General features: G+C 55.7%; 156 protein-coding genes, 6 tRNA genes and 1 pseudogene (1 of these 163 cut by a window edge). 82 read left to right on the top strand and 81 right to left on the bottom strand.

The features are described 5' to 3' along the window. From AB8818_RS16410 to AB8818_RS16390, 5 genes are all read right to left on the bottom strand, one after another. Positions 1-195, bottom strand: a 195-nt coding sequence (locus AB8818_RS16410; RefSeq protein WP_004929415.1) for a GTP-binding protein, incomplete at its 3' end; no start/stop codon positions are given. A 118-nt stretch (positions 196-313) separates the two neighbouring features. Further along, positions 314-389 (bottom strand) — tRNA-Thr (locus tag AB8818_RS16405). Positions 390-395: 6 nt separating this feature from the next. Continuing rightward, a tRNA-Gly gene (locus AB8818_RS16400) sits at positions 396-470 on the bottom strand. A gap of 117 nt (positions 471-587) precedes the next feature. Continuing rightward, a tRNA-Tyr gene (locus AB8818_RS16395) sits at positions 588-672 on the bottom strand. A gap of 8 nt (positions 673-680) precedes the next feature. Further along, a tRNA-Thr gene (locus tag AB8818_RS16390) sits at positions 681-756 on the bottom strand. 317 nt (positions 757-1073) lie between these two features. Between AB8818_RS16390 and coaA the strand changes: the two genes are divergently transcribed. After that, entirely contained in the window at positions 1074-2024 is a 951-nt protein-coding gene (coaA, locus tag AB8818_RS16385; protein ID WP_032654569.1) for a type I pantothenate kinase, read from the top strand. Between the two features lie 43 nt (positions 2025-2067). Here the strand turns inward: coaA and dppF are convergent, their stop codons facing one another. From dppF to AB8818_RS16315, 14 genes are all read right to left on the bottom strand, one after another. Continuing rightward, on the bottom strand, positions 2068-3081 hold the full coding sequence (gene dppF, locus AB8818_RS16380) for a dipeptide ABC transporter ATP-binding subunit DppF (RefSeq protein ID WP_192984063.1): 1014 nt from the start codon (positions 3079-3081) through the stop codon (positions 2068-2070). Next, a complete protein-coding gene (gene dppD, locus AB8818_RS16375; protein WP_008502772.1) occupies positions 3078-4061 on the bottom strand; it encodes a dipeptide ABC transporter ATP-binding protein in 984 nt (327 codons plus the stop codon). The genes dppF and dppD overlap by 4 nt, the downstream gene beginning before the upstream one ends. A 10-nt stretch (positions 4062-4071) precedes the next feature. Further along, positions 4072-4974, bottom strand: coding sequence for a dipeptide ABC transporter permease DppC (gene dppC, locus AB8818_RS16370; protein WP_192984066.1), 903 nt, complete (start codon positions 4972-4974; stop codon positions 4072-4074). A 9-nt stretch (positions 4975-4983) separates the two neighbouring features. Beyond that, the gene (gene dppB / locus AB8818_RS16365) at positions 4984-6003 is read right to left on the bottom strand and encodes a dipeptide ABC transporter permease DppB (RefSeq protein WP_028015092.1); all 1020 of its coding nucleotides are present in this window, start codon (positions 6001-6003) and stop codon (positions 4984-4986) included. A 161-nt stretch (positions 6004-6164) separates the two neighbouring features. Further along, entirely contained in the window at positions 6165-7772 is a 1608-nt protein-coding gene (dppA, locus tag AB8818_RS16360; RefSeq protein WP_080329898.1) for a dipeptide ABC transporter periplasmic-binding protein DppA, read from the bottom strand. A gap of 620 nt (positions 7773-8392) precedes the next feature. Then, positions 8393-8469, bottom strand: a tRNA-Pro gene (locus AB8818_RS16355). 91 nt (positions 8470-8560) lie between these two features. Continuing rightward, positions 8561-10255: a kdo(2)-lipid A phosphoethanolamine 7''-transferase gene (gene eptB / locus AB8818_RS16350; RefSeq protein ID WP_192984068.1), complete on the bottom strand. Its 1695-nt coding sequence runs from the start codon at positions 10253-10255 to the stop codon at positions 8561-8563. A gap of 220 nt (positions 10256-10475) precedes the next feature. Then, entirely contained in the window at positions 10476-11003 is a 528-nt protein-coding gene (lpfE, locus tag AB8818_RS16345; RefSeq protein WP_163330061.1) for a long polar fimbrial protein LpfE, read from the bottom strand. A gap of 5 nt (positions 11004-11008) precedes the next feature. Continuing rightward, entirely contained in the window at positions 11009-12085 is a 1077-nt protein-coding gene (lpfD, locus tag AB8818_RS16340) for a long polar fimbrial protein LpfD (protein ID WP_192984070.1), read from the bottom strand. A 17-nt stretch (positions 12086-12102) separates the two neighbouring features. Then, complete coding sequence (lpfC, locus tag AB8818_RS16335) at positions 12103-14631, bottom strand: outer membrane usher protein LpfC (protein WP_163330059.1); 2529 nt, start codon at positions 14629-14631, stop codon at positions 12103-12105. Positions 14632-14653: 22 nt separating this feature from the next. Continuing rightward, the gene (gene lpfB, locus AB8818_RS16330; protein WP_163330058.1) at positions 14654-15352 is read right to left on the bottom strand and encodes a long polar fimbrial biogenesis chaperone LpfB; all 699 of its coding nucleotides are present in this window, start codon (positions 15350-15352) and stop codon (positions 14654-14656) included. Positions 15353-15437: 85 nt separating this feature from the next. Beyond that, a complete protein-coding gene (gene lpfA, locus AB8818_RS16325; protein WP_204320729.1) occupies positions 15438-15962 on the bottom strand; it encodes a long polar fimbrial major subunit LpfA in 525 nt (174 codons plus the stop codon). 359 nt (positions 15963-16321) lie between these two features. Further along, the gene (locus tag AB8818_RS16320) at positions 16322-17524 is read right to left on the bottom strand and encodes an MFS transporter (RefSeq protein ID WP_163330056.1); all 1203 of its coding nucleotides are present in this window, start codon (positions 17522-17524) and stop codon (positions 16322-16324) included. A 238-nt stretch (positions 17525-17762) separates the two neighbouring features. Further along, positions 17763-18461, bottom strand: a complete 699-nt coding sequence (locus AB8818_RS16315; protein WP_166709736.1) for an autotransporter domain-containing protein — start codon at positions 18459-18461, stop codon at positions 17763-17765. Positions 18462-18623: 162 nt separating this feature from the next. Here AB8818_RS16315 and tag point away from each other — a divergent pair, with 162 nt between their 5' ends. Both tag and AB8818_RS16305 read left to right on the top strand, forming a co-directional pair. Then, positions 18624-19205 (top strand): DNA-3-methyladenine glycosylase I, encoded by a 582-nt coding sequence (gene tag, locus AB8818_RS16310; RefSeq protein WP_116343083.1) that lies wholly within the window; start codon positions 18624-18626, stop codon positions 19203-19205. Further along, positions 19183-19629: an N-acetyltransferase gene (locus tag AB8818_RS16305; protein ID WP_116343081.1), complete on the top strand. Its 447-nt coding sequence runs from the start codon at positions 19183-19185 to the stop codon at positions 19627-19629. The genes tag and AB8818_RS16305 overlap by 23 nt, the downstream gene beginning before the upstream one ends. Here the strand turns inward: AB8818_RS16305 and AB8818_RS16300 are convergent. After that, the gene (locus AB8818_RS16300; protein WP_255513068.1) at positions 19592-21871 is read right to left on the bottom strand and encodes a molybdopterin guanine dinucleotide-containing S/N-oxide reductase; all 2280 of its coding nucleotides are present in this window, start codon (positions 21869-21871) and stop codon (positions 19592-19594) included. The genes AB8818_RS16305 and AB8818_RS16300 overlap by 38 nt on opposite strands. 212 nt (positions 21872-22083) lie before the next feature. On the opposite strand from AB8818_RS16300, the gene AB8818_RS16295 reads away from it, so the two are divergent. The 6 genes from AB8818_RS16295 (at position 22084) to ghrB (ending at position 28138) form a co-directional block, all read left to right on the top strand. Beyond that, positions 22084-22746: an OmpA family lipoprotein gene (locus AB8818_RS16295; RefSeq protein ID WP_008502762.1), complete on the top strand. Its 663-nt coding sequence runs from the start codon at positions 22084-22086 to the stop codon at positions 22744-22746. A gap of 129 nt (positions 22747-22875) precedes the next feature. Then, positions 22876-23892 carry a LacI family DNA-binding transcriptional regulator gene (locus AB8818_RS16290; protein ID WP_116343076.1) on the top strand — a complete coding sequence of 339 codons (1017 nt, stop codon included), beginning with the start codon at positions 22876-22878 and terminating at the stop codon, positions 23890-23892. A 103-nt stretch (positions 23893-23995) separates the two neighbouring features. Next, complete coding sequence (locus AB8818_RS16285) at positions 23996-24745, top strand: sugar phosphate isomerase/epimerase (RefSeq protein ID WP_163330054.1); 750 nt, start codon at positions 23996-23998, stop codon at positions 24743-24745. 3 nt (positions 24746-24748) lie between these two features. Then, positions 24749-25687, top strand: a complete 939-nt coding sequence (locus tag AB8818_RS16280) for a sugar kinase (RefSeq protein ID WP_192984074.1) — start codon at positions 24749-24751, stop codon at positions 25685-25687. Positions 25688-25856: 169 nt separating this feature from the next. Continuing rightward, positions 25857-27137: an MFS transporter gene (locus tag AB8818_RS16275; RefSeq protein WP_116343070.1), complete on the top strand. Its 1281-nt coding sequence runs from the start codon at positions 25857-25859 to the stop codon at positions 27135-27137. 26 nt (positions 27138-27163) lie between these two features. Beyond that, complete coding sequence (gene ghrB / locus AB8818_RS16270; protein ID WP_116343068.1) at positions 27164-28138, top strand: glyoxylate/hydroxypyruvate reductase GhrB; 975 nt, start codon at positions 27164-27166, stop codon at positions 28136-28138. 58 nt (positions 28139-28196) lie between these two features. On the opposite strand, the gene cspA is transcribed toward ghrB, so the two are convergent. Together cspA and AB8818_RS16260 are read right to left on the bottom strand one after the other, a co-directional pair. After that, the gene (gene cspA, locus AB8818_RS16265; protein ID WP_003860775.1) at positions 28197-28409 is read right to left on the bottom strand and encodes an RNA chaperone/antiterminator CspA; all 213 of its coding nucleotides are present in this window, start codon (positions 28407-28409) and stop codon (positions 28197-28199) included. Between the two features lie 247 nt (positions 28410-28656). Further along, positions 28657-29367: a DUF3053 domain-containing protein gene (locus tag AB8818_RS16260; protein WP_045260020.1), complete on the bottom strand. Its 711-nt coding sequence runs from the start codon at positions 29365-29367 to the stop codon at positions 28657-28659. A gap of 331 nt (positions 29368-29698) precedes the next feature. Here AB8818_RS16260 and AB8818_RS16255 point away from each other — a divergent pair, with 331 nt between their 5' ends. Then, the gene (locus AB8818_RS16255; protein ID WP_116343066.1) at positions 29699-29986 is read left to right on the top strand and encodes an HTH-type transcriptional regulator; all 288 of its coding nucleotides are present in this window, start codon (positions 29699-29701) and stop codon (positions 29984-29986) included. A 38-nt stretch (positions 29987-30024) separates the two neighbouring features. Here the strand turns inward: AB8818_RS16255 and AB8818_RS16250 are convergent, their stop codons facing one another. The 4 genes from AB8818_RS16250 to AB8818_RS16235 all read right to left on the bottom strand — a co-directional run bounded on the left by AB8818_RS16250 (position 30025) and on the right by AB8818_RS16235 (position 35356). Continuing rightward, positions 30025-31644, bottom strand: a complete 1620-nt coding sequence (locus AB8818_RS16250) for an ABC-F family ATP-binding cassette domain-containing protein (RefSeq protein ID WP_192984076.1) — start codon at positions 31642-31644, stop codon at positions 30025-30027. Positions 31645-31899: 255 nt separating this feature from the next. Next, complete coding sequence (glyS, locus tag AB8818_RS16245) at positions 31900-33969, bottom strand: glycine--tRNA ligase subunit beta (protein ID WP_163330050.1); 2070 nt, start codon at positions 33967-33969, stop codon at positions 31900-31902. Between the two features lie 9 nt (positions 33970-33978). Beyond that, complete coding sequence (glyQ, locus tag AB8818_RS16240; protein ID WP_003860141.1) at positions 33979-34890, bottom strand: glycine--tRNA ligase subunit alpha; 912 nt, start codon at positions 34888-34890, stop codon at positions 33979-33981. A 160-nt stretch (positions 34891-35050) separates the two neighbouring features. Next, positions 35051-35356, bottom strand: a complete 306-nt coding sequence (locus tag AB8818_RS16235) for a YsaB family lipoprotein (RefSeq protein WP_192984078.1) — start codon at positions 35354-35356, stop codon at positions 35051-35053. A 182-nt stretch (positions 35357-35538) separates the two neighbouring features. Here AB8818_RS16235 and AB8818_RS16230 point away from each other — a divergent pair, with 182 nt between their 5' ends. Then, positions 35539-36534 carry an acyltransferase gene (locus AB8818_RS16230; RefSeq protein WP_192984080.1) on the top strand — a complete coding sequence of 332 codons (996 nt, stop codon included), beginning with the start codon at positions 35539-35541 and terminating at the stop codon, positions 36532-36534. Here the strand turns inward: AB8818_RS16230 and AB8818_RS16225 are convergent. From AB8818_RS16225 to xylA, 4 genes are all read right to left on the bottom strand, one after another. Further along, the gene (locus tag AB8818_RS16225) at positions 36527-37447 is read right to left on the bottom strand and encodes a GlxA family transcriptional regulator (protein WP_116343056.1); all 921 of its coding nucleotides are present in this window, start codon (positions 37445-37447) and stop codon (positions 36527-36529) included. The genes AB8818_RS16230 and AB8818_RS16225 overlap by 8 nt on opposite strands. Then, entirely contained in the window at positions 37447-37986 is a 540-nt protein-coding gene (locus AB8818_RS16220) for an isochorismatase family protein (RefSeq protein ID WP_192984083.1), read from the bottom strand. Before AB8818_RS16220 ends, AB8818_RS16225 begins: the two co-directional genes overlap by 1 nt. Positions 37987-38089: 103 nt before the next feature. Then, positions 38090-39544 (bottom strand): xylulokinase, encoded by a 1455-nt coding sequence (gene xylB, locus AB8818_RS16215; RefSeq protein ID WP_116343052.1) that lies wholly within the window; start codon positions 39542-39544, stop codon positions 38090-38092. A 61-nt stretch (positions 39545-39605) separates the two neighbouring features. Further along, positions 39606-40928 (bottom strand): xylose isomerase, encoded by a 1323-nt coding sequence (gene xylA, locus AB8818_RS16210; RefSeq protein ID WP_192984176.1) that lies wholly within the window; start codon positions 40926-40928, stop codon positions 39606-39608. Positions 40929-41299: 371 nt separating this feature from the next. On the opposite strand from xylA, the gene xylF reads away from it, so the two are divergent. The 4 genes from xylF (at position 41300) to xylR (ending at position 46277) form a co-directional block, all read left to right on the top strand. Continuing rightward, positions 41300-42292: a D-xylose ABC transporter substrate-binding protein gene (gene xylF / locus AB8818_RS16205; RefSeq protein ID WP_008502746.1), complete on the top strand. Its 993-nt coding sequence runs from the start codon at positions 41300-41302 to the stop codon at positions 42290-42292. A 72-nt stretch (positions 42293-42364) separates the two neighbouring features. Further along, complete coding sequence (locus AB8818_RS16200) at positions 42365-43906, top strand: xylose ABC transporter ATP-binding protein (protein WP_192984085.1); 1542 nt, start codon at positions 42365-42367, stop codon at positions 43904-43906. Beyond that, the gene (xylH, locus tag AB8818_RS16195; protein WP_041911621.1) at positions 43884-45065 is read left to right on the top strand and encodes a xylose ABC transporter permease XylH; all 1182 of its coding nucleotides are present in this window, start codon (positions 43884-43886) and stop codon (positions 45063-45065) included. Before AB8818_RS16200 ends, xylH begins: the two co-directional genes overlap by 23 nt. A gap of 33 nt (positions 45066-45098) precedes the next feature. Continuing rightward, positions 45099-46277, top strand: coding sequence for a D-xylose utilization transcriptional activator XylR (gene xylR, locus AB8818_RS16190; protein WP_021242460.1), 1179 nt, complete (start codon positions 45099-45101; stop codon positions 46275-46277). Positions 46278-46316: 39 nt separating this feature from the next. On the opposite strand, the gene AB8818_RS16185 is transcribed toward xylR, so the two are convergent. After that, complete coding sequence (locus AB8818_RS16185) at positions 46317-47141, bottom strand: protein bax (RefSeq protein ID WP_045630274.1); 825 nt, start codon at positions 47139-47141, stop codon at positions 46317-46319. Between the two features lie 314 nt (positions 47142-47455). Here AB8818_RS16185 and AB8818_RS16180 point away from each other — a divergent pair, with 314 nt between their 5' ends. Beyond that, on the top strand, positions 47456-49486 hold the full coding sequence (locus AB8818_RS16180) for an alpha-amylase (protein ID WP_192984088.1): 2031 nt from the start codon (positions 47456-47458) through the stop codon (positions 49484-49486). A 241-nt stretch (positions 49487-49727) separates the two neighbouring features. Further along, positions 49728-50984 carry a valine--pyruvate transaminase gene (gene avtA / locus AB8818_RS16175; protein ID WP_163330044.1) on the top strand — a complete coding sequence of 419 codons (1257 nt, stop codon included), beginning with the start codon at positions 49728-49730 and terminating at the stop codon, positions 50982-50984. A gap of 57 nt (positions 50985-51041) precedes the next feature. Here avtA and AB8818_RS16170 read toward each other — a convergent pair whose 3' ends face one another. Continuing rightward, complete coding sequence (locus AB8818_RS16170) at positions 51042-51860, bottom strand: AraC family transcriptional regulator (RefSeq protein ID WP_192984091.1); 819 nt, start codon at positions 51858-51860, stop codon at positions 51042-51044. Between the two features lie 221 nt (positions 51861-52081). On the opposite strand from AB8818_RS16170, the gene AB8818_RS16165 reads away from it, so the two are divergent. Further along, the gene (locus AB8818_RS16165) at positions 52082-53482 is read left to right on the top strand and encodes an MFS transporter (RefSeq protein ID WP_192984094.1); all 1401 of its coding nucleotides are present in this window, start codon (positions 52082-52084) and stop codon (positions 53480-53482) included. Positions 53483-53492: 10 nt separating this feature from the next. After that, on the top strand, positions 53493-55442 hold the full coding sequence (locus AB8818_RS16160) for a glycoside hydrolase family 127 protein (RefSeq protein ID WP_166709710.1): 1950 nt from the start codon (positions 53493-53495) through the stop codon (positions 55440-55442). Between the two features lie 29 nt (positions 55443-55471). Here the strand turns inward: AB8818_RS16160 and AB8818_RS16155 are convergent, their stop codons facing one another. The 3 genes from AB8818_RS16155 to AB8818_RS16145 form a co-directional block, all read right to left on the bottom strand. Then, positions 55472-55876 carry a type II toxin-antitoxin system HicB family antitoxin gene (locus tag AB8818_RS16155; protein ID WP_116343040.1) on the bottom strand — a complete coding sequence of 135 codons (405 nt, stop codon included), beginning with the start codon at positions 55874-55876 and terminating at the stop codon, positions 55472-55474. A 14-nt stretch (positions 55877-55890) separates the two neighbouring features. Continuing rightward, positions 55891-56076 (bottom strand): type II toxin-antitoxin system HicA family toxin, encoded by a 186-nt coding sequence (locus AB8818_RS16150; protein WP_041911637.1) that lies wholly within the window; start codon positions 56074-56076, stop codon positions 55891-55893. Between the two features lie 209 nt (positions 56077-56285). After that, a complete protein-coding gene (locus AB8818_RS16145; RefSeq protein ID WP_192984097.1) occupies positions 56286-57026 on the bottom strand; it encodes a MipA/OmpV family protein in 741 nt (246 codons plus the stop codon). A 117-nt stretch (positions 57027-57143) separates the two neighbouring features. Between AB8818_RS16145 and AB8818_RS16140 the strand changes: the two genes are divergently transcribed. After that, a complete protein-coding gene (locus tag AB8818_RS16140; protein WP_116343034.1) occupies positions 57144-58109 on the top strand; it encodes a LysR family transcriptional regulator in 966 nt (321 codons plus the stop codon). Here the strand turns inward: AB8818_RS16140 and aldB are convergent. Beyond that, positions 58106-59644, bottom strand: coding sequence for an aldehyde dehydrogenase AldB (gene aldB, locus AB8818_RS16135; RefSeq protein WP_166709708.1), 1539 nt, complete (start codon positions 59642-59644; stop codon positions 58106-58108). The two genes, AB8818_RS16140 and aldB, sit on opposite strands and share 4 nt — an antisense overlap. Before the next feature lie 165 nt (positions 59645-59809). Here aldB and AB8818_RS16130 point away from each other — a divergent pair, with 165 nt between their 5' ends. Beyond that, positions 59810-60694, top strand: a complete 885-nt coding sequence (locus tag AB8818_RS16130) for an ROK family protein (protein WP_163330040.1) — start codon at positions 59810-59812, stop codon at positions 60692-60694. Between the two features lie 3 nt (positions 60695-60697). Here the strand turns inward: AB8818_RS16130 and selB are convergent, their stop codons facing one another. From selB to AB8818_RS16105, 5 genes are all read right to left on the bottom strand, one after another. Further along, the gene (gene selB, locus AB8818_RS16125; RefSeq protein WP_192984100.1) at positions 60698-62536 is read right to left on the bottom strand and encodes a selenocysteine-specific translation elongation factor; all 1839 of its coding nucleotides are present in this window, start codon (positions 62534-62536) and stop codon (positions 60698-60700) included. Further along, positions 62533-63918, bottom strand: coding sequence for an L-seryl-tRNA(Sec) selenium transferase (gene selA / locus AB8818_RS16120; protein WP_192984103.1), 1386 nt, complete (start codon positions 63916-63918; stop codon positions 62533-62535). The genes selB and selA overlap by 4 nt, the downstream gene beginning before the upstream one ends. Before the next feature lie 217 nt (positions 63919-64135). Then, complete coding sequence (locus AB8818_RS16115; RefSeq protein WP_192984106.1) at positions 64136-64744, bottom strand: glutathione S-transferase; 609 nt, start codon at positions 64742-64744, stop codon at positions 64136-64138. Between the two features lie 90 nt (positions 64745-64834). Then, entirely contained in the window at positions 64835-65971 is a 1137-nt protein-coding gene (locus AB8818_RS16110; RefSeq protein WP_116343021.1) for an HlyD family secretion protein, read from the bottom strand. A gap of 2 nt (positions 65972-65973) precedes the next feature. Further along, positions 65974-66330 carry a DUF3302 domain-containing protein gene (locus AB8818_RS16105; protein ID WP_116343019.1) on the bottom strand — a complete coding sequence of 119 codons (357 nt, stop codon included), beginning with the start codon at positions 66328-66330 and terminating at the stop codon, positions 65974-65976. Positions 66331-66966: 636 nt separating this feature from the next. On the opposite strand from AB8818_RS16105, the gene AB8818_RS16100 reads away from it, so the two are divergent. The 9 genes from AB8818_RS16100 (at position 66967) to trmL (ending at position 77112) form a co-directional block, all read left to right on the top strand. Next, complete coding sequence (locus tag AB8818_RS16100; RefSeq protein ID WP_116343017.1) at positions 66967-68874, top strand: PTS mannitol transporter subunit IICBA; 1908 nt, start codon at positions 66967-66969, stop codon at positions 68872-68874. 103 nt (positions 68875-68977) lie between these two features. Further along, complete coding sequence (mtlD, locus tag AB8818_RS16095; protein WP_192984109.1) at positions 68978-70126, top strand: mannitol-1-phosphate 5-dehydrogenase; 1149 nt, start codon at positions 68978-68980, stop codon at positions 70124-70126. Continuing rightward, positions 70123-70713, top strand: coding sequence for a mannitol operon repressor MtlR (gene mtlR / locus AB8818_RS16090; RefSeq protein WP_047363332.1), 591 nt, complete (start codon positions 70123-70125; stop codon positions 70711-70713). The genes mtlD and mtlR overlap by 4 nt, the downstream gene beginning before the upstream one ends. A gap of 58 nt (positions 70714-70771) precedes the next feature. Then, the gene (locus AB8818_RS16085; RefSeq protein ID WP_008502724.1) at positions 70772-71134 is read left to right on the top strand and encodes a YibL family ribosome-associated protein; all 363 of its coding nucleotides are present in this window, start codon (positions 70772-70774) and stop codon (positions 71132-71134) included. Positions 71135-71465: 331 nt separating this feature from the next. Then, the gene (lldP, locus tag AB8818_RS16080; RefSeq protein ID WP_116343013.1) at positions 71466-73121 is read left to right on the top strand and encodes an L-lactate permease; all 1656 of its coding nucleotides are present in this window, start codon (positions 71466-71468) and stop codon (positions 73119-73121) included. After that, positions 73118-73891, top strand: coding sequence for a transcriptional regulator LldR (gene lldR / locus AB8818_RS16075; RefSeq protein WP_014882013.1), 774 nt, complete (start codon positions 73118-73120; stop codon positions 73889-73891). The genes lldP and lldR overlap by 4 nt, the downstream gene beginning before the upstream one ends. Then, a complete protein-coding gene (gene lldD / locus AB8818_RS16070) occupies positions 73888-75075 on the top strand; it encodes a quinone-dependent L-lactate dehydrogenase (RefSeq protein WP_006808631.1) in 1188 nt (395 codons plus the stop codon). Before lldR ends, lldD begins: the two co-directional genes overlap by 4 nt. Positions 75076-75252: 177 nt before the next feature. After that, positions 75253-76593 carry an aromatic acid/H+ symport family MFS transporter gene (locus tag AB8818_RS16065; RefSeq protein WP_116343011.1) on the top strand — a complete coding sequence of 447 codons (1341 nt, stop codon included), beginning with the start codon at positions 75253-75255 and terminating at the stop codon, positions 76591-76593. Between the two features lie 45 nt (positions 76594-76638). Beyond that, positions 76639-77112, top strand: a complete 474-nt coding sequence (gene trmL, locus AB8818_RS16060; protein ID WP_116343009.1) for a tRNA (uridine(34)/cytosine(34)/5-carboxymethylaminomethyluridine(34)-2'-O)-methyltransferase TrmL — start codon at positions 76639-76641, stop codon at positions 77110-77112. Here trmL and cysE read toward each other — a convergent pair. From cysE to AB8818_RS16035, 5 genes are all read right to left on the bottom strand, one after another. Beyond that, positions 77109-77930 carry a serine O-acetyltransferase gene (gene cysE, locus AB8818_RS16055; protein ID WP_008502718.1) on the bottom strand — a complete coding sequence of 274 codons (822 nt, stop codon included), beginning with the start codon at positions 77928-77930 and terminating at the stop codon, positions 77109-77111. The two genes, trmL and cysE, sit on opposite strands and share 4 nt — an antisense overlap. A 75-nt stretch (positions 77931-78005) precedes the next feature. Beyond that, a complete protein-coding gene (gene gpsA / locus AB8818_RS16050; protein ID WP_116343007.1) occupies positions 78006-79025 on the bottom strand; it encodes an NAD(P)H-dependent glycerol-3-phosphate dehydrogenase in 1020 nt (339 codons plus the stop codon). Further along, positions 79025-79492 (bottom strand): protein-export chaperone SecB, encoded by a 468-nt coding sequence (secB, locus tag AB8818_RS16045; protein ID WP_003860835.1) that lies wholly within the window; start codon positions 79490-79492, stop codon positions 79025-79027. Before secB ends, gpsA begins: the two co-directional genes overlap by 1 nt. Before the next feature lie 32 nt (positions 79493-79524). After that, the gene (gene grxC / locus AB8818_RS16040) at positions 79525-79776 is read right to left on the bottom strand and encodes a glutaredoxin 3 (protein WP_028015037.1); all 252 of its coding nucleotides are present in this window, start codon (positions 79774-79776) and stop codon (positions 79525-79527) included. An 11-nt stretch (positions 79777-79787) separates the two neighbouring features. Continuing rightward, the gene (locus AB8818_RS16035; protein ID WP_014882007.1) at positions 79788-80219 is read right to left on the bottom strand and encodes a rhodanese-like domain-containing protein; all 432 of its coding nucleotides are present in this window, start codon (positions 80217-80219) and stop codon (positions 79788-79790) included. A gap of 246 nt (positions 80220-80465) precedes the next feature. Here AB8818_RS16035 and gpmM point away from each other — a divergent pair, with 246 nt between their 5' ends. From gpmM to AB8818_RS16010, 5 genes are read left to right on the top strand one after another with little or no spacing between them, the layout of a single operon-like run. Further along, the gene (gene gpmM / locus AB8818_RS16030) at positions 80466-82010 is read left to right on the top strand and encodes a 2,3-bisphosphoglycerate-independent phosphoglycerate mutase (protein WP_192984111.1); all 1545 of its coding nucleotides are present in this window, start codon (positions 80466-80468) and stop codon (positions 82008-82010) included. A gap of 33 nt (positions 82011-82043) precedes the next feature. Beyond that, the gene (envC, locus tag AB8818_RS16025) at positions 82044-83303 is read left to right on the top strand and encodes a murein hydrolase activator EnvC (protein WP_316387806.1); all 1260 of its coding nucleotides are present in this window, start codon (positions 82044-82046) and stop codon (positions 83301-83303) included. 3 nt (positions 83304-83306) lie between these two features. Continuing rightward, a complete protein-coding gene (locus tag AB8818_RS16020; RefSeq protein ID WP_116343001.1) occupies positions 83307-84257 on the top strand; it encodes a divergent polysaccharide deacetylase family protein in 951 nt (316 codons plus the stop codon). 20 nt (positions 84258-84277) lie between these two features. After that, positions 84278-85483, top strand: coding sequence for a glycosyltransferase (locus AB8818_RS16015; RefSeq protein ID WP_192984116.1), 1206 nt, complete (start codon positions 84278-84280; stop codon positions 85481-85483). Between the two features lie 15 nt (positions 85484-85498). Then, positions 85499-86413: a hypothetical protein gene (locus AB8818_RS16010; protein WP_116342997.1), complete on the top strand. Its 915-nt coding sequence runs from the start codon at positions 85499-85501 to the stop codon at positions 86411-86413. Between the two features lie 26 nt (positions 86414-86439). Here AB8818_RS16010 and tdh read toward each other — a convergent pair whose 3' ends face one another. Next, on the bottom strand, positions 86440-87468 hold the full coding sequence (gene tdh, locus AB8818_RS16005; protein ID WP_042717745.1) for an L-threonine 3-dehydrogenase: 1029 nt from the start codon (positions 87466-87468) through the stop codon (positions 86440-86442). A 9-nt stretch (positions 87469-87477) separates the two neighbouring features. Beyond that, positions 87478-88674, bottom strand: a complete 1197-nt coding sequence (gene kbl / locus AB8818_RS16000; RefSeq protein WP_023309905.1) for a glycine C-acetyltransferase — start codon at positions 88672-88674, stop codon at positions 87478-87480. Positions 88675-88889: 215 nt separating this feature from the next. Between kbl and rfaD the strand changes: the two genes are divergently transcribed. The 6 genes from rfaD to AB8818_RS15970 are packed head-to-tail and all read left to right on the top strand — an operon-like array spanning position 88890 to position 95078. Beyond that, on the top strand, positions 88890-89822 hold the full coding sequence (gene rfaD / locus AB8818_RS15995; RefSeq protein ID WP_080329840.1) for an ADP-glyceromanno-heptose 6-epimerase: 933 nt from the start codon (positions 88890-88892) through the stop codon (positions 89820-89822). A gap of 2 nt (positions 89823-89824) precedes the next feature. Beyond that, a complete protein-coding gene (gene rfaF, locus AB8818_RS15990; protein ID WP_116342993.1) occupies positions 89825-90871 on the top strand; it encodes an ADP-heptose--LPS heptosyltransferase RfaF in 1047 nt (348 codons plus the stop codon). Positions 90872-90874: 3 nt separating this feature from the next. Then, complete coding sequence (rfaC, locus tag AB8818_RS15985) at positions 90875-91858, top strand: lipopolysaccharide heptosyltransferase RfaC (RefSeq protein ID WP_166709688.1); 984 nt, start codon at positions 90875-90877, stop codon at positions 91856-91858. 3 nt (positions 91859-91861) lie between these two features. Next, positions 91862-92962 (top strand): glycosyltransferase family 9 protein, encoded by a 1101-nt coding sequence (locus tag AB8818_RS15980; protein ID WP_116342989.1) that lies wholly within the window; start codon positions 91862-91864, stop codon positions 92960-92962. Positions 92963-92967: 5 nt separating this feature from the next. After that, a complete protein-coding gene (locus AB8818_RS15975; protein ID WP_116342987.1) occupies positions 92968-93876 on the top strand; it encodes a glycosyltransferase family 2 protein in 909 nt (302 codons plus the stop codon). Then, a complete protein-coding gene (locus AB8818_RS15970) occupies positions 93864-95078 on the top strand; it encodes an O-antigen ligase (protein ID WP_116342985.1) in 1215 nt (404 codons plus the stop codon). Before AB8818_RS15975 ends, AB8818_RS15970 begins: the two co-directional genes overlap by 13 nt. Before the next feature lie 24 nt (positions 95079-95102). On the opposite strand, the gene AB8818_RS15965 is transcribed toward AB8818_RS15970, so the two are convergent. Continuing rightward, a complete protein-coding gene (locus AB8818_RS15965) occupies positions 95103-96059 on the bottom strand; it encodes a polysaccharide deacetylase family protein (RefSeq protein ID WP_163330028.1) in 957 nt (318 codons plus the stop codon). A gap of 150 nt (positions 96060-96209) precedes the next feature. Between AB8818_RS15965 and rfaQ the strand changes: the two genes are divergently transcribed. The 7 genes from rfaQ (at position 96210) to coaD (ending at position 103102) form a co-directional block, all read left to right on the top strand. Further along, a complete protein-coding gene (gene rfaQ / locus AB8818_RS15960) occupies positions 96210-97280 on the top strand; it encodes a putative lipopolysaccharide heptosyltransferase III (protein WP_192984119.1) in 1071 nt (356 codons plus the stop codon). Beyond that, positions 97277-98404, top strand: coding sequence for a glycosyltransferase family 4 protein (locus AB8818_RS15955; RefSeq protein WP_116342979.1), 1128 nt, complete (start codon positions 97277-97279; stop codon positions 98402-98404). The genes rfaQ and AB8818_RS15955 overlap by 4 nt, the downstream gene beginning before the upstream one ends. Before the next feature lie 2 nt (positions 98405-98406). Then, complete coding sequence (locus AB8818_RS15950; protein ID WP_163330025.1) at positions 98407-99507, top strand: glycosyltransferase; 1101 nt, start codon at positions 98407-98409, stop codon at positions 99505-99507. Between the two features lie 11 nt (positions 99508-99518). Next, complete coding sequence (locus tag AB8818_RS15945) at positions 99519-100508, top strand: glycosyltransferase (RefSeq protein ID WP_116342975.1); 990 nt, start codon at positions 99519-99521, stop codon at positions 100506-100508. A gap of 66 nt (positions 100509-100574) precedes the next feature. Then, positions 100575-101849 carry a lipid IV(A) 3-deoxy-D-manno-octulosonic acid transferase gene (gene waaA, locus AB8818_RS15940; protein WP_116342973.1) on the top strand — a complete coding sequence of 425 codons (1275 nt, stop codon included), beginning with the start codon at positions 100575-100577 and terminating at the stop codon, positions 101847-101849. Beyond that, a complete protein-coding gene (locus AB8818_RS15935; protein WP_192984122.1) occupies positions 101849-102619 on the top strand; it encodes a glycosyltransferase family 2 protein in 771 nt (256 codons plus the stop codon). The genes waaA and AB8818_RS15935 overlap by 1 nt, the downstream gene beginning before the upstream one ends. Positions 102620-102622: 3 nt before the next feature. Beyond that, a complete protein-coding gene (gene coaD / locus AB8818_RS15930) occupies positions 102623-103102 on the top strand; it encodes a pantetheine-phosphate adenylyltransferase (protein ID WP_116342969.1) in 480 nt (159 codons plus the stop codon). A 2-nt stretch (positions 103103-103104) separates the two neighbouring features. On the opposite strand, the gene mutM is transcribed toward coaD, so the two are convergent. From mutM to radC, 4 genes are all read right to left on the bottom strand, one after another. Next, a complete protein-coding gene (gene mutM / locus AB8818_RS15925; RefSeq protein WP_116342967.1) occupies positions 103105-103914 on the bottom strand; it encodes a bifunctional DNA-formamidopyrimidine glycosylase/DNA-(apurinic or apyrimidinic site) lyase in 810 nt (269 codons plus the stop codon). 72 nt (positions 103915-103986) lie between these two features. Further along, positions 103987-104154, bottom strand: a complete 168-nt coding sequence (gene rpmG / locus AB8818_RS15920) for a 50S ribosomal protein L33 (protein WP_003024094.1) — start codon at positions 104152-104154, stop codon at positions 103987-103989. Positions 104155-104176: 22 nt separating this feature from the next. After that, positions 104177-104413 carry a 50S ribosomal protein L28 gene (rpmB, locus tag AB8818_RS15915; RefSeq protein ID WP_002436699.1) on the bottom strand — a complete coding sequence of 79 codons (237 nt, stop codon included), beginning with the start codon at positions 104411-104413 and terminating at the stop codon, positions 104177-104179. A gap of 218 nt (positions 104414-104631) precedes the next feature. Further along, positions 104632-105297, bottom strand: coding sequence for a DNA repair protein RadC (gene radC, locus AB8818_RS15910; RefSeq protein ID WP_116342965.1), 666 nt, complete (start codon positions 105295-105297; stop codon positions 104632-104634). Positions 105298-105470: 173 nt separating this feature from the next. Between radC and coaBC the strand changes: the two genes are divergently transcribed. The 3 genes from coaBC to slmA all read left to right on the top strand — a co-directional run bounded on the left by coaBC (position 105471) and on the right by slmA (position 107844). After that, complete coding sequence (gene coaBC / locus AB8818_RS15905) at positions 105471-106682, top strand: bifunctional phosphopantothenoylcysteine decarboxylase/phosphopantothenate--cysteine ligase CoaBC (RefSeq protein WP_116343108.1); 1212 nt, start codon at positions 105471-105473, stop codon at positions 106680-106682. Beyond that, positions 106660-107118, top strand: coding sequence for a dUTP diphosphatase (dut, locus tag AB8818_RS15900; RefSeq protein WP_015570042.1), 459 nt, complete (start codon positions 106660-106662; stop codon positions 107116-107118). Before coaBC ends, dut begins: the two co-directional genes overlap by 23 nt. A 129-nt stretch (positions 107119-107247) precedes the next feature. Continuing rightward, on the top strand, positions 107248-107844 hold the full coding sequence (slmA, locus tag AB8818_RS15895) for a nucleoid occlusion factor SlmA (protein ID WP_028015015.1): 597 nt from the start codon (positions 107248-107250) through the stop codon (positions 107842-107844). Between the two features lie 41 nt (positions 107845-107885). Here the strand turns inward: slmA and pyrE are convergent, their stop codons facing one another. Beyond that, positions 107886-108527 (bottom strand): orotate phosphoribosyltransferase, encoded by a 642-nt coding sequence (gene pyrE, locus AB8818_RS15890; protein WP_041911672.1) that lies wholly within the window; start codon positions 108525-108527, stop codon positions 107886-107888. A gap of 67 nt (positions 108528-108594) precedes the next feature. Continuing rightward, complete coding sequence (gene rph, locus AB8818_RS15885) at positions 108595-109311, bottom strand: ribonuclease PH (protein WP_006812424.1); 717 nt, start codon at positions 109309-109311, stop codon at positions 108595-108597. Positions 109312-109436: 125 nt separating this feature from the next. Between rph and AB8818_RS15880 the strand changes: the two genes are divergently transcribed. Both AB8818_RS15880 and AB8818_RS15875 read left to right on the top strand, forming a co-directional pair. Then, positions 109437-110300: a YicC/YloC family endoribonuclease gene (locus tag AB8818_RS15880; protein WP_116342963.1), complete on the top strand. Its 864-nt coding sequence runs from the start codon at positions 109437-109439 to the stop codon at positions 110298-110300. Between the two features lie 206 nt (positions 110301-110506). Continuing rightward, the gene (locus tag AB8818_RS15875; RefSeq protein WP_061096641.1) at positions 110507-111124 is read left to right on the top strand and encodes a trimeric intracellular cation channel family protein; all 618 of its coding nucleotides are present in this window, start codon (positions 110507-110509) and stop codon (positions 111122-111124) included. Positions 111125-111126: 2 nt separating this feature from the next. On the opposite strand, the gene ligB is transcribed toward AB8818_RS15875, so the two are convergent. Beyond that, positions 111127-112797 (bottom strand): NAD-dependent DNA ligase LigB, encoded by a 1671-nt coding sequence (gene ligB / locus AB8818_RS15870; RefSeq protein WP_192984125.1) that lies wholly within the window; start codon positions 112795-112797, stop codon positions 111127-111129. Between the two features lie 251 nt (positions 112798-113048). On the opposite strand from ligB, the gene gmk reads away from it, so the two are divergent. The 5 genes from gmk to recG are packed head-to-tail and all read left to right on the top strand — an operon-like array spanning position 113049 to position 118915. After that, positions 113049-113672 carry a guanylate kinase gene (gmk, locus tag AB8818_RS15865; RefSeq protein WP_010426438.1) on the top strand — a complete coding sequence of 208 codons (624 nt, stop codon included), beginning with the start codon at positions 113049-113051 and terminating at the stop codon, positions 113670-113672. Positions 113673-113726: 54 nt separating this feature from the next. Next, positions 113727-114002: a DNA-directed RNA polymerase subunit omega gene (rpoZ, locus tag AB8818_RS15860; protein WP_000135058.1), complete on the top strand. Its 276-nt coding sequence runs from the start codon at positions 113727-113729 to the stop codon at positions 114000-114002. 19 nt (positions 114003-114021) lie between these two features. After that, a complete protein-coding gene (gene spoT / locus AB8818_RS15855) occupies positions 114022-116136 on the top strand; it encodes a bifunctional GTP diphosphokinase/guanosine-3',5'-bis pyrophosphate 3'-pyrophosphohydrolase (RefSeq protein WP_028015011.1) in 2115 nt (704 codons plus the stop codon). 4 nt (positions 116137-116140) lie between these two features. Next, positions 116141-116830, top strand: a complete 690-nt coding sequence (gene trmH / locus AB8818_RS15850; RefSeq protein ID WP_116342959.1) for a tRNA (guanosine(18)-2'-O)-methyltransferase TrmH — start codon at positions 116141-116143, stop codon at positions 116828-116830. Between the two features lie 3 nt (positions 116831-116833). Then, positions 116834-118915 carry an ATP-dependent DNA helicase RecG gene (gene recG / locus AB8818_RS15845; protein ID WP_116342957.1) on the top strand — a complete coding sequence of 694 codons (2082 nt, stop codon included), beginning with the start codon at positions 116834-116836 and terminating at the stop codon, positions 118913-118915. A gap of 2 nt (positions 118916-118917) precedes the next feature. Here the strand turns inward: recG and gltS are convergent, their stop codons facing one another. Further along, complete coding sequence (gene gltS, locus AB8818_RS15840; protein ID WP_116342955.1) at positions 118918-120120, bottom strand: sodium/glutamate symporter; 1203 nt, start codon at positions 120118-120120, stop codon at positions 118918-118920. Between the two features lie 225 nt (positions 120121-120345). Here gltS and AB8818_RS15835 point away from each other — a divergent pair, with 225 nt between their 5' ends. Then, positions 120346-121737 (top strand): NCS2 family protein, encoded by a 1392-nt coding sequence (locus tag AB8818_RS15835; protein ID WP_163330019.1) that lies wholly within the window; start codon positions 120346-120348, stop codon positions 121735-121737. A 119-nt stretch (positions 121738-121856) separates the two neighbouring features. Continuing rightward, the gene (locus AB8818_RS15830) at positions 121857-123560 is read left to right on the top strand and encodes an AsmA family protein (protein ID WP_163330018.1); all 1704 of its coding nucleotides are present in this window, start codon (positions 121857-121859) and stop codon (positions 123558-123560) included. 60 nt (positions 123561-123620) lie between these two features. On the opposite strand, the gene yicI is transcribed toward AB8818_RS15830, so the two are convergent. Continuing rightward, positions 123621-125939, bottom strand: a complete 2319-nt coding sequence (gene yicI / locus AB8818_RS15825) for an alpha-xylosidase (protein WP_192984127.1) — start codon at positions 125937-125939, stop codon at positions 123621-123623. 12 nt (positions 125940-125951) lie between these two features. Further along, positions 125952-127343, bottom strand: coding sequence for a glycoside-pentoside-hexuronide family transporter (locus tag AB8818_RS15820; protein ID WP_006812442.1), 1392 nt, complete (start codon positions 127341-127343; stop codon positions 125952-125954). Positions 127344-127631: 288 nt separating this feature from the next. Here AB8818_RS15820 and AB8818_RS15815 point away from each other — a divergent pair. Together AB8818_RS15815 and AB8818_RS15810 are read left to right on the top strand one after the other, a co-directional pair. Further along, positions 127632-127726: transfer RNA gene (locus tag AB8818_RS15815), tRNA-Sec, on the top strand. Positions 127727-127838: 112 nt separating this feature from the next. Beyond that, the gene (locus AB8818_RS15810; RefSeq protein ID WP_243865722.1) at positions 127839-128600 is read left to right on the top strand and encodes a hypothetical protein; all 762 of its coding nucleotides are present in this window, start codon (positions 127839-127841) and stop codon (positions 128598-128600) included. A gap of 36 nt (positions 128601-128636) precedes the next feature. Here AB8818_RS15810 and AB8818_RS15805 read toward each other — a convergent pair whose 3' ends face one another. Then, complete coding sequence (locus AB8818_RS15805) at positions 128637-128840, bottom strand: toxin-antitoxin system HicB family antitoxin (RefSeq protein ID WP_163330015.1); 204 nt, start codon at positions 128838-128840, stop codon at positions 128637-128639. Between the two features lie 136 nt (positions 128841-128976). On the opposite strand from AB8818_RS15805, the gene AB8818_RS15800 reads away from it, so the two are divergent. The 4 genes from AB8818_RS15800 to AB8818_RS15785 all read left to right on the top strand — a co-directional run bounded on the left by AB8818_RS15800 (position 128977) and on the right by AB8818_RS15785 (position 131797). Further along, positions 128977-129318, top strand: coding sequence for a SymE family type I addiction module toxin (locus tag AB8818_RS15800; protein WP_192984130.1), 342 nt, complete (start codon positions 128977-128979; stop codon positions 129316-129318). Positions 129319-129816: 498 nt separating this feature from the next. Further along, entirely contained in the window at positions 129817-130512 is a 696-nt protein-coding gene (locus AB8818_RS15795) for a hypothetical protein (RefSeq protein ID WP_192984133.1), read from the top strand. A gap of 211 nt (positions 130513-130723) precedes the next feature. After that, on the top strand, positions 130724-131203 hold the full coding sequence (locus AB8818_RS15790) for a type VI secretion system tube protein Hcp (RefSeq protein ID WP_192984136.1): 480 nt from the start codon (positions 130724-130726) through the stop codon (positions 131201-131203). A 180-nt stretch (positions 131204-131383) separates the two neighbouring features. Next, entirely contained in the window at positions 131384-131797 is a 414-nt protein-coding gene (locus AB8818_RS15785; protein ID WP_226857647.1) for a hypothetical protein, read from the top strand. 32 nt (positions 131798-131829) lie between these two features. Here the strand turns inward: AB8818_RS15785 and AB8818_RS15780 are convergent, their stop codons facing one another. The 5 genes from AB8818_RS15780 to AB8818_RS15760 form a co-directional block, all read right to left on the bottom strand. Continuing rightward, entirely contained in the window at positions 131830-132273 is a 444-nt protein-coding gene (locus tag AB8818_RS15780; protein WP_166709639.1) for an acetyltransferase, read from the bottom strand. A 102-nt stretch (positions 132274-132375) separates the two neighbouring features. Beyond that, positions 132376-133374, bottom strand: coding sequence for a class I SAM-dependent methyltransferase (locus AB8818_RS15775; RefSeq protein ID WP_163330010.1), 999 nt, complete (start codon positions 133372-133374; stop codon positions 132376-132378). Positions 133375-133459: 85 nt separating this feature from the next. Next, positions 133460-134398, bottom strand: a complete 939-nt coding sequence (locus AB8818_RS15770; protein ID WP_192984139.1) for a GlxA family transcriptional regulator — start codon at positions 134396-134398, stop codon at positions 133460-133462. A 192-nt stretch (positions 134399-134590) separates the two neighbouring features. Continuing rightward, on the bottom strand, positions 134591-135070 hold the full coding sequence (locus tag AB8818_RS15765) for a hypothetical protein (RefSeq protein ID WP_163330008.1): 480 nt from the start codon (positions 135068-135070) through the stop codon (positions 134591-134593). Between the two features lies 1 nt (position 135071). Continuing rightward, on the bottom strand, positions 135072-135833 hold the full coding sequence (locus AB8818_RS15760; RefSeq protein ID WP_163330007.1) for a winged helix-turn-helix domain-containing protein: 762 nt from the start codon (positions 135831-135833) through the stop codon (positions 135072-135074). 706 nt (positions 135834-136539) lie between these two features. On the opposite strand from AB8818_RS15760, the gene AB8818_RS15755 reads away from it, so the two are divergent. From AB8818_RS15755 to AB8818_RS15730, 6 genes are read left to right on the top strand one after another with little or no spacing between them, the layout of a single operon-like run. Further along, positions 136540-137142, top strand: a complete 603-nt coding sequence (locus tag AB8818_RS15755; RefSeq protein WP_163330006.1) for a LuxR C-terminal-related transcriptional regulator — start codon at positions 136540-136542, stop codon at positions 137140-137142. A gap of 53 nt (positions 137143-137195) precedes the next feature. Continuing rightward, positions 137196-137780, top strand: a complete 585-nt coding sequence (locus tag AB8818_RS15750; RefSeq protein WP_192984142.1) for a fimbrial protein — start codon at positions 137196-137198, stop codon at positions 137778-137780. Between the two features lie 53 nt (positions 137781-137833). After that, positions 137834-138511, top strand: a complete 678-nt coding sequence (locus tag AB8818_RS15745; RefSeq protein WP_166709630.1) for a molecular chaperone — start codon at positions 137834-137836, stop codon at positions 138509-138511. A gap of 23 nt (positions 138512-138534) precedes the next feature. Then, positions 138535-141060 carry a fimbria/pilus outer membrane usher protein gene (locus AB8818_RS15740; RefSeq protein ID WP_163330003.1) on the top strand — a complete coding sequence of 842 codons (2526 nt, stop codon included), beginning with the start codon at positions 138535-138537 and terminating at the stop codon, positions 141058-141060. Continuing rightward, positions 141051-141566 (top strand): fimbrial protein, encoded by a 516-nt coding sequence (locus AB8818_RS15735; RefSeq protein WP_163330002.1) that lies wholly within the window; start codon positions 141051-141053, stop codon positions 141564-141566. The genes AB8818_RS15740 and AB8818_RS15735 overlap by 10 nt, the downstream gene beginning before the upstream one ends. Beyond that, positions 141566-142576: a fimbrial protein gene (locus AB8818_RS15730; protein WP_192984177.1), complete on the top strand. Its 1011-nt coding sequence runs from the start codon at positions 141566-141568 to the stop codon at positions 142574-142576. Before AB8818_RS15735 ends, AB8818_RS15730 begins: the two co-directional genes overlap by 1 nt. Positions 142577-142579: 3 nt before the next feature. Here AB8818_RS15730 and AB8818_RS15725 read toward each other — a convergent pair whose 3' ends face one another. Next, complete coding sequence (locus tag AB8818_RS15725) at positions 142580-143104, bottom strand: lipocalin family protein (protein WP_008500115.1); 525 nt, start codon at positions 143102-143104, stop codon at positions 142580-142582. 117 nt (positions 143105-143221) lie between these two features. On the opposite strand from AB8818_RS15725, the gene AB8818_RS15720 reads away from it, so the two are divergent. The 5 genes from AB8818_RS15720 (at position 143222) to AB8818_RS15700 (ending at position 147588) form a co-directional block, all read left to right on the top strand. Beyond that, complete coding sequence (locus AB8818_RS15720; protein ID WP_032661978.1) at positions 143222-143947, top strand: MerR family transcriptional regulator; 726 nt, start codon at positions 143222-143224, stop codon at positions 143945-143947. Between the two features lie 99 nt (positions 143948-144046). After that, a complete protein-coding gene (gene uraH / locus AB8818_RS15715) occupies positions 144047-144457 on the top strand; it encodes a hydroxyisourate hydrolase (RefSeq protein ID WP_069733374.1) in 411 nt (136 codons plus the stop codon). Between the two features lie 102 nt (positions 144458-144559). Next, positions 144560-145519 carry a DUF523 and DUF1722 domain-containing protein gene (locus AB8818_RS15710; RefSeq protein WP_163330001.1) on the top strand — a complete coding sequence of 320 codons (960 nt, stop codon included), beginning with the start codon at positions 144560-144562 and terminating at the stop codon, positions 145517-145519. A 146-nt stretch (positions 145520-145665) separates the two neighbouring features. Then, on the top strand, positions 145666-146754 hold the full coding sequence (locus AB8818_RS15705; protein WP_192984146.1) for an AAA family ATPase: 1089 nt from the start codon (positions 145666-145668) through the stop codon (positions 146752-146754). Between the two features lie 102 nt (positions 146755-146856). After that, a complete protein-coding gene (locus AB8818_RS15700; protein WP_163329999.1) occupies positions 146857-147588 on the top strand; it encodes a carbonic anhydrase in 732 nt (243 codons plus the stop codon). Positions 147589-147652: 64 nt separating this feature from the next. Here AB8818_RS15700 and AB8818_RS15695 read toward each other — a convergent pair whose 3' ends face one another. The 5 genes and pseudogenes from AB8818_RS15695 to AB8818_RS15675 all read right to left on the bottom strand — a co-directional run. Next, entirely contained in the window at positions 147653-148075 is a 423-nt protein-coding gene (locus tag AB8818_RS15695) for a nuclear transport factor 2 family protein (protein WP_192984148.1), read from the bottom strand. A 29-nt stretch (positions 148076-148104) separates the two neighbouring features. Next, positions 148105-149082 carry a YncE family protein gene (locus tag AB8818_RS15690; RefSeq protein ID WP_226857649.1) on the bottom strand — a complete coding sequence of 326 codons (978 nt, stop codon included), beginning with the start codon at positions 149080-149082 and terminating at the stop codon, positions 148105-148107. A gap of 157 nt (positions 149083-149239) precedes the next feature. After that, positions 149240-149992, bottom strand: a complete 753-nt coding sequence (locus AB8818_RS15685) for an anti-sigma factor (RefSeq protein WP_192984151.1) — start codon at positions 149990-149992, stop codon at positions 149240-149242. After that, positions 149989-150507, bottom strand: coding sequence for a sigma-70 family RNA polymerase sigma factor (locus tag AB8818_RS15680; protein ID WP_116342922.1), 519 nt, complete (start codon positions 150505-150507; stop codon positions 149989-149991). The genes AB8818_RS15685 and AB8818_RS15680 overlap by 4 nt, the downstream gene beginning before the upstream one ends. 285 nt (positions 150508-150792) lie before the next feature. After that, a pseudogene (locus AB8818_RS15675) lies at positions 150793-151082 on the bottom strand (transposase); the annotation flags it as partial. Positions 151083-151227: 145 nt separating this feature from the next. Between AB8818_RS15675 and AB8818_RS15670 the strand changes: the two are divergent. Next, positions 151228-151767: an RNA 2'-phosphotransferase gene (locus AB8818_RS15670; RefSeq protein WP_192984153.1), complete on the top strand. Its 540-nt coding sequence runs from the start codon at positions 151228-151230 to the stop codon at positions 151765-151767. A 3-nt stretch (positions 151768-151770) separates the two neighbouring features. Here the strand turns inward: AB8818_RS15670 and AB8818_RS15665 are convergent, their stop codons facing one another. The 9 genes from AB8818_RS15665 to AB8818_RS15625 form a co-directional block, all read right to left on the bottom strand. Further along, the gene (locus AB8818_RS15665) at positions 151771-152157 is read right to left on the bottom strand and encodes an SMI1/KNR4 family protein (RefSeq protein ID WP_163329996.1); all 387 of its coding nucleotides are present in this window, start codon (positions 152155-152157) and stop codon (positions 151771-151773) included. Between the two features lie 3 nt (positions 152158-152160). Continuing rightward, the gene (locus AB8818_RS15660; protein WP_371199925.1) at positions 152161-164247 is read right to left on the bottom strand and encodes a hemagglutinin repeat-containing protein; all 12087 of its coding nucleotides are present in this window, start codon (positions 164245-164247) and stop codon (positions 152161-152163) included. Between the two features lie 14 nt (positions 164248-164261). Next, on the bottom strand, positions 164262-165959 hold the full coding sequence (locus AB8818_RS15655) for a ShlB/FhaC/HecB family hemolysin secretion/activation protein (RefSeq protein ID WP_226857652.1): 1698 nt from the start codon (positions 165957-165959) through the stop codon (positions 164262-164264). A 182-nt stretch (positions 165960-166141) separates the two neighbouring features. Next, positions 166142-167095 carry a GlxA family transcriptional regulator gene (locus AB8818_RS15650; RefSeq protein ID WP_192984155.1) on the bottom strand — a complete coding sequence of 318 codons (954 nt, stop codon included), beginning with the start codon at positions 167093-167095 and terminating at the stop codon, positions 166142-166144. 26 nt (positions 167096-167121) lie between these two features. Next, positions 167122-167901 carry an MBL fold metallo-hydrolase gene (locus AB8818_RS15645; protein ID WP_192984158.1) on the bottom strand — a complete coding sequence of 260 codons (780 nt, stop codon included), beginning with the start codon at positions 167899-167901 and terminating at the stop codon, positions 167122-167124. Between the two features lie 122 nt (positions 167902-168023). After that, a complete protein-coding gene (nlpA, locus tag AB8818_RS15640; RefSeq protein ID WP_028014989.1) occupies positions 168024-168824 on the bottom strand; it encodes a lipoprotein NlpA in 801 nt (266 codons plus the stop codon). 140 nt (positions 168825-168964) lie between these two features. Then, on the bottom strand, positions 168965-169363 hold the full coding sequence (locus AB8818_RS15635) for a type II toxin-antitoxin system VapC family toxin (RefSeq protein ID WP_192984160.1): 399 nt from the start codon (positions 169361-169363) through the stop codon (positions 168965-168967). Then, entirely contained in the window at positions 169360-169626 is a 267-nt protein-coding gene (locus AB8818_RS15630; protein ID WP_163329993.1) for an antitoxin, read from the bottom strand. Before AB8818_RS15630 ends, AB8818_RS15635 begins: the two co-directional genes overlap by 4 nt. A 129-nt stretch (positions 169627-169755) precedes the next feature. Beyond that, positions 169756-170175, bottom strand: a complete 420-nt coding sequence (locus AB8818_RS15625) for a GNAT family N-acetyltransferase (protein WP_163329992.1) — start codon at positions 170173-170175, stop codon at positions 169756-169758. 138 nt (positions 170176-170313) lie between these two features. On the opposite strand from AB8818_RS15625, the gene AB8818_RS15620 reads away from it, so the two are divergent. Next, a complete protein-coding gene (locus AB8818_RS15620) occupies positions 170314-170610 on the top strand; it encodes a YicS family protein (RefSeq protein WP_166709606.1) in 297 nt (98 codons plus the stop codon). 45 nt (positions 170611-170655) lie between these two features. Here the strand turns inward: AB8818_RS15620 and AB8818_RS15615 are convergent, their stop codons facing one another. Then, complete coding sequence (locus tag AB8818_RS15615) at positions 170656-171606, bottom strand: LacI family DNA-binding transcriptional regulator (protein ID WP_061096675.1); 951 nt, start codon at positions 171604-171606, stop codon at positions 170656-170658. A 293-nt stretch (positions 171607-171899) separates the two neighbouring features. Between AB8818_RS15615 and AB8818_RS15610 the strand changes: the two genes are divergently transcribed. The 3 genes in view from AB8818_RS15610 to AB8818_RS15600 are tightly spaced (at most 17 nt apart) and all read left to right on the top strand, a layout consistent with a single transcriptional unit that may run on beyond the window. Next, positions 171900-172214, top strand: coding sequence for a PTS sugar transporter subunit IIB (locus tag AB8818_RS15610; RefSeq protein WP_116342898.1), 315 nt, complete (start codon positions 171900-171902; stop codon positions 172212-172214). An 11-nt stretch (positions 172215-172225) separates the two neighbouring features. Beyond that, positions 172226-173551, top strand: a complete 1326-nt coding sequence (locus AB8818_RS15605) for a PTS sugar transporter subunit IIC (protein ID WP_116342896.1) — start codon at positions 172226-172228, stop codon at positions 173549-173551. Positions 173552-173568: 17 nt separating this feature from the next. Further along, positions 173569-173571, top strand: partial view of a glycoside hydrolase family 1 protein gene (locus tag AB8818_RS15600; protein WP_192984162.1) — the 5' end (the start) only. Its footprint extends 1374 nt past the window's final position; only the first 3 of its 1377 coding nucleotides appear in the window; it begins with the start codon at positions 173569-173571; its stop codon lies off the right edge, out of view.

The following is a 173571-nucleotide window of genomic DNA, read 5'->3' as shown; positions in this document are numbered from 1 at the left end:
GGTGTTGATGGTGATACCACGAGCTTTTTCTTCTGGTGCGTTATCGATCTGGTCGAATGCACGAGCAGAACCACCGTAGGTTTTTGCCAGAACGGTAGTGATTGCAGCGGTCAGCGTTGTTTTACCATGGTCAACGTGGCCGATAGTACCGACGTTAACGTGCGGTTTTGTACGTTCAAACTTTTCTTTAGACATCGATTGTCCCTCTAAGACACGGATAAATCGGTGATATCACCACATCAACCAGGCGAAATGCCCGAATTGTTGAATACAGTAAAATTGAAACAGAGAGAAACGGGAAGGAGAAGTGAAGTGGTGCTGATACCCAGAGTCGAACTGGGGACCTCACCCTTACCAAGGGTGCGCTCTACCAACTGAGCCATATCAGCACGTATTGGAGCGGGCAGCGGGAATCGAACCCGCATCATCAGCTTGGAAGGCTGAGGTAATAGCCATTATACGATGCCCGCATCCTGAAACTCGGCTACCCAGTTCTTTCTGTAACAAAAAAAGAGATTTCTCTCTTTTTCAGTTTGAGCTGGCTAATTTTTCCAACCAGCTCCGGCGGCATTTACGCTGCCAGAAAGTGGTGGTGGGGGAAGGATTCGAACCTTCGAAGTCTGTGACGGCAGATTTACAGTCTGCTCCCTTTGGCCGCTCGGGAACCCCACCGGACTTGATGGTGCCGACTACCGGAATCGAACTGGTGACCTACTGATTACAAGTCAGTTGCTCTACCTACTGAGCTAAGTCGGCATCAAGTAGCGCGCATTCTATGGATACCTGCGCGGTCATGCAACTAAAAATTTGCATAAAACGTTCTTTCGCTCACATTTTATGCGAACAGCGCACTAAGCGCTGTAAAAGTAGTCATCCACGGTCAAATAATCAACATGAAAGGGTGTTTTGCACGGTATACACCGTAGCGTGACGGCTTCCGCGTAACGCAGCGCTTTCCATCTTTTTTCTTATTATTCCTGCCATCTGGTGTTAACCTCCTGCCCATTGTCCAAAATTAACTGTGTGATGAGCCACGTCCCGGCAGCATAGCGCTGGCTCACTGAAGCATGCTTATGAGCAAAAAAGAGCAAACGTTAATGACGCCTTATCTTCACTTTAACCGCAGCCAGTGGGCTGCCCTGCGTGATTCCGTCCCTATGACGCTGACGGAAGGTGAAATCGCACGGTTAAAAGGGATAAACGAAGATCTGTCCCTGGAAGAGGTGGCAGAAATTTATCTCCCCCTCTCTCGCTTGCTTAACTTCTATATCAGCTCCAACCTGCGCCGTCAGGCGGTGCTGGAGCAGTTCCTCGGCACGAACGGTCAGCGCATTCCTTATATCATTAGCATTGCAGGCAGCGTGGCCGTGGGTAAAAGCACCACCGCACGCGTACTGCAGGCGTTATTGAGCCGCTGGCCGGAACACCGCAGCGTTGAGTTGATCACGACCGACGGCTTCCTGCACCCGAACGAAGTATTAAAAGAACGCGGGCTGATGAAGAAGAAGGGCTTCCCGCTCTCTTATGATATGCACCGTCTGGTGAAATTTGTCTCTGACCTGAAATCTGGCGTGCCTCACGTCACGGCGCCGGTCTATTCACACCTGATCTACGACCGCATCCCGGATGGGGATAAAACGGTAGTCCAGCCGGACATCCTGATTCTTGAAGGTTTGAACGTGCTGCAAAGCGGAATGGATTATCCACATGACCCGCATCATGTGTTCGTTTCGGATTTCGTCGATTTCTCTATCTATGTTGATGCGCCGGAAGACCTGCTGCAGAACTGGTATATCAACCGCTTCCTGAAGTTCCGTGAAGGGGCATTCACCGACCCGGACTCCTATTTCCACCACTACGCCCAGCTTTCTGAAGAAGAAGCGATTAATGTGGCGACGGGGCTGTGGAATGAGATCAACTACGTGAACCTCAAAGAGAACATCCTGCCGACGCGCGAGCGTGCGAGCCTGATCCTCACCAAGAGCGAGAAGCACGCCGTCGACCAGATTCGCCTGCGGAAATAGCCAGGCAGACATAAAAAAACCGGCTTAACGCCGGTTTTTTACTTTATGCATGGGGCTTCTCGCCGTTTTCATCCTGATCGACCGCGAAGCAGGCAACCAGCTGCCCGCCATACTCCTTCAGCTGCGGCTGGAGCTGGGTGCACGGGCCAAAGCGACGGCTGCACCGGGCGTTGAATGCACATCCCGGAGGTGGATTCAGCGGACTAGGCAGTTCACCCGTCAGCTTAATGCGCTCACGACGATCGTCCGGGTTCAGACGCGGCGTGGCAGACAGCAGTGCCTGGGTGTACGGGTGACGAGGGTTATTAAAGATCTGATCTTTGGTCCCCTTCTCCACGCAGCGCCCCAGATACATCACCATCACTTCGTCAGCGATGTGCTCCACCACCGACAGGTCGTGGGAGATGAACACGTAAGAGAGCCCCAGCTCCTGCTGGAGATCCATCATCAGGTTCAGCACCTGCGCGCGTACGGAGACGTCGAGCGCCGAAACCGGCTCATCGGCAATCACCACGTCCGGGTCAAGCATCAGACCGCGGGCAATAGCGATACGCTGACGCTGACCGCCGGAGAACATATGCGGGTAGCGATCGTAATGCTCGGTTTTGAGGCCGACCTTCGCCATCATCGCCAGGGCTTTTTCACGGCGTTGCTCTTTACTCAGATTGCTGTTAATCAGCAGCGGCTCTTCCAGAATCTGTCCCACTTTTTTACGCGGGTTCAGAGAACCGTACGGGTTCTGGAACACAATCTGGATTTTCTGGCGACGCAGCTTCTGCGCCTGCGGATCGTGCTTGAGCAGATCCTGCCCCTGATAATAGAGCTCACCGCCGGTCGGCACTTCAATCATCGTCAGCAGACGACCGAGCGTGGACTTACCGCAGCCTGACTCCCCCACCACCGCCAGCGTTTTACCGCGTTCGAGGGTAAAGGAGACGCCGTCCAGCGCCTTCACCAGGCGTTCAGGGGCAAAAATCCCCTTTTTAACCGGATAGTGTTTTTTCAGGTCGATGGCCTGCAACAGCGGCTGTTGCGTGGTGGCCTGTTGCGTATTCATAGTGTTGGCCTCCCGGCATCATCGAGTGGGTAGTGACATTTCGACTGGCGGCCGTCAGCAAGCTGGTTTAGCTCTGGCTCTTCCGCCCGGCACTTATCCGTCGCGTACGGACAACGCGGATTGAGCAGACAGCCCTGCGGTCGGTCATATTTACCCGGTACCACACCAGGCAGCGACGCCAGCCGCGCTTTATCCTGGGCAAACTCCGGCAACGCACGCAGCAGCGCCTGCGTATACGGGTGACGCGGCGCGCGGAAGATATCGTGCGAATTACCGGTCTCGACCACCTGGCCGGCATACATCACGATGATTTTGTGCGCGGCTTCGGCCACCAGCGCCAGATCGTGCGTAATCAGCACCAGCGCCATGTTCTCTTTCTGCTGCAGCTCCAGCAGCAGCTCGATGATTTGCGCCTGAATGGTCACATCCAGCGCCGTTGTCGGTTCATCCGCAATCAGCAGCTTTGGCCGACAGGCAATCGCCATGGCGATCATCACGCGCTGGCTCATCCCTCCGGAGAGCTGGTGCGGGTAAACGTCCAGGCGCGATGCCGGATCAGGGATACCGACCTGATTCAGCAGGTCGATCGCGCGCTGGCGACGGGTTTTCTTGTTACCGCCCTGGTGCACCTTAATCGCTTCCATAATCTGGAAACCGACCGTGTAACACGGGTTCAGGCTGGTCATCGGGTCCTGGAAGATCATTGCTACTTCGGCGCCCACCAGCTGGCGGCGCTGTTTCTCAGAAATGCGCTTCAGGTCCTGACCGTTGAACTGCAGGTTTTCCGCCATCACGCGGCCCGGGTAATCAATCAGCCCCATGATCGCCAGTGAACTCACCGACTTACCGGAACCGGACTCCCCGACAATGCCAACCACTTCGCCCTGATTTACGCTGTAGCTGATGCGGTCCACGGCGCGAAACGGGGTGCCTTCGTCGCCGAAGTGCACCGATAATTTATCTACATTTAATAACGCCATCTCGTGCCTCTTACTGCTTCAGTTTGGGATCAAGCGCATCACGCAGACCATCACCCATCAGGTTAAATGCCAGCACCGTCAGCAGGATTGCCAGACCCGGGAAGGTGACAACCCACCAGGCGCTTTGTGCGAACTGCAACACGTCGGAGAGCATGGTGCCCCACTCCGGTGTTGGCGGCTGCGCACCCATGCCCAGGAAGCCAAGAGCGGCCATATCAAGAATGGCGTTAGAGAAACCGAGCGACGCCTGAACAATCAGCGGCGCAAGGCAGTTAGGGAAGATATTTACGAACATCTGGCGCATCGCACCCGCACCCGCCACGCGAGACGCGGTGACATAATCGCGGTTCACTTCCACCAGCACCGCCGCACGGGTTAAACGTACGTAGTGAGGGAGCGCCACGAAGGTCAGCGCAAGCGCGGCGTTACCGATCGACGGACCGAAGATCGCCACCAGCACCAGGGCCAGCAGCAGGCTTGGCAGCGCCAGCATGATGTCGACAACACGCATGATGATGTTATCAACGATGCCGCCGAAGTAACCGGCAACCAGACCGAGTACGATCCCCATAATCAGGGAGAGCACCACCACCAGGCAGCCAACCAGCAGCGACAGACGCGCGCCGTACATCAGACGCGACAGCACGTCGCGGCCCACATCATCGGTACCCAGCAGGTGCGCCAGGCTACCGCCGTCCTGCCAGGCAGGGGGAGCCAGCAGCGCATCGCGGAACTGATCCGCCGGGTTATACGGCGCAAGCACGTTTGCAAACACCGCAATCAGGATCATGATGGTGACATACACCAGCCCGACTACCGCGCCTTTATTGCGCTTGAAGTAGTGCCAGAACTCCTGCAGCGGCGTCATCGGAACCGGTGCAGCAACAGCTTTGTTTTCAGAAACCTGTGACATGATGGCCCCTTACTTCTTATGACGAATACGCGGGTTCACCACGCCGTACAGCAAATCGACCAGCAGGTTGACGAGGATAATCATCGTCGCGACCAGCAGCACCCCGCCCTGCACCACCGGATAGTCGCGGCGTTGCAGCGCATCAATCAGCCAGCGTCCGAGGCCCGGCCAGGAGAAGATGGTTTCGGTCAGGATCGCTCCCGCCAGCAGCGTACCCACCTGGAGGCCGATAACGGTCACCACCGGCAGCATGGCGTTACGCAGCGCGTGGACAATGATGACGCGCATCCGGGTTAACCCTTTAGCGCGTGCGGTACGAATGTAATCCTCGCCCAGCACTTCCAGCATGGAGGAACGGGTCATACGCACGATCACTGCCAGAGGAATGGTGCCCAGCACCATGGCAGGCAGGATCATGTGCGCGACGGCATCAATGAAGTTACCCTCCTCACCCCAGATGGCCGTGTCGATCAGCATAAAGCCGGTTAACGGGTTGGTATCATCAAGGAAGACCATATCGCTGACGCGCCCGGAGACCGGCGTCAGGTTCAATTGCACCGAGACCAGCATGATCAGCATCATGCCCCACCAGAAAATAGGCATGGAGTAACCGGTCAGCGCCAGGCCCACGGCGGTATGGTCGAAAATAGAGCCACGCTTAACGGCAGCCAGTACCCCAACAGGAATACCCACCGCAGTGGCAAAAATCATGGCGCAGATGCCAAGCTCCAGCGTCGCTTTAAAACGCGGCACGAACTCGTCCCACACCGGAAGACGGCTTTTTAACGAAATCCCCAAGTCACCGTGCATCACGCCCCAGATATAGTGGAGGTACTGCTGCCACATCGGCTTATCAAGGCCGAGTTCAGCCAGCAGCTGCGCATGACGTTCAGGGGAGATACCACGCTCGCCCGCCATAATCATTACCGGGTCGCCGGGGATCATATGAACGAAGGCAAAAGTGAGAAGGGTGATACCGATAAACGTCGGGATAACAAGTCCCAGACGTCGGAGGATGAACTGCAACATAACCCGGATTCTCTCTGATGACGCACGACCAGTGGCGTGACGTCTGTATTGCTCACAAATGTAAATTCCCTCTCCCTTCGGGAGAGGGTTAGGGTGAGGGGATGCATGCACGCCCCTCATCCCTGCCCTCTCCCACAGGGAGAGGGAGAACACCCTACTTATTATTCAACCGATACGTTTTCGAAGTGGTGTTTGCCCAGTGGATCAACCACGTAGCCCTTCACTTCTTTACGCACTGGCTCATACACGGTGGAGTGAGCAACAATCAGCGCCGGAGCCTGATCGTGCATAACAACCTGAGCCTGCTTGTAGAGTTCAATACGTTTGTTGTGATCGTCGGTGGCACGCGCCGGCTGGATCAGGTCTTCAAACGGCTTGTAGCACCAGCGAGAGTAGTTAGAACCGTCTTTCGCCGCCGCGCAGCTGAACAGGGTAGCGAAGAAGTTGTCCGGATCCCCGTTGTCACCGGTCCAGCCCATCATCACCGCCTGGTGCTCACCCGCTTTGGCGCGCTTCAGATACTCGCCCCACTCGTAGGTCACAATCTTGGCCTGAACGCCAATCTTCGCCCAGTCAGCCTGAACCATTTCCGCCATACGGCGGGCGTTCGGGTTGTACGGACGCTGAACAGGCATCGCCCACAGCTCAACGGTAAAGCCTTTATCCTGACCCGCTTCTTTCAGCAGCGCTTTCGCTTTTTCAGGATCGTAGCTGTAGTCTTTAACGTCGTCGTTATAGCCCCACATGGTTGGCGGGATCAGGTTTTTGGCCGCAACGCCCGCGCCCTGGTAAACGGCTTTGATGATCGCTTCTTTGTTCACCGCGTAGGTCAGCGCCTGACGCACTTTCACGTCATCAAACGGTTTCTTCTCGGTGTTGAAGGAGAGATAGCCCACGTTCAGGCCCGCCTGCTCCAGCAGGTTGATGTTTTTATCCTGCTTCATGCGCGCGATGTCAGCCGGGTTCGGGTACGGCATAACCTGGCATTCGTTTTTCTGCAGTTTTGCATAACGAACGGACGCATCAGGCGTAATGGAGAAGACCAGACGGTCGATCTGCGGCTTGGTGCCCCAGTAGCCCGGGAAGGCTTTATACAGAATACGGGAGTCTTTCTGGTACTGCAGCAGCTGGAACGGACCGGTACCGATTGGGTTCAGGTCCACTTTTTCCGGCGTGCCGGCTTTCAGCATGTTATCCGCATACTCTTTAGAGAGAATAGAGGCGAAGTCCATGGCCAGGTCAGCCAGGAATGGCGCTTCCGGGCGCGTCAGTACGAACTGAACGGTTTTATCGTCCACTTTTTTCACTTCGGCGATCAGGTCCGGCAGACCCATCCCTTCGAAGTATTCGTAGCTGCCGCCAGACACTTTATGGTACGGGTTCTGCGCGTTTTTCTGACGGTCGAAGGAGAACACAACGTCGTCGGCGTTAAAGTCGCGCGTTGGTTTGAATTCTTTGCTGTCCTGCCACTTCACGCCCTGGCGCAGGTGGAAGGTATAGGTTTTACCGTCTTCGCTGATGTCCCACTTCTCGGCCAGACCCGGAATCACTTCCGTGGTGCCGGTTTTGAATTCAACCAGACGGTTATAGATCGGTACAGAGCTTGCGTCGTAAGTCGTACCAGAGGTAAAGAGCTGTGGGTTAAAGCCTTCCGGCGAGCCTTCAGAACAGTAAACCAGGGTTTTTGCCTGTACGCTTGCTGCCACGGTCATAGCCACCAGGCTCAGACCAAGCTTCAGCATCCCTGACTTCTTCAAGGAAATACTCATTATTCTGCTCCAATGTGATGTTTTGCTTTGTTGTGTTACGCCGCCAGACCTTTATTTATTTTTTACCCGGTCCGGTCGGAGGTGCCCGAAGGCGTTAAAGGGATGGAGAATCCTTTCAGAAGAGCGTTTGAGTTGCAGCGCAGATCGTCCCTGAAATGCCCCTCATGCCCTACAATCTGTCAACAGAATGTGAAAACGTCAATACAGGTGACGGGGATTTGCGCTGAGTGTGAGAAACCGCAAACAAAGATTAAAAAAACCCTGAACGCCAGTTTTCAGCAGGGAAATTTATGCTACTCGCCAACTTGCAGCACAACTATCTTCATATTTCGCAACAATCAGTGATTAACTTTTATTCAGAATGGGTAAATTTTCTTGCAGAATGGTGATTATCTGAGCACTAAATACCGCGAACGTTAAAACGCACAGCGAAAAATGCTGAGGTTATCCATAAGCAACGCGAAAAAAGATCAATCTATATATAAAAAAATACAATGGATTATGTCACAAAATCGTTAACAGGCAGGAAGAAGCAGGTCTAAGGGGCGTTTTGGATACTCTGACAGGATAAGGTCATAATGCAAAAAGGGCTAACCTTGCGGTTAGCCCTTTTCAGAATGTGGTCGGCGAGAGAGGATTCGAACCTCCGACCCACTGGTCCCAAACCAGTTGCGCTACCAAGCTGCGCTACTCGCCGAATGCGGAGCGCATCTTACTGCTGAGGTACGCCCCCGTCAATCCCTTATTTTCAAAAAGCCATTCAACTGGCGATATTCTCGCCAGAGCTGCTACTGCGCGGCTTTTGCGGTGTTATCATGGAGTTTACACCAGTTGTTGTTTTCGTTAATCCCACCGTTTGGTGAGGTATAGCCGAGACACCCCATAATGGTGTCGTACAATTCAACGTGACGGCGAGGTACCTTGATTTCTGCCTGCTGTTTCAGATGGGCAAACATTTTCGCCTTATCAGGATTCTCCAGATACTTATCGGACATCCACATGATCATCGGCACGCGGAACTGCTCCGGCGGCGCCAGCTTACGCGGTGTACCGTGCAGATGCTCTTTCTCGTTGATGGACTCACCGTGGTCTGCGGCGTAGATAACAATCGCTTTTTTATCACGCAGCTGGTCGATTACGCGGCTCAGGAACGTATCCACATACAGAACGGAGTTATCGTAGGCGTTGATCAGCTCCTGCTTGCTGCAATCTTTATTAATGCCAACGCACTCCGGTTTCCACTTCGCGAAATCACGGGTATAGCGCTGGTAATAGCTGTAGTGCGACCCTTTGGTATGAAGAATGACAAGATGCTTACCTTTCGGATGGTTCTTCAGAGATTGCGACATCTCTTCCAGCAGTAGCATGTCATCAACGTTTTTGCCCCGGTTACGCGGCTCGGCGCCAATCTGCTCACGGTACGCGATGTTATCTGCCAGCGTGTTGGTGTAGAACCACATCTCACTCTGCATGGCGAACAGGTCAGCGCTAAATCCAAGCTGCTTCAGCACGGCAAAGACGTTTTGCTCTTTCAGCGTGCGCTGTGGGTTATCGCTTGCCCCGCCTTCACGCACAAACATACAGCGCAGCGAGAGCTTCGTTGCGGTATCGCAGGAGTAACCCCGATAGGCCACCAGGTTCTTTTCCTGCGCCAGTTTTGGCGTGGTATCACGGTCATAGCCGAGAATACCCATATGATCCCAGCGCGTCGTTTCACCGATGACAAAGACCACGTAAGTATCATCCAGCCCGTCAGCAGGCGCCTGATAGGTAAATTTTTTGGTCGGGTTCATCAAGGATTTCACATCACTGGATTCGTCCGCCTGTGCCCAGGCATACAGACCTAACGCTGACAGCCAGTTAGACGGCAAATAGGAGTTCGCCACTACGCCGCCATAGCTTGGCATATCCACACCCGTCGCTTTTTCGATACGTTTTTGCTGTTTTTCCATCAAACGAATCGGCGCCCACACCAGCAGACCCGCCAGCAGAACGACGACGACGTTGCGGATACGTTGCTCCCGCGTACGCAGCTGGCGTAACAGGGTATAGCGGCAGGTATTACTCCAGATAAAGAAGAGCGGTATCAGGCAGGTTAATACCGTCCAGACGATAAAGCCTTTTCCTACCACCTCTTTCGAGAGGTCGATATCCGTGGTCATCACCGAGGCAACGATGCCGTAGCCAATCACCACGTTCATGAATGTCATGTAATAGCTTGCAGCGGCGGAAATAATCACCACCAGCGAGGCCAGAATTTGCCAGGTACGTCGGCCAAAGAGCGAGAGCAGACGCAACAGGAAGAAGGTAGCGAGAACAGAGCCAAACACTTCAATCGCGGCAAAAATTCCATTTCTTACGGTGAGGTGTTCAAAATAGCCTTCCACTCTTCTGAACAGCACCGCGCCATTCAGAAACAAACCGATATAGACAGCCAGCATCAGACATAATCTTTGCTGGGTAAGAGACCTAATATATTTCATGCAAACAACCCTGGGGGAAGGGGTATAAAGACCCGCCGAATCTCATCGAGAAAGCAGACAGAGTAAGTAGATGCGAGAGAAACCGTTATCAGAAACGTCCACAAGCGCGATAAGTAGACCACAGCGGGGAAAAAAAGTGGCAGCAGAGAGTGTGATCGATGAAGATTTTTACAAAAAATCAGTAAAAATGGAAAAGGGCCAGCAAACTGGCCCTCTGTGATTACTCGTATGCGACGCTAAAATTCACCGTCGCATTCGCCGTGCCTACGGTGGCATCAGATTTAACAGGCACATAGCTGGCGATATAGTTCAGCTTGTTCGTCCCATCAAACCAGACGGTGTGCTCCACGGGCGTGCTGTCCGTACTGGAGGGATACTGCTGCACACCGCCAGAGCTCTGGATTTTCAACGCCACGCCGGTCGCGCCACCGCTATCCAGGGCAAAGAGCGATGGGTTGGTGGCGTCTGCCGTACCGTCCATCGTGACGTAGGCCTTCGTGGCGTAGGCACAATCTTTTAAGCCAATGCTGAAGCTTTTCTGGTTCAGCTCTTTACCCACTCTCACCGGCCGCTGGAGCACCACGGTATCCATATTGACATCAATATTGTCACTTTCCAGCTCACAGGTTGCCGCCTTAATGGTAATGGTGAAGTGGATATCGCCTGCTGAACCGATATTCGTCGGGGCTGCCATCGCTGAGGCCGTGAGCAGCAAACATGCTGGCATAAACGCATACATGGTTTTCATCCTGCTTACTCCACATCAATACGCATGGTGGCAATCCCTTCGAACTCCCCCGCGGCCGGCAATTTACCGGTGGTACTTATCGGGTAGGCCGAAATGGTCGTTGAGGCGGTACGGTGCGTATCATCGACCAGCGCGGATACGCTCATCTCCTGATTAACGCTGGTGTCATTAGGTACCAGAATTTTACCATTAGCCCCTTCAATCACCGCGCCGATATCCGGGTTGCCCATATCAATGGCGTTCGAATCATTCGCGTTTGGCATCCCCTCGATATGCAGGAAAATCTTTACGCCATCGGAAATATTGGTGCATTTAAACTGCAACTCTTTGGTAAATTTCGTGGCGTTCTTAGCAATTTGCCCTTTGCGATCTTTAAAATCGCTGGCCTTAAATTCACCAAATGGTATTTCCAGGGTACTGCCGCTGGAGAGTTCGCACCCCTGAGGGACGACAATGTTACCACTTAAATAAACAGACGATATCGGTATAGAGCCATACACACCTTTCTTCATCGTCGCATATATGTCAACGATTTTCGTCGAAGGGATTGTAAGCGATCCAACGAACGGATGTGTAATATACATAGACAGCTGCCCCATACTGCCTGAAGTCCAAGCAGTTTTAGGCCCAGAGCCATCATCACAATCATCATGTGAATAGACTTCATTCGATACATTTTCAAACGGAACCGTTCGGTACTCCCGTACACCACCAGATATATATACGGATGTCAAAATATCGATATTGGAATTTAGTGTGTAATATTCTAAAGACCCATTGTTATATCCAGCAGGTAGAGGAGAAACAGCTTTAAAGTAATTAAACTCTTTGTTGTCTACTCCAGGTGCACATTGGCAACTAGCCTGATAGCTAGTACCTAAATTCCAGGAATAAAAATCAGGAAGAGTTCCGCCAGCAACATTCATTGTTGTATCAGTAATCGTTTGATTGATTAATGCATTAAAGTTGTGCGTACCCCCATCCGGTGTGCATGGCCCCCAATCCGCCGCCGCCAGCACCTGGCCGGAAAACAGCGCTGACCCGCCCAGCAGGCCAGCAATCATCGTAAGCTTTTTAAACATAGTAAAATCCTTCCCTGTTACCGACAGACGGCATTCGCCATCACCACTCCGGCATTATCCTGTTGTTCCGGGAGCGTAAACGCCACGCGGCATTGCTGTGCCTGGCCTTTGCCCCAATTCACCTGCAGCGCGCCTTTCTCTGGCATTCCGCTGATATAGAGCTGTCCGTCTTCCCCGACGATGCTGCTGGACTCTTTTTTAGTGTCCAGAAGCGTGGCGGTTGCACCAAACGGTACCGCTTTGCCGTCAGGCTGAGTCAGATTCATCAGCACGCGGTAGCCCACGCGGGTATCGAAGCGAGCCCGGACAATCGCGCCGCGCGTTGGCACCACGTTGACGGAGGCCGTATCCAGATCAACCCGGTTGTTGAGACTGTCGCTTCGCAGTGAGACTTCCGTTTCACGGTACGGAGTGAGGTAAGGCACGACCGCGTTCCCCATCCAGTCCACTTCCACACCGCCGTTGTTGATGACGTGCGCACCGCGCGCGCCCGGCGCGGAGATAATGGCCATCGACTCGCCCAGCGGCTGAGAAAGCGTAATGCCTTCGCTGTGGGCAATCACGCCGCCGCGCAGACCGTAGTTCACCTGCTGGCCGTCGCGGTTGTAGTTGTAACCCAAGCTGGCACTCCCCACGCCGCCCTGATAATCCAGGTTCACGCTGCCGCTATTACCCACACCGTTACTACCGTACCCTTCCTGCACGCTATAGTTCAGGTTGCGGTCTTCCAAAGCACTACCGCTCACGCCCAGCTGCTGGGTGGTGCGGCCATGCTGATCTGTCGTGAGGTGGTAGTTACTCCACATGCGTCCCAGCGGAATCGACATGGAGAATGACAGCAGACGGTCGCTCTCATCCCACTCCGGGCTTTTCGTCCAGGTGTAGGCTACGCTGTAGTTCACGCGTCCAATACGCCCGTTATAACCGGCGTTCAGCGAGCGCTGTTTACCTTCATCGTTCCAGTAGTCCTGCTGCGTGACGTTAAAATAGACCGAACCCCAGGTGCCCAACTGCTGCGTCACGTTGCCCTGAATCTGGCTACGTTTGTGGTACTGGCTATACGAACTGTCCGCATCGCTGCGTACATCCGTCGCTTCCTGGAAGGTGTAGTAGCCGCTGGTCGAATACTTGTAACCCAGCAGACGGAAATCGGTACCGCTGTTAAAGCTCTTGGAGTAGAGGAAGCGGTAGGACTGACCTTCCGAACTTTCATCGTTAGCCAGGTTGCTTTTCGCCTGGGTCACGTCGATGGATACCGCACCGATGTAACCGAAGTTTTTACCTAAACCACCCGCCAGCGAGTAATAGTCGTCGGAGAAGATCGAACCACCGTAAACGGTAACGCCGTACGGCAGACCGTACATGGCATCCAGCTGCCAGAACTTCGGCTCGGCGCTGTCATAGTTACCGGCACGGTATTCCCCTGCAGAGAGGCTGTATTTCAGATGACCTTCACGCTGGAGGATCGCCACCGCGGAGAACGGCTGTACGAACTTCTGCTCGCTGCCATCCGCTTCTTTAATAGTGACCGTCAGGTCACCGCTGTTTGAGGTTGGGTACAGGTCATTAATTTCAAACGCACCCGGCTGAACAAACGTACGGTAGATAACGTAGTTATTCTGCTCAACGGTCACTTCGGCGTTACTTTTGGCAATACCGCGGATCACCGGCGCAAACCCACGCTGGCTGTCAGGCAGCATCTCTTCGTCGGAGGTTAGCTGTGCGCCGCGCATCTGAATGCTGTCAAAAATATCACCGGACGTTGAGGTATCCCCCAGCGTCAGCTGTGATTTCAGCGGCACAATGGCACGGCTTAACGAGGTGCCGATGTTATCCCATTTGTTGTTGCCATCGTTTCGTGTCCAGGTGCTGTAGTTACGTAAACGCCACGCGCCCAGGTTCATACCGCTGCGCAGGTTCAGATAGTAGCTGTCGCTGTTGTAACTGGTTTCACTGTCGTGCGCGTCATAGCTGGCGTTGCTACCGGAGAAGTTATAGTCCAGCAGCAGGGCATTCACCCCTTCGTCCCACTGGGATTCCGGTACCGTACCACGCGCCGTCTGCTTCATCGCGGCCTGCGGGAAGCTCATGATCAGCGTCTGGTCTGCAAAATTGAAATGGCTGGCGGCCTGAGGAATAATGTTTTCAAAGGCCACGCACGCTTCCGGCGGTGCCATTTTCAGCGCCGGGAAGCTGTCAATACGCACGCCCATGTCCTCAAGCTGCACGCGGCTTAAGCACGGCACCAGGCTTTCACCCATTTTTGCGCGCTGCGCTTCGGTCGCCGCCTTAAACTCCAGGGTGCGAGACTCCATTTTTTTATCGTTGACCACCACCGACACGCGGTATTTACCCGGCAGCTGTTCGGCTTTACTGGATTCATACATTGAAAGGTCAACGTGCTGGTCAATACCCGGCACATCTTCCAGAAAGCGCGGGTTAAATGTTCCCGCATACGCGGGGAGCGTGCCCGCAACCATCAGCGCAAGCGCGGACAGGGGGAAACGCGGGGTCTTATTGACCTGAGGAAGATGCGTCCATGGCATAGTAATAAACCTTCAAAACGTATTAATTAACGCGCTGAGTCAGCATGTCGCCAGCCGTACCGAAGTCATTAATAATGTTGTATTTGACTTCGTTTACCTTGCCGGTGCCGGCTGGCAGTTCAATATTCAACGAGCCTTTTGCCGGAACCATACCCGCTTTTTCAACAGCACGGCCATTGGCATAAAATTTATTAAAAGTGAGGTTAAAGGCAGATGGGTTTTCAACTTTGATCTGGTTAGCCCCTGCGCTGGTAAACTTCAGTTTGCTCCAGCCGTCCATGCTGTTGCCTTTCAGGCCAGCAGGGCGATAGAACAGTTTTAAGCGGGTACGCACGGCAATCTGCAGTACGTTTTTACCTTCCGCATTTTCACTTTTGGCTGGAATCGCTTTCACGTTAACCCAGTAAACGGACTCGCGATCCTGCGGTAACGTATTAGCGGTATTCACAATACGTAAGACGTTATTTTTCGTCGGGCTTAATTTAAATAAAGGTGGGGTGATGATAAACGGCGTCTTTTTATTACCGTTGGCATCATCAATCCATGACTGAATAAGGAATTCATCCGTGGTGCTTTTGTTATTGACCGTCAGAGAAGCTTCCTTTCTGCTGCCGTCATAAATAACGCGCGTGCTGCTTAATGCCACGCCGCCTGCAAAACTGTTTTGTGAAATCAGCGCCAGCGCCAGTGCTGCGCAAGATATCAAACGTAAGCGGTTCATGCTTCTCTCCCTGAGACTCCGCTGGAAAAAATGGCAACGGGGTTTCCGTTGCCATTGTGATTGTCTTCTACTAACGAAAAGTCGATTATTCGTAGGACAGGTTGAAGTCTACTTCTGCGTTACCGTAACCGGTGGTTACAGCGGCTTTGGTCGCAACGTAGTTAGCGGTGTAGTACAGCACGGTCTGACCAGCAGCCAGCGTGGTGGTGGATTTACCGGTGTTCATATCAACCGCTTTGTTAGCGTTGTCGTAGATACCGATGCCCACGCCAGTCGCAGAACCAGCTTCGGTGTTAACAGAAACCAGTTTCGCGTCGTCTGCATCTGCAACGCCGGTGAAGCTCACGTTAACTTTGGTTTTAGTGGTGATGTCGCAGTCTTCCAGTTTGATCTGGAAAGGAGTGGAAACAGATTTGTCGCCAACCGCTTTGAAGACAGATTTCTTAACCTGGCCCAGCACAACTTCCTGGTTCTGAGAGTCAGTAGAAATTACGCATGGCGCGTCAACGATTTCACCGCTGAATCGAACGGTGCCGTCACCGGATTCAGCAGCAAAAGCGGAAGTGGAAACTACAGCGAGAGCAGACAGTGCAAAAATAACCTTTTTCATTAAAAACTCCATTTATGACGGTAGATGACAGAACGCATCCTTAGGAATAACCTGCATTCTGTGAGGAAATGGAGTATATAGACGGGAATTTAGATTTTAAAATTAGAATAAATAAAGCTAATCTTTAGTCAAAATTAAAACTAAGTAAATTCATAAAGATATAAGACAGCCCGTACAAGCCGCTCTTTTATTAGGAATAAATCAATATAATTTATATATTGATTTTGACAATCTATAGATCAGTAAAATGGATGATCCTTCTTATTTAACGTTTCTCGGGTGAGAATTAATTATTCATTTGTGCTAAATCGAAAAAAGCGCCCGATGGGCGCTTTGTTGTCTGGCATGTCAAACGTTCGTTATGCATGCACTTCTTTAAATATTTCTCGCTGCGGCTGGCGAATCGTGGTTGACAGCGCCAGGGAAATAATCAGCAAGGCAAATATCACACAGAAGGTCACGTAGAACCCGCCGAACAGGGAAGCAATCAGCGAACCGCAAATACTGCCGATACCGAAGCCGAGATAAATGACACCGTAGTTTTTCGCCAGGTTGTTCAGGCCAAAGAACTCGCTCACCAGCGACGGGAAGACGGTAATGGTGCCGCCGAAATTAAAGGCCACGCAGGCAATCGCCGCAAAGAAGGTCGCTTCATTCAGTGGTGCAAACAGCAATGCCGCCATTCCTACCAGCGAAACCACCTGCCCAATCGTAATCACGCGGATGCGGGCAATTTTGTCAGACAGAATACCGAGCACCAGGCGACCCGAGAGGTTGGCAATGGAGATGACCGTCACCGCATTCGCCGCCGTCGCGGCATCCAGTTTTACCATCCCCTGAGCAATATCTTTCGCCACACCGATAACATACAGACCGCTCATGCAGGCCGTCAGGAACATCACCGCCAGCATCCAGTACTGCGGCTTACGCATGGACTGCGCGAGGGTGAAATCGTTCTCCACCACGCCGTTAACGGATTTCACTTCCTGCTGCGGGGCATCTTTCATCAGCGTAGCGCCAAACAGGATCATCACCAGGACGATTGCGCCCCAGATCATAAACGTTTTTTCGAGGCCAACGGATGCCAGCAGTTGGGAGTCGATAAATTTAAAGCCGAGGCTGCCCAGGCCATAGGAGCCGATGGCGAACGCGGAGATTAAGCCTTTACGCTCCGGGAACCACTTCACGCAGTTCGACAGCGTCAGCAGGTAACCTGCACCGTCGGCCAGCCCCACCAGCACGCCGGCGCTCAGCCACAGCATCATCAGGTTGCTGGAATGCGCCGTCAGGAAAAAGCCCAGCCCCAGCAGTATGCCGGACGCCATGGTCACACGCTTCACGCCAAAACGCTCCTGCAGCTTGCCCGCGACGGAAGACGAAATCGCCAGACCCAGGCTCAGCAGGCCGAAGGAGAACGCTACCTGGCTGACCGGGGCGTCGAGTTTGTCGGAAAGCGCGCTGTTAAACAGGCTCCAGGTATAGACCGATCCCAGCGCGAACTGGGTAACGATGGTGCCGAAGAGCGTGAGCCAGCGCGTACGGTTATAGGTTGATGTGTTCATGGCCGTTGTCCTGCAACAGAAATTAAGGGAATTCGCTGAGGACAACGATAAACAAAACCTTAATACCGATGGGGTAAAACGTCATGAAATGCAGGAAGAACGGAATGAAATGCCTGGAATCGGGAATGAATGACCTTGCCGGGGAAGAAAGCGATGGCAGGTTAGTACCTGCTATCGCTGCAAAGCCTGTGGTCATTGTTTTTAAGATGTTATCGTAACGTTTAAAAAAGTAACAATACTAAAAATTCGCGCTCACCCCCAGGGTATACAGAAACTCCTCACCAGTGGTGGTGCGTTCCCCCTGAGCCAGCGACGCATAGGCCGCCATGTGCGTATTAAACGGAATGTCTGTTCCCACGGTGACGTCCATCCAGTTACCGCTTTGAACAGGGGCTGGCGTTTGAGGCATGCCAAACTGCGATTTCCACTGGTTTTCACCAAACTGCTGGTTATAGCTAATCTGTGCCCAGGGACGAAGATCGCCGTACTGGGTATTCACGCGCCAGCCTAGCGTACTCACGCTGGCATGCCAGAGCGGATCGGCGAGCGTCTGCGTCGTCGCGCTATCACCAAACTCATTGATCATCATCGGCGTAGAGCCGTCATACCGCCAGGCCATCACCGGACCGGTGGTTACATGCGACGAAACCGGAAAATTCCAGCCTACACTCATCGCCGCTTCCGTTTTAGCACCAGATGGCAGAGCCAGGGCCAGCCCCGGCGAATTTTGGGAAGACTGAATTCGCTCAGCCAGAATATCCTCGTAACGCGGTTGGTGATCCGCGTCCCATGTATAGCGTTCAGCCGTATTATTTTGGGCGTCTGAAACGATATATTCCTGTTGCCAGGCAGATGCTGTATTACACAACAACAGGCAGGCTGAAATCCCCACCAGACCAGAAGCGGCATGGCGACCACTGATTTTTTTTATCATCATCAAAGCGACCCCAGAGAGAGCCGAATTCGGCGATATTTGTCGTTATTCAGGAAGACTTGAGAGAGCATATGGCCCTGTATTAACTATTGTCTTTATAGTAAACACGTCAAGCCAGTCAGAACGAAATTTTTGCGAAATCAGTATCAATAAGGGAGAGGACGAATGGAACGTTGCGGTTGGGTTAGCCAGGATCAGCTTTATATCGACTATCACGATCGGGAATGGGGCATACCGGAGACGGATGGCAAAAAACTCTTTGAGATGATCTGCCTGGAGGGCCAGCAGGCAGGATTATCATGGATTACGGTACTGAAGAAACGCGAAAACTACCGCAACGCCTTCCACCAGTTCGATCCCGTTGCCGTCGCCGCCATGACCGAAGATGACGTAGAACGGCTGGTGCAGGATGCCGGTATCATCCGCCATCGCGGTAAAATCCAGGCCATCATCGGCAACGCCCGCGCCTGGCTGGCGATGGAACAAAACGGCGAACCGTTCTCAGCGTTTGTCTGGTCGTTCGTGAATAACGATCCGCAAATCACGCAGGCCGCCACGCTGGCGGAGATCCCGGCGTCCACGCCTGCGTCGGACGCGCTCTCTAAAGCGCTGAAAAAACGCGGCTTTAAGTTTGTCGGCTCCACCATCTGCTACGCCTTTATGCAGGCCTGTGGACTGGTCAACGACCATGTCACCGGCTGCTTCTGTCATCCGGGGAGGCAACATGATCCGCAAATGGCAAAGTGAAAATGCCGATCCGCTCATGAGCCTGTGGCTTGAAAGCACCACCGAGGCGCACCCGTTTATTAGCGCGAGCTACTGGCAAGAGAATGAAGCCATGGTGCGGGAGGTCTACCTGCCCGCGGCAGAAACCTGGGTGTGGGAAGAAGAAGGCGCGCCGCGCGGGTTTATCAGCGTCATACAGTCGCAGTTTGTGGGGGCGCTGTTCGTTACGCCTGCGTATATCGGGCACGGTATTGGACGCGCGCTGCTGAACCATGTTCAACAGCGCTTCCCGCACTTAAGCCTGGAGGTGTATCAGAAAAACGTCCGGGCGGTGAATTTCTATCATGCTCAGGGCTTTCGCATCGAAGACAGCGCCTGGCAAGATGATACTCAGCATCCGACGTGGATCATGAGCTGGCAGGCGGATCAAACGCCGTTAAGGTAAGCTCGGGCCCCTCATATTTCTCGACCCAGGCCAGCGCCGTGTTCCCCGCGCAACCGTTCCCCAGCTTCGAGCTGGGGAGATCTTTGGTCAGCACGTTAACCGCCCCGTTTTTACAGATACCGCCTTCGGCGGGCTCAAGGTCGGGCCATGCCCCCTGGTGAATACAGATCACGCCCGGCTTAATCCCGTCGCTGACCACCGCTCCTGCCAGCACCTGTCCACGCGAGTTCCAGACGCGCACCACGTCGCCGTCTGCAATCCCGCGGGCTTTCGCGTCAAAAGTATTCAGCGTAATCGGCTCTCGCCCCGCAACCGCATACTGCTCGCGCAGTGAAGTGTAGTTAAGCTGGCTGTGGAGACGATGCGCGGGATGGGCAGACAATATCTGGAGCTGTTCAGGCAGCGCATTGCCGTGCCACTCGTCCGGCTCCAGCCACGAAGGGTGTGGCGGACAATCAGCATAACCAAAGCTGGCGATGCGCTCGCTGTAGATCACAATCTTGCCGCTCTCCGTTTTTAGCGGATGGTTTTCCGGGTCCCGGCGGAAATCGGCGAAACGGACAAACCGGGCGTTCTGTTCGCTTTCCGGCATTTCGAGAATCTGATTCGCCTCCCAGAACTCAGCAAATGGCGGAAGCGTCACGCCCTGCGCCGCACCGCGCTGCCCGGCGATCTGATAGAAACTCTCCAGCCACTGCAGGTCATTTTTCCCTTCGGTAAATCGCTCGCGACCGCCCGCTTCCCACAGCTCGCTCAGTTCGGCAAATACGTCAAAATCATCACGCGCTTCATCACGCGGGGCCACAACGCGCTTCATCGGTACCATATGCTGGTTGCTGTAATCGCCGGTCATGGTGAGATCGTTACGTTCAAACGACGTGGTCGCCGGCAGCACGATATCGGCGTGTTTGGCCGAGGCGGTCCAGAAGCACTCGGAAATCACCACCAGCTCAGGCTTTTGCCAGGCGCGGATCAGGCGATTGGTATCCTGGTGGTGCGTAAAGTTCGCCCCGCCCGCCCACCAGACAAACTTAATGTCCGGGAAGTGGCGGTCCAGACCGTTGTGCTGATAAAAACCGCCCGGCTTTTCCAGGGCTTCAACGATCCGCGCCACCGGAATTTTATCCACGGCATCCACGCCGCCCTGCACCGAGCCTTGCAGGGACGCCAGCACCGCCGCTTTACGCGTTGGGTTACCGCCGTTCGCAAAATGATAGGAAAGACCAAAACCGCCCCCCGGCGTACCAATCTGTCCAAGCATTGCGGCAAGCGTCACCAGCATCCAGTGTTTCTGCTCGCCGAACTGCTGGCGCTGCATCCCCCAGCCGGACATTAACATCGTGGTGTTTTTATGGAACAGCCCCGCCAGTTCGCGGATTTTAGCGGCAGGAATGCCACAAATTTCTGCGGCCCACTCTGCCGTTTTCACTACCCCATCGGACTGGCCCGTCAGGTAGTCGGCGAATTTGTCGAAGCCAGAGGTGCAGCGGGCGAGGAAATCGCGGTCGTGCCAGCCGTTCTCCAACAGCGTATGGGCGATGCCCAGCATCATCGCCACGTCGGTGCCCATATGCAGGGCAATCCACTCGGCGCTGTCGCCGAAGAAATCCATGGTTTCAGAGCGCATTGGGTCAATGCAGATGATGCGCTTGCCGCTTTTGCGCAGCGCGTCGAAATACCCAATGCCCTGCTCGTCGCTGGCATTCCAGGCAATTTTCAGCGTGTTGAGGGGGTTAGCGCTCCACAGCACCACCACGTCGGTATGCGCCAGCACCAGCGGCCAGCTGGTCTGCTGCTGGTACACTTCGTTCCCGCCCACGACGTACGGCATGATCGCCTGCGCCGCGCCGGTGGAGTAATCCCCCAGATGACCGGTATAGCCTCCCGCCAGGCTCATATAGCGCTGCAGCAACGTCGAGGCCTTATGCAGCACGCCGTTAGAACGCCAGCCGTAGGAGCCGGCGAAAATGGACGACGGCCCGTAGCTGTCGCGAATGCGCCTGTGCTGGGCGTGGATCAGCGCCAGCGCGTCATCCCAGCTCACGCGAACAAACTCATCCTGACCACGGATCCCCTGCGGCTTGTCCGGCGAGGCCAGAAAACCTTTACGCACCATCGGCCAGCGCACGCGCGTTTTGCTGTGCACCTGATCGCGAACGACGGTCTGTAACGAGTTGGGATGTTGTGTTGGCAGTGCCCCACGGGACGACAGAACATTTTCGCCATCGGTTTCGACCAGCATCGGCCCCCAGTGGGCGGCGGTCAGAATGGTTTTTGTTGAGGTGCTCAAGCGTGCGCTCCTGGTTGCGTGCAGGTTTTACGGCCTTCTCGGTGAGGCCGTTTATGGTTTGTCACAAATTTCAGAGTTATACCCGGAATTTTCTCCGTATCTGGACGTCATAATCAACTGCCACGCTCGCCGTGGCAAAGAATAAAAAGGATTAAGGAAAGAAGATGAAAAAACGCGTACTCGTTATTGCCGCTCTGGTGAGCGGTGCACTGGCTGTTTCTGGCTGCACAACCAACCCTTACACCGGTGAGCGCGAAGCGGGTAAATCCGGCATCGGCGCGGGCATCGGCTCGCTGGTAGGCGCAGGCGTTGGGGCGCTCTCCTCCTCCAAGAAAGACCGCGGTAAAGGTGCGCTGATTGGCGCAGCGGCGGGCGCGGCTCTGGGCGGCGGCGTTGGTTATTACATGGACGTACAGGAAGCAAAACTGCGCGACAAAATGAAGGGAACCGGGGTGAGCGTCACCCGCAGCGGCGATAACATCATCCTGAACATGCCGAACAACGTCACCTTTGACAGCAGCAGCGCAACGCTGAAACCCGCGGGTGCGAACACCCTCACCGGCGTGGCAATGGTGCTGAAAGAGTACAACAAGACAGCCGTGAACGTGATTGGCTACACCGACAGCACCGGCAGCCAGGATCTGAACATGCGCCTGTCCCAGCAACGCGCCGATTCCGTGGCCAGCTCGCTGATTACCCAGGGCGTTGAAGCGAACCGCATCCGCACCAGCGGCATGGGCCCTGCCAACCCTATCGCCAGCAACAGCACGGCGGAAGGCAAAGCGCAGAACCGTCGTGTAGAGATTACGTTGAGTCCAATTCAGTAATCGCATTTCCCCCTCTCCCCGTGGGAGAGGGTCGGGGTGAGGGCATCAGACCGCACACCCCGGCATGAACCACTTGCCATCGTTGATTTTCCCGCTAAGGTATTCTCACTAAATTCAGGGAAATCAGCGATGAGCAAACCAGCCCGGGCCACCATCAGCGACGTGGCGAAAGCCGCCAAAACCGGTAAAACCAGCATTTCGCGCTACCTTAACGGCGAGAAACACCTGCTGTCCGATGCGCTGCTGGCGCGTATTGAACAGGCCATTGCCGATCTCGACTACCGTCCCAGCCTTATGGCACGCGGGCTCAAACGCGGCCGCACCCGTCTGATTGGCCTTATCATCGCCGATATCACCAACCCCTACTCCGTCAACGTCCTCAGCGGTATCGAGGCCGCCTGTCGCGAGAAGGGTTTCACGCCGCTGGTCTGTAATACCAATAATGAAGTCGACCAGGAGCTGCACTATCTCGATCTGCTGCGCAGCTATCAGGTCGAAGGAATTGTGGTTAACGCGGTAGGCATGCGTGAAGAGGGCCTGAACCGCCTGCAGCAATCCTCCCTGCCCATGGTCCTTATCGATCGTAAAATCCCGGAATTCGCCTGCGATGTGGTTGGGCTGGATAACACCCAGGCAGCCACAACCGCTACCGAGCACCTGATCGAACAGGGCTTCGAGGCGATTCTGTTCCTGAGCGAACCGCTGGGCATGGTAAATACCCGACGCGATCGCCTAGCGGCATTTCGCGCCACGCTTGCACGTTATCCCGGCGTCATCGCCGAAAATGCCGAAACGCCGCTTCACGAAGCCGACCAGCTCGACAATACCCTGCGCCAGTTCCACACCCGACATCGCGGGATGCGCAAAGCCGTTATCTCCGCCAACGGGGCGCTGACGCTGCAGGTCGCCCGCTCCCTCAAGCGCATTGGCCTGCACTGGGGCAGCGACATCGGTCTGCTGGGCTTTGATGAGCTGGAGTGGGCGGAGCTGGCAGGCGTTGGTATCACGACCCTCAAACAGCCCACCTGGCAGATTGGCTATGCCGCTGTAGAACAAGTGGTTCGTCGTATTGAAGGCACCAGCGATGCCGTACGCGAACAGGTCTTCTCCGGCGAGCTGATCGTTCGCGGCTCCACCGCCCGTTAATTTCCCCTTGTGATAGCGATCATAAATTCGACATCCTGACCTTTTCTTTGGAACCGGTTCCATCTAGCGTAATAGTATTGATATGTTGCGATGGAGTCCGAAGATGGGCAGGAAAATTATGGTGGTCACCGCCGCGTACGGCGCGGAACAGGTGCGACAGGCTGGCGGTCAGCGGGCGATGCTTCCCGTTATTGCAGGCGCAGGGGCAGACGGCGTGGAGATCCGCCGGGAACTGTTCAGCAGCGAAGAGCTGCTGGCGCTGCCTGCGCTGGGCGAATCCATTGAGCTGCTCGGCCTGCTGGCGTGCTACTCCGCCCCCGCAGCCCTGTTTATGCCCGACGGCACCCTCAACCCGGACCTGACCCGCTACCTCTCTGAGGCCAGCACCCTTAACGCCCTGTGGCTGAAGGTTTCCCTGGGTCATTTCCGCGACGCGCAGCCTCTCGACGCCCTGCGCGCCCTGCTGAATGCCAGCGGTATGGCGCTGGTCGTGGAGAACGATCAGACCGACTGCGGTCAGCTCGCGCCGATGCAGCGCTTCCAGGCCGCCTGTCGGGAAATGGCGTTGCCCGTCACGCTGACCTTCGACATGGGCAACTGGCTGTGGGTGGGCGATTCGCCTGAGGAGGCCGCGCGTCGCCTGGCCCCTGCGGTGAGCTATATCCACGTTAAAGCCGCCGTGCCGCATAAAGATAACTTCCGCGCCGTGGCGCCTGACCACGCCGATGCGCGCTGGCTGGATCTGCTCGGCCAGCTGCCTGCCGATGCCCCGCGCGGTATCGAGTTCCCGCTGGAAGGGACGGATTTAACCGCCGTTACCCGCCATTACGTCAATCTGCTGCGCGAGGAGTAAACCATGCACAAGACGCTGGATGTCATCACGATCGGCGAAGCCATGGCGATGTTTGTCGCCACTGAAACGGGCGAACTGAGCGCGGTAGAGCACTTTATCAAGCGCGTGGCGGGCGCAGAGCTGAACGTCGCGACCGGACTGGCGCGTCTCGGCCTGAACGTCGGCTGGCTCAGCCGCGTGGGGGACGACAGCTTTGGCCATTTCGTCCTCGACTCACTGAAAAAAGAGGGTATTGATGCCGCAGGTGTCACCCTTGATGGACGCTTCCCTACCGGCTTTCAGCTTAAATCTAAGGTCGAAAATGGAACCGATCCCATTGTGGAGTATTTCCGTAAAGGATCGGCGGCAAGCCACCTCTCTGTGGCGGATTACCACGCCGACTATTTCGCCTCCGCACGCCACCTGCACCTGAGCGGTGTGGCGGCAGCGCTCTCTGCCAGCTCGTATGAACTGCTGGACCATGCGGCAACGACCATGAAGTCGCAGGGCAAAACGATCTCTTTCGATCCGAACCTGCGCCCGGTTCTGTGGAAAAGCGAAGCGGAAATGGTCGAGAAGCTCAACCGCCTGGCATTCCGGGCGGACTGGGTGCTGCCGGGCCTGAAAGAAGGGATGATCCTGACCGGCGAAAGCACGCCGGAAGGCATTGCCGATTTCTACCTGAATCAAGGGGTAAAAGCGGTGGTGCTGAAGACCGGTGCCGATGGCGCATGGTTTAAGACGGCCGATGGTGAACAGGGCGCGGTCGCCGCGGTGAAGGTTGAGAACGTGGTCGACACCGTCGGCGCGGGCGATGGCTTTGCCGTGGGCGTTATTAGCGCGCTGCTGGAAGGCAAATCACTGCAGCAGGCCGTCGCGCGGGGCAACAAGATTGGCTCGCTGGCCATTCAGGTGCAGGGCGACAGCGAAGGATTACCAACGCGAGCAGAGCTTAACGAATAAACATTCCCCTCACCCTAACCCTCTCCCCAGAGGGGCGAGGGAATGACTTGCTCCCTCTCCCCTCTGGGGAGAGGGCCGGGGTGAGGGGCATAAATCGCACTCAACAAAACAAGCCACCGTGTACCCTACAGACAACGGCGGTAACAACCTCAACAACAGAGGCAAGCCTATGAACAGTTCGACCAATGCAGTAAAACGCTGGTGGTACATCATGCCAATCGTGTTTATCACGTACAGCCTGGCGTATCTTGACCGTGCCAACTTCAGCTTCGCGTCCGCGGCGGGGATCACAGAGGACCTTGGCATCACCAAAGGTATCTCCTCCCTGCTGGGTGCCCTTTTCTTCCTGGGCTACTTCTTCTTCCAGATCCCCGGTGCGATTTATGCGGAACGCCGCAGCGTGCGCAAGCTGATCTTCGTCTGCCTGATCCTGTGGGGCGCCTGCGCGTCACTGACCGGCGTGGTGAACAATATTCCTGCCCTGGCCGCCATTCGCTTTATCCTCGGCGTCGTTGAGGCGGCGGTCATGCCGGCGATGCTGATCTACATCAGCAACTGGTTTACCAAATCCGAACGCTCGCGCGCGAATACCTTCCTGATCCTCGGTAACCCGGTCACGGTACTGTGGATGTCGGTGGTGTCTGGCTACCTGATCCAGTCCTTCGGCTGGCGCGAGATGTTTATCATCGAAGGGGTACCCGCGATTATCTGGGCATTCTGCTGGTGGGTGCTGGTAAAAGATAAGCCTGCACAGGCAAAGTGGCTTTCCGAAGATGAAAAAGCCGCACTGCAGGCGCAGCTGGATAAAGAACAGCAGGGGCTGAAGGCGGTACGTAACTACGGCGAAGCCTTCCGCTCCCGCAACGTTATCCTGCTCTGCGCGCAGTATTTTACCTGGAGTATCGGTGTATACGGCTTTGTGCTGTGGCTGCCGTCGATTATCCGCAGCGGCGGTGAAAACCTCGGCATGGTTGAGGTGGGCTGGCTCTCTTCCGTACCGTATCTCGCCGCGACCATCGCCATGATCGTCGCATCATGGGCATCGGACAAGCTGCAGAACCGTAAGCTGTTTGTCTGGCCGCTGCTGCTGATCGCTGCCTTTGCGTTCATTGGCTCATGGGCCGTCGGCGCGAATCACTTCTGGGCCTCTTACGCCCTGCTGGTTATTGCCGGTGCCGCCATGTACGCCCCGTACGGTCCGTTCTTTGCCATCATCCCGGAAATGCTGCCGCGTAACGTCGCGGGCGGTGCAATGGCATTGATTAACAGTATGGGTGCGCTGGGGTCGTTCTGCGGCTCCTGGTTTGTGGGCTACCTGAACGGTGCCACCGGCAGCCCGTCTGCATCGTACATCTTTATGGGGGTAGCGCTTTTCGCCTCCGTGTGGCTTACTCTGATTGTTAAGCCTGCTAATAATCAACAGCACCCCGTCGGTGCACGCCACGCCTGAATCCTTAAAAATCAACGGAGATTAGCATGAAGCCGTCCGTCATTTTGTATAAAGCACTGCCGGAAGATCTGCAGAAACGCCTGGAAGAACACTTCACCGTTACGCAGGTGAAAAACCTGAGCCCGGAGACCGTGGCGCAGCACGCCGACGCGTTCGCGAGCGCCGAAGGCATGCTGGGTTCAAGCGAAAAAGTGGATATCGCCCTGCTGGAGAAAATGCCGAAGCTTCGTGCTACCTCTACCGTTTCAGTAGGTTATGATAACTTCGACGTGGATGCCCTGAACACCCGTAAAATCCTGCTGATGCACACGCCGCATGCCCTGACGGAAACCGTGGCCGACACGCTGATGGCACTGGTACTCAGCACGGCCCGTCGCGTGGTGGAAGTGGCCGGGCGAGTGAAAGCTGGCGAATGGACAAAAAGCATTGGGCCGGACTGGTTCGGCGTGGATGTGCATGGCAAAACGCTGGGCATCGTGGGCATGGGGCGTATCGGGCTGGCGCTGGCTCAGCGCGCGCATTTCGGCTTCAACATGCCGATTCTGTATAACGCGCGTCGCCATCACAGCGAAGCTGAAGAACGCTTTAACGCGCGTTACTGTCAGCTGGATACGCTGCTGCAGGAAGCCGACTTTGTCTGCCTGATCCTGCCGCTGACGGATGAAACGCGCCATCTGATCGGCAAATCCGCGTTTGAAAAAATGAAGAAGTCCGCCATCTTCATCAACGCGGGTCGCGGCCCGGTGGTGGATGAGAAGGCGCTGATTGAGGCGCTGCAAAACGGCGAGATCCACGCCGCGGGTCTGGACGTGTTTGAGCAGGAGCCGCTTCCGGTGGATTCCCCGCTGCTGAGCATGCCAAACGTCGTTGCCCTGCCACACATCGGCTCAGCCACCCATGAGACGCGCTACAATATGGCGGCGACGGCAGTAGACAACCTGATTGCCGCGCTTGCTGGAAAAGTGGATAAGAACTGCGTTAACCCTCAGATCCAACAGTAGAAACGAAAAAACCCGCCAGAAGGCGGGTTTTTGAATTTTGTGCTACTGGGTTGGAAGCTTACAGGCTTACAACGTTACCAGCTGCTGGGCCTTTAGCGCCGCTTTCGATGGTGAAGGAAACTTTCTGACCTTCGTCCAGAGATTTGTAGCCATCGTTCTGGATAGCAGAGAAGTGTACGAACACGTCTTTAGAGCCATCGTCAGGAGTGATGAAGCCGAAACCTTTATCAGCGTTGAACCATTTAACCAGACCAGTCATTTTAGCAGACATAGAAATTACCTTATTAACAAATATATTGTGCCTTCCGGCTTGATGGATTGCGTTACAGATTTTTAAGCGATGAAGGAAGGGTCACTACGAAGGGTATCTATGGATAACAATCTGGACTGCTTTACTAAACTGCTTTAGGTCTGTGTAACAAACCGACGCAGACAGTTATACCGATGTGGTAGAGGAATGACAAGCGTTATTTTCTGAATGCCGAAAAAAAACCCCGCCTGAAGCGGGGTTTTTCAGTTTATTCTGTGGCAGCAACTGCTGCGCCCCACGCCTGGCTAAAGGCCTGGTGCTGGGCGGCCAGCGGCCCAATCAGCGTATTGTACTGACTTGCCTGCTGCGAGGTCGGGAACTGAATGCCGTTGGCAACAAAGCTCACCTGCGTACCCTGCTGGGAGATAAAATCTCCGACCTGAACCAGCTGCTGAGTGAAGACTTGCGCGGCCGGGATCAGCGGTTGTATCGCTTCAGACGGTTTCGTCACCACTTTCTCATACACTTTATCGAAGACCGGTTTGAGGTCCTCGCCCTGCTTCAGCGCAGAACGTGACGCGTCAGCCTGCATTTTCGCATTCTGCAGCTGCTGGCTCAGCACGCCGAGCGCGCCGTTGGACTGGCGCAGCGGCTCGCGCTGAGTCATATAATCCTGGGGAACACGGATGGCGTTCACGCTATCCACTACCGGGCGGATACCCGAGTCCATCGCCTGGCTCACCTGCTGTGAATACCCATAAAGAATGGCGTAATCGGACACAAAGGGGCCAAACTGTTTTTTCTGATCCGCAGTCAGCGTCGGCAACCGCTCGCCGCTGCGCATCACTGTATTCTGCAGAAAATCGATAAACGCTTTGCGCTGATCGCCTTCTTTATCAAAACACCCACTCAGGCTAACTACCATTAACAACGCCGCAATAGGCGCAAACCAGCGAGAGCAGGACTTTCCTGTCGCCATTTTATTACTCCTTTCACCCAAAAAAGCGCACACCGGCACACGCGTGCCCGACGCTGACAAGGATAGTCCAGGTCAGCCTTGCAAGATACTCTTTTCATGTAAAACGGCTATTGCCGATTTATTTCTTACTATTTACAAAAAAATACCTGGCGAAGCCGACATATGGTTAATCAGGTAATTAGCATAACTATCCATATAGCTGAATCGGATAAAGCGATCGTTACCGCACGATTAATCACAGCCGTGACGATCCTGGGTTTGTATTAGGGACTATTCTTAATTGGCTCTCTGATGTTCTTGATCACGATGTGAGATTTAAGAGGAGTTCTCAATGGAATATAAAGATCCTGAGTTTGAGCTGCTGAGCAGTCTGGAACAGATCGTTTTTAAAGATGTACCGCAGACCATTACCCTGCAACAAAAATCCAATCCCTTTACAGAATATGAGCAATTGCGCAAAGGGACAGGACTGAAAACGGAAGAATTCGCCAGAGCGATGGGTGTCAGCGTGGCTATGGTGCTGGAGTGGGAGTCAAAACGAGAGAAACCCACCCCAACCGAGTTAAGGCTGATGCGCCTGATTCAGGCCAACCCTGCACTCAGCAAACAGATAGCGTAGTGAAGATTGAATGCCCCCGCCTCTGCGGGGGCTTGTGTTTAAAGGCTCTCGAAACGCCAGCCCGTCTCCTCCCACACCATCTCATGCGTCAACGTTAACCCTTTTAAAAACGCATCATCGTGTGACACCACCAGCAGCGCGCCGGGGAAACACGCCAGTGCCGCTTCAATGGCCTGCACCGAGGCCAGATCCAGATGGTTGGTCGGTTCATCCAGCAGCAGGAGCTGCGTGGCCTCCGCGCGCCATAGCACGCAGGCCAGCGCAGCCTTCAGACGCTCGCCGCCGCTCAGTTCCGCCAGCGGAAGCGAAACTTTATCGGCCCCCAGCTGAAGCTGGGCTAAACGGGTTCGTAACATGCCCTCTTCCAGAGGCGTATTGCCCAGGTTGAGGTGCGTCATGACCGACTGCGAGAGATCGAGCCGGGAAAGATGCTGATCGAGATAAGCGCAGCTGACCGACACCTTACAGATTCCTGAACGCTGGCGAATGTCGCCGAGGATTGTTTTCAACAGCGTCGATTTCCCGCAGCCGTTCGGCCCTTTTAGCGCCACGCGCATCGGTCCATCCATCCGCCAGTTGAGTGGTGGTAAAGACACATGCGGCAGCACCAGATCCTCCAGCACCAGCACCTGTTTGCCTTCCGGGATCTGGCTCCCCGGCAGGGTGAACATCACCGGGCTATCTTCTTCAACCCGCTCACGCGCCTTGTTTACCGCGGCGTTCAGGGCTTCATTTTGCTCGCTATGCTGCTTTTTCCATGAGCCGATCCGCTCCTTCGCCGCGCCTTTGTATTTGACCCGTTCAAACGACGCGATATTCAGGGTATCGACGGTGCGCAATGTTTTTGCTGAACGCCGCTGGCTGTCGTCATGCTCTTTTTGCATGCGTGCGCGGGTGCGTTTGCGTTCCGTGGCAGCATGCTCCAGCGCCGCTCGGGCCGCCTGCTGTTCGGCATCGCGCTGGGTTTGATAATCCGCATAATTCCCGCCGTAGCTGCGCAGGCCGCCGCTGCTCAGCTCAAGGATACGCGGCACCTTCGCCAGCAGTTCGCGGTCATGGGAGGCCACCAGCACGCCGCCCTGATAACGGGCAAGCTGGTCGTAGAACCACGCCCTGCCTTGTCGATCGAGATGGTTTGTGGGTTCGTCCAGCAGCAGATAATCCGCTTCAGCAGTAAATGCACCGCACAGCAGCGCGCGAATGCGCTCGCCGCCGCTGAGCTCACCGGCTGGCTTATCAGGATCAAACGGCGGAAGTTTCGCCCGGGCAAACGCCTCGCCCAGACGTTCAGCTAAATCCCACAATCCATCAAGCGTTTCCAGATCGTCAGGCTGGTAATCACCGCTGTCGATGCGCGCTCGCGCCGCGAAGATGGCCTCAAACCCGAGCAGTTCAGCCAGCATCGTATGCGGCAAAATGTCCTGCTGCTGAGCCACATAAACATGTGTTCCGGTACGTTCGATATGCCCGCTTGCAGGCTCATCAAGCCCCGCCAGCAGACGCAGCAGACGCGTTTTCCCGCTGCCGTTGCGGCCCACCAGCGCGCACAGGGAGGATTCCAGAGAAAGATTCAGCGGACCAAAAAGGGTATCGCCCGTCGGAAACTGACAGGTGACCTGATGCAAAATAAAAGAAGGGGACTGCGCAAAATGAGCCATAAGCACTCCTGAATGAAATCAAAACATCCCCTGCCGACGCGGTGGCGTTTAGCAAGGATCGAAATTCATCAGTCGTGTTTGTTCATTTTTGGGGGGCGCTCCAGAGCGAGAAATTTAACGGAGATAAGGATAGCGGTAATGGGTTGACCATTTCAAGGTTAAATTTTGGGCGACACGGTATAAAAAAACCCGCCGAAGCGGGTTTTTCTCACCTGTAGGCCCGAGCAAGCGAAGCGCCGCCGGGCAGCGGGCACATTACTGCAGCAGCGAAATATCCGCTACGCGCAGGAACAGCTCGCGCAGTTTCTCGAGCATAGAGAGACGGTTAATACGCAGCTCTTTATCTTCTACGTTCACCATCACTTTCTCGAAGAAGGCGTCGATAACGTCACGCAGCTCGGCCAGCTCCACCAGCGCTTCCTGGTAGCGACCTTCCGCGAAGTACGGCTCGAGCTTGTCGCGCAGCACCACAACCTGCATCGCCAGAGCGATCTCTTCCGGCTCTTTCAGGGTCGCGGCGTTCACGCGCTCGTTCAGCGTCTCGTCGGATTTCGCCAGAATGTTGGATACACGCTTGTTGGCCGCGGCCAGGGCAGATGCCGCTTCCAGGGTACGGAAGTGGGAAACCGCCTTCATACGCGCATCGAAATCAGCCGGACGGGTCGGACGACGCGCCAGCACCGCCTGAATGGTGTCAACGGAGTAACCTTCGTCCTGATACCAGGCGCGGAAACGGCCGAGCATAAAGTCGATCACGTCATCCACAACGTTCGCGTTGGTCAACTTGTCGCCGTAAAGACGCACCGCTTCTTCGGTCAGGGTCTGCAGATCGAGGTTCAGGTTCTTCTCAACGATGATACGCAGCACGCCCAGCGCAGCACGACGCAGCGCAAACGGGTCTTTGTCGCCTTTCGGATGCTGACCGATACCAAAGATACCCGCCAGGGTGTCCATCTTATCGGCAATCGCTACGGCGCAGGCCACCGGGTTGGACGGCAGATCGTCACCCGCAAAGCGCGGCTGATACTGCTCGTTCAGGGCCACGGCCACGTCTTCCGCTTCGCCATCGTGACGCGCATAGTGCATGCCCATCACGCCCTGGGTGTCGGTAAATTCGAACACCATGTTGGTCATCAGGTCGCACTTGGAGAGCAGGCCCGCACGCGTCGCGTGGTTAACGTCGGCACCGATTTCACGGGCAATCCAGCCGGACAGCTCCGCGATACGGTCGGTCTTGTCGCGCAGCGTACCCAGCTGCTGCTGGAACAGCACGGTCTGCAGGCGCGGCAGGTTATCTTCCAGACGCTTTTTACGGTCGGTATTGAAGAAGAACTCGGCATCCGCCAGACGCGGGCGCACCACTTTTTCGTTACCGGAGATAATCTGGCTCGGATCTTTCGATTCGATGTTCGCCACGAAAATGAAGTTTGGCAGCAGCTTGCCGTCGTTGGCATAGACCGGGAAGTACTTCTGGTCACCCTTCATGGTGTACACCAGCGCTTCAGCCGGAACGGCGAGGAATTTCTCTTCGAACTTCGCGGTCAGCACAACCGGCCATTCAACCAGAGAGGTGACTTCTTCCAGCAGGCTGTCGCTCAGGTCGGCATTACCGCCAATCTTGCGCGCCGCTTCTTCCGCGTCCGCCTTAATTTTGGCTTTACGCTGTTCGTAGTCGGCAATGACCTTACCGCGCTCCAGCAGGATTTGCGGGTACTGGTCGGCATTGTCGATGGTGAACTCAGGCTCGCCCATAAAGCGGTGGCCGCGGATCACGCGATCGGACGCCACGCCCAGAATGGTGGCCGGAATAACGGTATCGCCCAGCAGCAGGGTCACGGTGTGAACCGGACGCACGAAGTGAACGTCAGACGCGCCCCAGCGCATCAGCTTAGGAATCGGCAGCTTAGCCAGAGAGGTTGCGATCATGTTCGGCAGTAGTGCTTCCGCGCTTTCACCTTTCACGTGCGCACGATACAGCAGCCACTCGCCTTTATCGGTGGTCAGACGCTCGGCCTGATCAACGGTGATGCCGCAGCCGCGCGCCCAGCCCTCAGCCGCTTTGCTCGGCTTGCCTTCCGCGTCGAACGCCTGGGCAATCGCCGGGCCACGTTTTTCGACTTCACGATCCGGCTGAGAGGCCGCCAGATTTGCCACTTTCAGCGCCAGACGGCGCGGTGCAGCAAACCACTCAATTTTACCGTGCGCCAGGCCAGCGTTATCCAGCTCGGCAGTCACGTTCGCAGCAAAAGATTCAGCCAGGCTGCGCAGGGCTTTTGGTGGCAGCTCTTCGGTGCCGATTTCCACCAGGAAAGTTTTCTCAGACATGGCCGCCTCTTATTTGTTTCGGTTGCACATCGGGAAGCCAAGGGCTTCACGGGACGCATAGTAAGCTTCTGCAACGGCTTTGGTCAGGGTACGAATACGCAGAATGTAGCGCTGACGTTCAGTCACGGAGATCGCTTTGCGGGCGTCCAGCAGGTTGAAGCTGTGGGCGGCCTTCAGAATACGCTCGTAGGCAGGCAGCGGCAGCGGAGTCTCCAGCGCCAGCAACTGCTGCGCTTCTTTCTCGTACTGCTCGAAGCAGGTGAACAGGAAATCTACGTCCGCGTATTCGAAGTTATAGGTGGATTGCTCCACTTCGTTCTGATGGAACACGTCGCCGTAGGTGGTTTTACCCAGCGGGCCGTCGCTCCAGACCAGGTCGTAAACGCTGTCTACGCCCTGAATGTACATGGCCAGACGTTCCAGACCGTAGGTGATTTCACCGGTGATTGGCTTACATTCCAGCCCGCCAACCTGCTGGAAATAAGTGAACTGGGTCACTTCCATGCCATTCAGCCACACTTCCCAACCGAGACCCCAGGCACCCAGCGTTGGGTTTTCCCAGTTGTCTTCCACGAAACGGATGTCGTGGATGGTTGGATCCATACCCAGCTCTTTCAGCGACCCGAGGTACAGTTCCTGAATGTTGTCGGGTGATGGCTTAATCACCACCTGGAACTGATAGTAATGCTGCAGACGGTTCGGGTTTTCACCGTAACGACCATCGGTCGGACGACGGGAAGGCTGCACATACGCGGTCGCCATTGGCTCTGGCCCCAATGCGCGCAGGCTGGTCATCGGGTGTGAAGTGCCGGCGCCGACTTCCATGTCCAAAGGTTGAACAATGGTACAGCCCTGACGAGCCCAGTAATCCTGTAAGGTCAGGATCAGGCCCTGGAAGGTCTTGGTATCAAACTTTTGCATAGTATTTCGTGCTGGATACGTGTGGTTTTAAATGGAAGGGACCAGTATACCCGCTGGCTGCAAGATATACAGTACGAAACGGGGTTGTTTAGGGAAAATTGGGAAATAAGCCTTCCGGCCAGAACGCTGGCGGCGTCTGGCTGTTGATTATGCGAGCAGGCTAGCGCATGGAGAGATGTAAAAACTGACCGTCCGCATCAAACGAGCAGACAAAGCCCTCTTTACGCGCAGTATACCCTCTAAGCTCATAGCTGCCCTGAAAGCGCTCGAATCCGATGACGTTAATTTTCTGAACGTCCGAGTTATAGCGCCGGGCGGCCTGGTCTTTACAGAGCGCTTCCATATTCAGTGAACGCTCCGGGCTTATTTTACCCTGCTGCGCTTTTTGCACGGGTACTTCCTGTGGCGCACTGCATCCTGCCAGCATAAATAGCAGAAAGAGTGATACCACACGCTTCATCATCATTTTTATTACCGTCCTGGTCAGCGGCTGTTATTTTTAGTATCAACACTTTTATAGATTAAGGTCTGCCATTCTGCGAATCTCGCGGTCTCCCGGCAAGCCTGCACATAAAACTCAGAATTTTCCAAACGAAGACTTTTGGACAATGGTAGTCACACTCAATTTACAGGGAATACGAGGAACTGATGCCGTCAAAAATTAACTGGATTGATAACCTGCGAGGAATAGCGTGTCTGATGGTGGTCATGATCCACACGACGACCTGGTACGTCACGAATGCCAACAGCATCAGCCCCGTTAACTGGGATATTGCCAATATCCTCAACTCCGCGTCGCGCGTCAGCGTGCCGCTGTTTTTTATGATTTCCGGCTTTCTCTTTTTTGGCGAACGCAGCGCGCAGCCGAGGCACTTCATCCGCATCGCGGCCTGCCTGGGGTTCTACAGCGCCGTTGCCCTGCTTTATATCACCCTGTTCACCTCTATTAACGCCGGGTTATCCCTCAAATATTTGCTGCAAAAACCGGTGTTCTACCACCTGTGGTTCTTCTTCGCCATCATCGTTATCTATCTGGTCTCTCCGCTCATTCAGGTGAAAAACGTCAGCGGGAAAATGCTTCTGGCCCTGATGGTGGTGATCGGCATCGTCGCCAACCCGAATACGGTCTCGCAGAAAATCGACGGTTTCGAATGGTTGCCGGTGAACCTTTATATCAACGGCGATACCTTCTACTACGTGCTTTACGGCATGCTGGGGCGCGCCATCGGGATGATGGACACGCAAAAACGCGGTCTGAACTGGCTATGCGGGGCGCTGTTTATCGCCGGCGTGGCGGTGATTTCACGCGGGACGCTGCATGAGCTTCAGTGGCGCGGCAATTTTGCCGATACCTGGTATCTCTATTGCGGGCCGATGGTCTTTATCTGTGCCGTATCGCTGCTTACGCTCGTCAAAAACACCCTGAACGCGCGTCCCCTGCCCGTGCTGAGTCTTATCTCTCGCCACTCTCTCGGGATTTACGGTTTTCACGCGCTGGTGATCCACGCGCTGCGCACGAGAGGCGTTGAGCTAAAAAGCTGGCCGGTGCTGGATATCGTCTGGATTTTTGCCGCCACGCTGGCGATCAGCCTGCTGCTGTCGATGCTGCTGCAAAAAATAGATGCTCGCCGCTTCGTCAGTTAATGCTCCGCTGCCGGGCGCGATGGTACTGGCGCGGGGAGGAAAATCCTGCCGCCAGTGAAGCCTGCTCCACGCCGCGTCCCTGCATCAGCCACTGCTCCGCCACCGCCAGACGCAGCTGCTCAAGATAATCGCGAACGCTAATCCCTAAATGTGACTGGAAAAGCCGGGTGAGATGGCGTGGGCTGACGTGCGCCAGTGCGGCGATATCAGGCAAGCTCCACGTTTTTTGCGGCTCGGCGGTGAGCGCATCCTGCGCCCGATGGATCGCCGGGTGAAGATGATTGCGGTAGCGTAGCCACGGAGATAGCTGAGGGTCGTCACCGGAACGGCGGAACCAGACCACCATCTCACGCGCCACGGCCAGCGCCTTTTCGGGGCCGCACAGGTGGTTGATCGTGTGCAGCGCCAGATCGATGCCCGAGGTGATCCCCGCGCTGGTCCAGATATTTTCATCCTGCACAAATATCCGGTTTTCTTTAATCGTCGCCGTAGGGGCCGCGGTGCGTAAACGGCTAATAACGTCATGGTGGGTTGTGCACTGCCGGTTATTCAGCAGGCCCGATTTCGCCGCCAGCAACGCTCCTGAACAGACGCACATCACGGTGATTTCCTGGCGCTGGATCTGCGGCTGCCGGCGCATCAGCCAGTGCTGAATCTGCTGCGCTTGCGGGGTTGAGAACTGAAAGCGGGAGTCGCTCACCCCCGGCAGGACCAGCAAGCTGCCCGGAGACAGGCTTTCCGGCAACGGCTGGATGCCGCTCATCGTCAGACCTATCGACGTCGGAACCTCCGGCTGCGGGCCAATGTAATGCAGACGAAACGCGTCGCCTGCCAGCACAAAGGTTTCTGCCGGGCCGGTCATGTCTAATGACAGCACCCCGGGCAACATCACGAACCAGACGTCGATGGGCATTACAGTGACTCCAGCGTCTCCGCTACCGTTTTAATTTCGGCAAAACGCCCGGACAGTACCGTTTCGGTACGGTGGCGAATTTCCGCTGCGCTAAGGGTAATGCCCCTGTAGGTCATGGGAAACGTCAGCGTTGCCTCGCTCACAAAGGTCACAGCATACCCCAGATCGGATGCCACCCGGGCGGTGGTTTCACAGCATTGTTCAGTGCGAATGCCGCAGATAATCACACTGTTGATATCACGCTCGCGCAGCCAGCGGTCAAGCCCGGTATCCGTGAAGGCATTATGGACGTGTTTCTGGAAAACCACATCCGGCTGATGACGCAAAAAGGCCATCGGTTTGACATAGCCGCTTTCCAGGGTAAAGGGACCGTCTTCATCAACGTGAAAAATATCAACGACCGGAATATTACGCGCCTGGCAGCCTTCAATCAGCCCCAGCATCGCCTGCTGAAAGGCAGGAATTTCGTCCTCCTGCCAGTAATTGCGCTGATGGAAGGACTGCTGAGTATCAATGTTGACTAATGCGATGCGTGACATGATAAATCTCCTTGCCAGTGGGTGTAACACCATACTGGCAAGGAATGGAAGGCTCGCACAGACCAAAAAAGGACATCCTCGTGCCTCTTCCGGACAAGCGTATTTAAGACATAAGCGGCAGCAGCTGCTGATAGATTTTGCGGAATACGTCGCGCCTTTCCGTGTACCGCGCATGGCGTACAGCGTCCGGGAAATGCGCCTGCTCAAGCGTAAGCTGCGGCAACAGCTGTGAAAGCGGTTTTTCCGGGTTCATGGCGATCTGCGCCAGTCGTGCAGCACCCAGCGCGGGGCCGACATCCCCTCCGGTGCGGAAATCCAGCTGCAACCCGCTGATATCCGCCAGCATCTGTCGCCAGTAAGGGCTTCGCGCTCCGCCGCCAATCAGGGTGACGCTCGTCGGCTTCAGGCCGCAGTCGTGCACCACGTCCATCCCGTCCGCCAGTGCATACCCCACACCTTCCAGAACCGCACGCGCCAGCTCTGCCGGGCCATGTTGATGGGTTAAGCCAAAGAACACCCCTTTCGCTTCCGGGTTGTTGTGCGGCGTACGCTCGCCGGAAAGATACGGTAAAAACCAGACCGTACCCGCCGCGTCATCCGCCTGCTGCGCCGCGGAGATGAGCGCCGGAACGTCGGCCATGCCGGTGATTTTTGCGGCCCAGTCCAGGCAAGACGCCGCACTGAGCATCACCGACATCAAATGCCATTTTCCAGGCAGGGCGTGGCAGAAGCTGTGTACGGCGCTTTCAGGGTTGCTGCGATACCCGTCGCTAACGGCAAAATAGACGCCGGAGGTTCCCAGCGAAAGCATCGCCTGCCCCGCCTCAACCATCCCGACACCGACAGCCCCCGCCGCGTTATCGCCGCCTCCGGCCACCACCGGTACAGCAGGCATGTTCCAGCGTTCGGCAACGTTCGGCAGCAGCGTGCCCGTCACCTCGCTACCTTCGAACAGCGCGGGCATGTGTTCGCGGGTCAGATTACAGGCATCCAGCATCGCCTCGCTCCAGTCGCGTTTCGCCACGTCGAGCCACATCGTGCCGGCGGCATCGGACATGTCGCTGGCGAAATCGCCCGTCATGCGAAAACGCAGATAGTCTTTTGGCAGCAGAACTTTCGCCACCTGACGGAAAATCTCCGGCTCGTGGCGCTGAACCCATAAGAGTTTTGGTGCGGTGAAGCCCGGCATCATCAGGTTGCCGGTAATTTCACGGGAGGCAGGTACGCGCTCCTCAAGAAGCGCACACTCTTCTGCGCAGCGGCCGTCGTTCCAGAGGATCGCAGGACGCAGCACGCGATGCTCGCTATCCAATAAGGTTGCACCGTGCATTTGCCCGGCCATTCCCATCGCTTTCACGTCACGCAGAGAATGTTGCTCGCCTAACGCGGTAATTGCGCGATCCGTCGCCTGCCACCACTGTTCCGGGTCCTGCTCCGACCACAGCGGATGCGGGCGTGAAACCTGCAGCTTTTCCGTCTGCGTTGCTAACACCTCGCCCTGCTCGCTTAACAGGATGGCTTTCACACCCGATGTGCCCAGATCGATCCCGATATACATTGCGGTGACTCCTTTGACAGAAATGCCCGGTGGAGCTTCCGCTTACCGGGCCTGGATGCTGTTATTTATCGAACAGGTAGTGATTAACCAGATTTTCCAGCAGCTCCTGGTGCCCGCTCTGGTGCTGCGGCGCCAGCTGATGTTGTTCAGCGTACTTCGAGATTTCCGCAAGCGATAACTGCCCCTTCAAAATTTGCTGGCCCAGCTCACTGTTCCAGCCGCTGTAGCGCTTCGCCACGCGTTTATCCAGCTCACCGTCTTCAATCATACGCGCCGCCACTTTCAGCGCCAGCGCCATGGTGTCCATCGCGCCAATGTGGCCGTAGAACAGATCGTATTTGTCGGTGCTCTGGCGACGCACCTTGGCATCAAAGTTCAGGCCGCCGGTGGTGAAGCCGCCCGCTTTGATGATTTCGTACATCACCAGCGCATTCTCTTCCACGCTGTTCGGGAACTGGTCGGTGTCCCAGCCCAGCTGTGGATCGCCACGGTTCGCATCGACAGAGCCGAAGATGCCCAGCGCAATCGCAGACGCGATTTCGTGATGGAAAGAGTGGCCCGCCAGCGTGGCGTGGTTGGCCTCAATGTTCACTTTAATCTCTTTTTCCAGACCGAACTGCTTCAGGAAGCCGTACACCGTCGCCACGTCGTAGTCATACTGGTGCTTCGTCGGTTCCTGCGGCTTCGGCTCGATCAGCAGCGTGCCGCGGAAGCCGATTTTGTGCTTATGGTCGACAACCATCTGCATAAAGCGGCCAATCTGCTCGCGCTCCTGGCGCAGGTCGGTGTTGAGCAGGGTTTCATAGCCTTCACGACCCCCCCACAGGACATAGTTTTCGCCGCCCAACTGATGCGTGGCGTTCATTGCCGTCACCACCTGCGTGGCCGCCCAGCTAAACACTTCCGGATCCGGGTTAGTTGCCGCACCCGCGCCGTAGCGTGGGTTAGTGAAGCAGTTTGCCGTGCCCCAGAGCAGCTTCACGCCGCTTTGCTGCTGTTTTGCCGCCAGCACATCCACCATCTGCGCAAAATTGTTCAGGTACTCTTTCAGCGACGCCCCTTCCGGCGACACGTCAACATCATGGAAGCAGTAGTACGGCACGTTCAGCTTGTGGAAGAACTCAAACGCCACATCGGCTTTGCGTTTCGCCAGCTCGATGGCCTCACCCGGCTGCTGCCACGGACGGTCAAAGGAACCGACGCCGAACATATCGGCGCCGTTCCAGCAGAAGGTATGCCAGTAACAGGCGGCAAAGCGCAGATGATCTTCCATGCGCTTACCCAGCACCAGCTCATCCGGGTTGTAGTGACGAAATGCTAAAGGATTGGTCGTTTTTGGGCCTTCGTAACGAACGCGATCGAGTTGGTCGAAATAAGCTTGCATATTGAGCTCCATAATCAGGGTATGCGGCGAGTCGTTGATACAGGAGTAATAGTGAATAGACATTTTGGGTTGCTCAATTACGTTATTTCACACTGCTATTGAGAGAATGCACAACTGTGCGCTGGCTCGCAAAATAATGCGCAGACAAACTATTTTTCGGCGCGCATTCCAGAATCAAATGTAATTAAGGCGTTACGAATTTTAAAATCCGATCGCGGTCATAAATTCAGAAATAAACCAAATATCGTAATGAGAAGATAAAAATCTGTAATTGCCAGCCCGCCTTTCCGCGTTAAAAATTTGCTGCGACCCAGCAGTGAATGTTTCTTTTATCTCAGCAACACATACCCCTACAAAAAGGCCTAATAATTATGAAGATAAAGAACCTGACCCTAACGCTCTGCACTACGCTCCTCCTTGCAAGCTTTGCAGGGCATGCCAAGGAGGTCAAAATTGGCATGGCGATTGACGACCTGCGTCTGGAGCGCTGGCAAAAAGATCGCGATATTTTTGTGAAAAAAGCGGAATCACTCGGTGCGAATGTGTTTGTTCAGTCAGCTAACGGCAATGAAGAAACGCAAATGTCGCAGATCGAGAATATGATCAACCGGGGAGTCGATGTTCTGGTCATTATCCCTTATAACGGCCAGGTATTAAGTAACGTGGTGAAAGAAGCGAAGCAGGAAGGGATAAAAGTTCTCGCTTATGACCGCATGATTAATAATGCGGATATTGATTATTATATTTCCTTCGACAATGAAAAAGTTGGCGAATTACAGGCGCAAAGCCTGATCGACAAAGTGCCTCAGGGCAATTATTTCCTGATGGGCGGTTCGCCGGTGGATAACAACGCCAAACTGTTCCGCGAAGGGCAAATGAAAGTCCTTAAGCCGTACATCGACAACGGCAAAATTAAGGTGGTTGGCGATCAGTGGGCCGACGGATGGTTGCCAGAAAATGCCCTGAAGATTATGGAAAACGCGCTGACGGCCAATAACAACAAAATTGACGCTGTTGTGGCCTCCAACGATGCCACTGCAGGTGGGGCTATTCAGGCCCTGAGCGCCCAGGGGCTGGCTGGTAAAGTTGCGATTTCTGGCCAGGATGCCGATCTGGCAGGCGTAAAACGCATTATCGCAGGTACCCAGACCATGACGGTCTACAAACCGATTACCGAGCTTGCCAATACGGCGGCAGAAATCGCCGTTGAGCTGGGCAACGGTAAGCAACCTAAAGCAGACGCGACGCTGAATAACGGTCTGAAAGACGTTCCGGCTCGCCTGCTCACGCCAATTGAAGTCAATAAAGAGAACATTGACGCCACCGTGATTAAAGACGGTTTCCACAAGAAGAGCGAACTGTAATCCGGCGCTGCCCCTGCCCTGCAGGGGCGCATCACGTTGTACTGTTCTTCCCTCGGGTTATGTGGAGCAGTTATGCCTTATTTACTTGAAATGAAAAGCATCACCAAGCGCTTCGGCGCGGTGAAAGCCGTCGACAACGTCAGTCTCCGGTTGAACCCCGGCGAAGTGGTTTCGCTGTGTGGCGAGAACGGTTCGGGCAAATCAACGTTGATGAAAGTGCTGTGCGGGATCTACCCGCACGGCAGTTACGAAGGCGAAATCGTCTTTGCCGGTGAAGTCATCCAGGCGACACACATTCGCGACACCGAACGTAAAGGCATCGCCATCATTCACCAGGAGCTGGCGCTGGTGAAGCATCTCACCGTGCTGGAGAACATCTTCCTCGGAGCCGAGATTTCCCGCCACGGCGTGCTGGATTACGACACCATGACGCTCCGCTGTGAAAAGCTGCTGGCGCAGGTGAGCCTCCACATTTCGCCGGATACCCGCGTGGGCGATCTGGGTCTGGGGCAACAGCAGCTGGTCGAAATTGCGAAGGCGCTGAATAAACAGGTCAGGCTGCTGATCCTCGATGAGCCAACGGCCTCGCTCACCGAGCAGGAAACCGCGGTTCTGCTCAATATCATCCGCGATCTGCAAAACCACGGCATCGCCTGTATCTACATTTCGCATAAGCTGAACGAGGTCAAAGCCATTTCGGACACCATCTGCGTGATCCGCGACGGGCAACACATCGGCACGTGTGAAGCCGCAGGCATGAGCGAAGATGACATCATCACCATGATGGTGGGCCGCGAGCTGACGGCACTCTACCCGAATGAACCCCACACAACGGGCGATGAAGTGCTGCGCGTGGAGAACCTCACCGCGTGGCACCCCGTCAACCGCCACATCAAGCGGGTAAATAATGTTTCGTTTTCCCTTCACAGCGGCGAAATTCTTGGGATTGCTGGCCTCGTCGGTGCCGGGCGCACCGAAGCCGTGCAGTGCCTGTTTGGCGTGTGGCCAGGACGCTGGGAGGGCACAATTTATATCGACGGCCAGCCGGTGAAAATCGACAGCTGCCAGCAGGCGATTGCCCGCGGCATTGCCATGGTGCCGGAAGACCGCAAAAAAGACGGCATAGTACCGGTCATGGCGGTGGGTAAAAACATTACGCTTGCGGCACTCGATCGGTTCTCCGGCGCGCTGAGCAGCCTGGATGATGCCGCCGAGCAGCAGTGCATCCTCCAGTCGCTTGCCCGGCTGAAGGTCAAAACCTCCTCGCCGGAACTGGCAATCGGCCGCCTGAGCGGGGGTAACCAGCAGAAGGCGATTCTGGCGCGCTGCCTGCTCCTCAATCCACGCATATTAATCCTTGATGAACCGACGCGCGGGATCGATATCGGTGCCAAATACGAAATCTACAAACTGATTAATCAGCTTGTACAGCAAGGGATTGCCGTCATCGTCATTTCGTCTGAGTTACCCGAAGTGCTCGGCCTGAGCGACCGCGTGCTGGTCATGCACGAGGGAAAACTGAAAGCCAACCTGATTAACCAGAACCTGACGCAGGAGCAGGTGATGGAAGCCGCTTTAAGGAGCGAACGTCATGTCGAAAAGCAATCCGTCTGATATCAAAGTCGCTGTTCCGACGCCCGGCGCGTTCGCTGGGCTAAAAGCGCTGAACCTGCAGGTTTTCGTGATGATCGCGGCGATTATCGTCATCATGCTGTTCTTTACCTGGATGACGGATGGCTCGTACTTGAGCGCGCGAAACGTCTCCAACCTGCTCCGCCAGACCGCTATCACAGGCATCCTGGCCGTGGGCATGGTGTTCGTGATCATCTCTGCGGAAATCGACCTGTCTGTCGGGTCAATGATGGGTCTTCTCGGCGGCGTGGCGGCGATTTTTGACGTCTGGCTTGGCTGGCCGCTGCCGCTGACAGTGGCGGTGACGCTGGTGCTGGGGCTGGTTTTAGGCGCCTGGAACGGCTGGTGGGTTGCTTACCGTAAGGTGCCATCGTTCATTGTCACCCTGGCGGGGATGCTGGCCTTTCGCGGGATCTTGATCGGTATTACCAACGGTACCACCGTCTCCCCGACCAGCGCAGCCATGTCGCAGATTGGTCAGAGTTACCTCTCCGATAGCATCGGCTTTACGATCGGCGTGGTGGGGCTGCTGGCGTTTGTCGCGTGGCAGTGGCGTGGACGCATGCGCCGTCAGGCGCTGGGGCTTGCATCGCCAGCGTCAACGTCGGTGGTGGGACGACAGGCGCTGACGGCGGTCATTGTGCTGGGTGCCATCTGGCTTCTTAACGACTATCGCGGCGTCCCGACGCCGGTGCTGCTACTGGCGCTTTTGCTGCTGGGCGGCATGTTTATGGCGACACGCACCGCATTTGGCCGCCGTATTTATGCCATCGGCGGCAACCTTGAAGCTGCCCGCCTCTCGGGTATTAACGTCGAACGAACCAAGCTGGCGGTTTTCGCCATTAACGGCCTCATGGTCGCTATCGCCGGGTTGATCCTCAGCTCGCGTCTGGGGGCCGGTTCTCCCTCCGCCGGCAACATCGCCGAGCTGGATGCTATCGCCGCCTGCGTCATCGGTGGCACCAGCCTCGCAGGCGGTATCGGGAGCGTGGCGGGCGCGGTCATGGGGGCATTTATCATGGCGTCGTTGGATAACGGGATGAGTATGATGGACGTCCCGACGTTTTGGCAGTATATCGTCAAGGGGGCCATTCTTTTACTGGCAGTCTGGATGGATTCTGCCACCAAGCGACGGGCCTGATAACCGTATAGTGACTTAATTGGGAAGTGAGCCATGTTTGAAAAGCGTCACCGCATTACGTTGTTATTCAATGCCAACAAAGCCTACGACCGTCAGGTGGTGGAAGGTGTCGGTGAATATTTGCAGGCGTCGCAATCCGAGTGGGATATCTTTATTGAGGAAGACTTCCGCACCCGTCTGGAGAACATTAAAGACTGGCTGGGGGACGGCGTCATCGCAGACTATGACGACCCCGTCATCGAGCAGCTGCTGACCGACGTCGACGTCCCGATAGTGGGCGTCGGCGGCTCCTACCATTCACCTGAACACTATCCCCCGGTCCACTATATCGCCACCGATAACCATGCCCTGGTCGAGGCGGCCTTTCTCCATTTAAAAGAGAAGGGCGTCCATCGCTTCGCGTTTTATGGTTTACCCGCCACCAGCGGCAAGCGCTGGGCCGTTGAGCGCGAACATGCGTTTTGCCAGCTGGTCGCGCAGGAGAAGTATCGCGGCGTGGTCTATCAGGGGCTGGAAACCGCACCAGAGAACTGGCAGCACGCGCAAAACCGCCTGGCGGACTGGCTGCAAACGCTGCCACCACAAACCGGTATCATAGCCGTGACGGACGCGCGTGCGCGCCACGTGCTGCAGGTCTGCGAGCATTTGCATATCCCGGTGCCCGAAAAACTGTGCGTGATTGGCATTGATAATGAAGAACTGACCCGCTATCTGTCCCGCGTGGCGCTCTCCTCCGTTGCGCAGGGCACGCGTCAGATGGGCTATCAGGCGGCGAAGCTGCTGCACCGCCTGCTTGATAAAGAGTCTCTGCCGCTTCAGCGCCTGCTGGTGCCGCCTGTCCGCGTTGTGGAACGTCGCTCAACCGATTATCGCTCCCTAAGCGACCCGGCCGTCATTCAGGCCATGCACTATATTCGCAACCACGCCTGCAAAGGGATTAAGGTCGATCAGGTGCTGGATTCGGTGGGCATTTCCCGCTCGAATCTGGAGAAGCGCTTCAAAGAAGAGGTGGGCGAGACTATTCATGCCGTCATCCATGCGGAGAAGCTGGAGAAGGCCCGCAGCCTGCTCATCTCCACGTCACTGTCGATCAACGAAATCTCGCAGATGTGCGGATACCCGTCGCTGCAGTATTTCTATTCGGTGTTTCGCAAAGAGTATGACACCACCCCAAAAGAGTATCGGGATCGCCACAGCGAGGTGCTGATATAGAAAAGAAAACGCCTTCCAGGTGGAAGGCGTTTTTTGACATTACATATGAGCGGCGATTAAGCGCTGGTTATCCTGGTACATAGCGAACAGATAGTTGTTATAGCTATTTCCCTTCGTCGAATAACCTTTCAGCTTGTGAATCATCGCACTGGCCGTCACTTCCTGATCCGCTTTACGCAACTGAGCGCGTGATTTACGGAACGATGAGTAGGCCGGGTGCGTATTAAGATTCACCGCGTAAGCATTCACGGAATCTTTTACTGATTCGAACTGAGAATAGCCCTTCACCTTACCGGGCGCATTATTACAACGACCTTTCGCACACTTCATGCCGAACAGGTTATTGTTATTACGCGCCAGCTTAGAGGTCCCCCAGCCGCTTTCGGCTGCCGCCATGGTCGCAACCATGCTGCCTGGGATAATGTCCACACGCTCAAGGAGAGCATTCCACGGTACGCGACGCGTGTTACCGTTCCAGCTCAGCTTGTAGCGCTTCGTGATGTCTTTCAGACGCGCGCGTTCAGACGGCGACCAGCGGCTATCGTACTGTTTTGAAATCAGCCAGTTACGATCCGCCGTAATCGCGGCATTTTGACTTGTTATGTAAGGCATTACCGTCCGGAGAAACGCTTTTTTTCTTGGTGTTCCGGAAGGGTATTTTCGCAAATCAGGAAGTGAACTACTCTTTGCACTATTGCGAGAATACTCTTGTTTACTGCTAACCTTACTACTTGTCGTCTTTATTACGTGGGCTTTCTTACTCGTTGTATCCGTGTGCGTCTTCGCAAGCACCCCACCCGAAAATGTCGTGGTGAGTAACATGAGTATCGCGGCCCCATATCGTCGAATGGGAGTCGATATCATTAGGTCTCCTGGTCGGATGTAATCATCCCAACACCTTATTTTTTTCACAAATTTGAGAGCGGAATCTCAAATCATATCAAAAATAGACTTCAAGAGCACGTATAGAAATAGTCCAATTCCGAAACTATGTCACCTGAAAATTGCTCACAAAAACATCATTCCTGAAAAAATGTGTGCGATATCGCAGATAACTGCCTCATTTTGCGCGGGATCACTCATCCTCACACGTCCTCCCGGGAGAAAGCGATGGGGGATGAGTTTTTCACCGCATCCTGATGGCACACTGGTCAAAAATGCCGCGACAGGAAAATGGAATGAAACGCACCGCATTAGCTCTTCTGCTGTTACCCGCTCTGGCACATGCCGACTGGTCATCGCCGGGGTTTAACGCATTTCGCGCCGAAGGCACCGGCATTTTCACCAGCCAGACAAAGCTTGCGAAGGGTACGCGCCCTCTGACGCTGAGTTTTGACAAGACGTGCTGGCAGCCTGCGGAGGCGATAAAACTCAATGAGATGCTGTCGCTTAAGCCCTGTGACGGCACGCCGCCGCAGTGGCGCCTTTTCCGCGACGGTGACTACCAGATGCGGATTGATACCCGCTCCGGCACGCCCACCCTGCTGCTGACAATTCAGAGTGCCGCAGAACAGTCGGTTGCAAACGTTATCCGCCAGTGCCCGAAGTGGGACGGTAAACCGCTGACGCTGGACGTCAGCCATACCTTCCCGGAAGGCACCGTGGTGCGTGATTTTTACAGCAAACAGACCGCGACGGTGCAGAACGGAAACATTACCCTACAGCCCGCCGCCAGCAGTGGTGGCCTGCTGCTGCTTGAGCGCGCCGAAACCGACAAGCCAGCGCCGTTTAGCTGGCAGAACGCCACCGTCTATTTTGTGCTTACCGACCGCTTTGTGAATGGCGACCCGAGCAACGACAACAGCTATGACCGCCACAAAGACGGCATGCAGGAGATTGGTACCTTCCACGGTGGCGATCTCAAAGGGCTCGCCAGCAGGCTCGACTATTTACAGCAGTTGGGGGTGAATGCGCTCTGGATAAGCTCCCCGCTTGAGCAGATCCACGGCTGGGTAGGCGGTGGCACCAAAGGGGATTTCCCACACTACGCCTATCACGGCTACTACACCCAGGACTGGACGAAGCTTGATGCCAACATGGGCACCGAGGATGACCTGCGCCATCTTGTCGATGAAGCGCACAGGCGCGGCATTCGCATCCTGTTCGATATCGTCATGAACCACGCGGGCTACGCGACGCTTGCGGACATGCAGGCGTACCAGTTTGGCGCGTTGTATCTGCAGGGCGATGAGCTGAAAAAGACGCTGGGAGACCGCTGGACTGACTGGAAGCCTGGCGCGGGCCAAAGCTGGCATAGCTTCAACGACTACATCAACTTCAGCGACAAAGCCGCATGGGAAAAATGGTGGGGCAAGAAATGGATCCGCACCGACATTGGCGATTACGACAACCCCGGCTTCGACGATTTAACCATGTCGCTGGCATTTCTCCCGGACCTGAAAACGGAATCCACAGCCCCTTCAGGCCTGCCCAACTTCTATCAATACAAGCCCGATACCCACGCGAAAGCCATCCCGGGGTATACCCCACGCGACTATCTCATCCACTGGCTCAGCCAGTGGGTGCGCGACTACGGCATTGACGGTTTCCGTGTGGATACCGCGAAGCACGTCGAGCTTGATGCCTGGCAACAGTTGAAAGACCAGGCAAGCCATGCGCTGGCCGCCTGGAAAGGGGCTAACCCGGACAAAAAGCTCGATAACGCACCGTTCTGGATGACCGGAGAATCCTGGGGCCACGGGGTGATGCAAAGCGATTATTACCGCCACGGTTTTGATGCGATGATTAATTTTGATTATCAGGAGCAGGCGGCAAAAGCGGTGGATTGCCTGGCCGATATGGACCTTACCTGGCAGCAGATGGCGGAGAAGCTGCAAAGCTTCAACGTGCTGAGCTACCTCTCATCACATGATACGCGTCTGTTCCGCGAAGGGGGCCAGCGCGCTGCGGAGCTGCTCCTGTTAGCGCCGGGCAGCGTGCAAATCTATTACGGGGATGAATCCGAGCGTCCGTTCGGGCCGACAGGCTCCGACCCACTACAGGGTACCCGGTCAGATATGAACTGGCAGGACGTCACGGGCAAGCAGGCCTTAACCGTTGCCCACTGGCAAACGCTGGGCCAGTTCCGCGCCCGCCATCCGGCAATTGGCGAAGGCAAGCAAACCACGCTGCCGCTGAAAGAAGGGTATGGCTTCGTGCGCGAGCACAAGGGCGATAAGGTGATGGTGGTATGGGCGGGTAATCAGTAGATCATACCCCTCACCCTAACCCTCTCCCCAGAGGGGAGAGGGGATTGCACGGTGCAGTCTTTCACCCTCGCCCCTTTGGGGAGAGGGCCGGGGTGAGGGGAATTCAACCAGAACTATTCACTACACAAATCCAAACCTACCATATAAAACGACAAATCCGACCACATCCCCCGATTTGCACCAGCACGGTGCTAGCGTTATGGTTACCCACTTTCAAAATAAGCTCGATAGAACACCTGCTATGACGTTTTCACTTTTCGGCGACAAATTCACCCGCCATTCAGGCATTACTCGCCTGATGGAGGACCTCAACGACGGGCTGCGCACTCCGGGCGCCATCATGCTCGGCGGCGGAAACCCGGCGCAAATTCCGGAGATGACGACCTATTTCCAGACACTGCTCGCACAGATGCTGGAAAACGGTAAAGCGACCGATGCGCTATGCAATTATGACGGTCCGCAGGGTAAAACCGAGCTGCTGACTCTCCTTGCCAAAATGCTGCGTGAAGAGCTGGGCTGGGATATCGAACCACAGAATATTGCACTGACAAACGGCAGCCAGAGCGCGTTTTTCTACTTGTTTAACCTGTTCGCAGGACGTCGCGCCGACGGCACGACCAAAAAAGTGCTCTTCCCGCTGGCACCGGAGTACATCGGCTACGCTGATTCCGGCCTGGAAGAGGATCTGTTCGTCTCCGCGCGTCCGAACATCGAGCTGCTGCCGGAAGGCCAGTTCAAATATCACGTCGATTTTGAACACCTGCATATTGGTGAAGAGACGGGGATGATCTGCGTATCGCGCCCGACTAACCCAACGGGCAACGTCATCACCGACGACGAACTGATGAAGCTGGATGCGCTCGCGAATCAGCACGGCATTCCGCTGGTGATCGATAACGCCTACGGCGTGCCGTTCCCGGGAATTATCTTCAGCGAAGCGCGTCCGCTGTGGAACCCGAACATTGTCCTGTGCATGAGCCTCTCCAAGCTGGGCCTGCCGGGCAGCCGCTGCGGCATCATCATCGCTAACGAGAAAATCATCACCGCTATTACCAATATGAACGGCATTATCAGCCTTTCACCGGGCGGCATTGGCCCGGCGATGATGTGCGAAATGATTAAGCGCAACGACCTGCTGCGTCTGTCTAATGAAGTGATCAAGCCGTTCTATTTCCAACGCGTTCAGGAGACAATCGCGACGCTTCGCCGCTATTTACCGGAAGAACGCTGCCTGATCCATAAACCTGAAGGGGCGATTTTCCTTTGGCTGTGGTTTAAGGATTTGCCGATTACCACCGAGCTGCTCTACCAGCGCCTGAAAAAGCGCGGCGTGCTGATGGTGCCGGGCGATTACTTCTTCCCGGGTCTGGATAAGCCGTGGCCGCACACTCACCAGTGCATGCGCATGAACTACGTGCCCGATCCGGAAAAAATTGAAGCAGGCGTCAAAATTCTCGCCGAAGAAATCGAAAAAGCCTGGCACGAAGCCGGTCAGTAACGCGTTACGCCAGATTATGCCGCCGGGTCGGGCTTTATCTGGCGGCCCCGGCACGGGTCAACCGGAGTTAATATGCTCCTTACAGTACCGCCGTTTCCACACGGCGGGGGTTAACCCGGTATGCTTAGAAAATATCTGCCGGAAATACCCCACGTCATTAAAGCCGCAGCGCGTTGCGACCTCGGTTAACGATGCAGAATCGTTGAGCAGCAGTTTTTCCGCCGCCCTGACGCGCTGGCGATGTATCGCCTCCGTCAGGGTTAAATGGAAAGTCCGGCGAAATACACGCCCGAGATAATCTGCATTACAGTGCAACGCTTTTGCCAGCTGCGATGTGGATATTGGTAAATGAAACTGCGTACGAATAAGCTGTTTTGCCTTCCAGGCCATCGCCGCACCGGCCTGATCCGCGTTATCTTCATATCCTGACGAACGGGACACCTGCTGTAAAATCAATAATAAAATCATCTCCAGCGCCATACTTCGCTGTAATTTCTCCTGCTCGCTGAGGAATTGCCGAAATAGCGCAATCACATATTCCGCATCCCTTACGCGGCAATGTTGTTCTATTGCAAGAGGAGCGGCGTTGGGTAACGTTGAATCATGCAACTCCACCTCAAAATGAAGCCAGTAAAAGCGCAGGTCCGCCGGAAAATCTTCCACCCCCACGTGCCGACGGCCCGGCCAGAGCAGCAAACTCTCTCCTGCTTTTACCTCAAATAACGTGCTTTCTTCCTGGAGCGTTAATGTTCCTTTTTCGACAAAAATAATCTCCCATGACGTTAATTTTCGCGCAGGATGGCGGCCCACTCCGCGGGAAATAAACAACCCGCCGTTTTGGACCTTAACCGGAAGCGCTATGGATAATTCGAGCATGGATATTCACCATTCCGCTTTTATTACCGTTAATTTTCGACTTAGACGTTGATTATTAATCAATATTCGAACAACTGTCCGATCGGAATCACATTTTCATCATCAGGTCGGAATCGTCACCTTTTTATACTTTTCCCTTCCCTTGTTGGTCTGGCCGTTGAATGCAGAATAAACAGGGTACCTACAAATACGATAAAAAATCGTTTATCGAGGAGTTACCCATGACTTCCACACCGATTACAGACGCAGACGTTGCAAACCAGAAAGTCGATGACCTGCTGTCCGTCCGCGAGAAAATTGGCTACGGCCTGGGCGATGCGGGCGGCACGGTGATTACCTGCCTGATCATGAACTTTCTGACCTTTTTCTATACCGATGTATTTGGCCTCACCCCTGCGCTGGTGGGCACGCTGTTTATTGCCCTTCGCGTGTTTGACGCCATTTCCGATCCGGTGATGGGCGTCATTGCTGACCGCACGCAGAGCCGCTGGGGACGATTTCGCCCCTGGCAGCTGTGGGTCGCGCTCCCCATCGGTATCGTTGGCGTACTGACCTTCACCGTCCCGGACGCCAGTATGAGCGTGAAAATCGCCTGGGCGTTCGGCACCTATTTGCTGCTGTCCGTGGGCTATACCGCCATCAACGTGCCCTACTGCGCGCTGATTAACACCATGACCACCCGCCACAACGAGGTGATCGCCTGCCAGTCATGGCGCTTTGTGCTGTGCGGCGTGGCGGGCTTTTTGGTCTCCGTTGGCCTGCCGTGGCTGGTCGCGGAGCTGGGCCAGGGCAATGCTGCCCGGGGTTATCAGCTGGGCGTTGGCGTGCTGTGCGCCATCGCCGTGGTGATGTTCCTGTGCTGCTTCTTCTGGGTGCGCGAACGCGTCCCGCTGGCGCTGATGGGCAAATTCACCCTGCGTGAGCACCTGGCGGGCCTGCGTAAAAACGATCAGCTGCTGCTGATGCTGCTGATGTCGTTCCTGCTGATCAACGTCTTCAATATTCGCGGCGGCGGTTATATGTACTTCATCACCTACGTGCTGCAAGGCAGCACGGCGTACACCTCGCTGTTTTTCACGATGGTGACCTTCGCCGCCATTCTGGGCGCGGTGATCGTCAGCCCGCTGTCGCGCCGCATTGATACCGTCAAACTCTACTACCACACCAACCTGGTGCTCGCGGCGCTTGCGGTGGGTATGTGGTTCCTGCCGGGTGACCCGGCGCACCAGACGCTATGGCTGATCGTCATTTTAAGCAATGGCGTGATCCTGGGCTTCACTCTGCCGCTGCACTTCTCGCTCATGGCCTTTGCCGACGACTACGGTGAATGGAAAACCGGTGTGCGCTCCTCGGGCATGAACTTCGCCTTCAACCTGTTTTTCATCAAGCTCGCATGGGCGTCCAGCGCCGGGATCATCAGCCTGGTGTTTATCGCCGTCGCCTACCAGCCAGGCGCGGGCAATCAGACACCTGCTTCGCTACAGGGCATCACCGCCATGGAGACGCTGCTGCCTGCCCTTTTCCACCTGCTGCTGGCGGTCGCTATCCGCTGGTGCAGGCTTAACAACCCTGTGATGTCGCGCATTGCCACCGATCTGCGCCAGCGTCACGTACCGTCCTGAGGAGAACGCTATGTCCATAATGGAACCCGATCTGCACCAGCTGAAAATCAACGACCCGTTTCTCGGGCAGTATCAACGGCTGGTCCGGGACGTGGTCATCCCCTACCAGTGGGATGCGCTGAACGACCGCGTGGCGGAGGCCGAACCCAGCCACGCCATCGCCAACTTCCGCATCGCGGCCGGTCTGGAACAGGGTGAGTTCTACGGGATGGTGTTTCAGGACAGCGACGTGGCGAAATGGCTCGAAGCCGTGGCGTGGTCGCTGTGCCAGAAACCGGATGCAGAACTGGAAAAAACCGCCGACGAGGTGATTTCGCTGGTCGCGGCGGCGCAGTGTGAAGATGGCTACCTCAATACCTACTTTACGGTAAAAGCCCCCGAGGAACGCTGGACGAATCTGGCCGAATGTCACGAGCTGTACTGCGCCGGGCATATGATTGAAGCGGGCGTGGCGTATTTCCAGGGAACCGGAAAACGTCGCCTGCTGGACGTGGTGTGCAGGCTGGCGGACCATATCGACAGCGTGTTTGGCCCGGGCGAAACACAGCTGCACGGTTACCCTGGCCATCCGGAAATCGAGCTGGCGCTGATGCGGCTGTACGATGTCACGCAGGAGCCGCGCTATCTCAATCTGGTGAAATACTTTATCGAAGAACGCGGCGCGCAGCCTCACTTCTACGATACCGAATACGAGAAGCGCGGCAAAACGTCTTACTGGAACACCTATGGCCCGGCGTGGATGGTCAAGGACAAAGCCTACAGCCAGGCGCATCAGCCGCTTGCCGAGCAGCAAACGGCCATCGGCCACGCGGTGCGTTTCGTCTACCTGATGGCGGGCATGGCGCACCTGGCGCGCCTGAGTCATGACGAGGGTAAACGGCAGGACTGTCTGCGGCTGTGGAACAACATGGCGCAGCGCCAGCTGTACATTACCGGCGGGATTGGCTCGCAGAGCAGCGGCGAGGCGTTCAGCAGCGATTACGATCTGCCCAACGATACGGTCTATGCCGAAAGCTGCGCCTCCATTGGCCTGATGATGTTTGCCCGCCGGATGCTGGAGATGGAGGCAGACGGCCACTACGCCGACGTGATGGAGCGCGCGCTGTACAATACGGTGCTGGGCGGGATGGCGCTGGACGGTAAGCATTTCTTTTACGTGAACCCGCTGGAGGTGCATCCGAAAACGCTGGCCTTTAACCATATCTATGACCATGTGAAGCCGGTGCGCCAGCGCTGGTTCGGCTGCGCCTGTTGCCCACCGAACATTGCCCGCGTGCTGACCTCGCTGGGGCACTATATTTATACCGTTCGCCCGGATGCGCTGTTGATCAACCTGTACGTGGGGAACGACGTCGCCATTCCGGTGGGTGATAGCACCCTACAGCTGCGCATTAGCGGTAACTATCCGTGGCAGGAGCAGGTGAAGATCGAAATCACCTCGCCGGTTCCGGTCACCCATACGCTGGCACTCAGACTACCGGACTGGTGTGCGGAACCAGCTGTTTCGCTGAATGGCGAAGCCATGACTGGCGAGATATCCCGTGGATACCTCTATCTCAGCCGCCGCTGGCAGGAAGGCGATACCCTGACCCTCACGCTACCGATGCCGGTCCGCCGCGTGTACGGTAACCCCCAGGTGCGCCAGCAGGCGGGTAAAGTCGCGCTCCAGCGCGGCCCGCTGGTTTACTGCCTGGAAGAAGCGGATAACGGCGCCAACCTGCATAACCTCTCCTTGCCACGAGAGAGCGAGTTCCGGGTGTTTGAAGGCAAAGGCATTTTCGCGCACAAGATGCTGATTCAGGCGGAGGGGATCGGATGCCACGCGAAGGAGACGGAGGCGCTGTGGCAGTACGATCGCTCGCCGGTACAGCGTCAGCCCCGGACGCTGACCTTTATTCCCTGGTTTAGCTGGGCTAACCGGGGAGAAGGGGAAATGCGGATATGGGTGGACGAAGGCTGAATAGCCTCACCCACGGGAGAGGTTGAACGCTATGGCAGCACGCGACGTGCTGCCTCAGCCAGAAACGCGCTTCGATTGCTGAACTGCGGATGCTCGCTGACAAAGGAATCAATCTTCATCAGTAAACGACGAGGCATCGTGATGTTGATACGCTCGGCCCTGCCGTCGAACTGTTTCATATTAATATCCACCAGCAGCCATTGCCCGCCAGTGAAGTTGTCAGGGTGACTTTCCAGGTGCGCTTCCACATTACCCGGGAGCGGCAATGCTTCATCCATTTCAAACAGCGCTTCGAAGTGCGCTGTGAGCGCCTCACGTGCATCCTGAAATGCGTCATCCAGGGAGTCACCTGCAAAAAAACAGCCTGGAACGTCAGGGAAAAAGCCGCTGGCACTGCCGTCGGTGTCAGAATGAATGTAAGCCGGATAAAACATAACTACTCCTGATATCAGTGTTTAATTCCCGCCTGCCGCCATATCTGCGCGAGCGTGCCCGGTTTAATATCCTTTTTAGGATGTGGGACGGTAACCAGCCCTTTCTGTTCGGGATGGCGAAACTGATGATGGCTTCCTTTCGTTCTGACACATTTCCAGCCGTGGCCGATCAGAACAGTAATGACATCCGCACTTTTCACATCCCAATCCTTCCATGATTATACACATGATACACACCATCGCTATCGGGTTAAATCACATTAGCGTACAAGGAACATCAGTGCAGCGGTGTTTTGACAGAACGGGAAGAAGCATCGAGAAATGAAAAAGGAATACATTGTATTGCAGACAAAAATGCAGGCACGATCGTAGGCCGGGCAAGGCAACGCCGCCACCCGGCTTTACCGCATCAGAAACGCCAGGTCAGGCCGGTCATCAGCGCGAAGCTGTCATCGCGGTCGATCATCGGGCTGTTCTTCACGTCGTCAGGCAAAACGGTGTAGACCGCGCTGGCGTTGAGGTACAGCTTCTGGGTTAACTGATATTTAGCCGCCAGGCCAACGTAGGGCGTCCAGCTGTCACCGGCTGTGTATTGATCCAGACCTGAGCGGCGAGACTCGCTGCCGGATACGCCGTAGTAGTAGTCGTTATAGCTCTCGTCACTATAGAAAATACCGACAGAGGGCGTGAGGGTAAGCCGTTCCATCCTGATTGGACGGAAGTAAGAGACCTCACCCACCACGCCACCGCTTTCATCCGTGGCATCACCCGAGACCGCCACTTTCAGCGACCCCCAGCTTTCATGGCGGTAGTACGCGCCGCCGAGGAAGGCTGACGCTTTACGCTCATCAAGCTGCTTCATCTGATGGTCGTCGTTGTCATCAGGATCTAAATGCAGCGGCATCCACGACGCGGTCAGGCTGAATTCATTTTTTGCGTCTTTCCACAGGATCCATCCTCCGGTGGTCTGACGAACGTAAAAGCGATCGCCTTCGTAGCTAATTAACGGTACTGCGGTAGTATTTTCGTTATAGCCTTTGTAAGGAGACTCATTAAATACAGCCCCCGCTCCAAGTGAAAAATCTCCGGCCAATGCTGAGGATGCTGCAAATAACGTGGCAGCGATGAGTAAATTGTATTTAATAGTCATTACCTGTAATCCATTAAAATGCCAAACAAGCGGGGCGCATAATAATGGTTACAAATTTGCCAATGCAACGCTGCGGTTTATATAATATTATATATAAAATCATATAGATGGGTGCGCATGATGAGTAAATTACAGCTAAAGCCACGCGAATTAAAAATAATCTCCGTCATCGCAGCCACCCACAGCATTGGTGATGCCGCCGCCCTGCTGGGCATGGCGCAGGCCAACGTCAGTAAATATCTCTCTGATTTTGAAACGCGGGTTGGGCTTAAGGTTTTTGAGCGCACGACCCGTCAGCTCGCTCTGACACAGTTTGGTGAAGCGTTACTCCCGTATGTCGACGCCACACTGGACAAACACACTCAACTTGTTAATTTCATTGCCGATTATAAGCATGAAAAGCGTGGAAAAGTTACGATTTATGCCCCAACGGGCATTGTGACCTATCTCGCGCGCCAGGTGATCCACCAGATAAAGGACATCGGGGACATTCGCATCTCCCTGAAAACCTATAATCTGAACCGCAATGAATTTTCAGAAGGCGTTTCCTTTCCGGATGACTGCGATATTTTAATTACCTATGCTCAGCCGAAAGATGAAAACCTGGTCGCCAGCGTGTTAACAAAATATTCCGTCACGGCATTCGCAACCCAGGCATATTTAAATAACCACCCTTTATCCGGACCTGAAGATTTAATTAATCACTCATGTATCCTGATTGACTCCATGCTCGTCGATGATGCCAATATCTGGCGTTTTCGCATGCATGGCAGTGATGATGTGCATGATTATCGGGTGACCGGCAATTATATTTGCGACAATACGCAGACGGCCCTGGAGCTGGCAAGAAATAATCTTGGCATTGTGTTCGCACCGAAAGAGAGCCTGAAAAGAGAATTAACGCAGGGCACGCTGGTTCCCTGCTTCCCGCACCAGGAAGAGTGGTGGCTCGATCTGACGGCCATCTTCCGCAAACGCGAATACCAGCCATGGCGTGTGCAATACGTTCTGGATGGCGTTCTGAACTGCCTGCGCCAGCAAATTGCTCAGGCCGCCCACGGACGGCCTGAGCTGGGCGATTAAAACAGCCCCAGCGGTTTATCGGAGTAGCTGACCAGCAGACATTTCGTTTGCTGATAATGCTCCAGCATCATCTTGTGGGTTTCACGCCCGATGCCCGACTGCTTGTAACCACCAAATGCCGCGTGCGCCGGATAGGCGTGGTAGCAGTTGGTCCAGACGCGCCCGGCCTGAATGCCCCTGCCCATTTTATAGGCCAGATTACCGTTGCGGCTCCAGACGCCCGCCCCCAGGCCATACGGCGTGTCGTTGGCAATTTCCAGCGCCTCCTCCATCGTTTTGAAGGTTGTCACGGCCAGAACCGGTCCGAAAATTTCCTCCTGGAAGACGCGCATGTTGTTCTGCCCGAACAGGATCGTCGGCTCAAGGTAATACCCTTCCTGCAGATCCCCGCCGAGCACCTTACGGCGACCGCCGGTCAGAATATCCGCCCCTTCTTTCTTACCGATATCAATGTAGTTAAGGATGGTTTCCAGCTGGCCATGCGAGACCTGCGCCCCCATCTGGGTGACATTATCGAGCGGGTTACCGCTGCGGATTGACTCGACGCGGCGAATGGCCCGCTCCATAAAGCGCTCATAGATGGACTCCTGCACCAGCGCGCGGCTTGGGCAGGTGCAGACTTCGCCCTGGTTAAACGCAAACAGCGCAAACCCTTCCAGCGCCTTATCGAAGAAAGCGTCCTCTTCCTCCATCACGTCCGCGAAAAAGATGTTCGGGGATTTCCCGCCCAATTCCAGGGTCACCGGAATGATATTCTGCGTGGCATATTGCATAATCTGCTGGCCCACTTCCGTCGACCCGGTAAACGCCACTTTCGCGATCCGTTTTGAGGTGGCCAGATATTCTCCTATCTCACCGCCCGCGCCGTTCACCACGTTAATGACTCCCGGCGGCAGAAGATCGCCAACAATTTCCATCAGCAGCAGGACCGAGAGTGGGGTTAAACGCGCCGGTTTAAGCACAATGCAGTTCCCGGCGGCCAGCGCAGGGGCCATTTTCCAGCTCGCCATCAGCAGCGGGAAGTTCCACGGAATGATTTGCCCGACGACGCCCAGCGGCTCGTGGAAGTGGTACGCCACGGTGTCGCTGTCAACTTCGCTGATCCCGCCCTCCTGTGCGCGAATACAGGAGGCAAAATAGCGGAAGTGGTCGATAGCCAGCGGCACATCTGCCGCCATGGTTTCCCGGATCGGCTTGCCGTTATCCCAGGTTTCTGCCGTCGCCAGCAGCTCCAGGTTCTGCTCCATCCGGTCGGCGATTTTGAACAAAATGGCCGCGCGGTCCTGAACGGAGGTATGCCCCCATTTATCTTTCGCTTTGTGCGCGGCATCCAGCGCCAGGTCGATATCACGCTTGCCGGAGCTGGCTATCTCGCACAGCGGCTGGCCGGTAACGGGGGTCAGGTTGGAATAGTATTCGCCGTCGACGGGGGCCACCCAGTTGCCGCCAATAAAGTTGTCATAGCGGGGCTTCAGCTTGAGGGGAAAACCATATTCGCCGGGCTGGATACGCGAAGAGGGAGGATTATTTGTCATGACCGTCTCCTTGCTGTTGTTATACAACAAGGGTAGTCCCGGCTGGCGGTTTTCTCGCCAGTGGGTGACGGGTTTACGAGCCGTATCACGGATTACCGTACTTTACGTTTCGTTTCTGCTACTGAGCCATACTTATCAGCTCAAGCGCTCATGAGGAACGATGCGATGCAGCTATTTATCGGTTTTGACGTAGGCGGAACCCACATCAAGCACGGCGTGATTGATGAAAATGGCAGGGAGCTGGCGACGGACGAGTTCGATACCCCTGAGGATAAAAACACCTTTAAAAAGAAGTGGAAAGCGGTGGTTGAAGCGTATCAGGACGAATACGACATCGCCGGTATCGGCGTGAGTTTTCCCGGCCATATTAACCACCACAGCGGCGAAGCGGCGAAAGCGGGCGCGCTCGACTATCTCGACGGCGAAAACCTGTGCGAACTCTTCGCCGGGCTGACCGACCTTCCCGTCACTGTAGAAAACGACGCCAACTGTGCGGCTCTGGGCGAGCGCTGGCAGGGCGCGGGTAAGGATTACGAGCATTTCGTCTGCATCACCATCGGCACAGGCATCGGTGGCGGGATTGTGATGGAAGGCGATCTCTATCGCGGGTCACATTACCGCGCCGGCGAATTTGGCGTGCTACCCGTCGGGGATCAGGGCGAACCGATGCACGAGGTTGCGTCTGCCAGCGGCCTGATGAAAGCCTGCCGCCGCGTGTTGGCCGTATCAGAAGAAGAGATGCCTGACGGCGAGGAGCTTTTTAAACGTATGGAGAGCGACGTGCATCTGCGCGAAGCTATTGAAGCCTGGGCACATTTTCTCTCACGCGGCGTTTACAGCGTGATCTCGATGTTCGATCCACAGGCAGTGCTGATTGGGGGCGGGGTAAGCGAGCAGGAGAAAATCTATCTCCTGCTCGATAAATATCTACAGCGATTCGAGGAGTGGGAGGCACTCAAGGTACCCATTCTGCCCTGCGAGCTGGGTAACCAGGCGGGAAGACTGGGCGCGGTATGGCTGGCTAAGCAGAAACTCTCCCGCAGCACGTAGCGCTCAGGGGAACAGCTGCGCGTCGCGAAGCAGATGGTCATTACCCCGGCGACGCGTAAACCCGATACGGTTGAAATATTCCAGGATCTGAATCGCCAGCTTGCGGCCTACGTTCAGCCGATCGCGGAAATCGGCTGCGCAGGTGGAGCCGCGCGCCTGATCCAGTTCGCGGATCAGGTTGGCAAATGCCACAATGCGATCGTTACGGTAATAACGATCTTTCACGATCGCGACTATCAGCCCCTGCTGCGCCGCATGCCGCAATACCTGACGCATCGCCTGCTCGTCGGTGTTCGTCTCACGCGCCAGATCGCGAACCCACCACGGTTCATCCCCAAACATTAAGGCCACTTTTTGCCATATAGCCTCCTGCTCTGCGGTGAACCCGGCCTTGTGATCCGGCAGATGCAGCCAGCCGTGATGGCTTTTAATCACCCCGCTTTCGCGCATGTTTTCAATCAGCAGCAGCACCAGCGCGTCATCTTCCATCGGCAGCGCCATGCGTCTCAGACGCTCACGACCAGGACCGGGCTCATCCTGATGCTGTTCATGGTACGTTGCGAGCGTGTTCAGTATCTTACGCTGCCAGTGTGCAGCCACCGGCGCATCGAGCAGGCTGTTGCCGGCCTGAATAAAGCCCGGCTGCCGGGTCAGCTGACGTAATCCTTCGTCGCTCAGCTGACGTGCCCATGCAAAATCACTCAGGCTCACCGCCCCGCGCTCCAGATGCACCCGCAGCGCGGCGTTATCATCCGGAGCCTGGGCCAGCGCTGCCAGCCATTGCAGATATTCAGGCTTACGCTTGCCGCGTCGAGGCGGGTTAAGCGTCACTACCCGCGCCCCGGCCAGCGTATCCCGCGCGGAAATATCCCGCAGCACCAGACGGTCGTTGTCCGCCAGCCAGAGCGGCGAATCAAAAACCAGTTCGGCAAGATCATTTTCCAGCAGGGACACGCGCCCGGTGATATGGCTGGCCGCGTGGTGAATATGCAGCGGCTGCCATTGGGTCAGGGGTACGTGCGTCTGCAGGGAGACAATCACACGCTCAGACGGCTCGGGCGGGGCGTCGGCCAGCAGCCAGTCGCCGCGGTTAAGCTGCTCTTTTTCTGCATCCCCGACAATGTTGAGCGCGATCCGCTGCCCGGCGTGGGCGTGCTCTGCGGGCTGGTTTTGCGCATGTAAGCCGCGCACGCGCATCGGTTTATTAACGCCCGTCAGCCACAGGCTATCTCCCACCTTCACTTCACCGCTCAGCGCCGTACCGGTGACCACCAGCCCCGCGCCTTTTACGGTAAACGCCCGGTCAATTGCCAGACGGAAACGGTGATGGCTGGCGTGGTCGCGCGACGATAATTGCTGCAAGTGGTAGCGAAGATCGTCGATACCGCGGCCTTCAGTCGCCACGGTGACAAAAAGCGGCGCCTCGGCAAAACCATATTCCCGTAAGGTCGCCCGCACCACTTCACGCACCTCGCTGATGCGCGCCTCATCCACGCGATCGGCTTTAGTCAGCGCCACGGTCAGCTGCGGGTTGCCGGTCAGTTGGAGGATTGCCAGATGCTCACGGGTTTGCGCCATCACGCCGTCGTCGCAGGCCACCACAAGCAGCGCATGATCGATGCCCCCCACGCCCGCCAGCATGTTAGACAGAAACTTTTCATGCCCCGGAACATCAATAAAGCCTAGCACGCGGCCATCCGGCTGGGGCCAATAGGCATAGCCCAGATCGATGGTCATGCCGCGCTTTTTCTCTTCCGGCAGGCGATCGGCATTTATGCCGGTGATCGCCTGCAGCAACGTGGTTTTTCCATGGTCGACGTGACCGGCGGTGGCAATAATCATTTCAGCAACATCTCCAGAAATCGCTCTTCATCTTCAAGGCAGCGCAGATCCAGCCACATGCGGCCATCGTAAATCCGCCCGATGACCGGCGTCGGCAAGCCGCGCCAGCGCAACGACAGCGCCTCAAGGCGGCTGCCGCGCCCGTCACGCGGGGTGAACGTGAGCGCTTCACTCGGCAGCCTGTCCACCGGCAGCGAACCGCTGCCTATCTGCGACTGGCAGGGCTCAATGCGGACGTCAAAATCGGGGTAGTGCGGGGCGACGCGCGGCAGCAGCAGTTCGGCCTGCGCGCGAATCGAGGCGGCATCCCGGCTTAACAGGCGCAGCGTGGGCAGACGGTCGGCCAGCTTCTCCGGGTGGAGATAGAGCCGCAGCGTCGCGTCCAGCGCGGCAAGGGTCATTTTATCGGCCCGCAGGGCGCGCTTGAGCGGGTGCTGCTGCAGCTGCGCAATCAGCTCGCGCTTGCCGACGATAATCCCGGCCTGCGGCCCGCCCAGCAGTTTGTCGCCGGAAAAGCTGACCAGGCTCACGCCTGCGGCAATCATCTCCTGAGGCATCGGCTCTTTTGGCAGCCCGTACAGGCTGAGATCCACCAGCGAACCGCTGCCGAGGTCGGCAATCACCGGAATATTCAGTTCCTGCCCAATCGCCGCCAGCTCGGCCTCGTCAACTGTTTTGGTGAAGCCCTCGATATGATAATTGCTGGTGTGGACCTTCATCAGCAGGGCGGTATTTTCATTCACCGCCGCGCGATAATCTTTCGCATGGGTACGGTTCGTGGTGCCCACCTCATGCAGCGTGCAGCCAGCCTGACGCATCACGTCCGGGATGCGAAACGCCCCGCCAATCTCCACCAGCTCGCCGCGGGACACCACCACCTCTCTGCCGCTCGCGGTCGCCGCCAGCATCAACAGCACCGCCGCCGCGTTGTTATTCACAATGCAGGCATCTTCCGCGCCGGTTAGCTGGCAGAGCAGATCCGCCAGCGCGCGATCGCGATGCCCGCGCCCCGCGCCGTCCAGATCGTACTCCAGCGTCACAGGCGAGCGCATGGCCTGCACGACCGCAGCCACCGCCTCTTCCGCCTGCTGCGCGCGCCCCAGGTTGGTGTGCAGCACGGTTCCCGTCAGGTTAATCACCGGGCGTAACGCGCTTTGCGCTTTCTCGTCCAGCCGGTGCTCAACTTCCTGCTCCCACGCTGTGCACCAGTCGGGCAAGGTGTTTTCGGCCTGGATATGGCCGCGGGCTTCATCCTGAAGCAGACGTAACATCTCCACCGTCGCGGTATGGCCGAAGCGCTCAACGGCAGCATGAATGCGGGGCTCGCGAAGAAGTCGGTCGGTCGCGGGGATCTGGCTGTACAGCGAATGATGAGTAGTCATGAAAGCGCCTGGCGAGTAAATATCTTCCCCCCTCCCGACGGGAGAGGGAGTTAACATGTGGAGGGATTGTACCGCCTCCGACGCCGAAGTGTTATATACCCTAAATAATTCAAGTTGCATGAAGGCGGCGACGCAGTGAATCCCCAGGAGCGTACATGAGTACGTGACTGGGGTGCCAACGCACATGCAGCTTGAAGTATGACGGGTATAACCCGCGTCAAGCCTTTGGCGGTTCTGTACGGGCAAAGCTCTCGCGGCTAAAGAGCGTTTCGGCAAGTTTCACCAGCAGCGGACGGTCCACGCACCAGCCAGGGGACACCCGGCGGAAGTTGAGATAGCCGATGGCGCAGGCGATGGCGATGGTTGCCAGGTTCAGGCTGTCGGTGTGGATCTTGCCCTCCCGGATAAGCTTTTCGCACATATCCAGACTGCGGCTGATTTTTTCCCGCTGGCGCAGCAATTCGTTTTCTGACTGCTGCGCGGCGGGACGCGCCTGCTCGCGTACGGAGGTGAGTGCCGCATCCATAATGCCATCGGCCAGGGCTTCAATTTGCTTCACCGCCAGCGCCGCTTTAGGGTCAGACGGCAGCATTGCCGGGGCAACGCCCAGCAGTTCGACATACTCCGCAATGATGGGGGAATCGAACCAGTATTCGCCCTCGTCCGTTACCAGCGCCGGAACTTTCCCCAGCGGGTTATACTGCGCGACACCGTTTTCGACGTTGTAGGGCTGCTCATTAACGAATTCAAATTCAATCCCTTTCTCCAGCAGGAGAATCGAGATTTTTCGCACGAAGGGACTGGTGTAGCTACCGATGAGTTTCATTGCCTGATCCTTGATGCCGGGAAAAAGTCAGTATGGATCAAGCGATGAAAAAAGGGCAGGTATGTGTGTCGCATTCCTGCCCCGGAAGGATTAGTGATCGAGATAGAGGTAGTGCATCCAGCTGGTCATACGCAGCAGCACTTTACGCATCACCGAGACGTGGGCGAAATGATCCGAATAGACCGCCACCTGGGCATAAATGCCGTCCGGCAAAGCATCGACGTCAGCGTTAGGCTCCAGCTCAATCAGCGCCTGTACGCCATCCGTACCCGGCGCGACGGTCAGTGCCTGCAAGGCGCCCTGCGCCTGATACGACCCGCCCGGCACCACAGGCAGAACGCTGGTGAGCTTACCGGTGAACACCTGGCCCGGCAGCGCGTTAAACACCACTTCCGCTTCATCGCCCGGCTTCAGGCGCAGCAGCGAGTTCTGACGGAACTGGGCCACAATCTGACGCTTCTGTTCAGGAATGAAGACCATCACCGGGCGCAAAGGCAGCGCGGCGGCATAGGTTCCCGGACGAATCAGCACCTGGGTGATATAGCCGTTGCTCGGCGCGCGCACCACGGTCTGATCGAGGTTGTATTTCGCTTCAGCAAGCTGGGCGCGTAACGAGGCAATCTGCGACTGCTCGCCGTTCACCATGCTGTCCAGCTGGCTTTGAATCTGCGTCTGTTCAGCAACGGAACCTTTCACCATGGCATCCTGCGCCAGATAGTTCTGCCGCGCGTTATCAATATCGCTTTCAGAGAACGGATTCACCTTCGCCTGGCTGCCTTTCAGGTAGCGCTGATAATCTTTATACAGGCGATCGCGTTCAGCGGAGACGCGTGTCGTATTGGCAACCGCTTCCGACAGCTGCGCTTTCAGATTGTCGATATTGTGCGTCGCGGTCACCAGGTCTGCCTTCAGTCTGTCGACGCGCGCCTGATAGCGGCCCGGATCCAGTTTAAATAACACTTCGCCTTTTTTAATGAGCTGGTTATTTTTATCGGTCACTTCAGTCACCACTCCCGTGACCTGCGGCGTAATCGGAATGGAAATAACCGCTTTTTGCGCCGTAAAGGTATACGGATGGTTATAGTTCATTAGCAGAATAAGTCCGGCAACAATAAACACGCCTCCTAACGTCGCGGTAGCAAGCGTCCACTGGTTTACCGGAATACGGAATATTTTAAAGATTGCCCAGGCAAATGCCACATAGGTCAGAATAATCAACAGATCCATGATTAGCGCTCCAGCGTGTTTTTATCATCAGAGGGCTGAACCGCTGCCAGCTTGTGTTCTAACTCGGCCACGCGTTTGGCCAGCGCATCCATGCCCGGAACCTCATCCGCCCTGGTGATGTGGTTCTGCATACCCCAGCCGCGATCTTCGCGGTACAGGGTGGCCCAAATCCACAGGAACGGCCAGATGGCATGGAGCGTAAACAGGCTGATCCAGCCTGCCGTATGAATAGCATCGGCATGGGGATGATTGCGCTTTTTGGCCATATTATAGGGGATATCATGAATGGCAATGATTCCGTAAAAAAGAACCAGAAATACAAAAATCAACACGCCCAGCGCGAAATAGTTGAGAAACATATTCTCCTCACTTAAACAACGTCAACTCATTAAACTAATAAAACAGCACGCAGCCTAATTAATTTATTTTTAAATTTAAAAGGCACACTGATTATTTCAGAGCCGGGGAGTATCGTTTTTTATAATATCTCCATGCAAGTTTATAAGCGTGTCAAAATATATCCTGAATAATAATATACTCAACCTTACATAATGAGCGTAATTCAGGTTTTAGCTTTCCGCCATACTACATACGAAAAGTGTTTTTTTAGCTTTCCGTGTCACGGAAGGCCATCCTGACGCCGATCCCAGCCGGAGAAATCTGCATAAAAATATTTTGTGAAATCAGTCACAATCCAGAAACAAACTCACGAAACCAAAAAGAGATATACATCACAAAAATCCGTGGTTTTTGCTTCTTTTCTCGCCATCGTATTTTTTTTGCCCACTTATTTTGTGATTCAGATCACCATGAAGGGCGGCACACCCCCTGCATTTACGTGATGGGCATCACATAAATTTTCGCTGTCTGGACAGTTGAACGATTCAGTGCCAGATTTCACAGCATCAGAACAGGGCCCGGCTACCTCTGCCGCCGCACATTAACGATAAACCTCGGGCCGCAAGCCTAAGAGTAAACATAAGAAGGGGTGTTTTATGTCATCCGATTTCAAGATCAAAGTTCAAAGCTTTGGTCGTTTCCTCAGCAACATGGTGATGCCAAATATCGGCGCGTTTATCGCGTGGGGTATTATCACCGCATTGTTTATTCCGACAGGGTGGTTGCCTAACGAAACGCTGGCGAAACTTGTTGGCCCAATGATTACCTATCTCCTGCCGCTGCTCATCGGTTACACCGGTGGTCGTCTGGTGGGCGGTGACCGTGGTGGCGTAGTGGGTGCTATCACGACTATGGGTGTTATCGTCGGTGCGGATATGCCGATGTTCCTCGGTGCGATGATTGCCGGTCCTCTCGGCGGCTGGGCGATTAAGAAATTCGACGTCTGGGTTGATGGCAAGATCAAATCCGGCTTCGAAATGCTGGTGAACAACTTCTCTGCGGGCATCATCGGGATGATCCTCGCGATTCTGGCGTTCCTCGGCATTGGTCCGGCTGTTGAAGTGCTGTCCAAACTGCTGGCGGCGGGCGTTAACTTCATGGTGGCGCACGACATGCTGCCGCTGGCGTCTATCTTCGTTGAACCGGCGAAAATCCTGTTCCTGAACAACGCCATCAACCACGGTATCTTCTCGCCGCTGGGTATTCAGCAGTCTCACGATCTCGGTAAGTCCATCTTCTTCCTGATTGAAGCGAACCCGGGTCCGGGCATGGGCGTTCTGCTGGCGTACATGTTCTTTGGTCGCGGCAGCGCGAAGCAGTCTGCTGGCGGTGCGGCTATCATCCACTTCCTGGGTGGTATCCACGAAATTTACTTCCCGTACGTGCTGATGAACCCACGCCTGATCCTGGCCGTTATCCTCGGCGGTATGACCGGCGTGTTCACCCTGAGCGTGCTGGGCGGCGGCCTGGTCTCCCCTGCTTCTCCGGGCTCTATCCTGGCGGTGCTGGCGATGACCCCGAAAGGTGCGTACTTCGCGAACATCGCGGCGATCTGTGCCGCAATGGCGGTCTCCTTCGTGGTCTCTTCTATCCTGCTGAAAACCAGCAAAGTGAAAGAAGACGACGATATTGAAGCGGCAACCCGCCGTATGCACGACATGAAAGCCGAATCCAAAGGCGCGACCCCGCTGGCGGCTGGCGACGTCTCTAACGACCTGAGCCACGTGCGTAAAATCATCGTTGCCTGCGACGCCGGTATGGGTTCCAGCGCAATGGGTGCAGGCGTGCTGCGTAAGAAAGTGCAGGATGCGGGCCTGACCAACATCTCCGTGACCAACAGCGCCATTAACAGCCTGCCGCCGGACGTTGACCTGGTCATCACGCACCGCGACCTGACCGAACGCGCCATGCGTCAGGTGCCGCAGGCACAGCACATCTCGCTGACCAACTTCCTCGACAGCGGCCTGTACACCAGCCTGACCGAACGTCTGGTTGCCGCGCAGCGTCATGAAGATAATGAAGTGAAAGTGCGTACCAGCCTGCAGGACAGCTTTGACGAGAGCAATGCTCACCTGTTCAAGCTGGGCGCGGAGAACATCTTCCTCGGTCGTACCGCGGCCACTAAAGAAGAGGCGATTCGCTTTGCTGGTGAACAGCTGGTGAAAGGCGGCTACGTTCAGCCAGAATACGTTGAAGCGATGCTGGAACGTGAAAAACTGACGCCGACCTACCTGGGTGAATCCATCGCGGTTCCGCACGGTACGGTTGAAGCGAAAGACCGCGTGCTGAAAACCGGCGTAGTGTTCTGTCAGTATCCTGACGGCGTGCGCTTCGGTGAAGAAGAGGACGACATCGCCCGTCTGGTGATTGGTATCGCCGCTCGCAATAACGAGCACATTCAGGTGATTACCAGCCTGACCAACGCGCTGGACGACGAAACCGTCATTGAGCGTCTGGCTAACACCACCAGCGTTGAAGAAGTTCTGGCCCTGCTCAACAAATAGCAGTCCCTCTTCCCTCTCCCCTTTGGGGAGAGGGCTAGGGTGAGGGGGTAAACGTTCCTCACCCCAGCCCTCTCGGGTAAAAACATTGATTAAGGTTAACACTATGAAAGCATTACATTTTGGTGCAGGTAACATCGGTCGTGGCTTTATCGGTAAACTGCTGGCAGACGCGGGCATTACCCTGACATTCGCCGATGTGAATCAGGTGGTTCTGGATGCCCTGAATGCCCGTCATAGCTATCAGGTCCATGTGGTGGGTGAAAATGAACAGGTTGAAACCGTCTCTGGCGTCAACGCGGTCAGCAGCATCGGCGACGACGTGATTGATCTGATCGCCAGCGTTGACCTGGTGACCACCGCTGTGGGCCCGGTCGTACTTGAGCGTATCGCTCCAGCAGTCGCGAAAGGCCTGGCAAAACGTAAGGCGCAGGGCAACGACGCTCCGCTGAACATCATCGCCTGCGAAAACATGGTGCGCGGTACCACGCAGCTGAAAGGTCACGTCATGGCGGCCGTGGCTGACGAAGATAAAGCCTGGGTTGAAGCGCACGTTGGTTTTGTCGATTCCGCCGTGGACCGCATTGTTCCGCCGTCCGAATCCGCCACCCACGATCCGCTGGAAGTGACCGTAGAAACCTTCAGCGAGTGGATCGTCGATAAAACCCAGTTTAAGGGCACGCTGCCGACCATTCCGGGTATGGAATTAACCGATAACCTGATGGCATTTGTCGAACGCAAACTCTTCACGCTGAACACCGGGCATGCTATAACCGCGTACCTCGGAAAGTTGGCCGGTCATCAGACCATTCGTGATGCGATCCTCGATGAGCAGATCCGCGCGGTGGTAAAAGGGGCGATGGAAGAGAGCGGCGCGGTGCTGATCAAACGCTACGGTTTTGATGCTGATAAACACGCAGCATACATCCAGAAAATCCTCAGCCGCTTTGAAAACCCGTATCTGAAAGATGACGTTGAGCGCGTGGGCCGTCAGCCGCTGCGTAAGCTGAGCGCGGGCGACCGCCTGATTAAGCCGCTGCTCGGCACGCTGGAATACGGTCTGCCGCACGCCAATCTGGTGAAAGGAATTGCCGCCGCGATGCACTACCGCAGCGAGCAGGACCCGCAGGCGATTGAGCTGGCTCAGCTGATTGATGACAAAGGCGCGCAGGCTGCGCTGGCGCAGATTTCCGGTCTGGACGCCAGCAGCGACGTGGTGGCGGAGGCGGTTAACGCATATAACGCAACCAAATGATACAGAATCCGGCGCAGGTTAGCCTGCGCCCGAATAACAGATTGTCAGATATGCAGGCAATAATGGAACAAACCCAGGCCTTTGAAAATCGTGTGCTTGAGCGTCTGAATGCTGGCAAAACCGTACGAAGTTTCCTGATTGCCGCCGTCGAGCTGTTAACCGAGGCGGTGAACATTCTGGTGCTTCAGGTGTTTCGCAAAGACGACTACGCGGTAAAGTACGCTGTAGAACCGTTACTGGACGGAGACGGACCGCTGGGCGATCTGTCGGTGCGCCTGAAGCTGATTTATGGCCTGGGCGTGCTCAACCGACAAGAGTATGAAGATGCGGAACTGTTAATGGCGCTGCGCGAAGAGCTCAATCATGACGGTAATGAGTATACCTTTACCGATGATGAGATTCTGGGCCCCTTCGGCGAGCTGCACTGCGTTACCGCCCTGCCTCCTGCTCCCCATTTTGATAACAGCGACCCTGAACTGTACGCGATGCAAAAGCTGCGCTATCAACAGGTTGTCCGTTCCACTATGGTCCTCTCCCTGACTGAGCTGATTTCTAAAATCAGCTTAAAAAAAGCGTTTCAGAAGTAAGCCCGTTCACATTGGTGTATCCTTCCCTGTAAATTCCCCGTTTTCAGAGTCATTTGTCATGAAAGAAGTCGAAAAGAACGAAATTAAACGCCTGAGCGACCGTCTGGATCTGATCCGTCACCAGATGGCTGGCCTGTCGCTGGTCGATTCCGCCGAGAAGTACGCCGAGCTGGAGAAAGAGACCGCGAAGCTGGAAGCTGAAATCGAGCGCCTGCGCGAAGTGAAAGGCCAGAAGCTGAGCAAAGAAGCGCAGAAGCTGATGAACATGCCGCACCGCCGCGCGATCACCAAAAAAGAACAGGCTGACATGGGTAAGCTGAAGAAAAGCGTCCGTGGCCTGGTGGTGGTGCACCCGATGACCGAGCTTGGCCGCGAAATGGGCCTGAAAGAGATGACGGGCTTTTGTAAGACCGCGTTCTGATACCTTCCCCCTCACCCTCTCCCCAAAGGGGCGAGGGGACTGTACGGTGCTGTTTTCTCCCTCTCCCCGTGGGAGAGGGCCGGGGTGAGGGCAGCAGGCCACACTCCCGCTTCAAATTGGCCCAACCAATCCCCCTTTACTTTCTTCCCTGGTTCACAATTCCATTATTTCCGCTCACAAAACCATTGCTAGCTCATAACATCTGGTTAACCATTCATTGTCATTAACCCTACAACACAATATTGGCAGGACCACTTTTACACAGTTTGTGATGCAGAGATGAGCGGAGACTCACCCGCAGCGCAGGCTGTCTGGTCCCCAGGAGACCTGCATGAGCCTCTGGCAACAAAACTACGACCCGGCCGGAAATATCTGGCTGTCGAGCCTGATCGCATCGCTTCCGATCCTGTTCTTCTTCTTTGCGCTGATTAAGCTCAAGCTGAAGGGCTACCTCGCCGCGACGTACACCGTTGCCATCGCCCTGCTGGTGGCGCTGTTCTTCTATAAAATGCCGATCGATCGCGCGCTGGCCTCCGTCGTCTACGGTTTCTTCTACGGCCTGTGGCCGATTGCGTGGATCATCATCGCGGCGGTCTTTGTCTATAAAATCTCGGTGAAAACCGGGCAGTTCGACATTATCCGCTCGTCGATTCTCTCCATCACGCCAGACCAGCGTTTACAGATGCTGATTGTCGGCTTCTCCTTCGGGGCGTTCCTGGAAGGTGCTGCCGGATTTGGCGCGCCGGTGGCGATTACCGCCGCGCTGCTGGTCGGCCTGGGCTTTAACCCGCTATATGCCGCGGGCCTGTGCCTGATTGTGAACACCGCCCCGGTGGCCTTTGGCGCGATGGGGATCCCGATTTTGGTGGCCGGACAGGTGACCGGGCTGGACAGCTTCGAGATTGGCCAGATGGTAGGCCGCCAGCTGCCGTTCCTGACTATTATCGTGCTGTTCTGGATCATGGCGATTATGGACGGCTGGCGCGGCGTGAAGGAGACCTGGCCTGCGGTGATGGTGGCGGGAGGTTCGTTCGCGATTGCCCAGTACCTCAGCTCGAACTTCCTCGGACCGGAACTGCCGGACATTATCTCTTCGCTGGTATCGCTGGTCTGTCTGACGCTGTTCCTGAAACGCTGGCAGCCAGTGCGCATCTTCCGCTTTGCCGACATGGGCGCGTCGCATGTGGATCAGACCCTCGCCCGCACGGGCTATACCGCAGGACAGATCGTTCGCGCCTGGTCACCGTTCCTGTTCCTGACCGCAACGGTAACGTTGTGGAGCATTCCGCCGTTTAAAGCGCTGTTCGCTCCCGGCGGCGCGCTGTACGACATGGTGATTAACATCTCCGTGCCGTTCCTCGACAAGATGGTCGCCCGTATGCCGCCGGTGGTGCATGCCGCCACGCCGTATGCCGCGGTCTATAAATTCGACTGGTTCTCCGCCACCGGTACCGCCATCCTGTTTGCGGCACTCCTTTCCGTTGTATGGCTGCGCATGAAACCAGCCGCCGCGGTACAGACCTTTGCGGCGACCATTAAAGAGCTGATGCTGCCGATCTACTCCATCGGCATGGTGCTGGCGTTCGCGTTTATCTCGAACTACTCCGGCCTGTCGTCGACGCTGGCGTTAGCGCTGGCCCACACCGGACACGCGTTCACCTTTTTCTCGCCGTTCCTCGGCTGGCTGGGGGTGTTCCTGACGGGTTCAGATACCTCGTCTAACGCCCTGTTTGCTGCCCTGCAGGCAACGGCGGCCCAGCAGATTGGCGTGTCGGACATCCTGCTGGTGGCCGCGAATACCACCGGCGGCGTAACCGGCAAAATGATCTCTCCACAATCCATCGCCATTGCCTGTGCGGCGGTGGGACTGGTCGGTAAAGAGTCGGATCTGTTCCGCTTTACCGTGAAACACAGCCTGATATTTACCTGCATGGTGGGCGTGATCACCACCCTGCAGGCCTATGTCTTAACCTGGATGATCCCATGATAGTGATGCCCAGACGCCTGTCCGACGAGATTGCCTCTCGCGTGCGGGCGCTGATTGAAGAACAACAGCTGGAAGCGGGCATGAAGTTGCCCGCCGAGCGCCAGCTTGCCGCCCAGCTTGGCGTATCGCGTAACTCACTGCGCGAGGCGCTGGCCACGCTGGTCAGCGAAGGGGTGCTGGTGAGCCGTCGCGGCGGTGGCACCTTTGTGCGCTGGCAGCATGACGACTGGTCCGAGCAAAACATCGTGCAGCCGCTGAAGACGCTGATGGAAAACGACCCGGACTACAGCTTCGACATCCTTGAAGCGCGTCACGCCATCGAAACCAGTACCGCCTGGCACGCGGCGATGCGGGCAACCGAGGCCGACAAAGAGAAGCTCAAAGCCTGCTTTGAGGCCACGCAAAGCAGCGATCCGGATATCGCCTCCCAGGCAGACGTCCGTTTTCACCTGGCGATTGCCGAGGCATCGCATAACGTGGTTCTGCTCCAGACCATGCGCGGGTTCTTCGATCTGCTGCAATCCTCCGTCAAGCAGAGCCGCCAGCGCATGTATCTGGTTCCGCCGGTCTTTGCTCAGTTGACCGAACAGCATGAAGCCGTGCTCAACGCCATTCTGGCCGGTGATGCCGAGGCCGCGCGCAAAGCAATGATGGCGCATCTCGGCTTCGTACACACCACCATTAAACGATTCGATGAAGACCAGGCCCGACAGGCGCGTATTACCCGTCTGCCTGGCGACAGTGATATTTCCAGGGAGAACAAAGCATGATTATTTCAGCAGCCAGTGACTATCGCGCCGCGGCGCAGCGCATTTTGCCCCCGTTCCTGTTCCACTACATCGACGGCGGGGCCTATGCCGAATATACCCTGCGCCGCAACGTGGAAGATCTCTCGGAGGTGGCTCTGCGCCAGCGCGTGCTGAAGAATATGTCTGACCTGAGCCTGGAGACGAAGCTGTTTAACGAAACGCTCTCCATGCCCGTGGCGCTCGCGCCTGTAGGCTTATGCGGCATGTACGCCCGCCGTGGCGAAGTGCAGGCTGCTGCCGCGGCGGATGCCAAAGGCATTCCGTTTACCCTTTCCACCGTCTCAGTCTGCCCGATTGAAGAGGTCGCCCCGACCATCAAGCGCCCGATGTGGTTCCAGCTGTACGTCCTGCGCGATCGCGGCTTTATGCGTAACGCCCTTGAGCGTGCCAAAGCGGCAGGCTGCTCCACGCTGGTCTTTACCGTCGATATGCCGACGCCCGGCGCGCGCTATCGTGATGCCCACTCCGGCATGAGCGGCCCAAATGCTGCGCTCCGCCGCTACTGGCAGGCGGTTACCCACCCGCAGTGGGCGTGGGACGTCGGTCTTAACGGACGTCCGCACGATCTGGGCAATATCTCGGCGTACCTCGGTAAACCGACCGGGCTGGAGGATTACATCGGCTGGCTGGCAAACAACTTCGATCCGTCGATCTCCTGGAAAGACCTGGAGTGGATCCGCGAATTCTGGGACGGCCCGATGGTGATCAAAGGGATCCTCGATCCGGAAGATGCCCGCGACGCGGTGCGCTTCGGCGCGGACGGGATCGTGGTCTCTAACCACGGCGGACGCCAGCTCGACGGCGTGCTCTCTTCTGCCCGCGCGCTGCCGGCCATTGCCGATGCGGTGAAAGGCGATATTGCGATTCTGGCCGACAGCGGCATCCGCAACGGGCTGGACGTGGTGCGCATGATTGCCCTGGGCGCAGACAGCGTGCTGCTGGGCCGCGCGTACCTGTATGCGCTGGCCACCAGCGGCCAGGCCGGCGTGGCGAATCTGCTCAACCTGATCGAAAAAGAGATGAAGGTGGCGATGACGCTGACCGGCGCGAAGTCGATTAGTGAGATCAGCAAGGATTCGCTGGTGCAGGAGCTGAGTAAGCTGCCTGCGGCGCTGGCCCCTCTTTCGCAGGGAAACGCGGCCTGATTTTCATCCGTTACTATTTTTTCTCATGCGCCCGACTCCCCCCGGGCGCTTTTTTTGTCGAAAATAACACCTATGTAACATTCTGGATAAGAAAATTTGACACACCCCACCCGCCCGCAATTGTATAGACAAGCAAATACAAGAACACAAAAACAACATCACATCGGAGGGGAGCGTATGACGTATTCAGGTAAAGTGGATATTCAGCGGGTTATCGACGAGAGTCCCTTTTCAGGGTTTCACTGGCTTCTTATCGTGCTGGGCTTTCTGGTTCTGGCGATCGATGGCTTTGATACCGCAGCGATGGGCTACATCGCGCCTACGCTGTCGGCAGAATGGGGGATACACAAACAGGATCTGGGGCCGGTGCTGAGCGCGGCGCTGCTGGGGCTGTCGCTGGGCGCGCTGATTGCAGGCCCGGTGTCGGACCGGATGGGACGCAAGCGCGTGCTGGTCTTCTCGTGCCTGTTCTTCGGCCTGGCGAGCCTGGGCACGGCCTGGGCACAAAGCCTGAATACCCTGACGCTGTGGCGCTTTCTGACGGGTCTCGGGCTCGGCGCCGCAATGCCTAACGCCATCACGCTGATCTCCGAATTTGCCCCCCAGCGCTGTCGCGCCATGGCGATTAATACCATGTACTGCGGCTTCCCTCTGGGTGCGGCAGGCGGCGGTGCGATCTCTTCCTGGCTTATCCCCCATCACGGCTGGCGAAGCGTGCTGCTGACCGGCGCGATTGCTCCGCTGATTTTAACGCTGCTGCTGGCGCTGCTGTTGCCGGAATCGGTGAAGTTTCTGGTGCAGCGCGGGAAAGACGTTATGCAGGTCCGCCGCATCGCCAGCCGGTTCAGCCGCAGCACGCTGGAGAGCGTCACGGGCTTTTTCCTGGCGGAGGAGAAAGTTGCGTCTAAAAAAGGGAGCGTGGGGCAGCTGTTTTCCATGCCCTGGCTGCCCGGCACCCTGATGCTGTGGGTGACCTATTTTATGGGGCTGGTCATTTACTACGTCCTGCTGAGCTGGATGCCAACGCTGATGCAGGGGATGGGTTATGCGCTGGCGGAATCCGCCTGGCTCACCTCGCTGTTCACGTTCGGGGGTACCGCAGGCATTCTGCTCGCGGGCTGGATGATGGACCGCTGGGAGGCGCACAAGGTGGTCGCTGGAGGATTTGTCCTGACAATGGGATTGATCCTGTTACTCGGCCTTGAGCATAACCATATCGCCCTGTTTGGCGGGCTGATTTTCCTGATGGGGATCGCCATGAACGGCGCGCAGTCGGGCATGCAAACCCTCGCGGCCACCTTTTACCCTACCGAGTGCCGCGCGACGGGCATCGCCTGGATGCAGGGGATTGGCCGCTTTGGCGGGGTGGCGGGCACCATGACCAGCGCCCAGCTTCTTTCTATGCAGTGGCAGGCAGACAGTATTTTAATGATCCTCAGCGTGCCCGCCCTGGTGGCCGCGGCGGCAACCGTCTACAAAATGCTGTACAGCCGCTCGCACGAACCCGGCGTCGCGTAGTTCCTCTCTTTTCTGCTATTCTGCCCCCGCAATTAAGGGGGCAGCATGCTTAACATCGTTTTATTCGAACCAGAAATTCCGCCAAATACCGGCAATATCATCCGCCTGTGCGCAAACACCGGTTTTCGCCTGCATATCATCGAGCCGATGGGCTTTACGTGGGACGACAAACGTCTGCGCCGCGCGGGGCTGGATTACCATGAATTTACCGCCGTGGTTCGCCATCACGATTACGCCGCGTTTCTGGAAGCGGAGAAGCCGCAGCGCATGTTCGCCCTGACCACCAAAGGCACGCCAGCGCACAGCGCCGTGTGCTATCAGGAAGGTGACTATCTGATGTTTGGCCCGGAAACCCGCGGCCTGCCGGCCACGATTCTGGATGCTCTGCCCGCTGAGCAAAAAATCCGTATTCCGATGATGCCGGACAGCCGCAGCATGAACCTGTCAAACGCGGTGTCGGTGGTGGTGTATGAAGCCTGGCGCCAGCTGGGTTATCCCGGCGCCATTTTAAGAAGTTAAATGCCGTCACCATACTCGAAGGTATGGTGAATGCCGTTGAAGTGCTGATCCATATCCATCGACGGCTTATCGCTGTCAGGCTTACCGACGATGCGCGCCGGTACGCCAGCGGCAGTGGTGTGCGGCGGCACGGGCTGGAGCACAACCGACCCGGCGCCAATCTTCGCACCGCGCCCGACTTCAATATTGCCGAGAATTTTAGCGCCCGCGCCAATCATCACCCCTTCACGAATTTTCGGGTGGCGATCGCCGCTGGTTTTACCGGTACCGCCCAGAGTAACCGACTGCAGGATCGAGACATCATCTTCAATCACCGCCGTTTCACCCACCACAATGCCGGTGGCGTGGTCGAGCATGATCCCGCGGCCAATCTTCGCCGCCGGGTGAATATCGACCTGGAACGTCACGGAGACCTGGTTTTGCAGGAAGATCGCCAGCGCGCGGCGGCCTTCATTCCATAACCAGTGGCCGATGCGGTAAGCCTGCAGGGCGTGGAAGCCTTTCAGGTACAGCAGCGGCGTGGAGTATTTATCGACCGCCGGGTCACGGGTGCGCACGGCCTGGATATCGCAGGCGGCAGAGGCGATCATTTCCGGGTCAGCGGCGTAAGCCTCTTCCACCACTTCACGGATGGCGATAGCCGGCATGATGGAGGAAGCCAGCTTATTGGCGAGCATGTAGCTCAGCGCGCTGCCGAGATTTTCGTGCTTGAGTAACGTCGCGTGGTAAAAACTGGCCAGCATTGGCTCACAGTCGGCCAGCGCCCGAGCTTCGGCTTTAATATTATTCCAGACGATATCCAGTTCTTCACACGGCATTGCTAACTCCAGACGATAGTATAATGACCAGCCAGTTCTGCGCTGGCTGGGTCATTCAGGTGACAACGGTTCCGACTAGTTACTGCTGCGCTCGTCCTTGCGCGCACGGCCTAATAAGGTCAATGCTGCCTCGCGCGCATTTTTTCCGCAATACAATACCTGATAAATTTCCTCGGTTATTGGCATTTCGACACCAAACCGGTGCGCCAACTCGCGAACTTCTTTGGTATTGCGGTAGCCTTCCACCACCTGTCCAATCTTCTCCTGCGCGCTTTTTACATCGCTGCCCTGTCCGAGCATCATGCCAAAGCGGCGGTTACGAGACTGGTTGTCGGTACAGGTCAGCACCAGGTCGCCCAGGCCCGCCATTCCCATAAAGGTGGCCGGATCGGCGCCCAGCGCTTCGCCCAGACGGGACATTTCGGTTAAGCCGCGGGTAATCAACGCCGTACGCGCGTTGGCACCAAAACCAATGCCGTCTGACATCCCGGCGCCAATCGCAATCACGTTCTTCACCGCGCCGCCCAGTTGCACGCCGATAAAATCGGGGTTGCTGTAGACGCGGAAGCTCTTGCCGCAGTGCAGCAGTTGCTGAAGATCGTCGGAGAAAGCCTGGTCAGTGGATGCCAGCGAGATCGCCGTCGGCAGGCCCGCAGCCAGCTCTTTGGCAAAGGTCGGGCCAGAGATGACCGCAAGCGGGATCTCATCACCCAGCGCTTCGCGGGCAACGTCCTGCAGCAGGCGTCCGGTCTCCGCTTCCAGCCCTTTGGTTGCCCAGACAATACGCGCATCCGGGCGCATCAGCGGCTTAATCTGATGCAGCACGTCGCCAAAGACATGGCTCGGGACCACAATCAGAATGTTGCGGCTGGCCGCCAGCGCGGTCGCCAGATCGCTTTCCAGGTGCAGAGAGTCAGGGAACGGAACGTCCGGGAGAAACGCCACATTGCAACGGTCGCGCTGCAGCGTGGCGATATGTTTTGGATCGTGGCCCCACAGGACCACATCGTGACCATTTCTTGCCAGCGTGATGGCAAGAGCGGTGCCGTATGAGCCGGCACCGATCACAGTCATTGACGCATTAACAGTGCTCATCAGGCATCCTGATGTTGTTCGGCACCTTCGCCAGCCTGCTGCTGCAGATAGTTCATGAACAGCGCATCAAAGTTCACTGGCGCAAGGTTCAGTTGCGGGAATGTACCGCGAGAAACCAGGCTGGTGATACATTCACGGGCATACGGGAACAGGATGTTCGGGCAGTATGCACCCAGGCAATGCGCCATCTGGTTGCCTTCGATGCCGCCAATGGAGAAGATACCGCCCTGCTGTACTTCACACAGGAATGCAGTTTCTTCGCCCAGAGAGGCGGTCACGGTCACACGCAGTACGACTTCATACACGTCATCCGCCAGCTGGGTGGATGCGGTATCCAGATCAAGTTTAACCTCTGGCTGCCAATCTTTCTGGAAAACGTGCGGCGCATTTGGCGCTTCGAAAGAGACATCCTTGGTGTAGATACGCTGGATCTGGAAAGTCATTTCGGTGTTGTTTTGTTCTGACATGGAAATACCCTTTTTAATTGTCCTAACGTCTCTTAGCTCAGCAGCGGATCGAGTCCACCACGGGCGTCGAGCGCATACAAGTCATCACAGCCGCCAATGTGCTGCGCATCAATAAAAATCTGCGGAACCGTCGTACGACCACTACGTTGGATCATCTCTTCGCGTTTGATCGCGTCACCGTCGATAGGCAATTCCTGGAACGTGACGCCTTTGCTGCTCAGCAGCGCTTTCGCACGATGGCAGAACGGGCACGTCGCTTTGGTGTAGATCTCAATATTGGCCATGACTGAACTCCTTATTTACCGCGAACCAAAGGAAGATTTTCCCCGCTCCAGCCGGAAATACCTTCTTTCAGTACCGTTACGTTTTCGAAGCCCGCTTTATAAAGCGCGCTGGCAGATTCCTGCGCCTGCATACCGGTCGCATCCACAACAATAATGGGCTGAGCTTTGTGTTTCTCAAGCTCACCCACGTTGTTCGCTTTGATTTCAGCTGGCAACAGGTTGATTGCGCCGGCAATGTGACCTTTACGGAAATCGTCACGCTGACGCAGATCGACAACAACGGCGTCTTCTTTGTTAATCAGACGCGTCGCTTCACCACGGGTGATAACCTTAATCTTAGACGTCAGGCTCTTAAATGTGGTGAACAGTACAGCAGCCAGCAGGCCAATCCACGCGATGCTCAGAACCGGATGGCGGCTAACGAATTGCATAATTTCTTGCATGGAGGGTAACTACTCCCGACTAAGTGATAAAAAAACCAGGACAGGAGTATACCTGTGCGTTCTGGCAAATACAGCCAGCGACCATAACCTAATCCATTTTCTGCGGCATGCCACCTAAAAAAATGCCTCAAAATGGTCCGGTCAGCATCTTGCCCCCGCGCTTTCTTTGATCTTCTGCGGCTATTTGATCGATTCAGCTGTAGTAAAATTACGCAAATTTTGACTCTTGAGCATGAGGTTGTTGCAATGTCGGTTTCTAAAAAACCTATGGTACTGGTGATTCTGGATGGCTATGGCTACCGCGAAGACAGCCAGGATAACGCTATTTTCAACGCAAAAACCCCGGTAATGGATGCGCTGTGGGCAAAACGTCCGCATACCCTGATTGATGCATCCGGTCTGGAAGTCGGCCTGCCGGATCGCCAGATGGGCAACTCCGAAGTCGGTCACGTTAACCTGGGCGCAGGCCGTATCGTGTATCAGGACCTGACCCGTCTGGACGTCGAAATCAAAGAACGCACCTTCTTCGCGAACCCGGTTCTCTGCGGTGCGGTAGATAAAGCCGTTGCGGCAGGTAAAGCGGTGCACATCATGGGTCTGCTCTCCGCGGGCGGCGTGCACAGCCATGAAGATCACATCATGGCGATGGTTGAGCTGGCCGCTGAACGCGGTGCGGAAAAAATCTACCTGCACGCCTTCCTGGACGGTCGCGATACGCCACCGCGCAGCGCAGAAGGCTCCCTGAAAGCTTTCGAAGACAAATTCGCCGCGCTGGGCAAAGGCCGCGTGGCCTCCATCATTGGCCGTTACTACGCTATGGACCGCGACAACCGCTGGGATCGCGTTGAACAGGCCTATGACCTGATGACCCTGGCAAAAGGTGAGTTCCAGTTCGCGACCGCCGTTGAAGCCCTGGAAGCCGCATACGCGCGTGATGAAAACGATGAATTCGTGAAAGCGAGCGTGATCCGCGCTGAAGGCCAGGCCGATGCCGCGATGGAAGATGGCGACGCGCTGATCTTCATGAACTTCCGCGCTGACCGCGCGCGCGAAATCACCCGTGCGTTCGTCAACAGCGATTTCGACGGCTTTGCCCGTAAGAAAGTGGTGAACATCAACTTCATCCAGCTGACCGAATATGCGGCAGATATCAACGCGCCTTGCGCTTACCCACCTGCCTCGCTGGAAAATACCTTCGGCGAGTGGATGGCGAAGAATGACAAAACCCAGCTGCGTATCTCCGAAACTGAGAAGTATGCGCACGTGACCTTCTTCTTTAACGGCGGCGTTGAAGAGCCGTTTAAAGGCGAAGAGCGCATTCTGATCAACTCGCCGAAAGTGGCCACCTACGATCTGCAGCCAGAGATGAGCTCTGCCGAGCTGACTGAAAAACTGGTTGCGGCCATCGAAAGCGGTAAGTACGACACCATCATCTGTAACTACCCGAATGGTGACATGGTAGGCCATACCGGGGTGATGGAAGCGGCAGTGAAAGCGGTTGAAGCGCTGGACAATTGTGTTGAGCAGGTAGCAAAAGCGGTTGAATCTGTGGGCGGCCAGCTGTTGATCACCGCTGACCACGGTAACGCCGAGCAGATGCGCGACCCGGCAACCGGCCAGGCGCACACGGCCCATACCAACCTGCCTGTTCCGCTGATTTATGTAGGTGATAAATCACTGAAAGCAGTGGAAGGCGGCAAGCTTTCCGACATCGCGCCAACCATGTTGTCGCTGATGGGCATGCCGATCCCTGAAGAGATGACTGGTAAGCCGCTGTTCATCGTGGAATAATCGCTCCCCATGAGGGGAAAGGCGATTTTTTCAATCACATGGGTCGTGAAGCCGCTTAGGTTATCAGTCAGACCTCTGCTTTGCGCCAGCGCACTCAGCGCTGGCGTATTGCTGTGCGCCGCATCCGCCCACGCGGATGACCGCGACCAGCTGAAATCCATTCAGGCCGATATCGCCGCCAAAGAGCGTGCGGTACGCCAGCAGCAACAGCAGCGCTCCGCCCTGCTCGCCCAGCTTAAGCAGCAGGAAGAGGCCATCTCCGCTGCCGCACGTAAACTCCGTGAAACGCAAAACATCCTCGCCGAGTTGAACAAACAGATCGACGAGATGAACGCGTCGATTGCCAAACTGGAGCGCCAGCGTGATGCGCAGGAGCGCAACCTCGCGGCACAGCTGGATGCTGCATTCCGCCAGGGTGAACATACCGGACTCCAGCTGATCCTCAGCGGCGAAGAGAGCCAACGCGGCCAGCGCCTGCAGGCCTACTTCGGCTATCTCAACCAGGCGCGTCAGGAGACTATCGCGCAGCTGAAGCAGACGCGCGAAGAGGTCTCCACCCAAAAAGCGGAACTGGAAGAGAAGCAGAGCCAGCAACAGACGTTGCTCTACGAACAAAAAGCGCAGCAGGCGAAACTTGAGCAGGCCCGTAACGAGCGCAAGAAAACCCTGTCCGGTCTTGAGTCCTCCATTCAGGCAGGACAAAGCCAGCTGAGCGAAATGCGCGCCAACGAATCCAAACTGCGTAACAGCATCGCCCGTGCGGAAGCGGCGGCGAAAGCGCGCGCCGAAAAAGAGGCGCGCGAAGCGCAGGCGGTTCGCGACAAGCAGCAGGAAGCCTCCCGCAAAGGAACCACCTACAAGCCAAGCGAGAGCGAACGTTCCCTCATGTCGCGTACCGGTGGCCTGGGCTCCCCTCGCGGTCAGGCATACTGGCCCGTTCGCGGTTCTATTTTGCATCGCTATGGCGAACAGCTGCAGGGTGAGCTACGTTGGAAAGGGATCGTTATCGGTGCGTCTGAAGGTAGCGAAGTGAAAGCCATCGCCGATGGCCGCGTGATTCTGGCCGACTGGCTGCAGGGTTACGGGCTTGTGGTGGTGGTCGAGCACGGTAAAGGCGACATGAGTCTTTACGGCTACAACCAGAGCGCGCTGGTCAGCGTCGGCACGCAGGTGCGCGCCGGCCAACCCATCGCCCTTGTGGGCAGCAGTGGCGGTCAGGGCCGCCCGTCACTCTATTTCGAAATTCGTCGTCAGGGTCAGGCGGTCAATCCACAGCCGTGGTTGGGAAGATAAGTTTTGCTTCAGTTTCGTCGAATGATTCTCGCCGTCGTCAGCGCGCTGGCGCTGGCAGCACCAGCTTATGCAGGCAAACTCGCGATTGTGATTGATGACTTCGGTTATCGTCCGCATTATGAAAATCAGGTGCTGGCGATGCCGTCAGCCATCTCCGTCGCCGTCCTGCCCAATGCGCCACACGCGCACGAGATGGCTACCAAAGCCCACAACAGCGGTCATCAGGTGCTTATTCATCTGCCAATGGCCCCGCTCAGCAAGCAGCCGCTGGAAAAAGATACCCTGCGCCCGGATATGAGCAGCGATGAGATCGAGCGCATCATCCGTGACGCCTACAACAAAGTTCCGTATGCCGTAGGCCTGAACAACCATATGGGCAGCGCGATGACCTCCAGCCTGTATGGAATGCTGAAAGTGATGCAGGCGCTGGAGCGTTACAATCTCTACTTCCTCGACAGCATGACCATCGGCAACAGCCAGGCGATGCGGGCCGCTCAGGGGACGGGTGTAAAGGTCATTAAGCGTAAAGTCTTCCTGGACGACTCCCAGAATGAAGCGGATATCCGCGTGCAGTTTAACCGCGCGGTAGCGCTGGCGCGCCGTAACGGTTCGGCTATTGCCATTGGGCACCCGCATCCTTCAACGGTGCGCGTTCTACAGCAGATGTTGCCCTCCCTGCCTGCCGACATCACGCTGGTACGCCCGAGCGATCTGCTCAATGAACCGCAGGTAGACACGTCTCGTCCGGGTAGCGCTCAACCTCCGGCAACGCAGCCGCGCAATCCGTTCCGCGGCGTGAAGAACTGCACGCTGAAACAACCGCCTGAACCGGTGCATGCAACCCGCTTCTTCACGGTAATCAGCGAAAGTGTGAGTCAAAGTACGCTGGTGCAATACTTCCAGCACCAGTGGCAGGGATGGGGTAAGAAAGTCTCAGCGAACCACTCCCAGTGACAGGCGATTAAGGTAGAACAATGCCGCAACGACACAAAATTCTGCTCCTCGATACCGGTAAAGAGTGGGGAGGAGGCACCAACAGCATGCTCGAACTTCTGAAGCGCATTAACCGCGAGAAGTTCGATATTACCTGTTGTTTTTACAGCGACTACAGTCGGGCCGAAGGGCAAACCATCGGTCAGGTGCTGAACGGCATTGGCATTCCCTTAATTGTCATTCCCCAGCATAAACAGCCCGCATGGGCGAAAATCGCAAAAGAGCTGGGCCGCAGCCTGCTGTTTTTCTCCCGCAGCGCCCGGAAGGCGCTTACGCGCCATGTTGATACCCTCTGGCGCATTCGCCCTAACGTCCGCAAGATCGAGACGATTTTCCGGGAAGGCGGTTTCGATACGCTGTACATGAACAACCAGCCAGGCTCTAACGAAGAGGGTTACCTGGCGGGCGCGAAGCTGCATGCGCGGATAATTCAGCACTGCCGGATTGAACCGGTGCTGACGCCCCCGCTGGTAAAGCTGGTGAATGCCCATGCCACAAAAATCATCGCCGTTTCGCACGGCGTCGAGCGCGTGTTACTTCAGCATGGCGTCCGGCCCGGGCTGTGTACAACGGTGAACAATGCCATCGACATCCACCAGCCTTTGCCCGACCGACGCGCCATGCGTCATCGTCTGAACATTGATGACGACACCTTTGTGTTCGGCAGCATTGGATCGCTGATCCCCCGCAAGGCTAACCACCATACGCTGGCGGCGCTGGCGCAGTTCAACCAGCAGCATCCGCAGGCAAAATGGAAGATGGTGCTGGTCGGTGAAGGGGCTGAACGCGGCGCGCTGGCGGCACAGGCTGAAGCGCTGGGTATTGCTGGGCACGTGATTTTTACCGGTTTCCAGAACACGCCTTTTGACTACCTCGCTACCTTCGATGCGTTTATTCTGGCCTCGCAGAGCGAAGGTCTGCCCCGCGTCGTGCTGGAAGCAATGCTGCTGAACATCCCCGTCATTGGTTCAAAGGTGACCGGCACGGCAGAATTGATCGACCACGAGGCGACCGGGCTGCTTTTCCCGTGGAGCGATGTATCGAAACTTGCTCAACATCTGGATAATATCTGGCAGGATCCCGATCTGCGCGCCCGGCTCGCCGCGGCTGCGCATCAGAATGTCTGCAACGTGTATGCCATTGAAAGCTATGTTAACGGTGTCGAGGCCGTTCTTGGCGCGCAATAACCAAACGAGAACAACATGTTTAAATTCCTGAATGCTCGCTACCGCCACATCACCGGGCGACATAACATTCCGTACGCTTCCCTTCCGGTTACGCGCGATCTCGTTGCGGTGGACTCCATCGTGATCCCGTGTACGGGCGCGGATTTCGTTGAAGAAGCGTTGTTGTCAGCGACATTTGCAGAACGTTATGCCACCGACGTCAGCGAAATTGTTATCGTCAGCGATCAGCCTGAATCCGCTTTCGGCGAACTCCCGCCAAAGACCCGCGTCGTCACGCTTACCCTTCCGGTACGCGAGGAAAGTTACCGCTATAAGCAGATCTACCTCAGCCGTCTGGTGAAGCTGAACGCCCCGTTACAGGCGCGCGGTGAAGGCGTATTGATGATCGATTCCGATCTCAACCTGCTGAAAATGCCGGAAATTAACATGGCCGATATGCACATCTACTCCAGCTTCCGTCAGGGCAAAATGATTGCCAAGCTGGACGGTGCGCCAGCGGAGAAAGTGCCGGCGTATTACAAAGAGACGGTGCGCCCTTATCTGGTCGATCACGTTAACGGCGCGTTTCTTGCGGCCACCAAAAAGACCTGGCGCCGTATCTGCCCGCTGTGGCTGACGCTGTTCCAGGATACCTGGGAACTGATGGACGACACGCAGCCGCCAACCGATCAGCTGCCGCTCGCCGCGCTGCTGGACATGCTGGATTTAAAAACGGTTAATCTGGGCGACTGGATGAACTGGCCGGTGTCCAAGAAGATCGGCGGACAGGAAGCTGTTGTGCCGAAAGAGGTGATTGGCGCGCACGGTGGTTTCCCACTTTCCGAATGGCAGAAGTATCTTGAATCGCCAGATAATAAGCTGTTATTCAAAGGGCAGGACTACACCCGCAAGGTGCGTTACCTGACGGACGAAGAGAAAAAGAATCAGTAAAAAAGGGGCCGCTGGCCCCTTTTTGATTATTTATCCCAGCTCAGGATCACTTTTCCTGACTGACCGGAACGCATCGCGTCAAAGCCCTGCTGGAATTCGTCGATGGAGAAACGGTGCGTAATAATCGGTGATAGATCCAGACCGGACTGGATTAGCGCCGCCATCTTGTACCAGGTTTCGAACATCTCGCGGCCATAGATACCCTTGATGAACAGCCCCTTGAAGATGACTTTGTTCCAGTCGATGGACATATCCGACGGCGGAATACCCAGCATCGCGATACGCCCACCGTGGTTCATGGTGTCCAGCATGGTGCGAAACGCCGGTGGCGCGCCGGACATCTCCAGACCCACGTCAAAGCCTTCGGTCATGCCCAGCTCTTCCATCACGTCGGTCAGGCTCTCTTTAGAGACATCCACCGCGCGGGTCACGCCCATTTTACGTGCCAGCGACAGACGGTATTCGTTCACGTCGGTGATGACCACGTTGCGCGCGCCCACGTGCTTCGCCACGGCTGCCGCCATGATGCCGATTGGGCCCGCGCCGGAGACCAGCACGTCTTCGCCCACCAGGTCGAAGGAGAGAGCGGTATGCACCGCGTTGCCGAACGGGTCGAAGATAGAGGCCAGATCGTCAGAAATATTGTCCGGGATTTTGAACGCGTTAAAGGCCGGAATCACCAGGTATTCCGCGAAGCAGCCCGGACGGTTAACGCCCACGCCGACGGTGTTACGGCACAGGTGCGTACGTCCACCGCGGCAGTTACGGCAGTGGCCGCAGGTAATATGGCCTTCGCCGGAAACGCGATCGCCAATCTTGAAGCCTTTTACTTCCTGGCCGATGCCGACCACTTCACCCACATATTCGTGGCCGACAACCATCGGGACAGGAATAGTTTTCTGCGACCACTGGTCCCAGTTGTAGATGTGAACGTCAGTACCGCAGATGGCGGTTTTACGAATTTTGATCAGCAGATCGTTATGACCGACTTCCGGCTCCGGCACGTCGGTCATCCAAATCCCTTCTTCCGCTTTCAGTTTGGATAACGCTTTCATCACACGTCCTCAGGCAATTACGCCCAGCTGTTTACCGATGCGGGTAAAGGCTTCCACCGCACGTTCAATTTGTTCAGGCGTATGCGCCGCGGACATCTGGGTGCGGATACGCGCCTGACCTTTTGGCACCACCGGGAAGAAGAACCCGGTGACGTAAATCCCCTCTTTCTGCAGCTCGCGGGCAAACTTCTGCGCGACGACCGCATCACCCAGCATCACCGGGATAATGGCGTGATCGGCACCGGCCAGGGTAAACCCTGCAGCGCTCATTTTTTCACGGAACAGACGGGCGTTGGACCACAGGCGGTCGCGCAGTTCGGCACCGGACTCCACCATCTCCAGCACTTTGATGGAGGCGGCCACAATCGCCGGCGCAAGAGAGTTGGAGAACAGGTACGGTCGAGAGCGCTGGCGCAGCCACTCAACCACCTCTTTGCGCGCAGCCGTGTAACCGCCGGACGCGCCGCCGAGCGCTTTGCCCAGCGTGCCGGTGATGATGTCCACGCGGCCCATCACGTCGCAGTATTCGTGGGAACCACGGCCGTTTTCGCCGACAAAGCCGACCGCGTGAGAGTCATCGACCATTACCAGCGCGTCGTATTTATCCGCCAGGTCGCACACGCCCTTCAGGTTGGCGATCACGCCGTCCATCGAGAACACGCCGTCGGTGGCGATCAGCACATGACGAGCCCCCGCTTCACGGGCCTCTTTCAGGCGCGCTTCCAGCTCGACCATGTCGTTGTTGGCGTAGCGGAAGCGCTTCGCTTTGCACAGACGTACGCCGTCGATGATGGAGGCGTGGTTCAGGGCGTCGGAGATAATCGCATCTTCTGCGCCGAGCAGGGTCTCAAACAGACCGCCGTTGGCGTCGAAGCAGGAGGAGTACAGAATCGCGTCTTCCATTCCGAGGAAGCTCGCCAGCTTTTGCTCAAGCTGCTTGTGGCTGTCCTGCGTACCGCAGATAAAGCGTACGGAGGCCATGCCGAAACCGTGGGTATCCATGCCGTTTTTCGCCGCGGCAATCAGCTCAGGGTGATTCGCAAGACCTAAGTAGTTGTTCGCACAAAAGTTGATCACATGGCTGCCGTCGGCAACGGTGATGTCCGCCTGCTGAGCAGACGTGATAATACGCTCTTCCTTGAACAACCCTTCCGCACGTGCGGTGTCGAGGTCGCTGTTTAACTGTTTGTAAAAATCACCACGCATTGCAATTCTCCAGACTCGGCAAATTTCGGCACATATTACCCAAACCTATAGTTCATGACGAGATGACGCAGTATCTCTTCTCGTTTTTGCAGCATAAATCACGTGTAACCCTGCTGCATATCGGTGAATGGCTGAAGGGTCGCCATACTAATGATATGATATGAACATTAGCGTCCGGGATTGGCCCCGGGCTCCACACTTCAAAGGTTACAGTTATGATCATCGTTACCGGCGGCGCGGGCTTTATCGGCAGCAATATTATCAAGGCCCTCAATGACAAAGGCATCACCGACATCCTGGTGGTGGACAACCTGAAAGACGGCACCAAGTTCGTTAACCTGGTGGATCTGAACATCGCTGACTACATGGATAAAGAAGACTTCCTTATCCAGATTATGGCAGGTGAAGAGTTCGGCGAGATCGAAGCCATCTTCCACGAAGGTGCGTGCTCATCCACCACAGAGTGGGACGGCAAGTACATGATGGACAACAACTATCAGTACTCCAAAGAGCTTCTGCACTACTGCCTGGAGCGTGAAATTCCGTTCCTGTACGCCTCCTCGGCTGCAACCTATGGCGGTCGTACCTCGGACTTCATCGAGTCCCGCGAGTACGAGCAGCCGCTGAACGTCTACGGCTACTCCAAGTTCCTCTTCGACGAGTACGTGCGTCAGATCCTGCCTGAAGCGAACTCCCAGATCGTCGGCTTCCGCTACTTCAACGTCTACGGACCGCGCGAAGGCCACAAAGGCAGCATGGCGAGCGTGGCGTTCCACCTGAATACCCAGCTGAATAACGGCGAAAGCCCGAAACTGTTTGAAGGCAGCGACGGCTTCAAGCGCGACTTCGTTTACGTGGGCGACGTGGCAGCCGTGAACCTGTGGTTCTGGGAAAACGGCGTGTCCGGCATCTTCAACCTGGGCACAGGCCGCGCGGAATCCTTCCAGGCAGTGGCTGACGCGACGCTGGCGTACCACAAAAAAGGCAGCATCGAGTACATTCCGTTCCCGGACAAGCTGAAAGGCCGCTATCAGGCGTTCACGCAGGCAGACCTGACCAACCTGCGCGCCGCAGGCTACGACAAGCCGTTCAAGACCGTTGCCGAAGGCGTAACGGAATATATGGCCTGGCTGAACCGCGACGCATAAGTATGAAGATTCTGGTGATCGGCCCGTCCTGGGTGGGCGACATGATGATGTCGCAAAGTCTTTATCGCACGCTCAAGGCGCGTTATCCCCAGGCGATAATCGACGTGATGGCACCTGCATGGTGCCGTCCGCTGCTATCGCGCATGCCGGAAGTGAACGAGGCGATCCCGATGCCGCTTGGCCACGGGGCGCTGGAAATCGGCGAGCGCCGCAAGCTCGGCCACAGCCTGCGCGAGAAGCGCTACGATCGCGCGTACGTGCTGCCAAACTCCTTCAAATCCGCCCTGGTGCCTTTCTTTGCGGGTATCCCGCACCGTACCGGCTGGCGAGGTGAAATGCGCTACGGCCTGCTGAACGACGCCCGGGTGCTGGATAAAGAGGCCTGGCCGCTGATGGTGGAGCGCTACGTGGCGCTGGCCTACGACAAAGGCGTGATGCGCAGCGCGAAAGACCTGCCGCAGCCGCTGCTGTGGCCGCAGCTTCAGGTTAACGACGGGGAGAAATCCCACACCTGCAACGCGTTTGGCATTTCGTCTGAACGCCCGATGATTGGCTTCTGCCCTGGCGCGGAATTTGGTCCGGCAAAGCGCTGGCCGCACTACCACTACGCCGAACTGGCGAAACAGCTGATCGACGAAGGCTACCAGATTGTGCTGTTTGGCTCGGCGAAGGACCACGAGGCGGGCAACGAAATACTCGCCACGCTGAGCAATGAACAACAGGCCTGGTGCCGCAACCTGGCAGGAGAAACGCAGCTTGAACAGGCGGTTATCCTGATTGCCGCCTGTAAAGCCGTGGTCAGCAATGACTCTGGCCTGATGCACGTCGCCGCCGCACTGGACCGTCCGCTGGTCGCGCTGTATGGCCCAAGCAGCCCGGACTTCACCCCGCCCTTGTCGCACAAAGCGCGCGTCATCCGCCTGATCACCGGCTACCACAAGGTACGCAAGGGCGATGCCGCAGAAGGCTACCATCAGAGCCTGATCGATATTACCCCGCAGCGCGTTCTCGAAGAGCTCAACGAACTGCTGTTGAGCGAAGAAGGATAACGGATGCGGGTATTGATCGTTAAAACCTCCTCAATGGGCGATGTTCTGCATACGCTGCCGTCGCTGACGGACGCTATGCGGGCCATCCCCGGCATCCGTTTTGACTGGGTGGTGGAAGAAGGCTTCGCGCAGATCCCCACCTGGCATGAAGCGGTTGACCGCGTGATCCCGGTCGCGATTCGCCGCTGGCGCAAAGCGTGGTTCTCCGCGCCGATTAAAGCCGAGCGTAAAGCCTTCCGTGAAACGGTGCAGGCGCAGCGCTACGACGCAATCATCGACGCCCAGGGGCTGGTGAAAAGCGCCGCGCTGGTCACGCGTCTGGCGCACGGCGTAAAGCACGGCATGGACTGGCACACCGCCCGCGAACCGCTGGCGAGCCTCTTCTATAACCGCCGCCACCACATCGCAAAACAGCAGCACGCCGTGGAACGCACCCGCGAGCTGTTCGCAAAAAGCCTCGGCTATGCGAAACCGGAAACCCAGGGCGACTATGCCATTGCACAGCACTTTTTGCGCAATACAGATCCCTGTGCTCAGCCTTATCTTGTCTTCCTGCATGCCACAACGCGTGACGATAAGCACTGGCCGGAAACGCACTGGCGAAGGCTGATTGAACTAATGCAACCCTCCGGTATCCATATTAAACTCCCGTGGGGCGCTGAGCATGAACGGCAGCGTGCGGAGCGTCTGGCTGCAGGCTTTACCCACGTTGAGGTTTTACCCAAACTCACGCTGGCGCAGGTTGCCGCAGAGCTGGCAGGCGCTAACGCCGTTGTTTCCGTGGATACGGGTTTAAGCCATTTAACCGCGGCGCTGGATCGTCCAAATATCACCCTTTTTGGCCCGACTGATCCCGGCCTGATCGGGGGCTATGGCAAAAACCAGCATCAGATGGTCAGCCCGACTCAGCAAACGAAGGATATCAGCGCAGATGCGATTTTTTCATTTTTACAGGGCAGCCGTTGGCTTTCCAACAGGGATATTTAACCCATGAGTTACGTATTTCTGCTGATTTTACTCTTTCCGGTGAAGCTTCTCCGGAAGCTGTTTCGCAAGGAGACAGGTAAAAACCTGGTCATTCAAACAGCTAAAATCGGCGATTTTGTTAATGCAACGCCCCTCCTGGCCTGGCTGCAAAAAAGCGACGTGCTGATCAGTCGCAGCGTTGGCGCGCTGGCGAAGCATGATGAGACGATCGACGAGATTTTTTTTATCGAGCAGCAAAAGCGTAACCTGTGGCGAAAGCTTCGCTTTGCCTGCAGGATTATGAACCGCTATGACAACGTATACCTGTTGCAGCCTAACAGCGTGAATCTCTTTTTCGCCTCCGTGTGCAATGCCAAAAACAAACAATTTTTAAGCACTTACACGCGCAGGTGGTATCACGGGATTTTCTATACAACGGCCGATGGTACCGTTGAACACGGCAGAAAAACGCTGTCCGTAACGAACTATCTTAAGCTGGCCGATCGCGCTCTGACCTGGCGAGATTCGCCAAAGCACGCCACAAAGCCACTTTTTAAACCCGCGACTTATCCGGCGATCCTTGATAAACCGGGCGCGATCCGCATTGGCATCAGTATCGCCGCCGGGAATAAGGCGAAAACCGTTCCGCCGGTTATCTGGAAGCAAATTGCCGATCGTCTCGCCGACCTGCCCTGCGAGTTTTATGTCTTTGGCGCCCCGAATGAACAGTCGTGGATGGACGACATCATCCGCGCTTATGGTGAACTGCCCAACTTTATTAATCTGATTGGCAAGCTCTCGCTGGAAGAGCTTCCGTGGGCCATTTCTAAAATGGATTGCTATATCGCGTCCGACTCGGGGAATGTCTATATCGCCGATGCGGTGGGTGTGCCGGTCGTCTTACTGTTCGGACCGTGCTGCCACTATGAGCAACGCCCGCTTGGCAACGTGTTGCTGATTGGTAATGATGACAACATTTGCTCGTATGTTTTTGAAACACGATATTACTTCTCACAAAGCCGGGAAGAACTCTTCGCGGTAACAGACGAATCGCTGGACGAACTCAAACATTTCATTTGCGGACTGCCAACAGCAAATTCTGCCCTTGATGCGCAGGGAAACTAATTACTATGGCTTTTCTCAGCATCATTATTGCCGCACACAACGCTGAAGACACGCTTCACGCCACGCTGGAAAGCCTGCAAAACGCGATTGAGAATGCAGGCGATGAAGTCGAAGTCATTATCTTTAATGACAGTTCCGGTGATTCCACACAGAATATTATTGAGACGTGGTTGCCAAAGCTTCCGCATGCGCAATCCCATTACGTTGAGTACCGTAACGTAGGGCATGTTCGAAATAGCGCAGTCTCGCTGGCTTCGGGCGAATACATCACGATGCTGGATAGCGACGATCTGTTGAAGCCGGGTAGCGTCCGGGATGCCGTCGCCTTCCTGAAAGCAGAGCGTCCTGATATGTTGCTGACGCGCCTGCTGGAAATTCGCGATATGCGGAAAATTACCTCCGCCTGGCAGGGATTCACCCCCGTCTCATTGTCGCAAAGTGATGCAATAAAGCGTTTCTTACAGCACAAAGATTTTCAGGCGCACCTCATCGGGCAATTCGTACACCGCAGGCTGTACACAACCAATCCGATCCCTTCTATGGTCTGCTATGAAGATTTCGCGGTATTTCCCGGGATGCTGATGCAATCAAGTAAAATATTCTTTCAGCGTCAGGGACACTATTATTACATCAAACGCAGCGACAGTTTGTCGAGCCGTCTTGACGCCAGTAAAATCGCTACGCTGGTTGAATGCACATTACAGATGGAAAAAACATTCCCGCCATCATTTAAGCATCTTATTAATTGCCACTGGTTTGATATTTACAGTAATCACCGACAACACCTGACCGACCTGCAGCTCAAACTGGTTAAGCAGCGGGTGAATGCACTTTATTCTTTCTCTTTTTTCTTCTCCAGAGATGTACGTTTCAGCTACAAAAAAAGGGTTATTGAGGCATTATGGAAAAAGTAAAACTGCGGCTCTATCAGCTTGCACTGATTTTGAGCCTCATTTCGCTTGCGCTGGCGCTGCTGAGCTCAGGTAAACAACGAGAATTTTTCTACATCGCGGTTTATGCCAGCATTATCGGTTTAGCTTGCGAATATAAAAAAATTACGCTACGTCCCTTTTCTATCGCGCTGCCCATTTTGCTGATTGGGATACTCAATCTTGTCTGGTATATGGTGTATGAATATCATAGCGAAGGTTTAAACGCTTATAGCGATTATCTTGGTGCCAGTAAGAAGCTGATTTTAGCGAGTATTCTCGTTTTCTATCTTGATCGGTTTAAGTCTTACATCGATAAAGCATCCTTTCAGAAATATTTCTTATACGCCTCTGGCGCGGGGTTTGTACTTGCCACTGGCTATGGCTTATGGCAGGCATCGCAAGGTATGGGGCGTATCGAGATGGCCATAAATCGTGCGACCGTATCAGCCTATGTTTACTCTGTACTGTCACTGGCGTTTGTATACAGCCTTTACCTGCAAAAAAATATAAAGCTGTATGTTGCTGCAGGGCTCATCGTCTTAATATCTTATTTCGTCATTCTTTTAACTGGTACACGTGCCGCAATGGGGCTGTATTTGCTTCTGGCGATTGTGCTCACGCTCTACCACTTCAGAAGAATTCACCTAAAATCAACGCTGATTTTTTTATGTATCGTGGCGGGTGTAGTTATCGTTAGTTACAAGCCATTAATTTCACCTAAGATTATGCAAGCACAGGCTGAACTTGAGAAATATGAAAGTGGTGTTGACAGCACCTCACTTGGCTCTCGTTTTACCATGTGGAATGTAGGTATTCAGAACGGGCTTGCACATCCACTAGGGCAATCATTAGAAGAAAGGTATATCTGGACGCAGCATTATATTAATGATGGACATCCTAATCTAATTACTGCACTTGGCTATTTAAAGATACACCTACACAATGAATTTATCGAAAAATACTCTCTGCAAGGGCTTCCGGGTCTGGTGGTATTACTCTTTTTCTTCGTTTCGATAATCGCGTACGCGCTGAAGAACAGAAATGGCCTGCTGCTGACGACCATGCTACTTTTGTTGCTTTATGGCCTGACGGACGTCATTTTACTGAGCTCAGAAGCCCTAATCTTCTTTGTAACCCTGTTTGCGTTGAGCCCCCCTTTCTCGCAATCCAGGCACCCTCATTAAGCGATTATGCCCGCCTCGCGGGCATTATTTTTTCTTGTACTGATAAAACTCCGCCAGCGTCATCCCCACCGTTTTATCGGATAGCCAGCTAAAAAGCGCTTCTAAATCCTGATATAACCCTTCGATCGCCGCCTCATCTTTAAACGTGGGGCTTCCGCCAGGCATAAATTCAGACGAGTGAAGCATAAACTCCACGTAGTCATTTCCCTGAGACAAGCATTGCTGCGCGACCTGAATCATCTGCGGCGCATTTCCACCCGTCGGTCGTAGCCAGTTCACGGAGGGCGAACGGTATTTCCCGCGAAGACGATCGTACCCCTGTTTGATCGTGTTCAACCAGGCCGGATGTTTATACTGAATGCTCATCGGCACTTCCAGTAATGGGCTATTGCCCGCCCGGGAAATAGTATCTAAATCCATAAAATAGGCGTGGTCGGGGAAATGCTGATAATCCGTTCCGCCATTACCCTGCGGGGCACCTTTCGCGTTGCGCCAGTTCACGCGCGGCGTCACGGAGCAATCAACCTGGTAGCCCAGTTCAACGAGCAATTTTGCATAGCGGCTATCAAATGCCCAGCGCCCGGCGCGGTGGCTCAGCATTTTGGTCTGGAATGTCTCTTCCAGCAGACGGGTCATGAACAGCACTTTCTCACGCATCACCTCGTCTGAAAATTCAATCAGATACGGCTGCCAGCGCCAGTCATCTCCCGTGAGATCGTGCTCAGGCGGGCTATTCCATGCGTGAAGGTGCATTCCCACCTCCCCCTGCCTGCGAGCAATCACGTCCCTGGCGAACTCAATGAAAACGGGCTCAATTGCCATCTCATAGTTTGTCAGCCATACGGGCTTAAAACCAAAACGTTCACAAAGGGTCTGAAAGCGGGCCAGATAGCGCGCGTTTTCCGTTTTAATGACGCGGTGATTCTGCCAGAGATTATCGCCCTCAGTATCAATCGTGATGATAAACGCTGGTTTTTTCATAATGAGTCCGCATGACAGGGAAGTTAGCGCTATGTTACGCACTCACCAAAGCCTGAGTAAAGCCTCCCTGGGAAATTCCTGAGATTATGGAGAAAGAGTGCAAGTCGCTACCAGGTCTATTAGAATTGCCAACAGTACAACGCCGATAAGATGATGATGAATAACTTACCTGACACGCCTGATTTGCGCATTTTACTGATCAAACTCCGCCATCATGGCGATATGTTATTGACCACTCCTGTCATTGATTCGTTACGTCAAAAATGGCCGCAGGCGCAAATTGACGTGCTGTTGTATGAAGAAACGCGCGATATGCTCGCCGCCCATCCGGCGATTGGCACTATTTATGGAATCGATCGTAAATGGAAGCATCTGGGCACGCTAAAGCACCTTCAAAAGGAGTGGCAGCTGCTCTGCGCGTTACGAAAGCAACATTATCATCTGGTGATTAATCTTGCCGATCAGTGGCGTAGCGCTATCATCACCCGCTTCACCGGTGCGCCGGTTCGCCTCGGATTCGCCTTTAACAAACGCAACAATCCATTCTGGCGTTTCTGCCATAGCGAATTAGTCTCTGTTGCAAATCACAAATCCCTGCACACCGTCGAACAAAATCTCTCCATTCTGTCGCCATTACAGGTCGCGCCTAAGCCGGCGGTTACCATGGCCTACAGCGCAAAAGACTGGCACCACGCCCGCCAGCAGCTGGTGCAAAAAGGAGTGGGCGATAACTACATCGTCATCCAGCCGACGTCACGCTGGTTCTTCAAATGCTGGGATGAGAGCAAAATGGCGCAAACCATCACCGCGCTGCAGCAGGATGGGCATACCGTCGTCCTCACGGCCGGGCCGGATAAAAAAGAGCTGGCGATGATCGATCGCATTCTCGCCGCCTCACCGAAGACGGGGGTCGTCTCGCTGGCGGGACAGCTAACGTTGCGCCAGCTGGCCTCGCTTATCGATCACGCGTGTCTTTTTATTGGCGTTGACTCCGTGCCGATGCATATGGCCGCCGCGCTGCAGACGCCCTGCGTGGCGCTGTTTGGCCCTTCCAAACTGACGTTTTGGTCTCCATGGCAAGTCAACGGTGAAGTCATCTGGGCGGGCGACTACGGCCCCCTTCCCGATCCCGACGCCATTGATACCAAAACGAAAGAACGTTATCTCGACGCCATTCCTGCTGATGCTGTCGTCTCCGCTGCAAGGAGATATCTGTCATGAAACACCATCGCCTGGCGATTGTTCGCCAAAAGTATCGCCCTGATGGCGGGGCGGAGCGCTTCGTTTCACGTGCTCTCACCGCGCTGAGCAACCAGAATCTTGAACTCAACGTCATTACGCGTGAATGGCAGGGCGAAAAGCAGGACGACTGGCATATCCATATTTGCGACCCGCGTAAATGGGGCCGCATCAGCCGCGAACGCGGTTTTGCCCATGCCGCCCGCGCGCTGTGGCAACAACAGCAGTTTGATATTGTGCAAAGCCATGAGCGTATCCCGGGCTGCGATATCTACCGCGCTGGAGATGGCGTCCATCGCCGCTGGCTGCTGCAGCGTGCGCGCATTCTGCCCGCCTGGCGCGCGCAGATGCTGATGTTCGATCGCTATCACCGCTACGTGATGCAAGCCGAACGAGAAATGTACCAGGCCCCAGAGCTGAAGGCGGTTATCTGTAATGCGGAGATGATCAAACGCGAAATCGTCGAAGACTTTGATATTGACGCAAAAAAAATACATGTGATTTATAATTCAATTGATTCCAGCCGCTTCATTCCAGCCCAGGAAGCACAGCGAGCCGCGCTGCGTCAGCAATTTGGTTTACCAGCCGATGCCGTGGTGTTCTGTTTTGTAGGGTCGGGATTTGAACGAAAAGGATTGGCCAGCGCCATACGCGCTATCGCAGGAACGCCAGCCTGGCTGATTGTGGTTGGACAGGATAAAGCAGAACATCGTTATCGTGACCTCGCCCGCTCATTAGGCTGCGAAGGGCAAATCCGTTTCCTGGGGATGCAGAAAGAAACTCTGCCTTTTTATCAGCTATCCGATGGTTTACTGTTGCCAACGCTGTATGATCCGTTTCCAAACGTCATTCTTGAAGCGATGGCCTGCGGCTTGCCCGTCATTACTTCAGAGAGCTGCGGTGGCGCTGAATTTATTCAGCAAGGCCAGAACGGATTTTATTGTGACGCCCTGGATATCGACACATTGAAGGAGGCAATTGCAGCCACCCCTTCTCTGGGAAAAAATAACACGATGGGGCAAGCGGCACGTGAACGCGTAAAAAGCGCCACCCCCGAAAAACTGTCAAGTCAGCTTATTTCGCTTTATCAAAAATTACTGGATTAAAAATGCGTATCCTAATGATTATTGATGGTTTACCCGGTGGGGGAGCTGAAAAAACAGTTCTTACACTTTCCAGCGGATTAATGGAAATGGGGCATCAGGTCTCCCTTTTCTCTCTGCGGAAAGTGTGTGATTACGCCATCCCGGAAGGCATTGATTATCAGGTGGTTCAGGATACCTGCAAAAAACCGTGGCGAAAGCTGACGGAGATCCCACGCCGCGCCCGCCTGCTGGATCAGGCAATTGAGCGGGCTGAGCGCAGCGGAAAATTTGACGTTGTGTTCTCTCATCTGCACAAAACGGACCGCATTGTGGCGCACTGCCGCGCGCTGGAACGTGATAAAGTCTGGTTCTGCGTGCATGGCATGTTCTCGTTCTCTTATCTCCGCCACCGCAGCGGGCTTTCGCGCTGGTTTAAGCATCTTAAAATTCGTCATACCTACGAAAACCGAAACGTTGTCGCCGTCTCAGGCGCCGTGTTGAAAGATCTTTCCGAGACGCTGGCTCTCAAACTCCGGCGTAAAGCGGTTATCCATAATCCTTTTGATATCCCTGAGATTCAGCGTCTGGCGGATGCCCCCTTCGAGATGCAAGGAAAGGATTACATCATCCATGTTGGCCGCTTCCATGAACACAAACGCCACGACCGCCTTTTACGCGCGTTCGCACAGAGTCAGCTTGACACTACGCTTGTCATGATGGGCAATGGCTCCGAAGCCAAAATTCAAAAACTTAAGCAGCTTGCCCGCGATTTGGGTATTGAAAACAAAACGGTTTTCCGTCCGTTCGACGCTAACCCCTACCCCTGGATAAAAGGTGCACGCCTCTTAGTGTTAAGCTCTGACTGCGAAGGTTTTGGTAATGTGCTGGTGGAATCCATTATCTGCCAGACGCCACCGGTCAGTACCAATTGTCCGGGTGGCCCCGCAGAAATTCTCACCGGCGCCTTAGCGCGCGGGCTGGCAGAGTTAAATGACGCGTCACTGGCAAAAACCCTGGTAGATATTTATACCGCCCCGCCGGTCGTTGGCGATGCAACGATTGCATCGTTCGGTATCAATGCCATCTGCCAGCAGTACATTGCTTTGGTCGACAATCAAAAATAATCAGGTTTCTTATGCAAAATTCAGCGCCAATGTTAAGCGTGGTGGTTGCCGTTTATAACGGCGAAGCTTTTCTGGATCAGTTCTTTACCTGCCTTGTGAATCAACGCATCGACAGCATGGAAGTCATCATTGTCAATGACGGCTCGACTGACCGCTCGATGCAGATCGTCGAAAGCTGGCGTGAAAAACTGCCGCAGATACAGGTGATTGAACAGCATAACCAGGGTGTTTCCATCGCGCGTAATACCGGCCTGGCCGTTGCAACCGGTCAGTATCTCTCTTTCCCGGATATTGATGACGTCTTCAAACCTGGCATGTACCAGCGTCTGCTGGATATGGCCGTTACGCAGGATCTGGATGTCGCCACCTGCAACGGCAACTATGTCTGGGAAAATGACAGGAAACCTTCTCGCCCTATCTTCCCTGAGGATAAACTCGCCTCGACGGGCGTCATGACGGGCCCGGCATGGCTGAAGATGGCGCTGGATTCACGTAAGTTCCTGCACGTGACCTGGCTTAATATTTATCGCCACGATTTTATTCGTAAACACCGTTTCCATTTCGAACCCGGCCTGCGCCATCAGGATATCCCGTGGACCACCGAGGTGCTGCTTGCCGCAGAGCGCGTTCAGTACACCAGCGAACGCTTTTATGACTACTACATTCACTCTGCCTCGGTATCGCACACGCCGGATAATGACGACACGTTGATTCGCTCCGCGCGCCACTACATGAAAATCCTGCAGATGCTTGATGCCATTAACCAGCGTTACCCGGATAAAGTGAAAAATATCCCCGCCTGCTACTGGCAAATCGCCAAAGAGGGGTTGGGAATCATTCATACCTTCGACAACATGAAGGATGAGGCAAAGAAGACAATGATTATCAAAGAGTTCTTCGACACCGGGATCTGGAAGCTTATCTGGAAAAGTGCCAAAAGCCCGCGTTTGCGCTGGCGCCTGGGCCGACGCTACTTCCGTTTAAAACGGTATCTGGCATAAGAGATAGCTTTACCTGGCTTAAATGCTTAGAATTTGCCCGCCGAAACTAAAAAGACGGATAATCGCTTGGAATTGTTGTATACCGCCCTGCTCTATATCATTCAGCCACTGGTGTGGCTGAGACTGTTGCTTCGTAGCCGTAAAGCGCCTGCGTATCGTAAACGCTGGGCTGAACGCTATGGCTTTTGCCGCAATAAAGTCGCGCCGGACGGTATTTTGCTGCATTCCGTTTCTGTTGGTGAAACGCTGGCGGCGATCCCGCTGGTTCGCGCTCTGCGCCATCGCTACCCGTCTCTGCCAATTACCGTCACCACCATGACGCCAACCGGCTCAGAGCGCGCGTTATCCGCGTTTGGTAAAGACGTTCATCACGTCTACCTCCCTTACGATCTGCCCTGCGCCATGAATCGTTTCCTGAACACCGTTCGCCCGAAGCTGGTGATCGTGATGGAAACCGAGCTGTGGCCGAACATGATTTCCGCTCTGCACGCCCGTAAAATTCCGCTGGTGATTGCCAACGCGCGCCTGTCAGAGCGCTCGGCGAAAGGCTACGGCAAGCTGGGTAAATTTATGCGCCGCCTGCTGAGCAAAATCACGCTGATTGCTGCGCAGAATGAAGAAGACGCGGCACGCTTTATCTCTCTGGGCCTGAAGCGCAACCAGCTTGCCGTAACCGGCAGTCTGAAATTCGATATTTCCGTTACCCCTGAACTGGCCGCCCGCGCCATCACGCTGCGCCGCCAGTGGGCTCCGCGTCGTCAGGTCTGGATTGCCACCAGTACTCATGAGGGTGAAGAGGCAATTATCCTGCAGGCGCACCGCAAGCTGCTGGAAAAATTCCCTGATTTACTGCTGATCCTCGTGCCTCGTCATCCGGAACGTTTTAAAGATGCCCGCGAAATGGTGCAGAAAGGCGGCTTCAGCTTCACTCTGCGCAGCAGCGGAGAGATCCCTTCCGGCAGTACCCAGGTGGTGATTGGCGATACGATGGGCGAACTGATGCTGCTCTACGGCATTGCTGACCTCGCCTTTGTTGGCGGAAGCCTGGTGGAACGCGGAGGCCATAACCCGCTGGAGCCGGCAGCCCACGCCATTCCTGTGCTGATGGGGCCACACACGTTTAACTTCAAAGATATCTGCGCGAAATTACAGCAGGCCGATGGTTTAATTACCGTGACCGATGCGGACTCGGTCGTCAAAGAGGTATCGACCCTTCTGACGGACGAAGATTACCGCCTGTGGTACGGTCGCCACGCCGTCGAAGTGCTGCACCAGAATCAGGGCGCACTCACCCGTCTGCTGCAGCTTCTGCAACCTTATCTGCCTCAGCGGAGCCACTAATGTCTACGCGTCTGTCGGTCGTCATGATCGCCAAAAACGCCGCCGACCTGCTTCCGGACTGCCTGGCCTCCGTCGCCTGGGCTGACGAGATCGTCATTCTCGACTCCGGAAGCACGGACAACACGGTGGACGTTGCCCGGGCAGCGGGCGCAAAAGTCTTTACCAATACTGACTGGCAAGGCTATGGCATCCAGCGCCAGCGCGCGCAGGGGTATGCCACCGGTGATTACGTGTTGATGCTCGATACCGACGAACGCATCACGCCGGAGCTTCAGCAGGCCATTCAGGCGGTGCTTTCCTCGCCCAAGCCTGGCGCCGTTTACAGCATCGCCCGCCGCAACTACTTCCTTGGCCGCTTCATGCGCCACAGCGGCTGGTATCCTGACCGCGTGATGCGCCTCTACGAGCGCAAGCGCTATCAGTACAACGACAATCTGGTCCATGAATCCCTGACCTGCGACAGCGCCCAGGTCATCCCCCTGACGGGCGATTTGCTGCACCTGACCTGCCGTGATTTCGCCAGCTTCCAGCAAAAGCAGCTCAACTATGCCACCGCGTGGGCACAGGAGCGTCACCAGCGCGGCAAGAAGGCCTCGCTGACGGGTATCTTCACCCACACGCTGGGTGCGTTTCTGAAAACGCTGCTGCTGCGTGGTGGCGTGCTGGACGGTAAGCAGGGCTGGTTACTCGCGGTAGTGAATGCCCAGTATACTTTCAACAAATACACCGAGCTGTGGGCGCTCTGCCGCGGCTACTCAGAGAAAACGTGAGCCATGAGCACAAAAGCGATTTATCCGGGTACCTTCGATCCGATCACCAACGGTCATCTTGATATCATCACCCGTGCGGCATGCATGTTCGACAAGGTGATCCTGGCCATTGCCGCCAGCCCCAGCAAAAAGCCGATGTTTGACCTCAACGAGCGCGTAAAGCTCGCCACCGATGCCATTTCGCACCTGCCGAATGTTGAGGTGGTCGGGTTTAGCGACCTGATGGCGAACTTCGCCCGCGCCCAGCAGGCCAATATTCTGATCCGTGGCCTGCGCGCGGTGGCAGACTTCGAGTATGAGATGCAGCTGGCGCACATGAACCGCCACCTGATGCCGGAGCTGGAAAGCGTATTCCTGATGCCATCAAAAGAGTGGTCGTTTATCTCGTCCACGCTGGTGAAAGAGGTGGCGCGCCATCACGGGGACGTTACCCATTTCCTGCCGGATAACGTCCACCAGGCGCTGATGGACAAGCTAAAGTAGCGCTATTTCTGGCACTGACGGCAGTAGAACGTGGCTCGCTGGGCGTGCTTTGCGGCAGCGATCGGCGTCCCGCATACCCGGCATGGCTCACCTTTACGGCCATACACCTGCAGCTCCTGGGCAAAATAGCCCGGTTTACCGTCGCTTTGCAGGAAGTCCTTCAGCGTGGTCCCGCCCTGCTCAATCGAGCGCAGTAATACGGCTTTAATGACCCGAACCAGCAGCTCACACTCCTGCGCCGACAGCGATGAGGCCAGCCGATCGGGATGGATCCCGGCCGCGAACAGCGATTCACTGGCGTAAATATTCCCCACGCCGACCACCAGCTTGTTATCCATCAGCCAGGGCTTGATCGGAGCCTTCTTCTTCGCACACTTCTCTTTCAGGTAGTCCGCGTTGAACGCGTCTGAAAGCGGCTCAGGGCCCAGATGCGCCAGCACGTTGTGTCCTTCCAGCTCCTTTGTCCACAGCCACGCGCCAAAACGCCTGGGATCGGTGTAACGGAGCACTTTGCCGTTGCTCATGACCAGATCGACGTGGTCGTGCTTTTCCGCAGGCAGTTCTTCGGTCAGGATGCGCAGGCTCCCGGACATCCCCAGATGGATAATAATCCAGCCGTCAGGCAGCTCCAGCAGCAGGTATTTCGCGCGGCGCTGCACGCTAAGGACGGGTTTGTCGCTTAACGCGTGGATCTCATCGGACACCGGCCAGCGCAGACGTCCATTACGAACGACAGCATGAAGAATAGTCGCGCCGACCAGATGGGGCTCAATGCCGCGACGGCTGGTCTCTACCTCAGGTAATTCAGGCATGGTTCCTCCGTTGAGATGCAGAATGCAAAAAACCCCGCAGTTGCGGGGTTTTTCAATACAAGGAAGCTAAAATTATTTGATTTTAGCTTCTTTGTACAGTACGTGCTGGCGTACAACTGGATCGAATTTTTTCAGTTCCAGTTTTTCCGGCTTAGTACGTTTGTTCTTCGTGGTGGTGTAGAAGTGACCTGTACCAGCAGAAGAAACCAGCTTGATTTTCTCGCGAATACCTTTAGCCATGATTTATTTCCTCTTTAAGTACTTAGTACTTTTCGCCACGGGCACGCAGTTCAGACAGAACTGTATCGATGCCTTTCTTATCGATTACACGCATACCTTTAGCAGATACGCGCAGGGTGACAAAACGCTTCTCGCTCTCAACCCAGAAACGGTGAGAGTGCAGGTTCGGCAGGAAACGGCGTTTAGTCGCGTTCAGTGCGTGGGAACGGTTGTTACCGGTCACCGGACGCTTGCCAGTAACTTGGCAGACTCGGGACATGTCTATTCTCCAAAAATCAAATTAGCTCGAGCTTCGTATGGGGTATCGGCGCCTCGTCAGGCTTTACAGCCCGGTCATCGCGTAGTTCTAAGTGAACTCTCGATTGCCAGGCCCAAATGCCAAACCCGAGATTCTCAAAGGTGGCGTAGTATACGCTGACTCGGCGGTGTGCTCAAGTCCCGAACAGACAAAGATCCCGATGGATCGCCAGAAATAGCCTAAATCCAGCCATGTTCTGCAAAAGAAATGTACTCTCCGCGGCCAATTATCAGATGGTCCAGCACACGAATGTCCATGAATTGACAGCATTTGATAATGCGCTCGGTGATTTCTTTGTCCGCTCTGCTCGGTTCTGCACAGCCAGAGGGGTGATTATGCGCGAGGATCACGCCTGCTGCATTCACTTTTATCGCTTCGCGCACAATTTCACGCGGATGCACCTCAACGTGGCTCAGTGTACCTGAAAAAAGGCGGGTATGCTTAAGCACCCGGTTTCGGTTGTCGAGAAAGATCACCATAAAGATCTCCCGCTCCAGACCGGATAGCTGGCTTTGCAGAAATTCGCGGGTCATGTCAGGGGTAAGGATCGGATCTTGCTCCTCCATCTGCACGTTATAAAATCGCCGGGCAAGTTCAGCAATACCCCGTAACTGGGCATATTTCGCGACGCCAATGCCTTCTACGTGCGCAAACTCCTCCAGTTCGGCGGTCAGCAAACCATACAGTGAACCAAAATGGTCTATCAGATTTCTCGCCAGCGTAAATACCGTTTTTCCCTTCGTACCTGTACGTAAAAAGAGCGCCAGCAGTTCGTCGTCTTTTAATAACGTGACGCCATGACGCAGCATTTTTTCGCGCGGTAGCAGCAGTTCAGTCTCTTCCATGCCCGGCCTCCTTCTGTTTGCCATAATGCTGCCACAGGCAAATCCGGGGCTCGACGCTGAGGTTTCGTTCTTGCGTAGCGCCTCGCAAAGTGAATAAAGGACTTCATCACCCCGTATTTGGGATTGTGATAAAATGCCCGCTCTCTGGTGAAACCCAACAGGAAAGAATCATGATGAGCCTGGCCGGTAAAAAAATCGTTCTTGGCGTGAGCGGCGGTATTGCTGCCTATAAAGCGCCGGAGCTGGTGCGTCGTCTGCGCGAGCGCGGGGCGGACGTGCGGGTCGCGATAACCGAAGGCGGTAAAGCCTTTATCACCCCTCTGAGCCTGCAGGCGGTTTCAGGATACCCGGTATCTGACAGCCTGCTCGATCCGGCCGCCGAAGCTGCGATGGGGCATATTGAGCTTGGGAAATGGGCCGATCTGGTGATTCTTGCCCCAGCCACGGCGGATTTGATTGCCCGCGTGGCGGCCGGTATGGCGAACGATCTGGTTTCGACCATTTGCCTCGCGACGCCTGCACCTGTCGCCGTTGTGCCAGCCATGAACCAGCAGATGTACCGCAACGCCGCCACCCAGCATAATCTGGAGACGCTGGCCTCGCGCGGCCTGCTTATCTGGGGCCCGGACAGTGGCAGCCAGGCCTGCGGCGACGTTGGCCCAGGGCGTATGCTCGACCCGTTGACGATTGTAGATATGGCTGCCGCCCATTTCTCACCTGTCAACGATCTGCAACATCTCAACATCATGATTACTGCGGGTCCCACGCGCGAGCCGTTGGACCCGGTGCGCTACATCACCAACCACAGCTCCGGCAAGATGGGCTTTGCAATTGCTGCCGCAGCGGCAAAACGCGGTGCTAACGTCACGCTGGTCAGCGGCCCGGTCTCGTTACCTACGCCACCTTTTGTGCAGCGCATTAATGTCACTACCGCGCAGGAGATGGAAGCCGCCGTGCAGGCTCATGCGCAACATCAGCAGATTTTTATCGGCTGTGCGGCCGTGGCAGACTATCGTGCCGAGACCATCGCCGAATCTAAAATCAAAAAGCAAGGTGATGAATTAACACTGAAAATGGTGAAAAACCCGGACATTGTTGCTGGGGTCGCCGCACTAAAAAACCATCGTCCTTACGTTGTTGGATTTGCCGCAGAAACGAATAATGTGGAAGAATATGCCCGGCAAAAACGTACCCGCAAAAACCTCGATTTAATTTGCGCGAACGACGTATCGCTGGCCACGCAAGGATTTAATAGCGACAGCAACGCACTGCACCTTTTCTGGCAGGATGGAGATAAAATCTTACCGCTTGAGCGCAAGGAACTCCTGGGCCAACAATTACTGGACGAGATCGTTACCCGTTATGATGAAAAAAATCGACGTTAAGATTCTGGACCCGCGTGTTGGCGAGCAATTCCCGCTGCCAACCTATGCCACCTCCGGCTCTGCCGGACTTGACCTGCGCGCCTGTCTCGATGACGCCGTAGAACTGGCTCCCGGTGCCACTACCCTGATCCCGACTGGGCTGGCGATCCACATTGCTGACCCGTCTCTGGCGGCAGTGATCCTGCCGCGCTCTGGTCTGGGCCATAAGCACGGCGTTGTGCTGGGTAACCTGGTCGGCCTGATCGACTCCGACTACCAGGGTCAACTGATGGTATCCGTCTGGAACCGTGGCCAGGACAGCTTCACCATTGAACCGGGCGAGCGTATCGCACAGATGGTTTTTGTACCGGTGGTTCAGGCAGAATTTAACCTGGTGGCAGACTTTGATGCCACCGACCGTGGCGAAGGCGGCTTCGGCCATTCCGGGCGCAAATAACCGCCCGACACACACGTATCTCGCAGCGCCATAACGCAATAACGCAATAACAAACCGCAAACGCCAGTTTGCGGTCGCTGTGTGGATGCCAGCCTGGCAAGTGCTTATTTTTCAGGGGTATTTTGTAACATGGCAGAAAAACAAACCGCGAAAAGGAATCGTCGCGAAGAAATACTTCAATCTCTGGCTCTGATGCTTGAATCCAGCGATGGCAGTCAACGCATCACCACCGCTAAACTGGCCGCCTCTGTGGGCGTGTCTGAAGCGGCGCTGTATCGTCATTTCCCCAGCAAAACAAAAATGTTCGACAGCCTGATCGAGTTTATTGAAGACAGTCTGATCACACGCATTAATCTGATTTTGAAAGACGAAAAAGACACCACCGCGCGTCTGCGTCTGATTGTGCTGTTAATTCTGGGCTTTGGGGAACGCAATCCGGGTTTAACCCGTATCCTGACCGGCCACGCGCTGATGTTTGAGCAGGACAGGCTACAGGGCCGCATCAATCAGCTTTTTGAGCGTATTGAAGCGCAGCTGCGCCAGGTGCTACGCGAGAAGAAAATGCGTGAAGGCGAAGGATACAATACGGATGAGACATTGCTGGCAAGCCAGATCCTGGCGTTTTGTGAAGGCATGCTCTCCCGCTTTGTGCGCAGTGAATTCAAATACCGACCAACGGACGATTTTGACGCCCGCTGGCCGTTAGTGGCAGCGCAGCTGCAGTAGCACCGCAGGCCCGGTAAGCGTAGCGCCGCCGGGCAATTCAGTTACACGCCAAACTCTTCGCGATACGCCCGCACCGCCGCCAGGTGATCCGCCATCTCTGGCTTCTCTTCCAGATACGCAATCAGGTCTTTCAGGGTGATGATAGAGGTCACTTTGCAGCTGTAATCACGCTCTACTTCCTGGATAGCAGAGATATCGCCGCGACCACGCTCCTGACGATCCAGAGAAATAAGCACGCCAGCCAGCGTCGCGCCGTTGGCCTGGATAATCTCCATAGATTCACGGATCGCAGTGCCTGCGGTGATCACGTCGTCCACCAGCATCACGCGGCCCTGCAGCGCGCTGCCTACAAGATTACCGCCTTCACCGTGGGTTTTGGCCTCTTTGCGGTTAAAGCAGTACGGCACGTCGCGGTCGTGATGTTCCGCCAGCGCGACTGCTGTGGTGGTCGCAATTGGAATGCCTTTGTAGGCCGGGCCAAACAGCAAGTCAAAATCAATCCCGGAATCCACCAGCGCTTCGGCATAGAAACGGCCTAACAGGGCCAGATCGCGCCCGGTATTAAACAGCCCGGCGTTGAAGAAATAGGGGCTCTTACGCCCGGATTTCAGCGTAAATTCGCCAAACTTAAGTACCTGTTTATTAATAGCAAACTCAATAAACTGGCGCTGATACGATTTCATGGATTCGCTCCTTTGGTTTTTCTGTCTTACAGGCAAAAAAAAGGCGACTCACTGGTCGCCTTTAAAATCAATTTTCTAACGCCGCTTTCTGCGTCGTTACAATGGATTCGATCCCCCCTCGGGCCAACGCCAGCAGGGAGAGAAGTTCTTCATGGGTGAACGGCTCGCCTTCCGCCGTGCCCTGCACCTCAATGATGCGGCCATCTTCGGTCATCACCACGTTCATGTCGGTCTCGGCGGCGGAATCTTCAACGTATTCCAGATCGCAAAGCGCTTCGCCGTTAACGATCCCCACGGAAACCGCCGCGACCATCCCTTTCATTGGGTTGGTTTTCAGCTTACCGGCTGCAACCAGCTTGTTCAGGGCATCCGCCAGCGCTACGCAGGCACCGGTAATGGACGCGGTACGCGTGCCGCCATCTGCCTGAATTACGTCGCAGTCCAGCGTAATAGTGAATTCACCGAGAGTTTTCAGGTCAACGGCAGCGCGCAGCGCACGTGCGATCAGACGCTGAATCTCCATGGTACGGCCGCCCTGCTTACCCTTTGCCGCTTCACGGGCATTACGAGTGTGCGTTGCGCGTGGCAGCATGCCGTATTCGGCGGTGATCCAGCCCTGACCCTGGCCTTTCAGGAAGCGCGGAACCCCTTCTTCGATGGACGCGGTGCACAGCACTTTGGTGTCACCAAACTCAACCAGCACGGAGCCTTCAGCGTGTTTTGTATAGTTACGGGTCAGGGTGACGGGACGCACCTGATTGGCGCTACGACCTGATGGACGCATGATGGATTCTCCGGCTTGAAACGAATGTGGCTGCGCATTATACGGATAAAGGACGCTTATTCCTATCCTGAGAAGCCCCCGAAAGCTATAATCCCCCCATCTCTCCTTTAAAAACGGGAATGTCTATGATCCGCAGTATGACCGCCTACGCCCGGCGTGAAATCAAGGGTAGCTGGGGTAGCGCTACCTGGGAAATGCGTTCGGTAAACCAGCGCTATCTGGAAACATATTTCCGTATGCCGGAACAGTTCCGCAGCCTTGAACCTGTGGTGCGCGAGCGTATCCGTACGCGTCTGACCCGCGGGAAAGTGGAATGCAACCTGCGCTTTGAGCCAGATGCCAGCGCGCAGGGCGAACTTATCCTCAACGAAAAGCTGGCGAAACAGCTCGTGAATGCGGCGAACTGGGTCAAAATGCAGAGCGATGAAGGCGAAATCAACCCGGTTGATATTCTGCGCTGGCCTGGGGTCATGGCCGCCGGTGAGCAGGATCTGGATGCCATTGCCGCTGAAATTCTGGCAGCCCTCGACGGCACGCTGGACGATTTTATCGTTGCCCGAGAAACCGAAGGCCAGGCGCTAAAAGCGATGATTGAGCAGCGTCTTGAAGGCGTGAGCACCGAAGTGGCCAAAGTCCGCACCCACATGCCAGAAGTGCTGCAATGGCAGCGCGAACGACTTGTCGCCAAGCTGGAAGAAGCGGAAGTTCAGCTGGAAAACACCCGTCTGGAACAAGAGCTGGTGCTGATGGCGCAGCGCGTTGACGTGGCCGAAGAGCTGGATCGTCTGGAAGCGCACGTGAAAGAGACCTACAACATACTGAAGAAGAAGGAAGCTGTAGGCCGCCGTCTGGACTTTATGATGCAGGAGTTCAACCGCGAGTCGAATACTCTGGCGTCTAAGTCTATCAATGCTGAAGTGACCAACTCAGCGATTGAACTGAAGGTTCTGATTGAGCAGATGCGCGAGCAGATCCAGAATATTGAGTAATCCCTTTTTGGGTGGTATCGGCTGATGCCACCCATTATTATTTCTAATTCGAATTTTCACACCTTTTCCAATTCACCTGCCAATAATCAACCATATTCAGCATGTATTGATTAGATTTTATAGGTGAAATCCAATCGCCTTAGAAAATCTCAATCGTGATCTTGCGCACAAATCGCTAACCTTCCCGCGTTCACACCGGAGGGTATATGCTGCTTCACATTCTTTATCTCATTGGTATCACCGCAGAAGCCATGACTGGCGCTCTCGCCGCCGGGCGTCGCCGGATGGACACTTTCGGCGTGATCATTATTGCTACTGCAACCGCGCTGGGCGGCGGTTCCGTGCGCGATATCCTGCTTGGCCATTACCCGCTTGGCTGGGTGAAGCATCCTGAGTACGTGATTATCGTCGCAACGGCTGCCGTATTAACCACCATAGTGGCACCCGTTATGCCCCATCTGCGCCGCCTGTTCCTGGTGCTTGATGCGCTGGGGCTGATCGTTTTTTCAATCATCGGCGCGCAAATCGCGCTCGATATGGGGGAAGGTCCGGTTATCGCTACCATCGCGGCCGTGGTCACGGGGGTATTCGGCGGCGTGCTGCGCGATATGTTCTGCAAACGCATTCCTCTGGTCTTTCAAAAAGAGCTGTATGCCGGCATCTCCTTCGCCGCAGCGGTGCTCTACATTGCCCTGCAGCATTACGTTTCAAACCACGATGTGGTGGTCATCTCCACGCTGCTGTTTGGCTTTACGGCCCGCATGCTGGCGCTGCGTCTGAAGCTCGGGCTGCCTGTGTTTCACTATAAGCACGGCGCTCACTAATCTCAGAACCCGTTGATGTGCTGTCCAGCGAGCCACTTCGCCAGCACATCAATCTCTGGCGCGTGCAGCCAGCTAACGATTTGCCGCGCCTTCTCCTCTCCCGTTCCCGGCAGGGTCTGCCATGACTTTGCGCTGCGCTCGCTCATCTTCTGCCAGGACACCTCCCCTGAAGCCTTCAGCGACGCCTGCGGTAACGGAACACCCAGAGCCATAATCCAGCGGATGAAAGGCTGCTCGCGCACCTGATTAAAGCGGTGCCAGAGCGCGAGCCCGCGCGCTGCGGAAAACCCCGGCGTCGACTGCAGCTGTTCCTGCGTTAATAGCAGCCATGAAAAGAGATGTTCAAAATGATGTGCCTGCCAGAGCATCCGCCAGCCTGACTCACCTAATCCTTCAATGTTGAATACCTGCTTTGAACTGAGCCACGTCAGCCGGGCAAAGAACTGTTCCATACACGCTGACGAGGCATAAAAGCAGCTAAGGGAGTGATAACGCGAGGCCGGTGGTTCTGGTTTTTGTCTGTCCGTTCCTCGCCAGACCACCTTATCAAACCGGGGGATACCCTGCCCGGCCAGACTTACCTGAACCTGATCGCCCGGGGCAATATCCAGCCTCTGCCAGCGCCCAACCGAACCCAGGCTCACTCGCTGCACCTGTTTATCGTCCAGTTGGACAGGCTCCAGTGCCGCCACGACAGAAATTTTGCCAGTGCGCCCCACGGAAAAATGAATATTCCTGACCTCAGCGACCTGTGCCGCAGGCGAATATTTCCACGCGATGACCCAATTGCCTTCGCCAGGCAGCCAGCGCTCCCCTGAAGGAGACTCCGCAGACCGAACCACTATGCCATCCGTGGCAAAGGGTAATGCCGTGTTTTGCCAGGCCAAACGCTGTTTTTCAACAGCATCAACAGTCTGTACGGGCATCGTATAGCGCGCCGTCAGGGAAAAACCTGCGCTGGACAGCTCAGAAAGCCTGTTTTCCATTCCCTTCGGTCCATCCGGCCAGGCCCAGATAAATATTCCCGTCTGGTTCAGAAACGCGTTGTCCTTTTGTCGCATCATCGCGCCCGCCACTTTTGCACGTGCATTCATTCCGCCCATCTGCCGCTGGACGTGGTTTTCGTGTAGCCAGAAAAGCTCCCCTTGTAAGACGCTGTTTGCCAGCACGCCGGATACCTCCTTAGGCACGGACGGAATCAAACGCACGCGTGCCGTCCAGTCCTCGCCTTTTAGCCCATTACCACGGCTGATCGCCCGGGCCAGCTTTCCGTTGCGATACACAAGCGTCACTGCCACGCCGTCGACTTTTGGCTGCATCCAGAGATTTTTCCGGCCGTGCATCCACTGGCCCAGCGCTTCTTTGCTGGCTGCTTTACGTACCCCCGTATGAGCAACAGGATGTTTTACGCTTCCGGTCAGCGCAGGAAGGGAGCTCTCAGCAAGATCGTTGCCAAAACAGTGTTGCCACTGGGTTAAACGTCCGTTGAGCTGGTCATACACTTCGTCACTGACCTCGCTCACCCCCTGCTTCCAGTAAGCGTCATCCCAGCGTTTAATTTGTGCGCTTAACGACGCAATCTCTTTTTCGGCTTTTGCCTGTGACCACACCGGACACACCGCCGCCCCGTAACCACACCACAACAACATTAACCCGCTTATCCATCGCCACATCGCTACCCCTCCTTTGCAATGCAGGAGGTATAACCTGGCGTGAGAAACGACGCTAATAGCAACCTTTCACGCTGCGAGGCGCTATCCAGCGTAAATTTTTATTGCTGCAAACCGCAGGTAAAACCTGAAAACGGTACGCAAAATTCAATAATCCAGGGGAAAAAGTGTGACAAAGGCTACGTCACACAGCGGCGACGTGTATAATAAGCCCGTATGTAGGACTTCTTCGCTAACACATACAAAAGACTCTCATGGCTCAAGGCACGCTTTATATTGTTTCTGCCCCTAGTGGCGCGGGTAAATCCAGCCTTATTCAGGCACTGTTAAAAACCCAACCGTTGTACGATACACAGGTTTCTGTTTCTCACACCACGCGAGCGCCGCGTCCGGGTGAAGTGCACGGTGAACACTATTTCTTTGTGGATCACGACGAGTTCAGAGCGATGATCGGCAGAGACGCGTTTCTTGAACACGCAGAAGTGTTTGGAAACTACTACGGCACCTCACGTGAAACCATTGAGCAGGTTCTGGCGACGGGCGTGAATGTGTTCCTCGACATCGACTGGCAGGGCGCACAGCAAATTCGTAAGAAAATGCCTGACTCGCGCAGTATCTTTATTTTACCGCCGTCGAAAGATGAGCTGGATCGCCGCCTGCGTGGCCGCGGTCAGGACAGCGAAGAAGTCATCGCAAAGCGTATGGAACAGGCAGTTGCAGAAATGAGCCATTACGCGGAATATGATTACCTTATTGTGAATGATGATTTTGATGCCGCGCTGAGCGATCTCAAAACCATTCTTCGCGCAGAACGACTGCGTATGAGCCGCCAGAAGCAGCGACATGACGCATTAATCACCAAACTGTTGGCAGACTGAACCCACTTTCAGTATCATGCCCAGTCATTTCTTCACCTGTGGAGCATTTTAAGTATGGCACGCGTAACTGTTCAGGACGCTGTAGAGAAAATTGGTAACCGTTTTGACCTGGTGCTGGTCGCCGCGCGTCGCGCTCGTCAGATGCAGGTAGGCGGTAAAGATCCGCTGGTACCGGAAGAAAACGATAAAACCACCGTTATTGCACTTCGCGAAATCGAAGAAGGTCTGATTAACAACCAGATCCTCGACGTACGTGAGCGCCAGGAGCAGCAAGAGCAGGAAGCCGCAGAACTGCAGGCCGTAACCGCCATTGCTGAAGGTCGTCGTTAATTAAACCTGCGGGTCGCCCTTGTATCTGTTTGAAAGCCTGAATCAACTGATTCAAACCTACCTGCCTGAAGACCAGATTAAGCGTCTTCAGCAGGCGTATCTCGTTGCACGTGACGCTCACGAGGGCCAGACACGTTCAAGCGGTGAACCTTATATCACGCACCCGGTTGCGGTAGCCTGTATTCTGGCCGAGATGAAACTCGACTACGAAACGCTGATGGCCGCCCTGCTGCACGACGTGATCGAAGATACCCCTGCCACCTACCAGGATATGGAACAGCTGTTTGGCAAAAGCGTTGCCGAGCTGGTGGAAGGGGTCTCTAAGCTTGATAAGCTGAAATTCCGCGACAAGAAAGAGGCGCAAGCCGAAAACTTCCGCAAGATGATTATGGCGATGGTGCAGGATATCCGCGTCATTCTCATCAAACTCGCTGACCGTACCCACAACATGCGCACGCTGGGCTCACTTCGCCCGGATAAACGTCGCCGCATTGCCCGTGAAACCCTCGAAATCTACAGTCCGCTGGCGCACCGTTTAGGTATTCACCACATCAAAACCGAGCTGGAAGAGCTGGGCTTTGAAGCGTTGTACCCGAACCGCTATCGCGTAATCAAAGAGGTGGTAAAAGCCGCCCGCGGTAACCGTAAAGAGATGATTCAAAAGATCCTCTCTGAAATTGAAGGGCGCTTACAGGAAGCGGGAATTCCGTGCCGCGTCAGCGGTCGCGAGAAACATCTGTACTCCATCTACTGCAAAATGGTGCTCAAAGAGCAGCGTTTTCACTCGATCATGGATATCTACGCGTTCCGCGTAATCGTCCACGATTCGGACACCTGCTATCGCGTGCTGGGGCAGATGCACAGCCTCTATAAACCGCGTCCGGGACGCATGAAAGATTACATCGCCATTCCGAAAGCGAACGGCTATCAATCTCTGCATACCTCGATGATCGGTCCGCACGGCGTGCCTGTTGAAGTGCAGATCCGCACCGAAGACATGGACCAGATGGCAGAAATGGGTGTTGCCGCACACTGGGCGTACAAAGAGCACGGTGGCGAAAGCAGCACGACCGCACAAATCCGCGCCCAGCGCTGGATGCAGAGCCTGCTGGAGCTTCAGCAGAGTGCGGGTAGCTCGTTTGAATTTATCGAGAGCGTTAAATCCGATCTCTTCCCGGATGAGATTTACGTTTTCACCCCAGAAGGCCGCATTGTCGAACTACCTGCGGGCGCAACGCCGGTCGACTTCGCCTACGCCGTGCATACCGATATCGGGCACGCCTGCGTCGGCGCGCGCGTCGACAGACAGCCTTACCCGCTGTCTCAGCCGCTCTCCAGCGGCCAGACGGTGGAAATTATTACCGCGCCGGGCGCACGTCCGAACGCGGCCTGGCTGAACTTTGTCGTGAGCTCCAAAGCGCGCGCAAAAATCCGTCAGCTGCTGAAAAACCTCAAGCGCGACGACTCCGTCAGCCTGGGGCGTCGTCTGCTCAACCACGCGTTAGGCGGCAGCCGCAAGCTGGCTGAGATCCCGCCGGAGCATATCCAGCGTGAACTCGACCGTATGAAGCTCACGTCTCTGGACGATCTGCTGGCGGAAATTGGTCTGGGCAACGCCATGAGCGTCGTGGTGGCGAAAAACCTGCAGCAGGGCGAAGCGACGCCTTCTGCTCCAGGCGCATCCGGCCATGCTCATCTGCCGATTAAAGGCGCGGACGGGGTGCTGATCACCTTCGCAAAATGCTGCCGCCCAATCCCTGGCGACCCGATTATCGCGCACGTCAGCCCGGGCAAAGGGCTGGTTATCCACCATGAATCCTGTCGTAACATTCGCGGCTACCAGAAAGAAGCCGAGAAGTTTATGGCGGTCGAGTGGGATAAAGAGACCGCGCAGGAATTTATCACCGAAATTAAGGTGGATATGTTCAATCACCAGGGTGCTCTGGCGAACCTGACGGCAGCAATCAACACGGCCTCGTCCAACATTCAGAGCCTGAATACGGAAGAAAAAGACGGCCGCGTGTACAGCGCCTTTATTCGTCTGACCGCTCGCGACCGCGTGCATCTGGCGAACATTATGCGCAAGATCCGCGTCATGCCGGACGTGATTAAAGTCACCCGAAACCGAAACTAGGTTTATGAATTCACAACGTTATGCCCGTATCTGCGAAATGCTCGCCAGGCGTCAGCCTGACCTGACGGTCTGCATGGAGCAGGTCCATAAACCACATAACGTTGCTGCTATCGTCCGTACCGCTGACGCCGTAGGCGTGCATGAAGTGCACGCCGTCTGGCCAGGCAACCGCATGCGCAACATGGTCTCCGCTGCCGCAGGCAGTAACAGCTGGGTCTCGGTCAAAAACCATCAAACCATTAGCGAAGCCGTATCGCACCTGAAAGGCCTCGGGATGCAGGTTCTTGCGACAAACCTCTCCGCTAAAGCCGTGGATTTCCGCGAGATCGACTATACCCGCCCGACCTGCATTTTGATGGGCCAGGAAAAAACCGGGATCTCCCGGGAAGCGCTGGATCTGGCGGATCGGGACATCATCATTCCGATGATCGGCATGGTCCAGTCCCTTAACGTCTCCGTAGCGTCCGCGCTCATTCTGTATGAAGCGCAGCGCCAGCGTCAGAACGCCGGGATGTACGAGCGCAGCAACAGCATGCTGCCGGAAGAGGAACAGCAGCGCCTGCTGTTTGAAGGTGGCTATCCGGTGCTGGCCCGCGTTGCGAAGCAGAAAAAATTGCCTTACCCCCACGTCAACGCGCAGGGCGAAATTGAAGCCGATGCCGAGTGGTGGGCCACCATGCAGTACGCCGGGTAACCGATGAAAGGCCGCCTGCTGGATGCTATCCCGCTCAACAGCCTGACGGGCGTGGGCGCGGCGCAAAGCAATAAGCTGGCAAAAATTGGCCTGCACACTGTGCAGGATCTCCTGCTTCACCTCCCCCTGCGTTACGAAGACCGCACTCAACTCTACAAGATTGGCGATCTGCTTCCCGCCATTTACGCCACCGTTGAAGGCGAAGTCCTGAACTGCAACATCACTTTCGGCGGACGCCGGATGATGACCTGCCAGATCAGCGACGGCACCGGCATCCTCACCATGCGTTTCTTCAACTTCAGCGCGGCGATGAAAAACAGCCTGGCGACGGGCCGCAGGGTGCTGGCCTATGGCGAAGCTAAACGCGGGAAATACGGCGCAGAGATGATCCACCCGGAGTACCGCGTGCAGGGCGATCTCAGCACGCCGGAGCTGCAGGAGACGCTCACCCCGGTTTACCCGACGACGGAAGGCATCAAGCAGGCAACGCTGCGTAAGCTCACCGATCAGGCGCTGGAGCTGCTGGATACCTGCGCCATTACCGAGCTGCTGCCGCCAGAACTGGCTCAGGGCATGATGAGCCTGCCAGAGGCGCTGCGCACCCTGCACCGCCCGCCGCCAACGCTGCAGCTCAGCGATTTAGAAAGCGGCAAACATCCCGCCCAACGGCGTCTTATCCTTGAGGAATTACTGGCGCATAACCTGAGCATGCTGGCGCTTCGCGCGGGCGCGCAGCGTTTCCACGCTCAGCCGTTAAGCCAGAATGATGCGCTCAAAGATAAGCTGCTGGCCTCGCTGCCCTTTAAGCCCACCGGCGCGCAGGCGCGGGTCACCGCCGAGATCGAACGCGATATGGCGCTCGACGTGCCGATGATGCGCCTGGTGCAGGGCGACGTCGGGTCCGGTAAAACGCTGGTTGCCGCCCTGGCCGCGTTACGCGCCATCGCCCATGGCAAGCAGGTCGCACTGATGGCACCGACAGAGCTGCTGGCCGAGCAGCACGCCAACAATTTCCGCACATGGTTCGCGCCGCTCGGGATTGAAGTGGGCTGGCTTGCCGGGAAGCAAAAAGGTAAAGCGCGTCTTGCGCAGCAGGAAGCCATCGCCAGCGGCCAGGTGCAGATGATTGTCGGCACGCACGCCATCTTCCAGGAGCAGGTGCAGTTTAACGGCCTTGCGCTGGTGATTATCGACGAGCAGCACCGCTTTGGCGTGCATCAGCGTCTGGCGCTGTGGGAAAAAGGGCTGCAGCAGGGCTTCCACCCGCATCAGCTGATCATGACCGCCACGCCGATCCCGCGCACCCTGGCGATGACCGCCTATGCCGATCTGGATACCTCCACCATCGACGAACTGCCGCCGGGCCGTACCCCGGTCACGACGGTCGCCATTCCTGACACGCGCCGCAGCGATATCATTGACCGCGTGCGCAACGCCTGCACCCACGAAGGGCGTCAGGCCTACTGGGTCTGTACCCTGATTGAAGAGTCTGAACTGCTGGAAGCGCAGGCCGCCGAAGCGACGTGGGAAGAACTCAAGCTGGCACTACCCGAGCTGAACGTTGGCCTGGTTCACGGCCGCATGAAGCCTGCCGAGAAGCAGGCGGTGATGCAGTCCTTCAAACAGGGAGATCTGCATTTGCTGGTTGCGACGACGGTCATTGAAGTGGGCGTTGACGTACCCAACTCCAGCCTGATGATCATCGAAAACCCGGAGCGTCTGGGCCTTGCTCAGCTCCACCAGCTGCGCGGGCGCGTTGGCCGTGGCGCGGTAGCGTCCCACTGCGTACTGCTCTACAAAGCCCCGCTCTCAAAAACAGCCCAGATGCGGTTGCAGGTGCTGCGCGACAGCAACGACGGTTTTGTGATTGCGCAAAAAGACCTGGAGATCCGCGGCCCGGGTGAACTGTTGGGCACGCGCCAGACGGGTAACGCAGAATTCAAAGTAGCGGATTTACTGCGCGATCAGGCCATGATCCCCGAAGTTCAGCGCCTTGCGCGACATATTCATGAACGCTACCCCGAACAGGCGGCAGCGTTAATTGAACGCTGGATGCCGGAAACCGAACGCTATTCCAACGCCTGATCTCAGGCAAACATCGGCAGCATCAGGTACAGCTTGATCACCAGCGCGTTAACGATATCAATGAAGAATGCGCCAACCATCGGGACCACCAGAAACGCCATATGCGATGGCCCGAACCGTTCGGTGATCGCCTGCATGTTGGCGATAGCCGTTGGGGTTGCCCCCAGACCAAACCCGCAGTGACCCGCCGCCAGCACCGCCGCATCGTAGTTTTTGCCCATCATGCGCCAGGTCACGAACATGGCGTACAGCGCCATAAACAGCGCCTGCACCGCCAGAATCGCCACCATCGGCAGCGCCAGCGAGGCCAGTTCCCACAGCTTGAGGCTCATCAGCGCCATCGCCAGGAACAGCGACAGGCAGACGTTGCCGAGCACCGATACCGCCCGTTCAAACACGCGGTAGAAGCCCATCAGCGCCAGACCGTTGCTCAGGATCACCCCGATAAACAGCACGCAGACAAAGGTCGGCAGCTCAAACGCGGTACCCGCCAGCCATTGCGCAACCACTTTGCCCACGGTCAGGCAGATGGCAATCATCGCGATAGTTTCAATCATCACCAGTGAGGTGATGCTGCGTCCAACGTCCGGCTTTTCGAACGCGGTCGGCACCATTTCATCGTCAGGTCTGCCGTTCGGCGTGGTGGAGTGCTTCACCAGATAACGCGCCACCGGGCCACCAATCAGGCCACCCAGCACCAGGCCAAAGGTCGCGCAGGCCATCGCCACTTCCGTTGCGTTTTCAAACCCGTAGCGTTCGATGAACAGCTTGCTCCACGCGGCGCCGGTGCCGTGGCCGCCCGAAAGGGTAATCGACCCCGCCAGCAGACCCATCAGCGGATCCAGCCCCAGCAGCGTCGCCATACCGATGCCAATGGCGTTTTGCATCAGCAGCAGCCCCACCACCACAATCAGGAATACGCCGAGCACCTTACCGCCCGAGCGCAGGCTCGCCAGGTTGGCGTTCAGGCCGATAGTGGCAAAGAAGGCCAGCATCAGCGGGTCTTTCAGGGACATATCAAAATCAATTTCCCAGCCCATGCTTTTTTTCAGTATCAGCAGGGCCAGCGCCACCAGCAGACCGCCGGCGACGGGTTCAGGGATAGTGTACTTTTTCAGAAAGGAAACGCTATGTACCAGCTTACGGCCAAGCAGTAAGACCAGCGTTGCGGCAACAAGGGTCGACAACGTATCGAGATGAATCATAAAAGGCTCCTGTTTTGCGCGTGTTCCATACACACGCGGCGTTATCCTGGGCCGGTTTGCGCTCTTCATGAGCCCCCGGCGCAAAAAGTGTAATTTTTTTTCCCGATGCGTTGTAGAAAACCTGCTCACAGCAGCAGATTTTCTTCCCTTTTTTTGCTGGCAATCGTTTGCTTTTACCAGGTGGTCAGATAAAATGCCCGCTTTTCCACCGTGGGATTGCCGCCGATGTCCGTTAACACCATAGAGTCGCCTGATGCGCAACCGATTGCGCAGAAGCATAATAGCGAACTGATTTACCGCCTTGAAGACCGCCCGCCGCTTCCACAGACGCTTTTCGCCGCCTGCCAGCATCTTCTGGCGATGTTTGTTGCCGTGATCACTCCGGCGCTGCTGATCTGCCAGGCACTTGGCTTACCGGCGCAGGATACGCAGCACATCATCAGTATGTCTCTGTTCGCTTCCGGCGTGGCCTCCATTATTCAAATTAAAGCGTGGGGTCCGGTGGGCTCTGGATTATTGTCGATTCAGGGCACCAGCTTTAACTTCGTGGCACCGTTGATCATGGGCGGTACGGCGCTGAAAACCGGCGGTGCGGATGTCCCAACCATGATGGCGGCGCTGTTCGGCACCCTGATGCTGGCCAGCTGCACGGAGATGGTCATCTCCCGCGTGCTGCATCTGGCTCGCCGCGTCATTACCCCGCTGGTCTCCGGCGTGGTGGTGATGATTATCGGCCTGTCGCTGATCCAGGTGGGCCTCACCTCCATCGGCGGCGGCTATTCCGCAATGAGCGATCACACCTTCGGCGCGCCGAAAAACCTGTTGCTGGCGGGCGTAGTGCTGGCAATCATTATTCTGCTTAACCGTCAGCGTAACCCTTACCTGCGCGTCGCCTCGCTGGTGATCGCCATGGCGGCGGGCTATTTGCTGGCGTGGGCGCTGGGCATGCTGCCGGAAAACACCGCGCCGACCAACAGCGCGCTGATCACCGTACCCACGCCGCTGTACTACGGACTGGGCATTGACTGGGGCCTGCTCCTGCCGCTGATGCTGGTCTTTATGATCACCTCTCTGGAGACCATCGGCGATATCACCGCCACCTCCGACGTCTCCGAGCAGCCGGTGTCCGGCCCGCTGTACATGAAGCGTCTGAAAGGCGGCGTGCTGGCGAACGGCCTGAACTCGTTTGTCTCTGCGGTATTCAACACCTTCCCGAACTCCTGCTTCGGCCAGAACAACGGCGTGATCCAGCTGACCGGCGTGGCCAGCCGCTACGTTGGTTTTGTGGTGGCGCTCATGCTAATCGTCCTCGGCCTGTTCCCGGCGGTGAGCGGCTTTGTGCAGCACATTCCTGAGCCGGTGCTCGGCGGCGCAACGCTAGTGATGTTCGGGACTATCGCGGCCTCCGGCGTGCGTATCGTCTCCCGCGAGCCGCTGAACCGCCGCGCGATCATGATTATCGCGCTGTCGCTGGCCGTTGGCCTAGGCGTTTCCCAGCAGCCGCTGATCCTGCAGTTTGCCCCGGACTGGGTGAAAAACCTGCTCTCTTCCGGCATTGCCGCGGGCGGTATCACCGCTATCGTGCTGAACCTCGTTTTCCCGCCTGAGAAGAACTGATCTCCCTCACGGCAGGCAGTCAATGCCTGCCGTGACATCTAATTACACCATTCCCGCCTTGAGCATTGCGTATAAATCGTGCATAACTCCCTTATGTTCGTTTTGCGGGATGGAAGACCATGAAATTTATTGGAAAGCTACTCGTCTATCTTCTGATAGCCCTGCTTATTGTGCTGCTGGCGTTCTATATTTTGCTCCAGACCCGCTGGGGCGCGGCTCAGGTCAGCAGCTGGATTACGGTGAATACCGACTACGAACTCAGTTTCGATAAAATGAATCACCGCTTTTCGTCGCCTTCCCACATCATTCTGGAAAACGTCACCTTTGGGCGGGATGGTAAACCTGCCACATTAGTTGCCAAAAAAGTCGATATTGGCCTGAGCAGCCGTCAGATCACCGATCCGCTGCACATGGGCACCATCACCCTGTTCGACGGTACGCTGAATCTCTCGCCTCAAACAGCACCGCTGCCCTTCCAGGCCGATCGTCTGCAGCTGAACAACATGGCCTTTAACAGCCCGAATACTGAATGGGACCTGAGCGCGCAAAAGGTCACGGGCGGCGTCAGCCCATGGCAGCCGGAAGCCGGCAACGTGCTGGGGAATAACGCGCAGATCCAGATGAGCGCGGGCTCGCTGACCCTGAACGGCGTACCGGCCACCAACGTGCTGATCGAGGGGCAGCTGAACGGCAAGGAGGTGGTGCTGAAAACGATTGGTGCCGACATGGCCCGCGGTTCGCTCACCGGCTCCGCCCTGCGCAACGCCGACGGGAGCTGGATTATCGACACGATGCGCCTGAACGAGATCCGCCTGCAGAGCGACAAAACGCTGACGGCGTTCTTCGCACCGCTGGCCACCATTCCCTCTTTACAGATTGGCCGTCTGGACGTGACCGACGCCAGGCTTCAGGGTCCGGACTGGGCGGTGACCGATCTCGACTTAAGCCTGCGCAACCTGACTCTCAGCAAAGGCGACTGGCAGAGCCAGGAAGGCCGCCTGTCCATGAATGCCAGCGAGTTTATCTACGGCTCGCTGCACCTTTTCGACCCGATCCTGAATGCGGAGTTTTCCCCGCAGGGCATGGCGCTGCGCCAGTTCACCTCCCGCTGGGAAGGCGGCATGGTGCGCACGTCCGGTAACTGGCTGCGCGACGGCAAAGCGCTGGTGCTGGACGATGTCGCCATCGCCGGGCTGGAGTACACCCTGCCGCAGAACTGGAAAACGCTGTGGATGGATCCGCTGCCGGAATGGCTGCACAGCGTCACGCTGCAAAAATTCGGCCTGAGCCGCAACCTGGTGATCGACATCGATCCCGCCTTCCCGTGGCAGATCACCTCTCTGGACGGCTATGGCGCAAACCTGCAGCTGGTGAAAGATCGCCAGTGGGGCGTCTGGGGCGGCAGCGCAACATTGAATGGCGCGGCGGCAACCTTTAACCGCGTCGACGTACGCCGTCCGTCGCTGGCGCTGAATGCCAACGCCGCCACGGTGAACATTACCGACCTGAGCGCGTTTACCGAGAAAGGCATTCTGGAAGCCACGGCGACGGTCTCACAGCTGCCACAGCGGCAGACCACGGTGAGCCTGAACGGGCGCGGCGTGCCGCTCAACGTGCTGCAGCAGTGGGGCTGGCCTGCGCTGCCGATTACGGGCGACGGCAATATTCAGATGACCGCCAGCGGCAGCGTGCAGGCAAATGCCCCGCTGAAGCCAACGGTGAACGGCAAGCTGAACGCGGTGAATATGGATAAACAGCAGGTGCAGCAGACGATGACGGGCGGTGTGGTGTCGACACCACCCTCACCCCAGCCCTCTCCCTGAAAGGGAGAGGGAGCAAACCCTTCCCTCGCCCCTTTGGGGAGAGGGTTAGGGTGAGGGGAATTAAAGGTGAACCACCACCACTTCCCCCTCCGCTTTCACCACCACACCCCACTCGCTGCCCGCGTGTGAACCACCTTCTACGCCGCTCACCTTCTGCACGTTGCGCAAGCACACCGACCAGTTTTGCGCGTCTCCCGCGCCGGTAAAGGTCACAATGTCTCCCCGACGTGACACCTTCAGCGTAAACGCCACTGAACCGTCCGCCGCAGGCACCTCGCTTACCGCCGTTGCGCCATCGTCCAGGTTAAACAGCTGGAAAGCCGTTCCCTCATTCCACGCGTAGTCCGGCTTCTGGTTGTTGTTACCCAGCGCCAGCAGGGTATTGTCGCGCACGTAGACCGGCAGGCTCATGAAATCGTGCTGCTGCTTATGCCAGCGGCTGCCCTGAAGTTCGTCGTTGTGCCACAGGTGCGTCCAGCGGCCTTCTGGCAGGTAGAACTGCACGTCCCCCGTCTCAGAGAACACCGGCGCGACCATCACTGAATCCCCCAGCATGTACTGACGGTCAAGGTAATCGCACGCCGGATCGTCCGGGAACTCCAGCATCATCGCCCGCAGCATCGGCGTGCCGAACTCACGCGCCAGCGCCGCCTGGCGATACAGATACGGCATCAGCTGACACTTCAACTGGGTGAAGTGGCGCACCACGTCGCAGGACTCGTCATCGTACGACCACGGCACGCGGTAGGATTTGCTGCCATGCAGACGGCTGTGGCTGGAGAACAGCCCGAACGCGCACCAGCGCTTGTAGACGTGCGCCGGGGCAGTGTTTTCGAACCCGCCGATATCGTGGCTCCAGAACCCGAAGCCGGACAGGCCAATCGACAGCCCGCCGCGCAGGCTTTCAGCCATCGATTCGTAGTTAGCGTAGCAGTCGCCGCCCCAGTGTACCGGGAACTGCTGCGCACCCACGGACGCCGAACGGGCAAACAGCACCGCCTCTTCTTCTCCCACCGTCTCTTTCAGCACGTTCCACACCAGCTCGTTATAGATGTAGGCATAGTGGTTGTGCATCTTCTGCGGATCGGACCCGTCGAACCACTGCACGTCCGTCGGGATACGCTCGCCGAAGTCGGTCTTGAAGCAGTCGACGCCGATCTCCACCAGGCCTTTCAGCTTGTCGGCATACCACCGACACGCGTCCGGGTTGGTGAAGTCGTAGATCGCCAGCCCCGGCTGCCATTTGTCCCACTGCCACAGGGAGCCGTCCGGGCGCCTGAGCAGGTAGCCCTTCTCTTTCAGCTCCCGGAAGATCGGGGATTTCTGGCCGATGTACGGGTTAATCCACACGCAGACCTTCAGCCCTTTCTCTTTCAGGCGTCGGATCATCCCTTCCGGATCCGGGAAGGTCACCGGGTCCCACTCGAAGTCGCACCACTGGAAGGCCTTCATCCAGAAGCAGTCGAAGTGGAAGACGTGCAGCGGCAGGTCGCGCTCGGCCATGCCGTCGATAAAGCTGTTTACCGTCGCTTCGTCGTAGTTGGTGGTGAATGAGGTGGTGAGCCACAGGCCGAACGACCACGCAGGCGGCAGCGCCGGACGCCCGGTAAACTGCGTATAGCGGTTCAGCACCTCTTTCGGCGTCGGGCCGTCGATCACGAAGTACTCGAGATATTCCCCTTCCACGCTGAACTGCACTTTGGAGACCTTCTCGGAGCCGACTTCAAACGAGACGTTTTCCGGATGATTCACCAGCACGCCGTAGCCGCGGTTGGTCAGGTAGAACGGGATATTTTTGTAGGACTGCTCGGTGCTGGTGCCGCCGTCACGGTTCCAGGTTTCGACCGTCTGGCCGTTGCGCACCAGCGCGGTAAAGCGCTCGCCCAGACCGTAGACCGTTTCCCCCACGCCCAGATCCAGACGTTCGAACACGTAATTGCATTCGGTATTGCTGTCCTGCACGTAGCCGTTGTTTTTCAGCTGGCTGCCGGTAATGCGCTGGCCGTTGCGCAGGAAATCCAGCGCCCAGAACTCGCCTTTGGTGACGCGCACGCTGACGCTTCCGCTTTTCAGCTCGGCAAAATCGGCGTTGTTTTCAATCTCTACCTTCACGTCTTTCAGAACGTTCAGCGGGTAGTGCGGGCCATTATTCAGCGCGCCCTGGAAGTGCTCGATGCGCACCCCGACAATCCCTTCCTCCGGGGAAAACAGACGCACCGTGAACATCAACGTGTCGAGCTGCCAGGTGCGTTCACGCACGTCGCGCGGCGCAACAAACACCACCAGGTCATTGCCCTGCTGCTCCACGTCGAACACCTGCACCGGATACGTCACGTTCAGGCCCGGTTGAATAAGCCAGTTTCCATCACTGATTTTCATGCTCTCGTCCTCTTAGTTCTGCAATTCTTTGCTGACCGGCAGGTTTTCAAACTCCTGCTGATTGCGGCGCGCGCCCTGCGCCAGCTCGCCCAGGATTTTGGTCAGGAAAGGGGTTTTCAGCGTGTAATAGCGTTTGGCGATGATGGCGCTCAGCACGTAGCAGACCGCCGGGGCCAGGGTAAACAGGCCGATAATGATGCTGATGGTCGCGCTGTTCTGGGTTTTGGCCGCCGCGTCGTAGCCGCCGCCTGCCAGCATCCAGCCGATCATCGCCCCGCCCAGCGCCAGGCCGAGCTTCAGCACGAACAGCGTGCCCGCAAAGCTGATGCCGGTCAGGCGCTTGCCGTTGGTCCATTCGCCGTAGTCGACGGTATCGGACATCATCACCCACTGAATCGGCGTCACCAGCTGGTGCAGCACGCCGATGACGAAGATGAAGCCGAACATCAGCACGGTGGCGTGCATCGGGACGAAGAACATCGCCACGCTGACCACCGCCAGCGCGGCGTTGGTCCACCAGAAGATGCTGACCTTGCATTTCCAGTCGGTGAGCGGTTTCGCCAGCGCGGAGCCGATCAGGTTGCCGACGCAGTAGGTGGTGAGGAACGCGACGAACACCTCCGGCGAGCCCATGATCCAGGTGCAGTAGTACATCATCGCGCCGCCGCGCACGCAGACGGCGAGTATGTTGAGGATGGTGAGCACGCCAACGATGCGCCACTGGTCGTTTTGCCAGATGTCGCGCAGGTCTTCCCGCATGGAAGTAGTGCTCGGCGGCACCTGAATGCGCTCTTTGGTGGTGAAGAAGCAGAACGCCAGCATCAGGAAAGCGACAACCGACAGCACGGCAATCCCACCCTGGAAGCCAAACGCCTTATCGTCGCCGCCAATGAGGTTCACCAGCGGCATCATCAGCACCGTGGAGAGCATGCCGCCCGCGGTCGCCAGCACGAAGCGCCAGGACTGAAGGGAGATACGCTGCGTCGGGTCGTTGGTGATCACGCCGCCCAGCGCGCAGTAGGGGATGTTGACCACGGTATAGAGCAGGGTCAGCAGCGTGTAAGTCACGGCGGCGTAGACCATTTTACCGTTGAGGCTAAGGTCCGGCGTGGTATAGGCCAGCACGCAGACGATACCGAACGGGATGGCACCGAACAAAATCCACGGACGGAACTTGCCCCAGCGACTGCGGGTGCGGTCGGCAATCAGCCCCATGCACGGGTCGGAGATCGCATCCAGCGCGCGGGCCAGCAGGAACATGGTGCCGACAAACCCGGCGGGAATGCCGAAAATATCGGTGTAGAAAAACATCATGTACAACATGACGTTATCAAAAATGATGTGGCTGGCGGCGTCTCCCATGCCGTAGCCAATCTTCTCTTTTACTGACAATACTTCGCTCATCTTTTTTATCCTTCACGCTGTAGGGGGCGCTGAGACCGGTTGCATTGGTTTTAAACCATTGTTTCAAAGGCGGGTATTGCGTTTTCTGGTTAGCAAATTACGTTTCTTGTTTTTTGTGATCGCGGTAAATGTTGGCAGCACGAAAGGCTAACCTGAGGATTTTCTTAAGAATTAACTGAAACAGAGGTGTACAGGTCAAAAGAGAGGTGAAAAAAGTGTGTGGGGGTATGTGGTAAATGCCTGAAAGTAGCTATAATGCGCCCCGCCTCCATGTAGCAATGCAGGCGCGGAAGATCGTCATCTCCGGTGAGGTGGCTGGACTTCAAATCCAGTTGGGGACGCCAGCGTTCCCGGGCAGGTTCGACTCCTGTGATCTTCCGCCAAAATCCTATGATTTCTCTCCAAAGACTAAACAAAACATCTCCGTTATCTATCTCTCGCATATTTTACTTAAAAATGCTAAATTTATTAAAATTAAATATTGGGGATAATAGCATGAGTACTGGAGATATAGTCGCGTATATTGGTGCCGCAGCCTGGCTACCTCAAATAATTAATTTATTTTATAAATACATAACCAAACCAAAGTTGAAGTTTTACTATAACAATACCCTAGAGATAAGCTATACTTCTTTTGGTCCTATTTTTAATTTAAGGATGAATCTCCTTTCTAATAAAAAACCATTATTAATCGAGGATCTTTCAATTGAAATAAAACATATGGATGGTGATATTCATAGTTTGAAATGGGTCGGGATTACTGAAATCCAAAACGAAATTAGTGATGACAGTGGTAATAAACAATATATCACAAAAGATTATCCTGCGATTGCAATAAATCTTTTCCAAGATCTATTGACAGAAAAATTTATAAAATTTCAAGAACCTAAATATCATGAACAAGATTCATTACTACAAAATGAATTACTTTCTCATATAAACTATCTTAAAAGTAAATCATCAGTAGACTTTATTAAAAAACTGAAAGAATCGCAACAATATCATAATCTGATTACCTCACGAGAAAACTTTATTTGGTGGAAAGCGGGTGAATACTCTGTAACTATAAAAGCAAAATCCTCCGATAACTTCATATTAGAAAATAATACATTCACATTTAAACTAAGCCAAACAGATATTGATTTATTGAAATTCAACATCCCTTGTATCTCGACATTTATTGACTGCCAAATAACTCAATCTGATGTCATTAGGAATATAAAATGGAATTGGGTTAATCCAAAAGTTATAAGATGATTTAAAAAAGAGGTACAGTATAAAGTTCTGTGCCTCTCATTTAGTTTCATTCAAGTAATTTTTATTATTGTTTTTTTTTAGCTCTTCTCTACCAAGGTTTTTCAACCAATTCCCCAAACTCATCCCCGCCTCCTTCGCCGCAGCCTCAAACTGCGCCTTCAATTCCTGCGTAATACGTATCTGAAAAGTCGGTGCTTTTCCGGATTTTGACTGATTAGGGTCACGTTTAGCTGTTGCCATGTACGTACCTAGAAGAGCAAGATATCTTCATTGAGATACGTACCTTAACATACGACAACCTCAGATTGAAACGCCCTCGCCAGATACTCGCAATACCGGACGAGAGCTAACCTCACCAACTATCAAGGAGTTGATTATGGCTGATTCGCATTCAGCCCCAGACACCGACCAATCCGGAACCGAGCGTTCGTTAATTGTGGGAAACCGCCCGAGTGTTTTCGACAAATCCACGCCGAAAATCGCCCTTTCCGGCAAGTGGCTGCGCGCGGCGGTTTTTGATTCCGGACAGAAGGTCACGGTAAAGGCGATGAAAGGGTGCATCGTTCTGGTGGCGTATAACGAGCAGGAACAGAGGTTGCAGGATGATTATAAACGCACGAAAGCAAAGCTCATTGAGATAGAAGATGCGCTTGCAGCGATTCAAACTCAGCGTCCTGGAAAGCGCCCCGCAAAATCAAATACAAGCCACCTGGCTTAGCGACTGTTTCTGGCATACAACCCGCCAGGCGCGTTAGACGATGTAGATGGGAGAGGACATGCAGAGAAAGTCGCAACCCAATCTCCCTGTTCGAACCATCAATTAGCATCTCATAAATAGAATTTCTGATGGCGAAATTGATCAGCATTCAACTATCCGGAAATTCCGGATAGTTTGCCAGGAAAGGAGACATCAGATTTCCAGTGAGCGATCGCTACAATCTCAAAGCAACACTCGTAGTTACGCTCAGCTCGTGGCACCCAGTTTCGCCTTTATCGGCCATACGGCTATTAAACTAATATACAACCGATCTAACGCCCTAATTCTCACGCTCATACAATATCTAAATTGATAGCCAACAATTATTCACGACAAATATTACTCGAAGGTTTATATCCCTGTATTTTTTATTAAAGATTAAGTATTGCGATATGCATCACAGCAGAACGCAAATATTAATAGGAACTTGTGCCTCTGTTTACTGTTAAAGAGTGCAATATGTATTATAGTGACTCATTAATAACATCAATAGATGCACATAAAATATTGGCTTTAAAATTAGAACACGCCTTAACAGGCGTAAAAAATGAAGTATTAAAGCAAGCGCAACTGTTAGATGATGGGGCAACGCGATTAAGCTATCAGCTTTCGTGCTTTACTGAAAATTACCAGGATGTATGTTTACGATTACGCAAAGAAGACTCAAGATTTTTGACAGGCATCGTCCAGCTAATAAAACACAGAGACGTTATCTATAAGATGTTCTATATTTATATTAAAAGCTTACTAGGCAACAAGAGTGAAAAAAGAATACATAGCATACAACGAAATCTTATGAATTTGGGTGTATCAATTTCATCATCAATGCTCTCCAGCCAAGCTTTTATATATTCGGCAACTATTGCAATTTGTACTAGTGTTCATACCAACATTTGGATGAAGGAAAAGATCACATCGTTTTCTACTTATGCCGTTCTTGGTTTAAAAGTTTATGGTGTCGTTGAGCAGGCATCCAGAAGCGCCAACCATCTAAAAAATTATAATGCTTATTATTATAATCTACTCTATCAGGAAGAACTTGAAATGATGTTTTTCTTGATTGAGCCCATAATAATGAGGTCCCCCATACTTAACCAAGCTTATGCTTCAGACAACGACATTGCATATGCGATTTCAAGGATGATAAAGGGATGATCAAAACTATTAAAGACTGGTTAAAAGGCCAACTCATATTCTTCCTGAGAGGCGCCATTCCCCTTTTATTCGTCATAATATTTGCACTATTTGCCGTAACCTGGCTGCCCGAAAAAATCGCAATGAATGCAATATGGTCAATTGTAGTTATTGTAGGTCTCTATATCCTTTTACGTAAAAAAAGATAATTACTATTTAACAGGAGTAAATTATGTCGATTCCCGCTCATCTGTGGTTGTTTGATGAAAATGGTTCGCCTATAGTGGGTCCATCCTTACTGCCAGCGAGATTAGGATCGTTTGAAATCCGTTCAGTTATCCATCAGGTATGGATCCCTGAGAGCTCGAATACGGGTCGTTTGACAGGCACGAGAGTTCATTCCCCCTTAAACTTGCATAAGGAATTTGATGCTGCAACGCCTGTTTTGTATCGTGCTATGTGTGAAGGAAGAACATTCCAAAAAGCAGTTTTGAAAATGTATAGAATTATTGATCAGGGTGTTGAGAGTGAGTATTTCAATATGATAATGGAGAACGTTAAGATCACCTCTATATCACCCCTGTTGCATCCCACCGGCTTGACGAGCACGCATCTCGAAGATATTCAACTCCGGTACGAGAAGATTACATGGAAGCATTGCGATGGGAACATTCTCTACACTGACGAATGGAATAACCGTGCTACGTATTAGGATATCTAAAATGAAAGTACTGTTAATTTTGGCTGCTCTTCTATTCCTGGTTCAAAATACATCAGTAGCCCAAATGTCCGGCTTCGCAGCCAGGTTTTATCAGGATGACGTAACAACGCCGGAAGAACCCACAGAAGTGCCCCTCTACCCCACTATTACCATCGGTAAGAAACCGTGCAAATGGAGGTTACTCACCTGTCAGATATCACCAGCACACCAGTCAACAAAGACAGTTCCGCTCGCTGGGTCTGCCTTCATGACGACGATGGCACGAATTACTGGTTCATTTCTGATAACGAAATGGGTGCAGGATTGTTAACTGCGCTAGTCATAGCCAGGGATGGCATTCATAAAGAGTGTGCTAAAACAACGGAACCTGTCAGCGTCTCCGTCGCAAATGTTCCATTATTAAATGCGACGCATGGGAATTTAGTCGCATCGTTCGGCGAGAAAGAGATCGCCAAAAAGAAAGCGATGATTTTTTATCAGGAGACACCAGTTCAGAATGGATTCATCCAGAGCAATACGGTCTCTTATTACTTCGATAGCGAAAAAGTGCGTGGCGTAATCATCGGGCAAATTACCAGTAACTAGCTTGCAGACTCCCTCTTCAGAGGGAGAGGGCGTTAAACCTGCCCGCCCAACCGCATATGCAGCAACGGAAACGGATTCCCCTGCCCGTCCACTTCAGAGCGTCCGACCTGCTCAAACCCCATATGGCGATAAAACGCGACGCCCTGCGGGTTCTGCTCATTTACGTCCACCTCGTTCGCGCCAAACTCTTCGATGGCGTGTTGCAGCAGCAATTTCCCGACGCCCTTTCCCCGGCTCGCGTCATCCACAAACAGCATTTCAATGCGGTTTTCATCCACGCCTAAAAAACCGTGAATAACGCCTGCGTCATCGCGAGCGATCACAACCTTGAGGTTAGGCAGGTAGGCGTTGAGCAATAGCGGGCGCAGCGCCGCAATATCGCTTTCCTGTAAAAAGTGATGGGTGGCACGGACGGAGGATTCCCAGATCGCGACCAGACGTTCGAAGTGTGAGGGGAGTGCGGTTTCTATTTTCATTGGGGGATCATGATTGGAAAACCGAGCTATTTCAAGCCACGCTTTGCGGTCTGTTCCACCCTCACCCTAACCCTCTCCCTCAGGGAGAGGGAACAGATCGAGCTAAACCTTAATCTCCATCACCGCGTACACCCCATCCTTCGGCACAACCACGGTGACGTTTTCCACCGGCACGCCCGCCGCGAGGTGAATATCCTGCAGCTGCTGTAACGATCTCGGGTAAATATCTTCCCAGCCGATACCCCGCAGCACAAAGTCAATTTGCGGGCTGCTGGTGAGCATGTTCGACACAATCACCGCGCCGCCGGGTTTGACCAGCCGCAGGGCGCGCTGGAGAAAAATCACCGCATCGGTATCGTTGAAGTATTCGAAGATCCCCAGCGCGTCGACCAGTTCGGCCTGGTGCTCGCCCAGCTCCAGCAGCAGGTCCTCGTTACGCACCAGCGTATGGAGCAGGTTGCGCCTGAGCAGTGTCAGCTGTTCGCCCACCACAATGCCTTCCTGCGCCGCCATAGTTTCGGCCCAGCTGAGCGCCACCGGGTCTTTGTCTACCAGCGTGAGATAGACCTGCTGGCCGTCGAGCTTTGCTTCACGCAGCGCCTCCAGTACCGGGATGGCGGCGCCGCTCGCGAGGCTGACCCAGTTGTTCTCGCTTTCATTATGAATGTACTTATCCACCAGCGCGGCCAGCACCCGGGCGCGGGAACGCACGCCGATGGCATCGTTGGCGTGGATAAACCACTGGCGGCTGTCGCTGTCCATTTTTGTGCCGTCGGGCAGGCGGTCCTCCAGTGGGTTTTGCACCACAAACAGCGCCAGCGCAGAGGGCACCAGCCGGGTGCGCCACGCGGCGAGCGCCGGACGGTTGCGGAAGGCCTGTTCGGAATAGCGGTTCTGAGGAACCAGCACGGCCTGCCCCCCTTCGTCGTATTCCACCCTCGGTGCCCGGAGCGCCGGTTCGGCTTTCAGGGCGCGGTCAAGGGAGGCGATCTCACGGGCAGCATCGTCTTTCATCGGCCACTGGTCGCTGACGTCGGGAAAGGACGCGCTGAAAATGGTCATATTTTCCGGTGCATCGCCGCGAAAAGGCTGCCAGTTCATGTTGTCGTCCCTCCGTTAGGCTTTTAACGGAAGTCTATCCAGGCGAGCCAGTAATACCCTACGAAGAAAGCACGAAATAGGTGCATCAGTTCTGCGAGGTGCGCCATACCCCCGGCGTACAGCCGTACTCGGTCTGAAAATGACGAATAAAGTGGGCGCAGTCGCTAAACCGCATCCGCCGCGCAATATCCGTGACGCTTTGCTGAGAGTTCTTCAGCAGCCAGCAGGCATAGCGCAGCCTGGCGCTGCGAATAAATTCCCGCGCCGTTTTGCCAAACTCGGCGTGAAACAGGCGGTTGAGCTGACGTTCGCTCAGCTTGACGTCCTGAGCGAGCCTGGCGGCGTTCAGCGGGTGAGTCAGATACTGTTCGATGATCATCACCGCCCTGCGCAGCCGTGAATCAGGGATCATGGCGATATTGGCAGGCCGCGGCGTGGCGGCGTCATGCGGAAGAAGAGACAGACGCCGGGAGGTTATGGCCGCAATGTCGTCTCCCCCGTGGGCGCGGAGCAGCGACGTTACCAGGGTGAGCGTTGAGATCCCACCCGGGCAGGTCAACACATCACCTTCGTCAATAAAATCGAGGCCTTGCTCAGCATAAACCTGCGGGAACCGCTGCGTGAAAACGCCATGATGATGAGGATGAATCGAGGCGCGGCGCTCGTTCAGTAAGCCTTCCTCCGCCAGAATAAAGCTGCCGGTACCAATACCGATCAGAGGAACGTTGTTGTGATGAGCATCCGTGAGGAACGCTCTGTCGCCACGGTGCCCCAGGTGAAGGTGCTCCAGGCCTCCACCAATTACCGCAATGTAGTCGAAGTCACCGGGCGGCGCATGGGCGGCCTCGGGCCGCACGCTGATCCCTGAGCTGCTTACTACCGGTAAGTCGGGATAAATGCTCATCAGGCTGAGTTTAAAACGTATTTTCTGGCTACGCTTCTGGACGCTGGATGCAATACGTAACGCCTCTATTAATCCTGAATAAGCGAAAAGCGAGAAATGTGGCCACAGGAGTAGACCCATATGCAGGGATTTATTCCGTGCAGGCGTCATTCTGACGCTATCATCAATTAAATTTTTCATTAACTTGCCGAAGAATAATAATTACATTATCGCAACATTATTGTTGCTGTTATATTTTCCTAAGATAGGTTCTGGCTGTTAAATCAAGCATAAATGATGCCCGCAAAAACTTAAAAAGATTTATCCCTGTCGCTATCCGTTTTTTGACGTGTGGCACACATAGGTCGGCAGCGTTCCCAGAATAAATAAATAATTCTCATTCTGCTGTTTCTTAATGCGCATATAAATATTCTTATTCGGATAGATAAAAAATAAGGGCTCGTACTTCTCCAGCCAGCTGTCGCTGATGTTGTCGTCCGGAAATTTCATATTGCGTATGGACGTCAGATTATAGACGCTGTCTTTGCGCTCAATCTGAAAGAACACTTTGCGATTCAGGGTCTTCGTTAGGTCGCTTTTCACATGCCCATTCATACTGAGTATTCCGCTGTTACCCTCCACGGTGTAATTCAGCCACAGAGAGAGCGTCTCATCACGGTGATGCTGAATAAAATTCGCCTGACAGGAAAAGGGCTGGATGTAATGGCGATGCCAGAGGTAATACGCCGCCACGACAGCCCCCATCAACAGGCACAGGCAGAGCGCGACAAGCGTTTGACGGTAGCGAACCATACTATCGATCCTCTATAAAATAATCAGACATACAGCGGTTGGGTTCCGTCATTGGCCTGTCACAGCGAATGATCGACGCGCGAGGCAGCAGGATGTATCCGCTGACGTACACCCAGGGATAGTTCGCGCACTGGTCCTTAAACGGGGTGGCATAGGCCAGGGCTTTATCCCTGTCACGCTGCGTTTCAATATCGCGAGAAAAATAGAGCTGGCATTCGCCCATCTTCATCGCGAAGCGGTACCCGTCGACGAAATAGCTGTCATGCAGCAGGTTATGGCTGATAACGCTCACGCCAGCCAGCATCAGCAATAGCACCAGCGCGCACGGCAGCCAGAAGCGGCGTGTCGAGACCGTCGGGACGACGGTCTCTTCGCAGACATCCGGAGCAGAGCATTCTTCCTCTTCAGCCTGCGGCTGCGTCTCTTTAATGGTGATTTGCGTATCGCTTGCGAGCGTCAGTCCAATGCGCGGGATAGTGACAATTGGATCGGTTTCGAAACCCACCTTCTTCAGACCTTTACGCAGAATAGAAATGTTCTGGTAATAGGTATTAGGCGAAACCAGCATCCCCCGGCGCTGCCAGACAATATCCATGCACTCCTGTTGAGTCACAATACTTCCGACTCTCTCAATTAATAACAACAAACAGCGGCCCGCCGGGGAATTTAATACCACCACCCGGTCAGGATTGTTGAGATCGCGTAATGTGCTGGCGGCTGGGTGAAACTCTACCAGGCCATTAATAATGTAATGCTTATGCATAAAATGGGCTAAATACCTCCGGTCAACGCTTGTTGCTCCAGTAGATTCCCTTCACGGTTAACCTGCGTATCCCTCGCCTGTGTAAAGATTAATGTGACGGATTAACGCGCAACTGTATATCCTGGCGCCTGGCGAAAAATCTTATTTTTCCTTTCTCTTTATCTGACCGTCTGAAGTTTTCTTAACCGCCATTTAAAGCCGTCTTGACACTGACAAAACTCGACAAAGGCGCCCGTTGAACGCTTTAGCCATCGCTGTCTGAATTATTCAGCGCGCTTAATTTGTTTTTTTAAACAAAAAGCAGAAAGGACGCGCGCTGCCAGCGGGTTTCGAAATTAAGTCTAATTCGAAAGACGTCGTTTTTATTAACGATTTCGGCACAAAACTGTTAGCCACCGTCAGTAACAACCCGCCTCGCGTGACGTCACCAGACCATTTCCTTACAAAACATTTATTAAAGCTAACTTTTCAATAAAAACTACCGGTATGATTGTTTACAGGCAGATAAGCAAAAAGCCGGTTCAGCGAGGAGAATTGACGCTACACCTAAACTGAACTTAAAACAAATTAAGATTAATTCAGATTACCTCTTTTACGCCCTGAGTATAGTGGGCTCATACCGTGCAATGCTTAATTGCTTCGAAAATACAGACATCGCTCTGCCAGACAGACGAGTCTCATTACAATTATAAATCGAGGGAATGACATGGCGAATAAACTCAACAACACACGTCATTTAAATATCGCGCTATTGGGTGGGGATCACTTTGCGCGCCAGGGGATCGCTGCGTTATTAAAAAATATTGCCCCGGCTATGCAGATTACAGCATCGTTCGATAATTACGCGGAGATCGAAACGATACTCGCGGCCGTGCCGGTAGACGTGATTTTTTTATCCGGCATGGAGAAATATCACGCGGGATATGACTGCCTGAAATATATCAGGAAGATGAAAGCCCTCTATCCCGGCGTGCTTATTTGCATGTATTCCGCACCGGCAAATTCATGGCTGTGGATTCGCGGTGAAATAGACGCCTATATCTCGCTGCAGGACCCGCTTTATCACTGGCGAGCCAGCGTATTAAAACTGGTCGATAGCCGTTATCGCCCACTAAAAAAACCCACGGCGTTATCGCTGACGCCGGGCGAATGGAGGGTATTGAAGGAACTGCGAAAGGGTCTGGATATGCGTTACATCGCCGAAACAGAGCAGCTTTCTTACCGTCGTGTCAGCGCGTTAAAAAGCTCAGCGATAAGAAAACTCGGGCTCAGGAACAAGACAGATTTGCTGGTCTTTTTAACCAGTTAGACCTGCTGCTTTCAGAGCAAATCTCGACATAACACCATAATGGAATCAGGACAATGAAAGCTCAATTCAATAATAAAACGCTGCTTGCGATCGCTATTGCGGCACTACTGCCAGCCGGAACGGCGCTGGCTGCTGGTACCAGTGGCGGCACGGTGAACTTTAACGGCAAAGTGGTGACGTCCGCCTGCGCCATCAGCGCAGGAAGCGCCAACATTGACGTGGACATGGGGGAAGTGCGTACCGCAACGCTGGCGGCTGCAGGCAGTGAAGCCAGCACGGCAAAAGCGTTTGCCATCACCCTGGAAGATTGTGAAATCGCCGACACCTCAGCCTCTACGGATGAGAACCCGATTGCCGCCACAACCGTGGCCGTCACCTTCACCGGCACGCCGGACGGTTCCGATGTTAATAGTCTGTCCGTCGGGGCAAACGGCAGCGCCAACTCTGCGCAAAACGTGGCTATTCGCCTTTATGACGAGCAGGGCAACGTGGTGAAGCTGGGTGAACCCGCTTCGGCCATCCCTCTGCGCAAGGGTGCTAACACCCTGAACTTCAGCGCGAAATATTACTCGCCGAAGGGCGGCGCCACTGCGGGTGATGCCAGCGCCGTCGCGACCTACACCGTGACCTACTCGTAATCTTCAGCCCCGGTCTGCGGGCCGGGCCTGTCTTAGCTTTCAGGAGAAACACTATGCGCGTAAACACATGGATTTGCCTGGCGGGCGCTTTATGTTCCTCCGCCGTCTATGCCGGTGGCGTGGGGCTGGGCGCAACGCGAATGGTCTACTCCAGCGCCACCAGCCAGGCCATGATGCAGGTGAGAAACACCCATCCCGACGCCACGTTCCTCATCCAGTCATGGATGGAGAATGAGAAAGGCGAACGTACTAACGACTTCGTGATCACGCCGCCGCTCTACGTCATGAAACCGGCCAGCGAAAGCGCGGTGAAAATCATGTTTAACGGTAAAGCCCTGCCAGCGGATCGGGAGACGCTCTACTGGATGACGGTCAAAGCCATCCCCCAGCAGACGAAAAGCGGATCCGGGAATACGCTGCAGTTTGCATCGGCTAACCGTATTAAGGTCTTTTATCGCCCGGAAGGACTCAGTGAAAGCCCGGGAGAAGCATGGAAAAAACTGGCCGGTGCCTACCGTGCCGGAAAAGTGACGCTCAGTAACCCAACGCCGTACTACCTCACCACCATCAACGTGAAAATTGACGGTATCCCGGTGCAGCCGGTGATGGTGCCCCCGAAAGGCAGCGTGATGCTGGCCGAAACCTTCAGCCATGCGGGCAGCATGAGCTATCAGACCATTAACGATTACGGGGCATGGACCCCCGCCACGCGCGCGTCGTTATCCCAATAATAAAAACAGTAAGGCGTGACCACGTGAAAAGAAAAATCCTGTGCGCCACGGTGATCTCCCTGGTGATTCGGCAAGCCGTGGCTGCTGAAAGCGAGCTGCGCTTTAACCCCGCGTTCCTCAACGGCGAGAGCGCAAACAGCGCCGATCTCGCCTGGGTCAATGCCGGGAGCGCGTTGCCACCGGGTGATTACAACCTCAACGTGTATATCAATACCAACTACGCGTTCACAGGTAACGTCACGTTCCGCCTTGCTGAAGACAGTACGGGTGAAGCGCTGCCCTGCCTCACGCCTGAGCAATTCGACGCGCTGGGCATCGATAGTCATCAGGCGAAGGGCGGAGCGCTGCCGCTGGCGCAGCGCTGCATCTTCTTAACGAAGGCGTTTGCGGATACGCAGTTTGATCTGGACCAGAAGACGCTCACCCTGAGCTTCACCGTACCGCAAAGTGCGATGCGCAATTTGCCGCGCGGATACGTCAGCCCGGAAAGCTGGGAAGCGGGCATTCCTGCCGCGTGGCTGAATTACGTGGTCAACGGCTCGAACAATGAGTATCGCGGCGAGACGCGCACGCGGGAACAGCAGCTGTTTGCGAGCCTCAACAGCGGCATCAACCTGGGCGCGTGGCGGCTGCGTGATTTCACCACGTGGACCAAAGACAGCAATGAGCTCACCCACGTGCAGACCTGGCTGCAGCGCGATATTCACGCCCTGCGTGCGCAGGTGTATGCCGGAGAAACATACACCTCGGCGCAGGTCTTCGATTCCGTGGGCCTGCGCGGCATCGCCCTGAAAACCGATGACAACATGCTGCCCGCCAGCCTCAGCGGCTACGCGCCTGAAGTTCGCGGCATCGCGCGCAGCAACGCCACCGTGACGGTTCGCCAGAACGGCAACATCATCTATCAAACCTCCGTTCCGCCGGGGGCGTTCGTGCTGAAAGATCTCTACCCGACCTCTTCGGGCGGCGATCTGGCGGTCACCATTCAGGAGAACGACGGCAGCAAAACGCAATACACGCTTCCCTTTGCCAGCGTGCCGAACCTGGTGCGTAACGGACAGGTGAAATATGCCCTGGGCGCCGGGAAATACCGTCCGACGGGCAATCAGGACGCCCCCTCTTTCGCGCAGGGCGAGCTGTTCTACGGCTGGCGATACGGCCTGACGTTTTACGGCGGGGCGCAGTTTGCCAATCGCTATAACGGCCTTGCCCTCGGGTTTGGGCAAAATCTCGGCCGCTTTGGCGCCTACTCCATCGACCTGACCCACGCCCGCAGCCAGTTGGCGGACGATCAGCACTACACCGGTGATTCGGTGCGCCTGCGCTACAGCAAGCTGCTGAACGACATTGGCACGCGGGTTAACTTCTTCTCCCTGCGCTACTCCACGAAAGGGTTTTATACCCTCAGCGACACCACGTACAAAGGCATGTCGGGCGGATCGCCAAAGCAGACGGTGGAAGACGATGGCACCGTCACAACCCAATACGACACCGTGTACAACCTGCGCATGTCGCGCAAGGCAAAAAACCAGCTGCTGCTGTCGCAGCCGATGGGACAATACGGTTCGCTGTCACTGTCGTGGGATCAGCAGACCTACTGGAACACGTCAGACACGACGCAAAGTCTGCAGTTTGCGTGGAACGCCACGTTTCGTAATGTGTCGCTTGGCGTCAGCGTCCAGCGAAGCTCGAGCCTGTATGACGACAAGAAAGATAACATCCTGTCGATGTCGATTTCGGTCCCGCTGGGCAATCCGACGCTGTCGACCCGCGCGCGCTTTACCACGACCCATGCGGACTCCACCGGTACAACCACCAGCACGGGCGTGAGCGGCTACCTGCCGGGTGAGGAGAATCTGTTCTATAGCGTCAACCAGCGCTACAGCTCCCGACAGCACTACGGCGGCGATGCCACCCTGCAATACGAGGGCGCGTGGGTAGACTACAACCTGGGCTACAGCTACGCCAGCGACTCCCGCAACCTCAGCTACGGCATCAGCGGCGGTGCGGTAGTGCATGAGGATGGCCTGACGCTGAGCCAGCCGCTCGGAAATACCAACATTCTGGTGAAAGCCCCGGGGGCCAGCAATGTTGCCGTGCTTAACCATAAGGGCATCAAAACGGACAGCCGTGGCTACGCGGTGATCCCGTATGCCACGCCGTACCGCGTTAACCAGGTCGCGCTGGACGTGACGACCGCCTGCAACGACGTGGAGCTGGAAAACGCCATCGCCAACAAAACGCCTACCGACGGTGCCCTGGTTCGCGCCACCTTCACCACCCATCAGGGAGCAAAAGCGATGTTTATCGTGCGTCACGGCAACGACGTGCTCCCCTTCGGCACGCTGGTCTCGCTCGATGATGACAAAACCAGCGGCATCGTCGGCGATGGCGGCAGCCTGTATCTCTCCGGTTTGTCAGAGAAGGGCACGCTGAACGCCGTATGGGGCCGCGGCAGCCGCCAGCGCTGCGCCATTACCTATGCCTTAAACAAGCAGCACTATAGCGCCCGCACCGGACTTTATTCTCAGGAGGTAGTATGTCAGTAACGTTTCGGATCGGCTGCATCGCACTGCTGGCTTTCGCTCTCCCCGTTCGCGGGTATGACGTGCTGGTTTCCGTTACTGGCAATTTGATCGGCAATACCTGCGTGGTGGCGCAGGACTCCGGGGAGCAGAACGTGCCGCTGGGCACCATTGGTATTAAACAGTTTAGCCGTGCCGGGGCCGTCAGCAATATCAAAACGCCCTTCACGCTCAGGCTTGAAGCGTGCGGGCCAACCTTTGCTGGCGTAAAAATCCGCTTCAGCGGTACGCCGGATGATGACAACCCGCAGCTGCTGAAAATTGCCGACGGTGGCGCTACCGGCGTGGCGGTTCAGATCCTTGATAAAGAGAGCGTACTCATTCCCCTGAATACAAAGACCACCGCGTACGGAACGGCGGGAGATGACAGCGTACAGATGACCTTCTACGCGCAGTTGGTTGCAACTGCTACACCCGTGAGCGCCGGTGATGTGTCAGCCATCGCCACCTGGACAACGGAGTATCTATGATGCGTTTAGCGTTTCTTCTCAGCGGATTACTTTTCTGCGCCAGCGTACAGGCGCTGGACTGGAAATCGGATATTACCCTCTCCCCTCAGCCAATGACCTACACCGGGCCAGCGGATTCCGTGGTGCCGGGCAGCATTATTGGCTCCACCTGGAGCGCTACCGCCAGCGTGCAGCAGGTGTTCTGGTGCGGGGTTATTTTTACCTGCACCAAAGGGACGCTGCAGCCCAGCAGCAGCGCCATCTCAAGCGGTGCGACGGTTACCGTCGACGGCGCGAACTACACCATTTTTGAGACCGGCGTACCGGGCGTGGGGTATATCATCGGGCTGAAGGATTTTAAAAGTACAAAATATATCCCCCTGCAAACCGGTATCACACAAAGCTACCCGGCAGAGGGCACCAGTGGGTTTGCCCAGGATCTGGGATGGTCAGCAAAGGTCACCTTTATTAAAACCGGCGCCGCCCTGAAATCCGGCGTATATCAAATCCCGACCATCAACGCCGCGGTGTTGACCGCCTATAACAACGAGACGAAAACGGCGCAGGTGATTATCAGCCCGACCACCATCACGGTGACCGCCAGCGGGTGTACGGTCGGCAGCAAAAACGCCAGCGTGGCGCTGGGCACCATTGATATTCGCACTCTGCCCACGGTGGGAAGTACGTCACCATCGGGGACGTTTACCGTCGGCCTGACCTGCGACGCGAACGTGGCGGTTCACGCTGTGATGACCGATCAGACCACACCGTCGAACACCTCGTCGGTGGTGACGCTGACCGGAGACTCCACGGCGTCCGGCGTTGGGGTGCAGTTTTTCTACAACGGTAGCGGGCCGCTGATGATGGGACCGGACAGCTCGGCTGCGGCCACGACCGGCCAGTTCTTTATCCAGAGCACCACGACGGCACAAACGCTCACGTTGCCGTTCCAGGCGCAGTACATCCGAACCGGCGAACTGGTCCCCGGCTCGGCCAACGCGCTGGCCAGCATTACGTTTTCCTACCAGTAAGGGCTACTGCTTCACCCACACCAGTTGATCAACCCGGAAGCCCAGACTGCGCGCGGTGTTCAGGTAATCCTGCTTCACCGCATCCGGGATGGTCGGCGTGCGCGACAGGATCCACAGGTAATCGCGGTTCGGGCCGCTCACCAGCGCGTACTGGTACTTATCGTCCAGCCTGATCACGTTATAGCCGCCGTAGAACGGGCCGAAGAACGATACCTTCAGCGCGGCGGTGGTCGGTTCGCCGGTAAAGTACGCTTTCCCTTCGCTCTCGTTCCACTTGTTCTTCACCGGATCGTAGCCCCGGTTAAGCACGCTGATGCCGCCGTCGCTGCGTTTGCCGTAGGTGGCGGTTACCTGCTCCAGCCCGCGTTCAAAGCGGTTTTCCAGACGGGCGACCTCGTACCATTTTCCGAGATAGCGGCTGGCTTCAAAGTTGGTAATAGGCTGCACGCCCTTCGGCGGCGTGGGGGATTTACAGGCGACCAGCGTCAGCGCAATGGCAACACCGGTCACAACAGGCCATAGCTTCATGAGAATTCCTTTCATTTGCGCGGTTGGATGTTAAGTGTAGTGCACCGTTTCGGCGCTTCATCCCGTTCGGGAAAATTCGTAGTATATTGAGAGTATTCCTCCACTCTGGACACGGACATGGCTTACTCCATCGGCGAATTCGCCCGACTCAGCGGCATCACCGCCACCACCCTGCGGGCGTGGCAGCGTCGCTATGGTTTACTCAAGCCACAGCGCACGGAAGGCGGCCACCGCCAGTACAGCGATGAGGACGTCCAGCAGGCGCTCAAAATCCTCGACTGGGTAAAAAAAGGCGTCCCGATCGGCCAGGTCAAACCGCTGCTGGAACGCCCGATGCCGGGTCGGACCAACAACTGGCAAACCCTGCAGCAGAACATGCTGCAGCGCCTGCAGGACGGCAAAGTCGAGTCCCTGCGCCAGATGATTTACGACGCCGGACGCGAATACCCAAGGCCGGAGCTGGTCGCGAACGTGCTGCGCCCTCTGCGCAGCCAGGTTTCGGCCAACGTCGCCGCCGCCATGACCCTGCGCGCGATCCTCGACGGCATCATTATCGCCTACACCTCGTTTTGCCTCGAAGGCGATAAAAAAGCGCCAGGCGATAACATTCTGCTCAGCGGCTGGCACCTGAATGACCCGTGCGAGATCTGGCTCGAAGCCCTGACGCGCACCGGGCAGGGCCACCGCATCGACATCCTGCCGGTTCCGCCTGACGCGCTGGCACCGGAAATTTTCCCGGAGCGTAAATGGCTTCTGGTCACTAGCGGCAAACTCACCGCCGGGCGGAAAAAGCAGGTGGAGCAGTGGCAGCAGCAGGTATCGCTTGAAGTGATTATCCTCTGATAATTTTCTCCTGCGGGAATCTTCACGAAAAGTTGAATATTTTCCCGCGCCGCAGATGCTAACGTTTTCCTGTGACGACTAACTCCACAGGAAAACACCATGAAAAAAACTGCCCCTCTGCTGATCCTGGCCTCGATGGCCTTTGCCCCCGCCGCCTTTAGCGCCCCTGCCGGCACGCTAAGCGTCCACATTCTCGACCAGCAAACCGGGATGCCGCCGTCAGACGTGACCGTTACGCTGGAGAAGCAGCAGCAGGACAAATGGACCCCGATTGCCAGCGGTAAAACCGACCATGACGGTCGTATCAAATCGCTCTATCCGCAGGATCAGGACATGCAGCCTGGCGTGTATAAAGTGACCTTCAAAACCGCAGAGTACTTCCATGGCAAAAAGCTGGACACCTTCTTCCCGGAGATCCCGGTGCTGTTTACCGTGACCCGCACCAACGAGAAACTGCACATTCCGCTTCTGCTGAGCCAGTACGGTTATTCGACCTACAAGGGCAGCTAAGACGCATTGATTTTAAAGGATTATAAAAAATAGTTCCGCGAATACTTGGACAAATTAGTCATGTTGTGTAAGTTTTAGTTATATGAACGGGAGGACTTCACCATGACAACGAAACCTGTGCTCGGTATTAGCGGATGTTTGACCGGGTCCGCTGTTCGCTTTGACGGCGGACACAAACGCATGGGCTTCGTCATGGATGAGCTGGCCCAGTGGGTGAATTTCAGGCCCGTCTGCCCGGAAATGGCCATCGGCCTGCCTACGCCTCGCCCGGCCATACGCCTGACGCTGACGGACAGCGGCGAAACGCAGCTCCGTTTCAGCAAGCCGCCTCATGATGACCTCACGCAGAAAATGGCCGACTTCACGGCGGATTACCTGCCAAAAATCGGCGATCTGTCGGGATTTATCGTCTGTGCAAAATCCCCAAGCTGCGGCCTGGAACGCGTGCGGCTGTATGATGAAAACGGCAACCGGGGCCGCAAGGAGGGCGTCGGGCTGTTCACCGCCGCCCTTCTTGAAACCTGGCCGTGGCTGCCCGTGGAAGAGGACGGACGCCTGCACGACCCGGTGCTGCGGGAAAACTTCGTCGAGCGCGTTTTTGCGCTGCACGAACTGAACACGCTGCGTAAAAATGGCCTTACGCGCCGCGCGCTGCTGGACTTCCACAGCCGCTATAAGCTCCAGCTGCTGGCGCACCACCAGGCGGGTTACCGCGAAATCGGCCCGTTCGTTGCCTCGCTGCACGAGTGGGAAGACCTGGACGCCTTCTTCGTGGCGTACCGGGAAAAGCTGATGACCATCCTGAAAAAACCCGCCTCGCGGAAGAATCACACCAACGTGCTGATGCATATTCAGGGGTATTTCCGTAACCAGCTGAACAGCCGCCAGCGCGGCGAGCTGCGCGACGTGATCCTGCACTATCGCAACGGACAGTTGCCTATCCTCGCGCCGATCACGCTGCTGAAGCACTACCTGGCCGAATACCCCGACCGGTATCTGATGACGCAAAACTATTTTGATCCCTATCCTGATGATTTGGGTCTGCGTCTGGCAGTCAAGTGATCATAAAAATGCGAAGGCCCCATTGACCCTTAGAGGCCCAAAGCAGTACCCCGTTTAGACGACATCCTCACTGTCGTCTCTTTTTTGCATTTCACCTCAAAGCCTGTGATTATATACAGGCTTATTCTGCAAAAAGGGGCCTGCCTGTGATCAACACCCTGCACATTCAAAACTACCGCTCCATCCGCGAGATGTCGCTGGAGCTGGAGCAGCTCAATATCGTCTTTGGGCCAAACGGCACCGGGAAATCGAATATTTACAAGGCGATACACCTGATGCACAGCGCCGCCCAGGGGCAGTTTTCCCAGGCGCTGGCGAACGAGGGCGGCATTCTGAAGGTGTTCTGGGCAGGTAAAACCCGCAGCGACCAGCTGCGGCGGATGAACCTCTCGGTGGAAACAGAGACCTATGAATACGAGTTGCAGGTCGGGTTTGTGGAGAAGCTGCCTTACCCGTCGCAGTTCCAGCTCGACCCGGTGATCAAGGAAGAATCTCTCTGGCTGAGCGGCCAGCACCGACGCCCCTCGTCCCAGCTGATGAAGCGCAGGAATCAGGCCGTGCTTCTGAACAACGTGCATCATGAAAAAGTGACCCACAGCGGCACGCTGTACGAGAACGAATCGGTATTCGGGCAGCTCGGCGAACCGCACCTTTACCCGGAAGTGTCGCAGATGCGCGAGTCCCTGCGTAACTGGCGCTTTTATCATGAGTTTTCTGTATCAATCGGCTCGGCGATGCGCGCCCCGCAGGTCGGCTTTCGCTCGCCGGTGCTGGCCAGCGACGGCGCCAACCTGGCGGCGGCGTTTCAGACCATTGTGGAGATTGGCGACGAGCTGCTGCTGATGCGCATCCTCGACCAGGCCTTCCCCGGCTGCGTGTTTTACAGCGACAACAGCGGTGGACGTTTTCGCATGATGATGCAGCGCGAAGGGCTGAGCAGGCCGCTGGAACCGGCGGAGTTCTCCGACGGCACCCTGCGCTTTCTGTGCCTGGCGGTGGCGCTGTTAAGCCCGCGTCCACCGGCATTTATCGCGTTGAACGAACCGGAAAACAGCCTGCACCCACAGATGCTGCCCGCGCTGGCGAGCTTAATCGCCGAGGCCAGCCGCTACTCGCAGATCTGGCTCACCAGCCACTCGCCGGAGCTGGCGACGTTGATAGAGAAGCAGAGATCGTTTTCGCTGTATCAACTGTCGATGGTTGAGGGGGAGACGAGGGTGGAGAGGCTGGGGTAGCGTCTTTCATTTTCTACTTTAAAACACGTTTCAGGACGGGTCTTGTAGGACTTAATACGATGTCATCTCTATCTTTATCCGCTTTAACTATAGAGACACATCATGAAACGAGTCCTTACTGCATCCCTGTTCGTTTTGTCTGTTTCCGCCTTCGCGGAATCGACCCCGCACTGGGCGTATGAAGGAAAAGGTGGACCGGACAACTGGGGAGAACTCAGTGATACATTTTCCACCTGCAAGACCGGGAAATACCAATCCCCTATCGATATCCGCCATCCCTTTGATGCCACACTGCCGCCGCTGATTCTGGATTTTCATACCGCAGCAGAAAAGCTTGTCAACAACGGTCACACTCTTCAGGTCACTGCTGGAGATGAAGATGAATTCCGTCTGGATGACACCACGTTTATCTTGCGCCAGTATCATTTCCATACCCCGAGCGAGAACCGGATTAACGGTAAATCCTTCCCGCTTGAGGCGCACTTTGTCCATGCCAGCGAAGACGGCGACATCGCGGTGCTTGCCGTTATGTTCGAGGTTGGCCCTGAAAACACCGCTCTGTCCCCGCTGCTGGCGCGTCTTCCGAAAGAGAAGAACCACGAAGTCTCGATTGATAAACGCTTCGACCTCCGCCCGCTGTTTCCGGCCGATCTCCACTATTATCGCTTCAGCGGCTCACTGACGACCCCACCCTGTACTGAAGGGTTGCGCTGGCTGGTGATGAAAAATACGGTAAACCTATCTGAAAAACAGCTGGAAACATTTAAGCAAGCACTTGAGCACAGCAATAACCGCCCACTCCAGCCGCTAAATGGACGGGTTATTGTTCAGTAACTCGCTGTGATGCATAAAAAAATCCCGCCGTACTGGCGGGATATAACTGGGGGGCAGCCGTTTTTTAACCTTTTGCAGGATCAATCTGCCACGTTTCATTGACGATTTTGCCTTCGCGGTAGGTCAGGACATAAAAGACATTGATTGTCGTTTTTCCGGCAAACTGAACACGTGCGGTGACGGTACTCCCTTTCGGGTTTGTGACCTCATTCAGATTATCGACTTTGTGGCTCAGTTTTCCCTGGGTCGTGATGAATTTGCTCCATACTCCGCCAATCGCGTCAGATGAGGTATAAGTGCCGTCCAGCGGCCCTCCTATCCAATCCAGACGCGCGTCTTGCGCGTACTGTTGCTTGAGATCTGCGGTTTTCCCGTCGGCGATAGCGTTAAAATGCGCCAGCGCGTCATCCTTTACGGCAGCAACGCTTTGCCCAGAAACCAGAGCCAGCAGTGCAGCTAGTAAAACGTTGTGTGTTGTTTTTTTCATGTCATTCTCTTTGCGTAAGTTTCAGGTCTTCAGCGTTTGATCGTGGACACGATACGTTGCGTTTCACGATCGATTCTGGAGATGCTCAAATCTTTGTTCAGTACCCAGGCATATCGGTTATCTGCGGTAAAGACGATGGCCTGTCGCGGTTCGTTAAAGCCCTTCACGGTGGCGATCGCTTTGCGTGTCTGCACGTCGATAATGGAGACGCTGTTATCACCCAGGTTGCCGCTGTAAACGAATTTACCGTCTGGCGACAGCGCCGCACCATACGGTTGCTTCCCGACAGGAATGGTGTCAGTCACCTTTTGCGCGGTGGTGTCGACGACCGAAATGGTGTCATTCCCACTATTGGCGGCAAACAGCGTTTTCCCGTCTGCGGTCACGGAAATGGCGCGGATCTTATTAAACCCGCCAATTTCACCGATGATTTTGTTGGTGGCGGTATCTACGAGGGTGATTTTGTCGCTAACGAAGTTGGTAACATACAGCACCCGGCCATCCGGGCTGAGTCGCACACCCTGTCGGGGTTGCGAAAACCCGGTGATCACGGCATTCGCAATTTTCGTCTCAGTATTCATACTGATGACTGCGTTGCTGGCCTGATTATTGATATAGAGCGTCTTGCCATCTTTGCTTAACACCGTGCCAAACGCGCCAGGGCCTGCGGCATAGTATTCACGCGTTTCGAAGGTCGAAGCATCCACGCGCTCGATAAGGCCCAGACTGCTATCCGAGACATAGAAACTCTTACCGTCCGGTGCAAATACGATATTTCGCGGAGTGTTGAAGTGCTTCAGCACCGCGCTGACGGTACCGGTCGTCAAGTCGTAAACAATGACTTCAGGTTGTCCGCTGCGTGCAACAACGGCCTGTTTTTCATTCGGGCTCACTGCCAGCGTATTGTTCTGGATTTCGCCATCAAAATTTTGTTTGACCGCTTTTGTCAGCGGCGTCGTGCTTGCGGAAACCGGGAAGGCAGTACCTGCAAACAATAAAGACGCCATGAAAAAACCGTGAGTGGCTAGCGTTGCTTTTCTTATCTCTCAATCCTTATTCATCCAGGTCTGCATCATGCAGACCTGTGTAAGAGATGCTTCAGCGCGCCGTTTATTCCCGACCGTTGCAAAAAAACTATTTTTTCCGCAACGGACAATGACGTCGTCAGATCCGTTTGCTCAGCTCGCGGGAAATGGCCGGATTATTGACCATGCCAGCCGGGCCGACGACGGCGTAGTTCAATCCCTGCGAGGAACCATAAAGGGCAACCAGACCTTCTGCGCTGCGCTGCCCGGTAGAAAGCAGCGGCTGGCGAGGGTCCGGTGGACGAATATAAAAGCTAAGGGTATGCCCGGCATGATCCCGATAGAGCACCATCGCGGCGGCCCCCTGTTCCGTAGCAAACAGGCGACCGCTCACCGGCGTGAAGCCAGCCTGATGCAGATCCGGCATTTGTGCGCTCGTACCAACGTGCTGGGTGAGCCACGCTGTCAGCGCTTTCGGTCCATCCGGAGTAAAATCGGCGTCCATGCTCTTATCTATGACCATCAGCTTGTAGGCGCTGAGCGCATCACCCATCGGCGCGCTGGCGGGGCTTTGCCAGCTGTGAGCCTGCCAGCCCCCCAGCAAACCCAGCGCAATACACAAAACAAAAGAGGCGGCCAGCCGCATACGGCTGTGGGTGCGACGCACCTGTCGGGCGCGTATCGCGGCAGGATCCAGCGTGGTGGTTACGTCGGGCAGAGGCAGCCCTGCCAGCGTGGCACGCAGGCGTTGTGCATCCTCCCGCCAGCCCTGAACCTGACGGGCAATGTGCGGGTGCTGCGCCAGGTAACGTTCAATGACAACGCGTTCGCTCGCATCCAACTGGTCGTCGACGTACGCATGCAAATCATGCTCGTTAGGCGGTATTTTCATTTCATCAGTCTCAATATCGGCTGTGGGACGTCACCCTCACCCAGACGGTGTAGTGCCTGGCGGGCCCGGGACAGTCGGGACATCACGGTGCCGATGGGAATATCCATCACATGGGCAACGTCCTGATAACTCAGTCCTTCAATGGCAATGAGTATCAACAAACTCCGTTGTTCTTCCGTCAAACGACCAAAGGCTTCCAGCATACTTTGCGTTGCAATCTCTTGCTCTGCTGACGGCCAGGCAGGATTGTCATCGCTTTTCATTCTGCTGAGCAATCCCCAGTAGCGCTTTGTGCGGCGTTTCTCGATCAGGAACTCGCGATAAAGAATGGTGAATAACCAGCTTTTTAACGAGGCATCGGGGCGTCGTGTTGTCCATTTATCCAGGGCACGCTCAAGCGTTGTCTGAACCAGATCGTCGGCTACATGGACATCCCGAATCAGCCAGAGGGCGAAACGGCGCAGTCCAGGGATCAGCTCTCGCAGCTGGTTATTTTCAGCGTCATTAGGGGGCATAAGGTCTGCACTCGTCGTGGGCTCGTTATCATTCGCAATAAGATGCCGCTTGTAGGATTTTATTCCATCACGGCAGAATTATTTTTAAGCGGAGGGGGGCGGTGCCAACCTGGTGGCCGCGTTTCAGATTAACGTCGAGATTGGCGACGAGCGGCTGCTGCTGCGTATTCGCGACCAGATCTTCCCCGGCGCAAGCATGCCATCAATCCCGGAATAGTAGAGTTTGGAATTGTTTATCTACAGGTCATCTTCTGAGACAACGTCTACCCACTTGTGATTGACGTGAAGGCCTTCCCGCTTCTGGCCTGTCGTCAGTACTTTCGCCCCAGAGCCACCTGAAGTGCCTCCTTATCCAGCATGGCTTCGGCAAGTAGCTTCCTGAGGCGGGCGTTTTCCTCTTCAAGAGATTTAAGCCGCTTCACCTCAGGAACTTCCATGCCACCAAACTTCTTGCGCCAGGTGTAGAAAGTGGCGTCGGAAATGGCGTGCTTACGGCAGAGCTCACGGGCAGAAACTCCGGCTTCCGTTTCGCGAAGAATACTGATGATCTGTTCGTCGGAAAAACGCTTCTTCATGGGGATGTCCTCATGTGGCTTATGAAGACATTACTAACATCGAGGTGTATTAATCAACGGGGAGCAGGTCATAAGGTCTATTTAGAACTAAATGAAGAAAATGGTATAGTGGGCAACAGGACAGCTATCCATTATTAGAGCTATTATGAAAGACAAAAACAAAGAAACCAGCCAGTACTTAAGCTTTATTTTACGTCATTCTCCTGAATCAATTGGCCTGTACCTTGATTCTGAAGGGTGGGCAGTCATTGATGATTTTCTTCAGCTTGCCGCACAAAATGGAAGGTTTATTGAAAAGCCTGAACTTATTGATGTTGTTGATACTAGTGACAAAAAAAGATTTTCAATTTCACCTGACGGTTTAAAAATCAGGGCATTACAAGGCCACTCGACTAAATCAGTCAATATGACTTTTTCTCAAAAAATACCTCCTGAATATTTGTATCATGGTACAGCCATTAAATTTCTGGAGTCTATTCAACAAAAAGGCTTGGTCCCCGGCTCTCGTCATTACGTCCATTTATCAGAAAATGAAAGCTCGGCTGTAAAAGTTGGCTCACGTCATGGTAAGCCTATTGTGTTAAAGATAAAAGCCCTGAAAATGTACGAACAGGGCTATAAATTTTATCTTTCCGAAAACAGTGTGTGGTTAGTGGATTTAGTGCCTGCTAAATTCATCGAGTAATTTTCAGGTTTCCTGCTCTGATTTATACAGAGCAGATTCTTTTTTTGCATCCTCAAACCAAGCGTTAAAGCTAGCTACTGAACCATGGTCTTCCCATCCTGGTGAGGCAAAGGCATGAATATAGTAAACTTTGGGATCACCTGAAGTGGAATTACCATCAAAACATGCAACATCGTCAGAATCACTCTTTTTTGCAAAAGGTATCAAATTTCGGTCTGGATATTGTTTTTTTATTTCATCAAACCACTTCTGAGAAAATCCCTCGAACTCGCACAGGAACCACCAAGGTTCCAAATCAATGAGATAGTCCTTATTTATAAGATTCAGAAAGCTTTGTGGATACTGAAATCCATTCGCAAGAGCAGTTTCTGGATATAAAAAACGTTTCATCTCTCAACCTTTTGGTTTGCCAGTTATACGAGGGGATTCATTTGCCCCATACGGATTGTCTTTGCTGAAACTCCCTGACTGTTTATTAATTCGACCAGTTATTGCTTCACCCCACGTAGTTGGTGATAAACCTCTCTTTGGGTCGGAGAAACGAAGCATTTCAGCTGCTGTGAGTTTATCATTATAGTTTCGTACGGTTGCTTTCACATCTATACCCGCTTCGCGGGCAGCAGCTATGCGAGTATTATCTATACTCGTAACTTTACCATCAGGCATCGTGACAACATCCACTGGGTCGCCCTTCCAACCATCCTTTCTCATACTAGTTACTAAGTCATCATAAGTGTATTTTTGTTTAGTATCACGTTCAGTCTTATTAAAGGAAACGGTATTCTGAGACAGACGAACATCATTTGCGTTAAGAGTTACGGGCTCTTTTTTGGTATTGCTGGCAATCTTACCTGACGTAGATCCATCGATAGCCATTTTAACACCTATCAACACACTGGCTATGTCATGTACCTGCATCACGCGATCATAAGTCTGCGCCACTTCATCCCATGACTTTTTGGGCTTCCCGTCCTTCCCACTCTCATTAACGATAGCTGTGATGGCTGCATCTCGAGTGATACTTCCATCATCAAGCCCCTTCATTATAGCTTCAGCGTTGGCGTAATCCGCTGGGAAAAGGTCCTTATACTTAAGGTTATAAGTTACATCACCGCCATAACTTTCCAACGCTTTCTGTGCTTGTACAACAAGTTGCCCACAGCCTGCACTGCTCTTGTTTCCTTGGGTACAGACATCCAAAATTTGCTGATCGCGGGTTTTATCCATGGCGTTGATATCAGCAAGTTCTTGCGTTAGCGTCTGGCGTTCTTCTACAGTTAAATCACCATTCTCAAGCTCATGTTCAACCTGTTTTTTACGCTCGGCTTCTTTATGATTAAGGTAGTTGTAACGCACTGAATCTATTGAAGCCGCCGCACCCGACCGTGCCCCGTTCGTTCCGGCAATTATCCCACCAATGGTGGCGCCACTTATCGCTGCCGCCCATTGAACAATCGCCCCTTTCTCACTTTCACCGAGTGAGGTATGGGTGCCCAGATAATCCGTTACCATTTTGCCAAAGGCTTCGCTGCTAAGACCTGCAACACCGCCAGCCAGGGCATTACTGTCCCCCAGGCTCGCTTGTAGCGCACCAATTACGCCATGAATAGCGGCTTTCTCTTTGCTGTTTGCACCCCAGCCCATTTTAGCGCCGAGGTCCCCAGCAGCCTGATTCGCGATCTGGCCGAACAGGCCAGCTAATTCCTGCTGCTCCTGAACTTTTTCTTTGTCGAAGATCTTATCAATATGGCCGTTGGCGTTATTCGTATCGCGACTTAACTCAGCGACATCCTGTTGTTGATTTTCCTTTTCACGAATGGTTATTGCGCCGTCAGCTATTGCAGAATGTGTCGTGCCGGACGTATCGCCATGCGCCCCTATTCCAATAATTGGTACTGCGCTACCGCCGCTTCCATTCTTGTCGCCTGCGTACCCTGCACTGATTCCTTTCGTGTCTGAGCTATATTCGGCATTGTTATGGATGTCACGCCAGCCAAGAGTGCCCGTTTCCAGAGAGTTTTTATCCGCTGTAGATGTGCTGGCGATGACAGCCCCGTCCAGCTGCGTGTGTTTGCCGACGGTGATATCAAAACCCTTTTCCCCCGCAAAAAGGCCGCTCTGCTCACCGACGCTCGCATACTCACTTTTAGTTTTGCTGTTACTGATGTTGAGTGAAGCTGACCCCGTCATGGTACCGAACGTGAAACTGGCTCCCCCGCTGACGTCTTTCTGCCAGCTGCGGTAGTCATCAGTATCCTGCAGGCTGGTTATCAGCAGGTCGCGGCCCGCATCGGCAGTAATTTTGTCACCCAGCGCCTGCGCACCGGCAATGACCATGTCACGTCCGCTGCTCATGCTTAGATCGTCGCGGGCATTGACACGGCTATTCACATGCTCAGTCGTTTTCCCGTCATCACCACCTTTGGACTGATAGCCACTCGCCTGAACACCAATCCCTGTTTCCTTTCCGACCGAGACATGCACACCAGCAGCCCACCCACTACTGTTGTTAGAGCTTTTTTGATCACGATTGTTGGAGGCAGCATTAAGTATCAGATCGTTCTGCGCCACTAGCGTAACGTTATTTCCCGTTACACCACTGCCTGTAATATGCAAATCGCCGCTCGCCCCATTTTTTCCGGTGGCGACCATATTCACATCGCCTCCGGCTGTGAGCGTGCTGCCTCGGACTTCATTTTGCTTCAGTTCAGAGGTGGATTTGCTTTTGCTTGAGCCAATATTAAGCTCAACCCGAACAGCATTCATGTCACCACCGGCAGCACCACCAGCCATGGAAGCCACGCCAGAGCCGGCAACCCAGGCTTCCTGCGCGGCTTTTACGCCATAAAGTGCCTTCAGGCGATCGTTGCTGACTTCGCTGCCGCGCTTAATAGCGTTATTTGCCGCCATTGCCGCATCAGTAATGGCAGACGAAACGGACAGCGTCAGGCCACTTTTCTTCTGTTCATACGTTTCTTTTCGGCGAAGCAGATCATTGCCAGGATCAACTACAATTTCTCCGGCAGCTACATTCAGGTTTTTAGCAGCGATTACATCTGCACCGCTAATATGCGCTTTGCTGTCCGCAATAATGCTGACATTACCGCCAGTGGAACCGATGGTACTCACGCTCTGGCTTTGCGTCGTGCCGTCTTCGTTAACCCGGTGACGAGTGGAGTTGGTCCCGATCGTAAAGCCGATACCACCGCTACCCATCAGGCCGCTGGTTTTCTTCTCTTTCAGATGATAGGACGATTGCTCGTTGGATGCGGCCACGACATTGACATCGTTACCCGCGTTGAGAACGACATTACTATCACCAATGATTGAGGACCCCTTCACTGTCACATCATTTCCGGCTGTGACAGAGACGTTATTTCCGCTGAATGATGATCCTTTCTCGTAAGTCGCACTCTCCTCATCGATAGTGTGCGTAGTGGTTTTCTTGAAGAGTCCTTTTTTAGTTTTGGTCTCCTCTTTGTAGTGATAATCGCTTTCGGTTGCGGTATCGAGGCTGACGTCGCGGCCTGCCGCCACGCCAATATCGCCCTTCGCCGTCACCTGCGCGGCTTCGGTGGTGACATCGCGTCCGGCAAGGATCTGCGTATTCGCCCCGCTGGCGATCTCCGTTCCCTGCTGACGCACGGACTCGTTAATAACGGTTTTCTTGCCTGACCTGTAGCTGTCGCCCTGCGTGGTCTCTTCCGCAGCCAGATTCACGTCGCGACCCGCCTGCAGCCCGACATTTTTCTCCGCCGCCAGCGCGGCGGCCTGAGCGTTGATATCCTGCCCGGCCTTCAGCACCAGGTTATCGCCTGCGGAAATCGTGGTGCGGTCGATCCCGGTGCTGTGGGATTCGCTTTTCCCTTTCTGGCTGCTTTCGCTGGTCTGTGCCGCGTTCAGGTTGAGATCGTTGCCCGCGCTCAGCCCCGCGCTGCCGCCCGCCTTCAGGTCGCTGGCGGTCACGTCAAGGTTGTGCCCGGCATTCACCAGCAGGTTGCCGCCCGCGGTGACGTTGCTGCCCTGATACGTGACGGACGAGCGGCTGGTTTTCTCCCGGCTGGAGCTGTATGCGTCGTTGATCTGATTCGCGTTGACGGCAATATCGCCCCACGCGTTCAGCAACATGTCGCCGCCGGAGGCCAGGTTCGCCCCGGTCACGGTGATGTTTTTCCCCGCCTCAAGCGACAGGCCATTCTGCGCGGTAATGGACGCCGTGTTGCCCAGAAGCGTGTCTTTCAGGCTGATGTTGCTGTATTTCCCTTTGGCATTGATATCAATCTGCTCAACCTGGGTCAGGTTGTTGATGCTGCCGTCCAGGCTCTCCAGCGCGACCGTTTTACCGCTGATGGTGGAGCTGATGTTATTGATGTCGCCGATGGCGCTCAGGTTCAGGTCGCCGCCCGCTTTCATCAGGCCGCTGTTGAGGTTGCTGATGCTGTTCTGGCTGTCGAGCGTCAGGCTGTTATTCGCCAGCAGCGAGCTGCCGCTGTTGGTGATATTGCCGCCCTTAAGGGTGACGTTGTTGCCCGCGATCACGCTGCCGTTATTGACGGTGACGTCCTTCGGCGACAGGTAGAGTTTCGGCACCATCACCGTTTCACCGTTGACGGTGGCTTTCTCCCACCACAGAAGGCTGTGGTCGAGCGCGGCAATCTGGTCCGCAGTCAGCGAGACGCCAAACTGCAGGCCCAGAGACTGCTGCGCCGCCGCGGCGTTGTCCATCAGATAGCGCATTTGATCCAGATCGGAGCCGATGCCGTTCAGGTAGCGGTTGCCGGTCTGGTTGAGCACCACGTTGGAGACATAGCGGGTATCGAACGCCGCATCGCCCAGGAAGCGGTAGTCGTAATCCGGGTTCAGGTTGAGGCGACCCAGCATATAAGACGAGCCGAGGAACTGCTTCTCGTCGGTAAACGCCAGCCGCGTCTCCTGCGGCGCCGTGGACGACGGCTTGACCCCTAGCATCGCGTTCAGGTCGGCAAACAGGGCGGGATCGAGCTGTCCGAGGCCGTTCAGTTTCGGGTTGATGTTGATCAGGTACGGGCTTTTCGGGTTGTCGTTGAAGACAAAATAGCCGTTGTTGCCCGACGGCAGCGGGTAAGCGCTGGTATCGACGCGCTGGCCCTGATAATGCCCGACGGCACCGCCCTGAGCGGTTTTGAGATCGGCGGTGGTGGCCCCTGCGTTAGCCAGGGCGCCCAGCTGGCCGAGATTGGCGTTGCCTTTCTGCGTGGTGGCAATGTTACTGAGAGACGTGCCGGACGCACCGCCATTTTCCAGCGCCCCGCCGCCGTTAAGCTGCTGCAGCGCACCCTGGAGCTGATCGTTCCACTGCGGCGAGTTTACCGCCACGGTACCGGTATTGCTCAGCCCCAGTTTTTGCACCCCGCTGCCGATGGTCTGGTTGCTGAGGGTGTTCAGCGACGGCGCGGAGATAACGTTGCTGACGCCGCCTGCGTTGGCGGTGGTATTAGTGTTGCTGATATTGCTGGTGAAGTTTGCTGTGACGTTGCCACCCGCCTGGATGACGGCTCGGTAGAGTTCACCCGGTTGGAATTCTGTTTCATGCCCAACCAGATTGTACTCAATAGTATCATTCTTGAATTTTATATTCTTACTACCAGCCGTGCCTAGCTGACTTGTTGCGTAACCAACAGATGCAGATAACGGTTTATATTCATAAATCAGGTAGTCAATCTCACTACCTGCCTGCCAGCTCTGGTTATTTAATTGATTTCCTGACAGGTGAATATCACCGTTTGCCAATATATTGCTGGCATTATTATCAAGCCTGGAAGCCTGAATATTCAGGTCGCTACCTGAAGCGATACGCCCTACTGGAGAATCGCCCCCTGTAATAACAGTTGTGCTGTATCTTCCGGAAAAACGCTGCCTGACTGTATTTTTAAAAGGAGCCAGATAATAGTATGTGGAGCGATGGATATTACATGCACTATTAGCTCCACAGTTACCAGCACCCGGACCAGTAATGACTTCACGCGAATAAAAACCATAACTTCCATCTGGCAGAGCCGTAACAGGTACATCTATTGTCGACTCACCTGTCATCCAGTCATCAACTGGTTGTACCTGACTCTCAGTTGACGCTTTAAGCCCTTCCCGCTCATTTCGTAAGTTGATGGTTTTAATATTAAGACTTCCACCCTGCGTCTCAATATTCCCCGACGTATTCACCACCTGGCTATTAGCATTCCCCGCCGCATCCCGCTGCATCCACAGGTTGTTCCCCGCCATGATGTCGCCGCGCTGGTTGGTGATGCTGTCGGCCAACAGCGCCAGATTATTGGCCGCATACAGCAGCGCGGTGTTGACGATGGCGCCCGGCGCGCTGAGAGTCAGCGAGCCGCGCGTGCCGGTGAAGCCGTCGACGGTAATATTGCTCCGGCTGGCCACGGTGATATCGCCCCCGCCCTGCACCGAGCCCGCGGCGTTCAGCGCCACATTGCTGCCAGAGAGCATACTGGCACCGCCGCCGGTGGTGATTTGTCCGTTGTTGCTGAGCTGCCCGCCCGCGCTGAGGTTAACCGCCTGCCCCTGCAGCACGCTGCGGTTATCGATGTCGCCGCCGCTGCTGATGGTCAGGGTTCGGCCTGCCGCCACGGCGGTCCGGCTGGTAAACGCGTTCGTCAGCTGCAGCGTTAAATCGCCCAGGGAAACCAGCTGGCCGGTGAGGTCCAGCCCCCGGCTCTGCAGCCACAGGTTGCCGCCGCTCAGCAGCTTGCCGCCCGCGCTCTGGGTCACCTGGTCGGCATTAATATTCAGCTGCGCGTTGCCGAGCAGCGTGCCGCTGTTGTTCAGATGGCCGTAGTTAACCGTCAGCTGTCCCGCCTGGGTGGTGCCCTGGCTGGCAAGCGTGGTGCCGGTCAGGGTGGCCCGGTCGGCCACCCACGTGCCGCCGTTAGTGGCGTTCGCCGCATTGAGGATCAGGTCAGTGGCCTGCAGCCAGCCGGTGCCGGTGAACTGCGGCGTGCCGAGCGTCAGGCGCGCGCCGGAAAGCAGCCTGCCGTCATTACGCGCCTGCGAGGAGGCGGTCACGCGCGTCTCGCCGCCGCCCTGGATCAGGCCGTAGTTAAACAACGTGGGTGTGGTCAGCGTCAGGCCATCGCGGCTGACGATTTCGCCCCCGCCGTTGTTGGTCAGCGTGCCGCTGAGGGCCAGCGTCGCGCCGTTATCGCCCTGCAAACGTCCGCCGTTGGTGAGCGCCCCGGTGGTGATGCCGAGCGTGCTCCCCTGAATCTTCCCGTCACTGGTGACACTGGCCGCCGTGACGTTCAGCGCCCCGCCGGAGAGCAGGGTGCCGGATGACTGCTGGCTCACCGCGCCGGTCTGGCTGAGGGTCAGGCCGTTCACGCCGCTGATGGCGCCGCTGTTGCTGAGCGTGCCACTTTTCAGCGTCAGGTTTTTCGCCGCCCATTGCCCCTGGTTCGCCAGCGTGGCAGCCTGCAGCGTCGCGCTGCCCAGCGCGGTAATCTTGCTGCCTGCGGTGCCAGTGAGCGTGTCGGCCAGCGTCATCTGCAGCGCGTCTGCGCTCTGCACCGCGCCGCTGTTGGTGAGCGACTGGGCGTTGAGCAGGATATTTTGTGCCTGCCAGCTTCCGGCGTTGGTCACCGCGCCGGACGTCATCGTCAGGGTGCCCTGAGTAAGCAGCTTGCCGCCTGCGCCGTTAATGAGTTCCTGCTGCGGCGCGGCCATCGCCATGCGCGCCATCAGCCGCTGCTGCCCCTGCAGGGTCAGGCTCTGCAGGCCGGTTAAGGTGCCCTGGTTGTTGATGCTGCTCTGACTCAGCGTGAGGCTTTTCCCCTGCACGGTGCCGCTGTTTTTGAGCGTGCTGCCGCCGAGCGTCACGTTATCCTCGCTGAGAAGCTGCCCGCGGTTATCCAGCGTCCGGGCGGTGATATCCGCTCCGCCCTGGCTCATCAGCGAGCCGTTTGAGGTCAGCGTGCCGCCTGCATTTGCCGTCAGCGTTCCCTGGCTGAGCAGTGACCCGCCGTGCGACCAGTCGGTGGCGCGGACGTCTGCGCCGTTCCCCTGCAGCGTGCCCTGGGTGGTCAGCAGGCCTGCATCCAGCGTCAGCATGCCGCCGGAAAGCGTGCGCGAATTCGTGCTCGTGGTCAGCGTGGTGCCGATGAGCGCCAGGCCGTTCGTTCCCTGCATCAGCCCGCCGTTGTTGAGATCGCGAGCGTTGAGGGACAGCGTGCCGCCCATGATGCGCCCCGGGTTCGCCAGGGTGTCCGCGGTGAAGGTGGTTGCGCCGCCGCTCTGCAGCAGCCCGGTATTTGTTAACGCCCCGCTGAGCGTGCCGCTGAGTCCCGTCAGCCCGTTCACCGTGCCGCTGTTGGTTAGGATGCTGCCCGTCATGCCCAGCGTCGCGCCCTGCAGCGTACCGGCGTTCGTCAGCTGTCCGCCCTTCAGCGTGAAGCCGCCGCCGGAGAGCCATTTGCCGTTCAGCTCGTTGATAAAGCGATCGGCGGTGGCGTTAACGGCGTTGCTGCCCTGCATAAGGCCGCTGTTGCGCAGTTCCGCTGCGCCTGCGGTCAGCGTTTTGCCCGCCACCGTGCCGCTGCTGGTCAGCGTCGTCGCGTTAAGGATGGCATTTTCAGTGGCAACGAGGTTCCCCGTATTTGTCAGGGTGTTGCTCAGGCCAAGATCCAGACTCTGCGCCTGAATATCGCCCTGGTTCGTCAGGTCACTTCCCCGGAGGGTGAACCCGCCGTCCACCAGCAGCAGACCGGCGTTATCAAGCGTGTCGAGGTGTAAATCCAGGTTGCTGCCGCTCATCAGCTGTCCGGTATTCCTGTTACTCAGCGAGCGGGTGGTCAGCGCCAGCGCGTCGTTACCCTGCAGAATGCCGGTGTTGGTCAGCTGCGCGGCATTCGCCGTCAGCGCTTTCCCGGCCAGCTGGCCGTCGTTAAACAGCTGCGCCGCCGTCAGCGTAAACAGGTTCTGGCTGAGCAGAGCCCCTTTGTTGTCCAGCCTGCCGGTGGCGGAAAGCGTCAGGGCGTCCAGCGCCTGAACGCTGCCCTGGTTGCTCAGGCTCTCTGCGCCAAGCGTCGCGCTGCGCCCCTGAAGGCTGCCCGCGTTGCTGAGGGTTTTTCCGCTCAGGGTCAGGGTCTCGCCACCCGTCACCTGCCCCTGGGCCTGGTTCGCGAAAGTATCGCCGGACCAGACCAGCGTACTGCTGCCCTGAAGCAGGCCGCTGTTCTGCAGATCGCCGCGCAGGGTCAGCACTTTCGCCAGCAGCTGGCCCCGGTTATCGGTGCTGCCGGCCTGCACGTCCAGCGCCTGCTGGCTGAGAACCTTGCCACTGTTGGTCAGCGCGCCGGTCACCTCCGCCGTCACGCCCGCTTCCCCCAGCGCGTTACCGGTGTTGATCCACTCGCCGGTGGCCAGGTTTAGCGTTTTGCCCTGCAAAAGCCCGGCGTTGTTTAAGGTGGTGTGGTGCAGTTCGAGCGCGCCACCGGAGAGCAGCATGCCCGACTGCTGGTTGCTGAGCTGCGCCCCCGTCGCCGTCAGGGAATGGGTGCCCTGCAACGTGCCGCCGTTAGTGACTGCCGCGCTGTTGAACTGTGCGTCGGTACCTGCCATCAGCCCGCCGTTCGTCAGGCTGGCGGTAGTCAGGGTCAGGCCGTCCCGGGCAATCACCCGCCCGTCGGCATCGTTGCTGGCCTGACGGGTCAGGTTCAACAGCAGCGCGGTGGCGCTGAGTTCGCCGCTGTTAGCAAGCGTGTCGCCGTTGAGCTTCAGCGTTCCGCTGCTGCGCAGCGCGCCACGGTTACTGATGTCTGCCACGCCGAGCGTCAGGGTATCTTCCCCCTGAACGGTGCCCTGGTTTTGCAGGCTGTTCGCCGTCACGTGCAGGTCGCTGGCCGCAATATTGCCCGTGTTAACCAGCGTGGTGCCGTTCAGCGTGATCCGCTCGTCCGCCAGCAGGCGTCCGCTGTTGCTCAGGTTGAGATATTCGCTGCTCAGACTGAGGCCGTTGATTTCACCCTGGTTTGTCAGCGTGTCGCCTTTGACGCGCAGCGTGCCGTCGGTGGTGATAAGACCGCTGTTAGCCAGCACCGGGATGTTCAGCGTTAAATCCTGCGCGCTGTAGACCGATCCCCCACTCAGGTTCACGAGCGATCCGGTCTTCAGATTGAGCAGGGTGGTTCCCTGCAGCAGCCCGCCGTTCTCTACCGACGCACCGTCCAGCGACAGGGTATCGGCCACCAGCGAACCGCGGGTGGTGATGCGGTCGCCTGCCGTCAGGGTCATGCGGTCCGCTTTTGCGACGCCGGACAGGAGGATGTTCTGTCCGCTGAGGCCGATCGTACCGGCGGTAAGTTCCCCGCTGCTGGTCAGGTCGTTGGTCGCGTTAAAATTCAGGGTGTTACCGGTGGATTTCCCGGCATGCGCCAGCGTGCCTGCGGTCGCCAACAGCGCTCCTTTTGCCGCCTGGGTGCCGTTCAACGTCGCATTCTGCGCCTGAAGGGTAAGCGCCTGCCCGCTTTGCAGGCGGGCATCCCGATCGGTGATCAGATCGCTGGTGGAAACGGTTAATGCCCCCGCCGCGTCCGTCTGCCCGTTCAGGTTGGCGCTACGGTTGGCGGTAAGCTGGACGTTGCCCTGGCTGGTGGTACGGGATGCCTGACCGCTGGTCAGGGTATCGGCCTGCGCCGTCAGCGCCGTCGTGCCGGACAGGGTGCCATTCTGTTCAAGTGTGCCTGCTGTCACGTTCATCGCGCCGTCAGCCAGCAGGCTGCCGCCGTTACGCAGGGTTTGCCGCGCCGTGACGTTCGCATCCCCTTTCGCGCTCAGCGTGCCCTGCTGCTCCAGGGTACCGGCGTTCAACGCCAGCGTTCCCGCGCTCTGCAAAGTACCGCTATTGGTAACCGTCTGCCCCCGTAAAGTGATGTCGCTACCCTGAACCGCACCGCCGTTCGTCAGATCTCCGGCATTCACATCCAGATGGCCTTTCGCCGCCAGCTGGCCGCCGTTTGACACCCTGTCGCCGGAGAGCACAATGTCGCGCCCCGCATTCACCTGTCCCTGGTTACTGACGGTGCTGCCCGTCAGGCGGATATCGCCCGAGGCGTCGGCCCGGCTCTGGCCGTCCAGCACCAGCTGTCCGACGCTCAGCGCAAGGTTCTCCCCTGCCGAGATCGCACTGCCCGTGGCTGACAGCGTGCCGCCGGTCAGCGTGGTGCGGGTATCGCTGCCGACGCGGGTACTGGTCAGCGCGATATCCTTTCCGGCCGCCACGCTGAGCGCGCCTTTACTGGTGATGCTGCCGGCGCGCTGCGTCAGGCTGCCGTCGGTAGACAGCATGGTGTCGGTCTGGCCTGTCAGCGTCGCATCCGAAAGCGCAATCCCCTGCCTGCCCACGACCGCCAGCGCGCCCGCGCTGTTCGTCCCGCCGCCCGTCATCTGCACTTTTCCCTCACTGGAAAGGCGCATATCGCCGCTGCTGGCGAGCGTGCTGTTATTGAGCTCCACATCCTGCGAGCTGGTCAAGTTCAGCGCGCCACCGGCCTGATGGCTGCCGTTGAGGGCCACCCCCGCGCCGCTGGCGGCGATCGATCCGCTGGCAAGGCTGTTCGAGACCGTCAGTTTGCCGCCCGCATCAAGCTGAATATCCCCCTGGCGCGCGGTGAGATTGCCGAGGTTCACCCCCACGCCCGCCTCGCTGGAGACCAGGCGGATACGGTTGGCATACATCCCGCCGAGCGCGCCGGTATCCACAGCCACGATGGGTGCGGCCCCCTCACCGGCAATCGGCTTAACGCTTCCATCTGCGCCAACGCGGTTCGCCCCCGCCGTCACCTTCAGGTCGTTCGCGTGAATCGCGGCGTTCACTTCCGTTGCGCGCGCAATAATCGACAGCGCGTCGCTCCTGCTGGCGTCCAGCCCCTGGCCTTCAACCGTGATGGCCCCTTTCGTTACGTCCAGCGCCAGCAGGTTACCATTAGCGTCAAACTGCGGTTTACCTGTGGTCAGCGTGGCATTGGGGGTGTTGATAAACCCGCATCCGTTACAGGTGATACCGTACGGGTTAGCCACCATGACGTTTGCCGCCTTGCCGGCGACTTCCGTATAGCCCTGCAATTGCGAGCGGCTGGCTCCCGTGACTTCGTTGATGATGCCTTTCGCTTCCCGCCCGGCCTGCAGGTTGGGGTTGTTCTGGATAAGCCCGCCCAGTTGGGTCTGGGTTAAACGGTCCGTGCCGTTATTGAGGATAAGCCCCTCTTTGCCGACGTTGTAATCCTGGAACTGGTTATGCGAAATACCCGCCCCGTTCGGCGTGGCGATATTGATGACCGGAACCCCGTTCCCCGCCCGATCCACCGTGGTCTGCCCGGTCGGCGTGAGCGCCGCCGCGACGGCAGGAGCCATCGGTTGCCAGATCATCAGGCCGCAGACAATCCAGCTGATCAGACGCTGCGAGAAACGAACGGGAGGGTGACGGGTATCCATAGTCGTAGAGTCTCTTAAAGCATAAAGGCAATGCGCCAGTTAACGCTCACATGATCCGGGCCGAGCCAGTCGGGATAGTGCAGCGGCGTGCCGACTGAAACCTGGCTGCTGTACCAGCGCCCGGCGCTGCTCAGCCCCACAGAGGCACCCCATAACGTGCCGGAGGCAAAGCGGTCCTGACTGTCTTTCTCCAGCCAGCCGCCGTCAACGGCGACCGTGGCGCTCACCGCGCCAATCACCGGGAGGGTGAAGAGGGAATATCCCAGCTCGTTACGCCAGTAGCCGCCGTTATCCCCGGACAGATACTGCTCTTTAAAACCGCGCACGGAGCTTTCGCCGCCGAGCGTCAGACGCTCGGAGCCGTACAGCCGGTCAGGCGACCACTGGCCGTAGGCGCTGGTCAGCCACCAGGCGTTACGGGCTATCGGACGCTGGAAGCTGGCGTTCAGGCTCCATTTGCGGAATTCAGCCCGCGGCATATCGCCGGATTTATCTTCGTCGGTTTCGGCATTGAACCACGGCATGCCGTGGCTCCAGGTCGGGTTGAAGGTCGCGACGCCGCCCAGCATTTTTTGCGTGTGGGTAACGCCCAGGATCAGGCTGGAGAGATTGCGCGTGCTGCTCTGAAGCGGCGCGTCGTTGAGCCAGTTGCGGCTTGAACGCTGAACCACGCCTGCCGCGATGCCGGTTTTCACATCCCCGTTGCGGAAAACCACCCACGACGCGTTGACGCGGTGGGTTTTGGTATCGCCCGTGGAGAGCCAGTTGAACCCCTGGTTATTGATGGTGGTTCGGTAGTTGCTCCAGGCATAGCTGTAGTCCAGCAGGCCGTAGCCAAACGGCACGCTGACGCCCGCCTGGAAATTCTGCGCATCGTACGCGCTGGCAAAATCGCTGCTGCGCCCGCCGCTGACGAACCATTTATCCGCCAGCCCCAGCATATTATTGGCAGTGAGCACGCCATTAAGCTGCTCTTCACCGGTGCTCTTCTGCCCGCTATTATCCAGGCTTACCGATGCACTTAACGGAAATTCCGGTTTTGCCGTGAGATTAACAATCGAATATCCTTGCTGGGTTCCCGGAAGAATTTCTATCTGAACCGGCTCGGCGCGCAAACGGTTTATTTGCTCCATGCCCTGTTCGATGTCGCGTAAATTAAGGATGCGCCCCACCCGTCCCGGAAACGCCATTTTCAGCATCCGCGGCGTTTCACCTTCCAGGCGAATCGCTTCCAGCCGGCCTTCCAGCACAATAATATTCAGCTGGCCCCCGGAGAGATCCTGTTCGGTAAGAAAGGCGCGGCTGGTGATATATCCCCGGCTGATATACCAGTCAGAAATATGGGCCAGAAGCTCCGTTATTTTCGCCATATCCAGACACTGTCCTTGCCACGGCGCAACAAGGTTATGCTGGTTTTTTGGAGAGATTAAGGTCGCACCGGAAAGCGTAATGCTGTTAATGGTGAAACAGGGCCCGGAGCCGGTAACAGGCCCTGGTCTGGCGGGTTCGGGGAGGGGAATACTCCGCTTCAGCTCTTCGCGCTGCTGCTGGTTTTGAAGTAAAAGCTGCTGCTGTTGCTGTTGAATAGTATCGCGATCAGCTGGCGACAAGGGGGCAGCATTCACGCTTGCTGAAAAAAGCACAATAAATAATATAGCAACAGTATAATTTACAAATGAAATTATTCTATTTTTTATTTCGGAGCTATTCATCCATGCCACAAAAATGTCCGCAATGATTATTTTTGTAATATAAGAGCATTCTTAAAGAGAGTATATCTAATTTGCATTAGGGCTCATAAAATTAATGGTTCTTTCAGAAAAGTGATAAGGATATTAAGAGAAAATAAGAAATGATTTAACTCACCCTTAAATCTTGAGTTAGCCGTAATACACTAGGCATGAAGTCGAAACGTCTTTCGCCACTCCACCGGACTAACCCCAAAGCGTGCCTTAAACTGCTGCCGCCAGGTGACGGCGGAATTAAATCCCACCAGCTCCGCCACGCTCTCAACGGGCATATTTCCGGCTTCAAGCAAAATCTGGCTGCGCCGCAGGCGTTCGGCGGTAAGCCAGTCGGCGACGCTCATGCCCGTGGCTTTAATAAAATGGCGGGTCAGCGTGCGGCGGCTCATCGAAACCACCTCCGCCAGCGAGTCCAGGCTATGCGGTTCGGTAATGTGCTGCTGCAGGTAGTCGATCAGGCAGTTAATACGTGCGTCACGGGTATCTTTCGGTACCGGCTGGGCGATGAACTGCGCCTGCCCGCCCTCGCGGTGCGGCGGTACAATCATCCGGCGGGCAATCTGGTTGGCGACCACGCTGCCAAAGCGCTGGCGAATAATATACAGGCAGCAGTCCAGCGCGGCTGCGGTACCGGCAGAGGTGATGATATTGCCGTCATCCACGTAGAGGGCATTGATATCCAGCTCGACGTTCGGGAAGAGCGACTGGAACTGGCGTTCAAATTCCCAGTGGGTGGCGGCCCGTTTACCGTCGAGGATCCCCGCCCAGGCCAGCACAAAAGACCCCAGACATAGCCCGACGATTTCTGCGCCGCGGTCTCTCGCCTGTACCAGGCTGTCTAGCAGCGTCTGAGGCGGACGTTCAAGGACGTGCTGCCAGTAGGGAACGACAACAATATCGGCCAGCCCGATGGCGGTGTAATCCTGCGTGGCATTGAGGGCGAACCCGTCTTTTGATGTAAGAAACCCCGGCGTTTCGGCGCAGATCGTCACATTAAAGCGCTTTTCGCCGGAGACCGAATCGCCAAACAGAATGCAGGGAACGGAGTAGTGGAACGGGCTGAACCCGTCTACCGCGACAATCGCGACGTTGACTAGCGACATCTGTCTCTCCTTTCCCGTTAACGCACTCAGAATATAACGGTTTCGCCATCCTGGGGAATGCTCACCGCATCGCTCACCTGGTTGGCTTCAACGTACTCACGCAGCGCGCTGCGGGTCAACAGGCAGTGGTTAATCGCCTCCATATGGCTCGCCACAATGTTGGCCTGCGGCAGCAGGAAATGAACGTTGAGCACGTCCTCCTGCCCCATAATAATGGGCCCAAAGCCAAGGACGTGGGCATAGCCGGCGTTCAGTACCACCACGTCCGGCTGGTGCTTTTGCAGATCGGCCGCCACCTCTTCGCGCCAGATGGTATCCCCGGCAAGATAGAGCGTCTTCTCCTCGGGATGACGCAGCACCACGCCACAGGCCTCGCCCAGCCGCTCCGCCAGCTCCGGTACGGCGTAAGCGCGGTCGGTACCGTGCTGGCCGCCGTGGGTTTTCGTAATCTGAATATCGCCAAAGGTGGTCGCGTCGGTCATGACCGTCAGGTTGCTAAACCCCTGGCTGCGCAGCAGCGCGGCGTCACGATCGTTTTGCACGTAGATCGGTTTATCTTTGGCGATCAGCTCTGCTGCGGCGCGATCCCAGTGATCATCATGTGTATGAGTGACGATCACCGCGTCGACGTCCAGCAGCGTGTTGACGTCAACGGGGAGTTCGACCGTCGGGTTACGGATATCGGCATGCGCCGTGCCGGGAAAGCCCGGATAAGCGCCCTTCGGGGCCAGCATCGGGTCGATTAAAAGACGTTTTCCGGCGTAGGTAATCAGCTGGGTGGCGTTGCGAATGTGGGTAATGTTCATGGGCTATCCTCCGGTTGGTGTGATAAGGAGGATAGCCAGCCGTCGCCGGTAACGCTGTGGGTTAAAGGGCGATTACCGATGGAATCGGGCCAATTTAATCACCGCGTTTTCTGCCGGTTCCTTTACCAGCCCGGCACCGCCCCGCCGTTAAAGATCGTCTCCGCCGCTTTCGCCACTTCCGGTGACTGATAGGACTGGATAAACGCCTTCACGTTCTCCGCGTCTTTGTTGTCTTCGCGCGTCACCACGATATTCACGTACGGCGAGTTTTTATCTTCAATAAAGACGCTGTCATGCACCGGCGACAGCCCGGTTTGCTGAATATAGGTAGTGCTGATGATGGCGACATCCACTTTCGGATCGTCCAGCACGCGCGGCAGCTGTGCCCCTTCCAGCTCCATAATTTTCAGCTGTTTAGGGTTGGCGGTAATATCCAGCGCCGTCGGCAGCAGCCCGGTGTCCGGCTTCAGGGTGATGAGCTTCTCTTTTTGCAGCAGCAGCAGCGCGCGGCCAAGGTTGGTCGGATCGTTTGGAATGGCGATAGTCGCCCCGTCCTTCAGGTCAGACACGGATTTGATTTTGCGGGAATAGCCGGCCATCGGGAAAACGAAAGTGTTCGCCACGGCCACCAGCTTGTAGCCATGCGCCTTGTTATCTTCTGCAAGGAACGGGCGGTGCTGGAAGACGTTGGCATCCAGCTCTCCCTGATTTGTGGCATCGTTAGGCAACAGCGAGCCGCTGAACCCTACCAGCTCCACGTCCAGGCCATATTTCTCTTTCGCCACCTTTTTGGCGACTTCCGCCACGTCCTGTTCCGCGCCGTTGATGACGCCCACTTTAATGTGTTTGGCATCGCTGCCACTTTGATCGCACCCTGCCAACAGCAGGCCAGCGAGTACCAGAGCACCTAATCGACGTTTCACGAGACAGTTCCTTTTGCTGAATGGTGTAGTGACTATATCGACAACGAGGCGGTGAAATAAAAAACGAAAAAGAATCAATAAGAAGGATAAGTTATATGCGAGTATCGCCGGGTGGCGCTGCGCTTACCCGGCATCAGGGATCACGACGTTGTCGTCCAGTCCTCGACGGCAAGCTCCTGCACCATTCTGAATGCACGATCGTTTGTCACAATCGTTGTCCCCCGGCTGATAGCATGCGCAGCGATCAGCTGATCGAGATCGCCCATCACTTTGCCTTTTTTCTCCATGGCTGCACGAAGCTCTCCGTACGTTGCGGCGGCGTCACTGTCCCAGTCGCAAATCGTGATGGTATTGAGAAACTCATGGATTGTTTCTTTCAATCTACTGCTTTTCTTCTTATCCGCACCATACAGCAACTCCGCTTCGGTAATGCTTGAGATACAAACGTCCCCCGGAGTCAGGCATGTCATTCTGCTTACAACCTCCGGGTGTCGTTTAAACAAGTGGCTCACGATATTCGTATCCAGCATATGCCTCATGAACAGGCTCCATCCAGAGGGTCTCTTGTCGTAACACTCTGATTGCGCTCCTCTTTGCTCAGAAACGAATCCGGTACGTCTGTAACTGCCAGCAGGCGGAAAAAATTATCCCAACTCTTTGTCTGAACAGGTTTTGCCGCCAAAACGACATTCCCCACCTCATCCCGCCGGATGTAGACGCTCTCCGTATCAAACGCGAATTCAGCAGGCAGCATCACCGCCTGATTCCGCCCCTTTTTGAAGAGTTTTGCTGTCCGTTCCATTGACATCTCCATGCTTTATTTAACCAGGCCAAAGCATGCGCCAGGGCCTGAAAAGAAGACAAGCAGCACGCTTCAAATTAGGAAAGCGACTCGCAATAAATAGCAGAATCCATAATCACCGCAGCGGACTTAAAGCGCTTTCGCCAGATAATGTCGCTGCATGCCCGGATAAGGATAATCCTGCAAAGACATCTGCAACTGGTACCCCTGTTTTTCATAAAACGGGCGCGCCTGGAAGCTGACGGTATCCACCAGCGCGTGCTTGCAGCCTTTGCGTCTGGCTTCCTCTTCTGCCGTTCTGATGAGCTGGCTGCCCACGCCGGTACCTCGCACGGTGTCGCTCACCCAGAGATAGTCGATATTAAGCCAGTCGCCTTTACGCACGCCGATTAACCCGCCCAGCATTGCGCCATTATCGTCACGCACGTAAACCCCAACGTCGCCGCTAAAATTTGTCAGATCGAGAAACTGCCCGTTAAAAGCCCTCAGACCCGTCAGTAACTCCTCTTTCTCCTGCGTCGTGACATTATCAGTAATGCTCAGGTACATATTTTTCTCCTTATTTTTCTGCCGTTTCACTATCGCATACCCACACTCTGGAGAAAATTCATACTTTCGACTGGCGTCGCGACACTGAATGTAACGATATATTTCATGGGAAGCCTGTGACTTCTCAAGGGGGTTTTGATGAAAGCTGCGCACCTGGTCTGCCTGCTGGTTTGTCTGCTCTTCGCCGCGTTTGTCCATGCTCAGGAAAAAGACGATCCGGCAAAGGATGCACAAATAAAACAGCAGGTTCTGAAAGATGTGAAGAAAGCCTGTACGCCGCAGAAAAAGCAGAGCGATAAGGCCTGGCAGGCAATGATTTTGTCTTCAGAGGCCAACCAGCTGCTGATCAAAAATGCCGTTACCGCCGTGAAGCGCGACAACCTGGACGCCTACTGGGATGCAGTAAGTCAGGTGGATTGCATGGAGGATTATTGAGTTCTCGCCGGGTGGCGCTGCGCTTACCCGGCCTGGAAAACGTTTTTAACGCTTCCGCACGTCCGGAATGATGAGATCCCCGCGCAGAACATAGGACCCGAGCATCTGCGTTTTCTCCGTCAGCCAGCTCACGATGCGTGCCGCCATCGCGTCCATGGAATATTCAATGGCCGGGATCACCGGAATACCCGGCAGGTGCAGCGATCCGGCAAGACTGAAGACCATGATGTCTTCCGGCACCGATTTATTAAACGCCTGCAGCTGCGGGATCACCCGCTGAGCTTCCTGCTCGTCCGCTACCAGCAGCGCGTTGAAATTCAGGGTGCTGGCGTTGTTAAGCAGCTCCTGCAGCGCAACGGACGAGGAGGTCGCGTCCATAAAGACGAGGTTGCGATTAAAGGGCAGGAAGTTTTTCTCCAGCGCATGCTTGTAGCCAAGCAGCACCTGGTCGGCAAACCCGCTGCCGTGGGGGTGGATCAGGGCAATCTGGCGTCGCCCCTGGCTGGTGAGGTAGTTACAGGCGGTTTCGGCGGCAAAAGCGTGGTCGAACTGGATGCTGTTGGAATTATCAGCCTCCATGCAGTCCACCAGGATGACGTTTTCCATATCCACGTCCAGCGGGAAACGGGCACCAATCACCAGGATGTCGTCACACAGGCCGCAGGAGAGTTCTTCGAGAGCGTTCATCACTTCCGCTTTGCTATGCGCGAAGCGCAGCAGCAGGTGTTTTTGATGCTGGCTGAGCTGTTTTTCCAGCGCGTACAGATACCCGGTGGTCTGGTTAATGTTTTCCTGCGCGCAGATCACCCCAATGCAGCCCGTCGACTGGCTCAGCAGCGACTGGGCAATCACGTTGGGACGATAGTTCAGCTCATCCACCGCCTTCAGCACGGCCTGACGGCTGGCTTCCTTAACGCCACGTGACCCACTCAACACTCGCGATACCGTGGCTTTAGACACCCCGGCCAGACGTGATACATCATTGATTGTCGACATCTCTTTCCCCTGGCAGGCTAACCTCGCGCCTGCAAATTCCATCACCGCTACGGCTCACATTATAGCCAGAACGGAGTATATCCGTTTCCGTTTTTCATGGAAACCGATTTTCCGTTTCCACTCAAAATGACGCAAATACAGCCAAATTATGTGACCCACATCCGGTTAATTAGCCTCATAAGTAAGGGATCTTGATGATTGTCACACTTCTGTCTTTTATGATTGGAAACCGGTTTCCGTATCATGTCCAATCACTCTCGCAATAACTTTTTACATTTAGAGGATGGTTGTCGATGTTCAAGATTATGCTGTGCTGCTCTGCCGGGATGTCCACCAGCCTGTTGGTCAGCAAAATGGTCGATGTCGCGAAAGAACGTGGCGTTCCGGTAAAGATTGATGCGTACGGTGTTTCCGAATTTGATACGCAGTTTCCGCAATATCAGGTGGTACTTCTCGGACCGCAAGTGAAATACATGTTACAGACACTCTCAGACAAGGCGGCTACGAAAGGCATTCCGGTGCAGCCCATCGACATGATGGACTACGGCATGCAGCGTGGCGATAAAGTACTGGACTATGCTCTGTCGCTCATCAAAGCGGCACACTAAAAGGTGTTCACATGAGTTCGTTATATCAATCCATGGTCGCGGTGATTGAGCAGTCAATTACCCCGCTGGCCGCGAAGCTGGGTCAGCAAAAGTATGTGATTGCCATCCGCGACGGCTTTACCGCCGCGCTGCCGTTTATGATCATCGGCTCGTTTATGCTGGTGTTCATCTTCCCGCCGTTCTCGGCGGATACCACCAACAGCTTCGCCCGCGGCTGGCTGGATTTCTCCCAGACCTACCGCGAACAGCTGATGCTGCCGTTTAACCTCAGCATGGGCGTGATGACCTTCTTCATCTCGGTGGGGATTGGGGCGAGCCTGGGGCGTCAGTTTAACCTCGACCCGGTGATGTCCGGCCTGCTGGCCTTTATGGCCTTCCTGCTGGTCGCCGCGCCGTATGCCGACGGCAAAATCTCGACCCAGTATCTCTCCGGCCAGGGCATCTTCACCGCGCTTATCACCGCAATCTACTCCACCCGCGTCTATGCGTGGCTGAAGCAGAACAACGTGACCATCCGCCTGCCGAAGGAAGTGCCAACCGGCGTGGCGCGCTCGTTCGAAATCCTGATCCCGGTGATGGTGGTGATTGGTACCCTGCACCCGCTGAACTTGTTCATAGAAGCACAGACCGGAATGATTATCCCGCAGGCAATTATGCACCTGCTGGAGCCGCTGGTGTCCGCGTCTGACTCCCTGCCCGCGATTCTGCTCTCCGTGCTGCTGTGCCAGATCTTCTGGTTTGCCGGTATCCACGGCTCGCTGATCGTCACCGGCATCATGAACCCGTTCTGGATGGCAAACCTCTCCGCAAACCAGGCGGCACTGGCCGCTGGCGCAGCGCTGCCGCACGTTTACCTGCAGGGCTTCTGGGATCACTACCTGCTGATTGGCGGCGTAGGCTCCACGCTGCCGCTGGCGTTCCTGCTGCTGCGCAGCCGCGCCACGCATCTGCGCACCATCGGCAAAATGGGCATTGTGCCGAGCTTCTTTAACATCAATGAGCCGATTCTGTTCGGCGCGCCGATCATCATGAACCCGATGCTGTTTATCCCGTTCGTGTTTGTTCCGCTGGTCAACGCCTGCCTGGCGTACGGCGCAACCAAACTCGGCTGGCTGGCACAGGTTGTGTCGTTGACCCCGTGGACCACCCCCGCGCCGATTGGTGCCTCGTGGGCGGCAAACTGGGCGCTCAGTCCGGTGATCATGTGCCTGGTCTGTATGGTGATGTCCGCGCTGATGTACCTGCCGTTCCTGCGCGCCTATGAGCGTACGCTGATGAAAAACGAAGAGCAGAAAGCCCAGGCAACCGTCGGTACCGCTGAAGCCGCAAGTAATTAAGTCAAAGAGGAAAGGACATG

Origin of the sequence: Enterobacter sp. KB-280D8, assembly GCF_041399405.1 — a bacterium.
Taxonomy (GTDB): domain Bacteria; phylum Pseudomonadota; class Gammaproteobacteria; order Enterobacterales; family Enterobacteriaceae; genus Enterobacter; species Enterobacter cloacae_N.
Note: the sequence above shows the minus strand (reverse complement) of the source record. Positions and strands in the feature narration are given on the sequence as shown.

Coding starts and splice junctions, on each gene's coding strand:
- AB8818_RS15970 (WP_116342985.1), top strand. CDS start 93,864: ATGGAAAAAGTAAAACTGCGGCTCTATCAGCTTGCACTGATTTTGAGC.
- rfaQ (WP_192984119.1), top strand. CDS start 96,210: ATGATGATGAATAACTTACCTGACACGCCTGATTTGCGCATTTTACTG.
- AB8818_RS16275 (WP_116343070.1), top strand. CDS start 25,857: ATGAACAGTTCGACCAATGCAGTAAAACGCTGGTGGTACATCATGCCA.
- AB8818_RS16115 (WP_192984106.1), bottom strand. CDS start 64,744: ATGAAACTCATCGGTAGCTACACCAGTCCCTTCGTGCGAAAAATCTCG.
- gltS (WP_116342955.1), bottom strand. CDS start 120,120: ATGATTCATCTCGATACGTTGTCGACCCTTGTTGCCGCAACGCTGGTC.
- ligB (WP_192984125.1), bottom strand. CDS start 112,797: ATGTGGCGATGGATAAGCGGGTTAATGTTGTTGTGGTGTGGTTACGGG.
- AB8818_RS15980 (WP_116342989.1), top strand. CDS start 91,862: ATGAGTTACGTATTTCTGCTGATTTTACTCTTTCCGGTGAAGCTTCTC.
- uraH (WP_069733374.1), top strand. CDS start 144,047: ATGAAAAAAACTGCCCCTCTGCTGATCCTGGCCTCGATGGCCTTTGCC.
- dppC (WP_192984066.1), bottom strand. CDS start 4,974: ATGTCACAGGTTTCTGAAAACAAAGCTGTTGCTGCACCGGTTCCGATG.
- dppF (WP_192984063.1), bottom strand. CDS start 3,081: ATGAATACGCAACAGGCCACCACGCAACAGCCGCTGTTGCAGGCCATC.
- AB8818_RS15645 (WP_192984158.1), bottom strand. CDS start 167,901: ATGAACATTACCCACATTCGCAACGCCACCCAGCTGATTACCTACGCC.
- gpsA (WP_116343007.1), bottom strand. CDS start 79,025: ATGAGCACTGTTAATGCGTCAATGACTGTGATCGGTGCCGGCTCATAC.
- gmk (WP_010426438.1), top strand. CDS start 113,049: ATGGCTCAAGGCACGCTTTATATTGTTTCTGCCCCTAGTGGCGCGGGT.
- AB8818_RS15790 (WP_192984136.1), top strand. CDS start 130,724: ATGTCGATTCCCGCTCATCTGTGGTTGTTTGATGAAAATGGTTCGCCT.
- AB8818_RS15805 (WP_163330015.1), bottom strand. CDS start 128,840: ATGGCAACAGCTAAACGTGACCCTAATCAGTCAAAATCCGGAAAAGCA.
- xylB (WP_116343052.1), bottom strand. CDS start 39,544: ATGTATATCGGGATCGATCTGGGCACATCGGGTGTGAAAGCCATCCTG.
- AB8818_RS16235 (WP_192984078.1), bottom strand. CDS start 35,356: ATGATGATGAAGCGTGTGGTATCACTCTTTCTGCTATTTATGCTGGCA.
- lpfE (WP_163330061.1), bottom strand. CDS start 11,003: ATGAAAACCATGTATGCGTTTATGCCAGCATGTTTGCTGCTCACGGCC.
- AB8818_RS16320 (WP_163330056.1), bottom strand. CDS start 17,524: ATGAACACATCAACCTATAACCGTACGCGCTGGCTCACGCTCTTCGGC.
- AB8818_RS16285 (WP_163330054.1), top strand. CDS start 23,996: ATGGGCAGGAAAATTATGGTGGTCACCGCCGCGTACGGCGCGGAACAG.
- coaD (WP_116342969.1), top strand. CDS start 102,623: ATGAGCACAAAAGCGATTTATCCGGGTACCTTCGATCCGATCACCAAC.
- xylA (WP_192984176.1), bottom strand. CDS start 40,928: ATGCAAGCTTATTTCGACCAACTCGATCGCGTTCGTTACGAAGGCCCA.
- AB8818_RS15730 (WP_192984177.1), top strand. CDS start 141,566: ATGCGTTTAGCGTTTCTTCTCAGCGGATTACTTTTCTGCGCCAGCGTA.
- AB8818_RS15650 (WP_192984155.1), bottom strand. CDS start 167,095: ATGTCGCTAGTCAACGTCGCGATTGTCGCGGTAGACGGGTTCAGCCCG.
- trmL (WP_116343009.1), top strand. CDS start 76,639: ATGCTTAACATCGTTTTATTCGAACCAGAAATTCCGCCAAATACCGGC.
- AB8818_RS15610 (WP_116342898.1), top strand. CDS start 171,900: ATGTTCAAGATTATGCTGTGCTGCTCTGCCGGGATGTCCACCAGCCTG.
- AB8818_RS16160 (WP_166709710.1), top strand. CDS start 53,493: ATGTCCATAATGGAACCCGATCTGCACCAGCTGAAAATCAACGACCCG.
- rpmB (WP_002436699.1), bottom strand. CDS start 104,413: ATGTCCCGAGTCTGCCAAGTTACTGGCAAGCGTCCGGTGACCGGTAAC.
- AB8818_RS16250 (WP_192984076.1), bottom strand. CDS start 31,644: ATGGCTCATTTTGCGCAGTCCCCTTCTTTTATTTTGCATCAGGTCACC.
- radC (WP_116342965.1), bottom strand. CDS start 105,297: ATGGAAGAGACTGAACTGCTGCTACCGCGCGAAAAAATGCTGCGTCAT.
- AB8818_RS15685 (WP_192984151.1), bottom strand. CDS start 149,992: ATGAAAATACCGCCTAACGAGCATGATTTGCATGCGTACGTCGACGAC.
- AB8818_RS15670 (WP_192984153.1), top strand. CDS start 151,228: ATGAAAGACAAAAACAAAGAAACCAGCCAGTACTTAAGCTTTATTTTA.
- AB8818_RS16085 (WP_008502724.1), top strand. CDS start 70,772: ATGAAAGAAGTCGAAAAGAACGAAATTAAACGCCTGAGCGACCGTCTG.
- AB8818_RS15760 (WP_163330007.1), bottom strand. CDS start 135,833: ATGCATAAGCATTACATTATTAATGGCCTGGTAGAGTTTCACCCAGCC.
- coaA (WP_032654569.1), top strand. CDS start 1,074: ATGAGCAAAAAAGAGCAAACGTTAATGACGCCTTATCTTCACTTTAAC.
- AB8818_RS16015 (WP_192984116.1), top strand. CDS start 84,278: ATGCCGCAACGACACAAAATTCTGCTCCTCGATACCGGTAAAGAGTGG.
- trmH (WP_116342959.1), top strand. CDS start 116,141: ATGAATTCACAACGTTATGCCCGTATCTGCGAAATGCTCGCCAGGCGT.
- slmA (WP_028015015.1), top strand. CDS start 107,248: ATGGCAGAAAAACAAACCGCGAAAAGGAATCGTCGCGAAGAAATACTT.
- gpmM (WP_192984111.1), top strand. CDS start 80,466: ATGTCGGTTTCTAAAAAACCTATGGTACTGGTGATTCTGGATGGCTAT.
- AB8818_RS15950 (WP_163330025.1), top strand. CDS start 98,407: ATGCGTATCCTAATGATTATTGATGGTTTACCCGGTGGGGGAGCTGAA.
- lldP (WP_116343013.1), top strand. CDS start 71,466: ATGAGCCTCTGGCAACAAAACTACGACCCGGCCGGAAATATCTGGCTG.
- selB (WP_192984100.1), bottom strand. CDS start 62,536: ATGATTATTGCCACCGCCGGTCACGTCGACCATGGAAAAACCACGTTG.
- yicI (WP_192984127.1), bottom strand. CDS start 125,939: ATGAAAATCAGTGATGGAAACTGGCTTATTCAACCGGGCCTGAACGTG.
- rph (WP_006812424.1), bottom strand. CDS start 109,311: ATGCGTCCATCAGGTCGTAGCGCCAATCAGGTGCGTCCCGTCACCCTG.
- xylF (WP_008502746.1), top strand. CDS start 41,300: ATGAAGATAAAGAACCTGACCCTAACGCTCTGCACTACGCTCCTCCTT.
- AB8818_RS15765 (WP_163330008.1), bottom strand. CDS start 135,070: ATGGTTCGCTACCGTCAAACGCTTGTCGCGCTCTGCCTGTGCCTGTTG.
- secB (WP_003860835.1), bottom strand. CDS start 79,492: ATGTCAGAACAAAACAACACCGAAATGACTTTCCAGATCCAGCGTATC.
- rfaC (WP_166709688.1), top strand. CDS start 90,875: ATGCGGGTATTGATCGTTAAAACCTCCTCAATGGGCGATGTTCTGCAT.
- AB8818_RS16170 (WP_192984091.1), bottom strand. CDS start 51,860: ATGCTCGAATTATCCATAGCGCTTCCGGTTAAGGTCCAAAACGGCGGG.
- AB8818_RS15735 (WP_163330002.1), top strand. CDS start 141,051: ATGTCAGTAACGTTTCGGATCGGCTGCATCGCACTGCTGGCTTTCGCT.
- rpmG (WP_003024094.1), bottom strand. CDS start 104,154: ATGGCTAAAGGTATTCGCGAGAAAATCAAGCTGGTTTCTTCTGCTGGT.
- AB8818_RS16200 (WP_192984085.1), top strand. CDS start 42,365: ATGCCTTATTTACTTGAAATGAAAAGCATCACCAAGCGCTTCGGCGCG.
- coaBC (WP_116343108.1), top strand. CDS start 105,471: ATGAGCCTGGCCGGTAAAAAAATCGTTCTTGGCGTGAGCGGCGGTATT.
- AB8818_RS15880 (WP_116342963.1), top strand. CDS start 109,437: ATGATCCGCAGTATGACCGCCTACGCCCGGCGTGAAATCAAGGGTAGC.
- rpoZ (WP_000135058.1), top strand. CDS start 113,727: ATGGCACGCGTAACTGTTCAGGACGCTGTAGAGAAAATTGGTAACCGT.
- AB8818_RS16305 (WP_116343081.1), top strand. CDS start 19,183: ATGATCCGCAAATGGCAAAGTGAAAATGCCGATCCGCTCATGAGCCTG.
- AB8818_RS16225 (WP_116343056.1), bottom strand. CDS start 37,447: ATGCCCATCGACGTCTGGTTCGTGATGTTGCCCGGGGTGCTGTCATTA.
- lpfB (WP_163330058.1), bottom strand. CDS start 15,352: ATGAACCGCTTACGTTTGATATCTTGCGCAGCACTGGCGCTGGCGCTG.
- rfaD (WP_080329840.1), top strand. CDS start 88,890: ATGATCATCGTTACCGGCGGCGCGGGCTTTATCGGCAGCAATATTATC.
- tdh (WP_042717745.1), bottom strand. CDS start 87,468: ATGAAAGCGTTATCCAAACTGAAAGCGGAAGAAGGGATTTGGATGACC.
- dut (WP_015570042.1), top strand. CDS start 106,660: ATGATGAAAAAAATCGACGTTAAGATTCTGGACCCGCGTGTTGGCGAG.
- AB8818_RS16130 (WP_163330040.1), top strand. CDS start 59,810: ATGCAGCTATTTATCGGTTTTGACGTAGGCGGAACCCACATCAAGCAC.
- AB8818_RS15975 (WP_116342987.1), top strand. CDS start 92,968: ATGGCTTTTCTCAGCATCATTATTGCCGCACACAACGCTGAAGACACG.
- AB8818_RS16110 (WP_116343021.1), bottom strand. CDS start 65,971: ATGGATCTGTTGATTATTCTGACCTATGTGGCATTTGCCTGGGCAATC.
- lpfA (WP_204320729.1), bottom strand. CDS start 15,962: ATGAAAAAGGTTATTTTTGCACTGTCTGCTCTCGCTGTAGTTTCCACT.
- AB8818_RS16180 (WP_192984088.1), top strand. CDS start 47,456: ATGAAACGCACCGCATTAGCTCTTCTGCTGTTACCCGCTCTGGCACAT.
- AB8818_RS15820 (WP_006812442.1), bottom strand. CDS start 127,343: ATGAGCGAAGTATTGTCAGTAAAAGAGAAGATTGGCTACGGCATGGGA.
- mutM (WP_116342967.1), bottom strand. CDS start 103,914: ATGCCTGAATTACCTGAGGTAGAGACCAGCCGTCGCGGCATTGAGCCC.
- AB8818_RS15810 (WP_243865722.1), top strand. CDS start 127,839: ATGAGTACTGGAGATATAGTCGCGTATATTGGTGCCGCAGCCTGGCTA.
- AB8818_RS16315 (WP_166709736.1), bottom strand. CDS start 18,461: ATGATGATAAAAAAAATCAGTGGTCGCCATGCCGCTTCTGGTCTGGTG.
- AB8818_RS15965 (WP_163330028.1), bottom strand. CDS start 96,059: ATGAAAAAACCAGCGTTTATCATCACGATTGATACTGAGGGCGATAAT.
- AB8818_RS15745 (WP_166709630.1), top strand. CDS start 137,834: ATGCGCGTAAACACATGGATTTGCCTGGCGGGCGCTTTATGTTCCTCC.
- AB8818_RS16105 (WP_116343019.1), bottom strand. CDS start 66,330: ATGTTTCTCAACTATTTCGCGCTGGGCGTGTTGATTTTTGTATTTCTG.
- AB8818_RS15770 (WP_192984139.1), bottom strand. CDS start 134,398: ATGGGTCTACTCCTGTGGCCACATTTCTCGCTTTTCGCTTATTCAGGA.
- AB8818_RS15615 (WP_061096675.1), bottom strand. CDS start 171,606: ATGTCGACAATCAATGATGTATCACGTCTGGCCGGGGTGTCTAAAGCC.
- AB8818_RS16220 (WP_192984083.1), bottom strand. CDS start 37,986: ATGTCACGCATCGCATTAGTCAACATTGATACTCAGCAGTCCTTCCAT.
- AB8818_RS15605 (WP_116342896.1), top strand. CDS start 172,226: ATGAGTTCGTTATATCAATCCATGGTCGCGGTGATTGAGCAGTCAATT.
- AB8818_RS15655 (WP_226857652.1), bottom strand. CDS start 165,959: ATGAATAGCTCCGAAATAAAAAATAGAATAATTTCATTTGTAAATTAT.
- AB8818_RS16145 (WP_192984097.1), bottom strand. CDS start 57,026: ATGACTATTAAATACAATTTACTCATCGCTGCCACGTTATTTGCAGCA.
- selA (WP_192984103.1), bottom strand. CDS start 63,918: ATGACTACTCATCATTCGCTGTACAGCCAGATCCCCGCGACCGACCGA.
- AB8818_RS15720 (WP_032661978.1), top strand. CDS start 143,222: ATGGCTTACTCCATCGGCGAATTCGCCCGACTCAGCGGCATCACCGCC.
- AB8818_RS16280 (WP_192984074.1), top strand. CDS start 24,749: ATGCACAAGACGCTGGATGTCATCACGATCGGCGAAGCCATGGCGATG.
- AB8818_RS15660 (WP_371199925.1), bottom strand. CDS start 164,247: ATGGATACCCGTCACCCTCCCGTTCGTTTCTCGCAGCGTCTGATCAGC.
- AB8818_RS15625 (WP_163329992.1), bottom strand. CDS start 170,175: ATGTACCTGAGCATTACTGATAATGTCACGACGCAGGAGAAAGAGGAG.
- grxC (WP_028015037.1), bottom strand. CDS start 79,776: ATGGCCAATATTGAGATCTACACCAAAGCGACGTGCCCGTTCTGCCAT.
- mtlD (WP_192984109.1), top strand. CDS start 68,978: ATGAAAGCATTACATTTTGGTGCAGGTAACATCGGTCGTGGCTTTATC.
- AB8818_RS16065 (WP_116343011.1), top strand. CDS start 75,253: ATGACGTATTCAGGTAAAGTGGATATTCAGCGGGTTATCGACGAGAGT.
- AB8818_RS15780 (WP_166709639.1), bottom strand. CDS start 132,273: ATGAAAATAGAAACCGCACTCCCCTCACACTTCGAACGTCTGGTCGCG.
- AB8818_RS15750 (WP_192984142.1), top strand. CDS start 137,196: ATGAAAGCTCAATTCAATAATAAAACGCTGCTTGCGATCGCTATTGCG.
- AB8818_RS16155 (WP_116343040.1), bottom strand. CDS start 55,876: ATGTTTTATCCGGCTTACATTCATTCTGACACCGACGGCAGTGCCAGC.
- cysE (WP_008502718.1), bottom strand. CDS start 77,930: ATGCCGTGTGAAGAACTGGATATCGTCTGGAATAATATTAAAGCCGAA.
- dppD (WP_008502772.1), bottom strand. CDS start 4,061: ATGGCGTTATTAAATGTAGATAAATTATCGGTGCACTTCGGCGACGAA.
- AB8818_RS15710 (WP_163330001.1), top strand. CDS start 144,560: ATGACAACGAAACCTGTGCTCGGTATTAGCGGATGTTTGACCGGGTCC.
- dppB (WP_028015092.1), bottom strand. CDS start 6,003: ATGTTGCAGTTCATCCTCCGACGTCTGGGACTTGTTATCCCGACGTTT.
- AB8818_RS15875 (WP_061096641.1), top strand. CDS start 110,507: ATGCTGCTTCACATTCTTTATCTCATTGGTATCACCGCAGAAGCCATG.
- AB8818_RS15725 (WP_008500115.1), bottom strand. CDS start 143,104: ATGAAGCTATGGCCTGTTGTGACCGGTGTTGCCATTGCGCTGACGCTG.
- AB8818_RS15830 (WP_163330018.1), top strand. CDS start 121,857: ATGAAATTTATTGGAAAGCTACTCGTCTATCTTCTGATAGCCCTGCTT.
- AB8818_RS16300 (WP_255513068.1), bottom strand. CDS start 21,871: ATGCTGGTCGAAACCGATGGCGAAAATGTTCTGTCGTCCCGTGGGGCA.
- glyQ (WP_003860141.1), bottom strand. CDS start 34,890: ATGCAAAAGTTTGATACCAAGACCTTCCAGGGCCTGATCCTGACCTTA.
- xylH (WP_041911621.1), top strand. CDS start 43,884: ATGTCGAAAAGCAATCCGTCTGATATCAAAGTCGCTGTTCCGACGCCC.
- AB8818_RS15955 (WP_116342979.1), top strand. CDS start 97,277: ATGAAACACCATCGCCTGGCGATTGTTCGCCAAAAGTATCGCCCTGAT.
- AB8818_RS16035 (WP_014882007.1), bottom strand. CDS start 80,219: ATGCAAGAAATTATGCAATTCGTTAGCCGCCATCCGGTTCTGAGCATC.
- AB8818_RS15795 (WP_192984133.1), top strand. CDS start 129,817: ATGTATTATAGTGACTCATTAATAACATCAATAGATGCACATAAAATA.
- pyrE (WP_041911672.1), bottom strand. CDS start 108,527: ATGAAATCGTATCAGCGCCAGTTTATTGAGTTTGCTATTAATAAACAG.
- AB8818_RS16100 (WP_116343017.1), top strand. CDS start 66,967: ATGTCATCCGATTTCAAGATCAAAGTTCAAAGCTTTGGTCGTTTCCTC.
- ghrB (WP_116343068.1), top strand. CDS start 27,164: ATGAAGCCGTCCGTCATTTTGTATAAAGCACTGCCGGAAGATCTGCAG.
- dppA (WP_080329898.1), bottom strand. CDS start 7,772: ATGAGTATTTCCTTGAAGAAGTCAGGGATGCTGAAGCTTGGTCTGAGC.
- lldD (WP_006808631.1), top strand. CDS start 73,888: ATGATTATTTCAGCAGCCAGTGACTATCGCGCCGCGGCGCAGCGCATT.
- AB8818_RS16185 (WP_045630274.1), bottom strand. CDS start 47,141: ATGATATCGACTCCCATTCGACGATATGGGGCCGCGATACTCATGTTA.
- AB8818_RS15785 (WP_226857647.1), top strand. CDS start 131,384: ATGGAGGTTACTCACCTGTCAGATATCACCAGCACACCAGTCAACAAA.
- AB8818_RS15635 (WP_192984160.1), bottom strand. CDS start 169,363: ATGAGGCATATGCTGGATACGAATATCGTGAGCCACTTGTTTAAACGA.
- eptB (WP_192984068.1), bottom strand. CDS start 10,255: ATGAAATATATTAGGTCTCTTACCCAGCAAAGATTATGTCTGATGCTG.
- AB8818_RS15690 (WP_226857649.1), bottom strand. CDS start 149,082: ATGGCGTCTTTATTGTTTGCAGGTACTGCCTTCCCGGTTTCCGCAAGC.
- tag (WP_116343083.1), top strand. CDS start 18,624: ATGGAACGTTGCGGTTGGGTTAGCCAGGATCAGCTTTATATCGACTAT.
- mtlR (WP_047363332.1), top strand. CDS start 70,123: ATGATACAGAATCCGGCGCAGGTTAGCCTGCGCCCGAATAACAGATTG.
- lpfD (WP_192984070.1), bottom strand. CDS start 12,085: ATGTTTAAAAAGCTTACGATGATTGCTGGCCTGCTGGGCGGGTCAGCG.
- AB8818_RS16010 (WP_116342997.1), top strand. CDS start 85,499: ATGTTTAAATTCCTGAATGCTCGCTACCGCCACATCACCGGGCGACAT.
- AB8818_RS16230 (WP_192984080.1), top strand. CDS start 35,539: ATGCCGTCAAAAATTAACTGGATTGATAACCTGCGAGGAATAGCGTGT.
- AB8818_RS15755 (WP_163330006.1), top strand. CDS start 136,540: ATGGCGAATAAACTCAACAACACACGTCATTTAAATATCGCGCTATTG.
- AB8818_RS15620 (WP_166709606.1), top strand. CDS start 170,314: ATGAAAGCTGCGCACCTGGTCTGCCTGCTGGTTTGTCTGCTCTTCGCC.
- AB8818_RS16255 (WP_116343066.1), top strand. CDS start 29,699: ATGGAATATAAAGATCCTGAGTTTGAGCTGCTGAGCAGTCTGGAACAG.
- AB8818_RS15935 (WP_192984122.1), top strand. CDS start 101,849: ATGTCTACGCGTCTGTCGGTCGTCATGATCGCCAAAAACGCCGCCGAC.
- AB8818_RS15700 (WP_163329999.1), top strand. CDS start 146,857: ATGAAACGAGTCCTTACTGCATCCCTGTTCGTTTTGTCTGTTTCCGCC.
- AB8818_RS16140 (WP_116343034.1), top strand. CDS start 57,144: ATGATGAGTAAATTACAGCTAAAGCCACGCGAATTAAAAATAATCTCC.
- lldR (WP_014882013.1), top strand. CDS start 73,118: ATGATAGTGATGCCCAGACGCCTGTCCGACGAGATTGCCTCTCGCGTG.
- AB8818_RS15680 (WP_116342922.1), bottom strand. CDS start 150,507: ATGCCCCCTAATGACGCTGAAAATAACCAGCTGCGAGAGCTGATCCCT.
- kbl (WP_023309905.1), bottom strand. CDS start 88,674: ATGCGTGGTGATTTTTACAAACAGTTAAACAGCGACCTCGACACCGCA.
- glyS (WP_163330050.1), bottom strand. CDS start 33,969: ATGTCTGAGAAAACTTTCCTGGTGGAAATCGGCACCGAAGAGCTGCCA.
- AB8818_RS16165 (WP_192984094.1), top strand. CDS start 52,082: ATGACTTCCACACCGATTACAGACGCAGACGTTGCAAACCAGAAAGTC.
- cspA (WP_003860775.1), bottom strand. CDS start 28,409: ATGTCTGCTAAAATGACTGGTCTGGTTAAATGGTTCAACGCTGATAAA.
- AB8818_RS16295 (WP_008502762.1), top strand. CDS start 22,084: ATGAAAAAACGCGTACTCGTTATTGCCGCTCTGGTGAGCGGTGCACTG.
- AB8818_RS15665 (WP_163329996.1), bottom strand. CDS start 152,157: ATGAAACGTTTTTTATATCCAGAAACTGCTCTTGCGAATGGATTTCAG.
- lpfC (WP_163330059.1), bottom strand. CDS start 14,631: ATGCCATGGACGCATCTTCCTCAGGTCAATAAGACCCCGCGTTTCCCC.
- AB8818_RS16260 (WP_045260020.1), bottom strand. CDS start 29,367: ATGGCGACAGGAAAGTCCTGCTCTCGCTGGTTTGCGCCTATTGCGGCG.
- AB8818_RS15945 (WP_116342975.1), top strand. CDS start 99,519: ATGCAAAATTCAGCGCCAATGTTAAGCGTGGTGGTTGCCGTTTATAAC.
- recG (WP_116342957.1), top strand. CDS start 116,834: ATGAAAGGCCGCCTGCTGGATGCTATCCCGCTCAACAGCCTGACGGGC.
- AB8818_RS15775 (WP_163330010.1), bottom strand. CDS start 133,374: ATGAACTGGCAGCCTTTTCGCGGCGATGCACCGGAAAATATGACCATT.
- AB8818_RS15630 (WP_163329993.1), bottom strand. CDS start 169,626: ATGGAACGGACAGCAAAACTCTTCAAAAAGGGGCGGAATCAGGCGGTG.
- rfaF (WP_116342993.1), top strand. CDS start 89,825: ATGAAGATTCTGGTGATCGGCCCGTCCTGGGTGGGCGACATGATGATG.
- AB8818_RS15835 (WP_163330019.1), top strand. CDS start 120,346: ATGTCCGTTAACACCATAGAGTCGCCTGATGCGCAACCGATTGCGCAG.
- xylR (WP_021242460.1), top strand. CDS start 45,099: ATGTTTGAAAAGCGTCACCGCATTACGTTGTTATTCAATGCCAACAAA.
- AB8818_RS15800 (WP_192984130.1), top strand. CDS start 128,977: ATGGCTGATTCGCATTCAGCCCCAGACACCGACCAATCCGGAACCGAG.
- avtA (WP_163330044.1), top strand. CDS start 49,728: ATGACGTTTTCACTTTTCGGCGACAAATTCACCCGCCATTCAGGCATT.
- AB8818_RS16290 (WP_116343076.1), top strand. CDS start 22,876: ATGAGCAAACCAGCCCGGGCCACCATCAGCGACGTGGCGAAAGCCGCC.
- AB8818_RS15695 (WP_192984148.1), bottom strand. CDS start 148,075: ATGAAAAAAACAACACACAACGTTTTACTAGCTGCACTGCTGGCTCTG.
- aldB (WP_166709708.1), bottom strand. CDS start 59,644: ATGACAAATAATCCTCCCTCTTCGCGTATCCAGCCCGGCGAATATGGT.